This window comes from Lentzea sp. DG1S-22 (genome assembly GCF_036321065.1).
GTDB classification, from domain to species: domain Bacteria; phylum Actinomycetota; class Actinomycetes; order Mycobacteriales; family Pseudonocardiaceae; genus Lentzea; species Lentzea jiangxiensis.
Window position 1 is genome coordinate 3,196,089 of sequence record NZ_CP143276.1, and the last position, 225,641, is coordinate 3,421,729.

Here is a 225,641-nt window from a genome sequence, read left to right on the forward strand (position 1 = left end):
CGGCGGTCAGCGAGGTCTCGTTCTCGCTGACCGCCGGGGAGGTCCTCGCCGTGGTCGGCGAGTCGGGCTCGGGCAAGACCGTCACGGCGATGTCGTTGCTCGGGCTGCTCCCGCCGACGGCGTCGGTGTCCGGCCGGGCACTGCTCGGCGGGCGCGACCTGTACTCGCTGTCCCCCGCCGCGCTGCGCGAGGTGCGGGGCAACGAGGTCGGCATGGTGTTCCAGGAACCCATGAGCGCCCTCAACCCCGTCTTCACGATCGGCAGCCAGATCGTCGAGGCCGTGCGGGTGCACCGCGCGGTCCCGAGGGCCGCGGCGAAGGCCAGGGCGCTCGAGCTGCTGCGGCTCGTCGGCCTGCCCGAGGAGCGGTTCAAGGCGTACCCGCACGAGATGTCCGGCGGCCAGCTGCAGCGCGTGGTGATCGCGATGGCGGTGGCGAACGAGCCGTCGCTGCTGATCGCCGACGAGCCGACCACGGCGCTGGACGTGACGGTGCAGGCGGAGGTCCTGCGCCTGCTGCGGGACCTGCGCGACCGGCTCGGGGTGGCGATCCTGCTGATCACGCACGACATGGGCGTGGTCTCGGAGCTGGCGGACCGGGTCGTCGTGATGAACGGCGGGAAGGTCGTGGAGACGGGTCCGGTGAAGGAGGTCTTCGCGACTCCGCGGGAGCCCTACACCCGGACGTTGCTCGACTCGGTGCTGCGCCTGGACACCCGCGAGCTGCCCGCGCGGGCCGCCGGGGAACCGGTGCTGCGACTCGACGGCGTCTCCGTCACCTACGGCAGGTTCCGCGCTGTGTCGGACGTGTCGTTCGAGATCGGGCGCGGCCAGACGCTCGGCCTGGTCGGCGAGTCCGGCTCGGGCAAGTCGTCCCTGGCCGGGGCGATCACCGGGCTCACCCGGTACACCGGGCGGATCACCGTGGCGGGCAGGGAGGTCGCGTCGCTGCGCAAGGCCGACCGCGGCCGGGTCGGGCTGGTGTTCCAGGACCCGCTGTCGTCGCTGAACCCGCGCGCCACGATCGCCCGGTCGATCGCGCAGCCGTTGCTGCTGCACACCTCGTTGCGCGGCAGGGAACTGGAGGCGAAGGTCGACGCGCTGCTCGACGCCGTGCAGCTGTCCGCGACGTTGCGCGACCGGTACCCGCACGAGCTGTCCGGTGGTCAGCGGCAGCGGGTCGGCATCGCCCGGTCCATCGCGCTGGACCCGGATCTGCTGATCGCCGACGAACCGACGTCCGCGCTGGACGTGACCGTGCAGGCACGGATGCTGGAGCTGGTGCTGTCGCTGCAACGCGACCTGCGGTTCGCGTGCCTGTTCATCAGCCACGACCTGGCCGTCGTGCAGCACCTCGCCGACCGCGTCGCGGTGCTGCACCGGGGCGTCGTCGTGGAGGAGGGCACGTCGGTGTTCGCCGCGCCGCGCGAGGAGTACACCCGACGATTGCTGGCGTCGGCGCTTACCGTGTCCGCATGAAGACCAACTGGGCGGGCAACATCACGTTCACCTCGGCGCAGGCCGTGGCCCCGGCATCGGCCGAAGAGCTGCGCGCGGTCGTGCGCGGCTCTTCGGCCGTGCACGTCGTCGGCTCGGGCCACTCGTTCAACACGATCGCCGACACGACCGGCACGCTGGTGTCGCTGTCGGCGATGCCCGAGGTCTTCGAGGTGTCGGGCCGGACGGTCCGGGTGAGCGCCGGCATGACGCTCGCCACGCTGGCCGTGCGCCTGGAAGCCGCCGGTCTCGCCCTGCACACGTTGCCGTCGCTGCCGCACATCACGGTGGCCGGCGCGATCGCCACGGCCACCCACGGCTCGGGCTCCCGCTCGCTGGCCGGCGCCGTCCGGTCCGTCGAGGTCCTGCGCGGCGACGGCTCGGTCGTCGAGCTCACCTCCGCCGGCGCACCCGTGTCGCTGGGCGGCCTCGGCGTCGTCACGACCGTCACCCTGGACGTGGTGCCGTCGTTCCGGGTCGCGCAGACCGTCTACGAGGACGTCGCCTGGACGACGCTGCTCGTGCGGCTCGAGCAGATCTTCGGCGGCGCGTACAGCGTGAGCGCGTTCGTCGACTGGCAGGGCGGCGCGACGCTGTGGGTGAAGCACCGCGTGGGCGACGAGGAGTTCCCGTTCCCGGGCCACCCGGCCGCCGAGCCCGCCCACCCGGTCCCCGGCCAGCACCCCGTCCACTGCACGCTGCAGGGCGGCGTCCCGGGCCCGTGGCACGAGCGCCTCCCCCACTTCCGCGCCGAGTTCACCCCGTCCGTCGGCGACGAGCTGCAGACCGAGTACTTCGTCCCCCGCACCCGCGCGGTGACTGCCCTGCGCGCGCTGGCGGAGATGTCGACGGTGATCTCACCGCTCGTGCAGACCTGCGAGATCCGCACGATCGACGCCGAACCGCAGTGGCTGAGCCCTGCCCACGAGCGCGACAGCCTCGCGATCCACTTCACCTGGGTGCCGAACACCCAGGCCGTGCTCGCCCTGCTGCCGCGGCTGGAGGAGGCGATCGCGCCCCGGCCGCACTGGGGCAAGCTGTTCACCGTGCCGGCGCCGCTGCTGGCGGCCCGCTACCCGCAGTGGGACGCCTTCCGGGCGCTGCTGCGCGAGCACGACCCGAAGGGTGTGTTCCGCAACGAGTTCCTGACCCGCTACTTCGGGTCGGCGACCTCGGCCGGTCCCTTCTGACGCACGGCTTCCAGCTCCTCGTCGGAGAACCCGTACGTCGTCACCACCGTCATCTTGGCGCTGCTCACCACCAGCCCGGGCCCGAACTCCTCCACCACGACCCCGCGCTGGTTCGCCGACTCGAAGAACGGCTTCCCGCTCACCCCGAGATCGACCTCGGACGGCCAGAACAGCGTGCGCCGCTTCTCGCCGGGGTGGTACTCGTGCGCGAACTTCAGCTGGTGCAAGAACGTGATCCAGCCCTCGGTGATGTCGTCGTAGTAGTCGTCCCACTCGGGTGAGGTGCCCTTGGGAGCGCGCGTCAGCACGACGCGGGTGCCCTCGGGGACGGAGGTCAGGGCGAACGTGTCGTGGCCGTGGACGACCAGCGTGGTGCCGTCCTCCTCGGCGTCGGTGAAGTAGATGTGGTCGATCTCGGCGTCGAGCTCCGGGAGGTCCCAGCCGTGCCAGTGGCGCAGCTTCTCCCTGTCCCGGAACGACTGCCACACCTCGTCGACCGGCGCGGCCACGGTGATCTCGATCCGGACGCCTTCGTCACTCATCTGCCACTCCGGGGTGTCCCAGCGCGACCACCCGGTAGGGGCGGCCGCTGTCGGTGTCGTACTTCAGGGCGATCTGCCGCACCGCTTCGGCCAGGTCGCCGGTGAACTCGTGGACGTCGCCGGGCGCGCCGAAGCGGACCGTCGTCTCCACCGTGAACGTGAGCAAGCGTTTTCCCGCGTCGGCGGCGGCGCCGGCCATCCGGTCGACCTCGCGGGCCGTCCCGGAGGCCACGGACACCAGGTGCGTCGCGGCGAACTGGTCCTGGACGCCGGCGGCGACCTCGCGGCCCGGTTTGGCGCGCAGGACCCGCTCGACGCAGCCGCGCCGCTGCCGCTCTTCGACGAGCTCGACGAGCCCTGCCTGCTCCAGGGCTCGCACGTGGTAGTTGACCCGTTGCCGCGGCAGGTCGAGGGCCGCCGCCAGCTGGGTCGCCGAGGCGGGAGACCTCAGCAGCTCGAGCAACGACCGGCGCAACGGTGACAGCTCCACACCCGGCACGGTCCCATTTGACAAAATGATTTGTCAATACCGGAACGGAACCGGAAACGGTTAGGTTCGTTGACGGTTGCGACAAACCGACCGCACCCTGTGACCCGTGAGAACCCCCCTGCTGGTGGCAGCGTTGGCAGCAGCGGCGACCGTTCCCGTGTGGACGGTCGCGGCCCAGGCCGACGTGGTGCCCGGAACCGCTTATCAAGTGACGAACGTCGGCAGCGGAAAGTGCGTGGAGTCGCTGGGAACGGCCAACGGCGCACAGCTCCGCCAACAAGGCTGCTCGGGCCAGACCTGGAAGTTCACCGCCACGAGCGGCGGGTACCACACCGTTGGTGAAGGCGCGGTCTGGGACGTCTCGAACGTGTCCACCGCGGACAACGCGGCGATCCACATGTGGCAGAACTTCAGCGCGAACAACCAGCAGTGGCGCCCCGAACAGGTCGGGACCGACACCTACCGGTTCGTGAGCCGCCACAGCGGCAAGTGCCTCGACGTGCCCGGCGCGTCGACCGGCGACGTGCAGCTGGTCCAGTACACCTGCAACGGGACCAACGCGCAGCTGTTCCGCCTCTCCCCGGGCAACCCGAACCCCGGTCAGCCGGACTTCGGCCCGAACGTGCTGGTCTTCGACCCGTCGATGCCGGCGTCGACCATCCAGGCGCGGCTGGACGACGTCTTCCGCCAGCAGGAGCAGGGCCAGTACGACGCGCGCCGGTACGCGATCATGTTCAAGCCCGGCAACTACGACGTCGACGTCAACATCGGCTTCTTCACCCAGGTCCTCGGCCTGGGCCTGCTGCCCGACGGCGTGACGATCAACGGCCAGGTGCACGTCGAGGCCGACTGGTTCCAGGGCAACGCGACGCACAACTTCTGGCGCGGCGCGGAGAACCTCGCGATCCGGCCGCCGGGCGGCACCAACACGTGGGCCGTCTCGCAGGCTTCCGCGATGCGCCGCACCAAGACCTACGGCAACGTGCAGCTCGACGACAACGGCTGGTCCAGCGGCGGTTTCCTCGCCGACTCGGTGGTCACGGGCCAGGTCCGCTCCGGTTCGCAGCAGCAGTGGCTGTCGCGCAACACCGAGTGGGGGTCGTGGACCGGGGAGAACTGGAACATGGTGTTCGTCGGTGCCCGCAACGCGCCGCAGACCTCGTTCCCGGAGCCGCCGTACACGAACGTGGCGCAGACCCCTCTCGTGCGGGAGAAGCCGTTCCTCAACGTAGACGGCAGCGGGAACTACAACGTGTTCGTCCCGGCACTGCGCTCCAACACGAGCGGCACCACGTGGGCGTCCGGCAACCAGCAGGGCACGAACATCCCGCTGTCGCAGTTCTTCATCGCGAAGCCGGGCACCTCGGCGGCGACGATGAACCAGCAGCTCGCGGCCGGCAGGCACCTGCTGCTGACGCCGGGCATCCACCAGGTGTCCGAGCCGATCCGCGTCACCCGTCCCGACACCGTGGTGATGGGCCTCGGGCTCGCGACCGTCATGCCCACCAACGGGAACATGGCGATCGACGTGGCCGATGTGGACGGTGTGAAGATCGCCGGCCTGCTGGTCGACGCGGCGCCGACCAACTCGCCGCTGCTGGTGCAGATGGGCGCGCCGGGCAGCAACGCCAGCCACTCGGCCAACCCGTCCTCGCTGCACGACGTGTACGTGCGCATCGGCGGCTCGGCCGTCGGGCGGGCCACGACCTCGCTGGTCGTCAACAGCCACAACGTGATCGGCGACCACCTGTGGCTGTGGCGCGGTGACCACTCCTACGGCGTCGGCTGGGACCTCAACACCGCCGACACCGGACTGGTCGTCAACGGCGACAACGTGACGATGTACGGCCTGTTCGTCGAGCACTACCAGAAGTACCAGACCATCTGGAACGGCCAGGGCGGCCGGACGTACTTCTACCAGAACGAGATGCCGTACGAGGTGCCCAACCAGGCGGCGTGGATGAACGGCTCGACGCGCGGCTATGCGGCGTACAAGGTCTCCAACAACGTCACGACGCACGAGGCGTGGGGCCTGGGCAGCTACGCCTTCATGAACGCCAACCCGTCGGTGGTGGCCGACCGGGCTTTCGAGGTGCCGAACACCCCCGGCGTGAAGTTCCACAGCATGGTGACCGTGTCGCTGGGCGGCAAGGGAACCATCCAGCGGATCATCAACAACGCGGGTGGCACGGCGACGGCGGGCTCGACCGAGGCCTACCTCGCGCACTACCCGAACCCCTAGCACCGCCGAGCAGGACGGGCCCGCGCTCCCCGGAGCGCGGGCCCGTTCCGGTTCAGCCGAGCCGCTTCGGGCGGTTGATCTTCATCTCGTCCATGTCGGTGACCTTGGCCTTCAGGCCCCGGAAGTCCACGCCCAGCTCGTCGAGCGCCGTGGACGCGCGGCGCAGCCCGGCCTCGTCCGGCTTCTCCGACGCCGTCAGCACCACGCGGTAGCTGAAGAAGTCGAGCTTCTCGTCGTAGGACAGCGCACCCTCTTCGCTGAAGCCCGCGTCGCGCAGGAAGTCGAAGCCCCGCAAGCGCTCGCGCAGGGTCGTGCGCTGGTCGTCGGTGAGGTCGGCGAAGCGGCCGCGGACGAGTACTCGGTAGGTGTGTTCAGCCACGGGCGAAGATGCTCCCCGATCGACCGCCGCTCTGGCGAACGATTTCCCGGGTGCGCGAGAATCTCGACCATGAACGCAAAAGAGCTGGTCACGCGCATCCGCACGGAGCTGCACCCCGGTGACCACGACAACCTCGTGGTGAAGCTGATCGAGACCGGGCAGGCTCCGCGTGCCGTGATCCAGACCTTCGCCGCGGAAGAGAACCACATCGTGTCGTCGGACTGGCGAACATTCCTGGCGCTCGCGTCGAAGGCGGAGGAGCCGAACGCGCGGGCGTTCTTCACGCTGCTCGCCGGTGGCGAGGAGCTCGTGCTGCCGATGCTGCCGCCGTTGGCCGAGGCCGCCGGCATGTCCGCCCAGGACTTCCACGCCTACGAGCCGTTCCCCGGCTGCCAGGCCTACCCGGCGTACCAGGCGTGGATGGCGCTCAACGGCGAGCCGACGGACGTGGTCCTCGCGATCCTCGCGAACTTCACGGCGTGGGGCGGGTACTGCGCGCGGATGGCGAAGGGGCTGCGCGAGCACTACGGCTTCGGCGACGAGGCCTGCGGGTTCGTGGACTTCTTCGCGACTCCCGCGCCGCAGCTGGAAGAGCGCGCGGTGGCGGCGATCCAGGCGGCGCTGGACTCCGGCTGGCAGCCGAAGCACGCGTGGCGCTACGGCCGCCTGCTGCAGGCCTACGAGCTGCAGTTCTGGTCCACGCTCGCCTGACGGGGTGCGGGGGCGGCCCGCGGGCCGCCCCCGACAGCCGCTAGCGGGGCAGATAAGCCCGGTGGGCCTTGGAGAACTCGTAGTTGTTGTACTTGTCCCAGTTGATCGACCACGTCATGAGGCCGCGCAGGTTCGGGTACACGCCCTTCGGCTTGTAGCTGCCGCACCGCGTGCCCTTGGTGAGGCAGTCCAGCGCGGTCTGCACGTCCGCGACGGACGTGAACCCGTTGCCCGCGTACATCGCGGCGGGCAGGCCGAACGCGACCTGTTCCTGGCGCAACGGCGCGAAGAACTTCGTCGCGTCACCTCGCACGGGGAACCCGGCGAGCACCATGTCGGTCATCGCGACGTGGAAGTCCGCGCCACCCATGTTGTGGTACTGGTTGTCCAGCCCCATCACGGGTCCGGAGTTGTAGTCCTGCACGTGCAGCAACGTCAGGTCGTTGCGCATGGCCTCGATCACCGGCAGGTAGGCGCCCGTGCGCGAGTCACCGCCGCCCGCACCGCCGTAGAACTGGTAGCCGACCTGCACGAAGAACGTCTCCGGCGCCATCGTGAGCACGAAGCCGGCCCCGTAGCGCGCCTTCAGCGAGCGCAGCGCCGAGATCAGGTTCACGACCACGGGCGTGGTCGGGTTCTTGAAGTCGGTGTCACCGGCGTCGAGAGACAGCGAGTGGCCCTCGAAGTCGACGTCGAGCCCGTTCAGGCCGTACTTGTCGATGATCGCCGACGCCGAGCGCACGAACGCGTCGCGCGCCGCCGTCGTCTCCAGCCGCACCTGGCCGTTCTGGCCGCCGATGGAGATGTTGACCTTCTTGCCCTTCTGCTGCTGGGCGCGGATGCCGGCGATGAACTCGGCCTCGGACTCGACGTTCGGGCACTCCGCCACCGGGCACTGGGTGAACCGCAGCTCCCCGCTCGTCGCGCTGGTGGACTCGGCGAACGACAGGTTGATGACGTCCCACTCGTCCGGCACGTCCTTCATGCGGATGTAGCCGGAGCCGTTGGCGAAGCTCGCGTGCAGGTAGCCGACGAGCACCTTGCGCGGCAGCTGTCCCGTGGGCGGCTGACCGGTCGTGGTCGTGGTCGTGGTGGTCGTCGTAGTGGTGGTCGTAGTGGTGGTGGTCGTGCTCGTCGTCGTACTGGTTGTAGGCCCGGTGCCCCCGGTGCAGGCGGCGCCGTTGACCGTGCAGTTCGCCGGGTCGGCGGTGCCGGCGGCGTTGAAGCCGAACGAGACGCTCGCGCCGGGGGCGATCGAGCCGTTGTACTCGCGGTTGACGAACGTGTTGCGGGTGCCGCTCCTGGTGAGCAGCGAGTCCCAGTAGGCACCGACGGAGGTCGAGGCCGGGTAGTCGAACTCGACCTTCCAGGAGCTGACGGCCGCGCTGGTCTCGTTCTTGATCGTCACCGTCGCGGTGTAGCCGGTGCTCCAGGACTGCTTGGAGAACGTCGCCGTGACACCGGCGGCGCTGGCAGGGGCGAGGCTCACGACCACGGTGCCGAGCACCAGTGCGGCCACCGCGGATATTCGAGCGAACAACAGCATGGCTGCTCCATCCCTCACGCGTGGCGGCCGGCAGGGGGTCCTACCCCGAATTGGACTAGACCATCTATCGCGAAGTCAAGGATCTAGACTTCTCGCCGTGCCCCGCGCTCGTGCCGCCGACGGAACCAGGCTCTCCTACTCGGTCGAGGGCTCCGGGCCCGCGCTGCTGCTCATCGCGGGGCAGGCGAACTCCTCGAAGTGGTGGTCCCAGGTCCTGCCGGACTTCTCCGAGCGGTTCACGACGATCGTCACCGACCACCGCGGGACCGGCTCCAGCGACAAGCCCGACGTCCCCTACAGCACGCGGTTGTTCGCCTCGGACTGCATCGCGATCCTCGACGACGCGGGCATCGGGACCGCGCACGTCTACGGCACGTCGATGGGCGGCCGGATCGCGCAGTGGATCGCGGCCGAACACGGCTCGTACGTCGACCGGCTGGTGCTCGGCTGCACCTCCCCCGGCGGCGCGCACGGCATCGAGCGCAGCGCCGAGGTGCGCAAGTCCCTCGCCCAGGCCGACCCGATGAAGGCGCGCAGGGCGTTGGAGGAGCTGATGTACACGCCCGCCTACCGCGGCCCGTTCAACACGCTCGGCGACCCCTGGATGCCGCCGTACGCGCGCAAGCGGCACCTCTTCGCCAGCGCCGAGCACGACGCGTGGGACGTCCTGCCGTCCATCACCGCGCCGACCCTCGTCGTGCACGGCAGCGAGGACGTCTTCAACCCGACCGCGAACGCCCCGCTGATCACCGAACGCATCCCGGGCGCCCGGATGCACCTCGTCGAGGGCGCGCGGCACGGCTACTTCGAGGAGTTCCGCGCCGAGGCCACCCCTGTGGTGATGGATTTCCTCAGCTCGTGACCCACCGCATGCCGCGCATCAGCGCGTGGCCCGCGAACCGCACACCGGTGGCTTCCGAGATCGGCAGGTAGGGCAGCCGCAACGGGATCCGCGCCCACACCGGCAGGCTCGCCACCGCCGTGGCCGTCAGGATCCCGTACGGACCACGTGCCAGCAGCGGCAGCGGGGCCTTGAACAGCAGGAACCGCGCCGCCTCCCGCGCCTCGGGCGTGCCCTCGAGCTCGCCCCGGTAGGACTGGAGCCTCTTCTCGAGCTCGGCGGTCGTGCGCGGCGGGTCCGGGATGCCCATGGCCTCCGCGACGACGGCCATGTCGGCGACGTAGCCGTCGTAGTCGTCGAGCGGCTCGGCGCCGTAGCGCCGGTGGCAGCGCAGGAAGCTGTCGACCTCGGCCACGTGCACCCAGGCCAGCAGGTGCGGGTCGTCTGCCCGGTACTCCCGCCCGTCCGGCGCGGTGCCGTGGATGTGCCGGTGCACGCGCGCGAGCCGGGCGACGGCCTTCTCCGCGTCCTCGACCCTGCCGAACGTCGTTGTGGCGAGGAACAGGCTCGTGCGCTGCAAGCGGCCCCACGGATCGGTGCGGTAATCGGAGTGCTGCGCGACCGCGGCCATCGCGAGCGGGTGCAGCGACTGCAGCAGCAACGCCCGCAGCCCCCCGATGAACATGGCGTGGTCGGCGTGGACGTGCCTGATCGGTCTGTCGTCGGCGAACAGGCGCGGTCCGGGCGCCTCGTGGATCCGCCGCGCGTGGTCGGCGCGGTCCGGTCCCACGACCTTCTCGAAGATTCCTTCGCTCAGCTGCCTCCGCAGTACCTCCAGCATCTCCCCATCATGCGCTCCGTTTGCTGAGAACGGCGCGGTCACCGCTCAGCGAAATCCTGCGCTGTACGGGTGAACACACCCCGATCACCCCGGAACCGGGGACCGCGCGGAGGGCGGCGTGGTAACACACGTTTGACCGCGCACGATCAGCGTTGTCGAAGCACGAGAGAAGGACGTGGATGAACGACGAGCACCTGCCGGGCTTCTACCACGATGCCGACGCGGCCTCCCGGGCCGGGCAGCGCGCCACGTTGCTGCTCAGCCGGATCCGGCTGATCGGTGCCGTGGTCGCGGCGGTGGGTGGCGCGTTCAAGTGGAAGATCGGCGGTGGTGTCGACGTGTGGGCGTGGGTGGCGCTCGCCGGCTTCCTCATCGCGTTGTTCGGCGAGTTCTTGCTGTGGTTCATGCACCCCGAGCTGAAGTGGAACGCGGGTCGCGCCGTCGCCGAGCGGGTGAAGTCCCTGGCCTGGCGCTACGCCGTCGGCGGGGACCCGCTGCCCGCCACCACGCCGAACCCCCGCAGGGCACTCGACTCCGCGATTTCCTCGGTCGCGGCCCAGCACCGCGGCACCCTGTTGCTCACCAGCGCCAACCCGGCCGGCGACCGGATGATGACCGAGGTGCGTGCCAGGCCGTTCGCCGAGCGCAGGGAGATCTACCGCGAGAACCGGGTGTGGCAGCAACTGGACTGGTACCGGGGCAAGGCCGCCGCGAACGAAAGGCGGGCGACCACGGCGCGCATCCTGCTGTTCGCCGGTGAGTTCATCGCGATCCTGTTCGCCGTCCTGCGCATCGTCGGCGCCTGGGACGTCGACCTGTCCGGCGTGATGGCGGCGGCGGTCGCGGGCGGCGCGGCGTGGATAGGACTGCGGCAGTGGGAGAACCTGAAGGTCGCCTACTCCACCGCGGCGAACGAGCTCGCGGACATCCACCAGCGGCTGCTCTCCGTCGACGAGGAGGAGTGGCCCGCCTTCGTCGCCGAGGTGGAGGCCGTGATCAGCAACGAACACACAGCTTGGCTGGCGTCGCGTCCCGGCACGGCCTGATCCCCGGAGGACCCCTGATGACGGCCGACGAGCCGATGACGATCTTCGTTGCGATGCCGGGCACCAGCCTCGGCGAGCACGCGAATTGGAGGGACATCAAGGCGATCAAGAACGACCTCTACGAACCAATCGCCGAGGCGCTCACCACCGAGCTGGGCGTCAAGTTCGTGGTGCAGATCGAGAAGGACCGCGAGGCTTCCGGCCCCATCCACCACACGATGTTCCAGGAGGCGCTCGAAGCCCCTGTCTACATCGCGGACCTGACCGGCGCCAACCCCAACGTGTACCTGGAGCTCGGCGTCCGCTGGGCACTGCGCGACCACGTCACCGTGCTCGTCAGCCAGGACGTGGAGCACGACGTGCGGTTCAACGTCGCGGCCAACCGCGTGGTGCAGTACAGCAACGCGTACGGCCAGCTCATCGAGGCACGGCAGAAGATCGTGAACATGATCCTCAACGGCCTGCGCACGAAGAACACGGACAGCCCGGTCCGCCACGGCAACACCGTGTTGAGCATCTCCCGTGCCGAACTGGAAGCGCGGGACGAGGAACTGCGGCAGCTGCGGCTCGAACGCGGCGACGACCTGTTCGCCGCCGCGATGGACACCGACGAACCCGGCCTGCGAATCGATCTCCTCAAGCGAGTGGTGGCGGTGAACCGCAGCCGTGCGGACGCGCACGGGCAGCTCGGCATCGCGCTCAGCGACGCGGGCCGCACCGACGAGGCCATCGACCACCTCCGCCAGGCCGCCCACCACCAGCCCGACGTCGCGGAGTGGTGGCGCAGACTCGGAGTGGTCCAGAGCCGCGCCAGGGAGTTCGACGGCGCCGCGAACTCCCTGCAACGTGCGGTCGAGCTCGACCCCAAGGACGCGGAGGCGCACTCCATCCTCGGCGGCGTTCACCGGCGCCGCGCGCGCAGGGCAGGCAGCGACCTCGAAAACCTGCGCAAGGCGCGGGACTCCTACCAGGAGGCCGCGCGGCTCGACAAGCACAACCTCTACCCGCTCGCCAACCTGCGCCGGCTGAACGTCCAGCTCGCCGACGACGAGAGGACGCGCGCCGAGGCTGTCAGGGACTTCGCGAAGCTCAAAGCACTGGCCGAGTTCGTCGTCGGGTCCGACCCCACGCCGTGGAGCCGCCTGGACCACGCGGAGACGCTGGCGTTCAACGGCGAAGCCGACGCCGCCCTGGCCGAGCTGCGCACCGGCATGAACGAGCTGCCACCGACCAACCGTGCGCGCACGGCGAAGACCGCCATAGAACCGCTGGAGGACATGCTCGCCGTGGGGTGGCTCGACGCCTCGATCGCCGACACGTTGCGCAGGATGATCGACGAGTACAAGGTCTACGTCTGACTCGTCCGCGGCGACGGTGCCGCAGGCCTCGCCGGTCGGCGGACGCGGCGAGGCCTGGGAGCGCCGACTGCGTCAGGCGAGGGCCTCGACGACCCGCGTCACCATCTGCCGCTCGGCCGCGGCCACCTCGCCGTCCGCCCCCGCCACCGACCGGCACATCTGCGCCACGGCCGCGCGGAAGATCGGCACGTCGCGCGGCTCGTGGGCGTTGATGATCGCCACCGAGTCGCGCAGGGCGGCCAGGACGCCCGCCTCCACATCGGACGCCGTGCCCTTCGGCAGGGCGGGCGGGGCGGCGGCGATGATGGCGCGCAGGTCGTCCGGGAGCAGCGTGATGGCCCTGACGCCCGCCTGGCTCTCCTCGTCGACCGAGCCCGGGTCCGCGGTGGACACGAGCACCATCGCACCGAAAACGGCCGTGCGGAGGGTTCGGCCCTCCGCCTCCGTGTACGCAGTCATGGCCGCAAGCCTATGCAACGATCAGCGGCTATGAGTGCGGGTCAGGTTCTCGGCGCCAACATCAGGGCGTTCCGGGAGCAGCGCGGGTTGTCCCTGTCGGAGCTCGCGCGGCGGTCGTCCATCGCCAAGGGCACGCTGTCGCAGCTGGAGAGCGGTTCGGGCAATCCGACGATCGAGACCGTGTTCAGTTTGTCGAACGCTTTGGACGTGCCGGTGTCGGAGCTCGTGACGGAGCGGACGGTGCCGGACGTGGTGCTGGTGCGGGCGCGGGACGTGGAGGTGCTCAGCAGCAACGCCGTCGACCTGCGGCTGATGCGGCGGATGGACGTCGGGGACACCGTGCTGGAGATCTACGACCAGCGGGTGCGACCCGGCGCCACGCAGACCAGCGAAGGTCATCCCGGCAGGGAGCACGTGCTGGTCACGAGCGGTCAGCTGAGGGTAGGGCCGGTCGAGGGGCCGTACGAGCTGGGGCCGGGTGACTACGTGTGCTTCCCCGGCTCGGTCCCGCACCTCTACGAGACCGTTGGCGGTGAGGTCAGCTCGGTACTGGTGCTCGAGTATCCGAAGCACTAACGTTCATTCTAATGAACGGAGGTGGCGATGCACCCGGACGTCGTGGTCATGGGCGCGGGCATCATCGGAGCCGCGTGCGCGCAGGCGTTGAAGGCGCGCGGGCTCGGTGTGCTCGTCGTCGACCGCCACGGGCCGGCGTCGGGCACCAGCTCGGCGGGTGAGGGCAACGTCCTGGTCAGCGACAAGGAGCCGGGGCCGGAGCTCGACCTCGCCAGGAAGAGCCGCGAGCTGTGGCCGGAGCTGGCCGGTGACGCCGAGTGGGAGGAGAAGGGCGGCCTCGTCGTCGCCACGACCCCCGAGTCCGCCGGTCACCTGCGGGCGTTCGCCGCGCGGCAGCGGGCCACGAGCGTGGACGCCTGCGAGATCACGCCCGAGGAGGCGCTGGCCCACGAGCCGCACCTCAACCCCGCCGTCACCGCCGCCGTCCACTACCTCGAGGACGCCCAGCTCAACCCCGTCAAGGCTACCCGGACCCTGTTGCGCGGCATCGAGGTCAGACGCACGGAGGTGTCCACAACGGACGGACGTAGCGTCACGACGGCGGACGGCGTGATCAGCTGCGGCGCGGTCGTGAACGCCACCGGGCCGTGGGCGCGGAGCTTCGGCGTCAACGTGCTGCCCCGGCGCGGCGTCGTGCTCGTCACCACGCCGATCCCCGGCAGGATCCGGCACAAGGTCTACGACGCGGACTACGTCGGCGCGGTCGCGAGCGGTGACGCCGACCTGCAGACGTCCGGCGTCGTCGAGTCGACGCCGGCCGGCACGGTGCTCATCGGCTCCAGCCGCCAGCGCAAGGGCTTCGACGACACGATCGAGACCGAAGTGCTCACGGCGTTGGCACGGAGGGCGATCGCGATGTTCCCGATGCTGGCGGAGGTCCCGGTCATGCGCGCGTACGGCGGCTTCCGCCCCTACGCGCCGGACCACCTGCCGATCATCGGCGAGGACCCGCGCACGCCCGGTCTCTGGCACGCCACCGGTCACGAGGGCGCGGGCGTCGGCCTCGCCCCGGCCACCGGACGACTGCTCGCCCAGCTGCTCACCGGCGAGGAGCCGCTCGTCGATCCCCGCCCGTTCCGCGTCGACCGCCCGGAGGTGATGGTGTGAAGGTGACGTTCAACGGACTGCAGCGCGAGGTCGCCCACGTCGCGGAGTTGTTGCCCGGCAGGTTCTTCTGCGGCATCGGGGTCTGCTTCGGGTGTGTCGCGGAGATCAACGGCGTGCCCGAGGTCCGCGCGTGCCGCCACCCGCTGCGCGACGGCGACGTGATCAGGACGACGCCGTGAGGGTCGTCGTGGTGGGGGCCGGACCGGCCGGCATGGCCGCCGCGAGGACCGCCGCCGACGCGGGCGCCGAGGTCACGATGGTCGACTCGGAACCCGAGGCGGGCGGCCAGTACCTGCGCGGGCGGGCCGGGTTCGCGCACAGCGGCGTGACGCACCTCAAGAACACCGAGGCGTGGCTGGTCGAGGACCACACGCTGCACCTGCGCGGTCCGCGGCGGCTGGCGTTCGACAAGCTCGTCATCGCGACCGGCGCCTACGACCGCCCGCTGCCGTTCCCCGGCTGGGACGGCCCCGGGGTGATCACCGCGGGTGCCGCCCAGGCGCTGGCGAAGCAGGGCGTGACGCTGGCCGAACGCGTGGTCGTCGCGGGCACCGGCCCGTTCCTGCTGCCCGTCGCGACCGCGTTGCAGGACCTGGGCGCCACGCTCGTCGGCGTCTACGAGGCCTCCTCGCCCGCCCGGTGGCTGCGCGAGGCGAAGGCCGTCGCCGCCAACCGGCACAAGGTCGGCGAGCTCGCGCGCTACCGGAAGGTGTTGCCGCGCCTGGAAACCCGCACGGCGGTGATCGCCAAGCGCGGCCCGAACGTCACCGTCGCGAAGCTCGACAGCGCCTGGCACCCGGTCAGCCACCGCACCGTGCAGGCCGACCTGGTCTGCACCGGCTACGGCTTCCTGCCCCGCACCGACCTGGTGCCGCGAGCAAGGCGCACCGACGACTTCCTGGAGGTCGACGAGCACCAGCGGACGTCGGTCGAGGACGTCTACGCCGCCGGCGAGGTCACCGGCATCGGCGGCGCCGACCTGGCCGAGGCGGAGGGTGTCGTCGCCGGGGCCGCCGCGGCCGGCCTCACGCCACCGGGCAAGGCGCTGGAGGCCGTGCGCAGAGGCCGCCTGTTCGCCGCGGCACTGGCCAGGGCGCACGAGGTCCGGCCCGGCTGGCGGACGTGGCTCGACCAGGACACCACCGTGTGCCGCTGCGAGAAGGTCCGCCTCGCCGACCTCACCGACGCCGCGAGCATGCGCGAGCTGAAGCTGTCCAGCCGCGTCGCGCTCGGCCGCTGCCAGGGCCGCATCTGCGCCCGCAACGCCGCCGAGCTGACCGGCGTCCCGTTCGACGGCCAGCGCCGCGTGATCGCGGTCCCGATCCCCCTAGGCGAACTCGCCGACCTCCCGGAGGAGAAGTCATGACCGAACGCCTCGACGGCGTCATCGTCGCCACCGCGCTGCCCTACGCCGAGGACCGGAACGCCCCGGCGGGGCTGCGCCCCGACCTGGACAGGTTCGCCGAGCACTGCCGGTGGGTCGTCGAGAACGGCTGCCGCGGCGTCGGCCCGAACGGCTCCCTGGGCGAGTACTCGTCGCTGACCGACGCCGAACGCCGTGCGGTCGCGCAGACCGCCATCGCCGCGGTGAAGGGCAAGGGCATCGCGGTCATCGGCGTGCACGGCGTCGGCGCGCACCAGGCCCGCCACTGGGCCGAGCTCGCGGCCGAGGACGGCGCGGACGGCGTGCTGTGCCTGCCGCCCACCATGTACCGGGCCAACCGCGGCGAGGTGGTGCACCACTTCCGCGAGGTCGCGAAGGCAGGGCTGCCGATCATGGTCTACAACAACCCGATCGACACCAAGGTGGACCTGACCCCGGACCTGCTCGCCGAGCTCGGCCAGATCGAGAACGTCGTGGCGGTCAAGGAGTTCTCCGGCGACGTCCGGCGCGTGCTGGAGATCCGCGCGGCCGCCCCGCACCTCACGGTCGTGGCGGGCGCGGACGACGTCGTGCTGGAGAGCCTGCTGATGGGCGCGACCGGCTGGTTCGCGGGCTACCCCAACGTGTTCCCCGCCGAGAGCGTCGAGCTGTTCACCCTGGCGCGCGACGGCGAGCTGGACAAGGCACGCGCGCTGTACGAGAAGCTCGTGCCGGCGTTCCGCTGGGACTCGCGCACCGAGTTCGTCCAGGCCATCAAGCGTTCCATGGACTACGTCGGCCGCTACGGCGGTCCGTGCCGTCCCCCGCGCGGCCCGCTGAGCGCCGAGCAGCTCGCGCAGGTCGACGCCGACATGGCGCTGGCGACGTCATGAGGTTCGCGAAGTACTTCAGCGCCGTCGACTCCCACACCGAGGGCATGCCGACGCGGGTCGTCACCGGTGGTGTCGGCGTGGTCCCCGGCGCGACGATGGCCGAGAAGCGCCTGAACTTCATCGAGGACCACGACCACATCCGCAGGCTCCTCGTCGACGAGCCGCGCGGCCACGCGGCCATGAGCGGCGCGATCCTGCAGCCGCCGACCCGTCAGGACGCCGACTGGGGTGTGCTGTTCATCGAGGTGTCCGGTCTGCTGCCGATGTGCGGGCACGGCACGATCGGCGTGGCGACGGTGCTGGTCGAGACCGGCATGGTCGAGGTGACCGAACCCGTCACCACCGTCCGCCTCGACACCCCGGCGGGACTGGTGCTCGCCGACTACGACACCCGCACGAAGCTCGTGACGATCCGCAACGTCCCGGCGTACGCGCACGAGCTGGACGCGGTCGTGGACGTGCCGGGGCTCGGCGAGGTCCGCTACGACATGGCCTACGGCGGCAACTTCTACGCGATCGTGCCGCTCGCGGACCTGGGCATCCCGTTCGACAGGGCGGAGAAGGACAGGATCCTGGCCGCCGGACTGTCCATCATGGACCGGATCAACGCGGTGAACCGCCCGGTGCACCCCGTGGACCCGGCGATCAGCGGCTGCAAGCACGTCCAGTTCACCGCGCCCGGCGAGGACGGCGCCCACTCGCGCAACGCGATGGCGATCCACCCCGGCTGGTTCGACCGCTCCCCTTGCGGCACGGGCACCTGCGCCCGGATGGCCCAGCTGCACGCCCGCGGAGAGCTGGGGATCGGGACGGACTTCGTCAACGAGTCGTTCATCGGCACCAGGTTCATCGGCCGTCTGCTGGAAGAGGTCCCTCTCGGGGACCGGACGGCCGTCGTGCCCACCGTGGCCGGACGCGCGTGGATCACGGGCATGGGCCAGTACCTGCTCGACCCGACCGATCCGTTCCCGGAGGGGTTCGCGCTCTAGCCACCGGGCTCGGGCGCGTGACAACGCCCGGTCCGGACTCCCCTGCTGCGCGCCGGGCCGTTCCGTTACCTCCCGAGCCTCCCCAAAACGACGAACGCCGATTAGCGTGCGCTCGTGCAGTTGCCGTGGAGAGCCGCGCCCAGGGCAGCGCTGTCGAGTCCGCTCACCCTCGTCGTGAGCATCGTGACGACGTTGCTGCTGGGCTTCGTGGTGGCCGCCGCCGCGCTGCACTCGTCCGCCTCGGGCAGCGCCGCGCTCGCCTACCAGCAGGACCGCATCTGCCCGCACACCGTGCACCCCGGCCTCGACGGCGAGGGCCTGCCGCTGTCGCAGGCCGTCTCGATGGCCGCCCGCAGCGACCTCGGCGGCGCCTACTCGCGGATCGGCAGGCCGGACTTCGGCGGCATCGCGACCTACGGCCGGTTCGGCTACCGGCCGGACGCGCAGGCGCACCTCACCGTCCTGCAGGGCGGCGGCACGGGTCTGTGGGTGCCGCAGACGATCGCCACGTCCGCGAAGGTGCGCGTCGGCGACCGGCTGACCGGGTCCCCGCTCGTGGTGACCGCCGTCTACGCCGACCTGGCGCAGCCCGTGGACGGGTGGTGGTGCTCCGAGGCGAAGACCGCGGTGCCGAACCCGCTGGGCGGTGACGGCGCCAGCACGTCGGTGATCTGGGTGTCCAGCCCGTCCGACCTCGCGCTGCTGCCACCGGAGTTCGCGTCGAACGCCACGGTGACGCTGCGCTTCGCCTCCGAGCGGCTCTCGACGCTCACCGAGGCCGAATCCCTGCGGGATCGGGGCAACGCGCGGCTGGCGGCGCTCGGACTGCCGTTGACGCGGACCGACCTGCTGTCCGGCGCGATCGCGGCGGCGCGGACGTCCGAGCGCAACGTCTCGTCGGCGCTGCTGCCGTTGGTGGTCATCAGCGTGCTGGTCGGCCTCGCGGGCGTCGGCACCGTGACCGTGCAGTGGGCGCAGCGGCGGCACTCGGAGCTGCGGCTGCTGTGGGTGCGCGGGGCGAGCCCGCTGGCGCTGGGCTTCCGCGGTGTGCTGGAGCTCGGTCTGCCGCTGGTGCTGGGCGGCGTGCTGGGGCTGGTGGCCGCGCGGCTGCTGCTGCCCCTGTACGCGCCGGGCGTCGTGCTGGCTCCCGGAACGCTGTGGGTGGCGCTGGGTCTCGTGCTGGGCGTGGTGGTGCTGAGCCTGGCGGTGACGGTGCTCGTGGCGTCGTGGCGGGCGCATCGGACGTTCCAGCGGCGGGCGCGGGCGCGGCGGTTCGGCCTGGTGCCGTGGGAGCTGCTCGTGGCGTCCCTCGCCGTGCTCGCTTGGTTCCGGTTGTCGGACAACGGGCTCGGCACGTCGCCGAAGGCGGGCTCGCTGCCGCGCGTGGACGTGGCCGCGCTGGCGTTCCCGCTGCTCGTGGTGCTGGCGGCGGCACTGCTCTCGACCAGGCTGCTGCGGTGGTCGCTCGGCTGGTCGCACCGCGTGCAGTGGTGGCAGGTCCCGGCCGCGCAGTTCGCGGTGCGCCGGCTGGCCGCGGCCGTCGGACCCGTGACCGGCGTGCTGCTCGTGGGCGTGCTGGCGGTCGGCACGATCGCCGTCGGCAGCGCGGTGGCGGGCGCGCAGCAGTCGGCGCTCGCCTCCAAGTCGGGCGTGTTCGTCGGCGCCAACAGCACCGCGCAGGTGTCGCAGGACGTTGCCCTCGGACGCGTCGAGCTGCCGTCGTCGTTGCGCGGCAACACAACTCTCGTCGGCGTGAGCACCGGCGCACTGGTCGTGGACCCGGCGACGTTCACCGACGCGGCCGTCCTGGACGACGCCGCTTCGGTCCGTGCGCTCATCTCGGACCTGAAGCGCACCGGCGACATCGCACCCGCGGTGCGCATCGGTCGCTCGCCGGACCAGGAGATCCAGATCCCGGGTCTGCCGCTGCTCAAGCCCGTGGCGTCGCTGCCGTCGTTCCCGAAGCTCGGCACGCGCGGCTACGTCGTCGCGCGCGACTCGGTGCCCGCCGTCGACCAGGTCGGCTCGTGGCACCTGTGGTCGGCACTGCCGTTGGCCGACCTGACCTCCGCGCTGCGGGCGCAGGGCATCCACTACACGAACGTCGCCGACCGTGCCCGCGTGCTCGACGGCCTGCCGTTCCTGACCGTGGAGTGGACGTTCGGCTTCGTGGCCGCGATCGGCGTCGTGCTGGCCGTGGTCGCCGCCGTGGCCCTGCTGCTGGCCGTCGAGGTGCGCCGCCGCCAGAACGCCGTCTCCGGCGCCCTCTCGGCCCGCATGGGCATGCGCCCGGCGGTGCTGTGGTGGAGCCACCTGCTGGAGGTGGGCGCGCTCGCGTTGCCGGCACTGGCCGTCGGCCTGCTGGCGTCGTTCACGAGCACCGGGGCGGCCGTACCGCGCCTGGATCCCGCCCCCTGGCTCAACCCGGCCCCGGTGCTCCCGAACCCGCTGCCGCTGCTGGGTGTCATGGTGAGCTGCGGTGCCGTGGTGGTCCTCGTGGCGGCATGGCTTGCGTTGCGCGGTGTGCGAACCGCGCGGATGGGAGAGCTGCTCAGGTGATCCGTGCTTGTGGAGTAGAGGTGTCCTACGGTTCCGTGCGCGCCGTCTCGGACATGTCGCTGTCCATCGCGCCCGGCCTCACCGTGCTGTCCGGCCCTTCCGGCTCCGGCAAGTCGACCCTGCTGCGCGTGCTGTCCCTCGTGGAACGACCGTCCGCCGGGGAGGTCTACGTGCGCGGCGTGCCCACCTCCGCCCTGTCGTGGTCGGACCTGCGCGCGTTGCGGCGCAGGGAGATCGCGGTCGTGTTCCAGAACCCGCCGGACAACCTGATCACGCACCTGACCGTCGGCGACAACCTGCGCGCGGCCGGCGCCGGCGACCTGTCGCTGCTCGACCGCCTCGGGCTGGGCGGGTCCGCGACCTGGCGCATCGGCGCGCTGTCCGGCGGGCAGCAGCAACGGCTGGCCTTCGGGTGCGCTTTGGCGCAGGGGGCGTCCGTCGTGGTGGCGGACGAGCCGACGTCGCAACTGGACGTCCGGTCCGCCGACCTCGTGCTGGAGACGCTGGCGTCGCTGCCGGTGCCCGCGGTCGTGGCGTCGCACGATCCCCGGCTGGTCTCGCTGGCGGACCTGTGCATCCCGCTGGCCGCGTCGTGATCCGGGCTTCGGGGGTGCACCGGAGCTTCGGCGGGGTCTCGGTGCTGCGCGGGGTGGACCTGGCCGTGGCCGCCGGTGAGCTGGTGACGCTGAGCGGGCCGTCCGGGTCGGGGAAGACCGCGTTGCTGTCGTTGTTGTGCGGGTTCGACGTCCCGGATCGCGGGTCGGTGTCACCCGGTCCGGCTCCCTGGTCCGACTGCGCCGTTCTGCCGCAGGCCCTGGGGCTGGCGTCGGAGTTGACGCTGGAGGAGAACGTCGCTCTGCCGTTGCGGCTGGCCGGGTTGCCCGTCGACGGGGTCTCGCCGTTGCTGGAGGAGCTGGGGATCTCCGCTTCGGGCGGGCGGTTCCCCTCGCAGGTTTCGTTCGGGCAGCAGCAGAGGGCCGCTCTGGCCCGGGCCGTGGTGGCCCGCCCGGCCGCCCTGCTCGCCGATGAGCCGACCGCGCACCTGGACGCCGTCAGCGCGGTGGCGGCGGTGTCGGTGTTGCGGCGGGTGGCCGACGAGGGGGCCGCGGTGTTGATCGCCACCCATCACGAGGCCGTGCACGAGGTGGCTGATCGGGTGCTGGTGCTGGCCGACGGGCGGGTCGGCTGAGCTCGGGTGCTGCGGCGGGTTCTCCCCACCGCAGCACGCCCGGCCCACCTCGGCAGCTCGTGCGGCCCGCGCTCACACCGCGGGCGGCCGGTCCTCGTAAGGCGTCGACAGCACGACCGTGGTGCGCGTGGAGACGTTGGCCGACTCCCGGATCTTCTGCAGCAGCTCCTCCAGCGCGACCGGCGACGCGACGCGGACCCGCAGGACGTAGGAGGCGTCGCCCGCCACGGAGTAGCAGGCCTCGATCTCCGGGAGGTGCTCCAGGCGCTTCGGGTAGTCGTCGGGCTCCGACGGGTTGATCGGGAACAGCGAGATGAACGCGGACATCGGCAGGCCGACCTCCGCGCCGTCGAGGCGGGCGGCGTAGCCCTTGACGATGCCTCGCTGTTCCAGGCGCTTCACCCGCTGGTGCACCGCCGAGACGGACAGGCCCACGCGTTCGGCCAGGTCGGTGAAGCTGCACCTGCCGTCCGAGGCGAGCTCCTTCAGTATTGCCCTGTCGATCTGCTCGAGGGTCAAAGCACCACCAGGTCGTGAGGTCGGTTGTTGAAGGACTCGACGCCGTCCGCGGTGGCGACCACGATGTCCTCGATGCGCGCGCCCCAGCGGCCGGGCAGGTAGATGCCGGGCTCGACGCTGAAGGCCATGCCCGCTTCCAGCGGCAGGGAGTTGCCGCTGACGATGTAGGGCTCCTCGTGCACGTCCAGGCCGATGCCGTGGCCGGTGCGGTGGACGAAGTACTCGCCGAAGCCCGCGTCCGCGATGACCTCGCGCGCGACCGCGTCGATCTCCTCGCACGTCACGCCGGGGCGGACGGCTTCGACGGCGGCCTTCTGCGCGGCCTGCAGCACCGCGTAGGTCTCGCGGACGTCGTCGTACGCGGGCTCGCCCATCACGTAGGTGCGGGTCGAGTCGGAGTTGTAGCCCTCGGCGACCGGGCCGCCGATGTCGATGACGACGACCTCGCCCGCCTCGACGACGCGGTCGGAGTCGCGGTGGTGCGGGGACGCGCCGTTCGGGCCGGAGCCGACGATCACGAAGTCGGCGACGGTGTGGCCTTCCTCGACGATGGCGGCGGCGATGTCCTCGGCCACCTCGCGCTCGGTGCGGCCGACGCGGAGGAACTCGCCCATGCGCGCGTGGACGCGGTCGATGGCGGCGCCCGCCTTGCGCAGGGCGGCGATCTCCGCGGCGTCCTTGCGCATGCGCAGCTCGCGGATGATCGGGCCGGCCAGGGACTGCTCGCCACCGATGGCGTTGCCGAGCTTGATGGTGTGCAGGGCGGGCATCATGTCCGCCACGGCGACGCGCGTGCCCTTCAGCGCGGCCTTGACCAGCGCGTACGGGTCCTCGCCGTCGACCCACGTGACGACCTCGACGCCCAGCTCGTCGGTCGGGATGGCCGCGTAGCCGGGCTGCTCCAGCTTCGGCACGACCAGCCTCGGCGTGCCGCCCACGGGCAGCGCGAGGCAGGTGAGGCGCTCGAACGAGTCGCCCCCGGCACCGATCAGGTACCGCAGGTCCGAGCCGGGCGAGATGAGCAGGGCGTCGACGCCCGCCTGCTCGGCGGCGGCGCAAGCGCGGTCGAGCCGCGCACGCAGCGCGGACACGTCGATGGGCCCGGTGATCGTTGCCATGCCGGAAAGCCTAGTAGCTTGTCCACCCGTGAGCTCTCCCCTGGTGCTGCTCGACTCCGCGAGCCTCTACTTCCGGTCGTACTACGCGCTGCCGGACTCGATGACCGCGCCCGACGGCACGCCGGTGAACGCCGTGCGCGGGTTCGTCGACACGATCGCGCGCGTCATCACCGACCGCGGCGCGGCCCGCCTGGTCGCCTGCCTCGACGCCGACTGGCGCCCCGAGTTCCGGGTGAAGGCGCTGCCGTCCTACAAGGCGCACCGCGTCGCCGAGGGCGCGACCGACGGGTCGGAGGAGGTCCCGGACACGCTGACGCCGCAGATCCCGATCATCCTCGACGTCCTCGACGCCGCCGGCATCTGCACCGGCGAGGCGGCGGGCTACGAGGCCGACGACGTGATCGGCGCGCTGGCCCACCGCGAGAAGAAGTCCCCCGTCGAGGTGGTCACGGGCGACCGCGACATGTTCCAGGTCGTGCGCGCGGAACCGACTCCCGTGCACGTCCTCTACGTCGGCCGCGGCTGGAACAAGGTCGAGGTCCTCGGCCCCGAGGAACTGGCCGCCAAGTACTCGCTGCCCGTCGAGAACGCGGGTTCCGCGTACGCCGACATGGCCGTGCTGCGCGGCGACCCCTCCGACGGCCTGCCGGGCGTCGCGGGCATCGGCGAGAAGACGGCCGCCAAGCTCATCACGGAGTTCGGCTCCCTCGACGCCGTGCTCGCGGCCGTCACCGACCCGATGGACCGCAAGCTCACCACCAAGGCCCGCAACTCGCTCATCGCGGCCGAGGAGTACCTGGCCGCGGCACCGGTGGTCGTCCGCACCGCGCTGGACGCCCCCGTCGTGCTGGACCGCTCCGACGAGGTGCCGCGCGTGCCCGCCGACCCGGAGCGGCTGCGTGAGCTGACGCAGCGCTGGGGCCTGGGCAGCTCGGTGCCGCGGCTGGTGAACGCGATGGAGCGGCGCGCCTGACGGACGGGTCCGGGACGGCCACCGCTCCGGACCCGCGCCGCCCGTGCGGCTCTAGAAGAACGTCGAACACAGCGGTGCGACGGGGCTCGCGAACAACGCGTCCGCGTCACCGAACCGCGCGCCCTCGATCCGCCTGACCGCGGCCAGGTCCGAGAACCTCGTGTCGCCGAAGTAGACCGCGCCGAGCAGGTCGACCGGGATCGTGATGTCCGGCCGTGCCTCGACGCGTTCGGCGCCGTCGGCCGAGACGCGGTAGCAGCCGGTGTTGGCGGGCAGGAGCTTGTCGTGGACCTCGAGGACGACGGGCTCGGCGGCGCCGTAGGTGCGGGCGGCAAGCATGCGCGGGACGTCCACCAGGCGCAGCCAGACCTGGTCGAAGACGTCCTTGGTGTGCACGACGCGCGGGTCCTCGAAGAGCCAGGTGAGCGGGTCGTCGAGCGCCGCGTCGACCTCGACGGTGTCGACCAGGTCGAGGCGCGTCAGGTAGATCCACAGGTCGCGCCACGCGTCGGTGCCGGCCCACGCGAAGTCCACGACCTGCAGCGCGTGCTTGAAGTCCTTGTCGGAGGAGGCCTTGTAGGACACGTAGCCGTCGTCGCCGTCCGGTCCACTGTGGACCACGGTCACGGTGTTGTCGCCGTCGGACCCGCGGTCGAGCGCCTTGGCCCACCACCCCGGCCAGCGCGAGATCTGGCCCGGCCTGCCGAGGCCGAACGCGGTGTGCAGCTCCGGCAGGAGCTTGTCGGCGGTGTCGGGGTCCACCATGCGCACCCGGCCGGTCGGCCCGCCCGGGATCACGGCCCGGCGGGTGTCCACGCGCAGGAACCGCACCCGGCCCGCCAGGCCGTAGCCGAAGCGGCCGTAGATGCGGCCCTCGGACGCGCGCAGCGTCGCCACGGGGTCCGGGAGCGTGGAGAGTTGTTCGCGCATCAGAGCGCTCAGCACGCCACGGCGCGTGTAGTCGGCACGGACACCCACACGTGAGACGGCCGAGTGCGGTACGACGGCGCCACCGGGCACCACCATCGAGCCGCCGTAGGACTGCGTCGTCCCGATCATCTCGTCGCCCTCGAACGCCGCGTGCACCCTGCCGGGCTCGTAGGAGGGCAGCGTGACCTTCCACTGCTCGTCGGTGGGTGGGGCCCAGTGCATCGCACGGCGGAAGAGCGTGTTGTGGGCGCGGTACTGCGATTCGTCGCTGAGAACGCGGATCTCCGTCACGCCCGCGATCGTCGCCCAGCGCGACGGCGAACGCACCTCAGTTTCCCCGGACGCGGAAGGCGCCCCTCCGCTTGCGCGAAGGGGCGCCTTCCGGCACGGCCGCGATCAGCCGGTGGGCTGGCCGACCTCGTACTCGCCGTCCTCGGTCTTGACGACGATCTTGACCTTCTTGTCCTTGCCGCCGACCTGGACCTTGCACTCGAACGAGGTGTTGGGCTTGACCTCGTTCTCACCGCCGCACGTCGCGGCTCCCACGTCGGAGATCTTGTACTCGTCCTTCAGGATCTGGACGATGCCGTTCTGGACGGCGGTGTTGTCGAAGATCTTCTTCTTGAAGAAGGCCGGCGACACGAAGCCGGTGAACAGCACGGCGCCGACGAGCAGGACGACGACCACCGCGGCGACCCAGATGGCCGCGCTGGACTTCTTCTTCGGCGGCATCGGCGGGCCGTAGCCCGGCTGCTGGCCGTACGGGTTGGGCTGCTGGCCCGGCATGCCGTACTGCTGCGGCTGCTGGCCGTACGGGTCCTGCTGCGGGGTGCCGTACGGGTTCGACTGCGGCTGCTGGCCGGGCACGCCGTACTGCTGCGTCTGCTGCTGCGACGGGTCGAAACCCGGGTACGGCTGCTGCTGGCCCGGCTGGGGCTGCTGCGGCTGGCCGTAGGGGTTCTGAGCCGGGAAGCCGCCAGACGGGGTGCCGGGAGGGAAACCGCCACCGTAGGGCTGCTGCGGCTGCTGCGGCTGGCCCCAGGGCTGCTGCGGATCGTTCCCTCCGGACGGTCCGTACGGGCTGCTCATCTGTCGACCTCCGTGTGTACGACGTTGCGGCGAAATCCAATCACACCGTTGACGTCAGTCTTTACTCCGACTCGCAAAACCTTCGTCAGGCCGCGTCACATCATCGCCACGACTCCGCGGCGCAGCGCGTCGACGGCCTTCGCCGCCGCCGCGCCCACCGGGTCCTGCCGGCCGACCACGTCGCGGATCTGGTCCAGGAGGTCGATCACCTGCCGGCACCAGCGGACGAAGTCGCCCGCGCCGAGCTCGTTGCCACCCGCCTCGGCGGCGCTGAGCACCTTCTCGAGCGACTCGCCGCGCGCCCAGCGGAACACCGGCCACGCGAAGCCCGCGTCCGGCTGCCGCGTGATGCGCTCCAACCTGAGGCGGCGCTCGTCGTCCTCGATCTCCGCCCACAGCCGCACCGTCTTGAGCATCGCGTCGGCCACCGGGCCCTGCGGCAGGCGCGCCTCGACGGGACCGTCCCGGCGCGCCTCGTAGACCAGCGACGACACGACGGCGGCGAGCTCCTCCGGCTTGAGGCCCTTCCACACCCCGTGGCGGATGCACTCGGCCGCCAGCAGGTCGGACTCGCTGTAGAGCCTGGTCAGGCGCTTGCCGTCGGCCGTGACCTCCTCCGACTCGCTCAGGTAGCCGCGCTCGCGCAGCAACGCGCGGATGCGGTCGAACTGGCGCGCGAGCGAGTGCGTCGTCGCCGCGACCTTGCGCTCCAGCTGCTCGGTCTCGGCCTTCAGCCGGTGGAACCGCTCGCCCCAGCGCGCGTGGTCCTCGCGCTGGTCGCAGCCGTGGCACGGGTGCGAGCGCAGGGCGCGGCGCAGCGTCGCGAGCTCGGGGTCGTCGTCCGCCGTGGTCCGCTTGCGGCCGCGCGAGGGCACGGTGATGCCGGTGTTGCGGATCGTCGACGCCAGGTCGCGGCGCGACTTGGGCGAGCGGACGTCGACCTGCCGGGGCAGCCGGACGTGGCCGAGCACCTCGACCGGCGACGGGAAGTCCGCCGACGTGAGGCGCCCCGACCAGCGGTCCTCCGTGACGACGAGGGGTTTCGCCTCCCCCATCGGCTCGAGACCGGGGTCGATCACGACGGCGAGACCGCTGCGGCGGCCGGACGGCACCGCGATCACGTCGCCCTTGCGCAGCCGTTCGAGCGACTTGGCCGTCTCGATGCGGCGCGCGTTCGTGTTCTGCTTCGCGAGCTGCTTCTCCCGGTCCGCGATGCGCCGGCGCAGCGACGCGTACTCCGCAAAGTCGCCGAGGTGGCACGTCATGGACTCGGAGTAGCCCTCGAGCGCCTCCTTGTTGCGCTCGATGCGGCGCGCGAGGCCGACGACCGACCGGTCCGCCTGGAACTGGGCGAACGACTGCTCCAGGATCTCGCGCGCGGACGCCGCCCCGAGCTGGAGCACGAGGTTGACGGCCATGTTGTAGCCGGGCCGGAACGACGACCGCAGCGGGTACGTGCGCGTGGAAGCGAGACCACCGACCGACTTCGGGTCGATCCCCGGCTGCCAGACGACGACCGCGTGCCCCTCGACGTCGATGCCACGCCGCCCCGCACGGCCCGTGAGCTGCGTGTACTCGCCGGGCGTGAGGTCGACGTGCGCCTCGCCGTTGTACTTCACGAGCTTTTCGAGCACGACCGTGCGCGCCGGCATGTTGATGCCCAGCGCGAGCGTCTCGGTCGCGAACACGACCTTCACGAGACCGCGGACGAACAGCTCCTCGACGGTTTCCTTGAACGCGGGCAGCAACCCGGCGTGGTGCGACGCGATGCCGCGTTCGAGCGCCTCCCGCCACTCCCAGAACCCGAGGACCATCAGGTCGGCCTCGGGCAGGTCGCGCGTCTTCTCGTCGATGATCCGGCGGACCTGCTCGGTCTCCTCCGGCGTGTTGAGCCGCAACCCGGCCCGCGCCGTCTGCGCGACCGCCGCGTCACAGCCCGCGCGGCTGAACACGAACACGATCGCGGGCAGCAGGCTCGCGGCGTCGAGCCGCTGGATCATGTCGGTGCGCGACGGCGGCTTGTACCCGGTGTTGCGCGGCGGCCGGCCCCCGCCGCCACCCCGGTTGCGCCCGCGGCTGAACGGCACGTGGTACCGGGTCAGCTCCTCGGTCTTGCGCAGGACCTGGGCGTTGATCCGCGCGTGCGTCTCGTCGCCCTCGAACAGGTCCAGCATCTGGTTGCCGACCATCATGTGCTGCCACAGCGGCACGGGCCGGTGCTCGTCGACCACGACCGTGGTGTCGCCGCGCACCTCGACCAGCCACTCGCCGAACTCCTCGGCGTTGCTGACCGTCGCGGACAGACCGACCACCTGGACGTGCTCGGGCAGGTGCAGGATCACCTCTTCCCACACGGGGCCGCGGAACCTGTCCGCCAGGTAGTGCACCTCGTCCATCACGACGTACGCGAGACCGTCCAGAGTGGACGAACCCGAGTAGAGCATGTTCCGCAGCACCTCGGTCGTCATCACCACGACCGGCGCACCGCCGTTCACGCTCGTGTCGCCGGTGAGCAGACCGATGTTCTCCGGCCCGTACCTGGCGGTGAGGTCGGCGAACTTCTGGTTGCTCAACGCCTTGATGGGCGTGGTGTAGAAGCACTTGCGCCCCTCGCTCAGCGCGAGGTGCACGGCGAACTCACCCACCACCGTCTTGCCGGCGCCGGTGGGGGCGCAGACGAGCACTCCGTGACCGTCCTCCAGGGCCTCGCAGGCCTGGCGCTGGAACGGGTCCAGCTCGAACGAGATGACGGAGCCGAAGTCGGTCAGCTTGGGCCGCTGAGCGCGACGCCGGGAGTCGGCGTAGGCCTCGGCCGGGGACCGCGAAGCACGTGACACCCCTTCAGGCTTTCACATCGCACCGACAATTGCCGTTGAGATTGATTAACTTCAGGCTGCACTGAAGATATCGAGGAAGTTGTGGGGTGTTTCGCGGGCTGGCGCGGGTCGGGTCGGGGCGGGTGGTTGCTGTTCCGGCGGGATGGTCACCTTGAGCGGTGATGTCACCCTGGCGAGTAGTCGCCTTCGCAGCGGAGTCACCTTGAGGCGGTGGTCGCCTCGGGTCCCGCATTGCGCGTGCTCGCTTCATTGCCGCTGCGCGACGATTGCGATCGGGCTGCGCCATCACCGCTGTTCAGAGCCGTGTGGCTCAGACGGCTCAGCCCGCCATCCCGCTCGGTGGCCTGGTGGCTCGCCTAATGAGTGCTGAGCCGGTCGTCTGGCAGGCTCGGTTCTGGTAGCGCTGGTGGGTGAGCACTCGGCTCGCCTGGACTGTGAGTCCTTGCCGAAGATCGTGCCCTCGCCGGTGCCGGGAGAACGGGATCGCTGCTGGGATGTCGTGCCCACCGGCTGGTGTGAGCACTGTTCATTAGGTCGCTGATGGTTCTCCCGTTGCTGCTGATGAGGTGTGAGTCGGGAGGGTGAGATGCTGCTGCTGGTGGGTGATGACTGGGCTGAGGATCATCACGATGTCGAGGTGATGGACGCTGGCGGACGCAGGCTGGCGAAGGCCCGGTTGCCCGAGGGGGTGGCGGGGATGGCGCGGTTGCACGCGTTGATCGCCGAGCACTCGGGTGATGCCGATGTGGGGGATGTGCAGGTGCGGGTCGGGATCGAGACCGACCGGGGTCCGTGGGTGGCCGCGCTGGTCGCCGCTGGGTATGCGGTGTTCGCGGTGAATCCGTTGTCGGTGGCGCGGTTTCGGGACCGGTATCAGGTGTCGGGCGCGAAAAGCGATGCGGGGGACGCGCATGTGCTGGCGGACATGGTCCGCACCGACGCGCACCAGTTGCGTCCGGTCGCGGGTGATTCGGCCGAGGCCGAGGGCATCAAGGTCGTGGCGCGGGTGCACAAGACGTTGATCTGGGATCGGACCCGTCACACGCTGCGGTTGCGGCATTCGTTGCGCGAGTACTTCCCCGCTGCGCTTGCGGCGTTCACCGATCTGGACGCGCCGGACACGCTGGAGCTGCTGGGCCGGGCAGCCGATCCGGACACCGCGAAGAGGTTGTCGTTCAACCAGATCCGCGGCTCGTTGGCGCGGGCCCGGCGTCGGGACGTCGACACCAGGGCCGCCGAGATCCAGGCCGCGCTGCGCGCCGAACACCTCGGACAGCCGCCGGTGGTGACGGCCGCCTATGCGGCGGCGACCCGCGCCACGATCGCGATCCTGGCCACGCTGGCCGAGCAGATCACCGGCCTGCAGCGCGAGGTCGAGGCCCATTTTGGCCGGCACCCGGACGCTGAGATCATCCTGTCCCAACCCGGGATGGGACGCGTTCTCGGCGCTCGGGTGCTCGCCGAGTTCGGAGACGACCCCACTCGCTACGCCAGCGCCAAGGCGCGCAAGAACTACGCCGGCACCAGCCCGATCACCATCGCCTCCGGCAAGAAACGCACCATCGCGGCCCGGCACGTCCATAACGACCGGCTGCTCGACGCCCTGATCGCCCAGGCCTTCGTCGCCATGCGGGTCAGCCCCGGCGCCCGCGCCTACTACCAGCAGCAACGCGCCCGAGGCGGCAGCCACAACGCCGCCTTGCGCCAGCTCGCCAACCGCCTGGTCGGCATCCTGCACGGCTGCCTCAAAACCCGCACCACCTACAACGAACACACCGCCTGGGCACACCACACCGCCGCAGCCGCTTGACACCCCTGGCAACTGGGATGTCTTCGGCTTCGCCCTGTTGGCAATGCGGTTCGCCTCGGCTTCGCCATCGTGGTTGTCGACGGTGGCTCGCGTCGTTCCGGACCGGCGAGGACTGTCAGACCCCGCGAGTACGTTGGGTCGCGGGGGACCCGGAATCAGAGGGGACCCCTGCGCGAGCCTGCCCGGCGCCGCAGCACTCGGGGCCTCCCGGCCGCCACCCGTCCGACGCCGTTCCGCTCGGCACCGCCACACCCCAGCAGGCGGTGCTCCGCTCGGCACGGCCCAGCCGAGCAGGCGGTACTCCGCCCGCCTGACGCCACCCCGTAGGCGCCGGACGTGGCGGGTGGCTGCGTTCGCATCGCCACCCGCCACGCCTGCGACGGGAAGGTCCCGGCCGCTAGAAGGTGCGCTGCACCCTGTCGGCCACGAGCTTCACGAAGCGGGACGGGTCGGCCAGCTCGCCGCCCTCGGCCAGCAGGGCGAGGCCGTAGAGGAGCTCGGCGGTGTCGGCGAGGCCGTCGCGTTCGCCGGCTGCGAACGCTCCGTGCAGGCCCTCGACCAGCGGGTGGGACGGGTTCAGCTCGAGGATCCGCTTGATCTTCGGCAGCTCCTGGCCCATCGCCTTGTACATCTTCTCCAGGGTCGGAGTGATGTCGTGGGCGTCGCCGACCACGCAGGCGGGCGAGGTGGTCAGGCGGGACGAGAGGCGGACCTCCTTCACGTCGTCCGCGAGCTGCTCCTTCAGCCACGTGAGGAGGTCGGCGAACTCGGTGGCCTTGGCCTCGTTCGCGGACTTCTCCTCGTCGGTCTCGAGGTCCACCTGGCCCTTGGCGACGGACTGGAGGGTCTTGCCGTCGAAGGACGGGACGGAGTCGACCCACATCTCGTCGATCGGGTCGGTGAGGATGAGGACCTCGAAGCCCTTGGCGCGCAGGGCTTCCATGTGCGGGGACTTCTCGACGGCGACGCGCGAGTCGCCGGTCATGTAGTAGATGTGCTCCTGGCCGTCCTTCATGCGCCCCACGTACTCGGCCAGCGTGGTGGGCGTGTCCTCGGAGTTCGTGGAGGCGAAGGAGCAGATCTCGAGGATCGCGTCGCGGTTGTCGTGGTCGGAGAGCAGGCCCTCCTTCAGGGCCGCGCCGACCTCGCCCCAGAACTTCCGGTAGTCGTCGGGGCGGGAGCCCATGAGCGACTTGATCGACGAGAGGACCTTCTTCACCAGGCGGCGGCGCATCAGCTGGATCTGGCGGTCCTGCTGCAGGATCTCGCGCGAGACGTTCAGCGAGAGGTCCGCCGCGTCGACGACGCCCTTGACGAAGCGGAGGTACTCCGGCATCAGCTCGGCGCAGTCCTCCATGATGAAGACGCGCTTCACGTAGAGCTGGACGCCCCGCTTGGCGTCGCGCATGAAGAGGTCCATCGGGGCCTGCGAGGGCAGGAACAGCAGGGCCTGGTACTCGAAGGTGCCCTCCGCCTGCATGCGGATGGTCTCGAGCGGCGCGTTCCAGTCGTGGCTGATGTGGCGGTAGAACTCCGCGTACTCCTCCTCCGTCACCTCGGAGGCCGGACGGGCCCAGAGGGCCTTGCGCGAGTTGATCTCGTCGCCGCCCAGGCGGACCGGCCAGGTGATGAAGTCCGAGTAGCGCTTGACGATCTCGCGGATCTTCGACGGCTCGGTGTAGTCGGGCAGGCGGTCCTCGTCGTCGGACGGCTTGAGGTGCAGCGTCACCGAGGTGCCCTGCGGGGCGTCGTCGACGTCCTCGATCGTGTACGTGGCCTCGCCGGTCGACTCCCAGCGGACGCCCTTCTCGGCGTGCGGGTACTTCGTCACGAGGGTGACCTTGTCGGCCACCATGAACGACGAGTAGAAGCCGATGCCGAACTGGCCGATCAGGTCGGACGTCGAGGACTGCTGTTCCTTGAGCTGCTTCAGGAACTCCGCGGTGCCGGACTTGGCGATCGTGCCGATCAGGCGCACGACGTCCTCGCGCGTCATGCCGATGCCGTTGTCGCGCACGGTGAGGGTGCGCTCGGCGGGGTCGGTCTCGATCACGATGTGCAGGTCGTCGACGTCGACCTTCATGTCCTTGTCGCGGAACGACTCCAGCCGCAGCTTGTCCAGCGCGTCGGAGGCGTTCGACACCAGCTCGCGCAGGAACGTGTCCTTGTTCGAGTAGATCGAGTGGATCATCAGCTGCAGCAGCTGACGCGCCTCGGACTGAAACTCCAGCGTCTCCATGAATCCCTACCGAAAGAACAGATGCGGACGATCAGCCCTATAACTTAGCGACCCACGACGGTGAGGGCGCCGGGAACCGTCCGAATCGCCACGGGCAGCGCCTCCTGGCGCTCACCGTCGGCGTAGGCGACCCAGCCGTTGCCCCCGGCCAGCGAGACCTCGCGCGCGCGGAACGTCCGCACGGCCGGGTGCTCGGTGTGCTTGCCCGTGCGCAACGTCGGCAGCATCCGCATCAGCATCGCGCGGCTCGCGCGTTCCACGACCGTCACGTCGAACAGCCCGTCGTTCGCGTCGGCGCCGGGGCACACGGGGATGCCACCGCCGTAGTTCGGCGTGTTGCCGACCGCCACGAGCGTCGCGTCCAGCGAGAACGTCTCCGACTCGGTCGTCACCACCAGCGGCGCCGACCTCAGCGACGCCAGCTCGGCGAGGATCGCGAGGTCGTAGCGGCGAGGGCCGGCGGGCCAGCGCATCGCGTTCGCCCGCTCGTTCACCGCGGAGTCGAACCCGGCGCACAGCACCGTCGCGAACCACTGCCCCGTCGACAGCCGCCCCAGGTCGAGGGTCTTGCGGGTGCCGTGGACGACGTCCTCGACGGTCCGCGACCCGATGGCGTTCGCCAGGTCGTTGCCGGTGCCCGCCGGGACGATGCCCAGAGCGGTCGGCGTGCCCGCGCACGCCTGGACGCCCAGGTGGGCTGCTCCGTCACCGCCGAGCACGACGAGCAGGTCGACACCGTCGGCGACGGCCTCGCGGGCCATCGCCAGCGTACCCACGGCGTCGTGCGCCACGAGCTGCGTCAACGACGAGACGTGCGGGCGCAGCGCGGCGGCGGTCGACCCGGCCATCCGGGCCGCCCGCCCCTTGCCCGACGCCGGGCAGACCAGCAGAGCCGCCCGCGTCACGTGGCGTCGTCGTAGTTCACGCGCTTCGGCTGCTCCGAAGTGACGGCCTTCTCACCGGGGTCGTTGCCCTCGGCGTCGGAGGGCACGTAGTGGAACGGCGCCGCCTCGTCGTCGTCGAGGGCGTCCCAGCCCTCGGCCGCGCGCAGCTTGGCCTTGCGCCTGTCGTGGACGCGGGCGATCTGGATCGCCATCTCGAACAGCAGCACCAGCGCGAGGGCGAGCACGACCATCGAGATCGGGTCGGTGCCCGGCGTCGCGACCGCGGCGAACACGAACAGGCCCATCATGAGGCCGCGCCGCCACCTCGCCAGCCGCTCGTAGGACAGCACGCCCGCGCGGTTGAGCATCACCACGACCAGCGGGATCAGGAAGCTGACGCCGAAGATGAACAACATCGTGATGACGAAGTTGATGTACTTGCTGCCGGTGAGCGCCGTGACCCAGTTGTCGCCACCGAAGCCCAGCAGCACCTTCAGGCCCTCGGGCACCACCAGGTACGCGAGCACCGCGCCGGCGATGAACAGCAGCGCGCCGGCGCTGACGAACACGCGGGCGAACTTGCGTTCCTTCTGGTACAGACCGGGCGTGATGAAGGCCCAGATCTGGTACAGCCACAACGGGCTGAGCAGCACGGCTCCCGCCGCGGTGCCGACCTGCAGCTGCACGAGGAAGATCTCGAACGGCTCGGTCTGCAGCAGCGCGCACCCACCGTTGTTGGTGATCTTCGCGCGGTACTTCTCCAGGTCGGGCTGGCAGTACGGCCCCGTCAGGATGTCGCCCAGCGACGGGATCGGGCCGAGCCGCACCTGGAACCAGATGAAGCCGAAGATCGCACCGACGGCGATGACGAGCATCGCCAGGCCGAGCCGGTACCTCAGCTCGTAAAGGTGCTCTTTGAGCGACATCGTGCCGTCGGCGTTGCCCCGACGGCGCCTGCCGCGTTCCCGGCGTTCAGCGAACCACCGGAACGGACTCGCCACCTCGCTGACCGTCCTTACAAGTCACGGGACCCGGGAGGTCAGTTGTTGGTGGCCTTGTTCTGCGCGGTCTGCTCGATCGGGGGAGCGACCTGCGGCTGCTGCTGCACCTGCGGCTGGGCCGGGGGGAGCTGCTGGACCGGCTGCTGCACGGGCTGCTGCTGGGCGGGCGCGTCGTCCGGGTCGGAGTCGCGCAGGCCCTTGGTCTCGGCCTTGAAGATCTTCGCCGACTTGCCGAGCGACCGGGCCATGTCAGGAAGCTTCTTCGCACCGAACAGCAGAATGATCACCACAGCGATGATGATCAGCTCGGTGGGTCCGAGGTTACCCATTGGTGATCCTCCTGTCTCCCCCGCCACGACGATCGTACGCGGGGTTCGCCCTGGTGCGGGCCTGTTCCTTGGGCCGCCGTTCGGCGAGGGCCACCTTCAGCGCTGCGGACCGCGCCTTCAGCAGGCCGACGCCGTTTCCGACCCCGTCCCCCACCAGAGTGCGGGCGCGGGCGAGTCGACGCAAGGATCGGAGGACTCGAACCCCGATCGCCACGAGGACGACGAGGCCGAGCGCGATCGGCGCCAGGGTCGGTGTAGACGGCACGAACACACGTTATACGGCTTAGGTGGACAGCAGGTGATCTGCCCGGCGCAACGCCTCCTGCGCCTGGCGGCGCACCTCGGCGGCGAGCTCCGACGGCTGTTCGACGTGCACGTCACCGCCCAGCCCGAGGAGCAGGCGCACCATCCAGGACGGGTCGTCGTAGCGCATGAGGACACGCGTGCGGCCGTCCGAGAGCTCCGCCGCGTGGTCCACGGGGTAGTACTCGGCGACCCAGTGCGCGTCCGGTTCGAGGAGGAGGACAGCGATCTTCTGATCGTCCCGCGGCTGGAACAACCCCTCCGATGTATCGGTCAGCTGGGCGTGCGGCGGGGGCGCGGAGGGCTCGTCGAGCACCTCCACGGCGTCGATGCGGTCGAGCCGGAACAACCGCACGCCGAGCGCCGAGCGGCACCATCCTTCGAGGTAGCCGCGCCCCTCGACGAGCAGCAGACGCATCGGGTCGACCACACGGTCGCTCATCGCGTCGTGCGACTGCGAGTAGTAACGGATGCGCACGGCCCGTTCACGCTTCACGGCGTCCTGGACTGCGGCACGGATCTCCGCGGTCTCCCCGCGCTCGAACGCCCCGAGCCCGACGACCATGCCGGCGGGCTGGGCCTTGCCGACCGCGGCCTCGATCTTCGCGAGCGCCCGCTGCACCGCGTCCGTGTCGACCACGCCGGGCGTGTCCGCCAGCGCCCGCAGCGCCACCAGCAGCGACGCCGCCTCGGCCGCGGTCAGCCGCAGCGGCCGGTCGAGGCCAGCGTCGAACGACACGGTGATCGTCTCGCCCTCGAACGACAGGTCGATCAGGTCACCGGGCCCGTAGCCGGGCAGGCCGCACATCCACAGCAGCTCCAGGTCCTTGCGCAGCTGCTTGGGCGTGATGCCGAAGTCGGCCGCCGCCTCCTTGACCGTGATGGCGGGCCGGTTGAGCAGGTACGGAACGAGTGCGAGCAGGCGCGGCAGCCGTTCGTTCGACGCGGTCACCGCGCTCCTTCCAGTGCGCCCTGCAGGCGGTCGCGGACCGACTTGGCCAAGACCTCGGGCTCCAGCACGACGACGTCGGGTCCGAACCCGGCGAGCCACTTGGCCGCCGAGTCGGGGAACTTCAGGTCGATCTCCACCACGTCGCCGCCGTCGCGTTCCTCGACGACCTTCGCGTGCCGCCGCACCCCCTGCGCCCGGTTCTTGGCCACCCAGATCCTGGCCGGCGCCGTGTGGTGCGGATCGGCCTCCGTGCGCGCGATGAGGCTCATCAGGTCGGTGCCCTCGGGCACGGTGAACGCGCCGGGTTTGCCGACGGTCCGCACGGTCCCCACGACCCGGGAGAGGCGGAAGCAGCGCGTGTCGTTGCGTTCGCGGTCCCAGCCGACCAGGTACCACTTGCCGCGCCACGCGACCACGCCCCACGGCTCGACCGTGCGCTCCTTCTGCCCGCCCGGTGGCGGCTTGCGGTAGTCGAACGCCACGGCCTGTCCCGCCTGCACGGCCTGCAGCAGCGGCGGGAACGCCGGCTCGCTCGCGCGCACCTTGGGCTCGACGGCCGCGGGGGTGTCCTGGTCGACGTCGACGCCGGCGGCGCGGAGCTTGATCAACGCACCGTGCACGGCACCCGTGAGCTGCGGCGAGTCCCACAGCCGGGCGGCCAGGGCGACCGCGGCGGCTTCATCGGGTTCGAGGTCGATGTCTCCGAGCTCGTAGTCGCGGCGCGCGATGCGGTACCCGTCCTCCGCGCCCTCGGCGTTGGTCTGGCGTCCGGTCTCGAGCGGCACGCCGAGATCGCGCAGCTCGGACTTGTCCCGCTCGAACATGCGGAAGAACGCCTCGTCCGTCGGCGCTTCGTGATAGCCGGGGACGATGGCGCGGATGCGCTCCGCTGTCAGGTACTGACGGGTCGACAGCAGGCACAGCACCAGGTTGACAAGGCGTTCGGCACGTGCGATGGCCACGGACAAACCCTAACGCGTGCGCGCGCCGAAACCTCATCACCACCTGTGGTGAACGGTCCGTTCAGATCAGGGTGCGGAGTTCGCGGACCAGTTCGACGGGTGCTTCCTCGGCCATGTGGTGCCCGCAGTCGAGGGCTCGGACCTGCACGTCGTCCGCCCATTCGGCCCAGATCGCCGCCAGGTCGCCGTAGAGGTCGCCGAGGTCGTCCTTGGCCGACCAGAGGGCCAGCACCGGGCAGGTGATCCTCCGGCCGGCCGCGAAGTCCTCGTCGTCGTGGTGGCGGTCGACCTCCAGCCCGGCGCGGTAGTCGCCGCACATGGCGAGGACGGTCTCGGGGTCGTGGACGGCCCGCTGGAAGTCGGCCCAGTTCTCGACGCCCATCGCGAGCGGCGTGTCGCCGTAGCGCCCCCCGTAGAACAGGTCGGGGTTCTCGTTGATCATCGAGGCGGCGAGCTCCTGCCGCGCCAGGAAGAACCAGTGGTACCAGGCCTGCGCGAACCGGTCGTCCGCCCGCGCGAGGTGGGCGCCGATCGGCAGCCCGTCGAGCACGGCGAGGTGCGTGACCCGGCGCGGGTGGTCGAGGGCGAGCCGGATCGCCGCGGCCGCGCCCCTGTCGTGCCCGGCGACGGCGAACGTCTCGTGGCCGAGCTCGTCCATGAGGGCCACGAAGTCGCGGGCCATCGCGCGCTTCGAGTAGTCGCCGGGTTTGCTGGACTCGCCGTAGCCGCGCAGGTCCGGACACACGACCGTGTGGTCCGTGGCGAGCAACGGCGCGACGCGGTGCCACGTCGTGTGCGTCCGGGGATGGCCGTGGAGGAGGAGGACCGGTGGCCCTGCCCCACCGGTCCTCACTCGCAGCACAGCCTCGCCGACATCGATGTGCCGCAACGAGAATCCTTCGAACACCCGCTACGACTACCCCGGCTACGCGCGGCCGACACGTCCCTTTTCGCCGGCGGCCCAGCAGGTGCGGCCAACGCAGTCCACGGTGTCGAAGCTGCCCGTGTCCGCGACCTTCCACGTCCTGCCGTCCCTGCTGGTGTCGGTACCGGACGGTCCGACCGCGACCAGGCCGGAGCCGCGGTAGGCGATGCCGGACCGGTACCCGACCGGCGCGGTGGCCCCCGCCGTCCAGCCCCGGCCGTCGTTCGTGGCGAACGCCGGCGTCGGGTCGGTGGGCTTGAGGTAGTCGCCGCCGATGGCCACCCCGCGCCACGGCGTCTTGAACGCCACGGCGAACACCCCGGCCGCCGCACCCGAGGGCAGCGGCACGTCCGACGCCTTCCACGACCGGCCGCCGTCCCGCGACTCGAGCACCCGTGCCCTCGCGCCGCCGCCGGTCGCGATCCACGCGTGGTTGCCGCTGGTCGTCACGCACTGCCCGGACGCCGCGAACGCGAACTCGCCCGGCAGCGCGTCCGGCATGCCCTTCGTGTCGTCGACGTGCCACGACCGGCCGCCGTCCCACGTGCGCAGCACTCGGAACTTGCCGTCGACGGGGTCACTGAGCGCCAGTCCGCGGAACCGGTCGAAGAACGCCATGCAGTCGTAGAACGCCTTCGGGTCGGTGTTGCGGAACGACTCCTGCCACGTCCTGCCGCCGTCGGACGTGCGGTAGACCCGCGACGACTCGCCTTCGCCGATCGACAGCGCCACGGCGGTGCGCGCGTCGAAGGCCTCGACGTCGCGGAACTCGAGCGCCTCGGCGCCGGGAGGGCCGACCGAGTCCCAGGTCCGGCCCCCGTTCGTCGTGCGCAGGACGGTGCCCTTCGAGCCGCTGACCCACGCGACCTGACCGGACACGGCGGACAGCCCGCGCAGGCGCGCGTCCGTTCCGGTCGGTTTCAGCTCCCAGTAGGGGTCCGCGGACGCGACCCCGGGAAGAGCCAGGAAGGCGGCGAGCGTCGCCGCGATGATCCTCATGGGGTCACTCTCGTCCAGGCGGCGGCCTGCCTCCCACCCTCCGATCGGCGGTCACGGCGCGATCCTCGCGAGGTCCACCCGCGAGCCGATGGCGAGCTTGCGGTAGATCTGCCGCAGGTGGAACCCGACGGTGTGCGGGGAGACGAACAGCTCCCTGGCCACCTGGCGGTTGGTCAGCCCGTCCGCGACGAGCCGCGCGACCTCCTGCTCGGCGCCGGTGAGGCTGCCCCACCCGGTGCGGGGCCGGGGTTCGCGCTCGTGGTCGTCCCGCCTCCCCGGTGCGGGACGGCGCCGCCGGACGCCGAGCCGCCCCAGGGTGCGGCGCACGCGGGCGGAGTCCAGTTCGGCCTCGACCCCGTCGTACCCGGACAGCGCGCGGTGGAGGGCGACGACGGCCTGCCGCCGGTCGGTTTCGAGGTGCATGGAGCCGATGTCCTCCGCGAGAGAGGCCTTCGTCCACGGGTCGGAGCAACCCGCTTCGAGTTCCGTGAGCGCGGCGACGTCCTGCTTCAGCAGCGCACGGCCGTGCACTGCTGCCGCGGCCACGGACCCGTGGCCCGGGTTGGCGGCGGCGAGGTCCTCGGCGGCGCTCGCGAGCAGCTCGGCGAGGGCCGGGTCGCCGGCGGCGATGGCGGTGCGCACGCACCACGCGGTCGCGGTGGGCGCTTCCAGCAGCAGCCGGGTGCGCAGGGCGGGGTCCTCCGCCGTGGCGCGGATCTCGGCGATCGCGGCCGCCGGGCCGTCGCCGGCCAGCACCACCTGCCCCGCGATCAGCCGCAGCTCCACCGCGCACGGGTGGGCGTGCCCGGCGGGGACGGACTCCTCCAGCCTCCGCAGGCCGTCCGTGGCGGCGACCAGGTCACCCCGCCGGAGCGCGCAGAGCACGAGGACCGCGCCGAGCCGGGGCTGGAACACCGGCATCCCGGCCTGGTCGGAGGCGGCGAGACCGGCGACCGCGGCGGCCTCGGCGGCGGTCACGTCCCCCGGGCCAGCAAGATCGCGGCCCGCAGCGTGAACGGGACCGAGCTCGTCACGCCGGTGCCGTGCGCCTGCGCCGTGACGCACGCCTGGTCCACCGCGTCGAGCGCCTCGTCCAGCCTGCCGAGCCGGGTGAGGATCCACGCCTTCGTCCACAGCGGATCGCCCTGCCCGATCCCGGCCGGCTCGCCGCGCACGAGGACCGCCGCCCTTGCCGCGTCGACGGCCGAGTCCAGCCGACCCTCGCGCCAGCTCGCCATCGCCCGCACGGTGAGCGCGCCCTCCAGCACGTCGGAGCTGTGGTGCTCCCACCGCTCCAGCACCTGGTCGGCCATGCAGGCCGCCGCGTCGAGGTCGTGCAGCGACAGGGTGGTGAGCAGCACCAGCTCCGGCGACAGCTCGTGGGCGTCACCGCACGGTATTTGCGCGTTGGCCTGCCACGTGCGCAACACGTGGCCGGGATCGCCGGGCTGCGGGAACTCCCGTGCGAGCTCCACCGCCTCGCTGAGCCTGCCCGTCCTGACCAGGGCGGCGGCCGCGGTGACGCCGAGCGCCCTCCGGCCGGGCTCCCCCGGCTCGGTGATCCGCAGGCCGCTGGTCGCGAGTGCCGCGGCGGCCTCGGGCGAGGACGGCAGCAGGATCCGCGCGGCCTCGTCGACGGTCGCGACGGCCCGCGCGTCCCCGGTGCGCGCGCAGTGCACCAGGTGCACGGCGATCCGCACGACGTCCTGGCGTTCGCGGCCGAGCAGCATCGCGACCACCTGCCGGTGCAGCGCCGACCGCATCGGCGCCGGCACGGACCCGAGCACCGCCCGCCACACCGGTTCGCGGTGGAAGACGAACTCGGCACCGTCCGCGGCCAGGAACCCGGCCGCCAGCGCCTCCCTGAGGGGCCGCAGCAGCACGGCCGCGGACTTGCCCAGCATCTCGGCGAGGTCGTCCGGGGCGAAGCCGTTGCCCAGCACCGCCGCGACCTGGAGCACGTCCTGCGCCTCGGGCGAGAGGACGGCCAGCCGTCCGGCGATCCTCCGCCGGAACGACGCGGGCAGCTGCTCGGCGGGCTGAGGCGAGACGGCGGCGGCGGTGCCGCACCGCAACGGGCCCGCGGTCAGCCGGGCCACGTCGGCGACGACCTGGACGTGGTTCTCCGCCAGCAGCTCCATCACCACGCCGGTCACCGCGGACGGCGTCGCGCCGGCGCTGCCGACGAACGAGGCGACGTCCGGGTCCGGTGCCGCGCCCAGGAGGTCGGCCGCCATCAGCAGCGCCGCATCGTCGGACAACGGCGCGAGCGGCTCGATCCAGTCACACGGCACGACGGTCGCCATGTCCTGGAGGACGGCGTTCGCGAACTGGTCGCCGTGCAGGGTGATCAGCCAGCCCACGGGCAGTTCCCTGAGCTCGGCCATCACCGTGCTCACGGCGGCGAGCACCGACGTCGGCGTGCGGTGGGCGTCGTCGAGCGTGACCAGCACCGGGCCCTGCCGGAGCCGCTGGACCACGCGCGGCTCGAGCTGTGCGGCGAGCGCGCTCACGCCGGCGACGTGCGGGTGGCCGGTCCCCGGTTCCCGGGCGGGGAAGGCGCCCGGTGACAGGTCGAGCACCGAGAAGCCGCGCAGGGTGGCCAGGGAGGCGCCCTCGGCGACCAGCCTGGTGACCCCCGTGCCCGCGGGGGACGACACGACCAGCAGGCGCGCCTGCCCGGTCTGCACTCCGAGGACGAGCCGCTCCAGCTTCCGGGTCTCGTCCTCACGCCCGCGCAGCGGGAGGGGCGGTCCGGGGGAACGGTCCCACTGCGCGGAATTCTCGCTCAGAGGTGTGCCCACGCTTCTTTTCCCGTCCTGGGTAACCGGCGGCAACAGCAGGAAACGATTTCTTCACACGTGCTGCGGCGAGCCGGATGAGACGTGGTTTTCCAGCGGGGCACTGCTTTCCGGCTTCACCCGAGAACCTCCCACCCGATCGGCCCGGAGAATCGCGCGGTGCCACCCGGGATGTCAACCGCCGTCGCCGCCGCGGCGAGGCCCGATCACTGTCCGGGACGGGTCACCGGGTGAGACGCACTGCTCCTATCCGTCCACCGCAATGCGATCGATCGGATCTTTCGCGTGCCGGGGTCGTGAATTCCAGGTCGGCCTCGCGCAGGTGGCCGAGTACGCGGTAAGTGATGCCACGGGGGTATGCCCGCCAGGCGTCCGAAGGCCGCACACGACGCCTTGTCCCCCGCCGGCGGGCGCTGCGGCGCGAATCGGGGTCGACGAGGTCCATCGTCGATCTTGTCGCGCCTGCGGTTCCCGGCCGGCGACCTGCGCGATCCGCCACAGCGGCCGCGATGCCCGTTCGGGCTTCAACGTGCCCGTTTTGCCGCATATGGACAGAGTGATCACGGTCTGTCCCCGCTCGTGCACCGACGCGGCCGCACCTGTGGCGGAAGTGGTCCACTCCGCGGCCGAAGGCCACTCCCCGGCGGCGACGGCCGTCCGCCCAGCCGGCCAACGGCTCGTGTCCCGGCGCGGCGCGGAAAGCGCACGAAACCGCCGACGAGCCGCGCGCATCAGTTCTCCCGGAGAGACATCCGATCGATCCGCCGACGCGACTCAATTGGTGACGGCGGGGATTTCCGTGAACCGGCCGTCTCACATGGTCCTCAAACCACGATTACCGGTCGATCCGAATCAGCGGTGCCGGAGTCCCTACCGCGCATCCCTCAGCCCACTACATCCGAACAATGCGAGGGGCGCGCTCCACACCGGAGCGCGCCCCTCGCCTCTGCCTGTCCGAAACCGTCCTAAAGCGACGAGATCAGCCGTTCCACCCGCTCGTCCACCGCCCGGAACGGGTCCTTGCACAGCACCGTCCGCTGCGCCTGGTCGTTCAGCTTGAGGTGCACCCAGTCGACAGTGAAGTCACGGCCGGCGGCCTGCGCGGCGGCGATGAAGTCACCGCGCAGCTTGGCCCGCGTCGTCTGCGGCGGGGTGTCCTTGGCGGCCTCGATCTCGCCGTCGTCGGTCACCCGCTCGACCTGGCCCTTGCGCTGCAGCAGGTCGAAGATGCCCCGGCCGCGGCGGATGTCGTGGTAGGCGAGGTCGAGCTGGGCGATGCGCGGGTTCGACAGGTCCATGCCGTGCTTGGCCATGTACCGCTCCATCAGGCGGTTCTTGATGGCCCAGTCGATCTCGCGGTCGATCTTGGTGAGGTCCTGCGACTCGACGGCGTCCAGGGTCCGGCCCCACAGTTCGAGGACGCGCTCGGCCATCGGGTCCGGGGAGCGCTTGGCGCAGTGCTCGACGGCCTTCTCGTAGTACTCGCGCTGGATGTCGAGCGCGGAGGCCTCCTTGCCGCCCGCCAGGCGCACCGTGCGGCGGCCCGTCAGGTCGTGGGAGATCTCGCGGATCGCGCGGATCGGGTTGTCGAGCGAGAAGTCGCGGAACTGGACGCCCTGCTCGATCATCTCCAGCACGAGGTTCGCGCTGCCCACCTTGAGCAGCGTCGTCACCTCGGACATGTTCGAGTCGCCGACGATGACGTGCAGCCGCCGGTAGCGCTCGGCGTCGGCGTGCGGCTCGTCGCGGGTGTTGATGATCGGGCGGGACCTGGTCGTCGCGGACGACACGCCCTCCCAGATGTGCTCGGCCCGCTGCGAGAGGCAGTACACGGCGCCGCGCGGGGTCTGCAGCACCTTGCCGGCGCCGCAGATGAGCTGGCGGGTGACCAGGAACGGCAGCAGCACGTCCGCGATGCGCGAGAACTCGCCGGCCCGTGCGACCAGGTAGTTCTCGTGGCAGCCGTAGGAGTTGCCCGCCGAGTCGGTGTTGTTCTTGAACAGGAAGATGTCGCCGCCGATGCCCTCGTCGGCGAGCCTGCGCTCGGCGTCGACGAGCAGGTCCTCGAGGATCCGCTCCCCCGCCTTGTCGTGCGTGACGAGCTGGGCCAGGTCGTCGCACTCGGCCGTGGCGTACTCGGGGTGCGAGCCGACGTCGAGGTAGAGCCGGGAGCCGTTGCGCAGGAAGACGTTGGAAGAACGCCCCCAGGACACGACCCGGCGGAACAAGTACCGCGCGACCTCGTCCGGGGACAGACGACGCTGCCCGTGGAAGGTGCAGGTCACCCCGAACTCTGTCTCAATGCCGAAGATCCGCCGCTGCATACGTCAACAGTAGGCGACTCTCAGGCGGAGCAGGGTGATCCGTTCGGGCGGCGCGCCGGTTGCGGTTTAGTGTCAACAGGGTGTGGAAACGGGTCAGCGCTCTCGACAAGAAGCTCATGAGCTCCTCCGCCGGACTGCCTCCGAGCAGGCTCGACAGGGGTATGAAGAGGCTTTCCAAAGCCGCGAACCACAGCCTGCTGTGGTTCGTCATCGCGGCGATCCTGGCCACGGGCAAAGGGCCGTTCCGGCGTGGCGCGTTCCGCGGTCTCGCGGCCATCGCCGGTGCTTCCGCCAGCGCGAACCTGGTCGGGAAGTCGCTTTTCCCGCGCCGCAGACCCGCCGCCGACCTGATCTCGCTCGAACGCCGCCTGTCCAAACGGCCGACGTCGTCGTCCTTTCCTTCCGGGCACTCCGCGTCGGCGGCCGCTTTCGCCACGGCGGTGGCCCTGGAATCGCCCCAAGCAGGCGCCGTGGTCGCTCCGATCGCGGCCGCCGTGGCCTATTCACGTGTCCACACCGGCGTGCATTGGCCGACCGACGTCGTGGCCGGCGCGGCGGTCGGCGTCGGCGCGGCGTTCCTGACGCGCCGCTGGTGGCCGCTCGGGATGAACGAGCCGGCGTCGGCCTACGAGCACGCCGACCTGACGTCGCTGCAGGACGGCGACGGCCTGGTCGTGGTGGTCAACCCTCACTCGGGGATCGGCCCCGACCCGACGCCGCAGATCGTCGAGGAGTGGCCGAAGGCGCAGGTCGTCACGATCGAGGAGCTCGACTCGCTCCCGGACGCGAAGGCGCTGGGCGTGGCCGGCGGCGACGGCACGGTGGCCGCCGTGGCCTCCATCGCCGCCGAACGCGACCTGCCGATGGTGCTCATCCCCTCCGGCACGCTCAACCACTTCGCGCGCGACGTGGGCATCACCGGCCTGCACGACACGGCGCAGGCGGTGGCCGACGGCGTGGGCGTGCGGGTGGACCTGGCGCAGGTCAACGGCCAGTGGTTCGTGAACACGGCCTCGCTGGGCGGCTACCCGGACATGGTGCGGATCCGCGAGAAGCTCGAGAAGCGCTGGGGCAAGTGGCCGGCGGCGGGCATGGCGCTGTTCCGCGTGCTGCAGCGGGCCAAGCCGCTCGACATCACCATCGACGGCGACAAGCACCTCGTCTGGCTGCTGTTCGTCGGCAACGGGCCGTACCGGCCGAAGGGCTTCGCGCCCACGATGCGCCCGCGGCTGGACGACGGGCTGCTCGACGTGCGCTTCGTCCGGGCGGACCGGAGGTACTCGCGGACGAGGTTCTTCCTGGGCGCCCTGTTCGGGGCGCTGGAGCACTCGCGCATGTACAAGCACTTCGAGGTGGCCTCGTTGAACGTCGAGGTGCACGGCCCGCCCATCTCGATCGCGACGGACGGCGAGGTGCGCGAGCGGGGCAACCACTTCCGGTTCCGGTCGCGGGCGGCGGCGCTGGGCATTTATCGACCCTAGTGTTCGACATTGTCGAACGATCGCAGCTAGAGTGGGGTGCGTGCCCGGACCCATCCAGTCGATCCAGCGCGCGGCCGAGGTCCTCAAGCTGCTCGCCCGCGGCGGCGCGCACCAGCTGGGCGTCGGCGAGATCGCCCGCGCCCTGGACCTCGCGAAACCGACGGTGCACGGCATCCTGCGGACGTTGCAGGAGGTCGGGTTCGTCGAGCAGGAGGTCGAGGGCGGCAAGTACCGCCTGGGTGCCGCGCTGTTCCACATCGGCACGAGCTACCTCGACGGCAACGAGCTGCGCGCCAAAGCGCTGAACTGGTCGGACACGCTGGCCATGCGTGCGCGCGAGGCGGTGCGCATCGGCGTGATGCACGGCAGGCACGTGCTGGTCGTGCACCACGTGTTCCGGCCGGACAACAGCCGGCAGACGCTCGACACCGGCTCGCTGCTGCCGTGGCACGCCACCGCGCTCGGCAAGGCGCTGGTCGCGTTCGGCGAATGGCCCGACGGCGACCTGCAGCGGTTCACCCGGCACACGTTGGACCACGAGGAGCTGCGGACGGCGGTGAACGTCGTCCGCGACCGCGACTGGGCCTACGACCTGCACGAGCTCGTTGAGGGCGAGGCGTCCGTCGCGGCGCCGATCCGCGACCGGCGAGGGGTGGTCGTCGGCGCGATCGGCGTGTCGGGACCGGTCGAGCGGCTGTGCGAATCGCCTGATCAGCCACCGCGCCTCGAGCTCGTCTCCTACGTACGTGAGGCAGCTCGCAGCGTTTCCAGGGAGCTGGGCGGCCTCTCCTGGTAGTACTGTGGAAGCGTTCGACATTGTCGAATGGTTCACACAGAGGAGTGTGCACGTGGCGTACATCGCGGCGATCGACCAGGGCACGACGTCGTCCCGGTGCATCGTGTTCGACCGGTCCGGCGGGATCGTGTCGGTCGCCCAGCGCGAGCACCGGCAGATCTTCCCGCGGCCCGGCTGGGTGGAGCACGACGCGACCGAGATCTGGACGAACGTGCAGGCCGTGGTGCGCGACGCCCTTGCGCACGCATCGCTCACGTACGCCGACATAGCCGCGTTCGGCATCACGAACCAGCGCGAGACCACGGTCGTGTGGGACAAGGCGACCGGCGAGCCCGTGCACAACGCGATCGTCTGGCAGGACACGCGCACGGACTCGCTGACCAGGCAGCTCGGCGACCAGGACCGGTTCCGCGAGCGCTCCGGCCTGCCGCTCGCCACCTACTTCTCCGGCCCGAAGCTGCGCTGGCTGCTCGACAACGTCGACGGCCTGCGCGCCCGCGCCGAGAACGGCGAGGTCCTGTTCGGCACGATGGACACCTGGCTGATCTGGAACCTCACCGGCCGCCACGTCACCGACGTGACGAACGCGTCGCGCACCATGCTGATGAACCTCGAGACCCTCGACTGGGACCCCGAGCTCGTCGAGGCGATGGACGTGCCGCGAGCCGTGCTCCCCGAGATCCGGTCCTCCTCCGAGGTCTACGGCACCTACGAGGGCGTCCCGGTCGCGTCGGCGCTCGGCGACCAGCAGGCCGCGCTGTTCGGCCAGACCTGCTTCTCCCCCGGCGAGGGCAAGTGCACCTACGGCACGGGCGCGTTCCTGCTCGTCAACACGGGCGCCAAGCCTGTGCTCAGCCGGAACGGCCTGCTCACCACGGTCGGTTACCAGATCGGTGACGAACCGGCCGCGTACGCGCTGGAGGGCGCGGTCGCGGTGACCGGCGCGCTGGTGCAGTGGTTCCGCGACAAGATCGGCCTCATCGGTTCGGCGGCGGAGATCGAGACGCTCGCGCGCACGGTCGACGACAACGGCGGCGCGTACTTCGTGCCCGCCTTCTCCGGACTGTTCGCACCGCACTGGCGGTCGGACGCCCGTGGGGTCATCGCGGGTCTGACGGGCTACATCTCGCGCGGGCACCTCGCACGGGCCGTGCTGGAGGCGTCGGCGTGGCAGACGCGTGAGGTCGTGGACGCGATGAACGCCGACTCCGGCGTGGACCTCAAGACGTTGCGCGTCGACGGCGGCATGACCGCGAACAACCTGCTCATGCAGTTCCTGTCGGACGTGCTGGACGTGCCGGTGGTGCGCCCGATCGTGGCCGAGACGACGTGCCTCGGCGCGGCGTACGCGGCAGGACTCGCGGTCGGCTACTGGACCGGCACCGACGAGTTGAAGGCCAACTGGCACAAGGCGGCCGAATGGGAGCCGTCGATGGAACCGGCCGCCCGCGCCAAGGGCTACCGGAAGTGGAAGAAGGCGGTCGAGCGGACCGTCGGCTGGATGGACGAGGACGATGACTGACTCAGCACAGCGGACACGCGCCCGCGAAGAACTGCAGCACGGCAAGTTCGACGTCGTCGTGATCGGCGGCGGCATCCTGGGCATCGCGACCACGTGGGCCGCGGCCCGCTCCGGTCTGCGCGTCGCCCTGGTGGAGAGCGGCGACTTCGCGGGCGCCACGTCGTCCGCGTCCTCGAAGCTCGTGCACGGTGGCCTGCGCTACCTCGCGATGGGCCCGTCGGCCGTGCCGATGGTCCACGAGAACCACAAGGAACGGCGTGCGCTGGGCGACCGCCTCGCCCCGCACCTGGTGCGGCCGCTGCCGTTCCTCGTCCCGGTCTACAAGGGCGGCCCGCACAGCCGGTTCGTGCTGGGTGCGGGCGTCACGCTGTACTCCGCGCTGTCGGGCTTCGGCGACGGCATGGGGAAGGTGCTGTCGGCGCGCAGGGCGCAGGAGTGGGTGCCCGACCTGCGCGCCGACGGTCTGCGCGGTGCCGCGATGTACTACGACCACCAGATGAACGACAGCCGCGTGGCGATCACCGCCGCGCGGGCCGCCGCCGAGGCCGGTGCCGTGCTGCTCAACCACATCTCGGTCGTGGGCCTGCGCAAGACCGGCTCGAAGGTCACCGGTGTCGACCTGCGCGACTCGCTCGGCGAGTTCGGAGTGGACGCGAAGGTCGTCGTGAACGCGACCGGCCCGTGGCTGGACGTGCTGCGGCGCATGGAGGACCCCGCCGCCGACCCGTCGATCCGCCTGTCCAAGGGCTCGCACCTGGTGCTGAGGCAGACGTCGGAGTGGAAGGCCGCGCTGACGATCCCGGTCGACGACGTGCGCGTGTCGTTCGCGATCCCGTGGGAGGGCCACCTCCTGCTCGGCACCACCGACGAGGCCTACGACGGCGACCCGGCCGCGGTCGCCTGCACGGACGCCGACGTCGACCAGATCCTCGACGAGGCGGGCACCGCGGTCACCGGCCTGGACCGCTCCCGCATCGCGTACACGTTCGCGGGCCTGCGGGTCCTGCCCGGCGGCCCCGGCGACACCTCGCACGCCAAGCGCGAAACGGTGATCACCGCGGGCTCCGGCGGCATGATCAGCGTGGCCGGCGGCAAGTGGACGACGTTCCGCAAGATCGGCGCCACCGTCCTCGCGCGCGTGAACTCCGAGCTCGGCCGCACCTTCGACGGCCCGCTGGACGACGTGGCGCTGCCCGGTTCGGCGTCGCCCGAGACCGTCGGCTCGGTGCTGAACCACGCCTTCGACGCGCTGCCCGACGACGTGGTCCGCCACCTCGCCACCCACTACGGCACGACGTCGCACGAGGTCGTCGCCCTCGGTCTGGAGAACCCGGCGCTGCTGGAGCGCGTGCACCCGGACGGCCCGGACATCTGGGCGCAGGTCGAGCACGCCCGCCGCACCGAGTGGGCGTCCGAGGTGGACGACGTGCTGCGCCGCCGCACCACCGTGGTGGTGCGCGGGCTCGACTCGCCGGAGGTCCGCACGCGGGTGTCGGAGCTGCTGGCTTCCTAGAGCGCCGCGGCGCGTTCCAGGAGGCCCCCGGCCAGTTCGGGTTCCGAGTGGAACGCGCCGCGCACCGCCGGCATGCCGTCGCACCCCGGCACGACCTCTTCCCGTGCCACAGCGCGGTTTTCGAGCCGAGGCCCTTCGAGGTGGGCGTCGATGACGGCCTCGTGCACCGGAGGGAGGTCGTCGCCGATCGGGTTCGGGCACTGGTACCCCACGTCGATCACCACGAACGACTCGGGCTCGCCGGCCGGCACCGGCAGGTTCTGCGGGCACGCGTCGTTGTGCCCGCTCGCCTGCGGCAACGCCTCCAGCCGTCGCACCGGCTCCGGCACCCGCGCGGCGAACGGCGGGCAGTCCGGCCGCAGGAACGCGTCCCGCACGCGCCTTCCCTCGTACAACAACCGCAACGCCCGTCCGGGCGCGGCGCGCGTCCTCGAGCCACAGCCCGATCCGGTCGCCGAGGTTCGTCCACCCGCACCACCCGCGGGCGGCGGAACCCCGGTGGCAGACGAAGTCCGACAGCAGGAAGTCCGCCTCGTCGCGCCGCGGGAAGTCGCCGACCAGGTCCGCCAGGTCTTCGCGGATCACGGGTCTGCGCAGGACCTTCACGAAGACCGGCTCGCCGGCCGAGACGACCCGGTAGAGCGCCGCCGTGGTGATCGCGGTCGGCCGGAAGCCGATCGGCACCACGCGGGTCAGCGGTACGGGTCGGTGATCTCGCCGAGCATGTCCAGGGCCTCGCGCAGCTGGGTCATGCGGCGCTTGCCGATGTGCTGTTCCCATTCCGCCTCGATCCTGGCGATCTCCGCGTCCGCGACGGGGACGGCTTCCTTCGCCTTGTCGGTCACGCGCACGAGCCGCGCGCGGCCGTCGGTGGGGTCGGGCACGCGTTCGACGTAGCCCGCCTTCTCCAGCTGGTCCACGAGGAACCCGGCGGTCTGCTTGGTCACCTGGGCGGCTTCCGCGAGCTCGGTGAGGCGCGTCCCGTCCGGGCCGACCCGCATGAGCACACGGGCCTGGGCCTGGGTGATCTCGAACCCCGCCGCCGTGACGGCGGCCAGGACGCGGTTCTCCACCTCGCGGTTCGGGATGAAGAGCAGCAGACCGATGTTCACTCGAAGTGCCCCCTTGTTTTTGGTCAGATTTTCTGATTAAAGTAGTCAGTCCATCGAACTAAATCAAGAGGAGAACCGCGATGGACGAGGCTCGGATGTGGCAGGTGGTCGACGCCGAACGCGCGGCGACCGCCGAGCTCCTCGCCGGCCTGACCGAGGTGGAGTGGTCCTACCCGTCGCTGTGCGAGGGCTGGACGGTGCGCGAGGTCGCGGCGCACCTGTCGCTGGGCCCGCGCGTGGGGATCGGCGCGGTCCTGGTCGCGTTCGCCAAGGCGCGCGGCAGCTTCAACCGCATGGTCGACCAGACCTCGCGCGCCGAGGCGCGCAGACCGACCGGCGAGCTCGTCGCGGAGCTGCGCGGCATCGTCGGCAACCGCAAGCTGGCACCCGGCCAGACGCTCAAGAACGCGCTGATGGACTCCATGGTCCACGCGCAGGACATCGCCCTGCCGCTGGGCATCGAACGCCACATGCCGGTCGACGCCGCCGTCGGCGCGGCGGACGACCTGTGGCGCATGGGCTTCCCGTTCCACGCCCGCAAGCGCTTCGCGGGTCACCGCCTCGTCGCCACCGACGCCGACTGGTCCGCAGGCGAGGGCGCCGAGATCAGCGGCCCGATCGAGGCGCTGGTCATGCTGCTGGCCGGACGCACCGCGACGATCCCCCGGCTCACCGGCATCACGGTCTGAGCTCGCGCACCACCCTGCGGCACACGTGGACGCGCTCGAAACGTTGGCGCATCTCGGTTTCCCGTTCGATCCGCGCGTGCAGGAACGCCCCGGCCGGGACCAGGCCGTGCTTCGCGACGAGCACCGTGCCGAGCTCCTCGGCGGTCGCGTGCACGTGCAGGTGGTGCTGCTCTTCCCTGAAACCGTTGCGCGCGTACCACTTCAGCGCGGGACGGTCCTCCCGCGGCCAGGCGTCGAGCGTCCGCACCCCGCACCGCTCCAGCCGCGGCACCGCCTCCTCCAGCAGCGCCGTGGCGATCCCCCGGCCCTGGTGGTCCGGGTGCACCACCACCGTGTCGACGGTCGCCTCGGCTCCGGGTACCGAGACGTCCAGGATCCCGGCCACCACGTCCCCGACGACCGCGACCAGCTCCAGGTCGGTGCGGTGCCTGACCTGCCACACGTCGTCGTGGTAGCTGGTCGCGAGGAACCCGAGCACGCGACACCGCAGCCACGGGACCTCGTCCTCCTGCTCGTAGCTCCTGATCTCCACGGGCAGCCCCGGCGTACCCCTGGAGCGGCCCGGTGCTCCCAGCAGGCGCACCTCCCCGGCTCGCCCCCGTGCGGCGTCCACCACGTCGTTCCCCCAGTCCGACTGCACGCCGGACGTCTCCGGCACCGTCCAGGTTTCCTGAAGCCGGAGCCGCCCGCACGCCTCTTTCCGCTTCACCGTTTGCCAGGTACATACCCGGTAGGCAAACTCGGCGTGCATGTCGGTCAAACACGGTCTGCTGGCGCTGCTCGAGCGCGGACCCATGTACGGCTACCAGCTGCGGGCGGCGTTCGACGCGGCCACCGGCGGCACGTGGCCGTTGAACATCGGGCAGGTCTACACGACGTTGTCGCGCCTGGAGCGCGACGACCTGGTCGCCGCGCTGCCCCAGAACCAGGGCCAGCGCCCCTACGAGCTCACCCCGCACGGCCGCGACGAGCTGGAGAAGTGGTTCGCCACGCCCGTGCGGCGCAGCGACCGCCCCCGCGACGAGGTGGCGATCAAGCTCGCGCTCGCCATCACCACGCCGGGCGTCGACGTCACCGAGGTCGTGATGACGCAGCGCACCGCCACCACGCGCACGCTGCAGGAGTGCACGAGGCTCAAGACCCGGTCCGCCGGTCTGCCGTGGCTGCTCGTGCTCGACGCGATGATCTTCCAGGCCGAGGCCGAGCTGCGCTGGCTCGACCACTGCGAGTCGAGCCTGCTGCGCCACCGGTCACAACCCGTGCCGGACAAGACAGACGTCTGACGGTGCCGGCGGCAGCGAGAACCACAAGGGGACGACTCACCCGACCCGACACGCCCGCGCAAACCCAAGACGTGCAAAGGGCCCCCGGCCGAAGCCAGGGGCCCAGCACCAGAGCTCGACGCCTACTTCGAGGACTCGTCCCCGGGCAGCTCGACGTCCTCCACGGCCTTCCCGTCCTTGACGGGCGCGGGCATGAGGGCATCCAGCGCCGCCCCGGCGATCCGCCGGAAAGCCCGCCGAGGCCGGGCCCGCTCCAGCACGGCGACCTCCAGCTTGGCGGCCGGAAGCAGCTCAGCGGACCCGTTCCCGGTGGACGGGGACCCGGCCGACAACGCCTTCACGGCAACAGGAACAGCCTCGGCCAACGACAACCCGTCGGCGAAGGCCTCCTTCAGCGCCGTGTTGGCGGCATCGACGGTGCCACCCATCACGATGTACTGGGGCTCGTCCACGATGGACCCGTCGTAGGTCAGCCGGTACAGCGTGTCCGACTCGGCCGTGTCCCCGACCTCGGCCACGCAGATCTCCACCTCGAAGGGCTTGATCTGCTCGGTGAAGTAGGTGCCCAGGGTCGTGGCGTAGACGTTCGCCAGCGAACGGGAGGTGACGTCGCGCGGGTCGTTCTGGTACCCGCGGACGTCGGCGAACCGGATGCCGGCCTGCCTCAGGTTCTCGAACTCGCTGTAGCGGCCGACCGCGGCGAAGCCGATGCGGTCGTAGATCTCCGAGACCTTGTGCAGCGTGCTGGAGGGGTTCTCCGCGACGAACAGAATGCCGTCCGCGTACTTCAGCACGATGACGCTGCGACCCCTCGCGATGCCCTTGCGGGCGTACTCGGAGCGATCGCGCATCACCTGCTCTGCCGATGCGTACAGCGGCATCGTCATGGGTGGTGCTCCTGACGTCGGACCTGTGGGGGACTCAGCCTGCGGGGCGGGACCGGCGGCCTTCGACGACCGCGTCGGCGACCGTCTGGACCTGCGACTCCGGTACCTCGACGGCACCGTCGACGCCGTTGATCGTGATCACGATCGGGTAGAGGCGGCGGACCGGGTCCGGGCCACCCGTGGCCGAGTCGTCGTCGGCCGCGTCGTAGAGCGCTTCGACGACCGAGCGGATCGCGCCGTCGGCGTCCGCGTCCGGGTCGTAGAGCTTCTTGAGCGCCGACTTCGCGAACAGCGAGCCCGAGCCGACGGCCTGGTAGCCGTGCGACTCCTCGTAGCGGCCGCCGGTGACGTCGTAGGACACGATGCGGCCCGCGCGGTCCGGGTCGGCGGCGGAGGTGTCGTACCCGGCGAACAGGGGCACCACGGCGAGGCCGGCCATGGCCGCGTCGAGGTTGCCCCTGATCATCGCCGAGAGGCGGTTCGCCTTGCCGTCGAGCGACAGCGGCACGCCCTCGATCTTCTCGTAGTGCCGCAGCTCCACCGTGTACAGCCGCACGATCTCGATCGCGATGCCCGCGGTGCCCGCGATGCCGACGGCCGAGTGGTCGTCGGTCACGAAGACCTTCTTCATGTCGCGCTGGGCGATGACGTTGCCCATCGTGGCCCGCCGGTCACCGGCGATCACGACACCACCCTTGTAGGTGGCCGCGACGATCGTCGTCCCGTGCGGGGCCTGGACGGTCCCCTCCGGGAGCTTCCGGGCACTGGGCAGCATGTCGGGTGCCTGGGCCCGCAGGAAGTCCGTGAACGACGACGAGCCCGGCGTGAGGTACGCCGTCGGCAGCGCCGCGGCCGGGTGACGCCCGGTCGAGCTGTTGTCCATGTGTTGGTTGTTCTCCCGTCCCGAAGTGGTCAACAGGCCCCCCAAAGGCCTACTGACCACCCTTCTGCACGTATGCGCGGACGAAGTCCTCCGCGTTCTCCTCGAGCACGTCGTCGATCTCGTCGAGGATCGCGTCCACGTCCTCGCCGAGCTTCTCGCGGCGTTCCTGACCGGCTCCGGCGGCGCCGTCGGCACCCTCGTCGCCGTCGCCACCGCCCTGGCGCTGCTTCTGTTCCTGGGACATCTCGGCCTCCCACTGACTCGCCTGACAAGAACACTACCCAGCGGCACCGACAAAAATTGTGAGCCACTCGGGTAGACGATCACCCGCGAGTCAGCGCGTCCACCAGCTGCTCGGCGGTGTCGGAGGCTTCCAGCAGCGCTCCGACGTGGGCTTTCGTGCCTCGGAGCGGTTCGAGCGTCGGAATCCGCACGAGTGATTCCCGACCGAGGTCGAAGATCACCGAGTCCCACGACGCGGCCGCGACCGAGGTCGGGTAGCGCTCCAGGCAGCGACCGCGGAAGTACGCCCGCGTGTCCTCGGGCGGCGTGGTGATGGCCGCGATGACCTCCTCCTCGCTGACCAGCCGCTTCATCGAGCCGCGCGCGACCAGGCGGTTGTAGAGGCCCTTGTCCAGGCGGACGTCGGAGTACTGCAGGTCGACGAGGTTGAGCCGCGCGGAGCCCCAGGCGAGGCCGTCGCGCTGGCGGTAGCCCTCGAGCAGCCGCAGCTTGGCGACCCAGTCGAGCCGGTCGGCGCACAGCGACGGGTCCTTGGCCAGGTCGTTCAGGACCTCGCCCCAGACGCGCAGGACCTCGCGGTCGCCGACGCCCTCCTTCTCGACGAACGCCAGGGCGCGCTCGTGGTAGGCGAACTGCACGTCGAGGCCGGTGAACTTGCGCCCGCCGGTCATCTCGACCTTGGTCTTCAGCGTCGGGTCGTGGCTGATCTGGTGCACGGCGCGCACCGGGTCGACCATGCGCAGGTCGTCGAACCGCTGGCCCGCCTCGATCATGTCGAGCACCAGCGAGGTCGTGCCGACCTTGAGGTACGTGGAGTACTCGGCGAGGTTCGCGTCGCCGATGATGACGTGCAGGCGGCGGTACTTGTCCGCGTCCGCGTGCGGCTCGTCGCGGGTGTTGATGATGCCGCGCTTGAGCGTCGTCTCGAGGCCGACCTCGACCTCGATGTAGTCGGAGCGCTGTGACAGCTGGAAGCCGGCCTCCTCGCCGGACTGCCCGATGCCCACCCGCCCGGACCCGGTCACGACCTGGCGCGACGCGAAGAACGGCGTGAGGCCCGCGATGACGGCCGTGAACGGCGTCGAGCGCTGCATCAGGTAGTTCTCGTGCGTGCCGTAGGACGCGCCCTTGCCGTCGACGTTGTTCTTGTAGAGCTGCAGGCGGGGCTGGCCGGGCACGGTGGCGGCCTTGAGCGCCGCCTCCTCCATCACCCGCTCCCCCGCCTTGTCCCAGATCACCGCGTCACGCGCGTTGGTGACCTCGGGCGCCGAGTACTCGGGGTGCGCGTGGTCGACGTAGAGCCGCGCGCCGTTGGTGAGGATGACGTTCGCCGCGCCCAGGTCCTCGACGTCGGAGTCGGCGGGGTGCCCGCCGGGGCTGCCCAGGTCGAACCCGCGGGCGTCGCGCAGCGGCGACTCCACCTCGTAGTCCCAGCGCGCACGCCTGGCGCGCGGTATGTCCGCCGCCGCCGCGTACGCGAGCACCACCTGTGTCGAAGTGAGCACCGGGTTCGCGGTCGCGTCTCCCGGCACCGCGATGCCGTACTCGACCTCGGTTCCCATGATCCGCCGCATACGCCACACCTTATGACCTGACCCCGGACAACAGCGTGAGGGGAGCTTCACGGTGAAACTCCCCCCAGCCTATTCACCCGGACGCCAATCCTGCTGCAGGACGAATCCGCGAAGCGCCGCGAGAAGGCCCGAAAGCGGCCAGCACGGCGAGGACGACGACCGCCACCGCGCCGATGACCAGCGGCAACACCACCGAGACGGCCGGCAGCACCAGCGGGATCCCGATGGACAGGATCGCGATCACCGCGTACCCGAACCCGAGCGCGCCACCGCCGACGACCCCGACGAGGGCGAGCATGACCGCCTCGGCGATGACGCCGCCCTGCAGCCCGCCGCGGGTGACGCCCAAGGCGCGCCTGAGGGCGAGCTCCTTGCGGCGTTCCTGGACGGAGATCGTGAGCGCCGTGCCGATGCCGGTCACGGCCACCGCGACGCTCAGCCCGAGCAGCACCATCATCAGCACGGTGCCGAGGTGCATGTACCGGTCGGCTTCCGCGCGTTCGTCGGCGTCGGTCTGCACGATGACCGTCGGGTTGTCCGGCAGCGCCGCCTGCAGCCCGGCCCGGAACCGCGCCGGGTCCGTCCCCGGCTCCAGGGCGACGAGCACCTTCTCGGCCGGTCCCGAGGTCAGGCCGCCGAGGACCGGCGTGTAGCCGGTGAGCGTGCCGGGCACCGTTCCGACGACCTCGTACCGCTTGCCACCGGCCTCGACGAACGGCCGGTCCTCCCAGTGCTGCGGCACGATCGCCGTCCCGGAGGCGAACCGCTCGGCACCGGGGACGTTCTGCGCCTCGAGCCAGGCCTTGAACTGCTCCGGGTCGGCGCCGGCGCCGGTCTCGGCCCGGTGCAGCACGACGCTCGCGGCCACGCCGTCCTGCGCGGGGATCGGCGGCAGCGGCCGCTCCCCCGCGTCGACGACGGTGGCGTCCGGGCGTTCCTCGTTGGCGAACGTGTAGGTCATCTCCTGCGCGGTGCCGAGCAGGACCAGGAAGAACGTCACCATCGAACTGGCCAGCAGCAACGGCAGCGCCACCGACGCCGACCGCTGCGGCATCCTGCGCACCTCGGCGCCGGCGAGCTTCCAGTGCGTGCCGCCGATCTTGCCGAACAGCCGCGCGATGAACGGCACCGTGACCGGGCCGAGGATCCAGAACAGGCCCGTCACCGCGGCGATCGCGGAGAAGGTGACGGCGAGGGGCGCCACCGCGGTGCCCTTGGCCGCGATGGCCGCCAGCGCGAGGACCGCGGCGCCACCGGTGAACAGAAGACCGAACACGAGCCGAAGACGACGCACGGAGCCCTTCGGCACCTCGTTGTCGGCGTCCCGCAACGCGGCGAGAGGCGACACACGCGCGGCGTTGATCGCGGGACGAACGGCGGCGACGACCGAGAGCACCGCGGCGACGGCGACGCCGAGGACCACGTACCCGAGCGACGGCAGCAGGTCGGGGCTGAGCTCGACCGCCCCGAACAGCACGGAGATGCCCGTGACGTCGAACGTCCTCGCGAGGGTCCACGCCATCGGCCCGCCGAGCAGCGCGCCACCGATCCCCGCGACCGCACCCGTCACCAGCGCCTCGAACAAGCTCCTGCGCACCAACGGCCCGCGCTGCGCCCCGATGCACCTCAGCAACGCCGTTTGCCGCTGACGCTGCGCATAGACCGCACGGAACGTGGCCGCCGCAACGAACACAGCGGTCGCCAGCGCAAGAATGCTGAACGGCAGGAGGACGAACTTCAGGTCGTCACCGACCCTGTCGGCGTCCGGGTCCGGGTTCCACACGACGTAGGAGGCGCCCGCCGCGGCCTTGACGGCGTCACGGGCTCCACCGATCACCCAGACCTGCTTGGTGTGCGGCCGCGGGTCGAGCTTGCGCGCGAGATCGGGACCGGCGACCAGGACGGGCCGCGAGTCGACCGCGCCCCTCTTCAGGACACCGCTGACGGTGACCTCGAACGGCCTGCCGTCGGCGGCCGCGAGCGAGATCGCGTCACCGGGCCGGAGACCGCGCTCGTACGCGGTGATCTTGTCGACGGCGATCTCGCCGCCGGCGGCCGGCTGCCTCCCCTCGGCCAGCGGCCAGCGCACCAGGTCCGGCTGCTGGACGTGCACCTCGGCCCGGTGCTGCCCCGCGCGGCCGTTCGCGTCGAGCAGGTCCGCCTGCGCCACCTGCACCGGCACCGCCCTGCCGACCGCGGAGAGCTTGCCCAGCAACGCGTCGTCGAGCTCCGCCTGGTTCACCGCGGGGGTGTCGCTGTCGTACTGGTGCGGCTTGACCTCCACGACGTGCCCGACGGAGGACGGTGTGAGAGGCGCGCCCTCGTCGACCGACCGGCTGAGCGCGTCGCTCAGCACCAGGGCGGCCAGCAGGCAGGCCACGCCGACGACGAGCGCGACGCCGGGCAGCAGCGCGCGGCCCGGCCGGGCGCGGAACTCGGCGACGCCGAGCCGCAGGGAAGTGGACACGAATCCTCCTCGGTGACGTCCGATGGTCACGAAGGTAGGAAGGGGGGCGATCAGCGGGCGTCGGACTGGGGTAGCAAGCTCGCGTACGACCACAGGAGGACACGGGGATGATCAACCTCTACGACGAGGACGCCAACGTCATCGGCGAGGTGACGCGCGAGCGGATGAGGGCGGAGAACCTCTGGCACGGCTGCGTCCTGACCGTGGTGTTCTCCTGCGACGGCGAACGGGTCTACGTCCACCGCCGCACGGACACCAAGGACATCTACCCCGGCCTGTACGACTTCTCGGCGGGCGGCGTGATCGACGCGGGCGAGACGCCGGACACCGCGGCGGTCCGCGAACTGCGCGAGGAGCTCGGCGTGCAGGCACCGCTGACGCCGCTGTTCCGGACGACCTACGTCGACGAGCTGACGCGCTACCACGCGTGGGTCTACGAAACGCACACCGACGGCCCGTTCACCCACCAGCCCGAGGAGGTCGCCTGGGGCGGGTGGATGGACGCCGCCGAGCTGCGCGGCAGGATCGAGGACCCGGACTGGCCGCTCGTCCCGGACGGCCGCGCGATCGGCCGGGAGTGGTTGCGGCGCCGGGGTTAGGGCCGTTCGGAGCGCTTGAAGCCGGAGCTGCGCTCGACCTTGGCCACGTGCAGGGTGTAGCTCTCGTACCAGTCGGCACGGCCGCGCTTCTGCGCCGCCCGGTGCTCCAGGTCCGTCCGCCACCGCGTGAGGGCGTCGGCGTCGCGGAAGTACGCGACCGTGATGCCGAGCCCGCCGGGGTTCTGGGCGTGGTCCATCCCGAGGTAGCCGGGGACCTCCCGCACCAGTTCCTCCATGCGCGCGTTGGTCTCGCGGTAGCCGGTCTGGTCGTCGGTGCGGACGGTGGTGAAGACAACGGCGTAGTACGGGGGGTCGAAAGCCTCGACGGGCGCGGCGCTCACGGCGCCACCGTAACTAGTTCCAGGCGAGCCCGGAACGGGTTTTCCAGTACCGCTCGGCGGGTTCGGACAGCTCCGGCAGGTCCACCTCGACGCGCAGCGCCTCCACATTGGACCGCAGCTGCTCCGGGCTCGCCGCGCCGGACAGCACGACGTCCGCCCACGGCTGGCGGGCGACGGCGGCGAGCGCGACCGCGTCCGGGCCGACGCCGAGCGCCTCCGCCTGTGCCGCCACCGCCGGCGGCGGGTCCACGACGAGCCGCCCGTTGGCCAGGCCCTCCTTGACGATCACGCGCAGCCCGGCGTCGTGCGCCTCCTGCAGCGCGTCGCCCGCCGAGGTCTCCAGCAGGTTCCAGGTGGACTGGACGGACTGGAAGACGCCGAGGTCGAGCGCCTTGCGGATCGTGTCGGCCTGCCCGGGCCCGGACGTCGAGAACCCCAGCGGGACGCCGATCCCGGCCATCGCGTCGCGCAACCGGGCGTCCTCGAACAGCGGGCTGTCGGCCGTCAGCGAGTGCACCTGGTAGAGGTCGACGCGCGGCAGCAGCGCGGAGGTCTCCTGCCACTGCCGGGTGAACCGGGCCAGGGAGTGCTCCTTGACCTCGTGCACCTCGGCGTCGGGCCGCCAGTCCGCGGTGTAGGCGTAGCCCCACTTGCTGGAGACCGCCACGTCGTCGTGGCCGGGCAGCCAGGACGACAGGAAGTCCTCGGACAACCCGTAGGAGCGGGCCGCGTCGACCCAGCGGATGCCCAGCTCGTAGGCGGTGTCGAGGACGCGGTGGCACTGCGCGCGCATCGAGTCGACGTCGCGGACGCGCGGCAACGCGTCCTCACGGCCGAGGTTGATGTAGGCGGGACGACCGAGCGACGCCAGACCGAGTGCGAGTTGTGCCATGCCCCCAACGGTAAACGGCGGCCCCGCAGGACCGCCGCTCACGTGACCCGCCGGGGTCGGCCGAACCGGGAGGGATCAGAAGTCGTCGGCCGTGCGGATGTGGTTGCGCACCCACTTGCCGGCGTCCTTGAGCGGACCCTCACCGGCGAAGCTGCTGCCGGAGCACGTGCCGCTCCTGAACACCGCGCCCGTGCGGTGGTCGTCGGAGAAGTTCCAGTTCGTCCAGGAGATCTTGGCCTCCTTCATGAACGCGATGAACTTGTTCGCCATGGTGAAGTCGTTGGGACCGTCACCGGAGGCCTCCTGCGAACCGAACTCGGTGACGAAGACCGGCACCTGGCTCGAGACCGTGCGCAGCGCGTTGAGGTACGAGTCGCGGTGGTCCTTCGCGTAGAAGTGGAACGTGTACATCAGGTTCGAGGCGTTGACCTTGTTGCGGCTGACCTCGTTGATGTCCTTGCCGTCGGACAGGCCGAACGTCGACCAGCCGTGCGTGCCCACGAGCACGAGGCTGTCCGGGTCCGCCGCGCGGATCGTCGGGATGACCGCCTCCGCGTAGGACTTCACCCGCGACCAGGTGACGCCGTTCGGCTCGTTCGCGATGTCGTAGATGATGTTCGTCTTGTCCTTGTGGCGCTGGGCGATCTCCTTGAAGAACGTCTTCGCGCGCTCGGTGTTGTGGTTCGGGTCGCCCGGCGAGAGCTGGTGCCAGTCGACCAGCGCGTACAGGCCGCGCTTGGTGGCCTCCTCGATGTAGCCGTGCACCATGTCGGTGAACTTCCGGGGGTTCGACTCGTAGCCGCCCTCCTGGATGTACATCGAGATGCGGAGGATGTCCGCCTTCCAGTCGTTCGCGAGCGCGTCCAGCGACGCGGTCTTGACGCACTGGGAGTACCACTGGATGCCGTGCGTGCTCATGCCGCGCAGCTGGATCTGCTTGCCGTTCTTGTTGCACAGCTTGACGCCGCACACCTTGAGCTGGCCGTTGACCGCCGCGGGCGAGCCCGGCGGCAGCGCGGCGGCGGAGACGTCACCCGCGGGTGCGGCGGCAACGGAACTGCCCGCCATCACTCCGGTCAACGGAAGCACTACTGCCGCGGCGAGCGCCACCACGGACTTCTGCCAAGCCATTCAGCGTCTCCTCTCGGACTTCGGCGGCGGATTAGTTAGGTAAGTTTCCTTACCGATTAAAGGTACAGACGACCATAAAGCCGGCCCCAAGAGGAGTCAAGCGTCCCGTCGCAGCAGAGTCACAGTTCCGGCACTGAGCGTGACCAGTGCGTAAAGCACCAAAACAGCGGTGGCGGCGAGCGGGCCCAGCGGGGCGTCGTCGACGACCCCGGCCACCTCCCACACCAGGTACGGCACCATCACGGCGGACGCGTCGACGTTCCAGGGGCCGGGCAGCATGGGCGTGATGGCCGGCAGGCCCCACAGCAGCACGCCCACGACCACAACAGTCACGGCCGTGGACCTCACCGCGAGGCCGATCCCCAGCCCGGTCAGGCCCGTCACCAGGATCGACAGCACCGCGGCACCCGCCCACGGCAGCACGTCGCCCACGGTGTCCCAGGGCGCGATCGGCGGCGGCCGGTCCCCCGCGATCAACCGGCTGACGCCGGTGCTCACCGCCAGCGCCACGGCTCCCAGCACCGCGGACGTCGCGGCGACGAGCGCGGTTTTGGCCACCAGCAGGCGCTTCCGGTTCGGCACGGCGGTCAGCGCGGTGAGCCGCGGGTCCGAGGTCGCGACGAGAGCGCCGAGAGCGGCGACGAGGAACTGCACGACCGGCGTGATCACCACGCTGGAGTCGGCGGAGGCGAACTTCGCCTGTTCGGCGGCTGAAGACGTGTCGTAGTCCCGCACGATCAAAAAGGAGATCGACGCGCCGAACAGGAGGATCAGGCCGATGGCCAGCAGGATGCCGCGGGGAGCCCGGACGCTCCGGAGCTTCAGCCACTCCGCGGCGAGCGCGTTCTTCACAGTCCCCTCCCGGAGGTGAGTTCGAGGTAGGCGTCCTCCAGGGACCCGTTGCGCGTCAACGCCTCCATCGGCGTCTCCGTGACCAGCTGTCCTCTTGCGACGATCACGACGTGGTCGGCGGTCAGCGCCATCTCGCTCATCAGGTGGCTGGAGACGAAGACCGTCCTGCCCTCGTTCGCGAGGCTCCGCATGAGGTCGCGGATCCACCGCACGCCCTCGGGGTCGAGGCCGTTGACGGGCTCGTCGAACATCAGCACCCGCGGGTCGCCGAGCAACGCCGCCGCGACGCCGAGCCGTTGCTTCATGCCGAGCGAGAGCGCCCGGATCCTCTTGTGCCGCACGCCTCCGAGACCCACCTGCTCCAGCAGCTCGACCGCGCGCCGCTGCGGGATCGCGTTGCTCGCGGCGATCCAGCGCAGGTGGTCGAGCGCCTTGCGGCCGTGGTGCACGGCTGCCGGGTCGAGCAGCGCGCCGACGTGCCGCAACGGCTGGCCGAGGTCCGCGTACCGCCTGCCGCCGACCAGCGCCTCACCGCCCGTGGGCCGGTCGAGGCCGAGGATCATCCGCATCGTCGTGGACTTGCCGGCGCCGTTCGGGCCGAGGAAGCCCGTCACCAGTCCCGGCCGGACGGTGAACGACAGGTCGTCGACGGCCGTCGCGCCGCCGTATCTCTTCGTCAGGTTCCGCACCTCGATCATGCGGAAGAGAGTGGGCCGTTCGCCGTGCGGAGGGATCGGACCGAGGGCCGAACCGCGGTATCGGACCGTGGTCCGAGGCGGTCCGGGCGCACGCTCGTTAACGTCGTGGCCGTGATCGCACGACTGCACCTCTACCTGGTCGACCTCACCGCCGCGGTGGTGATCGGCGTCCTCGTGGGCTACGCGATGGTGGAGCACCAGGACAAGCCGTGGTGGCTGGTGGTCCCCGGCGCCCTCCTCGTCGCGCTGCCGGTCACCGTCCGCCGGATCTGGCCCGTGACCTGCCTGGTGGTCAGCACGGTCGCCACGGCGGCGGTGGTGGTCGGCCAGGTGCTGCCGGCGGAGGCGCTCGGCGCCCCGGTCGGAGCCGTGTGCTTCGCGCTCTACACCGTGGCCGTCGACCGTTCCCGGACGTGGTCGCTCGCCTGCCTCGCGTTCGCAGTCGTCGCGATCTCCGGTGTCTCCGGCGGCGAGCCCGAGAACGTGCTGGTCGTCCTCGCGGCGATGAGCGCCGTCTGGGTCATCGGCTACACGACCCGGATGCGGCGGTCCTACTTCGCACGGGAAACCGCGCAGCAGGCCGAGCAGGCGCTGTCCGACGAACGCCTGCGCATCGCCCGCGAGCTGCACGACGTCGTGGCGCACAACCTCTCCCTGATCGCCGTGCAGGCGGGCAACGCCGCACACGTGCGCTCACCCGAGCACGCCTACCAGGCGCTGGAGGTGATCTCGCAGACGAGCCGCGCCGCCCTGAACGAGATGCGAGGCCTGCTCGGCGTCCTGCGCTCCGACGCCGACCTCGCCCCCTCCCCCGGCCTCGGCGGCCTCGCCGACCTGGCCGACCGCGCGTCGCTCGCGGGCGTGCGCGTCTCGTTGGAGGTGCGGGGCGACTCCGCCGTGCCCGAAGGCGTCGGGCTGTCCGCGTACCGGATCGTGCAGGAGGCGCTGACGAACGTCGTGAAGCACGCGGCACCCGCGTCGTGCAGGGTCCTGGTCGACGTGACACCCGGAACGGTGCGCGTCGAGGTGGCGGACGACGGTCCCGGTGTGAAGGAGCTCGGAGTGGGACACGGGTTGATCGGCATGCGCGAACGCGTCGCCGTCTACGGCGGCACGTTCAGCGCCGGACCGGGCGGGGACGGCGGTTTCCGGGTCGTCGCGGAGCTGCCGCACCGATGACGCGCGTGCTGATCGCCGACGACCAGGCGTTGCTGCGCGCCAGCTTCCGCCTCCTCGTCGACAACGCCCCGGGTCTGACCGTCGTCGGCGAGGCGGGCACCGGCGCCGAGGCCGTCGCGCTGGCGGCCTCCCTGCGGCCCGACGTCGTGCTGATGGACATCCGCATGCCGGAGATGGACGGCATCGAGGCCACCGGGCTGATCGACGGACCGCGCGTGCTCGTGCTGACGACGTTCGACCTCGACGAGTACGTCTTCGGCGCGTTGCGCGCCGGCGCCTCGGGTTTCCTGCTCAAGGACACCCCGCCCGCCGAGCTCCTGAGGGCGGTCCACGTGGTGGCGTCCGGCGAGTCGCTGCTGTCGCCGTCGGTGACGCGCCGCCTGATCTCGGAGTTCGTCCGGCAGCCCGCCTCGCCGGTGGTGCGCGGTCTGGAGCGGGTGACCGAGCGGGAGAAGGAGGTCCTGCTGCTGATCGCCCGCGGGTTGTCCAACGCGGAGATCATGGCCGAGCTGCACGTCAGCACCGGGACGGTGAAGACGCACATCGGGAACCTGCTGGCGAAGCTGCACGCCCGCGACCGCGCCCAGCTGGTGATCGCGGCCTACGAGTCAGGACTGGTCCGCTAGCAGCGCGACCACGAGCAGTGCCGCGAGCGTCAGCCACGACGCCGGGTGCCCCGGGTTCAACGTCCACCGCGAGCCGACGCGTTTGGTGCACCGGCAACGCCGGGTCGGCGCGGTTCGCGTACACGGCGGCTGCACAGCTGGGTCGTGATGGCGCTGCTGATCGCGGCGCTCCACGTCCGCGGGCGCGTGACAGCGTGAAACCGCCCCGGCCGCGAGAAGCGACCGGGGCGGTTCCGTCCGAGCTCGTGCTACAGGTACGTGCCGGTGTTCGTGGCCGTGTCGATCGCGCGGCCGGCGTCCTGGTTCTTCCCGGTGACGAGCGTGCGGATGTAGACGATCCGCTCGCCCTTCTTGCCCGAGATGCGAGCCCAGTCGTCCGGGTTCGTCGTGTTCGGCAGGTCCTCGTTCTCGGCGAACTCGTCGAGGATGGCCGCCTGCAGGTGCCGGACGGAGAGTCCGGGCTGCTTGGTGTCGAGCAGCGACTTGATCGCCGCCTTCTTGGCCCTGTCGACGATGTTCTGGATCATGGCGCCGGAGTTGAAGTCCCGGAAGTACAGGACCTCCTTGTCACCGTTGGCGTAGGTGACCTCCAGGAACCGGTTGTCCTCGGACTCCTCGTACATGCGCTCCACGGTGTGCTGCACCATGCCCTCGATGCAGGCCTTCGGGTCCCCGCCGAACTCGGCGAGGTCGTCGGCGTGCAGCGGGAGGTTCGGAGTCAGGTACTTGTTGAAGATGTCCTTCGCGCCCTCGGCGTCGGGCCGCTCGATCTTGATCTTCACGTCGAGCCGGCCCGGGCGGAGGATCGCCGGGTCGATCATGTCCTCGCGGTTCGAGGCGCCGATGACGATGACGTTCTCCAGGCCCTCGACGCCGTCGATCTCGGCGAGGAGCTGGGGCACGATCGTCGTCTCGACGTCGGACGACACACCCGAACCACGGGTGCGGAAGATCGAGTCCATCTCGTCGAAGAACACGATCACCGGGGTACCGTCGGACGCCTTCTCCCGAGCCCGCTGGAAGATCAGGCGGATGTGCCGCTCGGTCTCACCGACGAACTTGTTGAGCAGCTCGGGGCCCTTGATGTTGAGGAAGTAGGACTTGGCCTGCTTGTCGGTCTCGCCGCGGATCTCCCGCACCTTCTTGGCCAGGGAGTTCGCCACCGCCTTGGCGATGAGCGTCTTGCCGCAGCCGGGAGGGCCGTAGAGCAGCACGCCCTTGGGCGGGCGCAGCTCGTACTCGCGGAACAGGTCGGCGTGCAGGAACGGCAGCTCCACGGCGTCGCGGATCTGCTCGATCTGCCGGGAGAGGCCACCGATGTCGTTGTAGTCGATGTCCGGGACCTCCTCGAGCACGAGGTCCTCGACCTCGGCCTTGGGGACCCGTTCGTAGGCGAAGCCCGCCTTCGAGTCGACCAGCAGCGAGTCGCCGGGCTTGAGCGGCGAGTCGAGCAGCGGCTGGGCGAGCCAGACCACCCTCTCCTCGTCCGCGTGGCCGACGACCAGCGCACGCGCGATCGTGTCCTCACCGTCGTCGGTGAGCACCTCCCGCAGTGCGCAGACCTCACCGGAACGCTCGAACCCGCCGGCCTCGACCACCGTCAGCGCCTCGTTCAGGCGCACCGACTGGCCGTAGGCGATCTTCTCCGGCTCGACCGCCGGGGACACGGCGACCCGCATCCGGCGGCCGGAGGTGAAGACGTCCACCGTCCCGTCGTCGTACCGCGCCATGAAGACGCCGTACCCGCTGGGCGGCTGCGCCAGCCGGTCGACCTCCTCGCGGAGCGCGAGCAGCTGGCTTCGTGCTTCTCGGAGGGTGTCTATGAGCTTCGTGTTTCGCTCGGTCAGCTGGCTGACGCGCTCTGTCGCCTCAGCCAAGCGCTGCTCCAGCAACCGCGTGTGCCGCGGCGACTCGGTCAGCTTGCGACGCAACGACGCGATCTCGTCCTCGAGGAACCTGATCTGCGCAGTCAGCTCAGCGGAATTGTTGCCCTGGTTCAGCTCGCCACCCTCATCGGGTTGGCTGCCGGGATGACCGTGCTGCATGTCGGCACCCTCCTCCCGTGTTCGTACCGATTACGGTACCGGCGATCACCGACAAAATGGGGTACACACAACATCATCTTCGCTCGTGTGACGCAACGACCGCACCTCCGGGAGAGGTCAACTGCTCCATCTCGGTGTCCGGCCCACCCGCCCACCCGCTACGGTGCGTCCCGGAGACCACCACCGGCGTTTCGCACTGCGACACGCCAGCCTACCTGCGCATAAGTCCGAGGAGAGGGTCATGGGAGCACCTGTGCGGGCACCCGGCCCCCACGCTCCGCGACCACCCTCGGACGACCGCGGGCACGCCTGGTGCGGCTCACGGCCCGGCGACGGGCGGCGATCCTCCGCCATCCCACCAGGTGGACCAGCCGTTGATCCGTTCGGCGGTCACGCACCGCAACCCGCTCCGTTCGGGTCCGTCCGAGGACCCGCGCGAGCGGACCGCCGGTGCCACCGGTGGGCGTGCGGCCAACCGGGTGGTTCCACCCACGCGTACGGCGGACCACACCGACAGCGCAGAGCATCGCGCTCGATTCCCGCTGGAGTTGCCGCAATCGTTATCAGCCACGACCTTCGCGTGACCGGAGCGCGACTGCAGGGCGTGTGCATGACCACTCGCGCGTGCCGATAGGCGTCAATCGGCCGCGGACCGCCCGGTGAAGTACGACAATGTCGAGGAAAGATCACCTCATCCGATTCGGGGGAGTTTCGATGACCTACCCGCCGCAGCAGCCCGGGCCCTACGGGCAGCAGCCGCCGCCCGGTGGGCCGTACGGGCAGCAGCCGCCGCAGCAGCCGGGTCACGGCCAGCAGCCCGGGTACGGCCAGCAGCCGCCGCCCGGCTACGGGCAGCCGTACGGCCAGCCCCAGCAGGACCCGTTCGGCCAGCAGGGACCGCACAGCGGCGGCTTCCCGCAGCAGGGCCAGCCCGGTCCGTACGGACAGCCCGGCCCCTACGGCCAGCAGCCCTACGGCCAGCCCGGCGGGTTCGGCGGTCCCCCGCCCCCGAAGAAGAGCAACACCGGTGTGATCATCGGCGTCGTCCTGGGCGTCCTCGTGCTCGTCGGTGGTGGCATCACGGCCGCCGTCGTGTTCAGCGGCAACGACTCCGGCAGCTCCACCAGCTCCAGCGGCTCGTCGGACCCCGGCAACTCCGACAGCGGCGGTTCCGACGAGGCCGCCGAGGTCAAGAAGGTCGCGGAGGAGTACTACGCGGCCGGCCTCTCCGGGAACACCGCCAAGGCCAAGTCGATGGCCTGCCAGGAGGTGCTCGACGAGGCCAAGGAGGCCGAGAAGAAGCTCGAGAGCCTCTCCCCCGAGCAGCGCAAGCAGGCCGAGGAGCTCGCCAAGCAGTTCAAGCCCCAGGCGAAGGTCAAGGACGCGACGGTGAACGGGAACGAGGCCACCGTCAAGGTCACCATCTCCACGAACGTCGCCGGCCAGAGCTCCAGCGCCGACACCGAGGTGAAGTTCAGGAAGATCTCGGGCGACTGGAAGTTCTGCTCGCTCACCAAGGACATCAAGATCCCGACGACCAGGTGAGAAGTCACCGCCGGGTCCCACACCACCTCCGGGGGAAGCTCCATGACCTACCCGCCCCAGCAGCCAGGGCCCTACGGGCAGCAGCCGCCGCAGCAACCCGGTTACGGCCAGCAGCCGCAGCCGGGCTACGGCCAGCCCGGTCCCGCTGCGCAGCCCGGCCAGCCCGGGCCCTACGGCCAGCCCCAGCAGAACCCGTTCGGCCAGCAGGGACCGCACAGCGGCGGTTTCCCGCAGCAGGGCCAGCCCGGCCCGTACGGACAGCCCGGCCCCTACGGCCAGCAGCCCTACGGCCAGCCCGGCGGGTTCGGCGGTCCCCCGCCCCCGAAGAAGAGCAACACCGGCCTGGTCATCGGCGTTCTCGTCGGTGTGCTGGTGCTCGTCGGCGGCGGCATCGCGGGGTTCTTCTACTTCACCGACAAGCCCGACGACAGCAGCACGAGCGCCGCGCCCACCGCGGCCTCCCAGGACCCGGCGAACGGCAGCGGCAAGCCGACCGCGCCGTCCTCCAAGAGCTCGTCGAGCGGCGGCGACTCGGCGGCCAAGGACGTCGCCGAGGAGTTCACCGAGATCGTCCTGAAGGGCGTCCGCGCGGGCAGCAGCAGCCCGAACGACGTCAAGGACCTCGTGTGCACGGCGGAGTTCCCGAAGCTGAAGGCGCAGTCCGGCCAACCGCAGACGACCGCCACGGCCACCGTGACGGAGGTCAGGACGTCGGGCAGCACCGGCACGTTCACGCAGAAGCTCACCGGGCTCGTCGATCCCGCCAACCCCGGCAAGACCACCTCGGGCAGCATCATCTACAAGCTGACCAAGGAAGGCGGCGACTGGAAGGTCTGCGGCATCGACAAGATCGAGGGCAACTGACCTGACGCACGAGGGCCCCGCACTCCGGTGGAGTGCGGGGCCCTCGTCGTTCATGCCGGCTCCACGGGACCTGCGTGGACGCGCCGATCGCCTGGTGCGACTCGCGGCAGAAGGCGACCGGCGTCCGGTCGGGGCACACGCTGGATGGACGACGTGCACCCGGACGCGCCCGGCCGGCCTCGTGGACGCTGCTGAACGGCTCGTACGTCGCCGAACACCCCGCGGCCTCGGCCGCCGGAGCCGCGAGCACGCTCGCGGCCGGTGCGACGACGGCGTTCACCACCTCGCGCGGGACAGATCCCCCGGATCCTCGTCCGGAACCGGACAGGCGTCAGCCCTTGCTGGGGCGGCGCTGCGGCTTGGGTGCCGTCACGCCGGGCGCGAGCTTGCGCGCGGTCAGCAGGAAGGCGGTGTGCGCGATCATCCGGTGCTCGGGGCGCACGGCGAGGCCGACGACGTGCCACGGGCGGACGAGCGTCTCCCACGCGTGCGGCTCCGTCCAGCAGGTCTGCTCGCGCAACGCCTCCGTGACCACGGACAGCTGCGTGGTGGTGGCGACGTACACGACCAGGACGCCGCCGGGGATGAGGTTCTCCGCGATCGTGGGCAGCACCTCCCACGGCGAGAGCATGTCGAGGATGACCCGGTCGACCTCGCCCCGGTGGTTCTTGACGTCGTCGACGGTGATCGACCAGTTGCCGGGGCGCTCGCCGAAGAACGTCTCCACGTTGCGGATGGCGTGGACCGCGTGGTCGTCGCGCACCTCGTAGGACTGGACGCTGCCCTTCTCCCCCACCGCGCGCAGCAGCGAGCACGACAGCGCGCCGGAGCCGGCGCCCGCCTCCAGGACGCGGGCGCCCGGGAAGATGTCGCCGTACATGACGATCTGCGCGGCGTCCTTCGGGTAGATCACCTGCGCGCCGCGCGGCATCGACAGCACGTAGTCCGGCAGCAGCGGGCGCAGCGCCAGGAAGTTCGTGCCGCCCACCGACGCGACGACCGAGCCCTCGGGCTGGCCGATGAGCGAGTCGTGCGGGATGGCGCCGCGGTGGGTGTGGTACTCCTTGCCGGGCTCCAGGACGACCGTGTAGTGCCGTCCCTTGGGGTCGGTCAGCTGAACCCGGTCACCCGGCTGGAACGGTCCACTTGCGCTAATCACCGCGCAATGGTGTCAAACGCCCTTCTCAATGGCCGCACGCAGGTCCTCCCTGCGCAGCACGCCCGCCGGGCGCCCCTCCAGGTCGACGACGAGGAACTGCCACGCGGCGGTGCCCCGGACGCGTTCCACGATCTCCTCGCCTGGCTCGTCGGCGAGCAGCACCGTCTCCGGCCTGATCGGCTCGGCGGCTTGCTCCGCGGGGGCGAAAGGGCTTGCCGCGGCGAGCTTCTCGGCCGCCACGGCGTCGAGCAGCCCCGCCGCGACGCCGTCCGCGCGCACCAGCACCACGCCCCGGCCGGCCGAGGTGCTCAGCGCGTCCGCGACGGGGCTCTCGGCGGGGAGCTGGAGCACGGGGAGGATCAGGTCCTCGAGGGTCACGCCGACGGGCCAGGTACGGCGCCGTTCGCTGGCCAGCTCACTTCTCGCGCCCGCGACGACGACCCACGCCGTGAGCACGCACACACCGAAGCGCAGCCATCGGTCTTCCGCGCCCGCCGTGACTCCGTAGAGCGCCCACGCCACCAGTGCGACGGCCACGGCGAAACCACCGAACACGGCGACACGGGTGCCCGCCGCGCGTTCACCTGTGGCGGCCCACACTCCCGCCCGGACGATCCGCCCGCCGTCCAGCGGCAGGCCGGGCAGGAGGTTGAAGATGGCGACCACCAGGTTCGCCCCGGCGACCTGCACCACGAGCAGCCACAGCACGCCACCGGGCGTCATCGCGAAGCCGCCGACGCCGAAGACCACCGCCAGCGCCACCGACACCGCCGGTCCCGCGCCGGCGACCAGCCCCTCGTGGCTGGGTCTGCCGGGGGTGCGCATGATCTCGGACAGCCCGCCGAGCAGGTACAGGCGCAGTCTTCGCACCGGCAGGCCGAGCCGCAGGGCGGCGACGCAGTGGCCGAGCTCGTGCGCGAGGACGCTCAGACCGAGGAACACGGCGAAGAGCGCGGCGACGAGCAGGCCGGTCCCCGCCGGTGTGCCGGGGGCGATGTCGTCGACCAGCGGGGCGTAGAAGGCGACGATGATCGCCGAGCCGATCCACCACGACGGCGCGAGGAGCACCGGGATGCCCGCCACCCGGAACAGCAGCAGGCCGCCCTCTCGTTCGCTGGTCCGCGCGGCCACGGGAGCACTGTAGAGCCACCGGTGTGATCTCGCGGTCTGGTGCGCGGCCAGGTGGCGGGAACGGGATTGTCAGACCCCTGTCCTAGGGTGCGAAGCATGAGCACCACGTTGCGCAGGCCCGCGCTCTCGCCTTCCCGGGCAGGGGACTTCAAGCAGTGCCCGCTGCTCTACCGGTTCCGCGCGGTCGACCGGCTGCCGGAGAGGCCGACGAAGGCTCAGGTGCGCGGCACGGTGGTACACGCGGTGCTGGAAGACCTGTTCGCCCTGCCCGCCGCCGACCGCGTGCCGGACCGCGCGCGGGCGATGATCGCCCCGGCGTGGGAGCGCGTGAAGGGCGAACGCCCGGAGTTCGCCACGCTGTTCGAGGAGCCGGGCGGCGCCGAGGAAGCGGAGTGGCTCGCGTCGGCCACGAAGCTGCTCGACGGCTACTTCGGCCTGGAGGACCCCCGGCGCCTCGAACCGGAGTCCCGCGAGCTGCTCGTGGAGTCCGAGCTGTCCTCCGGCGTGCTGCTGCGCGGCTACATCGACCGCGTGGACGTGGCCCCGACGGGGGAGATCCGCGTCGTCGACTACAAGACGGGTGCCGCGCCCCGCGAGATCGGCGAGGCGAAGGCGTTGTTCCAGATGAAGTTCTACGCCCTCGTGCTGTGGAAGCTGCGCGGCGTCGTCCCCCGCCAGCTGCGCCTGATGTACCTCGCCGACCGCCAGGCCCTCGCCTACACGCCGGACGAGTCGGAACTGGCCCGCTTCGAACGCACCCTCGAGGCGATCTGGCAGGCCATCATGCGCGCCGCCCCGACCGGTGACTTCCGCCCCAACCCCAGCCGCCTGTGCGACTACTGCGACCACAAGGCGTTCTGCCCGGCCTTCGACGGCACCCCGCCGCCCTACCCCGGCTGGCCGGAGCCCGACGACGCCGAGGCCCTCCGGGACCGCGACTGATGGCCGCCTTCTACGAGCCGCTGGGCGACGGCACGTTCCGCTCCACGCAGCACACGGTGGGCCCGTGGGGCCCGGACAGCCAGCACCTCGGCCCGCCCTCGGCCCTGCTGGTCCGCGCCCTGCAAGGCCTGGGCACCCCGTCGTCCGCCCTGGCCCGCGTGACGTTCGAGGTGCTCGGCCCCGTCCCGGTCGCCGACCTGACGGTCGCCACCTCGGTCGAACGCCCGGGCCGCTCGGTGGAGCTGCTGGCGGCTTCGCTGTCCTTCGAGGGCCGCGCGGTGCTGACGGCGCGCGCGTGGCGCATCGTCGGCGCGGACACCACCGCCGTCGCCGCCGGCGCACCGCCGCCGCTCGCGCCGCCCACGTCGGCCGTGCCGATGGAGATCCCGGACCACTGGTCCGGCGGCTACCTGGCCGCCGTCGAGTGGCTTTCCCTGTCCGGCGGCATCTTCACGCCGGGCGACGCGCAGGTGTGGGCCCGCCCACGCGTGGCCGTCGTCGAGGGCTCGGAGCCGTCTCCGCTGGAGCGCCTGTTCTCCGTGGTGGACTCGGCCAGCGGCGTCTCGTCCCGTCTGGACATCCGCAAGTGGTACGCCATCAACACCGACCTGACGGTGCACCTGCACCGCTCGCCTGTCGGCGAGTGGATCGGCCTGGACGCGCGGACCACCATCGGGCAGGACGGGGTCGGGCTCGCGACCAGCGTGGTGCACGACGTGGAGGGGCCGGTGGGGACGACGGCGCAGGCGCTGTTCGTCCGCGAAGGCTGACACAGGCCACGACAGGAATCGCAGCCCCACCGCCGCCACGAAGACCCGCGGTCGACACAGCTGGGTCAGGTTCCGCGCACTGCGGCCGGCACCGGGACGTGCCTCGATGCTGTTCCGGTTCGCCCTCGTCGCCACCCGCGCGGGCTCGGGCTCCACGACCACCGATGTCATCGACCTGTCCGACCGGCCTCGGAGGGGCGTAGCGTCAACGGGACTGTGAAGAGGTTCGCGAACCGGCAGGAAGCGGGCCGCGCCCTGGCAGCGCGACTCGCGGACCGCTCGTGGCACGACCCGCTGGTCCTCGGCCTGCCCAGAGGCGGCGTCCCGGTCGCCAAGGAGGTGGCCGAGCACCTGCACGCCGAACTCGACGTGGTCGTGGCGAGGAAGATCGGCGCTCCCGGTCACCCCGAGTACGGCGTGGGCGCGGTGACGGCCGACAGCGAACCGATCTACGACAGAGCAGTGCTCCGGGCCCTGAACCTCACCGAGGAGCAGCTGGGCGGGATCTGCGACGAGGAACGCGCGGAAGCCCGGAGGCGCACCGCCCTCTACCGGGGCACGAAGCCGCTGGTCATCAGGGATCGCGACGTCATCGTCGTGGACGACGGCCTGGCCACCGGCGTCACGGCCAAGGCGGCGCTCGGGTGGATCGCGCACCACCGCCCGCGCAGCACCACCCTGGCCGTTCCCGTCGCGGCCGGGGAGTCGCTGCGGAGCTTCACGACGAGAACCGTCGCCGTCCTCGTCCCGAGGCACTTCCGGGCCGTCAGCAGCTGGTACGAGAACTTCGATCAGACCACGGACGACGAGGTGCTCAGGGCGCTCTCGAAGTGGGACACCACCGGGAACGGCGAGTAGAAGCGGTGCAGCAACGAAGACCACCGCTCGTAGGAGGGCCCCTGCCGGAAGCCGACCGTGTGGTCCTCCAACGTGTTCCAGCGCACGAGCAGCAGGTAGCGCGACGGCGCCTCCAGGCACCGCAGCAGTTCCAGGCCGCGGAAGCCCGGCGAGGCGGAGATCAGCTCCCGCGCCTCGCCGAACGCCCACTCGAACTCGGCCTCGGAACCCGGCAGCACGTCCAGCAGGGCGTGCTCCGTGATCACAGGCGGCAGAACCTGATGTCCGAGGCCAGCACGGCCTTGGCGCCGATGGCGGCCAGCTCGTCCATCACCTTGTTCGCCTCCTTGCGCGACACCATCGCGCGCACGGCGGCCCACTCCGGGTTCGCGAGAGGGGCGACCGTCGGCGACTCCAGGCCCGGGGTGAGGGCGATGGCGTCGTCGAGGAGCGAGCGCGGGCAGTCGTAGTCGAGCATCAGGTACTGCTGCGCGAACACGACGCCCTGCAGGCGGGCCGTCAGCTGCTTCTTGGCGGCGGTCAGCTCCGTGCCGTTGCGGTGGATCAGGACCGCCTCGGACTCGCAGATCGGCTCGCCGAACGGCACCAGGTCGTGCTGGCGCAGCGTGCGGCCGGAGCCCACCACGTCGGCGATCAGGTCGGCCACGCCGAGCTGGATCGAGATCTCGACGGCGCCGTCGAGGCGGATGACCTGCGCGGTGATGCCGCGGGCCTCGAGGTCGCGGCCCACGAGCCTCGGGTAGGCGGTGGCGAGGCGCTTGCCCTCGAGGTCGGAGACCTTCCAGTCGGTGCCGCGAGGGCCCGCGTAGCGGAACGTCGAGGCACCGAAGCCCAGCGCCAGCAGCTCCTCGACGGAGGAGCCGTTGTCGTCGGCGCCCGAGTCGGCGGCCAGGTCGCGGCCGGTGATGCCGAGGTCCAGGTCACCGGACGCCACGTAGATCGCGATGTCCTTGGGGCGCAGGAAGAAGAACTCGACCTCGTTGTTGGGGTCGAGCACGGTCAGGTCGCGCGGCTCGTGCCGCTGCCGGTAGCCGGCCTCGGTGAGCATGGCGGAGGCGCGTTCGGCGAGCGCACCCTTGTTCGGGACTGCTACGCGCAGCATGTGGGGGTCTCCGTCAGAGGTACTTGTAGACGTCTTCGAGGGTCAGGCCGCGGCCCAGCATCAGCACCTGGAGGCGGTACAGCAGCTGCGAGATCTCTTCGGCGAGCTTCTCGTCGGACTCGTACTCGGCGGCGATCCAGACCTCGCCCGCCTCCTCCAGGACCTTCTTGCCCTGCGCATGGACGCCGGCCTCGAGCGCTGCGACGGTGCCGGATCCCTCCGGCTTGGTGGCGGCTCGTCCGGTCAGCTCTGCGAACAGGGAATCGAAGGTCTTCACGGCTCCACATCCTCCCATCCCCCGGACCCCGGTCCGCACCGCGGTCGCGTCTGTCCCAGGCCGTGGACGTGATCTGTCCTGCATGAACACCCGGTAGCGTGAATTCCCGTGTCGGAATTCGCGGAGGTCCTCGCAGCGCTGCGCCGGGTGCGCGGGATCAACCCGTTCTTCGCGCTCGACGTGGGTCGTCCGGACGACTCCTGGTCGCCGGGAACGGCGCTCCTGGACGGCCCGGCGCTGAAGAACACCATCGACGCCATCGCTGTCCGGTACCGGGCGGAAGAACCCCGCGTCGCGGCGAGCCTGTTCTTCCTCAGCTACACCGCTCGGCTGCTCAGCCCGCTCACGGCCGCGAACCTCCCGATCGACGTCCGGCCGGAGAACCTGTGGTGGCAGCACCACCCGGTCAACGGCCTGAGCGTCCGCATCGACGAGCCGCGGCTCGGCCCGCCCGCCGCCGAGGCGCTGGAACCCGTGGTCGAGGCGATTCAGTCGGTCACACCGGTGGCGCGAGGGTTGTTGTGGGGCAACGCGATGTCGAACATCGCGGGTGCGCTGAAAATGGTTGTGCGCGCACGGATGCTCACGGCGGAGGAAGCGGAAGAACGGGGCGAACTGCTCATGAGCGCCCCGCCTTTCGAACAGGCCGGGAAATTCCTGAGCTTTCCCGGCGAAGTCGGGTTCGTGCGCAGGAGCTGCTGCCTCTACTACCGCGTCGCCGCAGGTGGGAAGTGCGGCGACTGTCCGCTCGTGAAGTGAGGGACGCAACAACTCTTATGGCCGGTTGTGCCTGACGGGCCGGTGAACTTACGGTGCACGCGCCGCAGTGACGGGAAGCCGGTGTGAATCCGGCGCGGTCCTCGCCACTGTGACCGGGAAGCGATCCCCGCCGAGCACGTCACTGGTCCCGCGAGGGGCTGGGAAGACGCGGGGGCAGCGTTGATCCGGGAGTCAGGAGACCGGCTGCGGCGCCGCAAGGAGAGTTGACCTTCCACGAGGTATGGAGGAGCCCGTCATGACGAGCCCCGCAGCAAGCCTGTCCGCCGTCCGCGTGCCCAAGTGGGCCTTCGCCGTCTCACTGCTCGGCCTGGTCGTCACCTACCTGGTCCTGCAGGAGAACGGCCTCGCGCTCGGCGCGAGCTCGGAGCTGCTGCACGAGTTCTTCCACGACGGCCGCCACGCCCTCGGCGTCCCGTGCCACTGATCCGCTGATCAAGCAGATGACGACGTACAGGTCCCTTGCGCTGCGCGGGGTCGCGGCCGGCGCCGTCGCCGGCGTCGCCTCCGCGCTCGTGCAGCTCCTGGTCACCGAGATCCCGATCCGCGCCGCGCTCGCGGTCGAGGCGGCGCGGGAACCCTCCGGTGACGGCCACTCCCACGGCGGTGAGGAGCTGGTCAGTCGCGGCACGCAGGTCGTGGGCGGCATGCTCGGCGTGGTGATCGTCGGCGTCGCGGTGGGCCTGGTGTTCGCCACGGCCTACGCGCTGTCGAAGCGCTGGTTCGCCGCCGGCACGCCGTTCACGCGCAGCTTCACGTTCGGCGCCGCGGTGTTCGGCGCCGTGGCGCTGCTGCCGTGGCTCAAGTACCCGGCCAACCCGCCCGCCGTGGGCGACCCGGAGACGGTGAACCACCGCACCGCGCTCTACCTCGGTGTGGTGGTCGCGGGCCTGCTGATCGTGTGGGGCGCGAGCCTGCTGGCCGGCCGGCTGCGCGAGCAGTCGCAGCCGGTCCGCACGACCGCCGTGCTGCTCGCGGTCACCGCGGCCGTCGCGGTGGTGCTGCTCGCGTTCCCCGCGTCACCGGACACGATCCCCGCGGACGTGCCGGTTGCCGTGCTGTGGCAGTTCCGCCTCAGCTCGCTCGCCCAGCTCGCCACGCTCTACGTCGGCATCGGCGTGGTGTTCGGCCTGCTGGTCGACCCGGCCACGCGCCGGGCGAAGACCCCCGCCGCGGCGCCACACCGCTAGACGGGTAAGTCCTGACTGATCAGTGGTCGTAGGCGATCAGGGATCGGGTAATGGGCTGACCGGTGGCGCGGTTGTGCCAGATCGCGGTGGTCAGGGCGAGGATGCGTTGGGCGATGTGGGCGGTGACGCCGTCGATGGTGCGGCCGCCGTGCAGCTCGAGGTCGAGCTGGCCTTTGAGGGTGTGGTTGACCGATTCGATGAGCTGGCGGACGGGTTTGAGCAGGTGTTCGGCCGGGCGTGGGGTGCGGTTGCGGTAGTTGGGGCGCAGTAGCCGGACCCCGCGTTCGACCAGGAACGTGTCGAGCTCCCGGGAGACGTAGCCCTTGTCCGCGATGACCAGTAGACCGGGTCGGTCGGCCAGCACGGACGGATCATGGTCCAGGACCGCCATCAGCACCTGGCGTTCGTCGATCCTCGGGTTCGCGAGCGCCCAGATGATCGGCAGGCCGGCCGGGATGCAGACCAGGCGCAGGCCCCAGGAGAACCGTGAATGCGACGAGCAGTAGCCGGCCAGCTGGCCAGTTCGGAACGTCTGGTGGTCTCGCAGGAGCGGCCGCATCCGACCCGGGCGGAGTCCACGATCCAGGTCGCGTCGGTCCACAGGTCGGTGTCTGATGTCCCGGCGTGGCCGCTGCACACCGCAGATCCTATTTCCACAGCCCGGCCACGTGCGTGTTCAGGACCTCCGCCGCTTCCTGCGCGGTGAGGTGACCGATGACCACGTGGGCGGTGAGGCCGTCCGCGATGGCCAGCAGCGCGCGAGCCGCGGCAGGCGGATCGGCCAGGCCGCTGCCGGTGGCCAGGCGGACGAGCAGGTCGTGCAATGCCGCGTAGCTGTTCCTGAGGGGACGGGCGAGTGGCTCCTTGATGGCGGCTTGGGCGACGAACGCCAGCCAGATCCGCGCCTCGGCCCGGTGTTCGTCACGCAGCAGCGCGATCTCGTCGATCGCCTGCCCCAGGGAGGAGTCCGCGGTCAGACGTGCTCGCACGCGCTCGCCGACGTGCTCGACGGCGAACAGCAGCATCTCCTCCTTGGTGCGGAAACAGCGCTGAACGGCACCGAGCGAGACCTCGGCGCGAGCGGCGACGTCACGCATGCTCACCCCCTCGGGCCCGTGTTCGTCGGCGAGGCGGCAGACGGCTTCGGCGATCTGGCGGCGCCGGCTGTCGTAGTCCACCTGCTTGGGCATGCTCTCCTCTTTTCCGATACGGTTGTATCGATCTTACCGGATGGAGAACGTGATGATCAGGCAGGACGCCTTGTGGGCGAAGACGGCCGCAGCCCAGGCGGAAGCGGTCCGGAGCGGCGAGATCTCCGCCGCCGAGCTCGTCGAGAGCCACCTCGACCGCATCGCCGAGGTCAACCCGCGGGTCAACGCTGTCACGCAGCTGATGGCCGAGCGTGCGCGCGAGGCCGCGGAGCTCACGGACCGGCAGCGAGCGGCGGGGCAGGCGCTCGGGCCGCTTGCCGGAGTGCCGTTCACGGTCAAGGAGTCCACCGCCGTGGAAGGGGTGCCGACCACGCTCGGGTTGCCGCGGTTCCGCGACTTGGTGGCGGCGGCCGACGCGCCCCCGGTCGCCCGGCTCCGCGCGGCCGGCGCGATCCCGATCGGCCACAGCAACATGCCAACCCTGGTGCTGGCCGGCATGCACACCCGCAGCGAGCTGTTCGGCGACACCGTCAACCCGTGGGATCCCAGCCGCACCCCCGGTGGTACCAGCGGCGGAGACGGGGTCGCCGTCGCCACCGGCATGGCGGCGCTCGGTCTCGGCAACGACTCCGGCGGTTCGGTCCGCATCCCGGCCGCGTTCTGCGGGGTGGCAGCGCTGAAGCCGACCACCGGACGGTTCCCCTCCGACCACCGTGTCCTCGGCGCGGACGACCCGGGACCGGCCTCGCAGCTGTTCGTCACCGACGGTCCGCTGGCGCGCACGGTCGCCGACCTGCGGCTGGCCTGCGAGGCACTGGCCGGGACCGACCCGCGCGATCCCCGTGCCGTGCCGGTTCCCCTGTACGGCGAGCCGCTGCGCGGACCGGTCAAGGTCGCCGTCGTCACCGATCCCGGAGGTCAGGGCGTCCACCCGGACGTCGTTCGCGCTATCGCCGCGGCGGCCGACGCCCTGCGCGACGCCGGGTACGACGTGCGGGAGGTGGCGGACGTGCCGCAGCTGGCCGACGCGCTGGAGGCGTACGGCCGGATGACCGTGACCGAGTTCGCGCCGACCTGGCCGGTGGTGCGAACGCTGCTCGGCGAGGGCGGGGACCGCTACATCCAAATGGCCATGGACAAGACCCCGCCGGTGGACGCCGCGGGGTTCACGAAGCTCATGGGGACGTGGCTCGGCATCCGCCGTTCCTGGGCGGAGTTCCTCGACGAGCACCCGCTGCTGCTCGGACCTGTGTTCACCGAGCCGCCCGTCGAGCCGGGCCTGGAGTCGCGCGACGAAGCGGGACGCGAACGGGTCGCCCGCGCCCTGCGCCTGTGCGCGGTGACCAGCTTCGTCGGTGTTCCCGCCGTCGCCGTGCCGACCGGCGTCAGCGACGGGCTGCCGTCCGGCGTGCAGGTCATCGGGCGCGCGTTCCGGGAGGACCTGTGCCTGGCCGCGGCCGAGGCGGTCGAGAGCCGCCTCGGTGTGTTCACCCCGCTCGACCCACGCCCGTGATACCGAGCTGCTCGGCGATGCACGCCGGTAACCACCCGGCCGCGCGGCGAGTCACGATCAGTCTGCGGGCATGGATCGTGGTGCGGGCGTTACTGTGCACGCGAGGACCTCCGTGTGCCGATGGGATGCGTCAGACACATCCACTCCGCCCGGAGGTCCTCCCATGTCCAACCCGACACGCCGTCAACAACCTGATTAGTCACTACATCTAGAGCGCGCGCAGCACGTCGAGGTCGACGCCGGTGAGGGAGTCGCGGAAGACCCGCCTCTCCCCCGCCGGCACCTCGACGTCGCACGGCACCACCAGCACGGTGCACCCGGCCGCCACCGCCGCCGCGACGCCCGTGGGCGAGTCCTCGACCGCCACGCACCGCGCCGGATCGACGTCCAGCAGCCGCGCGGCCTTCAGGTACGGCTCGGGCAGCGGCTTGTTCAGGCCGTCCACCTCGTCGCCGCACACCGTCACGTCGAACAGGTCGCGGCCGATCGTGTCCAGCGCGACCTCGGTCAGCGAGCGCTCGGTGGACGTCACCAGCGCCATCGGCACGCCGGACGCGCGCACGGCCTTCAACGCCTCCTGGGCGCCCGGCCGCCACGGCAGGCCGGCGCGGAAGACCTCCTCGGTGCGGCGGGAGATCCACGCGGCGCCGTCGGCCATGTCGGCGTCGGTCGGCTCGATGCCGACGTCGGCGAACAGCAGGCGCATGGTGGTGGGGACGTTGCTGCCGACCATCCGTTCGCGGGTCTCCGGCGACAGCACGCCGCCCAGCTTCTCCGCGTACTCGTAGAGCGGGATGTCCCACAGCTTCTCGGAGTCCAGCAGCGTGCCGTCCATGTCCCACAGGACCGCTTGCGGGTCAGACATTGAAGTACTTCGCCTCCGGGTGGTGCGCCACGAAGGCGTCGGTGGACTGTTCCGGGTGGAGCTGGAGTTCCTCGGACAGCGAGACCCCGATGCGCGCCGGGTCGAGCAGCTCGACGACGCGCCGGCGGTCCTCCATGTCGGGGCAGGCGCCGTAGCCGAACGAGTACCGCGCACCGCGGTAGCCGAGTTTGAAGTACTCCTCGACGTCGGCGGGGTCTTCCGCGGCGACCGATCCGCCACCCGGCCACACGAGCTCCTCGCGGACGCGCTTGTGCCAGTGCTCGGCCAGCGCTTCGGTGAGCTGGACCCCCAGTCCGTGGACTTCCAGGTAGTCACGATACGCGTTCTTGCCGAACAGCTCGTTCGCGTAGTCGGCGATCGGCTGACCCATCGTCACGAGGTGGAACGCGATGACGTCCACCTCACCGGACTCCTTCGGACGCCAGAAGTCGGCCAGGCAGAGCCGCCGATCCCTCTTCTGGCGCGGAAAGGTGAACCGGAAGCGCTCCGGCGAGTCCGGCGAGGGCTCTTCCAGGATGATCAGGTCGTCTCCCTCGGAGACGCACGGGAAGTAGCCGTAGACGACGGCGGCGTGGGCAAGGACACCTTCGGTGGCAAGGCGTTCCATCCAGTACCGCAGGCGCGGGCGGCCCTCGGTCTCGACCAGGTCCTCATAGGACGGTCCGTTGCCGCCGCGCGTGCCCTTGAGGCCCCATTGGCCCATGAACGTCGCCCGCTCGTCCAGCAGTGCCGAGTAGTCCGCGACCGGGATGCCCTTCACGACCCGGCTGCCCCAGAACGGCGGTGCCGGGACCGGGTTGTCCGCCGCCACGTCGGAACGGCCGGTGCGCGCCTCCTCCTCGACGGCGGCCTTGCGGGCCGCGGCGAGGCGCAGCGCGCGTTCCCGGCGCGCCTTGCGCTCGGCCGCCTTCGCCCGGGCCTCCTCGTCGACCACGGGTGCCTCGCCGCGCTTGGCCGCCATGACCGCGTCCATCAGCCGCAGGCCCTCGAACGCGTCGCGGGCGTAGCGGACGTCGCCGAGGTACATCTCGGTCAGGTCGTTCTCGACGTACGCGCGGGTCAGCGCCGCGCCACCGAGCAGGACGGGCCACCGCGCGGCGACACCCCGGGAGTTCATCTCCTCGAGGTTCTCCTTCATGACCACCGTCGACTTGACCAGCAGGCCGGACATGCCGATCGCGTCCGCGCGGTGCTCCTGCGCGGCCTCCAGGATCGCGTTGATCGGCTGCTTGATGCCGATGTTCACGACCTCGTAGCCGTTGTTGGACAGGATGATGTCGACGAGGTTCTTGCCGATGTCGTGGACGTCGCCCTTGACGGTGGCGAGCACGATCCGGCCCTTGCCCTCGTCGTCGGACCGTTCCATGTGCGGTTCGAGGTGCGCGACGGCGGTCTTCATGACCTCCGCGGACTGCAGCACGAACGGCAGCTGCATCTGGCCGGAGCCGAAGAGCTCGCCGACGGTCTTCATGCCCGCGAGCAGCGTGTCGTTGATGATCTGCAACGCCGGGCGCTCGTCGAGGGCGAGGTCGAGGTCGGCTTCCAGGCCGTTGCGCTCGCCGTCGACGATCCGGCGCTCCAGCCGTTCGAACAGCGGCAGCGCGGCCAGTTCCTCGGCGCGGGAGGCGGAGTTCGACTTCGTCGTGACGCCCTCGAACAGCTCCATCAGCTTCTGCAGCGGGTCGTAGCCCTCGCGGCGGCGGTCGTACACGAGGTCCAGCGCGACCGCGCGCTGCTCGTCGGGGATGCGCGCCATCGGCACGATCTTCGACGCGTGCACGATCGCGGTGTCGAGGCCCGCCTGCACGCACTCGTGCAGGAACACGGAGTTCAGCACCTGGCGAGCGGCCGGGTTGAGCCCGAAGGAGACGTTGGACAGGCCCAGCGTCGTCTGCACGTCCGGGTAGCGGCGCTTGAGCTCGCGGATCGCCTCGATCGTCTCGATCGCGTCGCGGCGGACCTCCTCCTGGCCGGTGGAGATCGGGAAGGTCAGGCAGTCGACGATGATGTCGCCGACCCGCATGCCCCAGTTCTCCGTCAGGTCCTCGATCAGCCGGACGGCGACGCGGACCTTCCACTCGGCGGTGCGGGCCTGGCCCTCCTCGTCGATGCACAGCGCCACGACCGCGGCACCGTGCTCCGAGACGAGCCGCATGATCTTCTGGAACCGCGAGTCCGGGCCGTCGCCGTCCTCGTAGTTGACCGAGTTGACCACCGACCGGCCGCCGAGGCACTCCAGACCGGCCTGCAACACCGCGGGCTCGGTCGAGTCGAGCATGATCGGCAACGTCGACGCCGTGGCCAGGCGCGACGCCAGCGCCCGCATGTCCGCCTCGCCGTCGCGGCCGACGTAGTCGACGCAGAGGTCGACCAGGTGGGCACCCTCGCGCGTCTGGTCGCGCGCGATCTCGACGCAGTCCTCCCACTTCTCCGCGAGCATCGCCTCGCGGAACGCCTTGGAGCCGTTGGCGTTGGTGCGCTCGCCGATCATCAGCACCGAGGCGTCCTGCTTGAACGGGACGGCCTGGTACAAAGAGGACACACCGGGCTCGGGACGCGGACGGCGCGGCGTGGGTCCCAGGCCCTTCACCGCTTCCGCGACCTGGCGCAGGTGCTCGGCGGTCGTGCCGCAGCAGCCTCCGACCAGGCGCGTGCCGAACTCCCGCACGAACCCCGCGAGCGCCTGGGCCAGCTCCTCCGGCGAGAGCGGGTAGACCGCGCCGTTCGGGCCGAGCTCGGGCAGTCCGGCGTTCGGCATCACCGACAGCGGGATGCGCGCGTGCTTGGCGAGCGTGCGCAGGTGCTCGCTCATCTCGGCGGGGCCGGTGGCGCAGTTGAGGCCGATGAGGTCGATCCCCAGCGGTTCCAGGGCGGTCAGCGCGGCGCCGATCTCCGTGCCGAGCAGCATCGTGCCGGTCGTCTCGACGGTCACCTGGGCGATGACCGGGACCCGGCGGCCCTCCGCGCTCATCGCACGCCGGGCGCCGATCACGGACGCCTTGGTCTGCAGCAGGTCCTGCGAGGTCTCGACGATGATCGCGTCCACGCCACCGGCGAGCAGGCCCTTGCACTGCTCCTCGTAGGCGTCGCGCAACGTCGCGTAGGGCGCGTGGCCGAGCGTCGGCAGCTTGGTGCCGGGACCGACCGACCCGAGCACGAACCTCGGCTGCCCCGGCCCGCTGAACTCGTCCGCCACCTCGCGCGCCAGGGCGGCACCGCGTTCGGACAGGTGGAAGATCTGGTCCGCGATGTCGTACTCGGCCAGGTTCGCGAGGTTCGCGCCGAACGTGTTGGTCTCCACGGCGTCGACGCCGACCTCGAGATAGCCGCGGTGCACGGCCTTCACGACGTCCGGCCTCGTGACGTTCAAGATCTCGTTGCAGCCCTCCAGGCCGCGGAAGTCGTCGAGGGAGAGATCCGCGGCCTGGAGCATGGTGCCCATGGCGCCGTCGGCGACGACAACGCGGTTGACCAGCGCTTCCAGCAACGGCGACTCTCCGTGATCACGCATGGGCCAAGCCTACGATGACTTGGGCGGGGGAGGCCGTAGTCTGGCGCCGTGAACGATCCGTCCCAGGAATCCCCGACCCCCTCGACCCCGCGCAAACCGCTCACGGCTCCGATCATGGTCTGCGCGTTCGAAGGGTGGAACGACGCCGGCGACGCCGCCAGCACCGCGATCGAGCACCTCCAACTCACCTGGGACGCCACCCCGCTCGCCGAGATCGACCCGGACGACTACTACGACTTCCAGGTGACCCGCCCGACGGTCCGCATGGTGGACGGCGTCACCCGCAGGGTCGAATGGCCGACGACGCGGCTGTCGGTGTGCAGGCCTCCCGGGTCGGACGTGGACGTGATCCTGGTGCACGGCATCGAGCCGAACATGAGGTGGCGCAAGTTCGCCGCCGAGCTGCTCGGGCACATCGACGCGCTCGGGGTGACGACGGTGGTGACGCTGGGCGCCCTGCTGATGGACACGCCCCACACGCGCCCGGTCCCGGTCACCGGCACGGCCTACGACGCGGACGCCGCCGAGAAGTTCGGCCTGGAGCACTCGAAGTACGAGGGCCCGACCGGCATCGTCGGCGTGTTCCAGGACGCGTGCGTGCAGGCGGGCATCCCGGCGATCTCGTTCTGGGCCGCGGTGCCGCACTACGTCTCGCAGCCACCCTCCCCCAAGGCCACCCTGGCCCTGCTGCACCGGGTGGAGGAGGTGCTCGACATCGAGGTCCCGCTCGGCGCGCTGCCGGAGCAGGCCGAGGAGTGGGAGCGCACGGTCTCCGAGATGGCCGACGAGGACGAGGACGTGCGCAACTACGTGCGCGCCCTGGAGGAGCGCGGCGACGCGGCCATGCAGATCACCGAGGCGTCCGGCGACGACATCGCGGCGGAGTTCGAGCGCTACCTGCGCCGCCGCGGCCGCGGTCCCGGCTGGCCGTCGACCGGTCCCCGCTGAGCTCCCGAAGAACTCAGCGATACGAAACACTTTCGCGCGCTCTCCGCCGCTCGCCCCCAATAGGGTGAGCGGCGGAGGTGTCCGTGGGACGGTTGGCACGTGCCGGGCTGTACGCCGGGGCCCTGATCGGACCGTTCGGGGGCGCGGTCACCACGTCGATCCTGCCCGAGATCGGCGGCAGCTTCGGCCGGTCGGCCGGTTCCGCGGCCTCGACGCTGACGTTCTACCTCGTGCCGTTCGCCGTGCTGATGCTGGCTTCCGGCACGCTCGCGCAACGCTGGGGTCCACAACGGACTGTCCGGATCGCGTACGTCGCCTACGCCGTCACGTCCGCTTTGGCCGCTTCCTCCTGGACCTTCGAGGTGCTGCTGGCCTCACGCGCGTTGCAGGGAGCGGCGAACTCGTTCACGACGCCGGTGCTGCTCGCGGTGATCGCCGCCTCGACGCCGAAGGAGAAACTCGGCCGCGCGCTGGGGCTCTTCGGCGCGATGCAGGCGGCCGGGCAGACCTCCGCCCCGCTCGTCGGTGGCCTCGCGGCCGAGATCGACTGGCGGCTCGCGTTCGTGGTGATCGCGGTCGTGGCCGTGGCGCTGGCGGTCCTCGGCGTGCCGCGGACCGACGCCGAACCGGAGCGCGACGCGAGCCTGCGCAGCGCCTTCGTGCCGAGCACGTTGTGGCCGGCGCTCGTCGGGTTCATCGGCTGGGGCTGCCTCGGCGGCCTGTCGTTCCTCGTGGCGTTCCGGCTCGACGACGTCTTCGGGCTCGGCGCAGGCCAGCGCGGTGTGCTGCTGACCGGCTTCGGCGTCGTCGGCTTCCTCACCGCGCGGCACGTCGGCAGGGCGATCGACCGGTTCGGCGCCACGACCACCGTCGTCGTCGGCGCGACGCTCGGCGCGGGCCTGGTCGCGGCGGCCGGCACCTCGCCCCTGGCCGCGGCGGTGGTCCTCGCGTGGGCCCTGACCGGCGCGGCCGCCCAGGGCGTGCTGGTGAGCATCAACGCGCTGGTGCTGACCGGTGACAGCGCCAACAGGGGCGGCAGCGTCAGTGTCGTGCAGTCACTGCGCTTCATGGGCGCCGCCGCGTCCCCGCTGGCGTTCGTCCCGCTCTACCAGGCGCACCCGCTGCTGGGGTTCCTGGTCCCGGCGGGACTGCTGCTCACCATCCCCGCGATCGTCACGTTGTCAGGTCGCGGCGCCGGAACCCGGCGAACCCCGCGACGAGGAGGAGCACCGCGACCGCGGTGAGCCACGCGAGCGGCCCGAAGGTGGTGTCCGGGTACTTCGGGACGTGCGTGAACGGCGAGACGTCGAGGACCCACTGGTCGAGGCCCAGGGTCGGCCCCAGCAGCGTGAGCACCAGCGACACCGACACCACCGCCCAGCTCACGCCCGTGAGCCGCGGGAACACCCCGAACAGCAGCAGCGTCACGCCGGCGAGGACCCAGGCCGCGGGCAGCTGGACCAGCGCCGCGCCCAGCATCCTCGGCAGGACCGCGCCCAGGTCGTCGACCTGCAGGCCGTGGACCAGCCCCAGGCCGAGCCCCGCCGACGCCAGCACGACCGCGCCGCCCACCAGGGCGAACACCGCGTGCGAGGCGACCCAGCGCCAGCGCGGCACCGGCGTGGCGAGGACCGGCTCCGCGCGGAACGACGTCTCCTCCGAACGCAGCCGCAGCAGCGCTTGGACGAGGTAGATCGACGAGATCAGGCCCAGCAGCTGCGTGACGGTCGCGAAGAACGCGTCCACCATCGCGTCGGCACCGCCGATCCGCTGCACGATCTGGCCGAGCGCCGGGTTGTCCTGCACCATCTGCCCGACCGCCTGCGCCACGCTGCCGTAGATGACGCCGACGCCGAACAGCGCGGTGGACCAGCCGATGAGCGACCCCTTCTGCAACCTCCAGGCCAGCCCGAACGGGCTGCCGATCGAGCCCCGCGCAGGCCCGAGGCGTGCCGCGAACAGGCCGAGACCGACGTCGCGGCGCGTCACGACGTACGCGGAGACGCCGACGAGCCCCGCGGACACCACCAGCGGGATCAGCAGCACCCAGAACCTGTTGTCGCCGAAGGACCGCACCTGCTCGGTCCAGCCGATCGGCGAGAGCCAGGTGAGCCACTGCGGTCCCGACTCCCCCGCCGCGTCGCCCGCGGCCCGCAGCAGGTAGGTGACGCCGAGGAACCCGCCCGCGACCGCGTTCGACACGCGCGAGTTCTCCGGCAGCTGCGCGGTGAAGGCGCTGACACCGGTGAAGACCAGTCCGACGCTCGCCGTGGAGAGGCCGAACGCGAACGCGCCCGCCGGGGCGAGGTCCTTGCCGATCAGCGCCAGCGCCTGCAGCAGCCCGATCAGCAGGCTCGTGCCGCCCGCCACGACCACAGCCGCGGCCAGGGGCGCGTGCCGACCGACGACGGTGGCACTGATGAGTTCCGTGCGGCCCGCTTCTTCTTCTGCGCGCGTGTGCCGCGTGACGACCAGCATCGCCATGATGGCGATGAACAGGCCGGAGAAGACGCCCCAGCGCCAGACGACCAGGCCGCCGAGCGACGACCAGTCGTGCAGCGGGCCGAGCATCGCGAGGAACGCGGAGTTCGCGTTGGCGGTGACGCCGAGCAGCGCCCGCGACTCCTGCGACCCGTACAGCTCCTCGAGCGCCGTCGTCGTGGAGTAGGTGACGCCCACCAGGAACAGGACCCAGACGGGGAGCAGGACGCGGTCGCGGCGCAGAGCGAGGCGGACCAGCTGCCAGGTGCCGATCATCTCGCGTCCTCGTAGTGGCGCAGGAACAGCTCCTCGAGCGTGGGCGGCTGCGAGGTCAGCGTGCGCACGCCCGACGCCGCGAGCCGCTTGAGCACGGGGTCGAGCTCGTCCGAGTCGACCTCGAACCTGACGCGGTTGCCCTCGGTGACGAGGTCGTGGACGCCGGTGAGGTCCGCGAGGCCGTCGGGCGGGCCCGCGAGCTCGGCGGAGATCGACGTGCGGGTCAGGTGCCGCAGGTCGGCGAGCGTGCCGGTCTCGACGATGTGGCCACCCCGGATGATGCTCACCCTGTCGCACAGGGCCTCGACCTCGGCGAGGATGTGGCTGGAGAGCAGCACCGTGCGGCCGCGCGCGCGTTCGTCGTTGATGCAGGCCTGGAAGACGGCCTCCATCAACGGGTCGAGGCCCGAGGTGGGCTCGTCGAGGATCAGCAGCTCGACGTCGCTCGCCAGGGCGGCGACCAGCGCGACCTTCTGCCGGTTGCCCTTGGAGTAGGTGCGGCCCTTCTTGCGCGGGTCCAGCTCGAAGCGCTCCAGGAGCTCCTCGCGGCGGGCCTCGTTCACGCCGCCGCGGAGCCGTCCGAGCAGGTCGATGACCTCGCCACCGGTCAGGTTGGGCCAGAGGTTCACGTCGCCGGGGACGTAGGCGAGCCTGCGGTGCAGCGCCGCGGTGTCCTTCCACGGGTCGCCGCCGAGCAGCCGCGCGGTGCCGGAGTCGGCACGCAGCAGGCCGAGGAGGATCCGGATCGTCGTCGACTTGCCGGCGCCGTTCGGGCCGAGGAAGCCGTGCACCTCACCGGTCTGGACGTCCAAGGTGAGGTCGTCCAGTGCACGCGTCGGGCCGAAGGTCTTGACCAGGCCCGACACGGATATCGCAGATGTCATGGGCGGTAAGCTACACTTCTTTCACAACTTCGTGAAGCACGTAAATTTTGCCCGATCGGCTGACGAAAGGGATGATGCGGCCGTGACGAGTGCTACACAGCGTGACCAGCAGGCGGTGAACCAGTTCGTCGAGCGGTTCGGCGGAATCCTGGCGGACACCGGCATGGCGCGCATGCCGGCTCGGATCCTCGCGGCGCTGCTGACGACGGACTCCGGGCGGCTCACCGCGGCCGAGATCGCCGACGTGCTGCAGATCAGCCCGGCGGCGGTGTCGGGCGCGGTGCGCTACCTGACCACCGTGCAGGTCGTGAGCCGCGAACGGGAGCCGGGGTCACGCCGCGACGTCTACCGGATGCGCGACAACGTCTGGTACGAGTCGACGTTCCGCAAGGACCAGATGCTGGGGATGATCGACGAGGTGCTCGCCGAGGGGGTCGCCGCGCTGGGCGCGGACACCGAGGCCGGGGCTCGCCTGGACGAGACGCGCGAGTTCTTCCGGTTCATGCACTCCGAGCTCGGAGCGCTGCTCGACCGGTGGCGGACGCACCGGGAGAAGTGGCTGGAGGAGCGGGAGTCCTGACGGCCGTCGTCGGAGACATCGCCACGAGACGCGACGAGGGGGAGCTTTCGCCGTTGGAAGCTCCCCCTCGCCTGTCTCGGCTACCTCAGCCCGTGACGAGCGTCAGGTTGTACGCCGAGAGGATCTCGTTGACCGGCTGGAAGTAGGTCGTGCCGCCGCTGGTGCAGTTGCCGGAGCCACCCGAGGTGACGCCCTGCGCCTGCGTGCCGCTGACCCACGAGCCACCCGAGTCACCGGGCTCCGCGCACACGTTCGTGCGCGTGAGGCCGCTGACGGCGCCCTCCTGGTAGTTCACCGTCTGGGCCTTGGCCTGGACCTCGCCGCAGTGCCAGCCCGTCGTCGAGCCGGAACGGCAGATGGACGCGCCGACCGCGGACTCGGTGTTGCCGGACACGACGAGGTCGGCACCGCCGTAGTGGTTCACCTTGGCCGTGGGCGTCCACGAGGAGTTCGCCCTGACCCACCCGTAGTCGTTGCCCGGGAAGGACGAGCCCTCGAACGCGCCCAGCGCGGTGCGGTCGGCACCCGCCACGGCGTCGCCCTGCGCACCGCAGTGACCGGCGGTCACGAACCCGCCCCGCACCGCGAAGCCGACCGAGCACCGCCCGGCGTTGTTGATGTAATAGGCGTCACCACCGCGGATGTCCTTGAACAGCCGCGGAGCCTCGTCGGTCTCGACGACCTTCGCGACGGCGCCCGCCTTCTCCACCAGCGGCTTGGCCGCCTCGGCCTGGCCACGCCGGACGGTGATCGTCACGGCGTTGGCCTTCGTGTCGACGTACCAGCCGGTGACCTCGGCGGGGGCCGGCGAGGCGTCCAGCTCCGCCTTGGCCGCGTCGAGGTCGCTCGCCCTGTGCGCGACCGTCCGGGGCTCCGCGCCGAGCTGGCGCAGCCGGTCGGTCTTGCGCGCGTCGGTCACGCCCACGACGAGCTTGCCGGAGGACGCGTCGAACCACGCCCCTCCGAAGCTCTCGCCGGCAAAACCCTCCACGACCCGCTGCAGGGCCGCGGCCGCGCTCTCCCGGCGCAGCCTCTCCACCGCCTGCCCGGCGTCGAGCCCGAGGTCGCGCTGCATCGCGGCGAGCAGTTCGGCCGACGGTTGCGGCGCGGCGACGGCGACAGGGGATGCCGTGGCCGCGAGTGCACCCGTCAGCACGGCCACAGCCGCGACAGCCATGCGCTTCATAGGCAGTTCTCCTTGATCTTCGGTTTTTCTGCAGGGCCGGTGTAACGCCGGACCGGGCAACCGCGATGAGGAGATCAGCTGTGCTGCAACACAGCTCGCACGACACCGGATGACAGGCGTCCCCAGGCGGTCGAACTGCCCGATCAGTTCGTTCCTCCGTCTGGGCGACGCTATGTCGTGCTGCCTACCGGTCGGTAGGGCCGATCGAGGGGTGGACCTCTCGGCGTTCGAGTTGATATAGGGAATCGGAATGCGTCCTCTCAGTCTATTTCCGTGACTCAGAGCGACCATTCGGATTGACACGGAACGTCAAATCTGTCAACAGTTCGCACTCGACGGCGTATCCCTCTGACCTGCGGTTTAGGTCTAGCGTGCAGGTCACCCTGTTCCCTGCACGAGGGAGAACCCTGCAATGCGAAGAGTCTTGGGTACGGGACTCACGGCCGCCGCCACCCTGTGTTTGGCCGCCGCCGTGGTTCCAGCCGCATCTGCTCAAGAAAACGTGGGGACGATTCTCGGCGCCGACCGCGCCAAGGTCGTGAAGGACAGCTACATCGTCTCGCTCAAGGCCGGAACGGCGTCGAGGGCCGCCGCTCCGGAGCTCGCGGGACGCTACGGCGGCCAGGTCGGCAAGATCTGGCAGCACGCGCTCAACGGCTTCTCGGTGAAGATGACGGCCAAGCAGGCCGCCCGCCTCGCCGCGGACCCGAAGGTCGCGTTCGTCGAGCAGGACGCCGAGGTGAGCCTCCTCGACGTCCAGCAGAACCCGCCGTCGTGGGGTCTCGACCGCAGCGACCAGCGCGACCTGCCGCTGAGCAACAGCTACCAGTACGACACGACCGCCTCGAACGTGACGGCGTACATCGTCGACACCGGTGTCCGCACCACGCACCAGACGTTCGGCGGCCGCGCCACCTGGGGCGCCAACACCTCCGGTGACGGCAACAACAGCGACTGCAACGGCCACGGCACGCACGTCGCCGGCACCGTCGCGGGCGCCGAGTACGGCATCGCGAAAGCCGCCAAGGTCGTCGCGGTGAAGGTGCTCAACTGCCAGGGCTCGGGCACCATCCAGGGCGTCGTCGACGGCGTCAACTGGGTGACCGCGAACGCGGTGAAGCCCGCCGTGGCGAACATGTCCCTCGGTGGCGGCGCCGCGGCCGCCCTGGACACCGCCGTCCGCAACTCGGTCGCGTCCGGCGTGACCTACGCCGTCGCGTCCGGCAACTCGAACACCGACGCCTGCTCGTCGTCCCCGGCCCGCGTGGCCGAGGCGATCACGGTCAACGCGTCGACCAACACCGACGCGCGCGCCTCGTTCTCCAACTACGGCACCTGCACGGACATCTTCGCGCCCGGCCAGAACATCGTGTCCGCCTGGCACACCAGCGACACCGCCACCAACAACATCTCCGGCACCTCGATGGCGTCGCCGCACGTCGCGGGTGGCGCGGCCCTGTGGCTCGCCACGCACCCGACCGACAGCCCCGCCGCCGTCTGGGCGGGCCTGAACGGCGCGGCGACCCCCAACAAGATCACCAACCCCGGCACCGGCTCCCCGAACAAGCTGCTCTACACCCTCTTCGGTGGCGTGCAGCCGGGCAACCCGTCGGTGACGAACCCCGGCACGCAGACCTCCACGGTCGGCACGCCGGTGTCGCTGCAGCTCTCGGCCTCCGGCGGCACCGCGCCGTACACCTGGTCCGTGAGCGGCCTCCCGGCCGGCCTGACGGCGAACGCCTCCGGCGCCATCTCCGGCACCCCGACCACGGCGGGCACCTCCACGGTGACCGCGACCGTCACCGACTCGGCCGGCAAGACCGGCACGGCGACCTTCTCGTGGGTCGTCAACGCGGTCGGCGGCAGCTGTGACGCCCGCACCAACTCCACCCCGGTCGCCATCGGCGACCTGTCGACCGTGAACAGCACGATCGTCGTCTCCGGCTGCTCGGGCAACGCCTCGGCCACGGCGTCGGTCAAGGTCTCGATCACGCACACCTACAAGGGCGACCTCGTGGTGGACCTGGTCGCGCCCGACGGTTCGGTCTACAACCTGCACAACCGCTCCGGCGGCTCGGCCGACAACATCAACGAGACCTTCACCCGCGACCTCTCGGGTGAGGCGGCCAACGGCACCTGGACGCTGCGCGTGCGCGACGCGGCGCTCCTCGACTCCGGCACGCTGAACAACTGGACGCTCGACGTCTGATCGCTCCGCCTCTGCACGAACCGCCCCCGGTGCTTCCGCCTCGGGGGCGGTTCCACGTCTGCTCGCGGTCCCCGCAACAGGCGTCCGCGATCAGCCGACAAGCCCGCTGGCACCGGATCACTGCGGCAACGGGGAGAGTCGAATGGGCTGTTCAGCAAGACGCCAGAGGAGATCGCAGCGCGGGAAGCCGCTCGCGAACGCCGCGCGGCCGAAAAGGAGGCCGAACGCTTCGCCGCGTCGCCGGCCGGGCGAGCACGTGCGACAAAGGAGCAGGGCCTGAAGCTCTTTCAGATCTCGCTCGACCTCACAGGTACGTCTCTCTTCGACAAGGCGCACCTACCGCGGAAGAACAGCGAGCACACCCAGGCGTTGAACGACATCGAGGCCGAAGGCTGGAAGTTCGAGGCCGTCTCGACGACCTTCGTCCCTGACAGCACCACGATCACCGCGAACCATCACCTGGATGGATCCACCGGAACGACATCCGGCACCGTGCTGGCCACGTACGTGTTCAGGCTCGCCTGATCCGCCGCGTCACCGGCCACTCGGTGGCCGCCGAGACGACGGCCACCGACCAGCCCTCTTAGAGCTCCACGCCCAGCAAGGCGTCCACAGCCGTGCGGACCTGCGACGGCCCGTGCTTGTCCGAACCGCCGTGCGCCAGCGCCTCGTCGGCCCACGCGTCGACGGCCGCCAGGGCGCGCGGCGTGTCGAGGTCGTTGCCCAGGTGGTCGCGCAGCCGCGTCACGGTGTCCACAGCGGACGGTCCGGACGACAGCTCCGCGGCGCGGCGCCACCGGGCGAGGCGGGTCAGCGCCTCGTCGAGCAGGGCCCGGGTCCACGGGCGGTCGGCGCGGTAGTGGCCCGCCAGCAGGGCGAGGCGGATGGCGTTCGGGTCGACCTTCTCGGCGCGCAGCTTCGAGACGAAGACCAGGTTGCCGCGCGACTTCGACATCTTCTCGCCGTCGAGGCCGATCATGCCCGCGTGCACGTAGTGGCGCGCGAACGGGTGCTGGCCGGTCTGGGCCTCGGCGTGCGCGGCCGAGTACTCGTGGTGCGGGTAGATCAGGTCGGAGCCGCCGCCCTGCACGTCGAAGCCGGTGCCGAGGCGGTTGTGGGCGATGGCGCTGCACTCGATGTGCCAGCCGGGGCGGCCCTCGCCCAGTTCGGACGGCCACGACGGTTCGCCGTCGCGCTTCATGCGCCACAGCAGGGCGTCGAGCGGGTGGCGCTTGCCGGGGCGGTCGGGGTCACCGCCGCGTTCGGCGAACAACCGGAGCATGGTCTCCTCCGAGTAGTTCGACTCGTAGCCGAACCGCCCGGTGGCGTTGTGCTCGAAGTAGACGTCGGGGTACTCGGGGTCGTCCACGCGGTAGGCGTGACCGTCGGCCACGAGCTTCGCGACGACCTCGACGATCTCCGGGATCGCCTCGACGATGCCCACGTAGTCCTGCGGCGGCAGGACGCGCAGCGCCTCCATGTCCTCGCGGAACAGGGCCGTCTCGCGCATGGCGAGCACCACCCAGTCGTCCTTGTCCCGCAGAGCCCGCTCCAGCAGCGGGTCGTCGACATCGGTGACGTTCTGCACGTAGTGCACGTTGTGACCGTTGTCGAGCCAGACGCGGTGCACGAGGTCGAACGCGAGGTAGGTCGCGGCGTGGCCGAGGTGAGTCGCGTCGTACGGCGTGATGCCGCAGACGTACAACCTGGCGGTGTCTCCTGGAGCCGTGGGGCGCACCTCGCCCGTAGCCGTGTCGAACAGCCGCAGCGGGCGGGGGTCCCCCGGAACCCGCGGCACAGGAATCGATGACCAGGTTTGCATGCTTCCGACATTAACGCGTGCCGCCGAGTGGAGTGCACTTCCCGGTTGTCGGAACCACCACGCCGGCCGGGCCCGGCCAGAGGGCCGGAGCTGCTGAAAATTGTCGGACCCGAGGCGTACCGTGGCAGGTCAAGGGCATTCGCCGGGAAAGGCGGGTCTCATGGTCTTCTTCGAGATCCTCGGCGGCATCGTCGTGCTCGGGGGCATCGGCCTCGCGACGAGCGCCAGGGTGATCAAGCAGTTCGAACAGGGACTGGTGTTCCGGTTCGGCAAGCTCCAGCAGGCCGTGCGCGGGCCTGGGCTGACGATGCTCGTTCCCGGGGTGGACCAGCTCCGGAAGGTCAACATGCAGATCGTCACCCTGCCCGTGCCGGCGCAGGACGGCATCACGCGCGACAACGTCACCGTGCGCGTCGACGCCGTCGTGTACTTCAAGGTGCAGGACCCGGCGAAGGCCGTCATCAACGTCGAGGACTACCGGTTCGCGATGTTGCAGGTGGCGCAGACGTCGCTGCGGTCGATCATCGGCAAGAGCGAGCTCGACGACCTGCTGTCCAACCGCGAGCGCCTCAACCAGGGCCTGGAGCTGATGATCGACACTCCCGCGATCGAGTGGGGCATCGACATCGACCGGGTCGAGATCAAGGACGTGGCGCTGCCGGAGAGCATGAAGCGCTCGATGTCGCGGCAGGCGGAGGCCGAACGCGAGCGGCGGGCGCGCATCATCACCGCGGACGGCGAGCTGCAGGCGTCCAGGAAGCTCTCGGAGGCGGCCGGGACGATGGAGGAGACGCCCGGCGCGCTGCAGCTGCGGCTGCTGCAGACCATCGTGGAGGTGGCGGCGGAGAAGAACTCGACGCTGGTGCTGCCGTTCCCCGTGGAGCTGCTGAGGTTCCTGGAGAAGAACACGAACGCGGAGCTGCCCAAGGACACGAAGGACTCGTCCATGTGAGTTACCCGGAGTAACGCCCCTCTCGCACGGACGACGTGTGGACAGGGGGTAGTGGCGCATGCGGGAAAGGGTCAGGAACAGGTTCGTCGGCATCGGCGTCGGCTCCTACGAGTCGGTGCAGCCGCTGCAGCACGCCGTGAGCGACGTGCGGGAGCTGCACGCCCTGCTCAAGGGCTACGACGGCGACCCGCTGGCCGACCCGACCGAGGCCGAGGTCCGCGCGCACCTGAAAGGCCTGCAGACGGCACCGCAGGACGGCGGCGCGCTCGTGGCGCTGTGGAGCGGGCACGCGATCCCCGCGGCGAGCAACCTCCGGCTCCTGGCCAAGGACAACACCGGCAACCTCGACGGCATCACGCTGCACGACTTCGCGGTGTCGTGCGCCGCCTCGGGGGCGCGGCAGGTGCTCATCATCATCGACGCCTGCTACTCCGGCACGCAGCTCGACGAGGCCGTCCGGACGATCGCGGAGATCCAGAGCGAGCTGCTGACGGGTCAGGTGCACTGGGCAGGCGTGCTCGTGTCGTGCTCCGACATCGAAACGGCCCGTGACGGCCTGTTCGGCGGGAAGTTGCGCAAGCTGCTGCGTGCGGGGCCGACGGCCGATGAGGACGCACGGCGGTGGAGCGACCGCACGGCGTTCGTCGACGGCAGCGCGGTCGGGATGGCGCTGCTGAACGCGTGGGACAGCGACGTCCAACGGCCGCGCTTCATGCAGTACGGCTCGGCACAGCCGATGCTGCCGAATCCGCTCTACGCCGCGAACACGGTGGTGAAGCACCTCTTGCTCGCGGCACGTGGTGGCGACTCGACGTCCGGCCGGTCGTGGTTCACCGGCCGCACCGCCGAGGTCGACAGGGTCGTGAGCTGGGTGAGGTCCGGGGTCCCCGGGCTGCGGGTGGTCACCGGGTCGCCGGGCACCGGCAAGTCCGCGGTCGTCGGCCGGGTCGTCAGCCTGTCCAACCCCGCCGAGCGCGACCTGCTGCTGACGACCGGGCCGCCGTTCCGGCACGCCGACCCCGGTCCCGACTCGGTGGACGCGGCCGTGCACGCCCGCGCGATGGACGCCGACCGCGTGGCCGACCTGCTCAGCCGCCAGCTCGTCGCCGCGGGCCTGGTCGCCGCGCCGGAGGGGCCGCGGCGGGGTGCCGCCGAGCTGGTGGGCGTCGTCAGCGCGTTGCCGACGCCGCCGGTGCTCGTCGTGGACGGCCTGGACGAGGCGCGCGGGGAGTCGTTCTCGATCGCCACCTCGCTGCTGACCAAGCTCGCGGCCTGCGCGGTCGTGATCGTCTCGACGCGCCAGGCCCAGCGGGTCGCGGGCGGCGCTCCCCTGCTGACCGAGCTGTCGCCGGTCGAGGTGCTCGACCTCGACCGGACCGGCAGCGAGACCGACGTCCGCGAGTACGTCCTGGCACGCCTGGGCGCCGGCGCCGCGCAGTCCACTGTGGACGAGCTGGCGAAGCTGCCGTTCCTCACCGCGTGGATGATCACCGACCAGGTGCTGGCGGACGGCGGCGCCGACCTGAAGCTGTCGCTGGACGCGGCGTTCGAACGCGAACTCTCGAAGGTTCCATCGGCACGTGCGCTGCTGACGGCACTGACGTGGAGCTACGGCGCCGGATTCCCCGAAGCGGAGTGGATCGCGGTCGCACGGGCGTTGGCGGGGCTGGACTTCACGCGGGACGACATCACCGCGGTGCTCACCGAGCTGGGCCGTCACGTCGTGCAGGACGGCGAGGAGGGCACGGCGGTCTTCAAGCTGACGCACCAGACGTTCGCGGACCACCTGCGGCCACCGTTCGCGCCGAGCCGGGACGAGGTCTTCGCACCGGATGCCGAGAAGGTCGCATGCGCGCTCATCGAGCTGTATCGGCAGCGCATCGAGGCCGGAGTGCCGCCGAACGTGCCGGGATACCTGTGGAAGTACGCGTGGCGGCACTGCGGACATGCGGGCACACGGGCGTTGGACGGGCTGCGCGCTCTCGCGGTGGCGAACCGGATGTTGTTGCCGGACATCGCTCTCGCGGCTACGACGGCGGCGAACGAGCTGATGCACTGGGGTCGTGGCGATGAGGCCATTCCGCCGTTGGAGGAGGCGGCCGACCACTTCCGCGCGCTGGTGCCGGAACTGCGGATGTACCTGGCGGACCTGGCGTTCGTGCTGAACAAGCTCGGCCGGCGGTTCCGCGAGGCGGGACGGCTCCAGCAGGCCGTGGGGCCCGCCGAGGAGGCCGCGGTGCGCTACCGGGAGCTGGTGGCGGCGACCCCGACGACGGCGGAAAGCCTGACGCACAAACGGCTGGCGCAACGCATCGCGAAGACGACGACGCACGGCGGTGACAACCGGACGTACGCGGCACACCTCAGCGGCGCGTTGGTGGACCTGAGCGATACGTACGCGATGCTCGGACGTAGGCAAGATGCGCTGTCCACGGCTCGTGATGCCGTCGCGGCCGTTGAGTCCGATGCTCCCCTTGCGCGCGCGATGACTTGTCTTGCCGCGCGGTGCAGCGAGTCCGGGCTGCGGTACGAGGCCATGCACCGGTCGAAGCAGGCCGTCGAGCTGTTCTGGGCACTCGCGCAGACGAACCCGGTGTTCCTCGCGGACCTCGTCAGCGGGCTCGTCGAGCTGAGCCGCGACTACCTGGCGCTCGGCAGGCTGGCCGACGCCGACGGCGCGACCCGGCAGGCCGCGGAGATCAGCGGCACGCTCGGCAGGCACGCGGCGTTCCGCCCGCAGCTCGCCGACGCGGCGCTGAGCCTGAGCGTCGCCCACAGCATGGTCGGCCGCACCGACGCCGCTCTGACCGCCGCCCGGCAGGCCGCCACCCTCGCCGAGGGCCAGCGGATCCACGCCCAGGCCCTGCACAACCTGATGCGCCGCCAGCGCGACGCGGACAAGCCCGCCGAGGCGCTGGAGACCGGTGAGAAGACCATCGAGGTCTGCCTGCTGCCCGAGAACGCCGACCGCCTCTCGACGCTGGCGGCGGCGCTGTTCACCCTCGACACGCTCTGCGCCGGCCTCGGGCAGCCCGAGACCGTCGAGAGGGCCTGGGAGCGGGTGACCGCGCGGTTCACCGGCCCGCACCTCGCCACGCTGCTGATGCTGCGGGCGGCGGCCACGTCGGCGGGTGATCCGGCGGCGGCGAAGTGGCTCTGCCAGGCGCTGGCGCACGTCGGCCAGTCCCGGCAGACGATCCACGACGTGCACGACATCGCGCGCCGCCACTACGACTCGGGTCCGTGGCCGTGGGACACGACCCCGGACTGGCTGACGGTCGACCGGACGCTGCTGCGGACCGCCCGCGCCTGGGTGTTCGCGCGCTCGTACGCCGAGGAGTGCGCGGTCCTGCTGCGCCACCCCGAGCTGCTGTCGGCCGACGCCGACGTCGCGGTGACGGAGGCGCTGTACGGCACGAGCCTGATCGAGGCGCAGGTCATCCAGTCGCGGCGGGCCACCGCGCGGCAGAAGGGCGTCGAGCTCGCCTACCGGCCGTGGCTGCTCGCCAGCCTCGCGGACGAGTTCGTCGACGCCACCCCCGCCCGCCGCCGCGAGCTGCTCGCCACGCGGCGGGCCGAGCTGCTGGACAAGGAAGTCCTCAAGAACGTCCGCGACAACCGGCCCGTGCACGCGTTGCTGCTGCTGGCCGGGCAGGACGCCGAGGTGCTCGACCGCGTGCTGGACGCCGTGGAGGACCCCGCCCGCGCCACGGAGGTCTTGCGCGAGCTGGCGGCGTCCGCGTCACCTCAGGCGCTGACCCAGGCCGTGACGGCGTTGGAGCCGCACGCGCTGGCCGCGCTCTACAAGGTGGTCGCGCGCGCCCGGGCCGGTGACGAACGGCTGGCGTTGCCCGTGCCGGACCAGCGTCTCGCGTGGATCCGCGAGCTGACCCACCTGGTGCCTGCGAACCTCGCACTGCTCACCCTCATCCGCAAGCTCGCCGAGGAGTCCTGATGAGCGATCTGGTCGTCGTCCTGCCCGGCATTCTCGGCAGCACGCTCCGCAACGCCGACGGCATGGTCTGGGAGGTGTCGCCCAAGGCCGCGTTGCGCGCCGTCCTGACGCTGGGCCGCGGCCTGAAGCAGCTGAAGCTCCCGGCCGGCATCGGCGACGAGCACCCCGGTGACGGCGTCGAGCCCGTGGGGCTGATGGCGGACCTGCACGTCGTTCCCGGCATCTGGACGCCGCTCAAGGGCTACGACCGGGTGACGCGCAGGATGAACTCGCTCGGCTACACCGTCGAGAAGGGCAACCTGGTTCTCTTCGCCTACGACTGGCGGCTGTCGAACCGCTACAACGGCGCGCTGCTGGCCCGGCGGGTGGACGAGGCGCTGGACCGGATCGGCCCGGACGCCAAGGTCAGCTTCGTGTGCCACTCGATGGGCGGTCTGGTGGCGCGGTGGTGCGTCGAGCAGTGCGGGATGGCCGAGCGGACCGACAAGCTGATCACGATGGGCACGCCCTACCGCGGGGCCGCCGCCGCGCTGGACCAGCTGGTCAACGGCGTGCGCAAGGGCCTCGGGCCGCTGGCGGTCGACCTCACGGAGTTCGCGCGGTCGATGCCGTCGCTGCACCAGCTGCTGCCCGAGTACGCCTGCATCGAGACGCCCGGCGGCCTGGTGAAGACGACCGAGACCTCGTTGCCCGAGCTGGACACGAAGATGGTCGCGGACGCGATGGCGTTCCACGACGCGTTGACCGACTCGTTCGCCGACCGCACGTACGCGATCCTCGGCGGTAAGCAACCCACGGCGACGACGGCGCGTATCGCCGACGGCAAGGTCACCTGCTACCGGACGTACGAGGGCGAGGAGTTGTACGGCGACGCGACCGTGCCGATGGTCGGCGCCGCACGGCGTGGGCTCGCGTTGTCGTCAAACACGCTGCATCGCGTGACGGAGCAGCACACGTCGTTGCAGGACAACGCCGCCGTACTGGACGCCGTCGAGTCGTTCCTGACGGCCAAGGAGATCGTCCCGCGCACCATCACCGACACGGAACCGCAGGTCAGCGTGCCCGACCTGGTGCTGGCCGGCGAGGACGTGGAGGTCACCGTCGAGCTGAGGAACACGACCGTACGGGCGTTGAAGGTCGCGGTGCTCGACGAGAACGGCAGACAGCTCGAATCGCGCAGCCCGGCGATATCCGAGAGCATGGCGATCAAATTCGGCGGATTGGCCCCCGGCGCCTACTACGTTCAGGTCAGCGGCATAAGAGCAGGCGCTCCGGTCGTTCCGGTGACGTCCGCGGTGCTGGTCATGGATTGCCCCGCGGTCTGACCGGGAGGACGATTGTCCCCTGCACGGAGGAGGCGCGATGACCACGATCAAGCCAACGCCCGTAATCCCCCACCCCGGGGCGGCGCGCGCACGGCCCAAGGGCTCGTACTTCCTCTCGCTGTTCAGGACGACGGATCCCAAGCAGATCGGGATCATGTACCTGACCACGTCGTTCGTGTTCTTCATGATCGGCGGCGTGATGGCGCTGCTGATGCGCGGCGAGCTGGCGCGGCCTGGCATGCAGTTCCTGTCCAACGAGCAGTACAACCAGCTGTTCACCATGCACGGCACGGTGATGCTGCTGCTCTACGCGACGCCGATCCTGTTCGGGTTCGCCAACTTCGTCCTGCCGTTGCAGATCGGCTCGCCGGACGTCGCGTTCCCCCGCCTCAACGCCTTCTCGTACTGGCTGTACCTGTTCGGCGCCATCATCGCCGTCGCGGGCTTCGTGACGCCCGGCGGCGCGGCGGACTTCGGCTGGTTCGCCTACACGCCGCTGTCGTCGGCGGTGCACTCGCCGGGCGTCGGCGCGGACCTGTGGATCATGGGCCTCGCGGTGGGCGGCCTGGGCACGATCCTCGGCGCGGTCAACATGATCACGACGGTCGTGTGCCTGCGGGCGCCCGGCATGACGATGTTCCGGATGCCCATCTTCACCTGGAACATCCTGGTGACGTCCGTGCTGATCCTGCTGGCGTTCCCGATCCTCACGGCCGCGCTGATGGGCCTGGCGGCGGACCGGCACCTCGGGGCGCACGTGTTCGACCCGGCCAACGGCGGCGTGATCCTCTGGCAGCACCTGTTCTGGTTCTTCGGCCACCCCGAGGTCTACATCGTCGCCCTGCCGTTCTTCGGCATCGTGACGGAGGTCTTCCCGGTGTTCAGCCGCAAGCCGCTGTTCGGCTACAAGGGCCTGGTGTTCGCGACGCTGGCGATCGCGATGCTGTCCGTGGCCGTGTGGGCGCACCACATGTACGCCACCGGCGCGGTGCTGCTGCCGTTCTTCGCGCTGATGACGTTCCTGATCGCCGTGCCGACCGGCATCAAGTTCTTCAACTGGATCGGCACGATGTGGAAGGGGCAGCTGACGTTCGAGTCGCCGATGCTGTTCTCGATCGGCTTCCTCGTCACGTTCCTCTTCGGCGGCCTGTCCGGCATCCTGCTGGCGTCACCGCCGCTCGACTTCCACGTGTCCGACACGTACTTCGTGGTGGCGCACTTCCACTACGTGCTGTTCGGCACGATCGTGTTCGCCACCTACGCGGGCATCTACTTCTGGTTCCCGAAGATGACCGGCCGGTTCCTCGACGAGCCGCTGGGCAAGCTGCACTTCTGGACGACGTTCATCGGCTTCCACGGCACGTTCCTGGTGCAGCACTGGCTGGGCAACGAGGGCATGCCGCGCCGCTACGCCGACTACCTGCCGTCGGACGGCTTCACGTTCCTCAACACGTTCTCCACGATCGGCTCGTTCATCCTCGGCGCGTCCGTGCTCCCGTTCGTGTGGAACGTCTTCCGCTCGTACCGCTACGGCGAGCCGGCCCCGCAGGACGACCCGTGGGGCTACGGCAACTCGCTGGAGTGGGCGACGACCTCGCCCCCGCCGCGGCACAACTTCAAGGAACTGCCGCGCGTCCGCTCGGAGCGCCCGGCGTTCGAGCTGCACTACCCGCACATGGTCGAGCGGATGCGCGAGGAGGCGCACTTCTCCCTCACCCACCCCGACAAGCACCGGGTGGGCAAGGACGAGACGACGGAGAAGGCGCTCGCCTCGACGCACCGCGACGACGAGCCGGAGTAGCTAGCGCTTGCCGGGCAGCAGACCACCGTCGACGACGGCCTTGCTCAGCGGTGCGGCGAGCTCGACGAACCGCTGCTTCTCCTGGTCGGACAGGACGTCGTAGGCGGGCGCGGCCATGCGGTCCGTGTCGTCCTCGATGCCCTGCCGCAGCTCGCGTCCCTTGTCGGTGAGGAGCTGGTCCTCGCCGACGAGCCCCCGGTGCTGCAGGTCCTCGACCGTGGCGTTCCACTGCTCCTGCGACCACGCACGCGTCTTGCGCAACGTATCGGCCGGATAATCGCCCGTCGCGGCGTGCAGCACCAACGCCTCGATGCCGGTGATGTTGTGCCTCAGCAGAGCCGCGAGGTGCCCGTCGCCGCGGAACTCGCGCAGCAGCGTCTGGGCGTGGAAGAGCTGCAGGAGCGTCTCGTCCGGCCAGGGCAGGCTCGCGTGCGCGGCGAACAGCGTGCGCCCGTGCGGCATGTCCTTCGACCGCTCGGCGGCGCGCTTGGCCAGCTCGGTGATCTCCTCGAGGTCGTCGGGCAGCACCTTGCGCAACGCCTCGTCCGCCGCCTCCCAGCGCAGCTCGAGGACGCGCTGCGGCGTGACCTTCTCCCACACCTGCGGGACGCGCGCCCGCACGAGGTCGGGGTTGAAGTTGTAGAACGTCGCGATCACGACCTCGGGCCCGACCGCGCCCATCGCCGCGGCGCGTGACGCGAAGTACCCACCGGGCCGGTCGAGCCCGGCGCTCGCGTACCGGGAGTCCGCCTCGGGGGCGAAGTAGATCATTCCGTGCACGGCTTCGAGCGAGCGGAACAGAGTCTTGATCATAATTACAACCTAGCGGTGCGGCCCGGCCCGGCGGCGAGCGAATGAGCGCCTCGTGGCACTGATTCCCCGGCGACGTTCCGAGCCACACCGCTGGAACGCCACGGCTCGCAAGTCGGGCTCCGGAAAATGTCAGACCCCTCTGCCAAGCTCTTCGCCGTGGACCCGAACACCTTCTGGAAGCTCATCGCCGACGCGAGAGCGAGCGTCGCCGACCCGTCCGACGGCTACGAGGTGGCCGCCGCCGCGGTGGCGCTGCTCGCCGAGCGCCCGCCCGCCGAGATCATGGCGACCCAGCAGGTCCTGTGGGACCTGCTCGCCGCCTCCTACCGGAACCCGTTGTGGGCGGCGGCGTACGTCATCAACGGCGGCTGCTCGGACGACGGCTTCGACTACTTCCGCGGCTGGCTCCTGACGCAGGGCGAGGAGACCTACCACGCGGCGCTGGCCTCACCCGACTCGCTGGCGGACCTGCCGGCGGTCGTGGCCGCCGCCGAGTCCGGCGAGGATCTCGAGTGCCAGGAGGCACTGTCGATCGCCTGGAACGCCCACATCAAGGCAACCGGCATGCAGCTGCCGCAGGACGCCTTCCGGATCCGCTACCCGGAGCTCGACCCGGACTGGGACTTCGACTTCGAGGACAGCGCCAGGCTGGCCCCCCGGCTGCCCCGCCTGGCCGCGCTCTACGACCTCTGACACGGCCCCGCGACGGCACGCGGGGAAGAGCGGGTACGGCGCCGGGGCGCCCGGAAGCCGCTGCCCGCCTCCCCGCTCCTCGCCGACCACGAGGCACGGGGACCGTCACCGCCGCCGGCGCCGAGACCTCAGGTAGTCGCTGACCACAGCGGCTCCGAGCCCCTCCTCGTCGGCCGACACCACCCGGCCACCGCCCCGCCGCGCCACGATGTCGACGAACGCCGCCAGCCGGGGGTCGTCCCCCAGCTTGAACACCGAGATCGTCGCCCCGAGCCGCGCGAGCGCGTCGACCTCGTTCAGCGTCTTCGCCAACGTCCGGGGCAGCGGCGGGTAGTTGAACTCCGCGTCCCCGTCCGGTTCCAGGTGCGCCGTCGGCTCGCCGTCGGTCACCACGAGGACCACCGGCTGCGCGTCCGGATGCCGCCGGACGTGCCGCCCGGCCAGCAGCAGTGCGTGGTGCAGGTTCGTGCCCTGCTCCCACACGCCTTCCAGTGCCGTCAGCTGACCGATGTCCACGGTCTCGGCGTAGCGCCCGAAGGTCACCAGCTGCAACGCGTCCGTCCGGAAACGGGTGCGCACGAGGTGGTGCAACGCGAGAGCCGTGCGCTTCATCGGCACCCAACGCCCGTCCTGCACCATCGACCAGGAGGTGTCCACGCACAACGCGACGGCCGCACGTGTCCGGTGTTCGGTCTCGGACACCTCGAGGTCCACGACGTCCAGGGACATCGAGCCGGAGCGCAGCACGGAGTTGCGCAGCGTTCGCGGCACGTCCCACGGCTCGGTGTCGCCGAACTGCCACGGCCGCGTCGACCCGGTCAGCTCGCCCGCGGCACCGGCCGACGACGTCTCGCGCGACCCCTGCGACGAGCGGAGCTGGTCCACGACACCGCGCAGGGCCGTTTCCCCCAGGCGCCGCAACGCTTTCGGCGTCAGCTTCAAGGAGCCGTCGGGGGCGCGCTCCACGATGTTCTGCGAACGCAGCGCCTTCTCCAGCTCGGCCAGCCGACGGGCGTCGACCGCGGCCGACTCGCCCAGCTGCCGTTCGAGCGCCTCGAGGTCGATGTCCTCCAGGCGGGCGCCGGGGTAGGACTGGGAGAGCTGCTCGGCCAGGGCGTCGAGCTCGGCGAGGTCGGCCATCGCCTGCGCGCCCTCGCCGAGACCCAGCGGGTCCTGGCCGCGGAAGCGCGCGGACGACGTCCAGTCCTCACCGGGGCGCAACCGCTGCAGCAGCGAGTCCAGAGTGGACAGCGAAGAGCCGATGCCGCCGAAAGCCTGCTGGGACAACGCGGACAGCTCGGCGCGCTGCTCCTCGGTCATCGAGTTCATCATGCGTTGCGCTGCGGCCGAGCGGGCGGCCAGCGCGTCGATGAGCTCGTCGACGTCGCGGGGCTTTTCGGGGAAGAACTCGCCGTGCTTGCGCATGAACTCGTCGAACTGGCGCGGCGTGTCCGGCGAGCCGGCGGCGTGCGCCTCCAGCAACGAGTTCAGGTCGCGCAGCATGCGCTGGATGCGCTCGACGTCACGCGAGTCCACGTTGGACAGCGCTTCCTTCATGCCCTGGAAGCGCTGGTCCAGCAGCTCGCGGCCGAGCAGGTCGCGGATCTGCTGGAACGCCTCGCGGGCCTCCTGCGAACGCCAGTCGTAGGACGACAGCTCCTGCACCGCCGCGGCGGTGCCCGGTGGCAGGGCGTCGAGCTGCGCCTCGCGGAAGCGCGCGTCGTCGGACGGGTCCGGGAACAACGCCCGGCGTTCGGCCTCCAGAGCCTTGCCGAGCAGCTGCGCGACCTCGGTCAGCGTGCCGTCCAGCCGGTGCCGGCGCTGGATGGCGGACCTGCGCTGCCACAGGCGCGACGTCAGGTCGTCGAGGCCGCGGGTGCCGTCGACGCCGCGGCGCAGCAGTTCGCGCAGGGCGGACGACGGCGACGCGCCCTCCATGACCTCGCGGCCGAGCTCGTCCACGGCCGCGCGGAGGTCGACGGGCGGCGCCAGCGGATCGGCGCCGCCGCCCCAGCGTCCGTAGCGGTATCTCATCCGTACACCGATCGGTCGTCGTCGGAGGAGTTGTCCTTCGACAGGTGGCGGGTCAGGTAGAGCGACTCGAGGGCCAGTTCCACGGCCGACGCGATGCGCCCGACGGGGTCCTTCGGGCCCGCGCCCAGACGGGCCGCCACCTCGTGCAGGACCGGCAGCTCCGGCAACGCCGCCAGCAGGTCGCCCGCGTGCACGCGGTCGCCGGTCGCGACGGGGTGGCCGTCCGAGACGGCCTCGGCGAGCGCGCGGAGGTTCAGCCCGGCCAGGCGGGCGCGGGCGGTGTCGGCGATCGAGCGGCGCAGCAGGTGCACGAGCACCTCTTCCTCGCGGCCCTCCTCCCCCGCCTCGAACTCGAGCTTGCCGCGCAGCACGTCCGGCACCGACTCGAGGTCGACCGGGCGCGCGATGGCGGGCGTCTCGCCGATCAGCGCGGACCGGCGCAGCGCCGACGCGGCGACGGTTTCCGCCGCCGCGATCGCGAACCGGGCCGAGACACCGGAGCGCTGGTCGATCGACGACGACTCGCGCAGGTGCCGCACGAACCGGGCGATGATCTCCAGCAGGTGGTCGCCCACCTCGGCGACGAGCTCCGCCTCCTGGCGGACCATGTCGACCTCGGTGTCGACCTCCAGCGGGTAGTGCGTGCGCACCTCGGCGCCGAAGCGGTCCTTGAGCGGCGTGATGATGCGGCCGCGGTTCGTGTAGTCCTCGGGGTTCGCGGTCGCCACGAGCAGCACGTCGAGCGGCAGCCGCAGCGTGTAGCCGCGGACCTGGATGTCGCGCTCCTCCATGACGTTGAGCAGCGCCACCTGGATGCGTTCGGCCAGGTCCGGCAGCTCGTTGATCGCGATGATGCCGCGGTGGGCGCGCGGGAGCATGCCGTAGTGGATGGTCTCCGGGTCGCCGAGCGAGCGGCCCTCGGCGACCTTCACGGGGTCGACGTCGCCGACCAGGTCGCCCACGGACGTGTCGGGCGTCGCGAGCTTCTCCGCGTAGCGCTCGTCGCGGTGCCGCCACACCACCGGCAGGTCGTCGCCGAGCTCGGCGGCACGCCGCCGCGACTCCGGAGTGATCGGGTCGAGCGGGTGTTCGCCCAGCTCGGAGCCCTCGATGACGGGGGTCCACTCGTCGAGCAACGAGATCAGGGTGCGCAGCAGCCGGGTCTTGCCCTGCCCGCGCTCACCGAGCAGGACGACGTCGTGGCCTGCCAGCAGCGCGCGTTCGAGCTGCGGCAGCACCGTGCGGTCGAAACCGACGATGCCGGGCCACGGGTTGCGCCCCTCGCGCAGGGCCGCGAGGAGGTTCTCCCTGATCTCGGTCTTGACGCCGCGCGGCAGGTGCCCGGCGGCGCGCAGTTCGCCCGCCGTGCGGGCCAGGTTCTGGGTCACGCGGTCGACGCTACGCACCGAATCCGGACCCGTCGATGTGGAGCAACTCCAGGCGCGGCCGGACGCCGTGCGCCAGAATGCGGGGCGACATGAGTAGCAGCGTTGATTTCAGGTGGGCCCCATCACCGGCGGACTGGCGTGCCAGCCTGCGCGCGATGGTGCCGATGTTCAGGTGGGCGCCGTGGTTCGCGCTCGTGTTCGCGGTGAGCTCGCTCGTGCTGCTGTTCGGCTTCGAGGACACGGTCGTCGTGGCGGTCTTCGGCCTGGTGTGCGCGCTGGTCATCGGGTTCATGGAGCCGGTCGCGGTGTGGTGGCGCTTCTCGTCGGACGAGATGATCAGCCGGACCGTGGTGGGCAGCGCCGACGACCAGTCGTTCCGGATGGCGGTCGGGCGCTCGATCCGCGAGGAGATCGTCTGGGACGAGCTGCCCGGCTGGACCGAGACCCGGCAGGGCTTCGTGCTGGACACCCTCGGCGAGGGCGCGGCGTCGCTGTCCGTGCCGCACCGGGCGTTCGCGTCCGACGAGGACCTGACGTCGTTCCGCGCGCTCCTGCGACGGCACATCGGCCCGGCGAAGTAGGTGCCCCTGATCGGGCACACCGGGTGGGGCTCCCGGCGCCCGGCCACGTAATCTCGTCGGGTGTCCTGTGCAAGTGCCACGCTGGTCGTGTGGACGTCGGGATGGCTGCACGGTCTGGCGGCCGCCGACGACGTCCTCGACGCCCTGCACACGTGGGCCGAGCAGCACGAGGTGGTGGCCGACGACGACGGCACCGCCACGGCGCTCGACCTCCCCGGTCCCGACGAGGCCCCGGTGGGTCCCGCCCTGCTGCTGGCCGCCCTGCGGCGCGCGGGCGCGACCTCCGCGAGGATGGTCCTACCGGTACCGGGCGACGTCCGGGGCCTCGGCGGCAAGGGGACGCTCGCGACCTGCGCGCTGCGCTCCGGCGAGGCGCTCGTGGTCTCGTCGGTCCACATCGGCCTCGTGCCGAAGATCGTCGCCGACGGCGTGATGCGCTGGACGGTGTTCGACCTGCCGTCCTCCACGGGCCTCGAGCACATCCCGATCGGTGAGGCCGAACACGGCCTGGGCGCGGCCCTGCGCGGCGCGACGGCCGCCCTGGCCGCCCTCGACGTGGCGAAACACCGCCCGAACGTGCGCAAGGAGATCGCCGACCTGGCCGCGGAGAACTCCGCGCTGCCCTGGCCCGACGCCATGCCGCCCCGTGCCCTGCGGGTGCTGCAGCGCGCCGCGGAGGTGGACGCGATCGTGCAGGTGGCGCGGTCCGACTCCTCCGGCGGGGCGCTGTCGGCGTCGGCGATCACGGCCCGCACCGAGGCGCTGCGCCCGGTGTCGGAGGCCGTGCGGCGGGCGCGGTGCGCGGCGGTCGACGAGGCCGTGCGCGTGCTCGCGGACAGCGGCGCCGGCCGGCACTGACGTTCGCCGGGAGCTGATCCCACGGGTCCGCGCTGACCCGAACGAGTGGTTCTCCTCCCGCTGTCCCACCTGACCCGGCAACTCCCCCGGAACTGCCGGTGGCGCCGCATAAGGTGCCCGGTGGGGAGGACGCGGGATGGAGGACGTCGACCAGCGCCGGTCGAGCACGGCACCCCGGTACGCGGGCGCCCTCATGCTGGCCGCGGTCGCCGGGCACCTGCTGTCGGAGACGGCCACGGGCTCGCTCACGACGTGGCAGTCGTGGGTGCTCTACGGCATCGGTGCCACGCTCCTCGTGCTGTCCGCGTCCGCGATCGACCGGCTGAACCAGCTGGCCAAGCGCATCCGGTTGCGCTGGGTGGTGTTCACGGCCGTGCTGCTGGCCGCGGCGGGCGTGATCGCGCTCGCCGGGCCGCCGGTGGTCGCCTACGGGCGGGTGCTGCTGCTCGGCTGCCCCCAGCCGACCGAGGTGCGCGTGCTGACGTCGAAGGACGCGGCGCCCGCCTTCGGGGACGTGGCGCGGAAGTTCGAGCTGCGGACGGCGGCGGAGAACCACGGGTGCCGCACGGCGCGGCTGTACGTCTTCTCGGCGGCGGGCGACCAGGGCGCGGTCGCCCTGCGGTCCTCCTGGTCGTCGCAGGCGCTGCGGGAGATCGGGCCGCACCCGGACGTGTGGGTGCCCGACTCGACCGCGGAGACGGCCGAGGTGGTGCGCCGCACGAGGGGCATCGGGTCGGCGGTGCACGTCGAGCAGGGCAAGCCTGTCGCGTTCTCCCCCGTCGTGCTCGGGGTGCCCGCTCAGGAGGTGCAGGGCGGCGTCCCCGCCACACCGGCGACGTGGGGCGAGGCGCTGACCGCCGTGACCGGGGCGGCCATCCCGGTCGTCAGGCCGAACCCGCTGGTCGCGACCGACGGCAGGCTCGCCACGACGGCGCTGTACGAGTCGCTCGACCCCGCCGTCGTGGAGCGCCGGGTCGAGGAGGCCGACCGGCCGCGACCGGGTGCGGCGATGATCACGACCGAGCAGGTGCTGCTGCGGTACAACAGGACGAGCTGCGCGCGGAAGCCGTGCCTCACGGCCCTGTACCCGGCGGACACCTACCTCGCCGACTACCCGGTGAACCTGGTCTCGTGGGACGCGGCGGACGTGTCGAACCACGCCGCCCGCGAGCCGGCGAGGCGGTTCCAGGCCTGGCTGGGCACGCAGGAGGGCATGACGGCGCTCAACGCGGCCGGGCTGCGTCCGGCTGCGCAGGCGGCGGGCGCCGAGTTCCGCGAGGAGCTCGGCGTGCGGGCCGGTCTGGCGCTCGACCGCGCCGAGGCCGTTCCGGACGAGGCGGCGCAGGCCTCGTTCCAGAAGAGGTACGAGCAGGCCAAGAGGGACGGCCGCGTCTGGCTCACGCTCGACGCGTCCGGGTCGATGACCGAGCCGACGCCGACCGGGGAGACGCGGTTCGCCGTGGCGGTCGACGGCGTCGCCAAGGCCCTCGCTCAGATGGGTCCGAGGGACACCTACGGCCTGTCCGTGTTCAGCGGCACCGAGGTGCGGCCGCTCATCCCGGTCGGCCGCCGCGACAAGGAGGCCGCGGCCGCCGCGCTGAGCACGGTCCGGCCGTCCGGGGGCACACCGCTGCACCAGGCGGTCGTCGACAGCCTCGACCGGATCGGCGCCGACGACGCGGGCCACGTCGGCGCGGTGATCGCGCTGACCGACGGTGAGGACACGACGAGCCTGCAGACCCGGCAGGACGTCGTGGACGCGGTGCGGCGCAAGGGGATCCGCGTGTTCGTGATCGCCGTCGGCGGCGCGAGCTGCGCGACGCACGCGCTGACGGCGATCACGGACGCGTCGGGCGGCGAGTGCCGCGACTCGACGGCCGACACGCTCGGGGACGACCTGGCGGCCCTGTTCCGCCGGGTGTGGGGAGGGGCTGGATGAGGTGGTTGCGGCGCACGTGGGCGGCCTTGCCGAGACTGGGCCCGCCCGGCGTGGTCTGGGCGAACCGGTCGTGGCTCGCGATGGGCGTGGCCGTCGGCATCGTGCTGACGATCCTGTTCACCAACGGGGTGCAGCCGCTGTTCCGCGAGTCGACGGAGTGGGAGAAGGGCAAGCTCGTCGTGCTCAGCGGCCGCGACCAGAGCGACGGCGGCCAGCGCAGCGCGTTGATCAAGCAGTGGAACGCCGAGCACCCCGAGCACCCGGCGGAGATCGTCGAGCTTCCGGTGGAGGCGGACGGCCAGCGCAGCGAGATGGTCGCGAGGGCCAAGGAGAAGACCGGCGCCGTCGACGTGTTCAACCTCGACGTCACGTGGACCGCCGAGTTCGCCCACTCCGGCTACCTGCGCCCGCTGTCCACCGTGGACACCAGCGGGTTCCTGCGCCGCCCGCTGGAGAGCTGCCGCTACCAGGGCGTGCTGTGGGCGTTGCCGTTCAACACGGACGCGGGCCTGCTCTTCTACCGCAAGGACCTGGTGCAGGAAGATCCGTTGGAGCTCGACGACATCACCAAGACCTCCACCCGCGTGCTGCGGGCCTCGCAGGACACCCGGCTCACCGCGGGCTACGCGGGCCAGCTCGCCGACTACGAGGGCCTCACGGTCAACGCCCTGGAGCTGATCTGGGCGGAGAAGGGCGACGTCGTCGACGAGGCCGGCAAGGTCGTGATCGACTCCGAACGCACCCGCCGCGCCCTGCGCTGGCTCGCCGACGGCCTGCGGGGTGAGCGGCCGGTGGTGCTGCCCGAGTCCCGTGAGCAGACCGAGCAGCTCACGACCCAGGCGTTCCGCGACGGCAAGATCGCCTTCATGCGCAACTGGCCGGTGGCCCACCGCATCCTGCAGGGCAACCAGGACGAGTCGGCGGGCCGCCCGCGCATCGACTTCGAGGTGACGCAGCTGACGGGACCGAGCGTGCTGGGTGGCCAGAACCTCGCCATCTCGGCCACGTCCACCAAACCCCGCGCCGCCCAGGCCCTCATCGAGTTCCTCACCGGCCCCCGCAGCCAGCAGATCCTCTTCGAACGAGGAGGGCTCGCCGCCACCCGCGGCATCGTCTACCAGGACAGCCGGATCGCCACCCAGCACCCGTACGCCGGCACCCTGCTGGACGCCATCGAGGACGCCCGGCTGCGCCCGGTCACCCCGTACTACTCGCGCTTCAGCGACGAGTTCCGCGCGGTCATCCGGTACGCCCTCGACCACGACGGCGCCCTGCCCGGCAACGCCGAGCAGGCGCTGACCGCCGCCTTGCAGGGACGCTAGGGCCGCACGGGCCTCTTCACCGGCTCGCAGCACAGCGGCGCGCAAGGAGCCCCGTTCACCGTGCACCCGGCCGAGGTGAACGAGGAGAGCTTCCGCGCCGGAGCCCCGGACGTGTGCTCCGCGACCAGCTCCACCACGAGCTCGGCGAAGCGGGGGTCCGCGTTCGGCGTGGCGGCGCGGGCGAACTCCATGCCCAGCTCCGCGGCACGGTCGCGCGCCTCGGTGTCGAGGTCCCACACCACCTCGAGGTGGTCGGACACGAACCCGATCGGGCACACGACGACGCCGGTGACGCCCTTGGCGTGCAGGGCGTCGACGTGGTCGACGATGTCGGGCTCCAGCCACGGGATCTGCGGCGGGCCGGACCGCGACTGCCACACCACGTCGTACTCGGTGACGCCCAGCTCGGCGGCGACCAGGCGGGACGCCTCGACGACCTGGCGCGAGTAGCGGAAGCCGCCCTCGGAGGGCGGACCGGCGGCCTTGTCGGCCGACACCGGCACCGAGTGCGCGGTGAAGACCAGGCGGTACGCGCCCTGCAGGGACGCCGCCGCGGCACGCACGCCGTCGGCGAAGGCGGAGATGAACAGCGGGTGGTCGAAGAACTGGCGCAGCTTCACCAGTTCGGGGCCGTCCGGAACGGCCTGCAGCGCCCGCACGATGTCCTCGTCGTACTGGCGGCACGCGGAATAGCCGCCGTACGCGCTCGTCGGGAACACGAGCGCGCGGCGAACACCGTCCGCCTTCATCTGCGCGACGGTGTCCTCGACCATGGGGTGCCAGTTGCGGTTGCCGAAGTAGATCGGCAGCTCGAAACCGGTGGCGCGCACGGCCTCGATCGCCTCGAGGTTCAGGCGGTTGATCGGCGACACGCCGCCGAAGTGCTGGTAGTGGGCCTCGACCTCGTCCAGCCGCTCCGGCGGCACGCCACGTCCGCGGACCACGTTCTCCAGGAAGGGACGGACGTCTTCAGGACCTTCTGGGCCGCCGAACGACAGCCAGAGCAGCGCATCGAAACTCACCGCTCCATCCAATCAGACGCCCGAACACCTCACATGACGAACGCATGTGACCTCAGAGACCGAGGAAGTGCACGCCGCCGTCGACGAACACCATCGAGCCCGTGGTGGCCGGGAACCAGTCGGACAGCAGGCCGCAGACCGACTTCGCGACCGGCGTCGGGTCGTCGACGTCCCACGACAGCGGAGCCTTCTCGCCCCACATCTTCTCCAACTCGCCGAAGCCCGGGATGGACTTCGCGGCCATGGTGCGGACCGGGCCGGCCGAGATCAGGTTCACGCGGATGCCGTCCGGGCCGAGGTCGCGCGCCATGTAGCGGTTGATCGACTCGAACGCCGCCTTCGCCGCGCCCATCCAGTTGTAGGCGGGCCACGCCTGGCGGGCGTCGAAGTCGAGGCCGACGACCGACGAGCCGTGCGACAGCAACGGGCGAACGGCCTGCACGAGCGCCTTGTAGGAGTACGCGGAGACGTGCATCGCGACCGAGACGTCCTCCCACGGCGCGTCCATGAACGGCGCGCCGAGGCAGCTCTGCGGGGCGAAGCCGATGGCGTGCACGACGCCGTCGAGGCCGTCGACGTGCTCGCGGACGCGGTCGGCCAGCGTGTCCAGGTGCTCCTGGTTCTGCACGTCGAGCTCGACGACGGGCGCGGGCTTGGGCAGGCGCTGGGCGATGCGCTGCACGAGGCTCATCCGGCCGAACCCGGTCAGCACGACCTCGGCGCCCTGTTCCTGGGCGACGCGTGCGACGTGGAAGGCGATCGACGCGTCGGTGATCACACCGGTGATCAGCAGCCGCTTGCCTTCGAGCAGTCCGGTCACTTGGTCCAACCCTTTCGCAGAAAGAAGAAGAGAAACTTCAGTGGCCCATGCCGAGGCCGCCGTCGACCGGCAGCACGGCACCGTTGATGTAGCCGGCCTCGTTCGCCGCGAGGAACGTGACGGCCCGCGCGATCTCGTCGGCCGCACCGTAGCGACCGGCGGGGATCTGCTTCAGCGCGGCCTCGCGGACGGCCTCAGGCAGCTCGTTCGTCATGTCCGTGGTGATGAAGCCGGGCGAGACCACGTTCGCGGTGATGTTGCGCGAGCCGAGCTCCAGCGCGATCGAACGGGCCATGCCGATCATGCCCGCCTTGGACGCCGCGTAGTTGACCTGGCCGGGGCCACCGGTGAGGCCGACGACCGACGAGATGAAGACGATGCGGCCGAACTTCTTGCGCAGCATGCCGCGCGAGGCGCGCTGGGCGAACCGGAACGCGCCGGTCAGGTTCGCGTCGACGACCTGGGTGAACTGCTCCTCGCTCATGCGCAGCAGCAGCGTGTCCTGCGTGATGCCCGCGTTGCAGACGAGCACCTCGACGGGGCCGTGCGCGGCCTCGACCTCGCTGAAGGCGGCATCGATCTCTTCGGAGTTCGTCACGTCGCACTTCACGCCGAGCAGGCCTTCGGGAGCGCCGGACCCGCGGTGCGTCACCGCGACCTTGTCGCCCTGCGCCGCGAACGCCTGCGCGATGGCGAGACCGATACCGCGGTTGCCTCCGGTGACCAGAACGGACCGACTCACTAGCTCTCCCTGCAATCGCCGCTGGTTGACCGGGTGAGGCTATCGGCTACCGACAGGTAGATCGGCATCGGCGGAGCCATGTCACATCCGAGCGGGCATGATCGGGTGATGCGGGCCTTTCTCGATCAGCTTCGCCGCGAGGTCGACGGCGACGTCCTCGACGACCCGGGCAGCCGGGCGCTGTACTCGGCGGACGCGTCGAACTACCGGCACGTGCCCCGCGTGGTCGTCCGTCCCCGCACGACGAACGCCGTGGTCGCGGCCGTCGGGATCGCCGCCGAGCACCGAGTGCCGATCACGAGCCGCGGCGCGGGGACGTCCGTCGCCGGCAACGCCTGCGGCACCGGCCTGGTGATCGACTTCAGCCGGTACCTGAACGCGTTCGAGATCAGCGGCGACCGGGCGTTCGCGCAGCCGGGCGCCGTGCTCGACAAGATCAACGCCAGCGCCGGCGAGTACCTCTTCGGTCCGGACCCGTCCACGCACTCGCGCTGCACGATCGGCGGGATGATCGGCAACAACGCGTGCGGTGCGCATTCGGTGAAATGGGGCAAGACCAGCGAGAACGTCGCGAACCTGCGGGTGCTGACCGTCGACGGCCGCACGTTCGACACGACCAGTCCCCCGCCGCTCGCCCTCCCGTCGCACGACCCGGCGTGGTTCCCCCGGCTCAGCCGCCGCGTCAGCGGGTACGCGCTGGACGCCCCGACGCTGACGCAGCAGCTCGTCGGCACCGAGGGGACGTGCGTGGTGCTGCTCGGCGCGGAGCTCCGGCTCGTGCGGCGGCCGGAGCGCCGGATCCTCGTCGTGCTCGGTTTCGCGGACACCTACGAGGCCGCCGACCAGGTCACCCAGATCGAGGACGCGCTCGCGATCGAGGGCCTGAACGAGTCCCTGGTGCACAGCGTCCGCACGCGCCCCGACCTGCCGGAGGGCCGCAGCTGGCTGTTCGTCGAGGTCGAGGACCACCCGGAGCGCGTCGCCGCGATCACGAAGAACTCGATGGTCATCCACGACCCGGCGCACCAGCGGGCGCTGTGGCGGATCCGCGAGGACGGAGCCGGGCTCGCCACCCGCATGGCCGACGGCAGCGAGGCCTGGTCCGGCTGGGAGGACTCGGCCGTGCCACCGGAACGCCTCGGCGCCTACCTGCGCGACTTCGACCGGCTGCTGACCGGCTACGGACGCCGCGGCATCACCTACGGCCACTACGGCGAGGGGTGCATCCACGTCCGCATCGACTTCGACCTGGCGAACGGCTACCGGGAGTTCCTCCAGGACGCCGCGGACCTCGTCGTGAGCCACGGCGGCAGCCTGTCCGGCGAGCACGGCGACGGCCAGGCGCGCTCCGAGCTGCTCAGCCGCATGTACCCGCCCGAGGCGATCAGGGCGTTCCGGGAGTTCAAGCACGCCTTCGACCCGTCGAACCTGCTCAACCCCGGCCGGATCGTGGAGCCGTCGAAACTCGACGACGACCTGCGCATCCTCGTCGCGCCACCGAAGATCCCGACCCGCGCGGAGTTCGCGAGCGACACCCGGCGGTGCGTCGGCGTCGGCAAGTGCCTGAACACCCGCGGCGGCGTGATGTGCCCGAGCTACCGGGTCACCCGCGAGGAGAAGCACTCCACGCGAGGCCGCGCGCACCTGCTGTTCGAGATGCTGAACGGCGACGTGGTCAAGGGCGGCTGGCGGTCACCGGAGGTGGCCGAGGCGCTGGACCTCTGCCTGGGCTGCAAGGGCTGCAAGCGCGACTGCCCGGTCGACGTCGACATGGCGAGCTACAAGGCCGAGTTCCTGCACGAGCACTACAGGCGACGCCCGCGCCCGCGGTCGCACTACGCCATGGGCTGGCTGCCGACGTGGCTGAAGTACGGGCTGGTCACCAGGTTCACCGCGAAACTCGGCCGGTTCGCGGGCCTCACCCCCGAACGCGAGCTGCCCCGCCCCACCACGAGCCTGGTCCGCCGGCTGCACGCGCTCGGCCAGGGCGACCCGGTGCTGCTGTTCCCCGACACGTTCACGAACTTCTTCGAGCCGGGCATCGGCCTCGACGCCGCGAACGTCCTGGCGCACCTGGGAAACCGCGTCGAGGTGCCGTCCGCGAACGTCTGCTGTGGACTGACGTGGCACTCGACGGGCCAGCTCCCGAAGGCCCGCCGGGTCGTCGAACGCACCGCGAGGGCGCTGTACCCGTGGACGGGCAAGGGCGTTCCCGTGATCGGCCTGGAACCGAGCTGCACCGCGTTCCTCCGCGTGGAGGCCCCGAAGATGTCCGACGACCCGGCGGTGCGAGCGCTGGCGCGGGCCACCCGGACGTTCGCCGAGCACGTGGAGCCGAAACTGCCGTCGCTGGAAGGCGCGCGGGACGCCGTGGTGCAGACCCACTGCCACCAGTACGCCGAGCTGGGCTTCGAACCCGACCGCGCCGCGATGGCGAAGGCGGGGCTGAAGCCGGAGGTCGTCGAGGGCTGCTGCGGCCTCGCCGGCAACTTCGGCTTCGAGAAGGGCCACTACGACGTCTCGATCGCGTGCGCCGAGCAGGACCTGCTGCCCGCGTTGCGGGACAACGAGAACGCCCTGGTGATCGCGGACGGCTTCAGCTGCCGCACGCAGATCCGCCACACCACCGACCGCGAGCCCGTCCACCTGGCCAGCGCGCTGGCGGCCCGGTTGGGCCTCTGAGGCTTCTTTACAGTCACTTAGGCGCGTCGACACGCCCCGGAAACGGGCGGCGGGGGCGATACTGCTCCCATGCGGGTGCTGTTGGTCGAAGACGACGACGGTGTCGCCGACGCCCTGGTGGAAGCACTGCGGGCGAACGGCCACCGGCCTGCCCGCGTGCGCCGGGGTTCCGACGCGCTGATCGCCCACCGCGACGCCGACGTGGTGCTGCTCGACCTCGGCCTGCCCGACCAGGACGGCCTGGAGGTGCTGCGCAAGCTCCGCAAGATCGACCCGGTGCCCGTGCTCGTGCTGACGGCCCGCGGTGACGAGCGCACCGTGGTGCGGGGGCTCCGGCTCGGCGCGGACGACTACCTGGTCAAGCCCGTGCGGCTGGCCGAGCTGCTGGCGCGCATCGACGCGGTGGCGCGGCGCAGCGCTGCGCGGTCGCGGGAACCGGACGACGTGGTGCGGGTGTCCGATGTGGAGATCGACCTGCAGAGCCGCCAGGTCGTGGTCGGCGGACGCGAGATCTCGTTGACCACCAAGGAGTTCGACGTGCTGGCCGTACTGGCGCGCAGGCCCGGCACGGCGGTGAGCCGGCAGCAGCTGATGGACGAGGTGTGGGGCAACGCGTTCGTGGCGGTGTCGCGGACCCTCGACGTGCACCTCACGCAGTTGCGCGCCAAGCTCGACCGGCCCGGGCTGCTGCACACGATCCGCGGTTTCGGCTACCGGCTCGGTGAATAGATGCGGCGACGGCTTCTGTTGGTGCTGCTGCTGTTCTCGCTCTCGGCGGTGACGGCGTTCGCGTTCCCGTTGCTGATGAGCACGGCGTCGGAACGCACCCAGCAGTTCGTGATCAGCCGCACCGCCGACCTGGACCGCTTCGCCACGCTGCCCGTGGACGTCGTGGTGTCCGAGGCCGAGCGGTACGCCGAGGTCTACGGCGAGGAGATCGTGGTCGTCGACGCGTCCGGCACACCGGTCGTCGAGTCGGGCATGAAGGCGGCGGACGTGTCGGCGCAGATCGACGCGGCGTTGCGGAACCAGCCGTCCGCGCCCGTGCCGACCGTGATGCCGTGGAGCGGCGGCGACGTGCTGTTCGCGCGGCCCGTCGGCATCGGCACGAAGGTCGCGGGCGCCGTGGTGCTGCGTGCCTCCACGCGCGTGGCCGCTCTGGACGTGGCACGGCGCTGGGCCCTCGTGCTCGCCGGCGCCCTGGTGGCGGCCTGCGCGTGCGTACTGCTCGCGCTCGTCGTCTCCCGCTGGCTGCTGCGGCCGTTGAAGGAGCTCGACCGCGGCGTGCGGGCCGTGGCGGAAGGGCAGCGGCGCACGCACGTCGCCGACACCGCAGGGCCGGCCGAGCTGCGGGCGTTGTCGGAGTCGTTCAACCGCATGTCCGACGCCGTCGCCGAGGCCGCGGACCAGCAACGGCGGCTCATCGCCGACGCCTCGCACCAGCTGCGCAACCCCATGGCGGCACTGCGGCTGCGCGTGGACATGCTGCCGTCCAACGGTTCCCTGCTCACCGAGGTCGAACGCCTGGAGTCGCTGCTCGACGGCCTGCTCGCCCTCGCCTCGGCCGAGAGCACCGCCACCGAACGCGCCGCGGGCGGCGTCGAACCCGAGCTCGCCGACCTCCGGGCCGTCGCGCACGACCGGGTCGACGCGTGGCGGGCGGCGGCGCAGGCGAAGGGCGTCACGATCACCGTCGAAGACCGCGCGCCCGGCCTCGTGCGGTGCGCGGTGTCGGACCTCGCCCAGGTGCTGGACGTGGTGCTGGACAACGCCATCAAGTACGGCGGCACCGAGGTCGTCGTCGTCTGCGACCGCGCCACGCTCACCGTGCGGGACAACGGACCAGGCCTGTCCAAAAAGGACATCAAACACGCCACCGAACGCTTCTGGCGCGGCGACGACTCGCAGCGCGGCACCGGCCTCGGCCTCGCGATCGCGGAGCGGATCGTCACCGCGCACAACGGAAAGCTGAAGCTGCACACCGACAACGGCCTGGTCGTGACGGTGGACCTGCCGAAGGAGCCGCTGCTGTGAAGCGACGCACCCTCCTGCTCGGCACGCTGGCCCTGACCGCGTGCGGCACCTCGGAACCCGAAGGCACCATCAGGATCGCCGGCGGCGAGCCCGGCGGTTTCTACAACGACTTCGCCGCCCTGATCTCGCGCCTCGCCCCGAGCCCGCTCACCATCACGCCGATCCAGACCGGCGGCAGCGCGGACAACCTGAAGCACCTGCGCGAGGGCACCGCCGAGATCGGCCTGACGCTGAGCGACAGCGCGCACCTGGAACCCGGTCTCGTGGCCCTCGGCCGCGTCTACGAGAACTACCTGCAGCTCGTGGTCCTCGAATCCTCCCCGTACCGCACGCCGGCCGACCTCGCCGGCAAACCGGTCTCGCTGGGCGCGACGGGATCCGGTGCCGCGCTGCAGGGCGAACGGCTCGCGCTGGGCGTGCGGGAGGAGCACTACCCGCTGCGCAACGCCGTGGACGCGCTGAAGGCGGGCGAGATCGCCGCGCTGCTGTGGTCCGGCGGCGTGCCGACCCCGGAGCTCGACAAGGCCAGCGGCATCAGGCTGCTGCCGCTGGACGGCTTCCTGCCGAGGTTGCGCCAGCAGCACGGCAAGGTCTACGAACGCGTCGACGTGCGCATGGGCGTCTACGGCTCCCCCGTCGACATCCCGACGATCGGCACGCCGAACCTGCTGGTGTGCCGCCCGGACCTGAGCGCGGCCTACGCGGGCGCCGTCGTGCGGATGCTCGTGGGCAAGGCGGCGCAGCTCGTGCCGCAGCAGGCGCTCGGCACCCAGTACCTCGACGTGCGCAGTCTCATCGACACGGGCAAGGTGCCGCTGCACCCCGGTGCGGCGGCGGAGTACCGGAGGCTGCACGGTTGATCAGCACCATGGCGTCGATCTCCCTGGACGGGTTCTTCGAGGGCCCGGACCACGACATCGACTGGCACCACATGAGCGACGAGCTGCACAGCCACATCAACGCCGAACTGGCGCGGTTCGGCACGTTCATCGACGGCCGCCGCAACCACGAGCTGATGCTCGCCGCCTGGCCGCACGCCGAGGACCACCCCGACTGGCCGCGGGCGATGCTCGACTTCGCGCCGATCTGGCGGAACACCCGCAAGATCGTCTACTCGCGCACGAGGCGGTTCACCGAGTGGAACACCGAGACGCGCACCGAGGTCGACCCGGACGAGATCCGCGCGCTCGAAGGCGACGTCATGGTCGGCGGCAACGAGCTGCTGCAGACGTTCTTCGAGCACGACCTGGTCGACGAGATCCGGCTCTACGTCAACCCTGTCGCGATCGGCGCCGGCACGCCGTTCTTCCGCAAGCCGAACGCCCTGGCGCTCAAGGGCACCAGGGCGTTCGACAACGGAGTCGTGCTGCTCACCTACGGCAGGCGTTGACCCAGCAGCAAAGCGGCCGCGGCCGCGCACATCGCCGTGAGGGTGCCGAGCAGCAGCCACGGCTTCGACGCGTCCGCCTGCTTCTTCTCGTAGCCGATCTGCTCGCCGAGCGTGTCGTAGACGCGTCGCAGCTCCTCGGCCGAGGCGGCCTTGAAGAACTCGCCGCCGGAGATCTTCGCGATCTCCTTCATCGAGTCGTCGTCGACGGGCACGGACTGCTGCCGGCCCTCGATGTCGACCACGCCTTCCTCGGTGCCGAACGAGATCGTGGAGATCGGGATCCCGGCCTTCTTCGCGTCCTCGGCCGCGTCGAACGCCTTGCGGGTGCCGACGGTCTCCTTGCCGTCCGTCATCAGCACGATGCGGGCGGGCGGCGGGCCCTCGGCACCGCCGACGACCTTGCCGAACGAGTCGATCGACGCCATCGCGGCCACCAGCGCGTCACCGGTCGCGGTCGACTGGGCGAGCTTGAGCCCGTCGATCGACTGCGAGACGGCGGCGCGGTCGGTGGTCGGCGCGACCAGCACGGTGGCCGAGCCGGCGAACGAGATCAGGCCGAGGTTGATGCCCGGCGTGAGACCTTCGGCGAACGACTTGGCGGCCACCTGCGCGGCCTCCAGACGTGACGGCTTCACGTCCGTCGCCTTCATCGACAGCGACACGTCGACCACGAGCATGACCGTCGCGCGGTTGCGCGGCACCCGTTGCTCGGAGGTCGGCCCGGCGAGAGCCACCGTCAGCAAAGCCAGGGCCGCCAGCAGGAACGCCGCCGGGACGTGCCGCGACCAGCGTTCCCGCTTGGGCGCGACCTTCTCCAGCAGCTCGAGGTTCGTGAACCGCAGCACGCGCTTGCGGCGCATCCGCTGCACCACCACGTACCCGGCGGCGAGCAGGCCGACCGCGACGAGCAGCAGGAACCACCACGGGGTGACGAAGTTGGAGAAGCTCATGCGACACCCCCGGACCAGCGGCGCTTGCGCGCCACCACGAATCGAACCGTGTCCGCGATCCAGTCCGAGTCGGTGCGCAGCACCAGGTGCCCGGCGCCCGCGCGCCGCAGCCCCGCCGCCACCTCGGCCCGGTGCTCGGCGGCCGCGGCGTTGAACTCCTTGCGCAGCAACGCCGACGCGGTCACCTCGCGCTGCCGCCCGCTCTCCGGGTCGGACAGCACGACGGTGCCGACCTCGGGCAGGTCGACGTCACGCGGGTCGACGACCTCGATGGCGACGATGTCGTGCCGTGCGGACAGGGCCCGCAGCGGTCGCTGCCACTCCACGTCGCCGAGGAAGTCGGAGATCACCACGATCAGGCCGCGCCGGCGTGGAGGCCTGCGCAGCTGCTCCAGCAACGCCGCCAGGTCGCCGCGCGTGCCCTCCGGCGCCCGGGGCGTCTCGGCGATCTTGCGGATCATGCCGCGCGCGTGCGCCAGTCCGCCGCGGGCGGGGATGCGGATGTTCTCCGCGCCCGTCGAGACCGCGGCGCCGATGCGGTTGCCGCCGCCGCGCGTCAGGTGCGCGACCGCGGCCGTCGCGGCGATGGCCAGGTCGCGCTTCTCGCACGCCGCCGTGCCGAAGTCGAGCGACGGCGACAGGTCGATGGCGAGCCACGTCTCGAGCTCGCGGTCCGCGACGGTCTCGCGGATGTGCGGGACCGTCGTGCGCGCGGTGACCGCCCAGTCCATCCGGCGCACGTCGTCACCGGGCTGGTAGGTCCGCGCCTCGCCGGGCTCGGTGCCCGGTCCCGGGACGAGACCGAGGTGGTTGCCCTGCAGCAGGCCGTCCAGGCGGCGCCGGACGTCGAGCTCGAGCATGCGCAGCGCGGCCTCCATGCGGACACCGCGCAGCACGGGCGGCGCCCACGAGGGGCGCTCCTCGGTCTTCTCCCTGCTCACTGCCTACCAGCCGGGACCGGCGGTTGCTGCGGACGGGCCGACACCTGCGGCAACGGCACGATCTGCAGCACGCGCGTGATGATGTGGTCGATCGGCACGCCGTCGGCCAGCGCGTCGTAGGACAGCACGAGGCGGTGGCGCAGCACGTCCGGAACGACGTCCACGACGTCCTGCGGGAGCACGTAGTCACGGCCGCGCACGAGCGCGAGGCCACGCGCGGCGGCGATGATGCCGAGCGACGCGCGCGGCGAGGCACCGTAGGCGACCCAGCCGGCGACGTCGGTGAGGCCGTGCTCGGCGGGGGCGCGGGTCGCGATCACGAGGCGCACCACGTAGTCGACGAGCGCGTGGTGGACGAAGACGCGCGACGCCACGCCCTGCAGGCGCACCAGCTCCTCCGGGGAGAGGACCTGGTTCGGCGTGGGCGCCTCGACGCCCATGCGGTAGACGATCTCGCGTTCTTCCTCGGCCGTGGGGTACTCGACCTGGATCTTGAACAGGAACCGGTCGCGCTGCGCCTCGGGCAGCGGGTACACGCCCTCGTTCTCGATCGGGTTCTGCGTCGCCAGCACGAGGAACGGGTTCGGCATCGGGAAGGTCCTGCCACCGATGGACACGTGCCGCTCGGCCATGACCTCGAGCATCGCCGACTGCACCTTGGCGGGCGCGCGGTTGATCTCGTCGGCGAGCACGAAGTTCGCGACGACGGGGCCGAGCTCGACGTCGAACGCCTCGCTGGACTGGCGGTAGATGCGGGTGCCGAGGATGTCGGCGGGCACCAGGTCGGGCGTGAACTGCACGCGCGAGAACGAGCCGCCCACGACACGGGCGAACGTCTCGACGGCGAGCGTCTTCGCGACGCCCGGCACACCTTCGAGCAACAGGTGGCCCTTGGCCAGCAGACCCACGAGCATCCGCTCGACGAGCCGGTCCTGGCCGACGATCACCCGCTTCACCTCGAACACGGTGCGTTCGAGCAGCTGGGCGTCACGAGCCGGGGTGACGGGCGCCGATGCGTTCGGCGTTGCCTCGGCGGCGGGCTCGGTCACGTGCGGGCCTCCATGCGGAACAGGGTTTACCGATCGTGGAACAGTCTTACTCCCCGCCTGTTCAACCGCTGTGAAGGGTGTCCAGGTCGGCGGGCGTGTCGACGTCCCGGGCCTCACCGGGCAAAGCGGGCACTTCGACGGGGTGGAGCTGCAGGAGAGTCTTGCGCAGCGGCAGGTTCCGCGGGTCGCCGGGGAGGGCCTCGCGCAGCTGCGCGGTGTTCCAGAAGCCGATCAGCCACTGGACGCGGTCGTCCCTGAGCACGGCGTTGCGCCCCACCGCCCGCAGCCGGGCGATGGTGTCCTTCGTGAGGCCGGGCTGGTCGACGGCGAGCACCGCGACCCACTCCTCGGTGACCTCCGCGAGCCCTGCGGCCAGCCCGGCGAGCGGTCCGCCGCCGGGCGGGTCCTCGCGCGCCCAGACCACGCCGGGCAGGTCCTTCTCCGGCCCCACGACGACCTTCCGGCTCGCGTCGTCCACAACGGACAGCACGTGGTCGAGCAGGGTCGCGTCCCGGAAGGACAGCGCGGCCTTGTCGACGCCGCCGAGCCGTTCGCCCCTGCCGCCGGTCAGGACGATCACCGCGTACGTCATGCCCGGCCTCCGATGTGCGCCGCGACGCCCTCCAGGAACAGGTGCAGGCCGAAGTCGAAGTCGGCGTCGAGGTCCTCGACGTCCTGCACGTCGTCGAGGTCGAAGACGCCGGCGGCGATGACCTCCGCGAGCGCGGGCATCCGGCGGGGGTCGACGATCTGGCGCAGCCGCTGCCCGTACCGGTGGCCGAACTGGCCGGGATCCTGCTCGAACCCGCTGGCCAGCGTGACGCCCAGGCGTGCTTCGCCCTGCACGAACGTCGACAGCCCCATGACCACGCCGACCTTCTCCCCCGGCTCGAGCGGCGTGTCGTCGAGGGCGGTGAGCGCGCGGTCGAACCAGGCGAGGTTGCGCGGCCCGGAGGGCGGTCCGCTGATCGGGATCTGCAGGAACCACGGACGCCTGCGGATCGCCGCCAGCACCGCCTTCGCCCAGAAGCCGAGCTTGGCGCGCCACTCCCCGTCCGGCAGCGGCGGCGGGTCCTCCATCGCCTCGTCCCACATGAGGGCGAGCAGCTCGTCCTTGCTCTTCACGTGGCGGTAGAGCGCCATCGTGGCGTTGCCCATCTCCTGCGCGACGCGGGCCATGGACACGGCAGCGAGGCCCTCGGCGTCCGCGATCGCGATGGCGGCCCGCGTGATGTCGGCGGCGTCGATGGTCGGCTTGCGCCCCCTCTTCATGCCCTCTAGTCAAACAGATGCGTATGCCATACGCTAATTCACATATTGCGTATCAGGTACGCATAAAGGGGGTTCGATGATCGTCGAGACAGAGGGTCTGACGAAGAGGTACGGCACCCGGACGGTGCTGGACGGGCTCGACCTGGGGGTGACCGAGGGGTCCGTGCTCGCGCTGCTCGGGCCGAACGGCGCGGGCAAGACGACCACGATCCGCATCCTGAGCACGCTGACCAGGCCCGACGGCGGTTCGGCGCGGGTGTGCGGGTTCGACGTGGTGCGGGAGGCCGCGGACGTCCGCGGCGTGATCAGCCTGACCGGCCAGTACGCGGCGGTCGACGAGGAGCAGACCGGCCGCGAGAACCTGGTCATGATCGCCCGCCTGCGCCGCCTCACCAGGCCGGCGGCACGCGCGCGGGCGGCCGAGCTGCTGGAGCGGTTCGGCCTGGCGGACGCCGCGGACCGGCGGGCGCGCACCTACTCCGGCGGCATGCGCCGGCGCCTGGACCTCGCGATGAGCCTGGTGGCGAGGCCGCGGCTGCTGTTCCTGGACGAGCCGACCACCGGCCTCGACCCGGTGAGCCGCACGACGACGTGGGACGCGATCGGCGACCTCGTGCGCGACGGCGTGACGATCTTCCTCACGACCCAGTACCTGGAGGAGGCCGACCGCCTCGCCGACCGGATCGTCGTGCTGCACAACGGGGGCGTCGTCGCGGACGGCACCGCGGACGCGTTGAAGAACTCGGTCGGCGGCACCCGGCTCGACCTGACCTTCGCGAGCCGGGAGGAGGCCCTGCGGGCCGGGTCCGTCGTCGGCGGGCTCGCCGACGGCCCCACCCTGGGCCTGCCGTCCGACGGCAGCGCCGCGCACCTGCACCGCGTCCTGGACGACCTGCTCGCCGCACGGATCCACGTGCTGCGCGTGGCCACGCACCGGCCGACCCTGGACGACGTCTTCACGACCTTGACGGCGGTGGCGGCGTGAGCGCGGCGACGACGATGGTCGGCCGCAGCATCCGGCTGAGCCGCCGCAACCTCGACACCGCGATCATGGCGGTGGTGCTGCCGGTGCTGATGATGGCGCTGTTCGTCTACGTGTTCGGCGGCGCGATCAGCTCCGTGCAGTCCTATGTGGACTACGTGGTGCCCGGCATCGTGGTGCTGTGCACCGGCTACGGCGCCACGTCCACCGCGATGCCGGTGGCCGACGACATGCACAAGGGCGTCGTCGACCGGTTCCGCTCGATGCCGATCAGCGGCTTCAGCGTGCTGACCGGCCACGTGGTCGCCTCGGTCGCCCGCAACGCCCTGGCGACGTTCGCGGTCGTGCTCGTGGCCCTGCTGATGGGCTTCCGGCCCACGGCGTCGGCCGGCGCGTGGGCGCTCGCGATGGGCCTGCTGCTCGTCTACGTGCTGGCGCTGTCCTGGCTGGCCGCGGGCTTCGGCGTGATCGCCCGGTCCGTCGAGTCGGCGAGCCTGCTCGGGTTCTTCATGCTCTTCCTGCCCTACCTGAGCAGCGCGTTCGTCCCGGTGGCGACGATGCCGCCCTGGTTGCGCGCCGTCAGCGAGCACCAGCCGATCACCCCGGTCGTCGAGACCGTGCGCGCCCTGCTCACCGACCGGCCCGTCACCTCGGCCCTGCCGGCTCTGGCGTGGTCGGGCGGACTGCTGGTGGTGGCCTTCACCTGGGCCACGTGGCTGTTCCGGCGGATCAGCTCCCGTTGAGGTGGACCGCGTCGAGGCGGGTGAGCTCCCCGGGGGTGAGCCGCAGCTCGCCCGCCTCGACGTTCTGCCGCAGGTGCCCGGGATCACCGGTGCCGGGGATGACCAGCACGTGCGGCCCTCTCGCGAGCGTCCACGCGAGCCGGACCTGCGCGGGCGAGACGCCCCGGTCGCGCGCTATCGCGGTGACCTCGTCGTCCCCGGCCGACGTGCCGGCCTCCTGGTTCGCTCCGGCGAGGGCGAAGAACGGCACGAACGCGATCCCCCGCTCCCCGCAGACGCCGAGGAAGTCGTCCTGCTCGGGGTGGTGCCCCAGCCCGTAGGAGTTCTGCACGCACACGACGTCCGCGATCCGCTGCGCCTGGTCGAGGTGGTGGGGCTTCACGTTGGACAACCCCAGGTGCCTGATGAGACCGGCTTCCCGGAGCTTCGCCAACGCCTCGAAGTGCGCGCTCACGTCGTCGAGCCCGCTGACCCGCAGGTTCACCACGTCGAGGTGGTCGCGGCCGAGCTGCCGCAGGTTCTCCTCGACCTGGCCGCGGAGCTGCCCCGGCGTGGCGAGCGGCAGCCACTCCCCCTGCGGCGTCCTCCCGGGACCGACCTTGGTGACGACGACCAGGTCGTCCGGGTACGGCGACAGCGCGCTGTTGATGAGCTCGTTGGCCGACCGCGTGGCCGAGAAGTAGAACGCGGCCGTGTCGACGTGGTTGATCCCGAGCTCCACCGCTTCCCGGAGGACCCGGATCGCCTGCCCGCGGTCGCGCGGCCGTGCGGCGGGGTCGAACGCCGTCCCCTCCTGCGGCAGGCGCATGGCGCCGAACCCGATCCGGTTCACGGTGAGGTCACCCAGTCGCCACTGCACCCCTGCACTGTGCCAGCCTTGGCCCCGTGGGACTGTTCACGCTCGCCGAAGCCCGGACCGAACTGGCGCGCCTGCTGCCGGTGCTCGACGAGATCGTGCGTCTGCGCGCCGACGCCGCCGAACTGGCCGCGGGCGGGTCCTCGCTGGGCGGGCTGCCGGAGTTCAAGGCCGCGCAGGCCCGGCTGGACGAGCTGATGGAGTCGGTGCAGCGGACCGGGGCCGAGCTGAAGGGCTTCGCCCCGTTGCTGGTCGACTTCCCCAGCGAGAGGGACGGGGTGCCGGTGCTGCTGTGCTGGCTCGAGGGCGACCGGGAGCTGGGCTGGTACCACCGGACCGATCTGGGGTTCGCCGGCCGCCGTCCGCTGTGATCTCGGGAGCGTGACCGGATCCGTCCGCTCCCCGGCCGGGTCGTGCCTCGTGGCCGGCGCCGCGCACGGCGAGGCTGGTGGCCATGAAGCGAGCATTGATCGTCATCGACGTGCAGGAGTCGTTCCGCCGGCGGGCGGACTGGGCCGAGGTGTCGAACCCCGGGATCGTGGGCAAGGTCAACCAGCTCGTCGACATGAGCCGCGACGCCGGTGACCTCGTCGTGTGGGTGCTGCACTCCGAGCCCGGCTCCGGCGACGTGTTCGACCCCGCGCTCGGGCACGTGCGGCTGATCGACGGCCTCGAACCGCTCGACGACGAGCAGGTGCTGACCAAGACGTCGCACAACGCGTTCACCACGACGAACCTCCAGCAGACCCTGACGCGGCACGGGGTGCGGGAGCTGCTGGTCAGCGGCATCCGGACCGAGCAGTGCTGCGAGACGACGACCCGCGTCGGGTCCGACCTCGGGTTCGACATGACGTTCGTGACGGACGCGACGGCCACCACGCCGCTGCCGCACTGGCGGACCGGGAGGGTGCTCGGCGTGGAGGAGCTCGTCGAACGGACGGAGTACGTGCTGGCGGGCCGGTTCGCGCGGATCTCGGACGTCGCTACGCTGACCGGATCGTGACCAGAGTCGTCTTCCTGCTCGTGCCCGGAGTGCACCTGCTCGACCTCGCGGGGCCGGCGCAGGTGTTCTCCAGCGCCGCCGACCTCGTGGGCGGCTACGCGCTGTCGTACGTGGGCGACGCGGACACCGTGCCGAGCCATCAGGGCGTGCCGTTGGGCGCGTCGACCGAGCTGCCCCCTCTCGACGCGGACGACCTGGTGTTCGTGCCGGGGTGGCGGTCACCGAAGATCGCGGGCACGGGGCATCTGTCCGAACGCGCGTTGGCGTGGTTGCGCGCGCACCACGACGCCGGCGGCACGGTCGCGAGTGTGTGCGCCGGGGCGGATGCGTTGGGGCGCGCGGGCCTGCTCGAAGGCCGCCGCTGCACCACGCATCACGAACTGCAAGAGGAGCTCGAACGACGCTACCCGCGCGCACAGGTCGTCCGCGATGTCTTGTTCGTCGAAGACCATCGCGTCGTGACGTCGGCAGGCATCGCGAGCGGGATCGACCTCGCGCTGCACTTGGTCGCTGTGCGCCACGGCCCTTCCACGGCCGCCGCGATCGCACGCACGATGGTCATTTACGCGCGCAGGAACGGTGACGACCAGCAGGCGAGCGTGCTGCTGCGGCACCGGTCGCACATCAACGAGACGGTGCACCGGATTCAGGACGTGATCGAGTCACGGCTCGCGGACCGGCTCTCGCTCGCGGAACTGGCCGCACACGCGGGATGCAGCGAACGCACCGTGACACGGTTGTTCGGCCGTGCGACAGGTATGACGCCGTTGAAGTACCAGCAAGCGTTGCGCGTCGAACGGGCCGAACACCTCATCGGTCAGGGCGCCACGGTCGAGACCGCCGCGCGCAACGTCGGCTTCGAGGACGCCCGCATGCTGCGCCGGTTGCGTTCGCGCTGAGCCGCACGCGTGCGGCCGTCCACTGTCGACCGAACGCCCTTGCACGCCACCGGAACCGGCCTAAGCTGGCCGCGTGACGACTCTGGCGAACCGCCCCGGCACCGCGTTGCTCGTGATCGACGTGCAGAACGGGGTGGTGAACCACGCCCACCACCGCGACGAGGTGGTGGCCAACGTCGCCGCGCTCGTCGACAAGGCGCGCGCGGCCGGCGTCGACGTGGTGTGGGTGCAGCACAGCAACGCCGAGCACATGCCGAAGGAGTCCGACGGCTGGCAGTTCGTGCCGGAGCTGAAGCCCGCCGAGGGCGAACCGGTGGTGCACAAGACGTACGCCGACTCGTTCGAGGCGACCGACCTCGAAGAGGTGCTGGCGCGCAAGGGGATCGGCAGCCTCGTGGTGTCCGGCGCGCAGACCGACGAGTGCATCCGCTCGACGCTGCACGGCGCCATCGTCCGCGGCTACGACGCCCTGCTGGTGAGCGACGCGCACACGACCGAGGACCTGTCCGAGTGGGGCGCTCCCACCCCGGACGAGGTCATCGTCCACACGAACCTCTACTGGGAGAACCACACCGCACCGGGCCGCACGGCCGGCGTGGTCAAGACCGAGGACGCGTTCAAGCCCGCGTGACGAGGTGGTCGATCTTCGAGTCGGTGCACGCCGCACAGCTCGCGCCGCACACCGGCTCGACGACGTGCGTGACCTCGCAGCGGTCCTCCTGGTGCTCGCGAACGGCCTCCTCGAGCGTCATCCCGCCACCCGGTTGATCCCGTCGCTGCGCAGCAGGCGCTGCTCGTCGCCGTGTTTGGCCAGCGCCACCATCGCGCGGCCGAGGCGTTCGGTGGTCGTGACGTACTTCGGCGCCAGCCGCTCCAGCACCGGGAACAGCCACGCGGACCACGAGCAGAGGTACCGGTAGATCCGGGTCCGCGAGGTGATGCAGTGGCATGGCTGGATGAAGCCCGGTCGCACGACGAACACCGGCCGGTCCAACGCCAGCAGCTCGTTCTCCGTGCGCCCCTTCACCCGCGCGTAGTCGTGCGTCACGGGCGTGTACTCGGCCCATGCAGTAGAAGTACGCGTCAGCATCGGCAAGCTGGTCCGCAACCGGCGAAAGGTCACCGAAGTCCGCGTGGACCACGTGCCGCAGCTTGGGATCGCTGACCGCCAACGGCGACCGTCCCACCGTCACGACCGAGTCGACCTCGGGGTCGAGCACGCACTCCCGCAGCGCACCCCGGCCGACCATGCCGGACGCGCCGAACACCACGATCTTCACGCCGCAAAACCAGCCCGCCGCACTGCGCTCGGTCTCCCCGCAAGCTCGTCGCTCGACACGGAGTGACATCACCCACGACGAGATCACAACAAGCGAGTGGCATACGGCATGATGCCGCCGTACCGCACCGGAGAGATCCGCACGACCGCACCGGAGTGCGGCGCCTCGACCATCATCCCGCCGCCCAGGTACAGCGCCACGTGCGTGCCGCCGCCGGGCCCCCAGAAGATCATGTCCCCCGGCGCCATCTGCGCCAGCGGCACCTTGCGGCCGGAGTTGTACTGGTAACCGCTGTAGTGCGGCAGGTACACGCCGACGCCCGCGAACGCGTACATCATCAGACCGGAGCAGTCGAAGCCGATCTTGCGGTAGTCGCCGAACGAGTCGGCCACCCCGCCGTCGCGCACGCCGTACGTCGGGCCGTTGTAGTTGCCGCCGCCCCACGCGTAGATGACACCGCGCTGGGACAACGCCCGGTTGATCACGGTCTGCACGCGGTTGCCGGACGGGGCGGGTGCCGCCGCCACCGGGCGGCGCTGCGGCGGGGCCTGAGGGGCGGCCTGGGGTACGGCGGCGGCCGCGGCCGCGGCGCGGCGGGCGTTCTCCTCGTCCTCGCGCTTCTTCGCCTCGATCCACTGGTCGTACTGCCGGCGTTGCGCTTCGAGGCCGCTGACCGCACCCCGCGCCGCGACGAGCTCCCGCTCGACGGCGTCCCTGTCGGCCTGCAACTCGGCGGTGGCCGACGCCTGGGCGGCATGCGCGTCCACGGCGACCTGCTGCGCCTGGTCGGCGACCTTCTTGGCCTCGTCGGCGGCCGCCTGCTTCGACTCGGCCTTCTGCAGCGCGGCGCGCGCGGCGGAGTCGAGGTTCGCGGCCGTGCCCTGGTCGCGGGTCACCTGGTCCAGGCGGTTCAGGCTGGACGCCGACACCGCCTCGAGCAGCTGGGCGCGGGCCAGCAGGTCCTCCGGCGACTTCGCCCCGATGTAGGCCGAGAAGGACCCGACGGTGCTGCCCTGGGCGTACGAGGCGGCGGCGAACTCGTCGAGCGCGCGGCGGCTCTCCTCGACGGCCTTGGACGCGGCGTCGGCCTGCACGCGCGCGGCCGTGGCCTCGCGGCGGGCCGCCTCGGCCTCGGCGACCGCCGTCTCCAGGTCGACACGGGCCTTGTTGGCGAGCTCGCGCTTGTACGACACGTCGTCGTGCAGCTCCTGCAGGCGCGACTCGGCCTGCGTGAGCCGTCCGGTCAGCTCACCCACGCGGGCGGCCTTCGCCTCCGCCTCCGCCCGGGACGCCGAGATCGCCGAGTCGCTCGGGTTCGGCGGAGGCGGGGGAACGGCGACGGCCGTCCCCGTGAGGACGGCCGTCATCAACACCACCACGGCGGAGAGTCGTGTCAACACAAGGCATCACCTCCGACCGAATTAGACCAATCAGACCCATTGTGCGCATCTGGAACTCACGCACCGTCAACCACACGTGTCACAGTGGAACACGGTCGGTGGTCCTTTTGGGACGATCGGAGTCGGGCGTGTCGCCGGTCGGGCTAGTTGACGAGCCGGTCCCTGCCGGTCCAGTACGGCTCCCGCAGCTTGAACTTCTGGATCTTGCCGGTCGCCGTCCGCGGGATCGCGTCGCGGAACTCGATCGAGGTCGGCGCCTTGTACCCGGCGAGCCGCTCCTTGCAGTGCCCGATCAGCTCCGCCTCGGTCGCCTCACCCGACAGCACGACGAGCGCCTTGATCGTTTCACCCCACTTCTCGTGGGGCACCCCGATGACCGCGACCTCGGCGACGGCCGGGTGTGAGAACAGGCAGTCCTCGACCTCGATCGACGAGACGTTCTCGCCGCCGGTGATGATCACGTCCTTCTTGCGGTCCGAGATCGTCAGGTAGCCCTCGTCGTCGAAGTGGCCGCCGTCGCCGGTGTGGAACCAGCCGTCCTCGAGCGCGTCCGCCGTGGACTCCGGGTTGTCCCAGTAGCCCTCCATCACCACGTTGGACCGCGCGAGCACCTCACCGGTGTCGGAGATCCGCAGCTGCGCGCCGAGCGCGGGGGCGCCCGCCCGCGACTGCTTCTTCGCCTTCTCCTCGCCCGTGGGGCCCGGCTGGGCGCGGTTGAACGTCAGCAGCGGCGCCGTCTCGGTCAGGCCGTAGATCTGCAGGAACTCCCACCCGAGCTCCTCGGTCACGCGCTGGATCGTGCGCGAGGGCGGCGGTGCGCCGGCGCAGACGATCCGCACCCGGTCACGGCCGGGGATCTCGCCCTCCCACTCCTGGGCGGCGTCCAGCACGGAGTTCCACACGGCCGGTGCGCCGCACATGAGCGTGACGCCGTGGTCGCGCACACGGCGCAGGATCTCGGCGCCGTCGACCTTGCGCAGGACCACCTGCGGCACGCCGAGGCCCGCGAGACCGAACGGCATGCCCCAGCCGTTGCAGTGGAACATCGGCAGCACGTGCATGTAGACGTCGCCCTCCCACGCACGGGTGTGCATGGCGAACGTGACCGCGTTCAGCCAGATGTTGCGGTGCGTCAGCTGCACGCCCTTGGGCCGCGCGGTGGTGCCCGACGTGTAGTTGATCGTGGCCGTCGCGTCCTCCGAGGGCGCGCTCCACGGCCGTGGCTCCACATCGAACCGAAGCAGCGCCTCGGACTCTTCGCCGAGCGTGAACCGGTGCCGAGCCACGACGTCGTCCAGCTGCAGTTCGGGGTCGACGAACAACGCCGACGCGCCGCTGTGCTCGACGACGTACTTCACCTCGTCGGGCCGCAGGCGGAAGTTCACCGGCACGCAGATGCGCCCGCTGCCGGGCAGCGCGTGCAGCAGCTCCAGCATCCGCGCGGAGTTGTGGCTGACGACCGCGACGCGTTCGCCCTCGCCCACGCCCAGCGCGTCGAACCCGGCCTGCCACGCCCGCACGCGGGTCGCCATCTCCGCGTACGTCGTCGTCGGGACCGGCTTGGCCGGTTGGTCCGGCTCGTCGACGGTCGCCGTGGTCGCCGCGAACGCGAACGACGCCCGGTCCAGGAAGTCCGTGGTGATCAGCGGTACGCGCATGGAGCCGACACTACGACCAGGTGCTCGGATCTCCCCAGGACGAGAAGCCGCCTCCCCCGGATGGAGGAACGGCGCTGAGATCGGGGAGCACCTCGCTGACGGACTCGTGCAGCACAACGGCCGCCACGGAGTCGTAGGGCGTCGGTTCGGCGTTGCAGATGATGACCTGCGCACCCGCTTTGGCCGCCAGCGGCACGAGGCCCGCGGCGGGCTGCACCTGCAACGACGTTCCCGCCACCAGCAACACGTCGCAGTCGAGGGCGGCGAGGCGGGCGCGGCGCAGCACCTCGGCGTCGAGCTCCTGCCCGAACGAGATCGTCGCGGACTTGAGGATTCCCCGGCAGCGCGGGCAGTCCGGTTCCGCTTCGCCCTCGGCGACGCGCCTCAACGCCTCGCGCATCGGCCCCGTGGCACCGCAGTCCAGGCACACGGTGGCGTGCAGCGTGCCGTGCAGCTCCAGGACCCGGTGCGGATCGGAACCGGCCTTCTGGTGCAGGCCGTCGATGTTCTGCGTGACCACCGTGCGCAGGCGGCCGGACCGTTCCAGCTCCACCAGGGCCTTGTGCGCCGCGTTCGGCTTCGCGGTCCACACGGGACTGTCGAGCCGGGTGCGCCAGGTGAGCCTGCGCAGCTCGGGGTCCGCCAGGTACGCGTCGAGCGTCGCCCCGAGCCCGGCGTCGGCGTCGCGCGTCCACAGGCCGCCGGGCCCGCGGAAGTCCGGGATGCCCGAATCCGTGGAGACCCCGGCTCCCGTCAGCACCGTGATCCGGTGCGCGGACGCGACCAGCGCCCGTGCCGCTGTGCACGCCTGGGAGGCCATCGGTTCACACTATCCGGGTGCGCAGCGCTGTGGGAGCCGCCGTCGCGGCAGTGGGCTTGGTCACCTCCATCGCCGGGACCTTCTTGCCCTGGCTGAAATCCGGATCGACCACGAGGGACAGTTACGAGGTGCTCTCGCTCCGTGATCTGGCCGGGTTGGACGGGGTGGCGGGAGGTGTCGTCACGTCGACCTGGGTGGGTCTGACCCCCTTGGCGATGATCGCCGCCGCCCTGTACGTGGTTCGATTTCCCCGAATCGCCGCGTGCGTCGCCCTTCTTTTTGGCACGATCAGCGGAACCGCGGCCCTAGTAGCCGCAGTCCAAGGGGATAGCAAGGGTGCGTTGGTCGGGATCAGCATCTCCGGTCCGATCACGACCCTTGCCGGTGCCGTACTGACGATCGTGGGGGCGATCACGGTGCTCACCTCGACCAGGCGCAGCGCAGTGAGAACTCCAGGAGGGAACCCGTGAGCTACCCAGGTGGTGGCGGCCAGTGGCAGCCGCAGAACAACCCGTACGGGCAGCAGCCCCAGCAGGGCGGCTACCAGCAGCAGCCGCAGCAGGGTGGCTACCCGCAGGGCGGCTACCCGCAGCAGGGTGGTCACCCGCAGACCGGGCCGCAGGGTTTCCCGCAGCAGGGCTACCCGCAGACGGGTCCCCAGGGCTTCCCGCAGCAGGGCTTCGAGCAGCAGCCCTACGGCTACGCGCCGATGGGCGGTGAGCCGCCGAAGAAGAAGCGCACCGGCCTGGTGGTCACGGCCGTCGTGGCCGTGCTGCTGCTGATCGGTGGCGGCGTCACGTTCTTCGCGCTCAAGAAGGCCGACCCCGGCTCGAACGCCGGTCAGGACACCCCGGCGATCGCCGCGAAGAACCTGATCGAGCAGCTCGGCAGCGGTGACGTCGTCGGCATCATGGCCTCGCTGGCGCCCGCGGAGGCGGCGCTGTCGAAGGACTACATGGAGTCGATGACCAAGGAGATGAAGCGCCTCGAGATCCTGAAGCCCGAGGCCGACCCGAACAAGCTCTCCGGCGTCGAGTTCAAGAGCGAGAACATCAAGTTCGACGAGGCCGCGGCCGAGAAGATCAACGACCACCTCACCATCAACAAGCTGGTCGAGGGCAAGATCACGATCACCTCGGACGCCTCGAAGATCCCGCTCACCGACAAGCTCGTCGACGCGCTGGGTGACGAGATCAACCTGACCTCGTCGAAGTCCGAGACCGTCGACATCACCGCCGAGGTGAAGAAGCGCGGCACCCCGATCGGCATCGCGTCGATCAAGGTCGGCGACAAGTGGTACCCGAGCGCCTTCTACACAATCGCCAACGCGATCCTGGAGGAGGAGAAGCAGAAGTGGCCGCAGTCCGGCTTCGCGGCCGAGGGCGCGGGCTCCGCGGAGGACGCGGCGAAGCAGCTCGTCGACGCCGCGCTGGACGGCGACCTGAAGAAGGTCATCACGCTGCTGCCGCCGGACGAGGCCGGTGTGCTGCACGACCTGGGCCCGCTGCTGCTCGAGGAGGCCGGCCCGACGAAGCCGACCGGCGCCAAGCTGGAGGCCCTGGAGACCGACGTCAAGGACGTCACCGGCGGCAAGCAGGTCACGGTCAAGAAGCTGTCGATCACGGCCGAGGGTGAGACGGTCACCATCACGCGTGAAGGCGACTGCTACGCGGCCGAGGTGCCCCGCCAGGGCACGCAGAAGCTCTGCGCGGACGAGATCACGCAGCTGCTGGAGCAGCAGGGCGGCAAGAAGATCCCCGCCGAGGCCGTCGAGGTCATCGGCCGGGTCGCCGGGTCCGTCATGAAGTCCGGTGTCGGCGTCGTCGCCACCGAGGTCGACGGCAAGTGGTACGTGAGCCCGATCCGCTCCTACTACGAGCTGGCGCTGACGCTGTTCCGCGGCTTCGAGCCCAAGGACGTCGACGCGCTCATCGAGCTGATGAAGAAGTAAGTTCCCGCAGGTCAGCCCACGGCCCTGTCACCCGCAGCAGCGCGGTGGCAGGGCCGTGGCAGTGCGGGGGCGAAGTGTCCCCGTCATGGACATCCACGTTCTGATCACCGGAGCCGGCCCGACCGGCCTCACCCTCGCCCTCGACCTGCACCGCCGCGGCGTGCCGTTCCGCATCGTCGACGCCTCGCCCGCGCCGTTCGCCGGCTCGCGCGGCAAGGGCCTGCAGCCGCGCAGCATGGAGGTCCTCCACGACCTGGGCGTCATCGAGCCCGTGCTGGCGTCCGGGCGCCTCGACCTGAGGATGCGCGCCTACCAGGGCCGCGAGGTCGTGCGTGAGTGGGACGTGCACGAGGGCCGCCACCCCACGGTCGAACGCCCCTACGCGCGCACGATGCTCATCCCGCAGTTCCGCGTCGAGCAGGTGCTCCGCGAGGCGTTCCCGCAGCCGGTCGAGTACGGCAAGCCGCTGACGTCGTTCACCCAGGACGACTCCGGAGTCACCGCCGTGGTCGGCGGGGAGACCGTGCGCGCGAAGTACCTCGTCGGGTGCGATGGCGGGAAGTCGTTCGTGCGCAAGCAACTCGGCGTCCCGTTCGTCGGCGAGACGCACGAGGACCAGCGCATGCTCATCGGTGACCTCCGGATCTCCGGCCTCGACCGCGACCACTGGCACCAGTGGGGCGGCGGCGCCGACCGGTGGCTCGCGCTGTGCCCGTTGCCCGGCACGGACCTCTTCCAGTTCCAGGCGAGCGGCGACGGCGACCCGTCGCTGGAGCTCTACCGCGAGATCATCCGCGACCGCACCGGCCGCGACGATCTCGTCGTGCACGACGCGACGTGGACATCGTTGTACCGCACCAACATCCGCATGGTCGACCGGTTCCGGGTGGGCCGCGTGTTTCTCGCGGGCGACGCCGCGCACGTGCACTCCCCCGCCGGTGCGCAGGGCATGAACACCGGCATCCAGGACGCCTACAACCTCGGCTGGAAGCTCGCGATGGAGACGCTGCTCGACACCTACGAGGCCGAGCGCAAGCCCGTCGCGGAGTGGCTGCTGGGCATGACGACCGCGATCATGATGTCCGGCCAGCCGTTCGAGCGCCGCGGTGACGAGACCCTGCAGCTCTCGCTCTCCTACCGCACCACCGACGGCGAGGGCCTGCAGCCGGGCGACCGCATGCCGGACGGGATCACCGACCAGGGCCGGATCTTCGACCTGCTGCGCGGCCCCGACTTCGTGACGCTCGACTTCCCCGGCGGCCCGGTCCTGGTGCGCCCCGACGGCTACGTGGCCGCGATCGGCCGCTCAGCCGTCGACGCCTACTTCGGCGCGAACCCGGTCACGCAGCTGCACCACCGCCGGGTCGCTGCTCGGACCGCCGCGTAGCCGTTCCGCCTCGTCCAGGGCGTTGCCCGCGCTCCGCGGGTCGCCCTGGGCGAGCAGCCAGTCCGCGTACCACTCGAGCACCGACGCCCGCGCCGGCCCGTCCGCGCTCCGCCCGACGACGTCGAGCGCCCGTTCGTGCTCCCGCCCCGCCGCCTCGAGGTCACCGAGCCGCGTCAGCGCCAGCCCGAGTCCGGCGTGGACGGTCGCCTTGAACTGGTCGGCCACCGAGCCCGCCGTGGTCGTCAGCGCCTGCCGGTAGAGCCGGACGGCCTCCTCGAAGTCGCCGCCGAAGAACGCGATCTCGCCGTGCGCCTGCGCGATCCGCCCCCGGTCGAGCTCGAACCGCGCGGCCGGCACCCGCCCGAGGTCGGCTCGCGCCCCGTCGAGATCCCCGGTCCTGATCTTCAACCGGGCCGCCTGCACCAGCACCGACATGGGCACGAGGACGTTCTCCGACTCGCCCAGCTCCTCCACGACCCGCCGGGCCTCCGACACCGCCCGGAACCCCTCGGCGAACGCGCCGCGGTTGATCAGCACCATCACCAGGCACGACAACCCGAACACCACGGCCCACCGATCTCCGACGCCCCGGAACCCCTCCAACGCCCGCCGGTACTGCGCCTCCGCCTCCGGAGCCGCCCCCTCGCTGAACTCCCCGGCCACCACCCCGCGCACCAGCGCCGAGAACGCCCGCATCCACGCGTCCTCCGACCGCTCCAGCCGCTCGGCCAGCAGGACGAGCTGGTCGCCGAGCTCCGCCTGCCCCCACACCCGACCGCTGGTGAGCATCAACGCGCACAGGGCGGTCGGCACGTCCTCCCGCCACAACCGCTCCACCGCACCGACGACCTCCACCGTGCCGAGCGCCGCCAGCACCTCGGCCAGCGGATCGCCGGGAACCCGCGACGCCCAGCGGCGAACCTCCTCCACCCGCTTCGTCATCACCAGCCAGTGCCAGGTGCGCGCGGCCAGCATCCGCCGCGCGACACCCTGGTCGTGCGCCACCGCCCAGGCCATCGCCGCGTCGAGGTTGGCCCGTTCCGCCTCGAAGACCCGCAGCGCCTCCAGCTGCAGTGGCCCCCGCAGCAACGGTTCGTTCTGCTCGGCCAGGGTCGTGTAGTACTCGGCGTGCTTCGCGTGGTCGGCTTGACCCTGCTCCAGGGCGTACTCGCGCACGGTCTCCATCAGCCGGTAGCGCTCGCCGGTGCGGACGACCAAGGACTTCTCGACGAGCGCCGCGAGCAGGTCCTCGGTGTCCCAGAGGTCGCCTTCCTGCTCGTCGTGCGCCGGATCGCTTGGTGGAAGCACGGTCTGCGTGTGGCGCGCACTCCGGTGGGCCGCATCAGAACCGGCGGCCGCACGTTCCTGATCTTGTCGGGGGTCCTGAGTACGGTGAGATGCAGGGGTTCCCGAGAAGGGGGTACCCCTGCGCAAGCGTGCCCCGCACACCTCGTGCACCGCCGAGCCGCCGGCCCCGCCGACGAACACCGCCAGCCGTGCCAGCAACAACCGCTCGGAGTCGTCCAGCAGCTCCCAGCTCCAGTCGACCACCGCCCGCAACGTCCGGTGCCGCGCCGGCCCCGTTCGCGCGCCGCGGTCGAGCAACCGCAGGCGGCTGTCCACACGCGACTCCAGCTGCGCGAGCGACAACGACCGGGCGCGCGCCGCCGCGAGCTCCAGCGCGAGCGGGATGCCGTCCAGCGCGGCGCACACCCGCCGCACCACGTCGAGGTCCAGCGCCGCGCCGACCCGTGCCGAGAACAGCCGCACGGCGTGGTCGAGGTCCAGCGGTGCCACCGGGTGCACGACCTCGCCGGGAATGCCCAGCGGCTCCCGCGACGTGGCCAGCACCCGCACGTCCGGCGCCTCCGCCAGCAGGCGAGCACACAGAGCCGCCGCGGAGTCGACGACGTGCTCGCAGTTGTCCAGCACTACGAGCGACGACCCGAGCCGCGAGAACAACGGTGCCGCCAGGGGGTTCGGCCCCAGGGCGGCGTCCAGCGCCGCCAGCGGGTCCGCGGCCGAGTCCAGCTCGACGAACCACGCCTGCGGTTCCGTCGCGGCGTGCGTCAGCGCGAGCCGCGTCTTGCCCACGCCGCCGAACCCGGTCAGCGTCACCAACCGGTTGTCGCGCAACAACCTCGCCAGCACGGCCAGGTCCGCGTCACGCCCGATGAACGAGCCCACCGGCGCCGGCAGGTTCCCTCGCACCGAACGCTCGCGCAGCACCGCGAGGTGGGCGGCAGCCAGCGCCTCACCGGGGTCCACGCCCAGTTCCTCGGCGAGCGCCGAACGAACGCGCGCGAACACCGCCAGCGCGTCCGACCGCCTCCCGGCGGCGTTCAACGCCAGCATCAGCCGCGCCTGCACGTCCTCCCGCAACGAGTGCGCCGCCGCCAGGGCCTCCAGCCCGGCGAGGTCGTCGCGCAGCAACGCCAGCCGCACGGCCTCCTCGGCCGCGAAAGGCGCGTCCTCGAACGCCGCACCGCGCCACAGCGCCGGGTCGCGCGTCCGGCAGAACTCCTCGACGTCGGTCGAGGCCTCCAGCCGGTACCCCGACGCGTGCGACGAGACCACCGCGGTGCCGAGCGTCCGCCGCAGCCGCGACACCAGCGACTGCAACGCCGCGTGACCGTCCAGCGGCGGCTCGTCCGGCCACAGGTCGGCGACCAGCCGGTCCGGCGCGACGACCTGGCCCGGTTGCGCCGCCAGCCGGATCAGCAACCAGCGCAGCCGCCTGCCGCGCACCTCGACGGGCACGCCACCGGACAGCACCTGCAACGGCCCGAGCACGTTGACCCGCATCAGGCCCGCCGCACCCCGACCAGCACCGCCGCCGCCACCAGCGCGGCACCGGCGACACCGGCCCACAGCAAGGACAGCGACACCTCGTTGTGGCCCAACGCGTCCAGCACCCACCCGAGCGGGGTCACCCGCCCCAGCGGGTACGTCAGCACCACCACCGAGAACACCGCCAGCACGGTGCGCCCGATGGAGTCGAACACCGGGCGGGCGAACATCAGGCCCACCCCGACACCGAGCAGCGCACACCCAGTATGCGCGCCGAGTCCGACAAAAAACTGAGCCGCCGTGTACGGGTGCGGGTTCGTCACGACCGGCCACACCGCCGCGAGCAGCGCCATGGCCACCGCGAACAGCACCGAGACCAGCGCCGCGGCCGTCAGCACGCGCGACCACCCACCGGCGGTCACCACGGTGATCTCACGCCGCACCACGTCCTCGGACGTCGCCACCACGACCGCCATCCACGCCGCGACCGGGTACAGCAACGCCGACGACCCCGAGTAGGCCTCCAGCGGCTCCCCCGCGTCACTGGCGAACAACATCCCCATCACACCGAGGAACACCAGCAGGGGCGCCAAATACCGTTGTCCCCGAAGGACATCGGCCGCGAGGTACCGCACCAGGGAGATCACCGCACGCTCCGCACCGAGCACCCGAGCCGCAACGCCTCCGCCAGCACGTGGTCGCTGCGGTCCGGCGCCACCTCCACCCGCACCGACGAGCCACGCGCCTGCACGGACCGCACGCCTTCCAACGCCTCCAACGCGTCGAGCGCCGGCACCCGGCTCAGCTCGATCAACACGTGCCCACCGGAGAGGTCGACCCGTGTGGCCGAAGCGAGATGGCCCTCGTGGTCGGACACCAGCGCCGTCCGCCCCTGCAGCAACGACACCAGCTCGTCGGCCGCCGCCGGGTCGAGACCGGTCCACGGCTCGTCGAGCACGAGCACTTCCGAGGCGAGGAACGCTTGCGCCAGCGCGACCTTCTGCGCGTTGCCCTTGGACAGCTCGGACATCGGCGCCGTCATCGAGCCGACGAACCCCAGCCGCTCCAGCACGTCACCGGCGGCAGCCCCGCGCACCCGTTCCAGGTGGGCCAGGTAGGACGAAGCGGACATCCTCACGTCCGAGGGAAACCGCTCGGGCACGTAGCCGACCGAAGCCGGCCGCACGACCCGTCCGGACGTCGGCTTCAGGATGCCCGCTGCGATCTTGAGCAACGTCGACTTCCCGGTGCCGTTCGCGCCGGTCAGCACGGTCAGGCCGGACACCTCCAGCGTCAGGTCGCGCAGCACCCACGGCCCGCGCCCGTACCGCTTGGAGACTTGATCGAGGAGCACCTCGCCAAGATAGCCACGCACGCTCTCGAACGGCGTGAAGTCGGTGAGCCCGGCGCAGGGAGCGTGACTTAGGGCAACCTGGGTTGAACCGGCTTACAGGACAAGCGTACTGTTTGGGGTCGAGGGGCAGTGGTCGACCTGGTGAGGAAGACTCTCCCCGTACCCCGAACTGACCACCGCGCTGTCACCAGATGGAGTTGCACGTGACTCAGCCAGCTACGCCCTCGCCTGCCGGCGATGGAGGCAACAGCCTGGACAGCTTCGGCGCCCGCGGCACGCTCAACGTCGGCGACGCCTCGTACGAGGTGTTCCGGCTGAGCGCCGTGGAGGGCGCCGAGCGTCTGCCGTTCAGCCTGAAGATCCTGCTGGAGAACCTGCTGCGGACCGAGGACGGCGCGAACATCACCGCCGACCACGTGCGCGCTCTCGCCAACTGGGACCCCAGCGCCGAGCCCGACACCGAGATCCAGTTCACGCCCGCGCGCGTCGTGATGCAGGACTTCACCGGTGTCCCCTGCGTCGTCGACCTCGCCACCATGCGCGAGGCCGTCACCCAGCTCGGCGGCGACGCCGAGAAGGTGAACCCGCTCGCGCCCGCCGAGCTCGTGATCGACCACTCGGTCATCGCCGACGTCTTCGGCCGCCCGGACGCGTTCGAGCTGAACGTCGACCTGGAGTACGAGCGCAACCGCGAGCGCTACCAGTTCCTGCGCTGGGGCCAGACGGCGTTCGACGAGTTCAAGGTCGTCCCGCCCGGCACCGGCATCGTGCACCAGGTCAACATCGAGCACCTGGCCCGCGTCGTCATGGTCCGGGGTGGCCAGGCGTACCCGGACACGCTGGTCGGCACCGACTCGCACACCACGATGGTCAACGGCATCGGCGTGCTGGGCTGGGGCGTCGGCGGCATCGAGGCCGAGGCCGCGATGCTCGGCCAGCCGGTCTCCATGCTGATCCCGCGCGTCGTGGGCTTCAAGCTCTCCGGTGAGCTGCCCGCGGGCGCCACCGCGACCGACCTCGTGCTGACGATCACCGAGATGCTGCGCAAGCAGGGCGTCGTCGGCAAGTTCGTCGAGTTCTACGGCGAGGGCGTCGGCGCCGTGCCGCTCGCGAACCGCGCCACCATCGGCAACATGTCGCCGGAGTTCGGCTCCACGGTCGGCATCTTCCCGATCGACGGCGAGACCATCGACTACCTGCGCCTGACCGGCCGGTCGGAAGAGCAGATCGCGCTCGTCGAGGCCTACGCCAAGGAGCAGGGCCTCTGGCACGACCCGTCCCGCGAGCCCGTGTACTCCGAGACGCTGGAGCTCGACCTGGCGACGGTCGTCCCGTCCATCGCCGGCCCGAAGCGCCCGCAGGACCGCATCGAGCTGACCTCCGCCAAGGAGGCGTTCCGCCAGGCCCTGGGTGCCTACGTCGCGCACACCGACTCCCCGGAGCTCTCCGGCGTGGACGAGGCCGTCGACGAGACCTTCCCGGCCAGCGACCCGGTCGCCGTCGGAGAGGCCGAGAACGGCTCCGGCAAGCCGAAGGTGGTCCACACCGCCGCCGAGGGCGCCACCGGCCGCGTCTCGAACCCGGTCAAGGTCACCGTCGACGGCAACGAGTTCGAGCTGGACCACGGCGCCGTCGCGATCGCCGCGATCACGTCGTGCACCAACACCTCGAACCCGTCCGTGATGCTCGGTGCGGCCCTTCTCGCGAAGAAGGCCGTCGAGCGCGGTCTCGAGCGCAAGCCGTGGGTCAAGACGACCCTGGCGCCGGGCTCGAAGGTCGTCATGGACTACTACGAGCGCGCCGGCCTCATGCCGTACCTGGAGAAGCTCGGCTTCCACCTGGTCGGCTACGGCTGCACCACCTGCATCGGCAACTCGGGCCCGCTGCAGGACGAGATCTCGGCGGGCGTGCAGGAAGGCGACCTCGCGGTCGTCTCGGTGCTGTCCGGCAACCGCAACTTCGAGGGCCGGATCAACCCGGACATCAAGATGAACTACCTCGCGTCGCCGCCGCTCGTCGTGGCGTACGCGCTGGCCGGTTCGATGGACAAGGACATCACCACCGAGCCGCTCGGCACGGACACCGAGGGCAAGCCGGTGTACCTCTCCGAGATCTGGCCGTCGCCGGCCGAGATCGCCGAGGTCATCTCGACCTCGATCTCCGCGGAGGGCTTCACCAAGGGCTACACGAACGTCTTCTCCGGTGACGAGCGCTGGCAGTCGCTGCCCACGCCGACCGGCAACACGTTCGAGTGGGACGCCGAGTCCACCTACGTGCGCAAGCCCCCGTACTTCGAGGGCATGGAGATGGAGCCGAAGCCGGTCACCGACATCGCGGGCGCTCGCGTCCTCGCGCTGCTGGGCGACTCGGTCACCACGGACCACATCTCCCCCGCCGGTTCGATCAAGGCCGACTCGCCCGCGGGCAAGTACCTGACCGAGCACGGCGTGGAGCGCAAGGACTTCAACTCCTACGGCTCCCGCCGCGGCAACCACGAGGTGATGATCCGCGGCACGTTCGCGAACATCCGCCTGCGCAACCTCCTGCTCGACGACGTCCAGGGCGGCTTCACCCGCAACTTCCTGGAGCCCGACGCCCCGCAGACGACGATCTACGACGCGTCGGTCGCCTACGCGGAGGCCGGCGTCCCGCTGGTCGTGCTGGCGGGCAAGGAGTACGGCTCCGGTTCGTCGCGCGACTGGGCGGCCAAGGGCACCTCGCTGCTCGGCGTCCGCGCCGTCATCGCCGAGTCCTACGAGCGCATCCACCGCTCGAACCTGATCGGCATGGGCGTGCTGCCGCTGCAGTTCCCGCAGGGCGACAACGCGTCGTCGCTGGGCCTCGACGGCACCGAGACGTTCGACTTCACCGGTGTCACGGAGCTCAACAACGGCACCACGCCGTCGACGGTGCACGTCGTCGCCACCAAGGCGGACGGCTCGAAGGTCGAGTTCGACGCGGTCGTCCGCATCGACACGCCCGGTGAGGCGGACTACTACCGCAACGGCGGCATCATGCAGTACGTGCTGCGCAAGATGGTCCGCAGCTGATATCTGATCAATGCGAAAAGGCCCGTCCGGAGATCATTCCGGGCGGGCCTTTCGTCACAGTTGGATAAATCCGGCTAACGTTTTCCACTGCTGCACACGGGTGAACTTCGTCGCCATCGGGTTTAACCGGACTTAGCCTCTTCTGACCCATTTCGAATGGGCCGAAGGAGGGGTTCCAGTGGAAGTGAGAAAGATCGGGCGAAGAGCCGTGGTCACCACCGCGGCGTTGGTCGCGGCCATGGCCGTTCCGCTCTCCGGCCAGGCGAACGCGGCTGCGGACGGCACCGTGACCGGCGACAAGACGGTGGGCACCACCGACATCCAGTGCGGCGGGACCGTCCCGGTCACGGTGACGCTGAACGCCGAGACCGGCATCAAGGGCAACCCCGCGGACATCGAGCTCGTGCTCGACCGGTCGGGCAGCATGCAGGGCCAGCCGATCGACGATTTGAAAGCCGCGGCGAAATCTTTCGTCGACATCATCGACCAGGCGACCGACGGTTCTGCCAACGGCGTGATCGCAAATGGCTCACGCGTGGGCGTGGTCAGTTTCGCGGGAAGCGCCTCGGTCGACGTGGGACTGACCGGTGACGCCGCGGCGGTGAAATCGGCCATCGACTCGCTGTCGGCGGCGGGCGCCACCAACCACTCCGACGCCATCTCCACCGGGCAGGCCCAGCTGGCCGGGTCGGTGCCGTCCAACGCCAAGAAGATGATCATCATGACGGACGGCGAGACGACCGCCGGTGTGGACGCGAGTCCCGCCGCCGCGGCCGCCCGCGCCGCCGGCACCGAGATCTTCGGCATCGGCCTGCGCGTGACCGACTTCCAGGCCGAGATCAAGGACTGGACGACCGACCCCGACGACGGCGTGCACTACTTCTTCGCGCCCGACTCCGCCCAGCTGCAGCAGATCTTCGCGAACATCGGCGCGTCGATCGTCGTGCCGGCGGCGACGAACGTGAAGGTCGTCGACACCGTCGGCGCCGCGTTCTCGGTGAGCGGCGCCGCGGCCTCCAAGGGCACCGTCTCCCAGAACGGCAACGAGCTCACCTGGACGATCGGCGAACTGCGCACGGAGAGCGCCACGCTGACGTTCACCGCGACGCACCTGCCCGCCGCCGGCGGTGGCACGCTCGCCGTGAACCCGGGCGTCGTCTACAGCGACACCGAGGGACACACCGTCACGTTCCCCAACCCGGCCGTGAAGGTGCACGGGTGCGCGGCGCACATCGACGTGGAGCCCGAGCACGAGGTGAACGAGCTCGGCACCCCCGGCCAGACCCACACCGTCACCGCCTCGGTGACCGACGACTTCGGTGACCCGGTGCCCGGCACCGGCGTCACGTTCGGCGTGCTGTCGGGCCCGAACACCGGTGCGGCAGGCAACGGCACGACGGCCGCCACCGGTCTGACGGACTTCACCTATCCCGGAACGCAAGGGCTCGCGGGGCTCGGCACCGACACGATCCGCGGCTGCTTCACGCACGCCAACGGGACCGCGGTGTGCGATGACGTCTCGAAGGACTGGGTGGACACCACGCCACCGGTCGTGACGTGCACGCCGACGAACAACCCCAGCGGCGGCAACGTCCCGCCGGCCGACAACGAGGACGGGTTCTACCTGCTGAGCGCGACGGACGCCGTCGACCCGAACCCGCAGGTCTACGTCCGCGACACGGCGAGCGCCGCGGTGTTCGGCGGTTTCCCCAGCGGCACCGAGATCAAGCTGGTGCAGGCGCCGGGGGCGACGCCCACGCAGAAGCCGGGAACCGGCGACATCGACTGGAAGATCACGCTCAAGGGCGACGCCCTGGTGAGCGCGAAGGACGCGTCCGGCAACGAGTCGGCGCCCGTGCGGTGCAACGTCCCGCCACCGCCGAAGTGACGTGACGACGTGGACCGCTCGTTCTCGGGGCGAGCGGTCCATTCGTCGCGGTAATGCCGAAACCCGGACCACCGGTAACAGCTCACCACCACCCCGCGATGCCAAGTCACCCTGACCACCGCGGGAGACCCCACATGAGCTTGACCGTGCTAGGCGACCTGAACTGGCCGGCCGTTGTCGTGGCCACGATCGCCTACTTCGCGCTGGGCACGGTCTGGTACGCCGACCACGCCTTCGGCAGGGCCTGGGAACGGGCGTCCGGCTGGGACCTCAACAAGCCCGAGAAGACGAGTCCCGTCATCTACCTCGTGCCGCTGGCCACGTGTTTCATCCTCACGCTCGTCACCGCGATGATCGGCGCCGCCTCGGACACCGACACCGTCATGGAAGGTCTCCTGCTGGGACTCGTGATCGGTGTCGGCATCGCGTCGCCGGTCAGGTTCGTGACGGGCGCCTACGACATGACGAAGCCCGCACCGATCACCTTCGCGGCCATCGGAGCGGGCTATCACGTCGTCGGACTCACGCTCGCGGGCGCGATCCTCGGTCAGTGGACCTAGATGCGTGCTGCCTTGTGCAGCTCACGCAACGCGCGCACGGACGACACGGCGTACTCGCGGTCCACGGCCTGCACGGCCATCACCGAGATGTACTCGTCCTCCGGCAACTCCAGCCGGGCCCACGCGGCACCGTCCGGGAAGCTGACCGACAGCACGTCGTTCCAGTCGAAGTGGTGCGACGTCACCACGTTGCGCACGTCGATCCCCGTGGCGTCAGCGGTGACGCGCGGACGCGTCAGCAGGAGCACACCGCCCGCCAGCAGGAAGCCCAGCACGATCATGGCGATCTGGTCGGACGTCCGGAAGATCACGCCGGTCGGCGTGTTGCCCAGCAACAGGCCCACCACGGTGAACACCGCGATGAGACCGACCGCGCACGCCCACGCGACGCGGCGGATCTTCTTGGGGCGCAGCACGATTCGTTCCGCGGTCATCATTCGAAACCCCGCTCCGTCCACGGCTGGCGCAGGCCGCGCAGCACCAGTGCGGTGTCGATCGCGGCGACGGTCGCCTCGTAGCCCTTGTCCTCCACCGAGTCCGGCAGGCCGGCACGGGCGAGCGCCTGCTCCTCGGTGTTGGTGGTCAGCACGCCGTTGCCCACGGGCGTCGACTCGTCGAGGGCGACGCGCGTGAGCCCGTCGGTCACCGAGTCGCACACGTACTCGAAGTGCGGGGTGCCACCGCGGATGACCACGCCCAGCGCGACCACCGCGTCGTGGTGGCGCGCCAGTTCCTGCACCACGACGGGGAGCTCGATCGCCCCCGCCACGCGCACGACGGTCGTGTCGACGCAGCCCGCGTCCTCGGCGGCCTTGAGGGCGCGCTCGACGAGCTGGTCGGTGATCTTGGTGTGCCAGCGCGTCGCCGCGATCGCGACGCTCAGGCCCCTGCCGTCGAGCTTCGTCTGCTCTGGACGGCCCTCGCCGCTCATTCCTGGTCCTCCGTTGCGGAAACGACGGCCTCGTACTGCTCCAGCTGGTTCAGCTCGTGGCCCATCCTGTCGCGCTTGGTGCGCAGGTACCGCAGGTTCTCCGGGTTCGGGGAGATCGGCAGCGGCACCCGGTCCAGCACGCGCAGACCGTATCCGGCCTCCAGGCCGACGCGCTTGGCCGGGTTGTTCGTCAGCAGCCGCATGGACTTGATGCCGAGCTCCACGAGGATCTGCGCGCCCGTGCCGTAGTCGCGCGCGTCGGCCGGCAGGCCCTGGACGAGGTTCGCGTCCACGGTGTCCGCGCCCTCGTCCTGCAGCTGGTAGGCCTGCAGCTTGTGCATCAGGCCGATGCCGCGGCCCTCGTGGCCGCGCATGTAGAGCACGACACCGCGTCCTTGCGCCGCGACGGCTTCCAGCGCCGCGTCGAGCTGCGGACCGCAGTCGCACCTCAACGACCCGAGCACGTCACCGGTGAGGCACTCGGAGTGCACGCGCACCAGCACGTCCTCGCCGTCGCCGATCTCGCCGTACACCATCGCGACGTGCTCGATGCCGTCGAGCAGGCTGTCGTAGCCGTACGCGGTGAACACGCCGTGCGCGGTCGGGATGCGGGCCTCGGCGGCGCGCACGACCTGGGTCTCGACGCGGCGGCGGTACGCGATCAGGTCGGCGATCGTGACCAGCGCGAGGTCGTGGTCCGCGGCGAAGACCTCGAGCTCCTCGCGACGGGCCATGTCCTCCTCGACCTTCTGCGACACGATCTCGCAGAGCACGCCGGCGGGTGCCAGGCCCGCGAGACGCGCCAGGTCGACGGAGGCCTCGGTGTGGCCGGGCCTGCGCAGCACGCCGCCGTCCTTGGCACGGAGCGGGACGACGTGACCGGGCCGGTTGAAGTCGGTGGCCTTCGCGGTCGGGTCGGCCAGCAACCGGATCGTGCGGGCGCGGTCCGCGGCCGAGATGCCGGTGCTGACGCCCTCGCGCGCGTCCACCGTGACCGTGTACGCGGTGCCGCGCTGGTCCTGGTTCGTGTGGTACATCGGCGGCAGGTCGAGGCGGTCGCAGTCGGAGTCCGTCAGCGCCACGCAGACGTACCCGGACGTGTAGCGGACCATGAACGCGAGCAGCTCCGGCGTCGCCTTCTCGGCGGCGAAGATGAGGTCGCCCTCGTTCTCGCGGTCCTCGTCGTCGACGACGACCACGGGCCGTCCGGCGGCGATGTCGGAGATCGCGCGCTCGATCTCGGCGAAGTCGGTGCTCATTGGGCCTCCTCGCCCGCGATGGCCCGCAGGTGCGGGATCGCCAGTCGTTCAACGTACTTCGCCAGCACGTCGACCTCCAGGTTCACCAGGTCGCCGGGCAGCCGGTGCCCGAGCGTGGTGAGTTCGAGGGTCGTCGGGATGAGGCTCACGGTGAACTCGTCCTCGCTGACGGTCACGACCGTCAGCGAGACCCCGTCGACCGTGATGGAGCCCTTCTCGACGACGTAGCGGGCGAGGGTCGGCGGGAGTCCGATGTGGACGATCTCCCAGTGCTCGGCCTTCTCGCGCGCGAGGATGGTGCCCGTGCCGTCGACGTGACCCTGCACGATGTGGCCGCCGAGGCGCTGGCCGACCGCGGCCGCGCGCTCCAGGTTGACCTTGTCGCCCCGGGCGACCTTCGCGAGGCTGCTGCGCGTGAGGGTCTCGCGCATCACGTCCGCGGTGAAGGTGCCGTCCGCGACCTCCACGACGGTGAGGCAGACGCCGTTCACCGCGATGGAGTCGCCGTGCTTCGCGTCGCTGGTCACGATCGGCCCGGCGATGCGGACCCGTGCCGCGTCGGCCAGGTCCTCCGTCGCGACGACCTGGCCGAGTTCCTCGACGATCCCGGTGAACACCGCTCCTCCTAAGTTTGCGGAACCGCGCTGATCCGCAAGTCCGGTCCGCTCATGCTGACGTCTTCCACAGTCAACCGGACAGCATCCGTGATGGTCGACACGCCCGCGTCCAGCACCGCCGCGGGACCATCCCCGAGCAGCGCCGGAGCGATGTAGGCGAGCACGCGGTCGACCCTGCCGGCCCGCCAGAACGCACCGGCCAGCGTCGGCCCGCCCTCCAGCAGCACCTCGACGACGCCCCGTCCGGCGAGGGCGGTCAGCACCTCGTCCGGGTCGTGCGTGCGCAGGTGCAGCGCGGTGTGCCGGAGCTTCGCCCCACCCGGCAGGTCGCTCATGCCCACGACCACGGGCAACGGCTGGCGGGCCAGCGGCATTCCGCCCGCGTCCCTGGCCGTGAGCGCCGGGTCGTCCTTGATGACGGTGTTCGTGCCGACGACGATCGCGTCGAGCTTCGCGCGCAGGTCGTGGACCTCCTTGCGGGAGGTCTCCGAGCTGATCCACCGGCTCGTGCCGTCCCGCGCCGCGATCCGTCCGTCGAGCGAGGCCGCGTACTTCCACGTGACGTGCGGACGGCCCGTGCGCGCGTAGTGCAGCCACGCCCTGAGAGGGCCGGTGCTGACTTCGCGTTCCATCACGCCGCTTTCGACCGTGACGCCGGCTTTCCTGAGCACGGACGCTCCGCCCGCCGCCTTCGGGTTCGGGTCGCTGACCGCGTGGACGACGTGCTTGATGCCTGCTTCGAGAAGGGCCTCGGTGCACGGCGGTGTGCGGCCGTAGTGCGAACACGGCTCAAGGGTGACCACGGCCGTGCCGCCCCGTGCTTTCGTGCCCGCTTCCTTGAGCGCCATGACCTCGGCGTGCGCACCACCGGCCGGCCGCGTGCCGCCGAACCCGACCGCCCTGCCGGCGTCGTCGAGGATGACGCACCCGACCGGCGGGTTGGGGCTGGTGGTGCCCCTCACCCGCTCGCTCTCCGCGATGGCGAGAACCATCGCGTCCTCGGGTGTCACCTCGCCCCGGCTGCCTGCGCGCGCAGGGCTTCCACGGCCTTGCCGGGGTCGGCGGCGTCGTACACGGCGGAGCCCGCGACGAAGCAGTCCACCCCGGCCTGCGCGGCCTGCTCGATCGTGTCGGCGTTGATGCCGCCGTCGATCTCCACCAGCAGCTTGAGGTGCCCGGTGTCGACGAGGTGGCGCGCCTGGCGCACCTTGTCCAGCACGTCGGCCATGAAGCTCTGGCCGCCGAAGCCCGGCTCGACCGACATGACGAGCAGCGTGTCGTAGTGCTTGAGGACCTCGACGTACGGCTCGAGCGGGGTGCCCGGCTTGATGCTGAGGCCCGCCCTGCTGCCCGCGGCCTTGAGGTTCTTGGCGAGCGCGACCGGGTCGTTCGCCGCCTCGACGTGCACGGTCACGTTGTAGGCGCCCGCCTCGGCGTACCCGATGGCCCAGCGGTCGGGGTCCTCGATCATCAGGTGGCAGTCGATCGGGATGTCGGTGACCTTCAGCAGCGACTTCACCACGGGCAGGCCGAGGGTCAGGTTCGGCACGAAGTGGTTGTCCATGACGTCGACGTGGATCCAGTCCGAGGTGGGCACCGCGGCGAGCTCGTCGGCGAGGCGCGCGAAGTCGGCGGACAGGATGCTGGGGGCGATCATCGGCGTGTGGACCACAACGCTGGAGTCTAGGTGTCCAGAAGGTCGAGGAGCCTGCCGGGAGCCACGTCTGAGACCACGACGACACCCGCACCGATGAGTGTCGTGACGTGCGTCTCCCACATCGGGTGGCGACGCTTGTCCGCGTTGGCCTGGGGCATGACGACGACCTTGCAGCTCTCCACGCCGATGGCCTCGTTCAACGCCGTCAGCGCCTGGTTGTCGCCGATGCCCAGGGCCAGCTTGGTCACCGAGTTCGCGCTGGCGGGGGCGAAGACGAACGCGTCGGGGGTGGGATAGGGCTTGGGCTGGCTCGGCAGCCGCGGGTTCCAGCGGACCTCCAGGTCGGTGAGCGCCTGGATCTTCTCCAGCTCACCCGCCTCCTCGAACCACGGCACGACCGCGGGGGTGAGCGTGATGGCCAACCGCCACCCCCGTTGCACAGCGGGTTCGGCGAGTTCCGTGCGGAACCACGACTCGACGCCGCCACAAGCGGAAGCGACCAATCCGAGCAATCCACGGGTCGTCACCGCTGCGATGTTAGGCGGTCAAACTCGTCAGACCCTGCCGATAACGTTCCCACTGCGGGTGATCACCCGCACACTGAGGGGAGCAAGATGCGCAAGTGGAACCGGTGGCTCAGCGCCACCGCGATCTCGGCCGCCCTGGTGGCGGCCACCGCCCTGCCGGCGATGGCGGAACCGCCGCAGCGCACGGTGCCGTTGCCGCTGACGTCCTTCTCGGACATCGTGGTGGACCCGACGTTGGGACACGTGTTCGTGAGCAGCAGAACCGACCACGCGGTGGCCGTCACGGACCTGTCGGGCAACGTCGTCACCAAGCTGTCGAACCTGCCCGGCGCCACGGGCCTGGCGCTGAGCCCGGACGGCGGCACGGTCTTCGTCGCGCTGTCCCAGTACGGCGCGGTGGCCGCACTGGACACGCTGACGCTGACCGAACGCGCCCGCTACCCGGTCGGCGAGGTATGCCCGTCCGACCTGGCGATCTCGGGCAACCGCCTGTACTTCAGCCACGGCTGCAACCAGTGGGACGGCGGCATCGGCCGCGTCGGGTTCACCGGCGCGGAGGCCCGCACGGGCCTGGTGACCGGGCACTACAGCCCGCAGCAGCTGGCGTCGTCCCCGGCCAAGCCCGGCGTGCTGGTGACGGGTCAGCCGGGGCTCTCGCCCACGACGGTGCAGCTGCTGCGCGAGGAGGGGGACGGGCTCGTCGTCCAGGCCTCGACCCGCGAAGCGGGCAGCAACCTGCGTGACGTCGAGTTCTCGAAGGACGGCACGCAGGTCCACGTCGCGTCCGGTGCGCCGTACTACGTCCAGTCGTTCACGAGCGACACGCTCGCCGTGCGCGGCAGCTACAACACCGGTCCCTACCCGGTGGCGGTCTCGACGAGCGCCGACAGCGGTGCGCTCGCCGCGGGCGTCGACGACGACACGTCGGTGCGGCTCTTCCCGGCGGGTTCTCTGACCGAGTCCCGTTCCTACGAGGTGCGGGGGCTCTACCCGGCGGGTCTGGCGTGGGGTCCCGGCGGTCGGTGGGTCTACGCCGTCGGCGGTGCCTACACGAACCAGCCGCCGGCTCTGCACGTGCTGAAGTCCTGAGGTTTCACAACGGGAGGCCGGGCGGGCGCGTGCTCGCCCGGCCTTTCCTCGTCCGTCACCCGAACCGGTGAATCGCGGAGTCGTTGCGCCCCAGGACGAGCCGACGGGGCCCGGCACTGTCGGACCCCGTCGCTAACGTCGTTCCCGAGCGCTCAGGCAGGACGTCGCAGCACCGAGCAGAACATCGCATCGGTTCCGTGCAGGTGCGGCCAGAGCTGGACGTGCGGCCCGTCCCCGAGGTCCGGAACTCCGGGGAAGAGCTCGCGCGTGTCCAGCACCTCGGCCCCGCTCTTGCGGGCGACGTCGGTGACGACCCCGACTGTTTCGGAGAGATGAGGTGAACACACGACATAAGCCACGACGCCGCCGGGCCGCACCAGTCGCAACGCCTCGGTCAGCAGCTCCCGCTGCAGCTTCGTGAGCGTTCCGACATCGGCGGGCTGGCGCCTCCACCGCGCCTCCGGGCGCCGGCGCAGGGCACCGAGACCGGTGCAGGGCGCGTCGACCAGCACTCGGTCGAACGCCCCTTCCAGGAAGTCGGTCTCGCGGCCGTCGGCCACCTCCACGGTGACCGGCAGGCCGGTGGTGATCTTGCGGACGAGCTCGGCGCGGTGGGGTGCCTTCTCGACGGCGATCAGCTCGCCGCCTTCGAGGCCCACCAGTGCGGCCAGCAGGGCGGCCTTGCCGCCAGGGCCCGCGCAGAGGTCCAGCCAGCGGTCATCGGTGCCCTCGAGCGGCGCGCGAGTGAGGGCCAGCGCGCAGAGCTGGCTGCCCTCGTCCTGCACGTTGGCGAGGCGTTCCCGGACGGGCTCGAGATCGCCCGGGTCGCCCGCCCCGGCCTCCAGGTGCACGCCGTAAGGCGAGTACGGCGCCACGTCGCCGCCCACGATGGCGGCGAGCTCGTCGGCGCTCACCTCGCCAGGACGTGCCACGAGGTGCACGGCGGGCCGCGCGTCGTCGGCCTCGAGAGCCTGCTTCAACGGCTCCTCGCGGCTGCCGAGGGCCTCCGCGAACGCCTGCGCGATCCAGCGCGGGTGGGCGTGCGTGAAGGCCAGGTTGCCGACCGGGTCGGTGTCCGGGTCGGGTGCGAGCTCGTCGACCCAGGCGGCCTCGTCCTGCTCGGCGACCCGGCGCAGGACGGCGTTGACGAAGCCGGCGATGCCGGACCCGAGCTCGGCCCGCACGAGGTCGACGGTCGAGGCGACCGCGGCGTGGGACGGAATGCGCGTGCGCAGCAGCTGATACGCACCGAGCCGCAACGCGTCGAGCGCCGAGCCGTCCACCTCGGACAGCGGGCGGTCCGAGCACGCCTCGATGACGGCGTCGAGCAGGCCCTGGGCCCGCGCCGCGCCGTAGGTGAGCTCGGTGGCCAGAGCCGCGTCGCGACCGGTGATGCGACGGTCGCGAAGCAGCTGCGGCAGAACGAGGTTCGCGTACGCGTCGCGTTGGCGCACGGCGCGCAACGTCTCCAGTGCGGCGAGGCGTGCCGGGTCCTCCACGGGCGGCCGGGAGGGTCCGGTGCGCCGGCGCGGCGGGTGCGGCCTGCTCGGGCGGGAAGGCTTGGAAGCGCCTCGCGGGTGGCCGGTCATGCGCTGTGCTCCACTGTCCTGGGCCGCTCGACGGCGACGCTTGCCAAGCTCGGTCGGGAGCACGTCATGAGATGCGCTCCCCTGCTTCGATCCGGACGCCGCGGGCCCAGTCGGTCGCGGCCATGCGCTTCTTGCCCTGCGCCTGGACCTCGCCGAGGGCCACGGCGGTGGTCGCGGTGCCCACGAGCACGCGCTTGCGCTCGACGAGAACCTCGCCCGCGGGCAGCGTCACGTCGTCCACCGGCGTCACGGGCCCGAGCTTGAGGCGCTCGCCCCGGAACTCGGCCCACGCGCCGGGCTCCGGCGTCACGGCACGCGCCAGGCGGTCGACGGCCGTCGCGGGCGTCGTGAAGTCGAGGCGCGCGTCCTCGACGGCGATCTTCGGCGCGTAGGTCACGCCGTCGGAGGGCTGCTCGACCGCGCGGAGGGTGCCGTCCTCGATGCCGTCCACAGTGGACAGCAGCAGGTCGGCGCCGGAGATCGACAGCCGGGTCAGCAGGTCGCCGGAGGTGTCGCGGTCGCGCACCTTCTCGGTGACCACGCCGAAGACCGGGCCGGCGTCGAGCTCCTTGACGATCCGGAACGTCGAGGCGCCCGTGATGTCGTCGCCGTTGCGCACGGCGGCCTGCACCGGCGCCGCGCCGCGCCACGCGGGCAGCACGGAGAAGTGGAGGTTGACCCAGCCGAACTTCGGGACGTCGAGCGTCCGCTGCGGCAGGAGGTTGCCGTAGGCGACAACCGGGCAGACGTCGGGTTCCAGCGCGCGCAGGCGCTCCAGGAACTCGGGATCGCCCGCCTTGGCGGGCGTGAGGACCTCGATGCCGTGCTCGTCGGCGAGCGCGCCCACCGGGGAGCGCTCCAGCCTGCGACCGCGGCCGGAGGGGGCGTCGGGACGGGTGACCACGGCGACGACGTCGTGGCGGGAGGAGTCGATGAAGGCGCGCAACGAGGGCAGTGCGACCTCGGGCGTGCCGGCGAACACGAGTCGCATGGTCAGCTGGACCTGCCGAAGAGTGGGTGCGGGCTCTGCTTCAAGGTGGGCACCGTACCGTCGAACCACTCGGACTGCCGGATTTCGCGCATGGCCTGCTTGCGCGTCTCGGCGTCGAGGCGGTCGAGGAAGAGCACGCCGTCGAGGTGGTCGCTCTCGTGCTGGATGCAGCGCGCCAGCGTCTCGGTGCCTTCGACCTCGACGGGCTCGCCGTGCATGTTCCAGCCCTTGGCCACGACGTGCAGGTGGCGCTTGCAGTCCCACGACATGCCGGGGATGGACAGACATCCCTCGGAGCCGTCCTGCATCTCCTCGCCGACCACGTCCCACGTGGGGTTGACGAGGTGTCCCGCGAAGCCGTCGCAGTGGTAGGTGAACACGCGCAGCCCCACACCGAGCTGGGGCGCGGCGAGGCCGGCTCCGCCCGCGTCCTGCATCGTGTCCCACAGGTCCTTGACCAGGGTGCGCAGTTCCTTGTCGAAGTCGGTGACCTCGGCGGCCGCGGTGCGCAGCACGGGGTCGCCGAACAGGCGGATGGGTTGGACGGTCACGCAGTGCTCCTCGTGTGGACTGGAGGCCAGTCTACGAGGAGCGCGGTCAGTGCCCGGACGCGCTGCCGAGGAAGATCACGCCCACCAGCGCCACGACGAAGTGGCCGGTGAGGCGCAGGGCCGTCAGCACGGGCCGGAACACCGCGTGCAGGTCGAAGTGGGCTGCTCGGGAATGGGAGACCGTGGTTGTCGTCATGGCGTCAACTGTGCCGTTCGCGCAGGTCACCGCACATCAGCTCGTGGTATCGACCCCGCATCGGCCCGAGGTGGGAAGATCGGCCGCCCCGCTCGGCCGATAGGTGGACACCGCCGGGTCGGCAGGCTGATGCGGCCGCGCCGGGGCCTCGGCGTCGAAGGGGTCCCCGGACGCGGTGGCCACCGGACCTCCGAACCGGGCGGCGCCGTCTCGCCGGGCGGTAAAGAGATCGTCCGCGAGGGCGTCATCCGCTAGGCATGGTCCATGACCTGGAAGGCACCCGAAGTAGAACTGACCGAGGAACCGCTGGTCGGCGCCGAGCGCACGTTGCTGGAAGCGCTGCTGGACCGCCACCGGGCGATGTTCCTGCGCAACTGCGCGGGCCTCACCGGCGAGCAGCTCGCCACGGTGTCCGCGCCCCCGTCGAACCTGACGCTGCAGGGCCTGATCCGGCACCTCGCGGACGTGGAGCGCATGTGGTGGCGCATCCGGCTGGCGAGGCAGGACGTCGAGCCCCTCCACCGCGCGCCGGACGTTCCCGACCTCGCGTTCGGCGACCTGGACCCGGCCCGCGCCGAGGCCGAGTACGCCGAGCTCGTCGCCGAGATGGCCGAGGCCCGCGCCGCGGTGGCGGCGCGGGACCTCGACGACGTGTTCCTGCACGAGCAGGAGGGCGAGATGTCGGTGCGGTGGCTCTACCTCCACCTGATCGAGGAGTACGCGCAGCACAACGGCCACGCCGACCTCATCAGGGAACGCATCGACGGACGCACCAACGCCTAGCTCAGCCCACCGTCACCACGCGGGCCGCACCACCTCCGCGCCGGGTCGGTTCGGCCACGGCGCGCCAGCGGCCGTGGGAGGCCCGTTCGACGGCCGTCGCGGCGCCGATCTCGGCGTTCTGGCTGAACCTGTGCCCGATCGCCTGCAGGCCCGCGGTGGCCGAGGCGGCGAGGAACGCCGCTTCGGCCGGGGTGGTGGCCGCGTTGCGCTGCGAGGCGCGCGGGGCCGCCACCGCGTCGAGCAGGGACATCTTGCGGTCCAGGCGCGCGGTCAGGATCTGGGTGACCGTGGTGATGATGGTGGAGCCGCCCGGCGAGCCGACGGCGAGGACGACCTTGCCGTGGTCGAGGACGATGGTCGGGGCCATGGACGAGCGCGGGCGCTTGCCGGGGCCGGGGAGGTTCGGGTGCGGGACGCCCGGCGTGGGGGCGACGAACTCGAAGTCGGTGAGCTCGTTGTTGAGCAGGAAACCGCGGCCCGGCACCACGATGCCGCTGCCGCCCTCCGCCTCGATGGTGAGGGTGTAGGCGACGACGTTGCCCCAGCGGTCGGCGGTGGTGAGGTGCGTCGTGCGTTCGGCGTCCTCGCGCAGCGCGGAGATGCCCGCGGTGGCTTCACAGGCCTTGGGGTTGCGGGGGTCGGCGGCGGGCTGCGGGGCGGGCAGCACGGCGTCGGGCTTGATCAGGCACGCGCGGCTGTCGGCGAACTTCTGCGAGAGCAGACCCTCGGTCGGCACGCGCGAGAAGGCCGGGTCGCCGACCCAGCGCAGGCGGTCGGCGAAGGAGAGCTTCGTCGACTCGATGAAGCGGTGCAGGTACTCGACGTCGGAGGCCTTCGACAGGTCCGTTGACTCGAGGATGTTGAGGGCCTCGCCGACGGTGGTGCCGCCGGACGACGGCGCCGCCATGCCGTAGACGTCGAGGCCGCGGTAGCGCGTGTGCGTCGGGTCGCGGCGTTCGACCCGGTAGCGGGCCAGGTCGGAGAGCTGCATGTCGCCGGCGCGGACGTTGCGGGTCGATCCGGGCACGACCGGCGGCTGGCGCACGGCCTTCACCAGGTCGCGGCCGACGGCTCCGCCGTACAGCGACGCGAGTTCGGTGCGGGCGAGCTCGCGGTAGGTGTCGGCGAGCTGCGGGTTGCGGAACGTGCTGCCGATCGCCGGGGGCTGGCCGCCCGGCAGGAAGAGGTCGCGGGTCGAGGTGAAGTCGGCGAAGCGGGCGGCGTTGCTCGTGATCTGGGTGTTGAACGTCTTGTCGACGACGAACCCGCGCCGCGCCAGCGCTTCCGCGGGCGCCATGGCCTCCCGCAGGTCGAGCGTGCCCCACCGGCGCAGCGCCTGCTGCCACGTCTTCGGGGTGCCGGGGACGCCGACGGACAGGCCGCTGGTCATCGCCTCGGCGAACGGCAGGGGCTGGCCGTTCTCCACGAAGAGCTGGTCGGTGGCGGAGCGCGGCGCGGTCTCGCGTCCATCCAATGTGGACACGCGGCCGGTGCGGGCGTCGTAGTGGACGAAGAACCCGCCACCGCCGATCCCGGCGCTGAACGGGTCGGTCACGCCGAGCGCGGCGGCGGTGGCCACGGCGGCGTCGACCGCGTTGCCACCGCGGCGGAGCACATCGATGCCGATCTGGGACGCGTCGGGGTCGACGCTGGACACAGCGCCTCCCCAGCCCACCTGCTCGGGCACGCGTGGAGGTGGTTCCGCCGCACCTGCCGTGGCAGGGGCGACCAGTACGACGGAGAGCGTCAGTGCGGCAACCGTTCGCAACATGCGGAAACTTCTACTCCCTTGCGACCGGATGGCAACACCCCTTGAGGAAGGCCTAAGGTGCGGACGTGTCGATCGATCTTGACCAGTTGCGAACCACTTTCACGAACACCCCGCTCGACGAGGCCGACCGCGAGGAAGCGCTGCACCTCCTGCTGCGCGAACGCCGCGACGACGACGCCGACCTGCTGCGCCACCTGCTCGCCGAGGAGACCGCCGCCCACCAGGAGGGCTGGGGTGTGCGCGACGCGATGGTGCTCGCCGCCCTGCTGCTCGCGGAGTGCGGGCGCGAGGAGGACGTCTGGGCGCTCTGGGAGGCCAAGAACGCCTCGTTCGACACCATGGCGGGCCTCGACGGCTTCCTGCTGTTCCCGGCGGGCATCGCGGGCACGACGGCGCACGTGATCGCGAGCGAGCAGCACGCCGAGCGCGGCGACCTGATGACCTACATGAGCGAGTACCTCGAGTACGAGAAGCTCACCGACGAGGACATCCGCGAGCACATCGCGGGCCTGCGCTCCCACTACGAGGGCTGAAGCGCCTACAGGACCTCGAGCGGGTCGAGCTTGATCCGCACCAGCTCCTGCTCCTTGCGCGCCGTCCGGACGGCCTGCGCCTCGGCCAGCACAGCGGCGAGCTGACGGCCTTCGGCGCGCGAGACGCGGACCAGTGCGCGTTCCCTGGTCTCGTCGTCGCCCAGCGGCACCGGGCCGAGGACCTCGCCGGTCGGCGGCAGCCGCAGCTCGTCGAGCAGGGCGTTCACCGCGTCCGGGGTGCCGTCGACGGTCGCCATCCGGACCGCAGGCGGGAAGCCCAGTTCGGTCCGCGCGGCCAGTTCGGTGGCGGCGTGCCACACCGGGTCCCAGCGGACGAGCGCCTGCACCGGGGTCAGGGCCGAGTCGGCGATCACGACCACGCGGCCGTTGCCGGGACGCACGAGGCCTGCCGCCGTCATCCACCGCCGGAGCGCTTCCTCGGAGGCGCGCAGGTCGGCGCGGCCGAGCAACGCCCAGCCGTCGAGCAGCAGCACCGCGCCGTAGCCGCCCTCGGCCACGGGTTCGGCGCCGGGCGTGGCGACGACCAGGGCGGGTTTGCCCGGCACCTTGATCAGCACCTCGTCCGCACCGCTGGTCCGCACCGGGTGACCGGGGAACGCGCGCCCGAGCTCCTCGGCCGTGCGCCGGGCGCCGATGATCTGCCCACGCAGCTTGCGCGAGCCGCACGTCGGGCAGCGGAACCCGGCCTCGGTCGCCGCGCACCACCGGCAGTACGCGGGCTTCGGCAGGCCGTCCTCGGTGCCGCCGGGCAACGCCAGGGGCCCCGCGCAGCGACGACATCGGGCCGGTCCACGGCACTGACCGCACGCCAGGGACGGCACGTACCCGCGCCGTGGCACCTGGATGAGCACCGGCGAGTCGGCCAGGGCGAACCGGGCCGCTTCGAACGCGATGGACGGCAGCCGAGCCGTGCGAGCGGCGGGGTCTTTGACGTCCTGCCACTCGTTGTCGCCCACGGACACCACACGCGGCGCCACAGCACGCAGCGTCTCGCGCGACGCCACGATCTCGTGCGCCCAGCCGGTCTCGACCAGCAACTGCGCCTCGGCCGTGCGCGCGAACCCGCCGATCAGCAGCGCGGCCCCCGTCATGTGCGCACGCTGCACCAGCACGTCCCGCACGTTCGGGTACGGCGACCGCTGCTCGACGTGCAGGTCGTCACCGTCGTCCCACACCACGAGCAGCCCAGGGTCCTTGACCGGCGCGAAGGCCGTCGCGCGCGTGCCGACCACGACTCGCGCCACGCCCCGCCGCACCGCGAGCCAGCGCTTGTACCGCTCGGACGGCCCGAGGTCGGCCGAGAGGGTCACCACGCCCTCGATCAGCACGGCGCACGCCTCGGCGACCCGCGCGAGGTCGCGGTGGTCGGGTACGACGATCACCACGCCGCGGCCGGTCGACGCGACGGCGGCCGCCGCCTCGGCGAGGCGGGCGGGCCAGTCCTCGGAGGGCAGCGCCTGCCAGACGGCGTGCGCGGGACGGCCCTCGCGCAGGGCCTCCAGGTACTTGGGGCCGCGGGGGTACCGCGACCAGGCGTCCGCGGGAACGGGCGGCAGCTGGGAGCGCACGGGCTGTTCCGCGGAGTGCGCGGCGGGATCGACCGGCGCGGCGGGCCCAGCGGTGGGGCCGACCGGCGCGGCGGGCACCGCGTCTGCGTCTGCGTCGGCGTCGGCGTCGGCGTCGGGTGCGGGTGCGGCGTCGGGCGAGCCGGACGACTCCGCGCCTCCGGACGCCGCCGGGTTTGCGGGCGACGTCCGGTCGGCGGGTGGCGCGAGCGCGATGGGATCGACGGGCGCGGCGGACATGGCGGGGCCGCCGGCCGCTGTGGGGCCGGGGGTCGCTGTGGGGCCGGGGGTCGCTGTGGGGCCGGGGGTCGCTGTGGGGCCGGGGGTCGCTGTGGGGCCGGGGGGCGCTGTGGGGCCGGGGGTCGCTGTGGGGCCGGGGGTCGCTGTGGGGCCGGGGGTCGCTGTGGGGCCGGGGGGCGCTGTGGGGCCGGGGGTCGCTGTGGGGCCGGGGGTCGCTGTGGGGCCGGGGGGCGCTGTGGGGCCGGGGGTCGCACCGGAGTCGGCGGTCACGGCAGCGTCAGCAGCCGCACGGGAATCGCCGCCCACGGCGGAGTCATCCTCCACGGCGGAGTCGGCGCCATCGGCAGAGTCGGCTGCCTTGTTTGGGTCGGCGGCTGCGGCGGAGCCCTCGGCCACAGCGGCGTCCTCGGTCACGGCGGGGCCGGCTGCCTCCGGCGAGTCCGCGGCTCCTGCCGCCGGAACCACCTGGGCCGCCTGCTCCCCCACCCAGGCCGGGACCCGCGGCAGCGGCGGCGCCTCCCCCGACGGCGCGGCCTCCGCACGGGCGTGGCGCGGCGGGATGGCCAGGCGCAGCACGTCGATCATGCCGCCCGCGTACCGGTCGGCGATGGCGCGGGCCAGTGCGGCGATCTCCGGTGCCAGCACCGGTTCGGGCGAGACGACCTTCTCGAGGAACGCCAGTTTCTTGCCGTACTCGGAGGTCTCGACGCGCTCCAGGAGGTAGCCGTCGACGAGCTGGCCCGCGAACCGCACGCGCACGCGGCAGCCCGGGACGGCGGTCGCGTCCAGTTCGGACGGAACGGCGTAGTCGAAGGGCCGGTCGAGGTGGGCCAGCGGCACGTCCACCACGATCCGGGCGACCGGCAGCGACTCGGCGGGGACGCGCTCCCCTTTCTCGCTCCGGTCTTCGCGCTCATGCCCCTGGTGTATCAGACACCACCGACAGTCACGCGTTGCGCCTCACCAAACCGGTGAAGCCCGCCACGAACAGGGTCGCGAACGCCCACGCCAGGGCCTGCGGCAGCCACGTCGACGCCAGCACGAACCGGCCCGCTCCCGAGGCCGCGTCGACGGTGCAGCGCGCCGCGTCGACCTTGACCAGCGGCGTCGCGACGTTGAGGGCGTAGCCGACCTGTTCGACGGTCGAGCACCGCACGGCATCGGAGAGGAGCACCACACCCACTGACACGGCGAGCACCCCCGCGAGCCACACCAGGGCGAGCCCGGGGCGGTAGCCGTGCCCGACGGTCACCCCGCGGACGAGGTGCCACGTGCGGCCCCACCGGGGGAGCTGGCCGCGGCGGTGCAGGTCGCGTTGCGCGGCGATGCGGATCCGGCGCACGTCGCGTTCGTGGCCGGCGGCGGAGTGCGCCGCGGCGAGCTGCACCCACGGCTGCGTCGAGTAGTAGGGCGTGCGGGTGGAGAGCAGCGTCAGCAATTCGTCCACAGTGGCGTCGCGCGGTAAACCCTCGTAGACCAGGCCTTCGAGCTGCACCCGGCCCTCGATGCCGTCCAACGGCATCAGCAGCTCCTTGCCGACGCGCACGTGCCGCAGGTCGAGCGCGGCGCCGGGCGAGCGGAACCGCCCCTGCCGCAGCACGAGCTGGCCGTCGCCGGAGTCGGTGACCTGACACCCCCGCATGAGGAAGATCCCGCCCCCGACGTGCAGGTCGACGATGTTCAGCGTCACCACGCCCGCCGCGTGGAACCCGTCCTCCGGGTAGACGCTGCCGCCGATCCGCATGTGCAGCGCGGGCGCCACCAGGCCCGAGAGGTCCAGCACGGAGAAGTGCGCGCGGTTGAGCAGCACGGTCTCCTCGGTGGTGCAGTCCCCCTCGGTTCCAGCGACTCGTGGTCGACCATCTGCCGCCGGATCTCGTCCCCCGTGATCTCCACGGGTCAGACGTCAGCCTGAGATCGACTCCTGACCGTTCTCGATGTGACCGCACAGGCGCCGGCGGAACTCCGGTTCCTCCTCCACCGTGACGGTCAGGTCGTACCAGCCTGAGTTCATCGCGGTCAGCCACGGGATCACGTGCCGATGACCCGGCCTCACGACGTAACGACGCCGCCCCAGCACGAACGTCAACCGCGTCGATCCGCTGTTCTCGAACGTCAACGTCAGCACACGGCTGTATCCGCGCACCGACGACGAGACACGCGCACGGTCAGACGACGACCCGGCGAACTCACGGCGGAAACCGTTGGGCCCCAGCAGCACGAGGTCGTGCTCCCCCGCGACCTCCACGGACGCGGTCGACGTGACGTCGAAGTGCTGCGGCAGCGCGAACTGGCCCGAGTACGGGTACAACGCCAGGTGAACGGACGCGGACCCGGTGTTCGACATCTCCAACCGAGAACCGCGCAACGACGCATCGGGCTGATAAGGCAATGCGCGCGCACGCCGACGCCCGGGCTCCTGCTCGGGCATCTTCTGCGTCGAAGGCGGCGACGGACGCCAGCGCGGAGTGGCGGGCGGAACGGCGGCGGGCTCACCGACCTCCGGCCACGTCCGCTTCCGGTCGAAGTCGAACGCCGAGGTCAGGTCCCCGGACACGGTCCGGCGCCACGCGGAGATCTCCTCCGAGCGCACCCCGGTCCACTTCTCGAGGAACTGCGTCATCGACGTGTGGTCGAAGACCTGCGAACACACGTAACCGCCTACGGACCACGGCGAGACGACGGTCATCGGTACACGCGTACCGAGTCCCAAGGGCTTGTCGCCCACGTACTCGTCGGTGACGGACAACGGCGGCCGCGGCGGCGGCACGTGGTCGTAGAAGCCGTCGTTCTCGTCATAGGTGATGAACAGGACCGTCGATTCCCACACCTCCTGGTTCGACGCCAGCGCGTCCAGCACCTGGTAGGTGATCGAGGCCGAGGCAGCGGGGGACGACGCACCGGGGTGCTCGGAGTCGACGGACGACGGCACGAGGTACGACACGGCCGGCAACCGCCCCGCCTCGACGTCCGCGCGGAACGCCTCCCCCAGCCCACCCGGCCGCACGCGGTGCAGTCCCCTGGCGTACAACGACCTCTCGGCGGCGGTGAGCCCGGACAGGTCGATGGACCCGATCAGCGCGGCGTCCCCCGTCCCGTACAGCTTGTCCAGCGACTTGAACCCGGCGGGCAGCACCTTGCGCGCGATCTCCTTGAACCGCGCGAAGAACTCCAGGTTGTTGTCCTGGAAGTTGTCCCACTCCTGGTACACCCGCCACGACCGGCCCGCCGCCTCCAGGCGTTCCGGGTAGGTCGTCCAGGTGTACCCGGCGTGGGTGTCCTCGCTGTAGGCCGCGTTGCCGGTCGCCCTGACCCCGGACGGCTCGAACCCCGTGTAGCCGGACACCCAGTAGTTCCGGTTCGGCGACGTCGAGGACGGCACCGAGCAGTGGTAGGCGTCGCACAGGGTGAAGGTGTCCGCGAGCTCGTAGTGGAACGGGATGTCCTGGCGGGTGTAGAACGCCATCGTCGCCGCGGTCTTCGCCGGCACCCAGTTGTCGTTCCACCCGCCGCGCAACGCCGAGTGCCCGCCGTTCCAGCTGTGGTCCAGGTCGCCGATGTACTGGATGTCGCGTCCGGAAGCCGCCTCACGCAGCGGGAACGGCAGCACGCCCGACTGGTTGAACACACCCCTCAGCGCGTTGCGATCGGAGAACCCGCGTACGCCGCGAAGAGTTCCGTAGTAGTGATCGAACGAACGGTTCTCCTGCATCAGCAGCACGACGTGCTTGATCGCGCGCAACCCTCCTGCACGAGGCTCACGGGCCAATGCGGCGTACACCGACGGTGGAAGCAACGTGCCCGCACCGGCAGCAGCAACCGCGGCCATGAACCCACGACGAGAGAGCGACATGAACCGAGTTTCTAGCCCCACGACATGTCGCGGAACCGACCCCCGTATGAACAACGGCCCCGGATGACCAGCGCCTCGTTCACAGATCACAGTGGCGAGCCGCGCTCTGCTTAGCGTTCGGGCAACGCTCCGTTGCGACTCTTCCGATCGTAGGCAACACACGGAAGAGGGGAAGCAACCATGAGACTGCGCATCGCTGCTGCGGCGCTCGCCATCGGCCTGTGCACCGCGGGTGTCGCCACAGCCGACGAGGTGCCGCCGGAATTCCGGAACAGACCGCCGCTGTCGGCCTGCTACAACGCCGTACCCACGATCGTCGGCGCGGGGTTCATCACGGGCACCCCGCTGCCGGACGTCATCCTCGGCAGCAACGAGCCCGACACCATCGTCGGGTTGGGGGCAACGACGTCATCGTCGGACTCGGGGGCGACGACCAGCTGTTCGGCGGCCCGGGCAACGACCTGATCTGCTCCGGCTGGGGTGACGACCAGGCCCAGGGCGGTCCGCACCACGACACCGTCCACGGCGAGCCCGGCACCGACAAGCTTCTCGGCGGCGACGGGATGGACCTGCTCTCGGGCGACCTGGGCCCCGGTGACGAGGGGGACGGCGAGGCCGGGTTCGACTTCTGCACGGCGTCCACCGAGGTGCAGGTCAGCTGCTGACGGCCGTCTGCCGCAGCAGGATCTCCGTGGCGCGGTCGGGTCCCACCCCGAGCTGCCGCAACGAGTCCAGCACGCGCGCACGGACCTCCACCATCCTTTGTGGATTCCGTGCGCGCATCGCGGCCGCGAGCGCCAGCCGGTGCCCTCGCGGGTCGAACGGCTCCAGCGCGAGCGCCCGTTCGGCCAGCCGGCAGGCCTCGGCCGGGTCCGCGGTGACGAGCCGGCGTTCGCCCAGTGCCACCAGGTTGTCCACGTGCCGCGCCCGGATCCGGGCCAGCTCGGCCTCGCACAGGTCGGCCAGGTCCGGGGCGGGGCCGACGCGGTCCACCAGCCACGTGCCCAGCCTCGTCCTGCCCTTCGCGGCGAAGCGGATCGCCAGCTCCGCCGACCACGGCAGCGGGAGGAAGCACAGGGCGTGCTCCTCGGACAGCTCGGCGCGCGGATCGCCCTGCCTGGCGCGGAGGAACGCGCGCCCGGTCGCTCTCGCCCGCCGACGCGACGGCCCGAGATCTGTTCCGTCCCAACGCTCTCGCAGTTCTTCGTTGAGCACATGACCCAGCGTCAGGAACCGGCGCAGATGGCGCTCGGCGAGCGCGATCTCGACCGGCCACCGCACCAGGTGCCGCTTGTGGAGGTCTCGAGCCAGGTCCTCGTCGCCGCCGTCGCCGCCCGCGACGCGCAGGCCGGCACCGCGTCACGCGGGTTGTCCTGCTCCTCCCGCAGCTCCGACGTGATCTCACCGAACGACGCGGCGATGACGGTGTGCAACGCACGCGCCACGAACTCACCGCGCGCCGTGCTGTCCGCGTCCTGCCCCGGGAACTCGACAGCTCGGCCGCGTCCTGTCCCCGCCCGCACATCGACAGGCAGGGCACGTGGAACCTGATCCTGGACACCGACAACGCCGGGGGCACCTGAGCGGTGGGCGCCTGGGCGAGGTGCACGAGCGCTTTCTCGGGATCACCGGCCAGCTCGGCGAGCACGGCGGCGACGCTGTGCTTGAGCAGCCCGAGGACGGGCGTGGTCGCATCGATTCGTTGTGCCTGCTGGGCAACCTGCCAGCCTGACCAGTTCTCCCCTGGAGTGCGCCGTGATCACCGCCTGACCCAGCGCCACCGCGGCGAGCTCGTGGTCGCCGTCGTCGAGCATCCGCGCGCAGGCCTGGTCGACGAGGTGGTCGATGGACGGGTCGGCGAAGTCCTGCGCGTGCGTCAAAGCGGCTTCGAGCAACAGGAACACGGCCGCCCGGCGTGCTGAGCGGGCACGGCGTCCATCCACCTCTGAGCCGTGGCACTGGGCAGCACCGACAACGTGGTGCGCACCAGCTCCACCGCGAGCCGCGCCAGCAGGTCCCAGTCGCACGCCTCGGACGCCACCCGTCCGGCCGCCGCCAGATCTCCACGCGTCGTGAGCACGTCGACTGCCTTGTCTCGCAGGTAATCCGTGGAAACGAGAGTCGCCCACAGGTCGTGTGCCCGATACCGGCCGTCATCGAGCCGGTCGGCCAACGGCACCTCGCGGACGACTTGTTCCACATTGGCCGTTCTTCCCGCGACCGCGGTGATCTCCTGGTCGCTTGCGGATCCCAACACCACAAGCGCCGCCAACGTCGTGCGGGTCTCTTGGGGCAGACGACTCAACACTTCTTCGGCGTCGTAACGCCACGACGCACCCGGTCCGGCCGTGAGCGACAGCCTGATCAGCGCGGGCCAGCCGTGGTTCTCGGCGAGCTCGCGCCCGAACCTGCCGGCGAGCGCGGACGTTTCCGCGTCGGTGAAGGCGAGGTCGGCGGTGTCGATCCTGACCACCTCGCCCGCCGCCTCCCTGCGCGCCAACGGAAGACACGGCACCGTTCGCCCGGACAACACGAGATGCGCCGTATCGGGCAACGCGCGTGCGACGGCTTCGAGCAGTTGCGCGCCCGGCGATCCGTTGGGCACCTCGTGCACGTCGTCGAGGAATAGGCACACGTCGGGCGGTGCCTTGTGCCTCAGTGCTTCGAGAACATCCTGTGCGCGCACCTCGGCACCGCGCTCCGCACCGAGTGCGTCCAGGATCGCTGCCGCCAACCGGCACGCGTCCTCGTGACCGGGCCCGCACGTCACCCGGGCGTCGATGCCGCGCGGCTACTGGAAGTTCGCGCGCACGGCTTGGGCGAGCGCCGTCGTCTTGCCGAAGCCCGCGCCGGCGACGACCATCGTGGCCGGGCGGCACCAGCGGGCGCGAAGCCGGTCGACGCGAGGCGCAGGCGAGGCAGCTCGACGTCGAGCGGGCGCGGCGCGCAGGCCCTACGAACGCCGGACGGCCCGCCTCCCCGAGGGGAAGCGGGCCGTCCGGAAGCCGGATCAGGCGCCGGCGGCGCTGCGCAGTGCCTCGGCGCGGTCCGTCGACTCCCAGGGGAGGTCGACGTCGGTGCGGCCGAAGTGGCCGTACGCGGCGGTCGGGGCGTAGATCGGGCGCAGCAGGTCGAGGTCGCGGATGATCGCGGCGGGCCGGAGGTCGAAGACCTCGGTGATGGCCTGCTGGATCTTCTGCGGGTCGACGGTCTCGGTGCCGAAGGTCTCGACGAACAGGCCGACGGGGGCCGCCTTGCCGATGGCGTAGGCGACCTGGACCTCGACGCGCGTGGCCAGGCCGGCGGCGACGGTGTTCTTCGCGACCCAGCGCATGGCGTAGGCGGCGGAGCGGTCGACCTTCGACGGGTCCTTGCCGGAGAAGGCGCCGCCGCCGTGGCGGGCCATGCCGCCGTAGGTGTCGACGATGATCTTGCGGCCGGTGAGGCCCGCGTCGCCCATCGGGCCGCCGATGACGAAGCGGCCGGTCGGGTTGGTCAGCAGGCGCACGTTCGCGGTGTCGAGGCCGAGCTCGGCGATCTCGGGGGCCACGACGTGCTCGCGCAGGTCGACGCCGAGGAGCTTCTCGAGGTCGATGCCGTCGGCGTGCTGGGTGGAGATGACGACCGTGTCGAGGCGCACGGGCTGGTCGCCCGCGTACTCGATGGTGACCTGGGTCTTGCCGTCGGGGCGCAGGTACGGGACGGTGCCGTCCTTGCGGACCGCGGTCAGGCGGCGCGAGAGGCGGTGGGCCAGCGCGATCGGCAGCGGCATGAGCTCGGGCGTGTCGGTGCACGCGTAGCCGAACATCAGGCCCTGGTCGCCGGCACCCTGCTTGTCGATCTCGTCCGCGGCACCCTCGACGCGCTCCTCGAACGCCGTGTCGACGCCCTGCGCGATGTCCGGGGACTGCGCGCCGATGGCGACGTTCACGCCGCAGGAGTTGCCGTCGAAGCCCTTCTGCGACGAGTCGTAGCCGATCTCCAGGATCTTCTCGCGGACGATCGTGGGGATGTCCGCGTACGCCTCGGTGGTGACCTCACCCGCGACGTGGACCTGACCGGTGGTGACCAGGGTCTCCACCGCAACGCGGGAGCGCGGGTCCTTGGCCAGCAACGCGTCCAGGATCGAGTCGCTGATCGCGTCGCAGATCTTGTCCGGGTGTCCCTCGGTCACCGACTCACTGGTGAACAGCCTGCTGCTGTGCTGGCTCACGGACACTCCTTAATTGCGGGTTGGACTTCGGAAAATTCTACTGAGACTCGGTGGAGCGAGCGGTAACCGCGTCCCACACCGCGGACGCCACTTGCGTTTTCGAGCCGTGCGGGATAGGCGTCTCGGAGCCGTCCGGCGACAGCAGCCAGCCGGCGTTGTCCTCCTGCTCGAACGCCTTGCCGTCACCGACCGCGTTCAGCACCAGCAGGTCGCAGCCCTTGCGGCGCAGCTTGGCCCGGCCGTAGTCGAGCACCGACGTCGTCTCGTCGCCGGTCTCCGCGGCGAACCCGACGATCAGCTGGCCGGTGCGACGTGCGGAAACGAGCTCCACGAGGATGTCGGGGTTCTTCGTCAGCGCGATCGGGTCGGGGTCGCCGTCGGTCTTCTTGATCTTGTGGCCGGCGAGCGACACCGGCCGGAAGTCGGCCACCGCGGCGGCCATCACGACCACGTCCGCGTCGGCCGCGACCTTGTGCATGGCGTCGCGCAGCTCCACCGCCGAGCCCACCCGCACCAGGTCGGCCCCCGCCGGTGTGGCCAGGTCCGCCGTGTTGCCCGCGACCAAAGTCACTCGTGCACCGCGCTGCGCGGCCACCCGCGCGAGCGCGTAGCCCTGCTTGCCGGACGACCGGTTGCCGATGAACCGCACAGGATCGAGTGCTTCTCGCGTGCCGCCGGCGGAGATGGCCACGTGCAGGCCTTCGAGCGAGCGCTTCAGGGCGTCCGGCCGCACGAGCAGGAGCCGGGCCAGCTCCACGATCTCGGCGGGGTCGGGCAGACGACCCTTGCCGGTGTCCTTGCCGGTCAGCCGGCCGGACGCGGGCTCGGCGACGACGACGCCGCGCGAGCGCAGCAGCGCCACGTTGTGCTGGGTGGCCGGGTGCTCCCACATCTCGGTGTGCATCGCCGGCACCAGCAGGACCGGGCAGCGCGCGGTCAGCAGGGTGTTCGTCAGGAGGTCGTCGGCGAGGCCGTGCGCGGCCTTCGCGATGAGGTTCGCCGTCGCCGGGGCCACCACGACGAGGTCGGCGTTCTGCCCGAGCTTGACGTGCGGCACCTCGTGCACGTCGTCGAACGGGTCGGCGGACACGACCTGGCCCGACAGCGCCTCGAACGTGGCCGCTCCCACGAACTTGAGCGCGCCCTCGGTCGGGACGACCCGCACGGAGTGACCGGACTCCGTCAGCCGCCGCAGCACCTCACAGGCCTTGTACGCGGCGATGCCCCCGCCAACGCCCAGGATGATCCTGGGCTTGGTGGGGGCATCAGCGTCACTGGACGCGGAGGTCACTCGCCCTCGGTGTGCTCGAGGAGACCCGCGTGGATCTCGCGCAGAGCGATCGAGAGGGGCTTCTCGCGCGGACCCGGCTCGACGAGCGGGCCGACGTACTCGAGCAGGCCTTCTCCGAGCTGGGCGTAGTAGTCGTTGATCTGGCGGGCACGCTTCGCGGCGTAGATCACCAACGCGTACTTCGAGCTCACCTGCTCCAGCAGGTCGTCGATCGGCGGGTTGGTGATGCCCTCCGGGGAACCGGTCAGGTGACCGAGCTCGGTGTGGGTGATCACTTTCAGACTCCTGAAATTCGTGGTCCGACCATCAAGGATAGCAAGTCGGCGGCGGCCGACTGCACGTCGGCGTTCACGACGACCTCGTCGAACTCCTTCTCGGCCGCCAGCTCCTCGCGGGCGATCTCGAGACGGCGGGCGACGACGTCCGGGTGTTCGGTGCCCCGCCCGGTCAGCCGGCCGACCAGGTGCTCCCAGGACGGGGGCATCAGCATGACCAGCTGGGCCTCGGGCATGGCCACGCGGACCTGCCGCGCGCCCTGCAGTTCGATCTCCAGCAGTGCGGGACGGCCGGAAGCCAGCGCTTCCTCGACGGGCCTGCGAGGTGTTCCGTAGCGGTTTCCGGCGAACTCGGCGTGTTCGAGGAACTCGCCCGCGTCGACCATCTGCTGGAACTTCTCGTGGTCCACGAAGTGGTAGTGCACCCCGTCGACCTCGCCCGGCCTCGGCTTCCTGGTGGTCGCCGAGACGGAAAAGTACACATCGGGCTGCTGCCTGCGCAGCTCCGCCAGGACGCTGGACTTGCCAACGCCGGACGGCCCGGACAAGACGGTGAGGCGGGGACGGGCGGAACCCGCCCCCGCCTCGGTGCCAATCACTCTCCGCTGAACTCGGAGAGCAGGGCCTTGCGCTGGCGGTCACCGAGACCGCGCAGGCGACGGCTGGGAGCGATCTCGAGGCGCTCCATGATCTGCTGCGCGCGAACCTTGCCGACGCCCGGGAGGGCCTCGAGCAGCGCGGACACCTTCATCTTGCCCAGGACCTCGTCGCTCTCGGCGGCCTTGAGCACGTCCGTCAGGGTCGTGCCGCCGCGCTTGAGGCGCTCCTTGAGCTCAGCCCGAGCGCGACGAGCGGCAGCAGCCTTCTCCAGCGCTGCGGCTCGCTGCTCCTCGGTAAGCTGGGGAAGAGCCACGATTTCCTCCGTGGTGTGGATTCTTTTCGGATCGGTGCCGCGACCGTACCGACCGCAATTGCCTGAGTACAACGTGACCCAGTCAGGTAAATCTTCAGCGGTCATGAGTGATGCGGCGGGTGGTAGTAGTACCAACACCCTCCGGCGGCCTGATCACCGCCACCGACTACTCGTCGCGCACTCCAGGTGTGCTATGAGGCCGGTGACCAGCGGGGCAGCCGGTGGCGTGGACCCTACCAACACATGTTTGCCCAGGTGAGCGCGCCACACCCCAAAAGTTGCGGCGCGCCCCTCCTCAGAGGCTCTCCTGAACCCTCCGCACGGCGCTGACCAGCGAAGACACGTCGGGCCCGTGCTTGAGAACATCTCGTGAAGAAGTCGGAAAGACGTTGCGCATGTCGGGGCCGAAGAGCCGTTTCAGATCGGTCACCGAGCCACCCTGAGCGCCGAAACCGGGCGCCAGGATCGGTCCGTTGAACCCCGCGAGGTCCACATCCGTTTCCCCGATCGTGGCACCTACGACGAGACCGACATCGCCGCACGGGGAAATGCCGGAATTCCGAGCCGTGGCGAAATCGATGATCGTTTGCGCCACGGTTCGCCCGTCCGGAGCAACCGAGCGCTGGACCTCGGCACCCTCCGGGTTGGAGGTGAGGGCGAGGACGAACACGCCCCGGCCCGCCGCCCGCGCCGTGTCGAGCGCGGGCTGCAGCGATCCGAAGCCGAGGAACGGCGAGACCGTGACGGCGTCCCCGGCGAGCGGTGAGCCGTCGGCGAGGTACGCCTGCGCGTAGGCGGCCATGGTCGAGCCGATGTCGCCGCGCTTGGCGTCCACGAGCACCAGCGTGCCCGAGTCGCGCAGCCCGGCGACCACCCGCTCCAGCACGGCGACGCCGCGCGACCCGTAGGCCTCGAAGAACGCCGCCTGCGGCTTCACCATCGACACCTTGCCGCCGAACGCCTCCACGGCCGTGAGGGCGAACCGTTCGAGGCCCTCCGCGGTCGGCGAGAGGCCCCACGCCTCCAGCAGGCTCGGGTGCGGGTCGATGCCGACGCACAGGGGTCCGTGCTCCGCGACGGCCTTCGCGAGCTTCTCCCCGAAGTTCACCGCCGTCACGCGTCACCCCGCAGCGCGGCCTGGAGGGCCTGCAGCGGCTGGACGCCGATGTCACCCTGGATGAGCGCCTCGATGCCGTGCACGGCCGCGGCGGCGCCCTGGATCGTGGTGACGCACGGGATGTCCTTGGCGACGGCGGCGGTGCGGATCTCGTACCCGTCCACACGGGGACCGCTGTTGCCGTACGGCGTGTTGAAGATCATGTCGATCTCGCCGTTGAGGATCATGTCGACGACGTTGCCCTCGCCCTCGAAGTGCTTGCGCACCTCGGTGCACGGGATCCCGTTGCGCTTCAGCACCTCCGCGGTGCCGGAGGTCGCGAGGATCTGGAAGCCGAGGTCCGCGAGGCGCTTGACCGGGAAGATCATCGCGCGCTTGTCGCGGTTCGCGAACGACACGAACACCTTGCCGGAGGTCGGGAGCGAGCCGTACGAGGCCGTCTGCGACTTCGCGAACGCCTTGCCGAACGACGAGTCGATGCCCATGACCTCGCCCGTGGACTTCATCTCCGGGCCGAGCAGCGAGTCGACGCCGTGGCCCTCGGGCGTGCGGAAGCGGTGGAACTGCATGACGGCTTCCTTGACCGCGACCGGCGCGTGCTCGGGCAGCCGGGCGCCGTCGCCGGTGGCCGGCAGCACGCCCTCCTCGCGCAGTTCCGCGATCGTGGCGCCGAGCATGACGCGCGACGCGGCCTTGGCCATCGACACGGCCGTCGCCTTGGACACGAACGGCACCGTGCGCGACGCACGCGGATTTGCCTCCAGGACGTACAACACGTCGTCCTTGAGCGCGTACTGGACGTTCAGGAGGCCCTTCACGCCGATGCCGCGGGCGATGGCCTCGGTGGAGCGGCGGACGTTCTCGATGTCCGACGCGCCCAGCGTGATCGGCGGCAGCGCGCAGGAGGAGTCGCCGGAGTGCACGCCGGCCTCCTCGATGTGCTCCATCACGCCGCCGATGAACACCTCGTCGCCGTCGCACAGCGCGTCGACGTCGATCTCGATGGCGTCGTCGAGGAACCGGTCGACCAGCACCGGGTGCTCGGGCGTCACCTCGGTCGCGCGGGCGATGTAGCCCGACAGCGACTCCTCGTCGTAGACGATCTCCATGCCGCGCCCGCCGAGAACGTAGGAGGGCCGCACGAGGACCGGGTAGCCGATCTCGTCCGCGATCTCCTTGGCCTCGTCGAACGACGTGGCGGTGCCGAACTTCGGCGCGGGCAGCCCGGCTTCGGTCAGCACCTTGCCGAACTGGCCGCGGTCCTCGGCGAGGTGGATCGCCTCGGGCGTCGTGCCGACGACGGGCACGCCGGCGTCGGACAGGCGCTTCGCGAGGCCGAGCGGCGTCTGGCCGCCGAGCTGCACGATCACGCCGGCGACCTCGCCGGAGCGCTGCTCGGAGTGCACGACCTCCAGCACGTCCTCGAACGTCAGCGGCTCGAAGTACAGGCGGTCGGAGGTGTCGTAGTCCGTCGACACCGTCTCCGGGTTGCAGTTGACCATGACGGTCTCGTACCCGGCCGCCCGCAGCGCCATCGCGGCGTGCACGCAGGAGTAGTCGAACTCGATGCCCTGGCCGATGCGGTTCGGGCCGGAGCCCAGGATCAGCACCTTCGGCTTCTCCCGCTGCTCCGCGACCTCCGACTCCGCGTTCGGGTCGAGCTCGTAGGCGGAGTAGTGGTACGGCGTCTCCGACTTGAACTCCGCCGCGCACGTGTCGACGGTCTTGTAGACCGGCCGCACGCCCAGACGGTGCCGCAGCGTGCGCACGCCGTCCTCGCCGGCGAGCTCCGGCCGCAGCACGGAGATCTGCCGGTCGGAGAGACCGGCGCGCTTCGCCTTGCGCAGCAACGGTTCGTCGAGCACCGGTGCGTCGAGCAGCTCCTGGCGGAGGTTGCCCAGCCACGCGATCTGCTCGACGAACCACCGGTCGATGCCCGAGGCAGCGTGGACGTCCTCAATGGACGCACCGAGCCGCAACGCGCGCTCGACCGTGTAGAGGCGGCCGTCGTGACCGCGCTCCAGCTGCTTGAGCGTGGACTCCAGCGTCACGCCCTCGGGGTCGGGCTGGGTCCAGAAGCCGACCGACTTGGTCTCGAGCGACCGCAACGCCTTGCCGAGCGCCTCGACGAAGTTGCGGCCGATCGACATGGCCTCGCCGACCGACTTCATCGTGGTCGTGAGCGTCGGGTCCGCGCCGGGGAACTTCTCGAACGCGAACCGCGGCGCCTTCACGACCACGTAGTCGAGCGTCGGCTCGAACGACGCCGGGGTCTCCCCGGTGATGTCGTTGGTGATCTCGTCGAGCGTGTAGCCGATGGCGAGCTTCGCGGCGATCTTGGCGATCGGGAAGCCGGTCGCCTTGGACGCGAGCGCCGACGACCGCGACACGCGCGGGTTCATCTCGATGACGACCATGCGGCCGTTCTCGGGGTGGATCGCGAACTGGATGTTGCAGCCACCGGTGTCGACGCCGACCTCGCGGATGACCTGGATGCCGACGTCGCGCATGTGCTGGTACTCGCGGTCGGTCAGCGTCATCGCGGGCGCGACCGTCACCGAGTCACCGGTGTGCACGCCCATCGGGTCGATGTTCTCGATCGAGCAGATGACGACGACGTTGTCGTTGCGGTCGCGCATCAGCTCGAGCTCGTACTCCTTCCACCCGAGCACGCTCTCCTCGATCAGCACCTCGGTGACCGGGGACTCCTCCAGGCCGATGGCCGCGAGGCGTTCCAGCTCCTCCTCGGTGTAGGCCATGCCGGAACCCAGGCCGCCCATGGTGAACGACGGCCGGATGACGACCGGCAGACCCAGCTCGGCGACGGTCTTGCGGACCTCGTCCATCGTGTTGCACACGGCCGAACGCGGCACCTCGGCGCCGATCTTGCGCACCAGGTCCTTGAAGATCTGCCGGTCCTCGCCGCGCTGGATGGCGTCGACGTTCGCGCCGATCAGCTCGACGTTGTACTTCTCCAGCACGCCGCGCTCGTGCAGCGCGATCGCGGTGTTCAGCGCCGTCTGGCCGCCCAGCGTCGCCAGGATCGCGTCGGGGCGTTCCTGCGCGATGACCTTCTCCACGAACTCGGCCGTGATCGGCTCGATGTAGGTGGCGTCCGCGAACTCGGGGTCGGTCATGATCGTGGCCGGGTTGGAGTTCACCAGGCTGACCCTGATGCCCTCCTCCCGCAGCACCCGGCACGCCTGGGTGCCGGAGTAGTCGAACTCGCACGCCTGGCCGATGACGATCGGGCCGGAGCCGATGACCAGGATGTGCTTGAGATCAGTCCTCTTGGGCATGTCAGCGGCCGCCGTTCATCATGGTCACGAAGTCGTCGAACAGGGGCGCGGCGTCGTGCGGTCCGGCCGCGGCCTCGGGGTGGTACTGCACGGAGAACGCCGGCGCGTCGAGCAGCCGGACGCCCTCGACGGTGCCGTCGTTCGGGCAGTAGTGCGACAGCACGGCGCGGCCGAACTCCGAGGAGAACTCCTCGCCCGGCGTGCCCTCCAGCGCGAACCCGTGGTTCTGCGAGGTGATGGCGACCTTGCCGGTGGTCACGTCGATGACCGGGATGTTGATGCCGCGGTGGCCGTAGCGCATCTTGTAGGTCCCGCGGCCGACGGCGCGACCCAGGATCTGGTTGCCGAAGCAGATGCCGAACAGCGGCAGCTCGCGGCTCAGCGCCTCCTTCGTCAGAGCGATGGCGTGGTCCTGCGTGGCCGGGTCACCCGGGCCGTTGGACAGGAAGAGGCCGTCGGGGCTGACCTTCAGGATGTCGTCGAAGGTGCTGGTCAGCGGCAGGACGTGCACCTCGATGCCGCGTGCCGCCATCATCCGCGGGGTGTTCGACTTGATGCCCAGGTCGAGCGCCGCGACGGTGAACTTCTTCTCGCCGATCGCCTCGACCACGTACGGCTTGTCCGTGGTCACGTCGACCGCGAGGTTCGCGCCGACCATCTGCGCCGACGCCTTGACCTGCTCGACCATCGACGCGTCGTCGGTGAGCTCCGCGCCGGAGAACACCCCGGCGCGCATGGCGCCCTGCTCGCGGATGTGGCGGGTCAGCGTGCGGGTGTCGAGGCCGGAGATGCCGACGACGCCCTGGTTCGCGAGCTCCTCGTCGAGGCCGCGCCTGGACCGCCAGTTCGACGGCGTGCGCGCGGGGTCGCGGACCACGTAGCCGGCGACCCAGATCTTGGACGACTCGTCGTCCTCGTCGTTCCAGCCGGTGTTGCCGATCTGCGGTGCGGTCTGCACCACGATCTGGCGGTGGTAGGAGGGGTCGGTCAGGGTTTCCTGGTACCCGGTCATGGCCGTGGAGAACACGACCTCGCCGAGCGAGACGCCGGTCGCTCCGTACGCCTCACCGCGGAAGACACGTCCGTCTTCCAGCACCAATGCCGCGTTCGTCACGCCTTGCCTCCCACGAGTGCTGCTACCCATTCTTCGTAAACGTCTTTGTCGTCACCGCGGAAACCAGTGTCGAACAGGTGGCCATCGTTTTCCCACTGGACCACCAACAAGCCTTCCTCGCTGAACATGACCTTCCCGGCGAGGCCCCGGTCCGTGCGGGCGTCGCGGATGGACGCGGCCGGGATGAAGATCGGTGTCGCGCCGACGCGGTCGATCGCGACGCCTTCGGGCACCAGGCTGAGCGTCGCCTCGGCGCGGTGGCCGATGTCGCCGACCTGGATGCGGTCCTGCCAGTTGCCCGCGTTCGTCGTTCCGATGTAGACGCCCGTGGTCGTGAGCCGCGCCGTGCCGAGCTGCCGCGGTGTCGACGGGAACGCCGGCAAGTCCGCCTGCGCGCGCTGACGCCGCTTCCAGCCGTGCCACATGCCGTACACGCACAGCGCGAAGAGCAGGAAAACCGCCAGGGACAGCAGAACGCGGGTCATTGCGCAATCCTCCCCGCGAGTGCGGTCACCCGGCCACGCAAGATGGTGGCCGTCACCGCGGCGGGCAGCTCCATGCCCTCGAAGGGGGTGTTGCCCGCGATGCTCGCGAGCTGCGCGCCGTTCACGGTCCAGGAGGCGTCCGGGTCGACCAGCACCAGGTTCGCGGGCTCGCCGACCGCGATCGGGCGGCCCTGGTCGGTCAGGCCGGCGATCTCGGCGGGCTTCTCGCTCATCACCCGCGCGACGCCGCGCCAGTCCAGCAGCCCGGTCCTCACCATCGCCTCGACGACGATGCCGAGCGCGGTCTGCAGGCCGAGCATGCCCGGGCGGGCCGCCGACCACTCGCAGTCCTTGTCCTGCACGGCGTGCGGGGCGTGGTCCGTGGCGACGCAGTCGATCGTGCCGTCGGCCAGCGCCTGGCGCAGCGCGTCGACGTCGGCCTGCGTGCGCAGCGGCGGGTTGACCTTGTTGACCGGGTCGTAGGTGGCGAGCCGGTCGTCGGTGAGGATCAGGTGGTGCGGGGTGACCTCGGCGCTGACCTTGGTGCCGCGGGCCTTGGCCCACCTCAGGACGTCCGCCGTGCCGGTGGTGCTGACGTGGCAGACGTGCAGCTTCGCGTCGACCTGCTTCGCGAGGATGCAGTCGCGGGCGACGATCGACTCCTCGGCCGCCGCCGGCCAGCCCTGCAGGCCGAGCCGTGACGCGTTCTCGCCCTCGTGCGCCTGCGCGCCGACGGTGAGCCTCGGCTCCTCGGCGTGCTGGGCGATGACAGCGCCCAGCGCCTTCGAGTACTCCAGCGCCCGGCGCATGATCAGCGGGTCGTGCACGCAGTGGCCGTCGTCGGAGAAGACGCGGACGTCGGCCTTGGACTTGGCCATCGTGCCGAGCTCGGCGAGCTTCTCGCCCTTGAGGCCGACCGTGACGGCGCCGACCGGGTGGACGTCGACCAGGCCGACCTCCCGGCCGCGGCGGGCGACGTGCTCGACGATGACGGCGTTGTCGGCGACCGGGTCGGTGTTGGCCATCGCGAACACCGCCGTGTACCCGCCCAGAGCGGCGGCCCTCGAGCCCGTCTCGATGGTCTCCGTGTCCTCGCGGCCGGGTTCGCGCAGGTGGGTGTGCAGGTCGACGAAGCCCGGCAGCAGGACCGCGCCGTTGCCCTCGATGATCTCGGCGTTCTCGTCCGAACCCTCCGCGATCACGCCGTCGCGGATCAGCAGGTCGATCGGTTCACCCTCGCCGTAGGGCCTGACTCCCTTGAGCAACAAGGGTTTCACGCGGTTTCCTCCTCGTGGGCAAGCAGGTGGTACAGCACGGCCATGCGCACGTGGACACCGTTGCGGACCTGCTCGGTGATGGCGGCCCGCGGGCTGTCGGCGACGACGGAGGCGATCTCCATGCCGCGCAGCATCGGGCCGGGGTGCAGCACGACGGCGTGCTCGGGCAGCAGCTTCAGGCGCCGCTCGTTGAGGCCGTACGCGATCGAGTACTCGCGCGAGCTCGGGAAGAACCCGCCGGTCATCCGCTCGGCCTGCACGCGCAGCAGCATCACCGCGTCCTGGCTCGCGAGCTCCGAGTCGATCTCGTGGGAGACGGTGACCGGCCAGTTCTCGACGCCGGTGGGCAGCAGGGTCGGCGGCGCGACCAGCGTGACCTCGGCACCGAGCGTCGTCAGCAGGTGCACGTTCGACCGGGCGACGCGGCTGTGCAGCACGTCGCCGACGATCGCGACCCGGCGGCCGTCGAGGCCGCCGAGGCGGTCGCGCAGCGTGGCGGCGTCGAGCAACGCCTGCGTGGGGTGCTCGTGCATGCCGTCGCCCGCGTTCACCACGGACGTGCTGGTGTGCTTGAGCCAGCCCGCGAGCCGGTGGGCGGCACCGGACGCAGGGTGCCGCACGATCACGCAGTCGGCGCCCGCGGCCTGCAGGGTCAGCGCGGTGTCGCGCAGCGACTCGCCCTTGCTGACGCTGGAGCCGGAGCTGCTGACGTTGATCACGTCCGCGGACATCCACTTGCCGGCGATCTCGAAGCTCACGCGGGTGCGGGTGCTGTTCTCGTAGAACATCGTGATCACCGTGCGGCCGCGCAGCGTCGGCAGCTTGCGGACCTCGCGGCCGAGCAGCGCCTGCTTCAGCCGGTCCGCGGTGTCGAGGATCGCGATCGCCTGGTCGCGGTCGAGGCCGTCGGTGGAGAGCAGGTGCTTCACTTCAACACCACTCCGTCGCGGCCGTCGAACTCCTCGAGCATCACGACGACGTCCTCGGTCTTGGACGTCGGCAGGTTCTTGCCCACGTAGTCCGCGCGGATCGGCAACTCGCGGTGACCGCGGTCGACGAGCACGGCCAGCTGGACGGCACGGGGCCGGCCGTGGTCGCGCAGGGCGTCGAGCGCGGAGCGGATCGTGCGGCCGGAGAACAGCACGTCGTCCACGAGCACGACCAGCTTGTCGTCGATGCCGCCCTCGGGCAGCTTCGTCGCCTCCAGCGGCCGCGTGGGCCCCCGGCGCAGGTCGTCGCGGTAGAGCGTGATGTCGAGCGTGCCCTCGAGCACGGTCCGGCCGGAAAATTCGGCGATCTTAGCGGCAAGGCGCCGTGCGAGAGGGGCTCCTCGGCTGGGAATACCCATCAAGACGACGTCGGGTGCGCTGGGTGCATCGAGAGCGGTCTTCTCGATGATCTGATGGGCCATTCGGGCGACGGTGCGCGCGACGTCACCGGCCGAGAGGATCTCGCGATCTCCGGCCGGATCCGTCGCGCCACGTTGACGTGACGCCACGGCTGGACCTCCTTCCCCGCCTCACTGGACGGGTCCTTAAAGGACGTCGGACACCTGGTCAAAACCAGGCTGACCTGCACGGTATCACCTGCGGGCGGTCAGCCGTCCGAGTGGTGCGCCAGGCGTGGCGCGCGTCTCTGTTTGAGATCAGCTTGACCTGTCGACCACGGCGAGTAATCATTACTCTGCGTATCGATCTAAGCCTCCCCGCAGCACGCCCGTACTGCTGACGGGGCGAATGAACGGAGAACCGCCACATGGGCGACTACGCCAAGGCGCTGGGGGCCAAGCTCCGCGCTATCCGCCAGCAGCAGGGTCTGTCCCTGCACGGCGTCGAGCAGAAGTCCGGCGGTCGCTGGAAGGCGGTGGTCGTCGGCTCGTACGAGCGCGGTGACCGCGCGGTGACCGTGCAGAAGCTGGCCGAGCTGGCCGACTTCTACGGGGTTCCCGTCGCCGAGCTCCTGCCCGAGGGCCGCGTGCCGTCGGGTGCCGAGCCGGCCACCAAGATCGTGATCAACCTCGAGCGGCTCCAGCAGCTGCCGGTCGAGAAGGTCGGCCCGCTGGCCCGCTACGCCGCGACCATCCAGTCGCAGCGCGGTGACTACAACGGCAAGGTCCTCTCGATCCGCACCGAGGACCTGCGTTCGCTCGCGATCATCTACGACATGACGCCGGGCGAGCTGACCGAGCAGCTCATCGACTGGGGCGTGCTGCCTCCCGAGGCCCGTCCCGCCAAGGAAGACTGAACTCCCGCCTGGAGCAGTGGCTCCCCTGACGTCCTGCAAGTCGCCCTGAGGACGTCAGGGGAGCCACTGCTGCTTTTGTGCCGGGGGTGCGCGGAGTGAACTACCGCCAGGTCGTCGCGCTGCCGCACGTGGCTCCGCTGCTCGGTGCGGCGCTGTGCTCGCGACTCGCCGAGCAGATGTTCACGTTCGTGCTGGTCCTGCACGTGTTCGCCCTGTCGGGATCCGCCGCGCTGACCGGCGTTGTGGTGTTCGCCTCCGTGGCGCCCGGTCTGGTCGTGAGCCCGGTGGCCGGTGCCCTGCTCGACCGCGCGGGGGCGGTGCGCTCGGTGACGGCCGACCTGGTCACAAGCGCTGTGCTGGTCGGCGCGCTGGCGTTCGTGCCCGGTGACGTCGTGCCGATCGTGGTGCTGGCGGTGCTGTACTCGCTGACCAGCCCGTTGAACATCGCCGGGGTGCGCGCGCTGCTGCCGCGCCTCGTGCCGGGTCGTGCGGCGGAACGCGCGAACGCCCTGGACTCCGGGCTGTTCACCCTGGTCGAGGTGGCCGGGCCGGTGCTCGCCGGTGGGCTGTTCGCGCTGGCCGGCGGCAAGGTCGCCCTGCTGGTCGTCGCCGGGCTCTACTGCCTGGCCTGCCCGTTGATGCTGCTGGTGCCGTCCGGAGGTCGTGGGTCTGCGCAACACCCGCCTCTGCTGCGTTCCACCGCTGAGGGTGTTCGCCACGTCCTGACACACCCGGTCTTGCGCGCGTTGGTCGTCTCCTACGGCCTTTACCAGGTGGCCTGGGGTGTGCTCGTGGTCGCGGTGCCGATCGTGGCGGGGAACGCTCGGGCGGGTCTGCTGTGGGGAGCCGCCGGGCTCGCCGGTGTGGTGGGCGCGCTGGTCGCGGGCCACGTCCTGCGTGAGGGCCGGGAGCGCGCGGCGATGATCGCGGGCACCGCGGCCACGGCGGTCGCGGTGCTGGTCGCGGGCGTCGGCATGGCCGGTCTGACCGCGGGGCTGGTCGTGGTCGGCCTGGTGTCGGGCCTGGTCAACGTAGGTCTGCTGACGCTGCGTCAGCGTCGCACCGACCCGGAGAAGCTGGGGCGCGTGCTGGCCGTGTCGATCAGCCTCAACGTCCTCGGCATGCCGGTCGGGTCGGCCGTCGGGGGTGTCCTCATGGAGACTTCGCCGCTCCTGGCGTTCGGGGTGGCGGGCCTGGCAGCCGCGCTCAGCGCCGTGGCGGTGTGGGTGATGGTGCCCCGAGGCGGCGGCCGTGCTCCCGGTCCGTGATCGCGTGGCATCGCCGCGATCATGTTCTTCCGCAGCTTGAACGCCGCCAACACCATCCGGGTGTTCGCTTCCCCAGCCGACACCCGGTTGTCCGAATGTCAACATTCGGACAACCGGGTCGGCTGGCCCTCGAGATCCGCATCGGACACCGGCCTGGCCTCCACCCGCCGACGTCCCACCCGCGACGCACCCGGCGGCATGCGGCCGGGCAGCGACGCGCTCCGCTCGAACGGCTCGTCGAAGCACGTACGCCACCCGTCCGTCCGGCGTGAACGCGTCCCCTCCGGCCCACCTCCGACGGGAGTCGCCCCGCTCACGGCACCAGCGCGGCGAGCTGCTCCTCGTCCTGGATGACGTGGATGGCGGCGATCCGTCCATCGCGGACGGTGAACGCCATGACGGAGAACGGCACCCCGCCGACCCGCGAGATGAAGCCGATCTCGTCGCCGATGACCGCGAACTGCGCGGTCGCCGACACGGCGTACTTGCGGAAGGTGCTGGCACGCCCGGCGACGTTGCGTCCGCCGATGACCTCCAACGCGCCGGCGCGGAGCACGACGTCCGGGTGCAGCACCGAGACGAGGCCTTCGAGATCGCCTTCCTGCGACGCCTTGAGGAACGCCTCCACGACCTCCCGCTGCTGCGGCAGACCGACGTTGGGCTGCGGACGGCCCTGCACACGCTTGCGCGCACGCGACGCGAGTTGCCGAGTCGCGGCCGGCGTCTTGTCGATCAACGGCGCGATGTCGTCGAACGGCACCGCGAACATGTCGTGCAACACGAACGCGAGCCGCTCGTCGGGCTTCAGCGAGTCGAGAACGATCAGCATCGCGAGCCCGACCTGGTCCTTCGCGACGGCCCGGTGCTCGGGCTCCTCCCCCGTGTCGATCACGGGGTCCGGCATCTCGAACGCGTGCTCGCGCCTGTCCCGCAGCATGTTCAGGCACACACGGCCGACGACGGTGGTGAGCCACGCGGCCGGGTTCTCGATCCCGCTCGTGTCCGCGCGCTCGACCCGGAGCCAGGCTTCCTGCATCGCGTCGTCCGCTTCGGCGAACGAGCCCAGCATGCGGTGGGCGATGGCGCGCAAACGAGTGCGCTCCTGCTCGAACTGCGCGATCACTGCTTCCCCCTATGGCCTGGCACACAGCCTGTCACGTTCCCGTGACGGTCGGGACCGGCAGGCACGTCGGCACCCGGGAGGACCCGGTCGCTGTAGAGTCCCGGCAACGTGACCACCTCCGATGCCGGCCTCCTCGCCGGCCAGAACCCGCTGCCCTCCGGTGTCGACTCCCGGCTGCGCGAGCACCTCACGTTCCTCATCGAGGTCGACCGGCTCAAGACCGTGTTGCGCGCGTCCCCTCTCGCGGCGGCGGACAGGCGTGAGAACGACGCGGAGCACTCGTGGCACCTCGCGCTGATGGTCATGACGCTCGCGGAGTACGCCGACGAACCGATTGACGTCGGCCACACGATGAAGCTCGTCGTCGTGCACGACCTCATCGAGATCTACGCGGGGGACACGCCGATCTACGACACCGAACTGGCCGCGAGCCAGCAAGAGCGGGAAGAGGCCGCCGCCGAGAGGTTGTTCGGGATCTTGCCCGACGACGCCGGACGGGCGCTCCGCACGTTGTGGGACGAGTTCGAGGCTCGCCGGACGCCCGAGGCGCGGTTCGCGAAGGCCATGGACCGGCTGCAGCCGTTGCTGCTCAACTGGATGGCGAAGGGCGGGACCTGGCGGACGCCTGGGGTGACCGCGGACGACGTGCGTGCCCGCAAGGCCGTGATCGGCGACGGGTCGGCGAAGCTCTGGGAGGCGGCGCTGCACCTGATCGACGAAGGTGAGCGGCGGGGCTGGGCCCGGAGCTGAACCGTGGGCGCCACACGCTGCGTGTGGCGCCCACGGGAAGAGCTACAGAACAGCGCGCAGCTGGTCCGCGATCACCGCGATCCGGCCGAGCACGCCGTTCACGAACCGCGGCGAGTCGTCCGTCGACAGGCCCTTGGCGAGCTCGACGGCCTCGTCGATGGCCACCGCGTCCGGCACGTCGGCCGCCCACAGCAGCTCGTACAGGCCGATGCGCAGGACCGCCCGGTCGACCGCCGGCATGCGCTGCAGGGTCCAGCCCTCGGCGTGCTCGGAGATCAGGTCGTCGATGCGCGCGCGGTGGGCGGTGACGCCCTCGACGAGGGTCACCGTGTAGTCGTTCACCGGCGGCACGTCGGGGGAACCGACGCGCGAGGCCAGCAGCGTCACCGGGTCGGTGCCCAGCAGGTCGGCTTCGTAGAGGAAGTCGACCGCGCGCTTGCGGGCCTTGCTCCGTGCGCCCATTACTTGTCGCTGATGCGGCCGAGGTACCGGCCGTCGCGGGTGTCGACCTTGATCTTCTCGCCCGTCGTGACGAACAGCGGGACCTGGATCTCGGCGCCGGTCTCGAGGCGGGCGGGCTTGGTGCCGCCGGTGGAGCGGTCGCCCTGCAGGCCAGGGTCGGTGTGCTCGATCACGAGCTCGACCGAGGTCGGGAGCTCGATGAACAGCGGCACGCCCTCGTGGACGGCCACGACGGCCTCCTGGTTCTCCAGCATGTAGTTGGCGGCGTCGCCCACCGTCTCAGCCGGGACCGGGATCTGGTCGTAGGTGTCGCCGTCCATGAAGATGAAGTCGGCGCCGTCCTTGTAGAGGAACGTCATGCCGCGCTTGTCCACGGTGGCCGTCTCGACCTTGGTGCCCGCGTTGAAGGTCTTGTCGACGACCTTGCCGGTCAGCACGTGCTTGAGGGTCGTGCGCACGAAAGCGCCACCCTTGCCGGGCTTGACGTGCTGGAACGCGGTGACGGTCCAGAGCTGGCCGTCGAGGTTCAGCACCAGGCCGTTCTTCAGGTCGTTCGTGGTGGCCACGGTGGGATTTCTCCTGTGTAGGACGGGGGTGTCAGACGACCACGAGTTCTTTCGTGGTCAGGGTGAGGAGCTCCGGCCCGCTCTCGCGGACCACGAGGGTGTCCTCGATGCGGACCCCGCCCCGCCCCGGCAAGTAGACGCCGGGCTCGACGGTGACCGCCATACCGGCCGAAAGTGTACCGGCACCCGCCTTCGACAACGCCGGTGCCTCGTGGATCTCCAGCCCGACCCCGTGGCCGAGGCCGTGCAGGAAGTCCTCTCCGTGCCCGGCCTTCTCGATCACCTCGCGCGACGCGTGGTCGACTCCGCTGACCCGCACGCCCGGCTTGAGCGCGTTGCGCCCGGCCGCCTGCGAGCGCGCCACCAGGTCGTACAGGTCGCGCTGCCAGTCGGCGGGCTTGCCGAGGACGAGCGTGCGCGTCATGTCCGAGTGGTAGCCGTCGACGAGCGCGCCGAAGTCCAGCTTGATGAAGTCGCCCACGTGCAGGGTCGCGTCCGTCGGCGAGTGGTGCGGCACCGCGGAGTTCGCGCCGAACGCCACGATCGAGGAGAACGACGGGCCCTCCGCGCCGTGGTCGAGCATGCGGCTCTCCAGCTCGCGCGCGACCTCGCGTTCGGTGCGGCCCGCCCGCAGGCCGCCGTGCCCGATCAGCGCCGCCAGCGCCCGGTCCGCCGCCGCGCACGCCATCCGCAGCGCCTCGATCTCGACCTCGTCCTTGACGAGCCGCAGCTTCTCGACGAAGCCACCGGCCTTGACCAGCTCGGCCCTGCCGGCCGCCGCGGTCAGCTCGTCGCACCCGTCGACCGTGACGGCGTGGCTCTCGAACCCGAGCCTGCCCTTCGCCCTGCGCGCGAGCGCGGTGTCGCACGGCCGGTCGATGACGCGTTCCAGGTCCGGCACCTGCCGCGCCGACTGGGTGAGGTAGCGGCCGTCGGTGCAGAACACCGTGGTGTCGTCGCCGTCCGCGTCGACCAGCACGGCGGCGTTCGAGCCCGTGAACCCGGTGAGGTACCGGACGTTCAGGAGGTTCGTCACGAGCAGCGCGTCCAGGTTCGCGGCCTGGAGCTCCCGGCGCAGGGCGTTTCGGCGTGCGGCGTACGACGACATGTTCCGCAGCGTACGGCCAGTCCTAAGCTGTCCGCATGCGTCCTTGGTTCGTCCGTGCGTTGTGGATGGGGCTCCTGCACGGGGCTGTGCAGACCGGCGTGGCGGCCGTGGGCGTGCGCAGTCCCGAGGCCGGGTCGGTCCGCCCCATCGCCCTCGGGCTGCTGATCGCCGCCGCGGTCATCTGGGGTGCCGTCGACACGCTGCGCGACCTCGAGGGGCGCGGCATGCAGTGGTTCGTCGCCGCGCTGATCGCCGGGCCGTTCGCCGGGGCGCTGGGGGTGATCGGGTCGGCGCTGCTGGTCGACCAGACCGGTCAGGAGGCTCTGTGGGTGGCGCTCACGGGCGGGGCGGCGTTCACGGCGTTGCTCGTGCTGGCGCCGGCGGGGCTCGGGATGCTGCTGGGCGGGTTCCTGGCGCGCAAGGACTCGGCTAGTCCCCAGCGCTGACGGTGAGCAGGTAGCGCGCCGACGTGCGGAAACCGTCCGCCTCTCCCTCGACGAGCAGCTCGTGCTCCCCCGGGCTCAACGGCGGGATCCACGCCCACAACCCGCACGCCTGAGCCTGCACGCGACCCTCGCGCACCCCCAGGACGTTGCCCTTCGCGGCCGGGAAGCTGATCCCGACCGGCGCGATCCGCCGCAGCTCCACCACCTGCCCGTCGAGCGTCACCGAGCCCGTCGCGACGGCCAGGAACGACGTGCAGTTGCTGGTCGCGTTGACCGCGGGCCCGGCCAGCGGACGCCCGGCCGGCACCTCGCACCTGCGGCTCACCTCGCCACCGAACGTCCCGGCGAAGAACCAGACGTCCCGCGGCTGGGCCTCGGCGCACCACTGCCCGGTGTCGTCGACGACCGGGTTGCGGTTCTCCGGCGTCGCCGCCGCCCACGTCCACCACTGCGCCTGCAGGTCCTTGTCGGACAACCGTTCTGCGCCCGCCGACGGCGTCGTCGCGCTGACGGGCGAGGGCTGCGGCCCCGCGGTGGCACATCCGGCCAGGAGCAGGGCGAACGCGGCGATGAACGGTCTCGGCACGAGCGGCATCTTCGCACGCTCAGGCGGCCACCAGCTCGATTTCGAAGCCGTCCTCGTTCTCCAGGAACGCCGCGTAGTGGTCCGGTCCGCCCGCGTGGGGGTGGAGGTCCGCGAACATGAGCCGCCAGCCGTGCGCCTCGGACTCCCGCGTCAGCCGGTCGACGTCGGCGCGGGTGCCCGCGTGCAGGGCGAGGTGGTTCAGGCCGGCTTTCATCCGGTCGTGGGAACCGGTCAGCGCCGGCGACCGCTCGACCACGACGTAGGTCTCGCCGAGCTTCCAGCTGACCCCCGCGCTCCAGCGCTGGTGCTCGGCCCAGCCGAGCGCGGTGAAGATCCACCCGAACGACGCCTCGGCGCGGCAGAGGTCCGGCACCCATAACTCGATGTGGTGAATCATGCCCGCTCCCCCGGTGGTGTCCGTTTTTTGGCAATTGATCGACGCGGTGGACGTGCCGAAATCGAATGCATGTGCAACCAGGCGTCTGGTGCGGTCCACGACGGCGGCACGGTGCTGCAGGTCCACGAGGTCGGCGGCGACATCGTGCTCCACCGCGGGCCGGCCCGCCGCGACCGGGCCGGGCGGACGAAGGTGCGAACGGCACGGGCGCTGGTCCTGCTGCTGCTGATCGCCGCCGGGCAGTACGCGATCAGCGCCCTCGGCGACGGCACGTTCCCGGACGCCGCGACCGTCCGTCCCATCGGCGCGGACGAGAAGAAGATCATCAGGCTGGTCGACGAGAAGCTGCGGCAGTGCGCGCGGGAGGTCGTCCCCATTCCCGTGAACTGCCCGCAGCGCAGCGCCGCCGAGCACATGCACTTCGGGAAGTGGGCCATCCGCGGCTTCCCGACCGACGGCATGCGGGTCGTGTGGCGCGGGACGCGGGCCTACGTGAGCGGTACCGCGATCATGACCATGAACTACCTCACCTCCAACGGCACCGGCGACGACCTGGACAGGACGCGCTTCTCCGCCGAGGTCCGGTGGCACGAGGGCGACCTGACGACCGCGGACGTCGACCTGCTGCCGTACCGCGACCTCGGGCCGATCCGCAAGCGCGGCTTCGAGCTGGCCGAGTCAGCCGTCAGAGAGGCGATCGACGAGGCGTTCGACATCTGCACGAGGTCCACCGAGTCGCCCATGGTGCCCATCTGCCCTCGCGCCGAGGACACGCCGGTGATGCAGGGGGTGAAGTGGCAGCTCAACAAGAGCCCGGTGGCCAACCCGCCGCGTGTCGTGCACGACCACGAGTTCGGGCTCGTGCTGGTGACCGGGAGCTACTCGGTCATGGCCTGGTCGCAGGACGATCGGCTGGTGTACACGCAGCTCGGCAATTACCGGGCCACTCTGGTGCGGGTCGCCAACGGCATCGCGCGAGTGCTGCAGATCCAGCACCTGCCCCAGGGCCCGGCTCCTACGATCGGCCGATGAAGATCGTGACGAACGACGAGCGACCCGATCTGCAAGGCAACGCCCAGGCTGCGCTGCGGGACGGCTGGCCCGCGTTCGTCCTGCGCGGCCAGGTTCCCCGGGACCACCGCGACGCCGTGGCGAGGTACTTCCCCGACTACGACGTGCTGCTCCTCGATGACGACGACACCGTGCTCGCGCGGGCGACCGCCGTGGCGCTGAGCTGGGACGGTGAGACGGCGGCGCTGCCGGCCGGCGGGTACGACGGCGCCCTGGTCGCGGCCGTCACCGGGCACGAGAACGGCGTCTCGCCCGACACCCTGTGCGTGGTGGCCGCGACCGTGCGGTCCGACCGCACCGGGGGCGGGCTGGCCGGGAAGGTGCTCACGGCCCTGCGCGGCCGGGCCGCGCAGGCAGGTCTCGCGCGGGTGGTCGTGCCGGTCCGGCCGACGCTCAAGGCGGCCTACCCGCTGACGTCGATGGCGGACTTCCAGCAGTGGACCCGCGACGACGGCCTGCACCTCGACCCGTGGATCCGCACGCACCAGCGCCTCGGCGCCACGATCCTCGGACCCGCGCCCCGGTCGATGGTCGTGTCCGGCACCGTGGCGCAGTGGGAGGGGTGGACCGGCATGGCGTTCCCGCGGTCCGGCCGCTACGTCGTGCCGGGAGGGCTGGACCTCCTCGCGGTCGACCGGGAGCGCGACCAGGGGCTCTACGAGGAGACGAACCTCTGGATGCGCCACCCGGACACCACGACCGGCAGGTGACACGCACCCGCTCGCGCAACGACATCTCGGGCGACGTCCGGACAGGTGGCCCGGGCGCACGACGAGCGCGAGGCGGGCTTGCGCTACTTCTGCTCGAGCGACAGCCAGCGCAGCGCGAGCAGGTAGCCCTCCACGCCCAGGCCCACGATGACGCCGCTCGCCACCGCCGAGATGACGCTGTGGTGCCGGAACTCCTCGCGCCGGTGGATGTTCGAGATGTGCACCTCGACCAGCGGGGCGGTGAGCTGCGAGCACGCGTCGCGCAGCGCGATCGAGTAGTGCGTCCAGGCCGCGCCGTTCAGCACGACCGGGATCGAGGCGTCGGCGGCCTCGTGCAGCCACCCCACCATCTCGCCCTCGTGGGCGGTCTGGCGGACCTCGACGTCGAAGCCGAGGTCCTTGCCCTCTGCGACGCACATCTCGACGAGGTCGGCGTGCGTGGTGCTGCCGTAGATGAGCGGCTCGCGGGTGCCGAGGCGGTCGAGGTTCGGGCCGTTGAGGACGAGGACCTTCACAGCAGCACCGTCCCGCCGGGGGACTTCGGCTCGGCGGCGACGGCCGAGTAGGCGGCGGCGATCAGGGCCGGGTCGGGGCCTTCCAGGCGGCCGGGCTTGGCGAGGCCGTCGAGGACGACGAAGCGCAGCACGCCCGCCTTGTTCTTCTTGTCGACCTTCATGCCCTCCATGAGCTGCGGGAGGCCGTCCGGGTCGTAGGTCGTCGGCAGGCCGAGCAGTTCCAGGACGCGCTTGTGGCGGTCGGCGGTCTCGTCGTCGAGGCGGCCCGCCAGGCGGGCCAGTTCGGCGGCGAAGACCAAGCCCACGCTGATGGCGGCGCCGTGGCGCCAGCGGTAGCGCTCGCGGCGCTCGATGGCGTGGCCGAGGGTGTGGCCGTAGTTGAGGATCTCGCGCAGCGACGACTCGCGCAGGTCGTTCGAGACGACGTCGGCCTTGATCTGGATCTTGCGGCGGACGAGCTCCGCGAGCACGTCGCCGGTCGGGTCCAGGGCGGCCTGCGGGTCGGCCTCGATCAGGTCGAGGATGACCGGGTCGGCGATGAAGCCGCCCTTCACGACCTCGGCCATGCCGGCGATGAGTTCGTTGCGCGGCAACGTCTCCAGCGTCGCGAGGTCGACGAAGACGACCTCGGGCTCGTAGAACGTGCCGACGAGGTTCTTGCCCGCGTCGGTGTTGATGCCGGTCTTGCCGCCCACGGCGGCGTCGACCATGCCCAGCATGGTGGTCGGGATGTTGACCAGGCGCACGCCGCGCATCCAGGTGGAGGCGACGAAGCCGGCGAGGTCGGTGACCGCGCCGCCGCCGAGGCCCACCACGACGTCGCTGCGGGACAGGCCGATCTTGCCGAGCACGTCCCAGCAGAAGCCGGCGACGGCGAGGTCCTTGCCGTCCTCGGCGTCGGGCACCTCGACGCGGTGCGCGTCGATGCCCGTCGCCTTCAGCTCGTCGACCAGCACCTCGGCCGTGGCGGCCAGGGTCGGCTGGTGCACGATCGCGACCTTGGCGGTGCCCTCGAGGTGCGCGACGATCTCGCCCAGCAGGCCACGGCCGATCACGACGAGGTACGGCTTCTCGGCGTTGACCTCGACGGTCAGCGGCTCGGTCATTCCCCTACTCCCTCGATCACCGCGTCGGTCACCTGCTGCGGATCGAGCGCGTCCGTCAGGACCTCGACCGTCGCGACCTCGCGGTACAGCGGCAGGCGCGCGTCCAGCAGCGCCTTGAAGGTGGAGCGCGGGTTCACGCCGGACAGCAGCGGCCGCGCGGACGACAGCCCGGTGCGGCGCACGCCCTCGGCCATGCCCACGTTCAGGAAGACGACGGTGTGCTCCCGCAGGCGCTCACGGGTCGTGGCGGACAGCACCGCTCCCCCGCCCAGCGCCAGCACGCCCTCGTGCTCGACGAGGGCCTTGGCGACCGCGTCCTCTTCCAGGGCGCGGAAGGCGGGCTCGCCGTCGTCGGTGAAGATGTCCGAGATCGGCTTGCCGGCCAGGGCGACGATGTCCGCGTCGACGTCGCGGAACGGCACGCCGAGCCGGGCGGCCAGCAGCTCGCTGACGGTGGTCTTCCCGGCTCCGGGAGGACCGACCACCACGCAGCGGGGGCTCACATGCCCTCCCAGCGGGCTTCCAGCGCCTTGAGGTAGGCGTGGGCGTTGCGGCGCGTCTCGTCGAGCGAGTCGCCACCGAACTTCTCCAGCGCGGCCTCGGCGAGCACGAGCGCCACCACGGACTCCAGCACGACGCCGGCGCGCGGAACGGCGCAGACGTCCGAGCGCTGGTGGATCGCGACGGCGGGCTCGCCGGTGCGGACGTCCACCGTGGACAGTGCGCGGGGGACGGTCGAGATCGGCTTCATCGCCACGCGGGCGCGCAGGACCTCGCCGTTGGTGATGCCGCCTTCGAGGCCACCGGCGCGGTTCGAGCGGCGGGTGACGCCGACGGGGCCGCTGCCCCGGTCGATCTCGTCGTGCGCCTGCGAGCCCCAGCGCTGTGCGGTGGTGAAGCCGTCGCCGATCTCCACGCCCTTCATCGCCTGCACGCCCATCAGGGCGGCGGCCAGGCGGGCGTCGAGGCGGCGGTCCCAGTGCACGTGCGAGCCGAGGCCCGGCGGCAGGCCGTACGCGAGCACCTCGATGACGCCGCCGACGGTGTCACCGGCGTCCTTGACGGCCTCGACCTCGGCGACCATCGCGTCGGTGCCGCGCTGGTCGAAGCAGCGCACCGGCGAGTCGTCGATCGCGGCCAGGTCGTCCGGCGTGGGCAGCGCCGCGTCGTCGGGCGTGCGGGCCCCGCCGATCGACACCACGTGGCTGAGGACCTGCACGCCGAGCAGCTGCTGCAGGAACTGCCGGGCCACCGTGCCGAGGGCCGTGCGCGCGGCGGTCTCGCGGGCGGACGCGCGTTCGAGGACGGGCCGGGCCTCGTCGAAGCCGAACTTCTGCATGCCCGGCAGGTCGGCGTGGCCGGGACGCGGGCGCGTGAGGGCCTCGTTGCGACCGGTCGGCTTGAGCAGGCCCGGGTCGACGGGGTCGGCGGACATGACCGTCTGCCACTTGGGCCACTCGGAGTTGCCGATGGTGACCGCGACCGGACCGCCCTGGGTCTTGCCGTGGCGCACGCCGCCGAGGATCTGGACCTCGTCCTGCTCGAAGCCCATGCGGGGCGAGCGACCGAACCCGAGCCTGCGGCGCTCGAGCTGGGCGACGAGGTCCTCGGTGGTCACCTCGACTCCGGCGGGCATGCCCTCCAGGACGGCGACGAGGGCGGGGCCGTGTGACTCTCCAGCGGTGATCCAGCGCAGCACGTTGACCATCCTTTCACAATGTCACCAACGCCCAGGTGGCGGCCAGCAGGCCTGGCCCGTGCGGCACCGCGCGCGCACGTCTCAGGGCCGCGACCACGAGCGTGACCGCGCCGGCCAGGATCGCCGCAGGTAGGAGCGACGGCAGCGGGAGCGCGGCGCCGAGCGAGAAGGCGAGCTTGACGTCCCCGCCGCCCATGAGCGCCGGTCTCCAGCGCCGGACGGCGAGGTGCGCGCCGCCGAAGACCACCGCCGCGAGCGCCGCCGCTCCCAGTCCGTGGAACCGCAGGAGCAGCAGCCCGGCGCCCAGCGGGAGGGTGAGCGCGTCCGGCAACCGGTGGTGCCGCAGGTCGGTCGTCGCGAGCACGACGCCGAACCAGGCCAGCAGGTACGACGAGGGTGGCGCGTCCAGGGCGGCGGCGACCGTCCACAGCGAACCCAGCGCGAACGAGAGCAGGACCGTGGTCATGGCGACCACGGTCCTGCTCGGCACGTACGGGACCAAGTCCCGGGCTGTCGTGAACGGTCCGTTCACGACAGCGCGGCGCTCCGGGCGGCGAGAGCGCTCGGAGAAGTCGTTTCAGCGAGACCAGTCGAACAGGGCGTCGTTCGCCGCCACGTCCTTGTCCAGCGCGAGGTCACCGAGCACCTCGGCCGACGCGTCCAGCGCGATCACCGGGCAGATCGGCGCGAACCCGGCCGCCTCGACCTCGGCCGGGTCCCACGTCACGATGCGCTGACCGGCGCGCACCTCCTCGCCCTTGACGACGTGGAGCTCGAAGCCCTCGCCCTTGCGCTTCACGGTGTCGATGCCCAGGTGGACGAGAACCGCGGCACCGTCGGCGCCCGCGACCACGAACGCGTGCGGGTGCAGCGTCACGACGGTGCCGTCGAGCGGCGAGACCACGTCGGCCTTGGACCGGAGCGGTTCGACCGCGACGCCGGGACCGACCATCGCCTGCGAGAAGACCGGGTCGGGAACCGCGGAGAGCGCGACCACGCGGCCGGCCACGGGGCTGCCGACGCGCAGGCTCACAGGAGGTCCTCGATGTCCGACGCGATGGTGTCCGCCTCGGGGCCGACGACGACCTGGACGACGTTGCCGGAACGCATGACCCCGTGTGCTCCCAAGGCCTTCAGGGCCTTCTCGTCGACGACGGAGCCGTCCTCCAGCTCACACCGCAGCCGGGTGATGCACGGCTCGATCTCGACGATGTTGTCGGCGCCGCCCAGCGCCTCGAGGATCTTCTTCGCCTTCTCGTCAGCCACGTTCGTACCTCTCGTTCCCGTAACAGCGGTTGACACCCGCTCGGTGCGCGGAGCATTCTCCCGCACCAACTGGTCTAGACCGGAAAGTACCACTAGCGAGGAGGTGAGCGAGTGCACGAGATCGTGGACGGGCCCAAGCCCAAGCACGCGCAGCTCCGCGAGATCCTGCGCAGGCTCGCCGAACAGGAGCTGGCTCCCGGCTCGCCGATCCCCTCGGAGCGGGACCTGGCGGAGCGGTACGGGGTCTCCCGCATCACCGTGCGGGCCGCGGTCGGCCAGCTGGTCGCCGACGGCCTGCTCACCCGGGCCAAGGGACGCGGGACGTTCACCGCCAAGCGGCGCTACGACCTGCAGCTCTTCCTCGCCTCGTTCACCTCGGACATGAAGGCGCGCGGGGTCGAACCCAGCACCGAGGTGCTCAGCTGCGGCCAGGCCGCGCCGGGTTCCAAGGCCTCGCTGGGCCTCGAACCCGACGAGTACGCGTACCGCGTCGTGCGGCTGCGCAAGGCCGATGGCGCCCCCCTCGCGCTCGAGGCCGGCTGGTACAGCCCGCACATGCTCCCCGAGCTCGACCGATGCGATCTGACCGGGTCGATCTACGAGATCATCGCGACCCGGTACGGGATCCAGCTCGACCACGCGCGGCAGACCGTGTGGGCCGAGACCGCCGACGCGGAGACCGCGAAGGCGCTCGACGTCCGCAAGGGCAGCCCGCTCCTCGTGTTCAGGAGGGTCGCCAGCTCCGAGGGGCGGCCCTGCGAAGACGTCACTTCCTGGTACCGGGGCGATCTCTACCAGGTGACCATGCAACTGGACCGGACCGTCCCGGGTTCCGGACCGAACTCCGCCAAGGGAGGAACCCGATGAGCACGGACGCCGCAACCGGTGGTCGTGAGATCAAGGGCCTCGCCACGTTGCAGCGCTTCGGTCGCAGCCTCATGCTGCCGATCGCCGTGCTGCCCGCGGCAGGTCTGCTGCTCCGCTTCGGTCAGCCCGACATGCTGGGCAAGGACGGCCTGGGCTGGAACGCCGTCGCCTCGGTGATCGGTGCGGCGGGCGACGCGCTGTTCAGCAACCTCGCCCTGCTGTTCGCCGTCGGCATCGCCGTCGGTTTCGCACGGCGCGGTGACGGCTCCACGGCGCTCGCGGGCGTCGTCGGCTACGTCGTGCTGACGAGCGTGTTCAAGGCGATGTCCCCGCTGGTCCTCGACCAGCCGACCGACCCGGCCGCCAAGCCCGAGGTGATCAACTACGGTGTCCTCGGCGGTATCGTCGTCGGCATCCTGACCGCCCTGCTGTGGCAGAAGTACCACCGCATCAAGCTGCCCCCGTACCTGGCGTTCTTCGGTGGCCGCCGGTTCGTCCCGATCATCGTCGCCGGCGTCATGACGATCATCGGCGTCCTGCTCGGCCTGGTCTACCCGTGGTTCGACGCGGGCCTGACCGCCATCGGCGAGTGGGTCACCGGCAGCACGATCATCGGTGCCTTCATCTACGGTGTCGTCAACCGCCTGCTGATCCCGCTGGGTCTGCACCACATCGTCAACAACGTCGTGTGGTTCCAGTTCGGCGAGTACAACGACAAGACCGGTGACATCCCGCGCTTCCTCGCGGGCGACCCGACCGCCGGCACGTTCCAGACCGGCTTCTTCCCCATCCTGATGTTCGCCCTGCCGGCCGCGGCGCTCGCGATCGTGCACACCGCGCGCCCGAGCCAGCGCAAGCTCATCGGCGGCATCATGGGCTCCGCCGCCCTCACCGCGTTCATCACCGGTGTGACGGAGCCGCTCGAGTTCGCGTTCATGTTCGTCGCGTGGCCGCTGTACCTGATCCACGCCGTGCTGACCGGTACGTCGCTCGCCATCTCCAACGCCCTGGGCGCCCACGACGGGTTCTCGTTCTCGGCCGGTGCGATCGACTTCATCCTGAACTGGAACATCGCGACCAAGCCGTGGCTGCTGCTCATCCTCGGCGCGGTCTACGCGGTGATCTACTACTTCCTGTTCCGCTTCGTCATCACCAAGTGGAACCTGAAGACGCCGGGACGCGAGGACGACGAGTCCCCGGAGGCCGACGAGAGCGTCGTCGGCAGCGCCGGTGACACCGCCGTGCGCGAGAAGCGCACCCGCGACGACCAGCAGTAAGCACAGCAAGCTCTACCGGGAGGAATCATCATGGCCGAGCGACGGGTAACCGTGGCCAGCAAGGTCGGACTGCACGCCCGGCCCGCCGCACTGCTGGCGAAGGCCGCCGCCGACCAGCCGGTGACGGTCACCATCCGCAAGGACGACGGCGAAGCCGTTGACGCGGCGAGTGTCCTGGGTCTGATGACCCTGGGCGCCATGCACGGTGACGAGGTGGTGCTCAGCGCCGACGGGGACGGAGCGGACGCCGCTCTGGACGCCATCGCCGAACTGATCGCCACCGACCACGACGAGTGATCCGGGCCGCGGGTGGTCCCGGTCGCCCCGACGGGCGGGACCACCCGCGACCCATCCGAAGTGCAGCACCACCCCCGCGGTCACGACGCCGGCGAGAGCCGACGGCGTGGCCTGCGGGTAGCTCACCACCAGCCACACCCCGCCGACGGCCAGCAGCGGCGGCACGACCAGGCCCGCGGTCCACCTGCGCAGCACGAGGAACGCGAGAACCGAGACCAGCAGCGCCGCGCCGAGCGTGTCGCTGAACCGGTGCCAGCCGAGCGACACCGTCTCCGCCGCCACCGCCCCCGCGCCGAAAGCCCCCGGCACCGCCACGAACAGCGCGAACCGCCGGGGCACCGCCATCGTCACCGCGACCACCGACGCCACCGCCGCGGCCGTGTGTCCGCTCGGGAAGCTGTTGTGCACCAGCACGGCGTCGTCGTCCAGCGGTGGCCGCACCAGCAAGTGCAGCTTCAGGACCTGAGCACCCAGCACCGATCCGCCGAGGACGAGCAACGGCGCGAACGCCTTCCTGCGCGCGAACAGGACCACGAGAACCGCGGCCACCATGATCACCACGTCCACGTTGGACGCCCACGAGCGTTGAAGTGACAGCTCGGGCAACGCGGCGTTCTCCGCCTTCTGCCCGAACGACGTCCACACCAGCGCGAAGTACGTGAAGAGGAATCCCAGCAAGCTTCCGGCCATGCGTTCGAGGCTCCGCGCGCCGGGATATGGGAACGTCCACGCCATGTCATGGTTCCGCTACAGAACCGGCCAGGGCGCTCCTGCCTGCCGATAATGGATCTCGTGGCGATGGTCTTGCTGGTCGAGGACGACCCCGGTGTGCGCGAAGGACTCGGACTGGCGCTGCGCCGCCAGGGACACGACGTGCGTGCGGCGGGGACGGGCGAGGAAGGCGTGGAGAAGCTGCGCGAGTCCCGTCCCGACATCGTGGTCCTCGACATCATGCTGCCGGGCATCGACGGCTTCGAGACCTGCCGACGGATGCGGTCGCAGGCCGAGGTGCCGATCATCGTGCTGACCGCGCGCGGTGACGACTTCGACGTGGTCGCGGGCCTGGAGGCGGGCGCGGACGACTACGTGGTGAAGCCGGTCGAGCCGCGCGTGCTGGAGGCCCGCATCCGCGCGGTGCTGCGCCGGACCGTGCCCGAGCCGTCGTCGGTGGAGCGGCACGGCTCCCTGCTGATCGATCGGGCAGGGCTGCGGGTCCTCAAGGACGACGTGAAGGTCTCGCTCACGCCGACCGAGCTGAAGCTGCTCCTCGAGCTCTCCCGCACCCCCGGCCGGGTGCTGACCCGCCAGCAGATCCTCGAAGCCGTCTGGGAGCACGACTACCTCGGCGACTCCCGCCTGGTCGACGCGTGCGTCCAGCGGCTGCGCGCCAAGATCGAGGACGTGCCGTCCGAGCCCCGCTACGTGCACACGGTGCGCGGCTTCGGTTACCGCTTCGACCCGCGATGAGGTCGTTGTTGCGCGGCCTGAAGCCGAGGCTGATGGCCGCGTTCCTGCTCCTGACGGTCCTCGGCGCGGTGGGAGCGGCGGGCGCCTCCTACGCGACCGCCCGCACGTTGCTGCTGGAGGACGCCCAGGACGGCTTCATGAACCCGCTCGTGGGGGACGTCCGCGACTACGCGCCCCGCCTGACCGTTCCGCCGGCGCAGCAGGACCTGGAGGACTTCGCCAAGTACCTGCGTGGCTCCGCGGTCGTGCTCTACGGGGACCTGCGCTCCCACCACGGCCCCGACCCGTCGTTCATCCCGGCGGAGATGCGCGAGGCCCTGAAGACCAGCAGGACGATCCTCTGGCAGCGTCGCACCGACAACGGGAACCCGCACCTGGTCGTCGGAATGCCGCTCGTGCACGCCGACGGCACGGCGACCGGCGTGGAGGTGTGGGCCGCCACCGACCTCGACGTCACGAGGGCCGCGATCAACAGCTTCTCCACCGGCGCCTGGGTCGGCGTGAGCCTGGTGGTCCCCGTCGCCCTGGGCCTCGCCCTCTTCACGGCCCGCGGCGTCCTGCGCCCGGTCCGCAGGCTGGGCGCCGCCGCCCGCGCCCTGGGCGCCGGCCGCCTGGACACGAGGGTCGACGAACGGGGCTCCGACGAGCTCTCCGACCTCGCCCGCACGTTCAACCGCGCCGCCGAGCAGCTGGAAGCCTCCCAGGCCGCCTCCCGCCGCTTCGTGGCGGACGTCTCCCACGAGCTCCGCACGCCGCTGACGGCGATGAACGCCGTGACCGCCGTCCTGGACGAGGACGCCGACACCCTGCCCCCGGACACCGCCGTGGCCGCCCGCCTGGTCTCGGCAGAGACCCGCAAGCTCACCCGCCTGGTCAACGACCTGATGGAGATCTCCCGCTTCGACGAGGGCCGCAACGTCCTCGAGCTCGACGAGTGGGACATCGGCACCGCGGTCCGCGACACCCTCGCCGCCCGCGGCTGGACCAGCTCGGTCGAGGCCACCCTCCCACCGGGCGTGATCGGCAGGGTCGACCGCCGCCGCCTCGACGTCATCGTCGCCAACCTCGTCGGCAACGCCCTGAAGCACGGCGGCACCCCGGTCCGCGTGGCGGTGCGCGAAGACGCCGTCGAGGTGGCCGACAACGGCCCCGGCATCTCCGAAGAGGCCCTCCCCCACCTCTTCGACCGCTTCTACAAGGCAGACACGGCCCGCTCCCGTTCCGAGGGCAGCGGACTGGGATTGGCGATCGCATGGGAGAACGCACGCCTGCACGGCGGCACGATCGAAGCGGCCAACGCCCCCTCGGGCGGCGCGGTCTTCACCTTGCGCTTGCCCTGGTGACGCTCACGGCGTGCGGCATCCGCCCCACCCCGGTCCTGACCGGCGGCGAGGCCCCCACCGTCTCCGCCCACGCACTGACCGTCTACCTCGTCAACGCCGGCCGCGACGGCCTGGTCCGCAGGACCCGCACCCACATCGGCACCGTGGACATCACCACGGCCATGAACTCCCTGCTGGCCGGCCTGACCGAGGAGGAGGAGGAACTGGGCCTGGTCACGGAAGTCCCGGAAACCACGGCGAAAGCGATCGCCGTGCTCAACGTCATCGTCATGCCCGAAGGCACCGAGCCACCGACCAAGTGGGCGCTGTTCCAGGTGCACTGCACAGCTCTGGCGAGCCGCGCGAAAGTGGCGGGCGTGCCGACGTCGGACGTCAACTGCTCCTAGACCGCGCAACCGTCCACATGCAACGAACGCACCACCCGCCCGGCACAGGAACGGCAATCGGCGCACTCGAGAACCCGCCGTACTCGTCCTCGACGACAACCAGCGCCGAAAGCGCTACGCGCGAGCCGCCAACGCGGCTCCCAACGCCTCCCGCATGACGTCCCGAGGCGCATCCATCCCGGTGAACAGCTCGACCTGACCGAAAGCCTGGTGCAGCAACATGTCCAGCCCCGTCGCCAACCGGGCGCCGGAACCCCGGACCGCATCGGCGACGGGCGTGGGCCAGGGGTGGTAGATCACGTCCAGCACGAACGGCGCCCGCGCCAGGTCACCGGCCAGCGACTCGGTGGCAGCCGCGGGCACGGTCGACACCAGCACGTCACATCCGGCAGCGAGCGAACCGACGTCCACTGAGGACAGCGGCAGGACCTCCACCGCCACGCCCACCCGTTCAGCGGTCCGAACGGCCTCCCCGGCCCGGGATGGATCCCGCACCACCAGGGAAACCGAGGAGACCCCCAGCTCGGCGAACCCGGCCAGCGCGGCGGTAGCGGTCCCGCCCGCCCCGAGCACCACGCCGCGAGCCCCGCCGGAGAAACCCTTCTCCCGCAGGGCCCCTACGACACCGTCGACATCGGTGCAGTCCGCGTGCCACCCGGACTCGGTGCGCACCAACGTGTTCGCCGCCCCCACGGCCGAGGCCCGCGAGGTCACCGACGAGGCGAAGGCCAGAGCCGCGCGCTTCGTCGGCATCGTGCACGACAGCCCGACCCACTCCGGCCCCAGCGAGGACACGAGCGATGGCACCGCGTCCTCGGCGCACTCCAGCCGCGTGTACTCCCAGTCGAGGCCGAGCGCGGCGTAAGCGGCGTTGTGCAGCACGGGAGAGAGGGAGTGCTCGATCGGCGAACCGATCACCGCCGCCTTGCGCCGCATCAGTAGACGTTCTCCCTCTGGGCCTTCTGGTCGTTGGCGTTGTGCTCCTCGAACGTGTTCGCGAAGCAGGAGGTGCCGTCCTTCTGGCACTTCACGAAGTACAGCATCTCGCCGGCCTCGGGATTGATGGCGGCGGCGATGGCCTGCTGCGACGGCGAGCCGATCGGGGTGGGCGTCAGGCCCTGGTTGATGTAGGAGTTGTACGGCCCCTGTGCGTTGCGGTCCGCGTCGGACGTGCGGATGTGGGGCTGGTTGTTCTTGTAGTTGATGGTCGAGTCGAACTGCAGGGGCATCGGCTTCTTGATGCGGTTGTAGATGACCCGCGAGACCTTGCCGAAGTCCTTCTCGATCGCTTCCTTCTCGATCAGCGAGGCGATGACCAGGACCTCGTACGGCCGGAAGCCGGTGTTCATGGTGCCGCCGGGGATGCCGGCGCCCTGCAGCTTCTGGGCGGAGGACACGATGACGCTGCGGAGCAGCTCGACCGCGCTCACGCCGGGCTTGACCTGGTACACGCCGCGCATGATCAGGCCTTCGAGGCGGAACTGCGGGTCGGCGCGCTTCACGTCGGAGATCGCCCAGTCCGGCACGCCGAGGGCGACCGGGTCGGTCTGCTCGGCGGCGGCCTTGATCTCGTCGAACGTCAGGCACTTCTTCGCGCCGTCCTTCTCCGTGCAGCTCGCGTCAGCGAGCTGGGAGTAGACGCCCTTGACCGTCTTGTCGCCCACCTTGATGTCGGTGAGCTTCAGGCCGCCGACGATCTGCACGGCCGGCACCCTGGTCTTCGGGTCGATCATGCGGGCCACGGCCTCCTGGCCCGACATCTTCGTCTTCATCAGGTAGAAGCCGGGCTGGATCGACGTCACGCGGGCGTCGGTCTTGCTGGCCTCGGTGAAGGCGCGCGCGGAGGCGATGACGCCGTTGTCGTACAGGGTCGACGCGATCTTGCTGACCGGGTCGCCGTCCTGGACCTCCACGATCGCGTCGGCCTCGCCGGCACCCGAGAAGTCCTCGAACGAGCCGATGCCGCGCAGCTCCTGGTAGCCGTAGTACGCGCCGCCCATGCCGACGGCGAGGACCAGTGCGACGACCAGCCACAGGACCGTCTTCTTGCGCTTCTTCGCCTTGGCGCGCGCGGTGTCACGCTCGCGGTCGCGCTTGCGGACCGGGCGTCGCTCTTCCACGTCGGGGTCGGTGAACAACCCGAGGTCGTCGCTCACACTTCGTCCTTTCGGGCGGCCACGGAACGGGCCCGCGCGTCCAGCCAAGACTGCAGGATCTCAACAGCGGCAGCCTGGTCGACCACGGCACGCTGCTTCTTGCCCTTCACACCGCGCTGCGCCAGCACCCGGCTCACCACGACCGTCGTCAGCCGCTCGTCGCTCAGCCGGACCGGCACGGGGGCGACCCGCTCGGCGAGCGCGGTGGCGTACCTGGTCGCCGCCTCCGCCGCCGGGCCGTGACGTCCTGCCAGCGTTCTGGGCAGACCGACCACGACCTCGACGACGTCATGCTCGGCCACGAGACGTACGAGCTCGGTGAGGTCCGAGCCGCGTTTCTCGTCACGCTGGAGAGTAACCAGCGGAGTCGCCAAAAACGCGCCCGGGTCGCTGAGAGAAATTCCCACTCGAACCGATCCGACGTCGACGCCGAGCCTCCGTCCGAGGCCCGGATCGTCGACGCCAGGCGAATCAGTGCTGCTCAAGCACCTTGTCCAGTTCGTTGGTGAGAGCCGTGATGGCCTCGGGGACACCGGCGGGGTTGGTGCCACCGCCCTGGGCGAGGTCGGGCTTGCCGCCACCGCGGGCGGCGATGGCCGGGCCGAACACCGGGACGAGCTTGCCGGCGGCCAGGCCCAGGTCGCGGGCGGCGGCCGTCGTGGCGACCACGAAGCTCACCTTGTCGCCGTCGACCGAGAACAGGGCCACGACACCGGGCTTGCTGCCCAGGCGGTTGCGGACCTCGCCACCGAGCGTGCGCAGGTCGTTGCCCGTCACGCCCTCCAGGCCGAGGGCCACCAGCGACAGGCCGCGTACGTCGAGGGCCTTGTCGGCCAGCGACCCGGCGTTGCCGAGCAGCTGGGCGGCGCGGACCTTCTCGAGCTCCTTCTCGGCGGCCTTCAGGCGCTCGACCAGGGACTCGATCCGCTCGGGCAGACCGTCGGAGCCGACCTTGAGCATGTCGGAGAGGTTCTGCACGATGGCGCGTTCCTTGGCGAGGAACCGCATGGCCTCGATGCCGACGTAGGCCTCCAGGCGGCGCACGCCGGAGCCGACCGACGACTCACCGAGCAGGGTGATCGGGCCGATCTGCGACGAGTGCTCGACGTGGGTGCCACCGCAGAGCTCGCGCGACCACGGGCCACCGATCTCGATGACGCGCACGGTCTCGTCGTACGTCTCGCCGAACAGGGCGACGGCGCCCATCTCCTGGGCACCGGCCATGTCGGTGTAGACGATGCTGACCGGCAGGTCCTTGCGCACGGCGAGGTTCGAGACCTCTTCGATCTCCGAGCGGGCCTCGGCGGACAGGCCACCGGTCCAGGCGAAGTCGAGGCGCAGGTAACCGGGCTTGTTGTACGAGCCGCTCTGCAGGGCCGACGGGCCGAGCACCTGGCGCAGGGCGGCGTGCACGACGTGCGTGCCCGAGTGGCCCTGGCGGGCGCCGACGCGCCACTCCGGGTCGACGCGGGCCTCGACGTGCTCGCCCTCGGCGATCTCGCCGGAGCGGACGCGCACCTGGTGCACCCACAGCTTGCGGGCGACCTTCTGCACGTCGAGCACCTCGAGCTCGGCGTTGCCGGTGACGATCGTGCCGGCGTCGGACTCCTGGCCACCGGACTCGGCGTAGAGCGGTGTGCGGTCGAGGACGACCTCGACGATGTCGCCCTCCCTGGCCGACTTCACCCTGGCACCGTCGAGCACGATGCCGCGCAGCGTGGCCTCGGAGGCGAGCTCGGTGTAGCCGGTGAACTCGGTCGGGCCCTGCTCCAGCAGCTCGCGGTAGACCGACTGGTCGCCGTGGCCGGTCTTCTTGCCGGCGGCGTCGGCCTTGGCGCGGGCGCGCTGCTCGGCCATCAGCTTGCGGAAGCCGTCCTCGTCGACCGAGAGGCCGGCCTCGGAGGCCATCTCCAGCGTGAGGTCGATCGGGAAGCCGTAGGTGTCGTGCAGCTGGAAGGCCTTGTCGCCGGGCAGCGTGGCGCGGCCGTCGGACTTCACCTCGGCGGCGGCGTTCTCGAAGATCCGCGAGCCGGCGTCGAGCGTGCGGAGGAACGTGTCCTCCTCGGCCTTGAGGACCTGCTGGATGCGGGCGAAGCCGCTGACCAGCTCGGGGTAGGCCTCGCCCATCGAGTCGCGGACGACCTCGGCGAACGTCTGCAGCACCGGCTCGGTCACGCCGAGCAGGCGCGAGCTGCGGACGATGCGGCGCAGCAGGCGGCGCAGCACGTAGCCGCGGGCCTCGTTGCCGGGCGTGACGCCGTCGCCCACCAGCAGCACACCGCTGCGGGCGTGGTCGGCGATGACGCGGAAGCGGACGTCGTCGACCTCGTTGGCGCCGTACTTGCGGCCCGACAGCTCCTCGGCCCTGTTGATGACGGCGCGGACCAGGTCGGTCTCGTAGACGTTGTCGACGCCCTGCAGCAGGTAGGCGACGCGCTCGACGCCCATGCCGGTGTCGATGTTCTTCGACGGCAGCTCACCGAGGACGGGGTAGTCCTTCTTGGCGCCACCCTCGCCGCGGATGTTCTGCATGAAGACGAGGTTCCAGATCTCCAGGTACCTGTCCTCGTCGACGACCGGGCCGCCCTCCTTGCCGTAGGCGGGGCCGCGGTCGTAGTAGATCTCCGAGCACGGGCCGCACGGGCCGGGCACGCCCATCGACCAGAAGTTGTCCTCGACGCCGCGGCGCTGGATGCGCTCGAGCGGCATGCCGGCGACCTTCTGCCACAGCTCGATGGCCTCGTCGTCGGTCTCGTAGACGGTGACCCAGATGCGCTCGGGGTCGAAGCCGTAGCCGCCCTCGTCCTGGGACTTGGTGATGAGCTCCCAGGCCAGGCGGATGGCGTCTTCCTTGAAGTAGTCGCCGAGCGAGAAGTTGCCGGCCATCTGGAAGAACGTGAGGTGGCGCGTCGTCTTGCCGACCTCGTCGATGTCGGGCGTGCGCACGCACTTCTGGATGCTCGTCATCCGCGGGGCGGGCGGCGGGGCCTCACCGAGGAAGTACGGCTTGAACGGCACCATGCCGGCGTTGACGAACAGCAGGTTGGGGTCGTCGAGCAGCAGCGAGGCGCTGGGGATGTACTTGTGCCCGGCGTTCTCGAAGTGCTCGCGGAAGCGCTTGATGATCTCGTGGGTCTGCACGGGAAGGTCCTTGGAAGTTGCTGGAGGTTGTCAGGGCGCGCTTCGGAGGCGAACGGTCAGTGCTTCCCGTTCGCCCCGGGCGCTCGACGCCCCGGCGTGAATCCCGTCTGACGCTCCACGGTGTCCTGCAACTCCTGTTCCCGCTCGGCCATTCCCGCGCGCACCTCGGCCCCGAAGGAGCCGATGGCGCCGGCGAGCTCGCGCAGGCCTTCACCCACGTTAGCGCCGATGCCGGCGGGAGTCGCCTGCTTTGTCACCTCGGCGGCCTTCCTCGCGGCGAAGAGGCCGGCGGCGGCACCCAGGCCGAACCAGAAGAGGCGGCTCATCGCGAACCCCGCTTCAGGCGGCGCTTGGCGTGCTTGTTCGGCTGCTCGGCGGCCTTGCGGCGGGCCTTGACGGCCTTGCTCACGCCGTAGGACAGCGCGGCGGCCTTGACCAGCGGCCCGCCGAGCGTGGCGGTGAACAGGCTGGTGAGCGCGGAGACGTTGCCCGTGACAGCGCGCGCGTTGGCCGTGATGCCGTCGACGCGTTCGAGCTGCGTGTTCACGTGCGTGAGCGTCGTGTTGGCCTCACTGAACAACGGGTCCGTGTTCTCGTGCGCCTTGCGCATCGCGATCGTGGCCTCGTCGAAGAAGCGTGCCGCCTTGAAAGCCGGAATCGCCAGCAGCAGCACGAGCAGCACGAAGGCACCGGCGGCGAGCCACCCTGGCGACACAGATCCTCCTGGTGAACAGGCATTCGGGCTTTGGTGGGGTGAGATTACCGCGTTGCCCCGGCACCCGGCCGGGCGGCACCATTTGTTGATCTTCAACGGACCACCGCGCCGTCGACCCGCTCGCGGACGAGGCCGGCGTGGCGGGTGGTTCCGGCCGTCGCCGGGAGCCGGTGCGCACCGCGTCCGCGGTACCTCGGCCGACCCGCGCGAGCCGATTGGAACGGACCACTCGTTGACGCGCGGCTGTCACTGCCTGTGAAATACCGGTCACACAGGGCTCGACCCGCGGCCTCGCGCAGCGTGGGGTCGGGCACACCTGAGTCGACCCGCGCAGGAGGCTCCGTGAAGCCGGTGACGCACCTGGACTCCTACCGGACGCAGATCACCGCGGGGCCGCCCCCGGTCCCGGAGCTGTCGATGCCCTGGGACGCCCGCGTGGCGTGTTCGGACGGCTACGACCTGCACCTCGTCCACCGCTGGAACTCCGCACCGCACGTGGCGGCGTTCCGCCGGCAGGCCTGGACGCTGACCCGCTGGGAGGCGGAGCTGCGGGCGCAGCTCGACGGCGACGACGTCCGCCCGCTGCTGATCAGCTGGCACGGCCGCCCGGTGATCTACGCCGAGGTCTGCCGCGCGGCCCGGCACGCCGTCGGGAGCTGCTACCGGGCACGGCCGCACGACCTCGGGCTGAACCTCGCGGTCGGCGAGCTGGCGATGACCGACCGCGGCCTGGTGCGCTCGCTGCTCCCCCGGCTGACCGACGCGCTGTTCGAGGCCGACCCGCACTGCACGCGGATCGTGCTGGAGCCGGACGTGCGCAACACGCGTGCCATCCGGTCGTTCGAGGCGGGCGGGTTCGTGGCGGCCGACGAGATCGTGCTGCCGGGCAAGGTCGCGCTGCTGATGGTGTGCCACCGGTCCAGTGCCGCCGCTAGAACGCGGTGATGTCCCCCGGCGCGCGTTCCTTGCGGCTGAGCGCGCGCACCAGGTCGATCCCGCTGTGCTTGTCGAGCGCCATGCGCGTCAGCAGGTCGATGACGGTCTCGTGGACGTGGCGGGGGAACTCCGGCGTCTGCACCCCGACGCTCACCGCGAGGTCGTCGGAGTGCACGACCAGCTCCATCAGCCTGCTGACGAGGTACTCGTCCAGCGGCACCGCCCACGGCCCCCAGTGCGGCATGCGGACGCCCCGGTTCTCCTGACCGGGCAGCGACGTCTCGAGCTCCAGCAGCGCCGCCTCGACCCGGTCGGCCAGGGCACCGGGCCCCTCGGCCGCCAGCTTCTCGCCGCCCGCCCGGATGCGCGTGTGGAAGTCGGAGTCGACGTCCAGGTCGGTCCACCCGGCCCGCGCGTAGTGCTCCGCCAGCGGGACGACCGGCTCGTCACCGGCGGGGGCGCCGATCATCGACGGCAGCGGCAGCGCCTGGTAGGCCAGGTGACCGGCGAGACCGCTGACGCCGAACTCCGGCAGGGCGCTCGGCCGGTCCCAGTTCGCCGCCACCTGGTCGTGGCGCAGGAGTCCGAGCGCGATGCGGGCGGTGGTCAGGAAGTCTTCTCTGATGGTCACTTCGCCGAAGCTACCGACTCCGGCGGGCGGCGATCACCTCGTTTTCCGCGGTCGTGCCCGGGAAGGCGAGGATCGTGCGGCACGGGTTCCACGCCCGGTCACGCGGAGGGCGCGAAGCGGTTCACTCGCCCCTGATCACCCTGCGCAGGCGCGGCAGCCGTTCCGCCACAGCGCGCTCGTTGCCACGACCGGTCGGCTCGTAGTAGTCGCGGCCCACCAGCTCGTCCGGCGCGTACTGCTGCGTCAGCACGCCTTCCGGGACGTCGTGCGGGTAGCGGTAGCCCTGGGCGTTGCCGAGCTTGGCGGCACCCGCGTAGTGGCCATCGCGCAGATGCGCGGGCACGGAACCGATGGCGCCCTTGCGGACGTCCTCGATGGCCGCGTAGATCGCGGTCGTCACGGCGTTCGACTTCGGCGCGGTGGCGAGGTGGATGGTGGCCTGCGCGAGGTTCAGGGCGCACTCGGGCAGACCGATGAGCTGCACGGCCTGGGCCGCCGCCACGCACGTCTGCAGCGCCGTCGGGTCGGCCATGCCGACGTCCTCGCTGGCGTGGATCACCAGCCGCCGCGCGATGAACCTCGGGTCCTCCCCCGCCTCGATCATGCGGGCGAGGTAGTGCAGCGCCGCGTCGACGTCCGAGCCGCGGATCGACTTGATGAACGCCGACGTCACGTCGTAGTGCTGGTCGCCGTCGCGGTCGTAGCGCACCGCCGCCTTGTCCACCGTGGACTCGAGCAGCGGCAGCGTGACCACGCCCCCGTTGGACGCGAGCGCCGAGTCGGCCGCCGCCTCCAGCGCGGTCAGCGACCGGCGCGCGTCACCACCGGCCAGGCGGATCAGGTGGTCCTCGGCGTCGGGCTCCAGGACGACGGACCCGCCCAGGCCGCGCTCGTCGGACACCGCGCGCCGGATCACCGCCCGCACCCCGTCGTCGGTCAGCGACTTGAGCTGCAGCACGAGGGAGCGCGACAGCAACGGCGACACGACCGAGAAGAACGGGTTCTCCGTGGTGGCCGCGACCAGCAGCACGATCCTGTCCTCGACCGCGCCGAGCAGGGCGTCCTGCTGCGTCTTGGAGAACCGGTGCACCTCGTCGATGAACAGCACGGTCGACTCGCCGGAGCGGACCAGGCGGCGCCGGGCCTCGTCGATGACCGCCCGCACCTCCTTCACGCCCGCGGACAACGCCGACAGCGCGACGAACCGGCGGCCGGTCGCCTTCGACACCAGGGTCGCGAGGGTCGTCTTGCCGGTGCCGGGAGGGCCGTAGAGCATCACGGACGCCGGTGTGGCGCCCTCGACCAGGCGGCGCAGCGGCGCGCCCGGCCCGAGCAGGTGGTCCTGACCGACGACCTCGTCGAGCGCGGCCGGACGCATCCGCACGGCCAGCGGGGCGTTGGCCGCGATGCGCTCGGCCTTCTCCTCGTCGGTGGCGCCGAAGAGGCCCTCGTCGAACAGACCTTCGCTCATGCGTTCGAGCCTAAGCCGTGTCCGGCGGCTCCGTCCGGCGAGGGTCGCACGGACCCGCGGGGCACCGCCGGACCATGTGCGAGGATCGCGTTCCGTGCCCATCCCCCGTGCCGTGCTGCTCGCCGGACCCTCCGGCTCAGGCAAGTCGACACTCGCCGCCCACCTCGGCTGGCCCGTGCTGCGCCTGGACGACTTCTACCGCGACGGTGACGACCCGCTGCTGCCCCGCGACGAGCACGGGCGCGCCGACTGGGACGCGGCCGGGTCGTGGAACGCGGACGAGGCGCTGCGGGCGATCGTCGAGCTGTCCACCACGGGTGAGGTCGAGGCGCCGGTCTACTCGATCGGCGAGGACCGCGCGGTCGGCACGCAGAAGATCGTTCTCGGCGACGCGCCCGCGTTCATCGCGGAGGGCCTGTTCGCCGACCTCCTGGTCGAGGGCGCGCGCGAGGCCGGGGTGCTCAGGGACGCCATCGTGCTCGCGCCGAGCCCGCCGGTCACGTTCGTGCGCCGGTTCGCCCGCGACGTGGCCGAGGCCCGCAAACCCGTGCCGACGCTGATCCGGCGCGGTCTGCGGCTGATGCGCGAGCAGCCGCAGGTGGTCCGGCGCTGCGTCGGCGCCGGCATGCGCCCCACCACGCCGAAGAAGGCCAGGACCGAACTCGTTTCGTGATCGGGTCGGCCGGTTGCCCCGGACCTGGTCTGGCAGGATGCCGCTCACACCACAACCGGGGGTTAGCCGCGATGTCCGACACGCCCGGCTGGTCGTCGCCCGACCAGCCATCGAACCAGCCGAACCAGCCGCCGCAGTACGGCCAGCAGCCGCAGTACGGCCAGCAGTACGGCTACAACGCCCCGCCGCCCGGACCGCAGCAGTCGATCAAGCCCGGTGTGATCCCGCTGCGCCCGCTCTCCGCCGGCGAGATCATCGACGGCTCCATCACGACGATGCGCCGCTACCCGAAGCTGATCATCGGCGCGGCCGCGGTCGTCGCGGCGGTCACGCAGATCATCGGCCTGCTGGTGCAGCTGCCGTTCCTCGACGACCTCACCGCCGCGGTGTCGCTCGACCCGAACACCATGACGGAAGAGCAGATCCTGGAGCAGTTCACGAACACGCTCCCCGGCGTCCTCGGCGGCGCGTTCCTCAGCACGCTGCTGGTGCTGATCGGCACGGTGTTCCTCTCCGGCTACATCACGGTGATCGTCGGCCACGCCGTGCTGGGCGAGCCCGTGTCGTTCGGGCAGGCGTGGGAGGAGTTCAAGCCGCGGCTGCTGCCGCTGCTCGGCGCGACCCTGCTCTCCAGCCTCGTGATCACCGTCGGCGCGCTCCTGTGCATCGTGCCGGGCGTCTGGCTGTGGGTGATGTTCGCCCTCGTCACCCCCGCGCTCGTGCTGGAGCGCTGCGGCGTCGGCGCGGCGTTCGGCCGCTCCAGGAAGCTCGTCAAAGGCGCGTGGTGGCGCACGTTCGGCATCCTGCTGCTCACCCTCGTGATCGGCTGGGTGATCAGCTGGATCGTCAGCCTCCCCTTCGGCCTCGCGGGCGCGGTGTCGACCGGCCTGTCCGCCGACCCCGCGGCGGCGCTCGGCCTGGGCTCGCTGGTCCTGTCGACCATCGGCGCGATCATCGCCTCGACGATCACGCTGCCGTTCAGCTCCGCGGTCACCGTGCTGGTCTACGTCGACCGCCGGATGCGCTCCGAGGGCATGGACATCGAACTCCAGCGGGCCGCGGGGCATGGCGGTCTCTGACGTACCGGTGGATCTCGGTCGCGACGAGGCGAGGGAGGCGGCCGCGCGGGAGCTCAGCGACCCCGCGTACGTCTCCGACGACCCGAACCCGCTGGAACGGGCCATCGACTGGGTGCTCGAACGCCTCGGCGAGCTGTTCGCCGGGGCGGGCGGCATGAGCGGTTTCACCGCGGTCACGACCCTCGTCGCCCTGGCGGTGGTCGTCGCGGTCGTGATCAGGCTGCGCACCGGGCGCACCGGCCGCGCCCTGCGTTCGGGCGGCGAGGTGTTCGGCTCCGCCGCGCTGACCGCCGCCGAGCACCGCGAGGCCGCCGAGAAGGCCGCCGCGGCCGGTGACCTGGCCGAGGCGGTGCGCGAACGCTTCCGCGCCGTGGTGCGGGAACTGGAGCAGCGCGGGGTGCTCGACGCGCGGGCGGGCCGCACCGTCGACGAGGTGGCGTCCGAGGCGGGCGCGGCGCTCCCGGCGCTCGCGGACGACCTGCGCGGCGCCGCGGTGCAGTTCGACGACGTCTGGTACGGCGGCAGGCCCGCCACCGAGGAGGGGTACCGGCAGGTGGTCTCCGTCGACGGCAAGGTGCGCGGATGACGGCGGTGTCCCCGGACTCGCGGCGGATCTGGACGGCCGCGCGCGGCCCGCTGCTGATCGGCGTGGTCATCCTGTTCGCGGCCGTCGTCATCGCGTTGCTGCGCGGCACCGGTGAGGGCGGCTCGCTCGACCCGCGCTCCTACCGGCCGGAGGGCAGTCGCGCGGTCGCCGCGCTGCTGGAGCGCAACGGCGTGCGCGTCGAGCTCACCGGCAACGCGTCCTCCGTGGAGGGCGCGACGCTGTTCGTGACGCAACCGGACCTGATCGACCCGCGGCGGCTCGCGGACCTCAGCGGCCGCGCCGCCGCCACGGTGCTGCTCGCACCGGCGAACGGCGTCGGACGCGTGGAGCCCGAGACGCGGCAGCCCGGTTGCCCGCTCGCGGCCAAGGCGGGCGCGGCGACCACCGGCGGGTTCGTCTACGAAGGCGAACAACGCTGCTACGACTCGACTTTGGTGCGCACGGGCACCGTGACGACGATCGGCTACGGCGGCATCTTCACCAACCGCGACCTCGACTCGGAGGGCAACGCGGCGCTGGCGTTGTCGTTGCTCGGCCAGCACGAGCGGCTGGTCTGGTACGTGCCTTCGGCGGCGGACAGGTCCCAGCAGAAGTCGTTCGGCGACCTCGTCCCGGACGGCTGGAAGTTCGGCGCCCTGCAGCTCGGCGTCGCGGCCGTGCTGATCGCGCTGTGGCGGGCGCGCAGGCTCGGCCGCGTGGTGCCCGAGCAGCTCCCGGTGCTGGTCAGGGCCTCGGAAACGGTGGAGGGCAGGGCGCGGCTGTACCGCCGTTCGCACGCCGCCGGCCACGCCGCCGAGGTGCTGCGGCAGGCGGCACGGGACCGCTTGGCGCCGCTGCTGGGGCTGCCGGTGGGCGAGGACCCGTCGGAGGAGATCGCCCGCAGGACTTCGCGCCCCGTCACCTCGGTGCGGGCGCTGCTCTACGACAACGGGCCGGTGGACGACCGGGGGCTGGTTGCGCTGGCCGACGAGCTGGACGCTCTGGAGAACGAGGTGCGCAAGGGATGACGGCAGTGGTCACCACCGAGGAAGCCCGCACGGCGCTGGTGGCGTTGCGCGCGGAGATCGGCAAGGCCGTGGTGGGCAACGACGCGGCCGTGACGTCGTTGATCCTCGCGTTGCTGTGCAAGGGGCACGTGCTGCTGGAGGGTGTGCCGGGCGTCGCGAAGACGTTGCTCGTGCGTGCTCTTGCGCGCGCGTTGGACCTCTCGACGACGCGTGTGCAGTTCACGCCGGACCTGATGCCCGGCGACCTCACGGGCTCGCTGGTCTACGACTCGCACAACGCGGCGTTCTCGTTCCGCGAGGGTCCGGTCTTCACGAACCTGCTGCTCGCGGACGAGATCAACCGGACGCCGCCGAAGACGCAGTCCGCGCTGCTGGAGGCGATGGAGGAACGGCAGGTGTCCGCCGACGGCAGGACGCGGCCGCTGCCCTCGCCGTTCATCGTCGTGGCGACGCAGAACCCGGTCGAGTACGAGGGCACCTATCCGCTGCCCGAGGCGCAGCTGGACCGGTTCCTGCTGAAGGTGACGATGCCGGTTCCCGCGCGGGAGCACGAGATCGACGTCCTGACCCGGCACGCGTCCGGCTTCGACCCGCGCGACCTGTCGGCGTTGCAGCCGGTGGCGAGCGCGGCGCACCTGGACGCCGGTTCGGCGGCCGTGCGCGCGTTGACGGTGGCTCCCGAAGTGGTCGCGTACATCGTCGACGTGTGCCGTGCGACCCGTGAGTCCCCGGCCGTGCGTCTGGGCGTTTCTCCGCGTGGCGCAACGGCTTTGCTGGCCGCGTCGCGCGCGTGGGCGTGGCTCTCGGGCCGTGACTACGTGACGCCGGACGACGTGAAGGCGTTGGCTCGGCCTGCCCTGCGGCACCGGCTGGAGCTGCGCCCGGAGGCCGAACTGGAGGGCGTGACGGCGGACGGCGTGCTCGACGGCGTGCTCGGCGCGGTCCAGGTGCCGCGCTGACGTGGCGCTCACGGGCCGCGCGGGTCTGCTCGCGCTCATCGGGGTTCTCGTCGTCGGACTGCTCTTGCCGTCGTGGCAAGGGGTTCTCGTCGTGTTCGCGGTGCTGGTGGCGTGCGTGGCGATCGACCTGGTGCTCGCCGCGGGCGTCCGGCGGCTGACGTTCTCGCGCTCCGGGGCGGTGTCCGTGCGCACCGGTGAGTTGTGCGTGGTCGAGCTGACAGTGCACAACCCCGGACGTCGGCTGCGTGGCGTTCTTCGTGACGCATGGGCGCCTTCTGCCGGTGTGGTCGCCGACCGCGTCGCGGTGGAAGTGCCCGCCGGTGGATCGCGCACGTACTCGTTCGAGCTACGGCCCGTGCGTCGTGGCGATCGCACGGCTGACCGTGTGACCGTGCGATCTCTCGGACCGTTGGGTGTCGCGGCACGGCAGGGCTCGCACGTCGTGCCGTGGACCGTGCGTGCGTTGCCGCCGTTCCACAGTCGTCGCCACCTGCCGCCGTTGCTGGAACGCCTGCGCGAACTGGACGGCCGCCGTGCTTCGTTGATCCGTGGCGCCGGCACGGAGTTCGACTCGCTGCGCGCGTACGTGATCGGTGACGACGTGCGGTCGATCGACTGGCGCGCCTCCGCACGGTCGTCGGACGTCGTGGTGCGCACGTGGCGCCCGGAGCGCGACCGCCAGGTGACGATCGTACTCGACACCGCCCGCACGTCGGCGGCCCGCGTGGAGGGCGCTCTCGGCGGCCTGCCTCGCCTGGACACGTCGATGGACGCCGCGTTGCTGTTGTCCGCCTTGGCTTCGCACTCCCGCGACCAGGTGGACTTCGTCGCGTTCAGCCACAAGGTGCGCGCCTCGGTGCCGCGGGCGGCGCTGCCGGCCCTGGTGCAGGCGATGGCGCCGCTGGAGGCCGAGCTGGTGGAGTTCGACGCGCGTGCCGCCGTCGCCGAGGTGCTGCGCCGGGCCGGACGCCGGTCGCTGGTGGTGCTGCTGACGTCGCTGGAGCCGTCGATCGAGCACGGTCTGCTGCCGCTGCTGCCTGCTCTGGCGTCGCGGCACCACCTGCTCATCGCATCCGTGGCCGATCCGGCGGTGCACGCGATGGCGGCGGGCCGTGGTGACCTCGAAGCCGTTTACTCGGCTGCTGCTGCGGAACGCACTTTGGCCGAACGACGCCGTCTCACCGCTTTGCTCGCACGGCACGGTGTCGACGTCGTGGACGCACTGCCAGACGACCTGCCACGCGCTCTCGCGGATCGCTATCTCTCGCTGAAGGCGGCGGGAAAGCTCTAGACGGCCACCGGTGCGACGTCCTCGCGTTCGCTCGCGTCGACGTCGCCGGTCTCGCCCTGCTGCGCGGCCCGCCGCCCGATGACGAAGACGTAGAGCAGGAACAGCACCTCGGCCACGACCCCGATGCCGACGCGCGCCCACGTCGGCAGCCCCGACGGCGTCACGAACCCTTCCAGCACACCGGACACGAGCAGCACCACCACGAGCCCGAGCGCCACCGCCACGACCGAACGGCCCTCCGCGGCGAGGGCCTGGGCGCGGGTGCGCCTGCCGGGGTCGATCACCTGCCAGCCCAGCCGCATGCCGATCCCGGCCGCCACGAACACCGCCGTGAGCTCCAACAGCCCGTGCGGCGCCAACAGTCCGAGGAACAGCTCGCCGCGGCCCGCGCCGAACATCAACCCGATGCCGACGGCGACGTTCACCGCGTTGGTGAAGAGGAAGTAGATCGGCGGGATCGCGAACAACACGCCGAGCAACAGGCACGCGGCGGAGATCCAGGCGTTGTTGGTCCACACCTTCGCCGCGAACGACCCCGCGGGATCGCTGGAGTAGTACGACTCGTAGCTGCCCCCGGCCCTGGTCATCTCGCGGAGCTCGTCCGGTGCCGCGATCGTCGCCTGCACCTCGGGGCTGGACGCGATCCAGGCCGCGATGATGCCCGTGAGGAGGTAGAACGCGAGTCCGGCCGGGACCCACCAGCGCCAGCCGAGGTAGATGGCGGCGGGCAGCCGGTGCGTGAAGAAGCGCGTGAACACCCGCCACGCCGGCGTGTGCGTGCCCGTGAGCGCCGACCGGGCCTGCGCGACCAGCGACGACAACCGTTCCACCGTCGCCGGGTCCGGGGCCTGGCTGCGCACCACCGACAGGTGCGTCGTGACGCGCTGGTACAGCTCGACGAGCTCGTCGGCCTCGGCCCCGCTGAGCCGGCCGGTCCGCTTCACGAGCTGTTCGAGGCGCTGCCACGACGCGCGGTGCCGCTCGATGAACACGTCCAGATCCACGATGAGTCACACTATCCGCGTGGGGGACCTCGTCACCGGTGAAGCCGTAGTTCTGGACCTGCGCGTCGCACAACTGGCCAGCAGGGCCGTCGCGTTCGCGTTCGACGTGGCCGTGCAGTTCGGCCTGCTCGTGCTCGTCTCGCTGCTCGTCCCGATCGGTTTCGACGACGCCCTGCAGACGGCCATGGCCCTCGCCCTCGCGGTGCTGGTCCTCGTCGGCTACCCGACGGCCGTCGAGTCGCTGACCCGCGGCCGCTCGCTGGGCAAGCTGGTGATGGGCCTGCGCGTGGTGCGCGACGACGGCGGTGCCATCCGCTTCCGCCACGCCCTGGTGCGCGCGCTCGGCGGCTTCTTCGTCGACTTCTGGGCCCTCGGCCTGGGCGGCGCCGTGGCCCTGTTCGTGTCGCTGTTCTCCCCGCAGGGCAAACGCGTCGGCGACCACCTCGCCGGCACGGTCGTGATCCACGTCCGCGTTCCGAAGCAGCAGGTCGAGCTCGCCACGATGCCGCCGCAGCTCGCGCCGTGGGCGTCCGGGCTGGACCTGTCGCAGCTTCCGGACGAGCTGGTGCTGGCGGTGCGGCAGTACCTGAGCCGGTACCGGGAGCTGAGCGAGCAGGCGCGGTGGGACCTGGGGACGCGGCTGGCGGACGACGTGGGGACGGCGGTGCGGTCGCCCCGGCTGGAGCACACGCATCCGCACCCGTACCTGTCGGCGGTGCTGGCGGAACGGCGCCGGCGGGCGGAGGCCTAGGCCGCCGGGCCCAGCCAGGCGTCCAGCGCCGGCCCCGGCGGGTTGAGCCGGCGCGCCGCGGGGACGTTCTCCTCGTCACCGGGGACGACCTCGACCAGGACCAGCACGCCCGCGCGGGCCTCGCCGACGCCGAACAGCCCTTCGTCGTCGAGCCTGCGCAGTGCGGTCTCCATCGCGCGCAGCCGGAGTGCGAACTCCGCGCAGGCTTCGTCGGCGTCGGCGATGCCGGCCACGTCCGGCCGGGCGGCGAACAGCTCGCGGACCGGCCGCAGGTACTGCTCCCCCACGATCGAGAACGGCGAGTCGGCGTAGGAGTAGCGGACGACGTCGGCGTCCGCTCGCCGCGCCAGCGCCTCGTGCGACCACGCCGACAGCGCCGGTCCGAACGCCTCGCCGGGCGTGGTCAGCGTGATGTAGTAGAACGTGTGGCCGGGGTCGTCCCGGTGCAGGTCCGTGACGGCCGCACGGCCGAGGTCAACGCGTCCGCCAGGTCCGCTTCGGTCGGGATCACGGGGCATCGGACCACACCGCGGCGGCCGGTCAGGCGTTCGCCAGCCGCAGCCGTTCCTCCCCCTGCGCCCGCACCGCCTCCAGCGACACCGGCGGATCTCCGTGCAGGGCCTCCCACCGGGCGTTGTGCACGGCGGTCCACAGGCTCCCTGCCCAGGCGATCTCCCGCTCCTCGGCGGAGAACCGCCGTCCGCGAGCCTGCTGATAGGCCTCGATGAACGCCGAAGAGCCGGCGATCGGCGCCAACGAGGGCGGGGAGGCGTTGGCGAACGCCCCGGCGGCCGCCCCGGCCAGCGCGGCCTCGGGCTGCCAGGCGAGGCTGTCCCAGTCGTGCACCGCCCACACCTCGCCGTCGCGCCACCGCAGGTTCTGCGCCTCGAAGTCGGCATGCCCGAGGACGCGCGGCAGCGAGGTGGCGAGCAACCGCGCGCGCAGCCGCGTGGCGAGCTCGACCACGAACGCGGGCACCGCGCTCTGGTCGCGCGCGTCCAGGAAGTCGACGGCCGGCCAGAGCCCCGGATCCGAGTGGTCCCACCGGGCCCAGCGCGGCGCGGGCACCGGCGGTGGGACCTGCGCCTCGGCCAGCAACGACATCGACCGGGCGAACACGACCGCGTACCGCCGGGCGACGTCGGCGCCGGAACCGAGCAGCATCTCCCCGCCGGGCAGCGCTTCCTCGGCGTGCACGGCCAGCCCGTCCACCACCGTCACCGGCGTGGCGGGGCGGGGGCAGGGAAATCCGCGCGACGCCAGGAACGCCTGCGCGGCGAGGCAGGAACGCGCCCGGCCGTCGTCCGGACGGACCTTCACGAAGACGGAGCGGCCGTCGGCCAGCAGCAACCCGTGCACCGACGAGATCGACACCCGCTCGTACAGCACCGAGACCGGTGCGCTGCCCAGCTCGGCGGCGCACCAGGCGGCGACGTCCATCAGGCTCCCAGCAGCTCGGTCAGCAGCAGCGGGTTCATGTAGTCGTCGTAGCGGACGATCTCGCCGTCGCGCAAGTGGAGGATCGCGACGGCGGTGAACGTGCAGTGGTCCTGCTTGACCTTCGACCAGCCGGACCTCGATCTTCCCGCGGACGCGGGCGTCGCGCATGCGGTCGGCGTAGGCGCGGATCGCGTCGCGACCCCGGATCACCGACGTCACGACCGAGGAGCTGGTCGCGTCGATGAGGGGCTGCTGCGGATCGTGCTGACCGGGCTTCAGTCGAGCCGGAAGCCGTAGGGCAGCTCGAGGCGGTGGCGGGCGAGCAACGCGGTGTCGGCGAGGATCTCGCGCGTCGGGCCGTCCGCCACGACCACGCCGTCGTCGATCAGCACGCTGCGGGGGCAGACCTGCAGCGCGAACGGCAGGTCGTGCGTGACCACGAGCATGGTGGGCGCCAGCGAGAGCAGCAGCTCGGCCAATTCCCTGCGCGCCACCGGTTCGAGGTTCGCCGACGGCTCGTCCAGCACCAGGAGCTCGGGCGAGCAGGCGAGCACCGACGCCAGCGCGACGCGGCGGCGCTGGCCTCCGGAGAGGTGCAGCGGTGAGCGGCCGGCGACCGACTCCATGCCGACCGCGCGCAACGCCTCCAGCACCCGAGCGTCCACATCGGACATGCCGAAGTTGCGCGGGCCGAAGGCCACGTCCTCGGCGACCGTGGGGCTGAAGAGCTGGTCGTCCGGGTCCTGGAACACGAGGCCGACGCGGCGGCGGACCTCGCGGAGGTTCTTCTTCGACACCTCGAGTCCCGCGACCGAGACCGTGCCGGCACCGCCGGAGAGAACTCCGTTGAGGTGCAATGCGAGCGTGGTCTTGCCGGCTCCGTTCGGGCCGAGCACCGCGACCCGCTCGCCGCGCTCGACGCGCAGGTCGACGCCGAACAACGCCTGGTGCCCGTCGGGGTAGGCGAAGGCGAGCCCGGAGACCTCCAGCGCGGCAGCGGCGGGGGTCTCCGGCGCGAACGCCACCGAGCCCCCGGGACTGCCCGTCCAGCCACGCGACACCATCGCCAGGTGCACCCTCTCTCCGCGTTCGTAGGACCGGATGAACAACGTGCCGACCGAGCGCGCCATCGCGCCCGCCTGCCACAGGAACCGCGGGTCGTCGCCGCGCGAGATGCGGGCGACGCGCATGCGCCTGGCCTCCCCGACGACGACTTCGCCGTAGCGGAGCATCAGCGTGGCGATCATGATCAGCGGTGCCGGCACCCGCAAGGTCTGCAGGCCGCGCAACAGCTCCCCCGGCGCCGTCGTGGCGGCCAGGGTCAGGCTGATCAGGACGCCCAGGGTGCCCTTGGCGAGGATGTTCCAGCCCGCCAGCGAGCCCTCCACCGACACCGACAGCCCCAGGAGGTCGGTGCGCGGGTCCGTGCCGAAGATCGGCAGCAGGAACGCGAGCACCACGAACGGCACCTCGATCACCGCGCGCTTCACGAACCACAGCGCGGGAACGCGGGCGACGCCCCACACCGCGACGATCACCAGCAGGTAGAGGCCGAACAGCGGGAACAGCGTGCGCGGGGTCGCCACGACGCCCAGCACCGCCCCGAACGCCACGAGGACCTTCACGTGGGGCGCGAGGCGGTGCACCGGCGAGTCGCCGGCGTGGTGCAGGACGTCGTGGGCACCGCTCATCGTGCGCCGGACTTCTTGCGCAGCACCCAGAACAGGCCGAACGAGAGGCCCAGCACGACGACCACGCCGAGCACGCCCGCGAGACCGGTGAACCTGTCGTCGCCGCCGAGCGCGTAGTCGGCGAACGTGCCGCCGGCGAACGGGTGCTCCCGCGCGTGCTCGGCGATGCCGGTGTCCTCGACGGTCTTGTCGAGGCCGTCCGGGTCGCCGGACGCGAAGTACGACAGCACGCCGGCGATCAGCAGCGAGACGAACGCGAACCCGATGGAGAACTTCTTCACGACCGCACCTCCAGCGGCTTGCGGGTGCCCTTCAGCAGGAAGACTAGGTCGGGGCGGATCGACGCGACCGACGTGACGGTGGCCGCGGTGATCAGGCCCTCGCCGATGCCGATCAGCGCGTGCAGGCCCCACATCAGCAGCGCGACCTTGCCGATCTCCACGCCGCCGGCGCCGCCGATCGCGTACTCGACGACGAAGCCCGTCGCGGCGAGCAGCGTGTTGACGAACGCCGAGACGAAGGCGACGGCCGCGAGACCGCTCTTGCCCTTCCGGGCGAACTTCCGCAGCGCCACGGCGACGAGGAACCCGGCCGCCGTGCCGATCAGCGCCATGTTCGTGACGTTGGCCCCCAATGCGGTCAGACCACCGTCCGCGAACAGCAGGGCCTGCACCACGAGCACGATCGTCACGCACAGCGCGCCGACGTACGGGCCGACCAGGATCGCCGCGAGCGCACCGCCGAGCAGGTGGCCGGAGGCGCCGGGCAGGATCGGGAAGTTGATCATCTGGACGGCGAAGATGAACGTGGCCACCAGGCCCGCCATCGGCGCCGTGCGGTCGTCGAGGTCCGCACGTGCCTTGACCAACGCGAACCCGACACCGAGTGCCGCGATGACGAGGAAGGCGACCGAGACCGGCGCGTTCAGCAGACCGTCGCTCATGTGCATGGCAACAGGTGACATGGGTGCTGACGCTAATTGCCTGACCTCGGCTGTGGCTAGAACTGTGCAACAACTATCTGCGGGCAACAGCGCGGCGGTCGTCACAGCGCCGCTAGTCGTCGGATGACTTCGGCGAACGTCAAGGTCAGGTAGCCGATCGGCAACCGCGACAGCCCGACCGCCGCCTCTACTGGCTGCAGCTCTACAAGATGGCCGCCGCCACCCGTGCCGACGCCCCCGTCATCTCCGAGTGGGGCCCGTGGTTCCCCGAGCAGGGCAACAGCTGGACGGCCGTCTGGTGGAACCTCAACGTCCAGATCTCGTACCCGCTGGTCAACGGCTCGAACCACCACGAGCTGGACGCCGTGACGACGACGCTCAAGCGGTTCGAGCACAACCTCGAGTCGAACGTGAACCCCGCTTACCGAGACGGGAACTCGTACGCGATCTGCCACCCCGGCGACCGCGCGCTGCGCTCCGGCCCGCGCTACTGCGGCGTTCCCGGCGTCGCGCCGAACGACCACACGGGCAACCTCCTGTGGGCCTGCCACAACGTCTGGCTCGGCTACCGGCACACGATGGACCGCAAGATCGTCAGGGACGTCCTCTTCCCCGTCCTGACGAAGGCGGTCAACTACTACACCCGCTTCCTCGTCGAGGGCACCGACGGCAAGCTCCACCTGCCGGAGACGCGCTCGCCGGAGTACGCGAACAGCGTCGACGCGACCTACGACCTGTCGCTGATCCGCTGGGGCGTGAAGACGCTGCTGTCGATCGAGGAGAACCCGCGCCGGCGTGACGTGCTGACCCGCCTGACGCCCTACTGGCAGGACGCGAGCGGTGTCCGGATCGGCAGGGACAAGGCGCTGGAGGACTCGCACCGCCACTTCTCGCACCTGCTGTGGTTCTACCCGCTGCGGGAGCTCACGTGGGACATGCCGGAGCACCGCGCGCTCATCGCGCAGACGGTCGATCTTTAGACCTCCCGCCGTGAGGCGTGGGCCGGTTACAGCTACGGAGCCGCCTCCGCGATGTACTCGGCGATGGGCCGCCCGGAGGACGCGCTGTCGTTCCTGCGCCACTTCCTCGAGCGCAAGCAGGTCGGTTCGAACGCCGTGCTGACCGAGAACACCTTCTACCGCGAGGGCGGCAACCTCGCCATCGAGTCACCGCTCATGGCCGCCCAGGCCGTGCTGGAGATGATGGTCCAGTCGCACAACGACGTCGTGCGCGTCTTCCCCTCCGTTTCGTCCACTTGGGCCGATGCGTCCATCTCGTCGTTGCGCACGCAAGGTGCTTTCCTCGTGGACGCTTCGCGCTCCGGCGGCCGCACCGACTGGGTGAAGGTGCACTCGGAGGCGGGCGCGCCCTTGGTGCTGGAGCACGGGATCACGGGTGACGTCGACGTCCGCGACGCGCGCGGCCGCCGCCTGGAGCACCGCCCACGCGGCACTGCCGTCGAAATCCCTCTTCGACGAGGTCAGAGCGCCATCGTCACGCGCCGCGGCACACGGCCCGACGTCTCGGCACGTGATGTGAAAGCCAACGGCTCGTCTTCGCGCTGGGGTCTGCCGTAACGTCCGAATTCGAACATTCGGACGTGTGCGTGAACGGGTGGGGTGTGCGGTGGACCTTCAGCACTGGCTCAACGAGGCGCTGGCCAACCACGAGAAGTGGACCGCCGAGCACGGCGCCTTCACACCCCACTCGTCGCTGCACGTCGACCCGGCCGTCTTCGGCTCGGCGCTGGCCGAGCTGCAGGACCGCCTGCGCGACAACTACCCGTTCTTCCACCCGCGCTACGCGGGCCAGATGCTCAAGCCCCCGCACCCCGCGGCGGTGGTCGGCTACCTCTCCGCGATGCTGATCAACCCGAACAACCACGCCCTCGACGGCGGCCCCGCCACCGCGGCGATGGAACGCGAGGTCGTCGAGTCCCTGGCGACCATGTTCGGCTATGACGAAGGCCACCTCGGCCACCTCACCTCCAGCGGCACGATCGCGAACCTCGAAGCCCTCTTCGTGGCGCGCTCGCTGCACCCGGCGCGTGGCGTCGCCTACTCCTCCGAGGCGCACTACACGCACTCACGCATGTGCGGCGTCCTCGGCATCGAGGGCCACCCGGTCCCCGTGGACGACCGCGGCCGCATGGACCTGGACGCCCTGGAGGACCTCCTGCGCACCGGCAAGGTCGGCACGGTCGTGGTCACCCCGGGAACCACCGCTTTGGGTGCCATCGAACCGGTGCACCTGGTGTTGGACGTAGCACGCCGCTACGACGCACGGGTGCACGTGGACGGGGCGTACGGAGGCTTCTTCACCCTCCTGGCAGGCACGGACCTGGCACCGGAACCGTGGAAGGCCATCGCGGAGTGCGACTCGGTGGTGGTGGACCCGCACAAGCACGGCCTGCAGCCCTACGGCTGCGGCGCGGTCCTGTTCCGCGACTCCTCCGTAGGCCGCTTCTACCTGCACGATTCTCCGTACACGTACTTCACGTCCGACGAGATGCACCTGGGCGAGATCAGCCTGGAATGCTCCCGGGCGGGCGCCGCCGCGGCGGGCCTCTGGCTGACCCTGCGCCTGCTCCCCCTGACCCGCGACGGCCTGGGCGAGGTCCTGGCAGCGGGCCGGCGGGCAGCCGTGCGCTGGGCGTCGATGATCCGCGAGTCCGACACGCTGGAGCTCTACCAGGAACCCGAGCTGGACATCGTCACGTACTTCCCGCGCACCACCCCGCTGAGCCTCTCAGCGGTGGACGCCGCCTCGCACCGCGTCATGGAGACCGGCATGAACGCCCCGCTCGACCCGGTCTTCCTGAGCGTGACGCGCGCCTCGAAGGAGGCGTTCGCGGCCCGCCACCCCGAGGTGCCCGCCGACGCGGACGGCGCACGGGTGCTGCGCAGCGTGCTGATGAAGCCGGAGTCCGAGGACTACCTCGACACGCTGCACGCGCGGGTGCTCAGCCTGCTCTGACCGCGAGCCGGACCTGGCTCTCACCAGCGGCGATGACCGAGCTGTCCCGCACCCGCATCCCGCCGCGCACGCCGCCCCTGCGTCACCGCAGCCGAGCCCGAGGCCCCTGCGCACCCAGGCCCCGGACCAACGCCGAACTGGGCGACTCACCCCCGGTGAGTCGCCCGCGAACGGCGCGACGATCAGCC

Annotated in this window: 220 protein-coding genes, 7 pseudogenes and 1 riboswitch (2 of these 228 cut by a window edge); of the genes and pseudogenes, 96 read left to right on the top strand and 131 right to left on the bottom strand. The window is 71.1% G+C overall.

Translation table 11 applies throughout. The features are described 5' to 3' along the window. Nucleotides 1-1,478: the 3' portion of an ABC transporter ATP-binding protein gene (locus tag V1227_RS13935; protein WP_329792979.1), read on the top strand. The gene continues 55 nt to the left of window position 1, outside the view; the window shows 1,478 of its 1,533 coding nt (coding positions 56-1,533); its start codon lies beyond the left edge, outside the window; it ends in the stop codon at nt 1,476-1,478. Continuing rightward, entirely contained in the window at nt 1,475-2,686 is a 1,212-nt protein-coding gene (locus V1227_RS13940; RefSeq protein ID WP_329792980.1) for an FAD-binding protein, read from the top strand. The genes V1227_RS13935 and V1227_RS13940 overlap by 4 nt, the downstream gene beginning before the upstream one ends. Here the strand turns inward: V1227_RS13940 and V1227_RS13945 are convergent. Both V1227_RS13945 and V1227_RS13950 read right to left on the bottom strand, forming a co-directional pair. After that, entirely contained in the window at nt 2,650-3,228 is a 579-nt protein-coding gene (locus tag V1227_RS13945; RefSeq protein WP_329792981.1) for an SRPBCC family protein, read from the bottom strand. The two genes, V1227_RS13940 and V1227_RS13945, sit on opposite strands and share 37 nt — an antisense overlap. Beyond that, nucleotides 3,221-3,718, bottom strand: coding sequence for a winged helix-turn-helix domain-containing protein (locus V1227_RS13950; RefSeq protein WP_236220090.1), 498 nt, complete (start codon nt 3,716-3,718; stop codon nt 3,221-3,223). Before V1227_RS13950 ends, V1227_RS13945 begins: the two co-directional genes overlap by 8 nt. 106 nt (nt 3,719-3,824) lie before the next feature. Here V1227_RS13950 and V1227_RS13955 point away from each other — a divergent pair, with 106 nt between their 5' ends. After that, nucleotides 3,825-5,960 carry an RICIN domain-containing protein gene (locus V1227_RS13955; protein WP_329792982.1) on the top strand — a complete coding sequence of 712 codons (2,136 nt, stop codon included), beginning with the start codon at nt 3,825-3,827 and terminating at the stop codon, nt 5,958-5,960. Nucleotides 5,961-6,012: 52 nt separating this feature from the next. Here V1227_RS13955 and V1227_RS13960 read toward each other — a convergent pair whose 3' ends face one another. After that, on the bottom strand, nt 6,013-6,339 hold the full coding sequence (locus tag V1227_RS13960) for a DUF6204 family protein (protein ID WP_329792983.1): 327 nt from the start codon (nt 6,337-6,339) through the stop codon (nt 6,013-6,015). A gap of 69 nt (nt 6,340-6,408) precedes the next feature. Between V1227_RS13960 and V1227_RS13965 the strand changes: the two genes are divergently transcribed. Next, complete coding sequence (locus tag V1227_RS13965) at nt 6,409-7,050, top strand: transcriptional regulator (RefSeq protein WP_329792984.1); 642 nt, start codon at nt 6,409-6,411, stop codon at nt 7,048-7,050. A gap of 40 nt (nt 7,051-7,090) precedes the next feature. Here V1227_RS13965 and V1227_RS13970 read toward each other — a convergent pair whose 3' ends face one another. Further along, nucleotides 7,091-8,596 (bottom strand): chitinase, encoded by a 1,506-nt coding sequence (locus V1227_RS13970; protein ID WP_329792985.1) that lies wholly within the window; start codon nt 8,594-8,596, stop codon nt 7,091-7,093. Nucleotides 8,597-8,693: 97 nt separating this feature from the next. On the opposite strand from V1227_RS13970, the gene V1227_RS13975 reads away from it, so the two are divergent. Beyond that, a complete protein-coding gene (locus tag V1227_RS13975) occupies nt 8,694-9,458 on the top strand; it encodes an alpha/beta fold hydrolase (protein ID WP_329792986.1) in 765 nt (254 codons plus the stop codon). Here V1227_RS13975 and V1227_RS13980 read toward each other — a convergent pair. Continuing rightward, nucleotides 9,448-10,278 carry an oxygenase MpaB family protein gene (locus V1227_RS13980; RefSeq protein ID WP_329792987.1) on the bottom strand — a complete coding sequence of 277 codons (831 nt, stop codon included), beginning with the start codon at nt 10,276-10,278 and terminating at the stop codon, nt 9,448-9,450. The genes V1227_RS13975 and V1227_RS13980 overlap by 11 nt on opposite strands. Nucleotides 10,279-10,457: 179 nt before the next feature. On the opposite strand from V1227_RS13980, the gene V1227_RS13985 reads away from it, so the two are divergent. After that, a complete protein-coding gene (locus V1227_RS13985) occupies nt 10,458-11,324 on the top strand; it encodes a DUF4231 domain-containing protein (protein WP_329792988.1) in 867 nt (288 codons plus the stop codon). A gap of 17 nt (nt 11,325-11,341) precedes the next feature. Continuing rightward, nucleotides 11,342-12,682 carry a tetratricopeptide repeat protein gene (locus V1227_RS13990; RefSeq protein ID WP_329792989.1) on the top strand — a complete coding sequence of 447 codons (1,341 nt, stop codon included), beginning with the start codon at nt 11,342-11,344 and terminating at the stop codon, nt 12,680-12,682. Nucleotides 12,683-12,754: 72 nt separating this feature from the next. Here the strand turns inward: V1227_RS13990 and V1227_RS13995 are convergent, their stop codons facing one another. Continuing rightward, entirely contained in the window at nt 12,755-13,141 is a 387-nt protein-coding gene (locus tag V1227_RS13995; RefSeq protein WP_329792990.1) for a TerB family tellurite resistance protein, read from the bottom strand. Between the two features lie 30 nt (nt 13,142-13,171). Here V1227_RS13995 and V1227_RS14000 point away from each other — a divergent pair, with 30 nt between their 5' ends. The 9 genes from V1227_RS14000 (at nt 13,172) to V1227_RS14040 (ending at nt 21,817) form a co-directional block, all read left to right on the top strand. Next, nucleotides 13,172-13,717 (top strand): helix-turn-helix domain-containing protein, encoded by a 546-nt coding sequence (locus V1227_RS14000; RefSeq protein WP_329792991.1) that lies wholly within the window; start codon nt 13,172-13,174, stop codon nt 13,715-13,717. A 27-nt stretch (nt 13,718-13,744) separates the two neighbouring features. Further along, nucleotides 13,745-14,824, top strand: a complete 1,080-nt coding sequence (locus V1227_RS14005) for an NAD(P)/FAD-dependent oxidoreductase (protein WP_329792992.1) — start codon at nt 13,745-13,747, stop codon at nt 14,822-14,824. Nucleotides 14,825-14,826: 2 nt separating this feature from the next. After that, entirely contained in the window at nt 14,827-15,003 is a 177-nt protein-coding gene (locus V1227_RS14010; protein ID WP_329792993.1) for a 2Fe-2S iron-sulfur cluster-binding protein, read from the top strand. Further along, the gene (locus V1227_RS14015) at nt 15,000-16,190 is read left to right on the top strand and encodes an FAD/NAD(P)-binding oxidoreductase (RefSeq protein ID WP_329792995.1); all 1,191 of its coding nucleotides are present in this window, start codon (nt 15,000-15,002) and stop codon (nt 16,188-16,190) included. Before V1227_RS14010 ends, V1227_RS14015 begins: the two co-directional genes overlap by 4 nt. Next, nucleotides 16,187-17,080: a dihydrodipicolinate synthase family protein gene (locus V1227_RS14020; RefSeq protein ID WP_329792996.1), complete on the top strand. Its 894-nt coding sequence runs from the start codon at nt 16,187-16,189 to the stop codon at nt 17,078-17,080. The genes V1227_RS14015 and V1227_RS14020 overlap by 4 nt, the downstream gene beginning before the upstream one ends. Continuing rightward, nucleotides 17,077-18,069 carry a proline racemase family protein gene (locus tag V1227_RS14025; protein ID WP_329792997.1) on the top strand — a complete coding sequence of 331 codons (993 nt, stop codon included), beginning with the start codon at nt 17,077-17,079 and terminating at the stop codon, nt 18,067-18,069. The genes V1227_RS14020 and V1227_RS14025 overlap by 4 nt, the downstream gene beginning before the upstream one ends. Before the next feature lie 114 nt (nt 18,070-18,183). Further along, nucleotides 18,184-20,628, top strand: a complete 2,445-nt coding sequence (locus V1227_RS14030) for an ABC transporter permease (protein ID WP_329792998.1) — start codon at nt 18,184-18,186, stop codon at nt 20,626-20,628. A 20-nt stretch (nt 20,629-20,648) separates the two neighbouring features. Next, the gene (locus V1227_RS14035) at nt 20,649-21,224 is read left to right on the top strand and encodes an ATP-binding cassette domain-containing protein (protein ID WP_329792999.1); all 576 of its coding nucleotides are present in this window, start codon (nt 20,649-20,651) and stop codon (nt 21,222-21,224) included. Next, nucleotides 21,224-21,817 carry an ATP-binding cassette domain-containing protein gene (locus V1227_RS14040; protein ID WP_329794021.1) on the top strand — a complete coding sequence of 198 codons (594 nt, stop codon included), beginning with the start codon at nt 21,224-21,226 and terminating at the stop codon, nt 21,815-21,817. The genes V1227_RS14035 and V1227_RS14040 overlap by 1 nt, the downstream gene beginning before the upstream one ends. A 72-nt stretch (nt 21,818-21,889) precedes the next feature. Here V1227_RS14040 and V1227_RS14045 read toward each other — a convergent pair whose 3' ends face one another. Further along, complete coding sequence (locus V1227_RS14045; RefSeq protein ID WP_329793000.1) at nt 21,890-22,336, bottom strand: Lrp/AsnC family transcriptional regulator; 447 nt, start codon at nt 22,334-22,336, stop codon at nt 21,890-21,892. Beyond that, nucleotides 22,333-23,454, bottom strand: coding sequence for a M24 family metallopeptidase (locus V1227_RS14050; RefSeq protein WP_329793001.1), 1,122 nt, complete (start codon nt 23,452-23,454; stop codon nt 22,333-22,335). The genes V1227_RS14045 and V1227_RS14050 overlap by 4 nt, the downstream gene beginning before the upstream one ends. A 28-nt stretch (nt 23,455-23,482) precedes the next feature. Between V1227_RS14050 and V1227_RS14055 the strand changes: the two genes are divergently transcribed. Next, the gene (locus V1227_RS14055; RefSeq protein WP_329793002.1) at nt 23,483-24,427 is read left to right on the top strand and encodes a 5'-3' exonuclease; all 945 of its coding nucleotides are present in this window, start codon (nt 23,483-23,485) and stop codon (nt 24,425-24,427) included. A gap of 51 nt (nt 24,428-24,478) precedes the next feature. On the opposite strand, the gene V1227_RS14060 is transcribed toward V1227_RS14055, so the two are convergent. From V1227_RS14060 to V1227_RS14070, 3 genes are all read right to left on the bottom strand, one after another. After that, nucleotides 24,479-25,684: a GNAT family N-acetyltransferase gene (locus V1227_RS14060; protein WP_329793003.1), complete on the bottom strand. Its 1,206-nt coding sequence runs from the start codon at nt 25,682-25,684 to the stop codon at nt 24,479-24,481. Nucleotides 25,685-25,753: 69 nt separating this feature from the next. Next, complete coding sequence (locus V1227_RS14065) at nt 25,754-26,446, bottom strand: DUF4333 domain-containing protein (protein WP_090098111.1); 693 nt, start codon at nt 26,444-26,446, stop codon at nt 25,754-25,756. A 95-nt stretch (nt 26,447-26,541) separates the two neighbouring features. After that, nucleotides 26,542-29,283: a DEAD/DEAH box helicase gene (locus tag V1227_RS14070; protein ID WP_329793004.1), complete on the bottom strand. Its 2,742-nt coding sequence runs from the start codon at nt 29,281-29,283 to the stop codon at nt 26,542-26,544. Between the two features lie 589 nt (nt 29,284-29,872). Here V1227_RS14070 and V1227_RS14075 point away from each other — a divergent pair. Further along, on the top strand, nt 29,873-31,093 hold the full coding sequence (locus V1227_RS14075; RefSeq protein WP_329794022.1) for an IS110 family transposase: 1,221 nt from the start codon (nt 29,873-29,875) through the stop codon (nt 31,091-31,093). A gap of 397 nt (nt 31,094-31,490) precedes the next feature. On the opposite strand, the gene htpG is transcribed toward V1227_RS14075, so the two are convergent. The 12 genes from htpG to pafA form a co-directional block, all read right to left on the bottom strand. Further along, entirely contained in the window at nt 31,491-33,332 is a 1,842-nt protein-coding gene (htpG, locus tag V1227_RS14080; RefSeq protein ID WP_236220070.1) for a molecular chaperone HtpG, read from the bottom strand. A gap of 44 nt (nt 33,333-33,376) precedes the next feature. Next, the gene (locus tag V1227_RS14085; RefSeq protein ID WP_329793005.1) at nt 33,377-34,237 is read right to left on the bottom strand and encodes a diacylglycerol/lipid kinase family protein; all 861 of its coding nucleotides are present in this window, start codon (nt 34,235-34,237) and stop codon (nt 33,377-33,379) included. Beyond that, entirely contained in the window at nt 34,234-35,142 is a 909-nt protein-coding gene (gene tatC / locus V1227_RS14090) for a twin-arginine translocase subunit TatC (RefSeq protein WP_329794023.1), read from the bottom strand. The genes V1227_RS14085 and tatC overlap by 4 nt, the downstream gene beginning before the upstream one ends. 113 nt (nt 35,143-35,255) lie before the next feature. Then, nucleotides 35,256-35,546, bottom strand: coding sequence for a Sec-independent protein translocase subunit TatA (gene tatA / locus V1227_RS14095; protein ID WP_236220069.1), 291 nt, complete (start codon nt 35,544-35,546; stop codon nt 35,256-35,258). Beyond that, the gene (locus V1227_RS14100) at nt 35,539-35,811 is read right to left on the bottom strand and encodes a bacteriophage holin (protein WP_329793006.1); all 273 of its coding nucleotides are present in this window, start codon (nt 35,809-35,811) and stop codon (nt 35,539-35,541) included. Before V1227_RS14100 ends, tatA begins: the two co-directional genes overlap by 8 nt. A gap of 18 nt (nt 35,812-35,829) precedes the next feature. After that, nucleotides 35,830-36,801, bottom strand: a complete 972-nt coding sequence (locus V1227_RS14105; protein WP_236220067.1) for a helix-turn-helix transcriptional regulator — start codon at nt 36,799-36,801, stop codon at nt 35,830-35,832. Then, nucleotides 36,798-37,763, bottom strand: coding sequence for a helix-turn-helix transcriptional regulator (locus V1227_RS14110; protein WP_329793007.1), 966 nt, complete (start codon nt 37,761-37,763; stop codon nt 36,798-36,800). Before V1227_RS14110 ends, V1227_RS14105 begins: the two co-directional genes overlap by 4 nt. Nucleotides 37,764-37,824: 61 nt before the next feature. After that, a complete protein-coding gene (locus V1227_RS14115) occupies nt 37,825-38,652 on the bottom strand; it encodes an alpha/beta fold hydrolase (RefSeq protein ID WP_329793008.1) in 828 nt (275 codons plus the stop codon). A gap of 36 nt (nt 38,653-38,688) precedes the next feature. Continuing rightward, nucleotides 38,689-39,687, bottom strand: coding sequence for an oxidoreductase (locus V1227_RS14120; protein WP_329793009.1), 999 nt, complete (start codon nt 39,685-39,687; stop codon nt 38,689-38,691). Between the two features lie 51 nt (nt 39,688-39,738). Then, nucleotides 39,739-40,665 carry a helix-turn-helix transcriptional regulator gene (locus V1227_RS14125; RefSeq protein WP_329793010.1) on the bottom strand — a complete coding sequence of 309 codons (927 nt, stop codon included), beginning with the start codon at nt 40,663-40,665 and terminating at the stop codon, nt 39,739-39,741. Beyond that, nucleotides 40,662-42,491: a hypothetical protein gene (locus V1227_RS14130; RefSeq protein WP_329793011.1), complete on the bottom strand. Its 1,830-nt coding sequence runs from the start codon at nt 42,489-42,491 to the stop codon at nt 40,662-40,664. The genes V1227_RS14125 and V1227_RS14130 overlap by 4 nt, the downstream gene beginning before the upstream one ends. Nucleotides 42,492-43,453: 962 nt before the next feature. Next, nucleotides 43,454-44,812 (bottom strand): Pup--protein ligase, encoded by a 1,359-nt coding sequence (gene pafA, locus V1227_RS14135; RefSeq protein WP_236220062.1) that lies wholly within the window; start codon nt 44,810-44,812, stop codon nt 43,454-43,456. Between the two features lie 116 nt (nt 44,813-44,928). Here pafA and V1227_RS14140 point away from each other — a divergent pair, with 116 nt between their 5' ends. The 4 genes from V1227_RS14140 to V1227_RS14155 are packed head-to-tail and all read left to right on the top strand — an operon-like array spanning nt 44,929 to nt 50,124. After that, nucleotides 44,929-46,293: a bifunctional phosphatase PAP2/diacylglycerol kinase family protein gene (locus tag V1227_RS14140; RefSeq protein WP_442916531.1), complete on the top strand. Its 1,365-nt coding sequence runs from the start codon at nt 44,929-44,931 to the stop codon at nt 46,291-46,293. A gap of 40 nt (nt 46,294-46,333) precedes the next feature. Next, nucleotides 46,334-47,089: an IclR family transcriptional regulator gene (locus V1227_RS14145; protein WP_329793013.1), complete on the top strand. Its 756-nt coding sequence runs from the start codon at nt 46,334-46,336 to the stop codon at nt 47,087-47,089. Nucleotides 47,090-47,141: 52 nt separating this feature from the next. After that, nucleotides 47,142-48,611 carry a glycerol kinase GlpK gene (glpK, locus tag V1227_RS14150; RefSeq protein WP_329793014.1) on the top strand — a complete coding sequence of 490 codons (1,470 nt, stop codon included), beginning with the start codon at nt 47,142-47,144 and terminating at the stop codon, nt 48,609-48,611. Beyond that, nucleotides 48,604-50,124 (top strand): glycerol-3-phosphate dehydrogenase/oxidase, encoded by a 1,521-nt coding sequence (locus tag V1227_RS14155; protein WP_329793015.1) that lies wholly within the window; start codon nt 48,604-48,606, stop codon nt 50,122-50,124. The genes glpK and V1227_RS14155 overlap by 8 nt, the downstream gene beginning before the upstream one ends. Here the strand turns inward: V1227_RS14155 and V1227_RS14160 are convergent. Together V1227_RS14160 and V1227_RS14165 are read right to left on the bottom strand one after the other, a co-directional pair. Beyond that, nucleotides 50,121-50,501 carry a hypothetical protein gene (locus tag V1227_RS14160; protein ID WP_329793017.1) on the bottom strand — a complete coding sequence of 127 codons (381 nt, stop codon included), beginning with the start codon at nt 50,499-50,501 and terminating at the stop codon, nt 50,121-50,123. The genes V1227_RS14155 and V1227_RS14160 overlap by 4 nt on opposite strands. Before the next feature lie 315 nt (nt 50,502-50,816). Continuing rightward, nucleotides 50,817-51,236 carry a MarR family winged helix-turn-helix transcriptional regulator gene (locus V1227_RS14165; RefSeq protein WP_329793019.1) on the bottom strand — a complete coding sequence of 140 codons (420 nt, stop codon included), beginning with the start codon at nt 51,234-51,236 and terminating at the stop codon, nt 50,817-50,819. 80 nt (nt 51,237-51,316) lie between these two features. Between V1227_RS14165 and V1227_RS14170 the strand changes: the two genes are divergently transcribed. Beyond that, nucleotides 51,317-51,925 carry a maleylpyruvate isomerase family mycothiol-dependent enzyme gene (locus tag V1227_RS14170; protein ID WP_329793020.1) on the top strand — a complete coding sequence of 203 codons (609 nt, stop codon included), beginning with the start codon at nt 51,317-51,319 and terminating at the stop codon, nt 51,923-51,925. On the opposite strand, the gene V1227_RS14175 is transcribed toward V1227_RS14170, so the two are convergent. Further along, complete coding sequence (locus V1227_RS14175; protein WP_329793021.1) at nt 51,915-52,583, bottom strand: GNAT family N-acetyltransferase; 669 nt, start codon at nt 52,581-52,583, stop codon at nt 51,915-51,917. The two genes, V1227_RS14170 and V1227_RS14175, sit on opposite strands and share 11 nt — an antisense overlap. 91 nt (nt 52,584-52,674) lie before the next feature. On the opposite strand from V1227_RS14175, the gene V1227_RS14180 reads away from it, so the two are divergent. Continuing rightward, a complete protein-coding gene (locus V1227_RS14180) occupies nt 52,675-53,208 on the top strand; it encodes a PadR family transcriptional regulator (RefSeq protein ID WP_329793022.1) in 534 nt (177 codons plus the stop codon). 122 nt (nt 53,209-53,330) lie between these two features. On the opposite strand, the gene prcA is transcribed toward V1227_RS14180, so the two are convergent. The 5 genes from prcA to V1227_RS14205 form a co-directional block, all read right to left on the bottom strand. After that, nucleotides 53,331-54,095 (bottom strand): proteasome subunit alpha, encoded by a 765-nt coding sequence (gene prcA, locus V1227_RS14185; RefSeq protein WP_236220053.1) that lies wholly within the window; start codon nt 54,093-54,095, stop codon nt 53,331-53,333. 34 nt (nt 54,096-54,129) lie between these two features. Further along, nucleotides 54,130-54,978 carry a proteasome subunit beta gene (gene prcB, locus V1227_RS14190; RefSeq protein WP_329793024.1) on the bottom strand — a complete coding sequence of 283 codons (849 nt, stop codon included), beginning with the start codon at nt 54,976-54,978 and terminating at the stop codon, nt 54,130-54,132. Nucleotides 54,979-55,027: 49 nt separating this feature from the next. Further along, nucleotides 55,028-55,222 (bottom strand): ubiquitin-like protein Pup, encoded by a 195-nt coding sequence (locus tag V1227_RS14195; protein WP_090098092.1) that lies wholly within the window; start codon nt 55,220-55,222, stop codon nt 55,028-55,030. A gap of 79 nt (nt 55,223-55,301) precedes the next feature. Next, nucleotides 55,302-56,795, bottom strand: a complete 1,494-nt coding sequence (dop, locus tag V1227_RS14200; protein WP_329793025.1) for a depupylase/deamidase Dop — start codon at nt 56,793-56,795, stop codon at nt 55,302-55,304. 73 nt (nt 56,796-56,868) lie between these two features. Continuing rightward, nucleotides 56,869-59,262: an FtsX-like permease family protein gene (locus V1227_RS14205; protein ID WP_329793026.1), complete on the bottom strand. Its 2,394-nt coding sequence runs from the start codon at nt 59,260-59,262 to the stop codon at nt 56,869-56,871. Between the two features lie 107 nt (nt 59,263-59,369). Here V1227_RS14205 and V1227_RS14210 point away from each other — a divergent pair, with 107 nt between their 5' ends. After that, nucleotides 59,370-59,861, top strand: coding sequence for an NUDIX domain-containing protein (locus V1227_RS14210; RefSeq protein WP_329793028.1), 492 nt, complete (start codon nt 59,370-59,372; stop codon nt 59,859-59,861). On the opposite strand, the gene V1227_RS14215 is transcribed toward V1227_RS14210, so the two are convergent. The 5 genes and pseudogenes from V1227_RS14215 to V1227_RS14235 all read right to left on the bottom strand — a co-directional run. Next, nucleotides 59,858-60,202, bottom strand: coding sequence for an antibiotic biosynthesis monooxygenase family protein (locus V1227_RS14215; protein WP_329793029.1), 345 nt, complete (start codon nt 60,200-60,202; stop codon nt 59,858-59,860). The genes V1227_RS14210 and V1227_RS14215 overlap by 4 nt on opposite strands. A gap of 13 nt (nt 60,203-60,215) precedes the next feature. After that, nucleotides 60,216-61,094 (bottom strand): aldo/keto reductase, encoded by an 879-nt coding sequence (locus V1227_RS14220; RefSeq protein ID WP_329793030.1) that lies wholly within the window; start codon nt 61,092-61,094, stop codon nt 60,216-60,218. A gap of 75 nt (nt 61,095-61,169) precedes the next feature. Continuing rightward, on the bottom strand, nt 61,170-62,225 hold the full coding sequence (locus V1227_RS14225; protein WP_329793031.1) for a glycoside hydrolase family 5 protein: 1,056 nt from the start codon (nt 62,223-62,225) through the stop codon (nt 61,170-61,172). A 96-nt stretch (nt 62,226-62,321) separates the two neighbouring features. Continuing rightward, entirely contained in the window at nt 62,322-63,077 is a 756-nt protein-coding gene (locus V1227_RS14230) for an ABC transporter permease (protein ID WP_329793032.1), read from the bottom strand. A gap of 50 nt (nt 63,078-63,127) precedes the next feature. Continuing rightward, nucleotides 63,128-63,775, bottom strand: a pseudogene (locus tag V1227_RS14235) (ABC transporter ATP-binding protein); the annotation flags it as partial. 111 nt (nt 63,776-63,886) lie between these two features. On the opposite strand from V1227_RS14235, the gene V1227_RS14240 reads away from it, so the two are divergent. Beyond that, nucleotides 63,887-64,954 carry a sensor histidine kinase gene (locus V1227_RS14240; protein ID WP_329793033.1) on the top strand — a complete coding sequence of 356 codons (1,068 nt, stop codon included), beginning with the start codon at nt 63,887-63,889 and terminating at the stop codon, nt 64,952-64,954. Beyond that, the gene (locus V1227_RS14245; protein WP_329793034.1) at nt 64,951-65,580 is read left to right on the top strand and encodes a response regulator transcription factor; all 630 of its coding nucleotides are present in this window, start codon (nt 64,951-64,953) and stop codon (nt 65,578-65,580) included. Before V1227_RS14240 ends, V1227_RS14245 begins: the two co-directional genes overlap by 4 nt. A gap of 248 nt (nt 65,581-65,828) precedes the next feature. Here V1227_RS14245 and arc read toward each other — a convergent pair whose 3' ends face one another. After that, nucleotides 65,829-67,625: a proteasome ATPase gene (gene arc, locus V1227_RS14250; RefSeq protein WP_329793035.1), complete on the bottom strand. Its 1,797-nt coding sequence runs from the start codon at nt 67,623-67,625 to the stop codon at nt 65,829-65,831. 714 nt (nt 67,626-68,339) lie between these two features. On the opposite strand from arc, the gene V1227_RS14255 reads away from it, so the two are divergent. Together V1227_RS14255 and V1227_RS14260 are read left to right on the top strand one after the other, a co-directional pair. Beyond that, complete coding sequence (locus V1227_RS14255) at nt 68,340-69,170, top strand: Rv0361 family membrane protein (protein ID WP_329793036.1); 831 nt, start codon at nt 68,340-68,342, stop codon at nt 69,168-69,170. Between the two features lie 42 nt (nt 69,171-69,212). Further along, the gene (locus V1227_RS14260) at nt 69,213-70,034 is read left to right on the top strand and encodes a hypothetical protein (RefSeq protein ID WP_329793038.1); all 822 of its coding nucleotides are present in this window, start codon (nt 69,213-69,215) and stop codon (nt 70,032-70,034) included. A 331-nt stretch (nt 70,035-70,365) separates the two neighbouring features. On the opposite strand, the gene V1227_RS14265 is transcribed toward V1227_RS14260, so the two are convergent. Both V1227_RS14265 and V1227_RS14270 read right to left on the bottom strand, forming a co-directional pair. After that, the gene (locus tag V1227_RS14265; protein ID WP_236220131.1) at nt 70,366-71,190 is read right to left on the bottom strand and encodes a tRNA (adenine-N1)-methyltransferase; all 825 of its coding nucleotides are present in this window, start codon (nt 71,188-71,190) and stop codon (nt 70,366-70,368) included. Between the two features lie 15 nt (nt 71,191-71,205). Next, nucleotides 71,206-72,324 carry a site-2 protease family protein gene (locus tag V1227_RS14270; RefSeq protein WP_329793039.1) on the bottom strand — a complete coding sequence of 373 codons (1,119 nt, stop codon included), beginning with the start codon at nt 72,322-72,324 and terminating at the stop codon, nt 71,206-71,208. 96 nt (nt 72,325-72,420) lie between these two features. On the opposite strand from V1227_RS14270, the gene V1227_RS14275 reads away from it, so the two are divergent. The 3 genes from V1227_RS14275 (at nt 72,421) to V1227_RS14285 (ending at nt 74,894) form a co-directional block, all read left to right on the top strand. Further along, the gene (locus V1227_RS14275) at nt 72,421-73,266 is read left to right on the top strand and encodes a RecB family exonuclease (protein WP_329793040.1); all 846 of its coding nucleotides are present in this window, start codon (nt 72,421-72,423) and stop codon (nt 73,264-73,266) included. Then, nucleotides 73,263-74,036, top strand: a complete 774-nt coding sequence (locus tag V1227_RS14280; RefSeq protein ID WP_329794024.1) for a thioesterase family protein — start codon at nt 73,263-73,265, stop codon at nt 74,034-74,036. Before V1227_RS14275 ends, V1227_RS14280 begins: the two co-directional genes overlap by 4 nt. A gap of 216 nt (nt 74,037-74,252) precedes the next feature. Continuing rightward, nucleotides 74,253-74,894, top strand: a complete 642-nt coding sequence (locus V1227_RS14285; protein ID WP_329793042.1) for a phosphoribosyltransferase — start codon at nt 74,253-74,255, stop codon at nt 74,892-74,894. Here V1227_RS14285 and V1227_RS14290 read toward each other — a convergent pair. From V1227_RS14290 to V1227_RS14300, 3 genes are read right to left on the bottom strand one after another with little or no spacing between them, the layout of a single operon-like run. Beyond that, nucleotides 74,828-75,139, bottom strand: a complete 312-nt coding sequence (locus V1227_RS14290) for an antibiotic biosynthesis monooxygenase family protein (protein ID WP_236220035.1) — start codon at nt 75,137-75,139, stop codon at nt 74,828-74,830. The genes V1227_RS14285 and V1227_RS14290 overlap by 67 nt on opposite strands. Then, nucleotides 75,136-75,996, bottom strand: coding sequence for an ATP phosphoribosyltransferase (hisG, locus tag V1227_RS14295; RefSeq protein ID WP_236220034.1), 861 nt, complete (start codon nt 75,994-75,996; stop codon nt 75,136-75,138). Before hisG ends, V1227_RS14290 begins: the two co-directional genes overlap by 4 nt. A 13-nt stretch (nt 75,997-76,009) precedes the next feature. Beyond that, nucleotides 76,010-76,273 (bottom strand): phosphoribosyl-ATP diphosphatase, encoded by a 264-nt coding sequence (locus V1227_RS14300; RefSeq protein ID WP_090098071.1) that lies wholly within the window; start codon nt 76,271-76,273, stop codon nt 76,010-76,012. A gap of 108 nt (nt 76,274-76,381) precedes the next feature. On the opposite strand from V1227_RS14300, the gene V1227_RS14305 reads away from it, so the two are divergent. The 3 genes from V1227_RS14305 to V1227_RS14315 all read left to right on the top strand — a co-directional run bounded on the left by V1227_RS14305 (nt 76,382) and on the right by V1227_RS14315 (nt 78,240). Next, the gene (locus V1227_RS14305; RefSeq protein WP_329793044.1) at nt 76,382-77,032 is read left to right on the top strand and encodes a (2Fe-2S)-binding protein; all 651 of its coding nucleotides are present in this window, start codon (nt 76,382-76,384) and stop codon (nt 77,030-77,032) included. Between the two features lie 48 nt (nt 77,033-77,080). Beyond that, a riboswitch (cobalamin riboswitch) is annotated at nt 77,081-77,255 on the top strand. Nucleotides 77,256-77,288: 33 nt separating this feature from the next. Further along, nucleotides 77,289-77,477, top strand: coding sequence for a CbtB domain-containing protein (locus V1227_RS14310; protein ID WP_329793046.1), 189 nt, complete (start codon nt 77,289-77,291; stop codon nt 77,475-77,477). A 16-nt stretch (nt 77,478-77,493) separates the two neighbouring features. Then, complete coding sequence (locus V1227_RS14315; protein ID WP_329793048.1) at nt 77,494-78,240, top strand: CbtA family protein; 747 nt, start codon at nt 77,494-77,496, stop codon at nt 78,238-78,240. 19 nt (nt 78,241-78,259) lie between these two features. On the opposite strand, the pseudogene V1227_RS14320 reads toward V1227_RS14315, so the two are convergent. Together V1227_RS14320 and V1227_RS14325 are read right to left on the bottom strand one after the other, a co-directional pair. Then, a pseudogene (locus V1227_RS14320) lies at nt 78,260-78,852 on the bottom strand (transposase); the annotation flags it as partial. A gap of 35 nt (nt 78,853-78,887) precedes the next feature. Further along, complete coding sequence (locus V1227_RS14325) at nt 78,888-79,430, bottom strand: TetR/AcrR family transcriptional regulator (RefSeq protein ID WP_329793051.1); 543 nt, start codon at nt 79,428-79,430, stop codon at nt 78,888-78,890. A 52-nt stretch (nt 79,431-79,482) separates the two neighbouring features. Between V1227_RS14325 and V1227_RS14330 the strand changes: the two genes are divergently transcribed. Continuing rightward, the gene (locus V1227_RS14330; RefSeq protein ID WP_329793052.1) at nt 79,483-80,904 is read left to right on the top strand and encodes an amidase; all 1,422 of its coding nucleotides are present in this window, start codon (nt 79,483-79,485) and stop codon (nt 80,902-80,904) included. Between the two features lie 208 nt (nt 80,905-81,112). Here V1227_RS14330 and V1227_RS14335 read toward each other — a convergent pair whose 3' ends face one another. Together V1227_RS14335 and metH are read right to left on the bottom strand one after the other, a co-directional pair. Further along, nucleotides 81,113-81,769: an HAD family hydrolase gene (locus V1227_RS14335; protein ID WP_329793053.1), complete on the bottom strand. Its 657-nt coding sequence runs from the start codon at nt 81,767-81,769 to the stop codon at nt 81,113-81,115. After that, complete coding sequence (metH, locus tag V1227_RS14340) at nt 81,762-85,301, bottom strand: methionine synthase (protein ID WP_329793054.1); 3,540 nt, start codon at nt 85,299-85,301, stop codon at nt 81,762-81,764. Before metH ends, V1227_RS14335 begins: the two co-directional genes overlap by 8 nt. A gap of 48 nt (nt 85,302-85,349) precedes the next feature. Here metH and V1227_RS14345 point away from each other — a divergent pair, with 48 nt between their 5' ends. Both V1227_RS14345 and V1227_RS14350 read left to right on the top strand, forming a co-directional pair. Next, the gene (locus tag V1227_RS14345) at nt 85,350-86,249 is read left to right on the top strand and encodes a PAC2 family protein (RefSeq protein ID WP_329793055.1); all 900 of its coding nucleotides are present in this window, start codon (nt 85,350-85,352) and stop codon (nt 86,247-86,249) included. 83 nt (nt 86,250-86,332) lie between these two features. Beyond that, nucleotides 86,333-87,493, top strand: a complete 1,161-nt coding sequence (locus V1227_RS14350) for an MFS transporter (protein ID WP_329793056.1) — start codon at nt 86,333-86,335, stop codon at nt 87,491-87,493. Here the strand turns inward: V1227_RS14350 and V1227_RS14355 are convergent. Both V1227_RS14355 and V1227_RS14360 read right to left on the bottom strand, forming a co-directional pair. Further along, nucleotides 87,423-89,006 (bottom strand): ABC transporter permease, encoded by a 1,584-nt coding sequence (locus V1227_RS14355; protein WP_329793057.1) that lies wholly within the window; start codon nt 89,004-89,006, stop codon nt 87,423-87,425. The genes V1227_RS14350 and V1227_RS14355 overlap by 71 nt on opposite strands. After that, entirely contained in the window at nt 89,003-89,890 is an 888-nt protein-coding gene (locus tag V1227_RS14360; RefSeq protein ID WP_329793058.1) for an ABC transporter ATP-binding protein, read from the bottom strand. The genes V1227_RS14355 and V1227_RS14360 overlap by 4 nt, the downstream gene beginning before the upstream one ends. 82 nt (nt 89,891-89,972) lie before the next feature. Between V1227_RS14360 and V1227_RS14365 the strand changes: the two genes are divergently transcribed. After that, nucleotides 89,973-90,470, top strand: coding sequence for a GbsR/MarR family transcriptional regulator (locus V1227_RS14365; protein WP_236220026.1), 498 nt, complete (start codon nt 89,973-89,975; stop codon nt 90,468-90,470). A gap of 85 nt (nt 90,471-90,555) precedes the next feature. Here V1227_RS14365 and V1227_RS14370 read toward each other — a convergent pair whose 3' ends face one another. Continuing rightward, on the bottom strand, nt 90,556-91,656 hold the full coding sequence (locus V1227_RS14370; protein WP_329793059.1) for a S1 family peptidase: 1,101 nt from the start codon (nt 91,654-91,656) through the stop codon (nt 90,556-90,558). A 502-nt stretch (nt 91,657-92,158) separates the two neighbouring features. Between V1227_RS14370 and V1227_RS14375 the strand changes: the two genes are divergently transcribed. Together V1227_RS14375 and V1227_RS14380 are read left to right on the top strand one after the other, a co-directional pair. Continuing rightward, nucleotides 92,159-93,865, top strand: a complete 1,707-nt coding sequence (locus tag V1227_RS14375; protein WP_329793060.1) for a S8 family serine peptidase — start codon at nt 92,159-92,161, stop codon at nt 93,863-93,865. 369 nt (nt 93,866-94,234) lie between these two features. Then, complete coding sequence (locus V1227_RS14380) at nt 94,235-94,390, top strand: hypothetical protein (RefSeq protein WP_329793061.1); 156 nt, start codon at nt 94,235-94,237, stop codon at nt 94,388-94,390. Nucleotides 94,391-94,448: 58 nt separating this feature from the next. Here V1227_RS14380 and mshC read toward each other — a convergent pair whose 3' ends face one another. Beyond that, on the bottom strand, nt 94,449-95,687 hold the full coding sequence (mshC, locus tag V1227_RS14385; RefSeq protein ID WP_329793062.1) for a cysteine--1-D-myo-inosityl 2-amino-2-deoxy-alpha-D-glucopyranoside ligase: 1,239 nt from the start codon (nt 95,685-95,687) through the stop codon (nt 94,449-94,451). Nucleotides 95,688-95,847: 160 nt separating this feature from the next. On the opposite strand from mshC, the gene V1227_RS14390 reads away from it, so the two are divergent. Genes V1227_RS14390 through ctaD form a run of 4 tightly spaced genes read left to right on the top strand, consistent with a single transcriptional unit; the run spans nt 95,848 to nt 103,720 of the window. Further along, nucleotides 95,848-96,639, top strand: coding sequence for a slipin family protein (locus V1227_RS14390; protein ID WP_329793063.1), 792 nt, complete (start codon nt 95,848-95,850; stop codon nt 96,637-96,639). Between the two features lie 58 nt (nt 96,640-96,697). Continuing rightward, complete coding sequence (locus V1227_RS14395) at nt 96,698-100,594, top strand: AAA family ATPase (protein ID WP_329793064.1); 3,897 nt, start codon at nt 96,698-96,700, stop codon at nt 100,592-100,594. After that, the gene (locus tag V1227_RS14400; RefSeq protein WP_329793065.1) at nt 100,594-101,919 is read left to right on the top strand and encodes an esterase/lipase family protein; all 1,326 of its coding nucleotides are present in this window, start codon (nt 100,594-100,596) and stop codon (nt 101,917-101,919) included. Before V1227_RS14395 ends, V1227_RS14400 begins: the two co-directional genes overlap by 1 nt. Before the next feature lie 37 nt (nt 101,920-101,956). Next, entirely contained in the window at nt 101,957-103,720 is a 1,764-nt protein-coding gene (gene ctaD / locus V1227_RS14405; RefSeq protein ID WP_329793066.1) for an aa3-type cytochrome oxidase subunit I, read from the top strand. On the opposite strand, the gene V1227_RS14410 is transcribed toward ctaD, so the two are convergent. Next, a complete protein-coding gene (locus V1227_RS14410) occupies nt 103,721-104,533 on the bottom strand; it encodes an SCO6745 family protein (RefSeq protein ID WP_329793067.1) in 813 nt (270 codons plus the stop codon). A 126-nt stretch (nt 104,534-104,659) separates the two neighbouring features. Here V1227_RS14410 and V1227_RS14415 point away from each other — a divergent pair, with 126 nt between their 5' ends. After that, nucleotides 104,660-105,226, top strand: coding sequence for a DUF4240 domain-containing protein (locus V1227_RS14415; RefSeq protein ID WP_329793068.1), 567 nt, complete (start codon nt 104,660-104,662; stop codon nt 105,224-105,226). A 105-nt stretch (nt 105,227-105,331) separates the two neighbouring features. Here the strand turns inward: V1227_RS14415 and V1227_RS14420 are convergent, their stop codons facing one another. Both V1227_RS14420 and V1227_RS14425 read right to left on the bottom strand, forming a co-directional pair. Beyond that, entirely contained in the window at nt 105,332-107,260 is a 1,929-nt protein-coding gene (locus tag V1227_RS14420; RefSeq protein ID WP_329793069.1) for a vWA domain-containing protein, read from the bottom strand. Continuing rightward, nucleotides 107,257-108,648: a sigma 54-interacting transcriptional regulator gene (locus V1227_RS14425; protein ID WP_329793070.1), complete on the bottom strand. Its 1,392-nt coding sequence runs from the start codon at nt 108,646-108,648 to the stop codon at nt 107,257-107,259. Before V1227_RS14425 ends, V1227_RS14420 begins: the two co-directional genes overlap by 4 nt. 155 nt (nt 108,649-108,803) lie before the next feature. On the opposite strand from V1227_RS14425, the gene V1227_RS14430 reads away from it, so the two are divergent. From V1227_RS14430 to V1227_RS14445, 4 genes are all read left to right on the top strand, one after another. Further along, entirely contained in the window at nt 108,804-109,229 is a 426-nt protein-coding gene (locus tag V1227_RS14430) for a YcxB family protein (protein WP_329793072.1), read from the top strand. Between the two features lie 60 nt (nt 109,230-109,289). Further along, nucleotides 109,290-110,087 carry a hypothetical protein gene (locus V1227_RS14435; RefSeq protein ID WP_329793074.1) on the top strand — a complete coding sequence of 266 codons (798 nt, stop codon included), beginning with the start codon at nt 109,290-109,292 and terminating at the stop codon, nt 110,085-110,087. A 136-nt stretch (nt 110,088-110,223) separates the two neighbouring features. After that, nucleotides 110,224-112,026 (top strand): vWA domain-containing protein, encoded by a 1,803-nt coding sequence (locus V1227_RS14440; RefSeq protein ID WP_329793076.1) that lies wholly within the window; start codon nt 110,224-110,226, stop codon nt 112,024-112,026. Further along, nucleotides 112,023-113,348, top strand: coding sequence for an extracellular solute-binding protein (locus V1227_RS14445; protein WP_329793078.1), 1,326 nt, complete (start codon nt 112,023-112,025; stop codon nt 113,346-113,348). Before V1227_RS14440 ends, V1227_RS14445 begins: the two co-directional genes overlap by 4 nt. Here the strand turns inward: V1227_RS14445 and V1227_RS14450 are convergent. Genes V1227_RS14450 through V1227_RS14460 form a run of 3 tightly spaced genes read right to left on the bottom strand, consistent with a single transcriptional unit; the run spans nt 113,345 to nt 115,932 of the window. Continuing rightward, the gene (locus V1227_RS14450) at nt 113,345-114,370 is read right to left on the bottom strand and encodes a ferrochelatase (protein ID WP_329793079.1); all 1,026 of its coding nucleotides are present in this window, start codon (nt 114,368-114,370) and stop codon (nt 113,345-113,347) included. The two genes, V1227_RS14445 and V1227_RS14450, sit on opposite strands and share 4 nt — an antisense overlap. A gap of 52 nt (nt 114,371-114,422) precedes the next feature. Then, nucleotides 114,423-115,190: an enoyl-ACP reductase FabI gene (fabI, locus tag V1227_RS14455; RefSeq protein ID WP_089912176.1), complete on the bottom strand. Its 768-nt coding sequence runs from the start codon at nt 115,188-115,190 to the stop codon at nt 114,423-114,425. Between the two features lie 37 nt (nt 115,191-115,227). Then, complete coding sequence (locus V1227_RS14460; RefSeq protein ID WP_329793081.1) at nt 115,228-115,932, bottom strand: beta-ketoacyl-ACP reductase; 705 nt, start codon at nt 115,930-115,932, stop codon at nt 115,228-115,230. Between the two features lie 108 nt (nt 115,933-116,040). Between V1227_RS14460 and V1227_RS14465 the strand changes: the two genes are divergently transcribed. The 5 genes from V1227_RS14465 (at nt 116,041) to V1227_RS14485 (ending at nt 122,038) form a co-directional block, all read left to right on the top strand. Next, nucleotides 116,041-118,614, top strand: a complete 2,574-nt coding sequence (locus V1227_RS14465; protein WP_329793082.1) for an FAD-binding and (Fe-S)-binding domain-containing protein — start codon at nt 116,041-116,043, stop codon at nt 118,612-118,614. A 69-nt stretch (nt 118,615-118,683) separates the two neighbouring features. Continuing rightward, entirely contained in the window at nt 118,684-119,343 is a 660-nt protein-coding gene (locus V1227_RS14470) for a response regulator transcription factor (RefSeq protein ID WP_329793083.1), read from the top strand. Then, entirely contained in the window at nt 119,344-120,648 is a 1,305-nt protein-coding gene (locus tag V1227_RS14475) for a sensor histidine kinase (RefSeq protein ID WP_329793084.1), read from the top strand. It abuts the gene before it with no gap. Beyond that, the gene (locus V1227_RS14480; protein WP_329793085.1) at nt 120,645-121,508 is read left to right on the top strand and encodes a TAXI family TRAP transporter solute-binding subunit; all 864 of its coding nucleotides are present in this window, start codon (nt 120,645-120,647) and stop codon (nt 121,506-121,508) included. Before V1227_RS14475 ends, V1227_RS14480 begins: the two co-directional genes overlap by 4 nt. Next, the gene (locus V1227_RS14485) at nt 121,505-122,038 is read left to right on the top strand and encodes a dihydrofolate reductase family protein (protein ID WP_329793086.1); all 534 of its coding nucleotides are present in this window, start codon (nt 121,505-121,507) and stop codon (nt 122,036-122,038) included. The genes V1227_RS14480 and V1227_RS14485 overlap by 4 nt, the downstream gene beginning before the upstream one ends. On the opposite strand, the gene V1227_RS14490 is transcribed toward V1227_RS14485, so the two are convergent. The 5 genes from V1227_RS14490 to V1227_RS14510 all read right to left on the bottom strand — a co-directional run bounded on the left by V1227_RS14490 (nt 122,023) and on the right by V1227_RS14510 (nt 126,250). Beyond that, nucleotides 122,023-122,988 (bottom strand): VWA domain-containing protein, encoded by a 966-nt coding sequence (locus V1227_RS14490; protein ID WP_329793087.1) that lies wholly within the window; start codon nt 122,986-122,988, stop codon nt 122,023-122,025. The two genes, V1227_RS14485 and V1227_RS14490, sit on opposite strands and share 16 nt — an antisense overlap. Then, nucleotides 122,985-123,866 (bottom strand): DUF58 domain-containing protein, encoded by an 882-nt coding sequence (locus V1227_RS14495; RefSeq protein ID WP_442916532.1) that lies wholly within the window; start codon nt 123,864-123,866, stop codon nt 122,985-122,987. Before V1227_RS14495 ends, V1227_RS14490 begins: the two co-directional genes overlap by 4 nt. Nucleotides 123,867-123,925: 59 nt before the next feature. Next, nucleotides 123,926-124,978: an AAA family ATPase gene (locus V1227_RS14500; RefSeq protein ID WP_236220001.1), complete on the bottom strand. Its 1,053-nt coding sequence runs from the start codon at nt 124,976-124,978 to the stop codon at nt 123,926-123,928. 61 nt (nt 124,979-125,039) lie between these two features. Further along, nucleotides 125,040-125,570, bottom strand: a complete 531-nt coding sequence (gene mobA / locus V1227_RS14505) for a molybdenum cofactor guanylyltransferase (RefSeq protein WP_329793089.1) — start codon at nt 125,568-125,570, stop codon at nt 125,040-125,042. Next, nucleotides 125,567-126,250 carry a TetR/AcrR family transcriptional regulator gene (locus V1227_RS14510; RefSeq protein ID WP_329793090.1) on the bottom strand — a complete coding sequence of 228 codons (684 nt, stop codon included), beginning with the start codon at nt 126,248-126,250 and terminating at the stop codon, nt 125,567-125,569. The genes mobA and V1227_RS14510 overlap by 4 nt, the downstream gene beginning before the upstream one ends. A 76-nt stretch (nt 126,251-126,326) precedes the next feature. On the opposite strand from V1227_RS14510, the gene V1227_RS14515 reads away from it, so the two are divergent. Both V1227_RS14515 and V1227_RS14520 read left to right on the top strand, forming a co-directional pair. Then, nucleotides 126,327-127,235 (top strand): ATP-binding cassette domain-containing protein, encoded by a 909-nt coding sequence (locus V1227_RS14515; protein WP_329793092.1) that lies wholly within the window; start codon nt 126,327-126,329, stop codon nt 127,233-127,235. Next, complete coding sequence (locus V1227_RS14520) at nt 127,232-127,975, top strand: ABC transporter permease (protein ID WP_329793093.1); 744 nt, start codon at nt 127,232-127,234, stop codon at nt 127,973-127,975. The genes V1227_RS14515 and V1227_RS14520 overlap by 4 nt, the downstream gene beginning before the upstream one ends. Here V1227_RS14520 and V1227_RS14525 read toward each other — a convergent pair. Then, entirely contained in the window at nt 127,962-128,834 is an 873-nt protein-coding gene (locus V1227_RS14525) for an aldo/keto reductase (protein ID WP_329793094.1), read from the bottom strand. The genes V1227_RS14520 and V1227_RS14525 overlap by 14 nt on opposite strands. 26 nt (nt 128,835-128,860) lie before the next feature. Between V1227_RS14525 and V1227_RS14530 the strand changes: the two genes are divergently transcribed. The 4 genes from V1227_RS14530 (at nt 128,861) to V1227_RS14545 (ending at nt 131,364) form a co-directional block, all read left to right on the top strand. Then, a complete protein-coding gene (locus V1227_RS14530; protein WP_090098032.1) occupies nt 128,861-129,202 on the top strand; it encodes a DUF2203 domain-containing protein in 342 nt (113 codons plus the stop codon). Between the two features lie 83 nt (nt 129,203-129,285). Beyond that, entirely contained in the window at nt 129,286-129,834 is a 549-nt protein-coding gene (locus V1227_RS14535) for a cysteine hydrolase family protein (RefSeq protein WP_329793095.1), read from the top strand. Continuing rightward, entirely contained in the window at nt 129,831-130,733 is a 903-nt protein-coding gene (locus V1227_RS14540) for a GlxA family transcriptional regulator (RefSeq protein WP_329793096.1), read from the top strand. Before V1227_RS14535 ends, V1227_RS14540 begins: the two co-directional genes overlap by 4 nt. A 73-nt stretch (nt 130,734-130,806) precedes the next feature. Further along, nucleotides 130,807-131,364 carry a cysteine hydrolase family protein gene (locus tag V1227_RS14545; RefSeq protein WP_329793097.1) on the top strand — a complete coding sequence of 186 codons (558 nt, stop codon included), beginning with the start codon at nt 130,807-130,809 and terminating at the stop codon, nt 131,362-131,364. Here the strand turns inward: V1227_RS14545 and V1227_RS14550 are convergent. The 5 genes from V1227_RS14550 to V1227_RS14570 form a co-directional block, all read right to left on the bottom strand. Further along, nucleotides 131,351-131,485: a hypothetical protein gene (locus tag V1227_RS14550; RefSeq protein ID WP_329793098.1), complete on the bottom strand. Its 135-nt coding sequence runs from the start codon at nt 131,483-131,485 to the stop codon at nt 131,351-131,353. The two genes, V1227_RS14545 and V1227_RS14550, sit on opposite strands and share 14 nt — an antisense overlap. Beyond that, nucleotides 131,482-131,841 carry a hypothetical protein gene (locus V1227_RS14555; RefSeq protein ID WP_329793099.1) on the bottom strand — a complete coding sequence of 120 codons (360 nt, stop codon included), beginning with the start codon at nt 131,839-131,841 and terminating at the stop codon, nt 131,482-131,484. Before V1227_RS14555 ends, V1227_RS14550 begins: the two co-directional genes overlap by 4 nt. 255 nt (nt 131,842-132,096) lie before the next feature. Continuing rightward, nucleotides 132,097-133,413 carry an NlpC/P60 family protein gene (locus V1227_RS14560; protein ID WP_442916491.1) on the bottom strand — a complete coding sequence of 439 codons (1,317 nt, stop codon included), beginning with the start codon at nt 133,411-133,413 and terminating at the stop codon, nt 132,097-132,099. 143 nt (nt 133,414-133,556) lie between these two features. Then, nucleotides 133,557-135,071, bottom strand: coding sequence for a class I adenylate-forming enzyme family protein (locus V1227_RS14565; protein ID WP_329793101.1), 1,515 nt, complete (start codon nt 135,069-135,071; stop codon nt 133,557-133,559). A 10-nt stretch (nt 135,072-135,081) separates the two neighbouring features. Continuing rightward, complete coding sequence (locus V1227_RS14570; protein WP_329793102.1) at nt 135,082-135,891, bottom strand: SIR2 family NAD-dependent protein deacylase; 810 nt, start codon at nt 135,889-135,891, stop codon at nt 135,082-135,084. Between the two features lie 17 nt (nt 135,892-135,908). Between V1227_RS14570 and V1227_RS14575 the strand changes: the two genes are divergently transcribed. The 3 genes from V1227_RS14575 (at nt 135,909) to V1227_RS14585 (ending at nt 139,229) form a co-directional block, all read left to right on the top strand. Beyond that, entirely contained in the window at nt 135,909-136,361 is a 453-nt protein-coding gene (locus V1227_RS14575; protein WP_329793103.1) for a hypothetical protein, read from the top strand. Beyond that, nucleotides 136,358-137,842 carry a flagellar basal body protein FliL gene (locus V1227_RS14580; protein ID WP_329793104.1) on the top strand — a complete coding sequence of 495 codons (1,485 nt, stop codon included), beginning with the start codon at nt 136,358-136,360 and terminating at the stop codon, nt 137,840-137,842. The genes V1227_RS14575 and V1227_RS14580 overlap by 4 nt, the downstream gene beginning before the upstream one ends. An 85-nt stretch (nt 137,843-137,927) precedes the next feature. Next, entirely contained in the window at nt 137,928-139,229 is a 1,302-nt protein-coding gene (locus V1227_RS14585; protein ID WP_329793105.1) for an FAD-dependent monooxygenase, read from the top strand. Here V1227_RS14585 and V1227_RS14590 read toward each other — a convergent pair. Genes V1227_RS14590 through V1227_RS14600 form a run of 3 tightly spaced genes read right to left on the bottom strand, consistent with a single transcriptional unit; the run spans nt 139,149 to nt 143,373 of the window. Next, complete coding sequence (locus V1227_RS14590; protein ID WP_329793107.1) at nt 139,149-142,034, bottom strand: ATP-binding protein; 2,886 nt, start codon at nt 142,032-142,034, stop codon at nt 139,149-139,151. The genes V1227_RS14585 and V1227_RS14590 overlap by 81 nt on opposite strands. Further along, nucleotides 142,034-142,612 carry a hypothetical protein gene (locus V1227_RS14595; protein ID WP_329793109.1) on the bottom strand — a complete coding sequence of 193 codons (579 nt, stop codon included), beginning with the start codon at nt 142,610-142,612 and terminating at the stop codon, nt 142,034-142,036. Before V1227_RS14595 ends, V1227_RS14590 begins: the two co-directional genes overlap by 1 nt. A gap of 50 nt (nt 142,613-142,662) precedes the next feature. Continuing rightward, nucleotides 142,663-143,373, bottom strand: coding sequence for an ATP-binding cassette domain-containing protein (locus V1227_RS14600; RefSeq protein WP_329793110.1), 711 nt, complete (start codon nt 143,371-143,373; stop codon nt 142,663-142,665). 203 nt (nt 143,374-143,576) lie between these two features. On the opposite strand from V1227_RS14600, the gene V1227_RS14605 reads away from it, so the two are divergent. The 3 genes from V1227_RS14605 to V1227_RS14615 all read left to right on the top strand — a co-directional run bounded on the left by V1227_RS14605 (nt 143,577) and on the right by V1227_RS14615 (nt 148,871). Then, nucleotides 143,577-146,423: an aconitate hydratase gene (locus V1227_RS14605; RefSeq protein WP_329793111.1), complete on the top strand. Its 2,847-nt coding sequence runs from the start codon at nt 143,577-143,579 to the stop codon at nt 146,421-146,423. 178 nt (nt 146,424-146,601) lie between these two features. Further along, nucleotides 146,602-148,311: a VWA domain-containing protein gene (locus V1227_RS14610; RefSeq protein ID WP_329793112.1), complete on the top strand. Its 1,710-nt coding sequence runs from the start codon at nt 146,602-146,604 to the stop codon at nt 148,309-148,311. A 134-nt stretch (nt 148,312-148,445) separates the two neighbouring features. Then, nucleotides 148,446-148,871, top strand: a complete 426-nt coding sequence (locus V1227_RS14615) for a DUF1761 domain-containing protein (RefSeq protein ID WP_329793113.1) — start codon at nt 148,446-148,448, stop codon at nt 148,869-148,871. Here the strand turns inward: V1227_RS14615 and V1227_RS14620 are convergent. Genes V1227_RS14620 through V1227_RS14650 form a run of 7 tightly spaced genes read right to left on the bottom strand, consistent with a single transcriptional unit; the run spans nt 148,868 to nt 153,862 of the window. Continuing rightward, nucleotides 148,868-149,308, bottom strand: coding sequence for a PH domain-containing protein (locus tag V1227_RS14620; protein ID WP_442916492.1), 441 nt, complete (start codon nt 149,306-149,308; stop codon nt 148,868-148,870). The two genes, V1227_RS14615 and V1227_RS14620, sit on opposite strands and share 4 nt — an antisense overlap. Next, complete coding sequence (ribH, locus tag V1227_RS14625; RefSeq protein ID WP_236219976.1) at nt 149,305-149,802, bottom strand: 6,7-dimethyl-8-ribityllumazine synthase; 498 nt, start codon at nt 149,800-149,802, stop codon at nt 149,305-149,307. Before ribH ends, V1227_RS14620 begins: the two co-directional genes overlap by 4 nt. Further along, nucleotides 149,799-151,061, bottom strand: coding sequence for a bifunctional 3,4-dihydroxy-2-butanone-4-phosphate synthase/GTP cyclohydrolase II (locus tag V1227_RS14630; RefSeq protein WP_236219975.1), 1,263 nt, complete (start codon nt 151,059-151,061; stop codon nt 149,799-149,801). The genes ribH and V1227_RS14630 overlap by 4 nt, the downstream gene beginning before the upstream one ends. Further along, nucleotides 151,058-151,678 carry a riboflavin synthase gene (locus V1227_RS14635; protein WP_329793115.1) on the bottom strand — a complete coding sequence of 207 codons (621 nt, stop codon included), beginning with the start codon at nt 151,676-151,678 and terminating at the stop codon, nt 151,058-151,060. The genes V1227_RS14630 and V1227_RS14635 overlap by 4 nt, the downstream gene beginning before the upstream one ends. 8 nt (nt 151,679-151,686) lie before the next feature. After that, nucleotides 151,687-152,670, bottom strand: coding sequence for a bifunctional diaminohydroxyphosphoribosylaminopyrimidine deaminase/5-amino-6-(5-phosphoribosylamino)uracil reductase RibD (gene ribD, locus V1227_RS14640; protein WP_329794025.1), 984 nt, complete (start codon nt 152,668-152,670; stop codon nt 151,687-151,689). A gap of 14 nt (nt 152,671-152,684) precedes the next feature. Next, nucleotides 152,685-153,335 carry a ribulose-phosphate 3-epimerase gene (rpe, locus tag V1227_RS14645; protein WP_329794026.1) on the bottom strand — a complete coding sequence of 217 codons (651 nt, stop codon included), beginning with the start codon at nt 153,333-153,335 and terminating at the stop codon, nt 152,685-152,687. Between the two features lie 26 nt (nt 153,336-153,361). Continuing rightward, a complete protein-coding gene (locus tag V1227_RS14650; protein ID WP_329793116.1) occupies nt 153,362-153,862 on the bottom strand; it encodes a flavoprotein in 501 nt (166 codons plus the stop codon). 87 nt (nt 153,863-153,949) lie between these two features. On the opposite strand from V1227_RS14650, the gene V1227_RS14655 reads away from it, so the two are divergent. After that, nucleotides 153,950-154,951 (top strand): hypothetical protein, encoded by a 1,002-nt coding sequence (locus tag V1227_RS14655; RefSeq protein WP_329793117.1) that lies wholly within the window; start codon nt 153,950-153,952, stop codon nt 154,949-154,951. A gap of 152 nt (nt 154,952-155,103) precedes the next feature. Here V1227_RS14655 and V1227_RS14660 read toward each other — a convergent pair whose 3' ends face one another. From V1227_RS14660 to V1227_RS14675, 4 genes are all read right to left on the bottom strand, one after another. Then, complete coding sequence (locus tag V1227_RS14660; protein ID WP_329793118.1) at nt 155,104-156,540, bottom strand: RsmB/NOP family class I SAM-dependent RNA methyltransferase; 1,437 nt, start codon at nt 156,538-156,540, stop codon at nt 155,104-155,106. A 64-nt stretch (nt 156,541-156,604) separates the two neighbouring features. Beyond that, nucleotides 156,605-157,531 carry a methionyl-tRNA formyltransferase gene (gene fmt, locus V1227_RS14665; protein WP_236219970.1) on the bottom strand — a complete coding sequence of 309 codons (927 nt, stop codon included), beginning with the start codon at nt 157,529-157,531 and terminating at the stop codon, nt 156,605-156,607. 2 nt (nt 157,532-157,533) lie between these two features. Next, nucleotides 157,534-158,082 carry a peptide deformylase gene (gene def, locus V1227_RS14670; protein WP_090098011.1) on the bottom strand — a complete coding sequence of 183 codons (549 nt, stop codon included), beginning with the start codon at nt 158,080-158,082 and terminating at the stop codon, nt 157,534-157,536. 46 nt (nt 158,083-158,128) lie between these two features. Continuing rightward, nucleotides 158,129-158,278, bottom strand: a complete 150-nt coding sequence (locus V1227_RS14675) for a hypothetical protein (protein ID WP_329793119.1) — start codon at nt 158,276-158,278, stop codon at nt 158,129-158,131. Between the two features lie 264 nt (nt 158,279-158,542). On the opposite strand from V1227_RS14675, the gene V1227_RS14680 reads away from it, so the two are divergent. After that, nucleotides 158,543-159,061, top strand: coding sequence for a DinB family protein (locus V1227_RS14680; protein WP_329793120.1), 519 nt, complete (start codon nt 158,543-158,545; stop codon nt 159,059-159,061). 1 nt (nt 159,062) lies between these two features. Here V1227_RS14680 and ggt read toward each other — a convergent pair whose 3' ends face one another. After that, nucleotides 159,063-160,832 carry a gamma-glutamyltransferase gene (ggt, locus tag V1227_RS14685; protein WP_329793121.1) on the bottom strand — a complete coding sequence of 590 codons (1,770 nt, stop codon included), beginning with the start codon at nt 160,830-160,832 and terminating at the stop codon, nt 159,063-159,065. Between the two features lie 65 nt (nt 160,833-160,897). Here ggt and V1227_RS14690 point away from each other — a divergent pair, with 65 nt between their 5' ends. Continuing rightward, complete coding sequence (locus V1227_RS14690; protein ID WP_329793122.1) at nt 160,898-161,365, top strand: hypothetical protein; 468 nt, start codon at nt 160,898-160,900, stop codon at nt 161,363-161,365. A gap of 5 nt (nt 161,366-161,370) precedes the next feature. Here V1227_RS14690 and V1227_RS40645 read toward each other — a convergent pair. From V1227_RS40645 to V1227_RS14705, 4 genes and pseudogenes are all read right to left on the bottom strand, one after another. Beyond that, nucleotides 161,371-162,996, bottom strand: a pseudogene (locus V1227_RS40645) (primosome assembly protein PriA); the annotation flags it as partial. 810 nt (nt 162,997-163,806) lie between these two features. Next, nucleotides 163,807-164,040, bottom strand: a pseudogene (locus tag V1227_RS40650) (primosome assembly protein PriA); the annotation flags it as partial. A gap of 97 nt (nt 164,041-164,137) precedes the next feature. Beyond that, nucleotides 164,138-165,001, bottom strand: coding sequence for a hypothetical protein (locus V1227_RS14700; protein WP_329793123.1), 864 nt, complete (start codon nt 164,999-165,001; stop codon nt 164,138-164,140). 96 nt (nt 165,002-165,097) lie between these two features. Then, on the bottom strand, nt 165,098-167,044 hold the full coding sequence (locus V1227_RS14705) for a phosphocholine-specific phospholipase C (protein ID WP_329793124.1): 1,947 nt from the start codon (nt 167,042-167,044) through the stop codon (nt 165,098-165,100). A gap of 180 nt (nt 167,045-167,224) precedes the next feature. Here V1227_RS14705 and V1227_RS14710 point away from each other — a divergent pair, with 180 nt between their 5' ends. Further along, the gene (locus tag V1227_RS14710; RefSeq protein ID WP_329794226.1) at nt 167,225-167,509 is read left to right on the top strand and encodes a hypothetical protein; all 285 of its coding nucleotides are present in this window, start codon (nt 167,225-167,227) and stop codon (nt 167,507-167,509) included. Further along, nucleotides 167,482-167,709, top strand: coding sequence for a hypothetical protein (locus tag V1227_RS14715; protein WP_442916533.1), 228 nt, complete (start codon nt 167,482-167,484; stop codon nt 167,707-167,709). Before V1227_RS14710 ends, V1227_RS14715 begins: the two co-directional genes overlap by 28 nt. Here the strand turns inward: V1227_RS14715 and V1227_RS14720 are convergent. Together V1227_RS14720 and V1227_RS14725 are read right to left on the bottom strand one after the other, a co-directional pair. Next, a complete protein-coding gene (locus V1227_RS14720; RefSeq protein WP_329793125.1) occupies nt 167,699-168,325 on the bottom strand; it encodes a hypothetical protein in 627 nt (208 codons plus the stop codon). The genes V1227_RS14715 and V1227_RS14720 overlap by 11 nt on opposite strands. Continuing rightward, nucleotides 168,271-168,489 (bottom strand): hypothetical protein, encoded by a 219-nt coding sequence (locus V1227_RS14725; RefSeq protein WP_329793126.1) that lies wholly within the window; start codon nt 168,487-168,489, stop codon nt 168,271-168,273. Before V1227_RS14725 ends, V1227_RS14720 begins: the two co-directional genes overlap by 55 nt. A gap of 158 nt (nt 168,490-168,647) precedes the next feature. Between V1227_RS14725 and V1227_RS14730 the strand changes: the two genes are divergently transcribed. After that, complete coding sequence (locus V1227_RS14730) at nt 168,648-168,776, top strand: hypothetical protein (protein ID WP_329793128.1); 129 nt, start codon at nt 168,648-168,650, stop codon at nt 168,774-168,776. Nucleotides 168,777-168,920: 144 nt separating this feature from the next. On the opposite strand, the gene V1227_RS14735 is transcribed toward V1227_RS14730, so the two are convergent. The 13 genes from V1227_RS14735 to pyrR all read right to left on the bottom strand — a co-directional run bounded on the left by V1227_RS14735 (nt 168,921) and on the right by pyrR (nt 182,526). Beyond that, the gene (locus V1227_RS14735) at nt 168,921-169,778 is read right to left on the bottom strand and encodes a hypothetical protein (protein WP_329793129.1); all 858 of its coding nucleotides are present in this window, start codon (nt 169,776-169,778) and stop codon (nt 168,921-168,923) included. A 276-nt stretch (nt 169,779-170,054) separates the two neighbouring features. Further along, the gene (gene metK / locus V1227_RS14740; protein WP_236219963.1) at nt 170,055-171,257 is read right to left on the bottom strand and encodes a methionine adenosyltransferase; all 1,203 of its coding nucleotides are present in this window, start codon (nt 171,255-171,257) and stop codon (nt 170,055-170,057) included. 37 nt (nt 171,258-171,294) lie between these two features. Further along, nucleotides 171,295-172,548 (bottom strand): bifunctional phosphopantothenoylcysteine decarboxylase/phosphopantothenate--cysteine ligase CoaBC, encoded by a 1,254-nt coding sequence (gene coaBC, locus V1227_RS14745; protein WP_329793130.1) that lies wholly within the window; start codon nt 172,546-172,548, stop codon nt 171,295-171,297. Then, nucleotides 172,545-172,823: a DNA-directed RNA polymerase subunit omega gene (gene rpoZ / locus V1227_RS14750; RefSeq protein ID WP_045313812.1), complete on the bottom strand. Its 279-nt coding sequence runs from the start codon at nt 172,821-172,823 to the stop codon at nt 172,545-172,547. The genes coaBC and rpoZ overlap by 4 nt, the downstream gene beginning before the upstream one ends. 2 nt (nt 172,824-172,825) lie before the next feature. Then, nucleotides 172,826-173,422, bottom strand: coding sequence for a guanylate kinase (gmk, locus tag V1227_RS14755; protein ID WP_236219961.1), 597 nt, complete (start codon nt 173,420-173,422; stop codon nt 172,826-172,828). Next, nucleotides 173,419-173,736, bottom strand: a complete 318-nt coding sequence (gene mihF / locus V1227_RS14760; RefSeq protein WP_030471603.1) for an integration host factor, actinobacterial type — start codon at nt 173,734-173,736, stop codon at nt 173,419-173,421. Before mihF ends, gmk begins: the two co-directional genes overlap by 4 nt. Nucleotides 173,737-174,031: 295 nt before the next feature. Beyond that, nucleotides 174,032-174,844: an orotidine-5'-phosphate decarboxylase gene (pyrF, locus tag V1227_RS14765; protein ID WP_329794031.1), complete on the bottom strand. Its 813-nt coding sequence runs from the start codon at nt 174,842-174,844 to the stop codon at nt 174,032-174,034. Nucleotides 174,845-174,849: 5 nt separating this feature from the next. After that, nucleotides 174,850-178,152, bottom strand: a complete 3,303-nt coding sequence (gene carB, locus V1227_RS14770; protein ID WP_329793132.1) for a carbamoyl-phosphate synthase large subunit — start codon at nt 178,150-178,152, stop codon at nt 174,850-174,852. A gap of 1 nt (nt 178,153) precedes the next feature. Then, a complete protein-coding gene (gene carA / locus V1227_RS14775) occupies nt 178,154-179,296 on the bottom strand; it encodes a glutamine-hydrolyzing carbamoyl-phosphate synthase small subunit (RefSeq protein WP_442916493.1) in 1,143 nt (380 codons plus the stop codon). Then, nucleotides 179,263-179,751, bottom strand: coding sequence for a PH-like domain-containing protein (locus tag V1227_RS14780; RefSeq protein WP_329793134.1), 489 nt, complete (start codon nt 179,749-179,751; stop codon nt 179,263-179,265). The genes carA and V1227_RS14780 overlap by 34 nt, the downstream gene beginning before the upstream one ends. Continuing rightward, on the bottom strand, nt 179,748-181,028 hold the full coding sequence (locus tag V1227_RS14785; RefSeq protein WP_329793135.1) for a dihydroorotase: 1,281 nt from the start codon (nt 181,026-181,028) through the stop codon (nt 179,748-179,750). The genes V1227_RS14780 and V1227_RS14785 overlap by 4 nt, the downstream gene beginning before the upstream one ends. After that, entirely contained in the window at nt 181,025-181,957 is a 933-nt protein-coding gene (locus V1227_RS14790) for an aspartate carbamoyltransferase catalytic subunit (protein WP_329793136.1), read from the bottom strand. Before V1227_RS14790 ends, V1227_RS14785 begins: the two co-directional genes overlap by 4 nt. After that, complete coding sequence (pyrR, locus tag V1227_RS14795) at nt 181,954-182,526, bottom strand: bifunctional pyr operon transcriptional regulator/uracil phosphoribosyltransferase PyrR (RefSeq protein ID WP_090097999.1); 573 nt, start codon at nt 182,524-182,526, stop codon at nt 181,954-181,956. Before pyrR ends, V1227_RS14790 begins: the two co-directional genes overlap by 4 nt. Before the next feature lie 257 nt (nt 182,527-182,783). On the opposite strand from pyrR, the gene bldD reads away from it, so the two are divergent. Beyond that, a complete protein-coding gene (bldD, locus tag V1227_RS14800; protein ID WP_030471611.1) occupies nt 182,784-183,272 on the top strand; it encodes a transcriptional regulator BldD in 489 nt (162 codons plus the stop codon). Nucleotides 183,273-183,367: 95 nt separating this feature from the next. Then, on the top strand, nt 183,368-184,540 hold the full coding sequence (locus V1227_RS14805) for an MFS transporter (RefSeq protein WP_329793137.1): 1,173 nt from the start codon (nt 183,368-183,370) through the stop codon (nt 184,538-184,540). Between the two features lie 313 nt (nt 184,541-184,853). Here V1227_RS14805 and V1227_RS14810 read toward each other — a convergent pair whose 3' ends face one another. Then, nucleotides 184,854-185,663 (bottom strand): sigma-70 family RNA polymerase sigma factor, encoded by an 810-nt coding sequence (locus V1227_RS14810; RefSeq protein ID WP_329793139.1) that lies wholly within the window; start codon nt 185,661-185,663, stop codon nt 184,854-184,856. Between the two features lie 108 nt (nt 185,664-185,771). On the opposite strand from V1227_RS14810, the gene V1227_RS14815 reads away from it, so the two are divergent. Continuing rightward, nucleotides 185,772-186,413 carry an HD domain-containing protein gene (locus V1227_RS14815; RefSeq protein ID WP_329793140.1) on the top strand — a complete coding sequence of 214 codons (642 nt, stop codon included), beginning with the start codon at nt 185,772-185,774 and terminating at the stop codon, nt 186,411-186,413. 42 nt (nt 186,414-186,455) lie between these two features. On the opposite strand, the gene nusB is transcribed toward V1227_RS14815, so the two are convergent. From nusB to V1227_RS14830, 3 genes are read right to left on the bottom strand one after another with little or no spacing between them, the layout of a single operon-like run. Then, complete coding sequence (nusB, locus tag V1227_RS14820) at nt 186,456-186,875, bottom strand: transcription antitermination factor NusB (RefSeq protein WP_236219954.1); 420 nt, start codon at nt 186,873-186,875, stop codon at nt 186,456-186,458. Further along, nucleotides 186,875-187,441, bottom strand: coding sequence for an elongation factor P (gene efp, locus V1227_RS14825; protein WP_329793141.1), 567 nt, complete (start codon nt 187,439-187,441; stop codon nt 186,875-186,877). The genes nusB and efp overlap by 1 nt, the downstream gene beginning before the upstream one ends. Before the next feature lie 31 nt (nt 187,442-187,472). Beyond that, nucleotides 187,473-188,549, bottom strand: a complete 1,077-nt coding sequence (locus V1227_RS14830) for a M24 family metallopeptidase (protein WP_329793142.1) — start codon at nt 188,547-188,549, stop codon at nt 187,473-187,475. 35 nt (nt 188,550-188,584) lie between these two features. Between V1227_RS14830 and V1227_RS14835 the strand changes: the two genes are divergently transcribed. After that, entirely contained in the window at nt 188,585-188,995 is a 411-nt protein-coding gene (locus tag V1227_RS14835; RefSeq protein ID WP_329793143.1) for a B-4DMT family transporter, read from the top strand. Here V1227_RS14835 and V1227_RS14840 read toward each other — a convergent pair. Both V1227_RS14840 and V1227_RS14845 read right to left on the bottom strand, forming a co-directional pair. Continuing rightward, nucleotides 188,979-189,581, bottom strand: a complete 603-nt coding sequence (locus V1227_RS14840; RefSeq protein ID WP_329793144.1) for a hypothetical protein — start codon at nt 189,579-189,581, stop codon at nt 188,979-188,981. The two genes, V1227_RS14835 and V1227_RS14840, sit on opposite strands and share 17 nt — an antisense overlap. 19 nt (nt 189,582-189,600) lie before the next feature. Continuing rightward, nucleotides 189,601-189,978, bottom strand: coding sequence for a VOC family protein (locus tag V1227_RS14845; RefSeq protein WP_329793145.1), 378 nt, complete (start codon nt 189,976-189,978; stop codon nt 189,601-189,603). 69 nt (nt 189,979-190,047) lie between these two features. Between V1227_RS14845 and V1227_RS14850 the strand changes: the two genes are divergently transcribed. Both V1227_RS14850 and V1227_RS14855 read left to right on the top strand, forming a co-directional pair. Next, a complete protein-coding gene (locus V1227_RS14850) occupies nt 190,048-191,010 on the top strand; it encodes a hypothetical protein (protein WP_329793146.1) in 963 nt (320 codons plus the stop codon). Further along, nucleotides 191,007-191,759: a Long-chain-fatty-acid--CoA ligase gene (locus V1227_RS14855; RefSeq protein ID WP_329793147.1), complete on the top strand. Its 753-nt coding sequence runs from the start codon at nt 191,007-191,009 to the stop codon at nt 191,757-191,759. Before V1227_RS14850 ends, V1227_RS14855 begins: the two co-directional genes overlap by 4 nt. Nucleotides 191,760-191,842: 83 nt before the next feature. Here V1227_RS14855 and aroQ read toward each other — a convergent pair whose 3' ends face one another. The 7 genes and pseudogenes from aroQ to V1227_RS14890 all read right to left on the bottom strand — a co-directional run bounded on the left by aroQ (nt 191,843) and on the right by V1227_RS14890 (nt 196,345). Then, entirely contained in the window at nt 191,843-192,274 is a 432-nt protein-coding gene (aroQ, locus tag V1227_RS14860) for a type II 3-dehydroquinate dehydratase (RefSeq protein ID WP_329793148.1), read from the bottom strand. Next, nucleotides 192,271-193,329, bottom strand: a complete 1,059-nt coding sequence (gene aroB / locus V1227_RS14865) for a 3-dehydroquinate synthase (protein ID WP_442916494.1) — start codon at nt 193,327-193,329, stop codon at nt 192,271-192,273. Before aroB ends, aroQ begins: the two co-directional genes overlap by 4 nt. 28 nt (nt 193,330-193,357) lie before the next feature. Continuing rightward, nucleotides 193,358-193,883, bottom strand: a pseudogene (locus tag V1227_RS14870) (shikimate kinase); the annotation flags it as partial. Further along, a complete protein-coding gene (gene aroC / locus V1227_RS14875; RefSeq protein ID WP_329794032.1) occupies nt 193,880-195,079 on the bottom strand; it encodes a chorismate synthase in 1,200 nt (399 codons plus the stop codon). The pseudogene V1227_RS14870 and the gene aroC, both read right to left, overlap by 4 nt. Before the next feature lie 13 nt (nt 195,080-195,092). After that, nucleotides 195,093-195,545, bottom strand: coding sequence for an A24 family peptidase (locus V1227_RS14880; protein WP_329793150.1), 453 nt, complete (start codon nt 195,543-195,545; stop codon nt 195,093-195,095). 111 nt (nt 195,546-195,656) lie between these two features. After that, a complete protein-coding gene (locus V1227_RS14885) occupies nt 195,657-196,112 on the bottom strand; it encodes a PTS sugar transporter subunit IIA (protein WP_236219943.1) in 456 nt (151 codons plus the stop codon). Beyond that, nucleotides 196,109-196,345, bottom strand: coding sequence for a glucose PTS transporter subunit EIIB (locus tag V1227_RS14890; protein ID WP_236219942.1), 237 nt, complete (start codon nt 196,343-196,345; stop codon nt 196,109-196,111). Before V1227_RS14890 ends, V1227_RS14885 begins: the two co-directional genes overlap by 4 nt. Before the next feature lie 111 nt (nt 196,346-196,456). On the opposite strand from V1227_RS14890, the gene V1227_RS14895 reads away from it, so the two are divergent. The 3 genes from V1227_RS14895 to V1227_RS14905 are packed head-to-tail and all read left to right on the top strand — an operon-like array spanning nt 196,457 to nt 198,786. Then, nucleotides 196,457-197,212, top strand: coding sequence for a GntR family transcriptional regulator (locus tag V1227_RS14895; protein ID WP_236219941.1), 756 nt, complete (start codon nt 196,457-196,459; stop codon nt 197,210-197,212). After that, nucleotides 197,209-198,489, top strand: coding sequence for a PTS transporter subunit EIIC (locus V1227_RS14900; RefSeq protein WP_329793151.1), 1,281 nt, complete (start codon nt 197,209-197,211; stop codon nt 198,487-198,489). The genes V1227_RS14895 and V1227_RS14900 overlap by 4 nt, the downstream gene beginning before the upstream one ends. A 30-nt stretch (nt 198,490-198,519) precedes the next feature. Next, nucleotides 198,520-198,786 carry an HPr family phosphocarrier protein gene (locus V1227_RS14905; protein ID WP_236220123.1) on the top strand — a complete coding sequence of 89 codons (267 nt, stop codon included), beginning with the start codon at nt 198,520-198,522 and terminating at the stop codon, nt 198,784-198,786. Nucleotides 198,787-198,984: 198 nt separating this feature from the next. On the opposite strand, the pseudogene V1227_RS14910 reads toward V1227_RS14905, so the two are convergent. Continuing rightward, nucleotides 198,985-199,521 (bottom strand): annotated as a pseudogene (locus tag V1227_RS14910) (phosphatase PAP2 family protein); the annotation flags it as partial. 57 nt (nt 199,522-199,578) lie between these two features. Between V1227_RS14910 and V1227_RS14915 the strand changes: the two are divergent. The 3 genes from V1227_RS14915 to V1227_RS14925 are packed head-to-tail and all read left to right on the top strand — an operon-like array spanning nt 199,579 to nt 201,982. Then, entirely contained in the window at nt 199,579-200,253 is a 675-nt protein-coding gene (locus tag V1227_RS14915; RefSeq protein WP_329793152.1) for a response regulator transcription factor, read from the top strand. After that, the gene (locus V1227_RS14920) at nt 200,250-201,596 is read left to right on the top strand and encodes a sensor histidine kinase (RefSeq protein WP_329793153.1); all 1,347 of its coding nucleotides are present in this window, start codon (nt 200,250-200,252) and stop codon (nt 201,594-201,596) included. Before V1227_RS14915 ends, V1227_RS14920 begins: the two co-directional genes overlap by 4 nt. Then, nucleotides 201,593-201,982, top strand: coding sequence for a hypothetical protein (locus V1227_RS14925; RefSeq protein ID WP_329793154.1), 390 nt, complete (start codon nt 201,593-201,595; stop codon nt 201,980-201,982). The genes V1227_RS14920 and V1227_RS14925 overlap by 4 nt, the downstream gene beginning before the upstream one ends. A gap of 114 nt (nt 201,983-202,096) precedes the next feature. Here the strand turns inward: V1227_RS14925 and V1227_RS14930 are convergent, their stop codons facing one another. From V1227_RS14930 to V1227_RS14955, 6 genes are read right to left on the bottom strand one after another with little or no spacing between them, the layout of a single operon-like run. Further along, nucleotides 202,097-202,918, bottom strand: coding sequence for a shikimate dehydrogenase (locus tag V1227_RS14930; protein ID WP_329793155.1), 822 nt, complete (start codon nt 202,916-202,918; stop codon nt 202,097-202,099). Continuing rightward, entirely contained in the window at nt 202,918-204,138 is a 1,221-nt protein-coding gene (gene mltG / locus V1227_RS14935; RefSeq protein WP_329793156.1) for an endolytic transglycosylase MltG, read from the bottom strand. Before mltG ends, V1227_RS14930 begins: the two co-directional genes overlap by 1 nt. Next, nucleotides 204,135-204,623, bottom strand: coding sequence for a Holliday junction resolvase RuvX (gene ruvX, locus V1227_RS14940; RefSeq protein WP_329793157.1), 489 nt, complete (start codon nt 204,621-204,623; stop codon nt 204,135-204,137). Before ruvX ends, mltG begins: the two co-directional genes overlap by 4 nt. Continuing rightward, nucleotides 204,610-207,279: an alanine--tRNA ligase gene (alaS, locus tag V1227_RS14945; RefSeq protein WP_329793158.1), complete on the bottom strand. Its 2,670-nt coding sequence runs from the start codon at nt 207,277-207,279 to the stop codon at nt 204,610-204,612. The genes ruvX and alaS overlap by 14 nt, the downstream gene beginning before the upstream one ends. A 56-nt stretch (nt 207,280-207,335) precedes the next feature. Beyond that, nucleotides 207,336-207,605 carry a hypothetical protein gene (locus V1227_RS14950; RefSeq protein ID WP_329793160.1) on the bottom strand — a complete coding sequence of 90 codons (270 nt, stop codon included), beginning with the start codon at nt 207,603-207,605 and terminating at the stop codon, nt 207,336-207,338. After that, nucleotides 207,602-207,994, bottom strand: coding sequence for a DUF948 domain-containing protein (locus V1227_RS14955; protein WP_329793161.1), 393 nt, complete (start codon nt 207,992-207,994; stop codon nt 207,602-207,604). Before V1227_RS14955 ends, V1227_RS14950 begins: the two co-directional genes overlap by 4 nt. A gap of 342 nt (nt 207,995-208,336) precedes the next feature. Between V1227_RS14955 and V1227_RS14960 the strand changes: the two genes are divergently transcribed. After that, entirely contained in the window at nt 208,337-208,939 is a 603-nt protein-coding gene (locus V1227_RS14960) for a GNAT family N-acetyltransferase (RefSeq protein ID WP_329793162.1), read from the top strand. Here the strand turns inward: V1227_RS14960 and V1227_RS14965 are convergent. Both V1227_RS14965 and V1227_RS14970 read right to left on the bottom strand, forming a co-directional pair. Further along, nucleotides 208,926-209,561 (bottom strand): maleylpyruvate isomerase N-terminal domain-containing protein, encoded by a 636-nt coding sequence (locus V1227_RS14965; protein ID WP_329793163.1) that lies wholly within the window; start codon nt 209,559-209,561, stop codon nt 208,926-208,928. The two genes, V1227_RS14960 and V1227_RS14965, sit on opposite strands and share 14 nt — an antisense overlap. Nucleotides 209,562-209,682: 121 nt before the next feature. Then, the gene (locus V1227_RS14970) at nt 209,683-211,032 is read right to left on the bottom strand and encodes a replication-associated recombination protein A (RefSeq protein WP_329793164.1); all 1,350 of its coding nucleotides are present in this window, start codon (nt 211,030-211,032) and stop codon (nt 209,683-209,685) included. 94 nt (nt 211,033-211,126) lie between these two features. Here V1227_RS14970 and V1227_RS14975 point away from each other — a divergent pair, with 94 nt between their 5' ends. The 6 genes from V1227_RS14975 (at nt 211,127) to V1227_RS15000 (ending at nt 216,648) form a co-directional block, all read left to right on the top strand. Then, nucleotides 211,127-211,705: a uridine kinase family protein gene (locus V1227_RS14975; RefSeq protein ID WP_329793165.1), complete on the top strand. Its 579-nt coding sequence runs from the start codon at nt 211,127-211,129 to the stop codon at nt 211,703-211,705. 71 nt (nt 211,706-211,776) lie between these two features. Next, nucleotides 211,777-212,784 carry a hypothetical protein gene (locus V1227_RS14980; protein WP_329793166.1) on the top strand — a complete coding sequence of 336 codons (1,008 nt, stop codon included), beginning with the start codon at nt 211,777-211,779 and terminating at the stop codon, nt 212,782-212,784. A 7-nt stretch (nt 212,785-212,791) separates the two neighbouring features. After that, entirely contained in the window at nt 212,792-213,370 is a 579-nt protein-coding gene (locus tag V1227_RS14985; RefSeq protein ID WP_329793167.1) for a DUF4129 domain-containing protein, read from the top strand. Continuing rightward, nucleotides 213,367-214,398: a DUF4350 domain-containing protein gene (locus V1227_RS14990; protein ID WP_329793168.1), complete on the top strand. Its 1,032-nt coding sequence runs from the start codon at nt 213,367-213,369 to the stop codon at nt 214,396-214,398. Before V1227_RS14985 ends, V1227_RS14990 begins: the two co-directional genes overlap by 4 nt. Further along, the gene (locus V1227_RS14995) at nt 214,395-215,357 is read left to right on the top strand and encodes an AAA family ATPase (RefSeq protein ID WP_329793169.1); all 963 of its coding nucleotides are present in this window, start codon (nt 214,395-214,397) and stop codon (nt 215,355-215,357) included. The genes V1227_RS14990 and V1227_RS14995 overlap by 4 nt, the downstream gene beginning before the upstream one ends. A gap of 1 nt (nt 215,358) precedes the next feature. Beyond that, nucleotides 215,359-216,648: a DUF58 domain-containing protein gene (locus V1227_RS15000; RefSeq protein WP_329793170.1), complete on the top strand. Its 1,290-nt coding sequence runs from the start codon at nt 215,359-215,361 to the stop codon at nt 216,646-216,648. Here the strand turns inward: V1227_RS15000 and V1227_RS15005 are convergent. Next, a complete protein-coding gene (locus V1227_RS15005) occupies nt 216,645-217,652 on the bottom strand; it encodes a stage II sporulation protein M (protein WP_329793171.1) in 1,008 nt (335 codons plus the stop codon). The genes V1227_RS15000 and V1227_RS15005 overlap by 4 nt on opposite strands. Before the next feature lie 19 nt (nt 217,653-217,671). Between V1227_RS15005 and V1227_RS15010 the strand changes: the two genes are divergently transcribed. After that, complete coding sequence (locus tag V1227_RS15010; RefSeq protein ID WP_329793172.1) at nt 217,672-218,403, top strand: RDD family protein; 732 nt, start codon at nt 217,672-217,674, stop codon at nt 218,401-218,403. Here V1227_RS15010 and V1227_RS15015 read toward each other — a convergent pair. The 6 genes and pseudogenes from V1227_RS15015 to V1227_RS15040 all read right to left on the bottom strand — a co-directional run bounded on the left by V1227_RS15015 (nt 218,400) and on the right by V1227_RS15040 (nt 222,498). After that, entirely contained in the window at nt 218,400-218,921 is a 522-nt protein-coding gene (locus tag V1227_RS15015; RefSeq protein ID WP_329793173.1) for a DUF4303 domain-containing protein, read from the bottom strand. The genes V1227_RS15010 and V1227_RS15015 overlap by 4 nt on opposite strands. A gap of 22 nt (nt 218,922-218,943) precedes the next feature. After that, entirely contained in the window at nt 218,944-219,843 is a 900-nt protein-coding gene (locus tag V1227_RS15020; RefSeq protein WP_329793174.1) for a phosphotransferase, read from the bottom strand. Nucleotides 219,844-220,118: 275 nt separating this feature from the next. Then, entirely contained in the window at nt 220,119-220,907 is a 789-nt protein-coding gene (locus tag V1227_RS15025) for an energy-coupling factor ABC transporter ATP-binding protein (RefSeq protein WP_329794033.1), read from the bottom strand. Continuing rightward, a pseudogene (gene cbiQ, locus V1227_RS15030) lies at nt 220,896-221,534 on the bottom strand (cobalt ECF transporter T component CbiQ); the annotation flags it as partial. The pseudogene cbiQ and the gene V1227_RS15025, both read right to left, overlap by 12 nt. Beyond that, on the bottom strand, nt 221,531-221,815 hold the full coding sequence (locus tag V1227_RS15035; protein WP_329793175.1) for a PDGLE domain-containing protein: 285 nt from the start codon (nt 221,813-221,815) through the stop codon (nt 221,531-221,533). The pseudogene cbiQ and the gene V1227_RS15035, both read right to left, overlap by 4 nt. Next, complete coding sequence (locus V1227_RS15040) at nt 221,812-222,498, bottom strand: energy-coupling factor ABC transporter permease (protein ID WP_329793176.1); 687 nt, start codon at nt 222,496-222,498, stop codon at nt 221,812-221,814. Before V1227_RS15040 ends, V1227_RS15035 begins: the two co-directional genes overlap by 4 nt. A gap of 188 nt (nt 222,499-222,686) precedes the next feature. On the opposite strand from V1227_RS15040, the gene V1227_RS15045 reads away from it, so the two are divergent. From V1227_RS15045 to V1227_RS15055, 3 genes are read left to right on the top strand one after another with little or no spacing between them, the layout of a single operon-like run. Continuing rightward, complete coding sequence (locus V1227_RS15045) at nt 222,687-223,457, top strand: glycosyl hydrolase family 95 catalytic domain-containing protein (RefSeq protein ID WP_329793177.1); 771 nt, start codon at nt 222,687-222,689, stop codon at nt 223,455-223,457. A 51-nt stretch (nt 223,458-223,508) separates the two neighbouring features. Then, a complete protein-coding gene (locus V1227_RS15050) occupies nt 223,509-224,054 on the top strand; it encodes a glycoside hydrolase family 95-like protein (protein WP_329793178.1) in 546 nt (181 codons plus the stop codon). A 49-nt stretch (nt 224,055-224,103) separates the two neighbouring features. Continuing rightward, the gene (locus tag V1227_RS15055; RefSeq protein ID WP_329793179.1) at nt 224,104-225,453 is read left to right on the top strand and encodes a pyridoxal phosphate-dependent decarboxylase family protein; all 1,350 of its coding nucleotides are present in this window, start codon (nt 224,104-224,106) and stop codon (nt 225,451-225,453) included. A 182-nt stretch (nt 225,454-225,635) separates the two neighbouring features. Here the strand turns inward: V1227_RS15055 and V1227_RS15060 are convergent, their stop codons facing one another. After that, nucleotides 225,636-225,641: the 3' portion of a MarR family winged helix-turn-helix transcriptional regulator gene (locus tag V1227_RS15060; RefSeq protein ID WP_236219911.1), read on the bottom strand. It continues 510 nt past the right edge of the window; the window shows 6 of its 516 coding nt (coding positions 511-516); its start codon lies off the right edge, out of view; it ends in the stop codon at nt 225,636-225,638.

Excerpts from the sequence above, each read along its gene's own strand:
- V1227_RS13940 (WP_329792980.1), top strand. The coding sequence starts at position 1,475 with ATGAAGACCAACTGGGCGGGCAACATCACGTTCACCTCGGCGCAGGCC.
- V1227_RS13945 (WP_329792981.1), bottom strand. The coding sequence starts at position 3,228 with ATGAGTGACGAAGGCGTCCGGATCGAGATCACCGTGGCCGCGCCGGTC.
- V1227_RS13965 (WP_329792984.1), top strand. The coding sequence starts at position 6,409 with ATGAACGCAAAAGAGCTGGTCACGCGCATCCGCACGGAGCTGCACCCC.
- V1227_RS13970 (WP_329792985.1), bottom strand. The coding sequence starts at position 8,596 with ATGCTGTTGTTCGCTCGAATATCCGCGGTGGCCGCACTGGTGCTCGGC.
- V1227_RS13980 (WP_329792987.1), bottom strand. The coding sequence starts at position 10,278 with ATGCTGGAGGTACTGCGGAGGCAGCTGAGCGAAGGAATCTTCGAGAAG.
- V1227_RS13985 (WP_329792988.1), top strand. The coding sequence starts at position 10,458 with ATGAACGACGAGCACCTGCCGGGCTTCTACCACGATGCCGACGCGGCC.
- V1227_RS13990 (WP_329792989.1), top strand. The coding sequence starts at position 11,342 with ATGACGGCCGACGAGCCGATGACGATCTTCGTTGCGATGCCGGGCACC.
- V1227_RS13995 (WP_329792990.1), bottom strand. The coding sequence starts at position 13,141 with ATGACTGCGTACACGGAGGCGGAGGGCCGAACCCTCCGCACGGCCGTT.
- V1227_RS14000 (WP_329792991.1), top strand. The coding sequence starts at position 13,172 with ATGAGTGCGGGTCAGGTTCTCGGCGCCAACATCAGGGCGTTCCGGGAG.
- V1227_RS14005 (WP_329792992.1), top strand. The coding sequence starts at position 13,745 with ATGCACCCGGACGTCGTGGTCATGGGCGCGGGCATCATCGGAGCCGCG.
- V1227_RS14020 (WP_329792996.1), top strand. The coding sequence starts at position 16,187 with ATGACCGAACGCCTCGACGGCGTCATCGTCGCCACCGCGCTGCCCTAC.
- V1227_RS14025 (WP_329792997.1), top strand. The coding sequence starts at position 17,077 with ATGAGGTTCGCGAAGTACTTCAGCGCCGTCGACTCCCACACCGAGGGC.
- V1227_RS14050 (WP_329793001.1), bottom strand. The coding sequence starts at position 23,454 with ATGGCAACGATCACCGGGCCCATCGACGTGTCCGCGCTGCGTGCGCGG.
- V1227_RS14065 (WP_090098111.1), bottom strand. The coding sequence starts at position 26,446 with ATGAGCAGCCCGTACGGACCGTCCGGAGGGAACGATCCGCAGCAGCCC.
- htpG (WP_236220070.1), bottom strand. The coding sequence starts at position 33,332 with ATGGAGACGCTGGAGTTTCAGTCCGAGGCGCGTCAGCTGCTGCAGCTG.
- tatC (WP_329794023.1), bottom strand. The coding sequence starts at position 35,142 with ATGTCGCTCAAAGAGCACCTTTACGAGCTGAGGTACCGGCTCGGCCTG.
- tatA (WP_236220069.1), bottom strand. The coding sequence starts at position 35,546 with ATGGGTAACCTCGGACCCACCGAGCTGATCATCATCGCTGTGGTGATC.
- V1227_RS14120 (WP_329793009.1), bottom strand. The coding sequence starts at position 39,687 with ATGAGGATCATCGCGGCGACGCTCGCCGCCTTCCTGGCTCTTCCCGGG.
- pafA (WP_236220062.1), bottom strand. The coding sequence starts at position 44,812 with ATGCAGCGGCGGATCTTCGGCATTGAGACAGAGTTCGGGGTGACCTGC.
- V1227_RS14140 (WP_442916531.1), top strand. The coding sequence starts at position 44,929 with ATGAGCTCCTCCGCCGGACTGCCTCCGAGCAGGCTCGACAGGGGTATG.
- V1227_RS14155 (WP_329793015.1), top strand. The coding sequence starts at position 48,604 with ATGACTGACTCAGCACAGCGGACACGCGCCCGCGAAGAACTGCAGCAC.
- V1227_RS14170 (WP_329793020.1), top strand. The coding sequence starts at position 51,317 with ATGGACGAGGCTCGGATGTGGCAGGTGGTCGACGCCGAACGCGCGGCG.
- V1227_RS14180 (WP_329793022.1), top strand. The coding sequence starts at position 52,675 with ATGTCGGTCAAACACGGTCTGCTGGCGCTGCTCGAGCGCGGACCCATG.
- prcA (WP_236220053.1), bottom strand. The coding sequence starts at position 54,095 with ATGACGATGCCGCTGTACGCATCGGCAGAGCAGGTGATGCGCGATCGC.
- prcB (WP_329793024.1), bottom strand. The coding sequence starts at position 54,978 with ATGGACAACAGCTCGACCGGGCGTCACCCGGCCGCGGCGCTGCCGACG.
- V1227_RS14195 (WP_090098092.1), bottom strand. The coding sequence starts at position 55,222 with ATGTCCCAGGAACAGAAGCAGCGCCAGGGCGGTGGCGACGGCGACGAG.
- dop (WP_329793025.1), bottom strand. The coding sequence starts at position 56,795 with ATGCGGCGGATCATGGGAACCGAGGTCGAGTACGGCATCGCGGTGCCG.
- V1227_RS14210 (WP_329793028.1), top strand. The coding sequence starts at position 59,370 with ATGATCAACCTCTACGACGAGGACGCCAACGTCATCGGCGAGGTGACG.
- V1227_RS14220 (WP_329793030.1), bottom strand. The coding sequence starts at position 61,094 with ATGGCACAACTCGCACTCGGTCTGGCGTCGCTCGGTCGTCCCGCCTAC.
- V1227_RS14225 (WP_329793031.1), bottom strand. The coding sequence starts at position 62,225 with ATGGCTTGGCAGAAGTCCGTGGTGGCGCTCGCCGCGGCAGTAGTGCTT.
- V1227_RS14245 (WP_329793034.1), top strand. The coding sequence starts at position 64,951 with ATGACGCGCGTGCTGATCGCCGACGACCAGGCGTTGCTGCGCGCCAGC.
- arc (WP_329793035.1), bottom strand. The coding sequence starts at position 67,625 with ATGCAGCACGGTCATCCCGGCAGCCAACCCGATGAGGGTGGCGAGCTG.
- V1227_RS14255 (WP_329793036.1), top strand. The coding sequence starts at position 68,340 with ATGACCTACCCGCCGCAGCAGCCCGGGCCCTACGGGCAGCAGCCGCCG.
- V1227_RS14260 (WP_329793038.1), top strand. The coding sequence starts at position 69,213 with ATGACCTACCCGCCCCAGCAGCCAGGGCCCTACGGGCAGCAGCCGCCG.
- V1227_RS14275 (WP_329793040.1), top strand. The coding sequence starts at position 72,421 with ATGAGCACCACGTTGCGCAGGCCCGCGCTCTCGCCTTCCCGGGCAGGG.
- hisG (WP_236220034.1), bottom strand. The coding sequence starts at position 75,996 with ATGCTGCGCGTAGCAGTCCCGAACAAGGGTGCGCTCGCCGAACGCGCC.
- V1227_RS14310 (WP_329793046.1), top strand. The coding sequence starts at position 77,289 with ATGACGAGCCCCGCAGCAAGCCTGTCCGCCGTCCGCGTGCCCAAGTGG.
- V1227_RS14315 (WP_329793048.1), top strand. The coding sequence starts at position 77,494 with ATGACGACGTACAGGTCCCTTGCGCTGCGCGGGGTCGCGGCCGGCGCC.
- V1227_RS14325 (WP_329793051.1), bottom strand. The coding sequence starts at position 79,430 with ATGCCCAAGCAGGTGGACTACGACAGCCGGCGCCGCCAGATCGCCGAA.
- V1227_RS14330 (WP_329793052.1), top strand. The coding sequence starts at position 79,483 with ATGATCAGGCAGGACGCCTTGTGGGCGAAGACGGCCGCAGCCCAGGCG.
- V1227_RS14335 (WP_329793053.1), bottom strand. The coding sequence starts at position 81,769 with ATGTCTGACCCGCAAGCGGTCCTGTGGGACATGGACGGCACGCTGCTG.
- metH (WP_329793054.1), bottom strand. The coding sequence starts at position 85,301 with ATGCGTGATCACGGAGAGTCGCCGTTGCTGGAAGCGCTGGTCAACCGC.
- V1227_RS14355 (WP_329793057.1), bottom strand. The coding sequence starts at position 89,006 with ATGATCGGCACCTGGCAGCTGGTCCGCCTCGCTCTGCGCCGCGACCGC.
- V1227_RS14360 (WP_329793058.1), bottom strand. The coding sequence starts at position 89,890 with ATGACATCTGCGATATCCGTGTCGGGCCTGGTCAAGACCTTCGGCCCG.
- V1227_RS14370 (WP_329793059.1), bottom strand. The coding sequence starts at position 91,656 with ATGAAGCGCATGGCTGTCGCGGCTGTGGCCGTGCTGACGGGTGCACTC.
- mshC (WP_329793062.1), bottom strand. The coding sequence starts at position 95,687 with ATGCAAACCTGGTCATCGATTCCTGTGCCGCGGGTTCCGGGGGACCCC.
- V1227_RS14390 (WP_329793063.1), top strand. The coding sequence starts at position 95,848 with ATGGTCTTCTTCGAGATCCTCGGCGGCATCGTCGTGCTCGGGGGCATC.
- V1227_RS14395 (WP_329793064.1), top strand. The coding sequence starts at position 96,698 with ATGCGGGAAAGGGTCAGGAACAGGTTCGTCGGCATCGGCGTCGGCTCC.
- V1227_RS14400 (WP_329793065.1), top strand. The coding sequence starts at position 100,594 with ATGAGCGATCTGGTCGTCGTCCTGCCCGGCATTCTCGGCAGCACGCTC.
- ctaD (WP_329793066.1), top strand. The coding sequence starts at position 101,957 with ATGACCACGATCAAGCCAACGCCCGTAATCCCCCACCCCGGGGCGGCG.
- V1227_RS14410 (WP_329793067.1), bottom strand. The coding sequence starts at position 104,533 with ATGATCAAGACTCTGTTCCGCTCGCTCGAAGCCGTGCACGGAATGATC.
- V1227_RS14415 (WP_329793068.1), top strand. The coding sequence starts at position 104,660 with ATGTCAGACCCCTCTGCCAAGCTCTTCGCCGTGGACCCGAACACCTTC.
- V1227_RS14420 (WP_329793069.1), bottom strand. The coding sequence starts at position 107,260 with ATGAGATACCGCTACGGACGCTGGGGCGGCGGCGCCGATCCGCTGGCG.
- V1227_RS14430 (WP_329793072.1), top strand. The coding sequence starts at position 108,804 with ATGGTGCCGATGTTCAGGTGGGCGCCGTGGTTCGCGCTCGTGTTCGCG.
- V1227_RS14440 (WP_329793076.1), top strand. The coding sequence starts at position 110,224 with ATGGAGGACGTCGACCAGCGCCGGTCGAGCACGGCACCCCGGTACGCG.
- V1227_RS14445 (WP_329793078.1), top strand. The coding sequence starts at position 112,023 with ATGAGGTGGTTGCGGCGCACGTGGGCGGCCTTGCCGAGACTGGGCCCG.
- V1227_RS14465 (WP_329793082.1), top strand. The coding sequence starts at position 116,041 with ATGCGGGCCTTTCTCGATCAGCTTCGCCGCGAGGTCGACGGCGACGTC.
- V1227_RS14470 (WP_329793083.1), top strand. The coding sequence starts at position 118,684 with ATGCGGGTGCTGTTGGTCGAAGACGACGACGGTGTCGCCGACGCCCTG.
- V1227_RS14475 (WP_329793084.1), top strand. The coding sequence starts at position 119,344 with ATGCGGCGACGGCTTCTGTTGGTGCTGCTGCTGTTCTCGCTCTCGGCG.
- V1227_RS14490 (WP_329793087.1), bottom strand. The coding sequence starts at position 122,988 with ATGAGCTTCTCCAACTTCGTCACCCCGTGGTGGTTCCTGCTGCTCGTC.
- V1227_RS14495 (WP_442916532.1), bottom strand. The coding sequence starts at position 123,866 with ATGGAGGCCGCGCTGCGCATGCTCGAGCTCGACGTCCGGCGCCGCCTG.
- mobA (WP_329793089.1), bottom strand. The coding sequence starts at position 125,570 with ATGACGTACGCGGTGATCGTCCTGACCGGCGGCAGGGGCGAACGGCTC.
- V1227_RS14510 (WP_329793090.1), bottom strand. The coding sequence starts at position 126,250 with ATGAAGAGGGGGCGCAAGCCGACCATCGACGCCGCCGACATCACGCGG.
- V1227_RS14515 (WP_329793092.1), top strand. The coding sequence starts at position 126,327 with ATGATCGTCGAGACAGAGGGTCTGACGAAGAGGTACGGCACCCGGACG.
- V1227_RS14535 (WP_329793095.1), top strand. The coding sequence starts at position 129,286 with ATGAAGCGAGCATTGATCGTCATCGACGTGCAGGAGTCGTTCCGCCGG.
- V1227_RS14550 (WP_329793098.1), bottom strand. The coding sequence starts at position 131,485 with ATGACGCTCGAGGAGGCCGTTCGCGAGCACCAGGAGGACCGCTGCGAG.
- V1227_RS14565 (WP_329793101.1), bottom strand. The coding sequence starts at position 135,071 with ATGCGCGTACCGCTGATCACCACGGACTTCCTGGACCGGGCGTCGTTC.
- V1227_RS14570 (WP_329793102.1), bottom strand. The coding sequence starts at position 135,891 with ATGGCCTCCCAGGCGTGCACAGCGGCACGGGCGCTGGTCGCGTCCGCG.
- V1227_RS14585 (WP_329793105.1), top strand. The coding sequence starts at position 137,928 with ATGGACATCCACGTTCTGATCACCGGAGCCGGCCCGACCGGCCTCACC.
- V1227_RS14590 (WP_329793107.1), bottom strand. The coding sequence starts at position 142,034 with ATGCGGGTCAACGTGCTCGGGCCGTTGCAGGTGCTGTCCGGTGGCGTG.
- V1227_RS14615 (WP_329793113.1), top strand. The coding sequence starts at position 148,446 with ATGAGCTTGACCGTGCTAGGCGACCTGAACTGGCCGGCCGTTGTCGTG.
- V1227_RS14620 (WP_442916492.1), bottom strand. The coding sequence starts at position 149,308 with ATGATGACCGCGGAACGAATCGTGCTGCGCCCCAAGAAGATCCGCCGC.
- ribH (WP_236219976.1), bottom strand. The coding sequence starts at position 149,802 with ATGAGCGGCGAGGGCCGTCCAGAGCAGACGAAGCTCGACGGCAGGGGC.
- V1227_RS14630 (WP_236219975.1), bottom strand. The coding sequence starts at position 151,061 with ATGAGCACCGACTTCGCCGAGATCGAGCGCGCGATCTCCGACATCGCC.
- ribD (WP_329794025.1), bottom strand. The coding sequence starts at position 152,670 with ATGGTTCTCGCCATCGCGGAGAGCGAGCGGGTGAGGGGCACCACCAGC.
- rpe (WP_329794026.1), bottom strand. The coding sequence starts at position 153,335 with ATGATCGCCCCCAGCATCCTGTCCGCCGACTTCGCGCGCCTCGCCGAC.
- V1227_RS14655 (WP_329793117.1), top strand. The coding sequence starts at position 153,950 with ATGCGCAAGTGGAACCGGTGGCTCAGCGCCACCGCGATCTCGGCCGCC.
- V1227_RS14660 (WP_329793118.1), bottom strand. The coding sequence starts at position 156,540 with ATGACCGGCCACCCGCGAGGCGCTTCCAAGCCTTCCCGCCCGAGCAGG.
- fmt (WP_236219970.1), bottom strand. The coding sequence starts at position 157,531 with ATGCGACTCGTGTTCGCCGGCACGCCCGAGGTCGCACTGCCCTCGTTG.
- V1227_RS14675 (WP_329793119.1), bottom strand. The coding sequence starts at position 158,278 with ATGACGACAACCACGGTCTCCCATTCCCGAGCAGCCCACTTCGACCTG.
- V1227_RS14680 (WP_329793120.1), top strand. The coding sequence starts at position 158,543 with ATGACCTGGAAGGCACCCGAAGTAGAACTGACCGAGGAACCGCTGGTC.
- ggt (WP_329793121.1), bottom strand. The coding sequence starts at position 160,832 with ATGTTGCGAACGGTTGCCGCACTGACGCTCTCCGTCGTACTGGTCGCC.
- V1227_RS14705 (WP_329793124.1), bottom strand. The coding sequence starts at position 167,044 with ATGTCGCTCTCTCGTCGTGGGTTCATGGCCGCGGTTGCTGCTGCCGGT.
- V1227_RS14710 (WP_329794226.1), top strand. The coding sequence starts at position 167,225 with ATGAGACTGCGCATCGCTGCTGCGGCGCTCGCCATCGGCCTGTGCACC.
- carB (WP_329793132.1), bottom strand. The coding sequence starts at position 178,152 with ATGCCCAAGAGGACTGATCTCAAGCACATCCTGGTCATCGGCTCCGGC.
- carA (WP_442916493.1), bottom strand. The coding sequence starts at position 179,296 with ATGGGTAGCAGCACTCGTGGGAGGCAAGGCGTGACGAACGCGGCATTG.
- V1227_RS14780 (WP_329793134.1), bottom strand. The coding sequence starts at position 179,751 with ATGACCCGCGTTCTGCTGTCCCTGGCGGTTTTCCTGCTCTTCGCGCTG.
- bldD (WP_030471611.1), top strand. The coding sequence starts at position 182,784 with ATGGGCGACTACGCCAAGGCGCTGGGGGCCAAGCTCCGCGCTATCCGC.
- nusB (WP_236219954.1), bottom strand. The coding sequence starts at position 186,875 with ATGGGCGCACGGAGCAAGGCCCGCAAGCGCGCGGTCGACTTCCTCTAC.
- V1227_RS14830 (WP_329793142.1), bottom strand. The coding sequence starts at position 188,549 with ATGTCGTCGTACGCCGCACGCCGAAACGCCCTGCGCCGGGAGCTCCAG.
- V1227_RS14835 (WP_329793143.1), top strand. The coding sequence starts at position 188,585 with ATGCGTCCTTGGTTCGTCCGTGCGTTGTGGATGGGGCTCCTGCACGGG.
- V1227_RS14845 (WP_329793145.1), bottom strand. The coding sequence starts at position 189,978 with ATGATTCACCACATCGAGTTATGGGTGCCGGACCTCTGCCGCGCCGAG.
- V1227_RS14850 (WP_329793146.1), top strand. The coding sequence starts at position 190,048 with ATGTGCAACCAGGCGTCTGGTGCGGTCCACGACGGCGGCACGGTGCTG.
- V1227_RS14855 (WP_329793147.1), top strand. The coding sequence starts at position 191,007 with ATGAAGATCGTGACGAACGACGAGCGACCCGATCTGCAAGGCAACGCC.
- V1227_RS14880 (WP_329793150.1), bottom strand. The coding sequence starts at position 195,545 with ATGACCACGGTCCTGCTCTCGTTCGCGCTGGGTTCGCTGTGGACGGTC.
- V1227_RS14900 (WP_329793151.1), top strand. The coding sequence starts at position 197,209 with ATGAGCACGGACGCCGCAACCGGTGGTCGTGAGATCAAGGGCCTCGCC.
- V1227_RS14905 (WP_236220123.1), top strand. The coding sequence starts at position 198,520 with ATGGCCGAGCGACGGGTAACCGTGGCCAGCAAGGTCGGACTGCACGCC.
- V1227_RS14920 (WP_329793153.1), top strand. The coding sequence starts at position 200,250 with ATGAGGTCGTTGTTGCGCGGCCTGAAGCCGAGGCTGATGGCCGCGTTC.
- V1227_RS14930 (WP_329793155.1), bottom strand. The coding sequence starts at position 202,918 with ATGCGGCGCAAGGCGGCGGTGATCGGTTCGCCGATCGAGCACTCCCTC.
- V1227_RS14950 (WP_329793160.1), bottom strand. The coding sequence starts at position 207,605 with ATGAGCCGCCTCTTCTGGTTCGGCCTGGGTGCCGCCGCCGGCCTCTTC.
- V1227_RS14970 (WP_329793164.1), bottom strand. The coding sequence starts at position 211,032 with ATGAGCGAAGGTCTGTTCGACGAGGGCCTCTTCGGCGCCACCGACGAG.
- V1227_RS14980 (WP_329793166.1), top strand. The coding sequence starts at position 211,777 with ATGTCCGACACGCCCGGCTGGTCGTCGCCCGACCAGCCATCGAACCAG.
- V1227_RS14990 (WP_329793168.1), top strand. The coding sequence starts at position 213,367 with ATGACGGCGGTGTCCCCGGACTCGCGGCGGATCTGGACGGCCGCGCGC.
- V1227_RS14995 (WP_329793169.1), top strand. The coding sequence starts at position 214,395 with ATGACGGCAGTGGTCACCACCGAGGAAGCCCGCACGGCGCTGGTGGCG.
- V1227_RS15015 (WP_329793173.1), bottom strand. The coding sequence starts at position 218,921 with ATGCCCCGTGATCCCGACCGAAGCGGACCTGGCGGACGCGTTGACCTC.
- V1227_RS15020 (WP_329793174.1), bottom strand. The coding sequence starts at position 219,843 with ATGGACGTCGCCGCCTGGTGCGCCGCCGAGCTGGGCAGCGCACCGGTC.
- V1227_RS15025 (WP_329794033.1), bottom strand. The coding sequence starts at position 220,907 with ATGGTGTCGCGTGGCTGGACGGGCAGTCCCGGGGGCTCGGTGGCGTTC.
- V1227_RS15040 (WP_329793176.1), bottom strand. The coding sequence starts at position 222,498 with ATGTCACCTGTTGCCATGCACATGAGCGACGGTCTGCTGAACGCGCCG.
- V1227_RS15045 (WP_329793177.1), top strand. The coding sequence starts at position 222,687 with ATGGCCGCCGCCACCCGTGCCGACGCCCCCGTCATCTCCGAGTGGGGC.
- V1227_RS15050 (WP_329793178.1), top strand. The coding sequence starts at position 223,509 with ATGTACTCGGCGATGGGCCGCCCGGAGGACGCGCTGTCGTTCCTGCGC.